This window comes from Variovorax sp. RCC_210 (assembly GCF_041355175.1).
Classification (GTDB): Bacteria; Pseudomonadota; Gammaproteobacteria; order Burkholderiales; family Burkholderiaceae_C; genus Variovorax.
In genome coordinates, this window is sequence record NZ_JBFUPJ010000003.1 from 224525 (window position 1) to 451849 (window position 227325).

Sequence of the window (227325 nt, forward strand, 5' to 3'; positions counted from 1 at the left end):
CGCCCGTGGGCAAGGTGCGCAAGAACGTGCTGCGCGACCCGTACTGGGTCGGCCATGCACGAAAGATCTGAAACGAAGGATCTGAAACTAAACCGAGCGATCTGCGAATGAGCGGCACAGCATCTGTGAATACAGGTCACTCTGCAGTTAGTACGGTAGCGAATAGTATTTGATGCGCGCGGGCAGCCAGCAGCACCCACTCGCACACGGCCCTCTACAACCAACACGAGACAACCCGATGGTTCTGAACGACGACCAGAGAGCGCTGCAGGAATCCGCGCGCCGCTTCGCCCGCGAGCGCCTGCTGCCCGACTACCAGAAGCGCGAGAAGCTCGGCGTGCTCGACCGCAAGCTGCTCGCCGAAATGGGCAGCCTCGGCCTCATCGGAGTCGACCTGCCCGAGCGCCTGGGCGGCCTGGGCGCCGACGCAGTCACCACCGGCATCATTGCCGAGGAGCTGGCCTATGGCGACTTCAACATCAGCGCCGTGCCGGTGGGCGTGTCGTTGAACGCGGCCATCCTCATTCGCCATGCGCAGCCCGAGGTGGTCGAAGAGTGGGTGCCGCGCATGATCCGCGGCGAGGCCGTGGTCGCCATCTGCCTGACCGAGCCGCGCGGCGGCTCCGACGCCAGCAACCTGCAGCTGAAGGCGCGCCGCGACGGAAACCACTACATCGTGAACGGCGAGAAGACATCGATCACCTTTGCCGACCGCGCCGACGCCTACCTCATCTTCGCGCGCACCGGCCGGCCCGAAGACGGCGCCAAGGGCGTGTCGGCCTTCTTCATTCCCGCGGACACGCCCGGCATCCAGCGCACGCACTTCGACGACGTGGGCAGCGCCATCATCGGGCGCGGCTCGGTCTTTTTCGATGACGTGAAGGTGCCCGCCAGCCACCGGCTGGGCGACGAGGGCAAGGGCTTCACGCAGGTGATGCAGGGCTTCGACTACAGCCGCGCGCTCATCGCGCTGCAGTGCTGCGGCGCCGCGCAGGCCTCGCTCGACGAGGCCTGGGCCTATGCCAAGGAACGCGAAGCCTTCGGCCGCCCCATCGGCCAGTTCCAGGGCGTGAGCTTTCCGCTGGCGGAGGGCGAATCGCACATTGCCGCGGTGCGCCAGCTGTCGTTCCACGCACTGGCGCTGCGCGACGCGGGCGAGCCGCACACCACCGAGGCCGCGATGGTCAAGTGGATGGGCCCCAAGACCGCGTTCGACGTGATTCACCAGTGCCTGCTCACCTTCGGCCACTACGGCTGGTCGAAAGACCTGCCGCACCAGCAGCGCATGCGCGACGTGATGGGGCTGGAAATTGGCGACGGCACCGCCGGCATCATGAAGCTGGTCATCGCGCGGCAACGCATCGGCCGCGTGGCGGTGCAGTACCTCGACGCGCGCTGACGCCCGGGCCACACCATGAAGATCGTGCTCGTGCGCCACGGCCGCCCCGACGAAGACGCGGCAGAGCGCCCGCACGACCCGCCGCTGCGCGCCGACGGCCACGCACAGGCCGAGGCCGTGGCGGCGCGGCTCGCGCAAGAAGGCATCACCCGCATCGTGAGCAGCCCCATGGCGCGCGCCGCGCAAACCGCGCAGCCGCTGGCGCGCGCGCTCGGCCTGCCGGTGGAAACCATCGAGGGCTGGGCCGAGGCCGATCGCCACGTGGCGCGCTACCGCTCCACCGAAACCCTGCGCGCGCTCGGCGAGAGCGAGTGGCGCCGCTTTCTGGACGACCCCATCGCCTACTTCGGCGGCGACGGCGCCAGCTTTCGCAACGACGTGCTGGGCGCGCTCGCCGCCACCGTCGAGGCCGGGCCGGCCGATGCGCACGTGGCCGTGTTCACCCATGGCCTGCCCATCAACGTGGTGCTGTCGCATGCGCTGGGGCTGGAGCGCATCGTGCACTTCGCGCCCGGCTATGCGTCGATGACGCGGCTTCGCTTGCTGAACACCGGGGCCGGCCAGGGTGCCGGGCTGGACGCCATCGGCGTGGCCAGCGTCAACGAACGGGGCCACCTGCCGCCCAACGCTCTCCACTGAGATCCATCGAGAACCACCGAGAACCACCGAGACTGCATGACCACGCTGATAGACGACGCAACCCTGGCGCCCAAGATCGCCGACTACCTGGCCACGCAACTCGGCCACGCCGTGACCGTGGGCGCCGTGCGTCGCTTTCCGGTCGGCTTCTCTTGGCTGACCTATGCGGTGCCCGTGACCGGCATCGATGGAGGCAAGACGACGCAAGAGCTCATCCTGCGCCTGGGCCCCGACTACGGCCTGTTCGCCCCCTACAGCGCCGGCCCGCAGGTGCTGTCGATGCAGTCGCTCGAAGGCAGCGCCGTGCCCGTGCCGCGCGCGTACTGGAGCAGCGACGACCCCTCGATACTCGGCGCGCCCTTCATGTTCTGCGAGAAGGTGTCGGGCGATGCGGTCGTGCCCTGGGTGTCGGCCAACGAGCCGGGGTTGGAAGAGGGCTACCGCAAGCGGCTGGCCGAGCAGTTCATCGACGCGCTGGCCGCGCTGCACTGCGTGCCGTGGCAGAGCAAGCCCGTGGCCGCCATGGCGCACGGCATTACCGCGGACAACGCCGCGCTGCTCAACGTGCAGCACTGGGAGTCGCAGATTGCCCGCTGGGCCATGCGCCCCTACCCGCAGGCCGAGTGGGGCCTGCGCTGGCTGAAGGCGCATTGCCCGGTGGCGCCGCGCGTGGCCATCGTGCATGGCGACTACCGCACCGGCAACTTCCTGGAGCAGGGCGGGCGTATTACCGCCATCCTCGACTGGGAGCTGGTGCACCTGGGCGACCCGCACGAAGACCTGGGCTGGGCCAGCCTGCCCATGTACATGGGCGGCAGCAAGCTCATCTGCAGGCTCGCCGAGCCCGAGTGGTTCTATGCGCGCTATGCCGAGAAGGCCGGCTTCGAGGTGTCGATGCGCTCGGTGCGCTACTACCAGGCCTTGTCTTTGCTGAAGCTCGCGGCCACGCACATGGCGGCTGCGCGCTGCTTCGAGGAAGGGCGCTTCAACGACATGCGCATGCCGGCCATGGGCAGCCAGATTGCCACCTGCTTGCGCCAGATGGAAAAAACGATCGAGGCCGCAGCATGAACAACTCCTTCGCCCGCCTGATCGACGGCATGAACGCCACCCTGCGCAGCGAGGTGCTCAGCCGCCTCGACGACGAGTTTGCGCGCGGCCAGGTGTTCGGCGTCATCAACCTGCTGAACACCTTCAAGGTGCGCGCCGACTGGTCGGCCGGCTTCCTGCTGGAGCAGCTCGCCGTGCAGCGCACCGCGCTCGACGGCGTGGCCGCGCTGATGCAGGGCCGGCCCGAAGCCGCCACGCTGCCCGCGCTGCCACCGCCCGGCGTGCCTGCCTCGGTGCCGATTGCCGAGCTGCTCGCGCAGCGCGACAGCGCCAACCGTGCCATCGGCGAGCTGCTCGGCTGGCTCGACGCACAGCGTGCCCAAGGCAGCCAGTTGCCCCCGCAGGTGGCCACCGACATCGAACAACTGCTGCGCACCGCCATGCGCAGCGAGCTTGCCATCGAGCTGAAGAACTCGCCGCGCCCGCTGTTTGCGGAAATGTCCAGCGGTTCCGAAGACTGACCCGCGCACCCACCACCCGCGCACCCACCACCCGTGCACCCACCACCCATGCACCCACCACCGAGCCGGCCTGTCAGTGCCGGCGTGGCCCCAGGAGACAAACCGATGATTCGCTTTTCAAGAAGACTGGTGTCGCAAGCGGCCGCGGCCGCCGTGCTGGCACTCACCATGCCGCTGGCCATGCAGGCACAGGCGCAAGCACAGACGGCCACGGGCCCCATCAAGATCGGCGTGCTCACCATCGACGCCGGCCCCTTCGCCACCTATGCCAGCCTGGTCGAGGACTCTTCGCGCGCCGCGGTGGACATGCTCAACGCCGAAGGCGGCGCGCTGGGCCGCAAGTTCGAGGTGGTGGTGCAGTCGCATGCCGGCACGCCATCGAGTGCCATCGCCGCCGTCAACCGGCTTGTGCAGCAGGGCGGCGTGAGCTTTGTGACGGGGCAAACGCCCACCTCGCATTCGCTCGCCATCTCGCCCAAGCTGGCCGCCCTGAACGCGCTGATGATCGACGTGTATTCGCAGGGCGACGACCTCATGACCAAGGCCTGCCAGCCCAACTTCTTTCGCGTGACCACGCCCGACAGCGTGTACGCCGCCATGCTGCGCGAGTTCGTGAAGAAGTCGGGCGCCAAGACCTGGAACCTCATTTCGCCCGACTACGCCGTGGGCCACACCTTTGCCGCCAAGTTCAGCGACATCGTCAAGGAGCAGGGCGGCACCGTGCAGATGAGCCTCTTTGCCGCGCAGGGCACCAACGACTTCGGCAGCTACATCACGCAGCTGGCCAAGCCGGCCGATGCGCTCATGGTTACGCTGTACATGTCCGACGGCAACTCCTTCGCCAAGCAGCAAAAGCAGTTTGGCCTGTTCGACAAGTACAAGACCGTGCTGGGCAACGGCTTTGCCACCGAGTTCCAGCTGGCCGCGCAGGGCGACTCCGTGCTCGGCGTGCTCAACGGGCTGAGCTACCACAACACCATGCCGGGCGAGCGCAACGCGGCCTTCGTCAAGGCTTACGAGGCGCGCTTCAAGCGCAAGCCCATCTACACCGATGCCGACATGATGGTCGCGCTGGAAATGCTGCGCGCCGCCATCGTCAAGGCCAAGTCGACCGACGTGCCCGCCGTGCGCACCGCGCTCGCGGGCCTGAAGGCGCCCACCGTGTTCGGCGAGGTCGAGATGCGCGCGGCCGACCACACGCTGATCCGGCAGCTGGGCGTGGCCGAGGTCGTGCGCACGCCCGACGGCAAGGCCACCACCTTCGCGATGCGCTCCGTCGAACCGGGCTCGGCCCTCTTTCCGCCGCCGAGCCCTGAGTGCAAGATGCAATGAGCACGACAGGCCGACAGGCATCCCCACCCGCATGAGCACCCGAATGAGCACCGGCATGTCCACCAGCTACCGCACCATCGAAGTCCACCGCCACCCCGACGGCTTTGCCACCCTCGTGCTCAACCGGCCCGAGCAGCGCAACACGCTGTCGAACGAACTGCGCGGCGAAATGGTCGCGGCCGTGGCCGCGCTGGAGGCCGACCCCGGCGTGCGCGTGCTCGTCCTCACCGGCGCGGGCCGCGCCTTCTGCGCCGGCATGGACCTGGACGAATGGCGTACCTCCGACAAGCTGGCTGCCGGAGCGTACGAGAACGATCCCGTGCAGGCGCTGGGCAGCTTCTCGGGCCCGGTCATCGGCGCCATCAACGGCATGGCCGTCACTGGCGGGGTGGAGGTTGCGCTGGCCTGCGACCTGCTGGTCGCTTCCACCGAAGCAAGGTTCGCCGACACGCACGCCCACGTCGGCCTGCTGCCAGGCTGGGGCGGCTCGGTGCGCATGGTGCGGCGCATTGGCCTGGCGCGCGCGAAAGAGCTGGCGCTCACCGGCCGCTTCCTGGGCGCGGAAGAGGCGCTGGCCTGGGGCTTCGTCAACCACGTGGTGCCGCCGGAGCAGCTCATGGCCAAGGCCGAGTCCATCGCGCGGCAGATGGCGGCGGCGGTGCCCGAAACCCTGGTTGCCTACAAGCGCGTGCTCGACGAAGGCGCCGCATTGCCCTTTGCGCAGGCGCTGGCCCTGGAGCGGCAGGCATCGCTGGAGAACAACGCCCGCGTCAGCGGCGAGACCATCGACGCGCACGTGGCGGCGATGGTGGCGCGGCGCAAGAAAGACGCGCCGCGCTGAATCCGCAGGGCTCAGTCAAACAGTCAAATCGGCGGATGCGCCTGCACCGCCTCGTACGCCGCAAAGCCCTTGCCCACGCCGTACTCGATGATTCCGTAGCCCACCTCGTCCCCGTCGCGCACCTCGATCACCTGGTCGGCCAGCGTGCGCACGCGCTGGCGCGTGGTCGGGTCTTGCAGGTTCCACGCGTCGTGCTCGAAGTACAGCTTGCCGCGGTCGTCGCCGTGAAACCAGCCGTCGAGCCCGCCATAGAGCCCGCCCTTCAGGAAGTACTTGGTCGGCAGCACCCGCACCTGCACCGGCCGTTCGCTGCCGTCCGCGAACTTCAGCTGCAGTTCCATCGACGCCATCGACTGGCCGTGCGGGTCGTCGTGCCACTGCGCGTTGTGCGTCACGTCGACCAGCTGGTTGCGCCCCGACACCTTGCTGCCGGCCGTGAACACCTCTTCGCCCGACAGGTAGATCTTTTCGCCCGGCGCGCGCTCCTTGAAGAAGATGTGCAGCCCGCGGTTGGCGAACTGCGCCGTCGTCCAGCAGTAGAAAAAGGGCGGGTAGAAGGTGAGCGGCGGCGTGGTCTCGTCGGTGCGCATTTCGGCGCGCACGCCCCACGAGTGGTCGCGCTGGCCCATCCAGTGGCTGCTGTCGATGTCGATGCGGCGCCCGTCGAACTCCAGCCAGCCGCTGTAGCGGCCCAGCTGCTGGCCGCGCGCCATGTTCTCCGTCACGCGGCCGTCGCGGCGGCGCAGGTGGGCCTTTTCTTCATGCGCGTTCATGCTCGCGATGAACTCGATGTCGAAGCGAATGCCCGAGTCGTTGTCGCCCAGCACCAGCCGGTGGCGGCGCAGGCCTTCGAGCACCTGGATCGACAGCGGCCCCACCGTGGTCGTCAGCGGGTCGGGCCGCAGCCTGCGCGACGCCCGAAAGTTCCATTGCCGCCCCGGCACCGCCACCCCCGCAAACGCGTCCATCACGTTGCGGTTGGGGTGGTAGCCCAGGCCGATGTCGAAAATGATGTCGCCCGCCGGCGTTGGGTGGCCCGTGTACCAGAGCCGCTCCATCCAGGCCGGATCGCTGTTGTCGATCTGGTCGAACGTGGTGGGAAGCTGGTGGCCGATGAGGTCGTCTTGAGGGGTCAGCATGAGGGTCCGCGAGGGCCTGGGTAGGTTGGCGAATTCTAATACGGTAGCGTATCATCTGCTACAGAACAGTAGCCGGGTTTGCCCGCACGCTGCACCGTAAGAAGGCCTGTGCATCCAGCCCATGTGCCCACCACCAGGAGACAACTTTTCATGACATCGACCGATTCCATCCGCGTCGAATGGCAGGACGGACTGGCCATTCTTTCGCTCGCCCAACCCGCGCGAGGCAACCCGTTCGACGGCACCTTCGCGCGCGACTTTCTGCAGGTGGCGTCAGACCTGCTCAACGCGCCGCAACTGCGCGCCGTGCTGCTGCGCGCAGAGGGCGCCAACTTCAGCTTTGGCGGCGACCTGAAGGTGTTCTACCCCGCGCGCGACCGCCTCGCGCCGCTGGTGCGCGAATGGACGGCCGACCTGCACATGGGCCTGCAGCGCTTCTGGCGCATGCCCGTGCCCGTGGTAACCGCCGTGCAGGGCTTTGCCATGGGCGGCGGCGTGGCGCTGCTCGCGGGGTGCGACGTGGTGATGGCGGGCGCGCAGACGCGCATCGGCTCCGCCTTCGCGCAGCTGGGCTTCAGTTGCGATTCGGGCTCCACCGTCACGTTGAGTTCGCGCATGGGCGTGGCGCGTGCGCGGCGCTTCGTGCTGCTGGCCGAAGTGTTGGCCGCCGAAGAGGCGCAGCGCGCCGGGCTGGTCGACCTCATCGTGCCCGACGAGCAACTGCAGGACGAGGCGCTCAAGCTCGCCCGCCGCCTGGCCGCCGGCCCCACCATCGCGTTCGGTGAAACCAAGCGGCTCTTCATGAAGGCCGGCGCCGCGCAGCTCGAAGCCCAGCTCGAAGACGAGGCGCTCACCCTGGCGCGCGTGTCTGCCACGCACGACGCGCAAGAGGGCATCGCCGCCATGGTGGAGAAGCGCAAGCCCGCCTTCCTGGGGCGCTGAGCGATGGCAGCGGACACCTTGCTGCCCTGGAACGGCCACGACCTCGAGGCGCTGCTGCGGCTGCAGCCCGTGGGCCCTTCCACCTTTCGCACCCGCCACGCCAGCCCCAACGTGCGCGGCACCGTGTACGGCGGCCAGCTGCTGGCCAATGCGCAGATGGCCGCGTCGCTCACCGTGCCCGAGGGGCGCGACGCCACCGCGTTGCAGTTCATGTTCCTGCAAAGCGCCGACCCCGCGCGCGTCGTCGAGTTGGAAGTGAGCGTGCTGCAAGACGGCAAGCGCTTTGCGTCGCGCCACGTGCGCGGCACCCAGCCCGCCACGCCCGACGCACCGCGCCGCGTGGTGCTCGATGCGCAAGTCACCTTTGCCACCCCGCTGCCCGGGCCCGAGCACGCGACGCCGATGCGCGCCAAGGGCATCGACCCCGCCACGCTGCCGCGCATGGAAGACATGCCCGCCGACGTGGCCGGCGCCGTGTGGCGCACGCTGGGCTACCCGCTGGATTCGACCGCGCTGGACTTGCGCGTGGGCGACGCCACACAGGGGTTGGGCCTGAACTCGCCCACCGCCGCGCTGAGCTTCTGGCTGCGCACGCGCGAGCCGCTGCCTGACGACGCCGCACTGCACGCGGCCGCGTTCGCCTACCTGACGGACTGGTGGCTCAACTTTGCCGCCGTGGGCATTCACGTGCCGCAGCTGGACCGCGATGGGGAGCGGCTGCATGTGGCGAGCCTGAACCACGCCATCTGGTTCCATCGGCCGGTGCGGGCGGATGGGTGGCTTTGCTTCGAGGTGCAGAGCCCTTGTGCGGGGAGGGGGAGGGGGCTATCCGTGGCCGCGGTTTATGACGTGGACGGGGTATTGGTGGCTAGTGCTACTCAGGAGAGTTTGAGTACGCCTGGCTCAATTTGAAAGAGATAAAAAGGCTAGGCTGATGGGTTGATGCTGTTCTTATCAAGACGATACTGGTCTTGTTGAAATGACCGTCCAAATAATTATCTTAATTAAGAAGAGTAGTCTGTTAATCGATATTTGTTTGTGGGGCTAGCGGCTGTATTTGTATTGGGGCGATATAGAGCGGGGAGTCCGATTTGTAAGGAACTTTTCCCGACGGGACATGTTTGGCCGCCGCATCAAGATGCAGGTCTTGGTCGTCAAAGAAAATATGAGCGCGAAAAGCTTTTAGAACCTTGGCCTTGTCAACGCCGCCTAGAAAAAATATTTCGTTCACATACACCCCCCAAGTTCTAAGTGTTTTTATCACTCTCATTTCGGCAGGTGTATTTCGCGCCGTCACGATCGCGATGCGAACAGGTGAAAATTCAAATCCGAACGGAAGCCGCTTCTGAAGCCGAGAAATTTTTTCAAGGAGTGTGGCGTATGGTCCGTTAGGCATTGGAACATCTTGCTTACGATCTTCATTCAAGTGAAATCCTGCCAGCCCTTTACTTTTAAAAACGATTTCGCTGCTGTCATCAAAAAGTACCGCGTCTCCGTCGAACGCAATTCTTACTTGGTCCTCGGGTGGTGCGGGCCGATCGCTTGGTGGAGCTTTGAGAATAGCTGCCGCGCACGTACCTCCATCAATAACTCGCTGAGCATCCTCGACATTTGTTGTGAGAAAGAGGTCAACATCAAATGCATCTAGATAGTCGACAACTGATTCCCCTCCTGTGAAAGCATGCCTTGTGATCGGCAATGCTCGGGATCGAATGTTGTTGAAAACGCGAACGCCAGTTTCCGGGCTGTTTCTCGACATTACTACCACCTCCACTAGTGGCTTCGAATTCTCATCTGTCTTATATTTATTCAAAGCCAGTAGCGCTTTGACCAAGGGCATGCCAGTGCCATCCTCTAACTTTTCATCTTCTCGCTGTAACATATAAGCTCGATATTCAGAGACAGCAGTCTCTTTGTCAGCATGAGTCTCAGATTTGAACAATGCATCGGCTTCTTTGAGATCGAAAAGTGCAGTTGCAGAAATACCCACAACTAGAGTTTCTGAAAGATCGAGTGGCATACGAGCTGTAGAATTTAAAAAAAGTTCGATTCGCTTTTCAATTGCGAAATATGGCAGTGATTATCTCTCTAACTTCTGTGGATATATTTTCTGGTGTTGAGAAGTAACGATGTGTCGAGTACATATCCTTAAGATGGTGAGTTATTCCAAGTGAAGACTCAAGCTTGACCGGATAGGTATAAACGGGAGATTCTTTTGCGAGCGCTGCGATATCTGAATTTGAACGTGTATGAATGGCTTTTTGGTCTCTCGGCATGTCTTCTGTAATGTCCAAATCGTGCAAAACAGCATAGGGAATTGAGAACGCATTGGCAATTCTCTGAAAAAATGGGATTGCTTCTTTGCCGCCGCAAGATACAACAGACCATTCAAGCTCTTCAGGGCGCACCGCAATTTGGCCGGTTGCTTGCAGCGTCGCAACTACAGCAACGACGTCTTCGGGGCCTTCAACCAGCAAAACGCGCCGAGCGAAAAATAATTCATTCATGGCCGAAGTAAGTCGAGTAAATCCTTGGAATAGTTTTTTCTCTCCAAGCCCTTCAAAAGCCGATTTGTCGCAGCAGCGAATTGTGGTGCCACTCAATTCCGTTTTCGACACGATCGCAACTCGCTCGGCCTCATAAGCATCGACAAAAATGGGCGAGTGCGTCGTATAAATTATTTGGTCGCTCTCGGAAAAAGAAACAAGCACATCGCTGAAAAGTTTTGATAGCTGCGGATGAATGTATAACTCAGGTTCTTCTACGAGAAGAATGATCGACTCATGATCTTCTGATTTGATTTCGTCAGCGACGAGGTTGCGGTCGTTAAAAATAAGTGACTGAAGCAGCGTGAAAATTATGCATCGCTGTAAACCATGGCCCTTTGCAACAACGTCTGTCATTACGCCATCATGAACTGACATCGATACGCCAGCAGAAAATAAATCCTTGAACTCTTCGATTTCCACCGTCAGAGCAACGCCTTGAACCGAAGGCATGACTCTCTTTAATAGTTTTGCAACGCTTTCTTCTATTGTTCCCAGCGAGGAAATACGGGCTAAGGCGCCGTCCTTTTTTGACGAATTAAGCAAATCTCGTATTGTTTGAATCGCTGCCTGTAACTCATTGAATCTCGGGTCTTGATTTAATAGTCGTTCGGATAGTGCTCCCATCAGGCGCCGAAAGGTGGAGGTGGAAGAGCGTTTGTCGATTTCGTCTGCGTAATTTGTTATCGCTGGGAGAAGGTATACCTTGGGAAGACTTGAAATGACATTGCTTTGTAGTCCAAGTGCCTGAGTTTGACTTAGATCTGGTGGATCGTAGGGAATTTCATTTTCTGAAAGATAGCGCGTCAAAGCCTTAGAGTATCCAGCCTTGTTTACTTTGCCTTCAGGGTCCAGAAAATAATCGGGTAAGTTATTTTCTTTGACGATTTCTGCCCATTTTGGGCGTTCCCCAAATGCAGTGGAAATCTTGGCAAGCGAAAGGAAAAAGGGTGTCGCCTCCGCCCTATAGCCGTGATATTCAGTGTCGATTCTTTTGCGCCCGGTTCTCTCGTCATCCACAATGGATAAACGCTTTTCGAGGTGAAGTTCGTTTTCTATTAGGTAGGCGCGCCAATGATTTTTATCGCCTTTGGTTAAATTTCCGAAGACGCCTTTGATAACTATTGATTGGTTGCCGTCACGAAAGTCGCTGGGTGTTAGCTTTGCCGCGCCTGCCGTTAACAGTATTTCTATGGCTCGAAGCAAATTTGATTTGCCAGTATTATTTTCTCCAACTAAAGAAAAAATTTTCCCAACGCTAAACTCGCCCGTGTCAACGATGGATCGCAGGTTTTGTATCCTGAGTTTTATGAGTTGCATTCGCGTAGATGTTTGAGTTTCAGATTTTGTCTTGGGGTTCGGCAAACGCTGTGCTGAGAGTTTCTTGATGGCTATCGAGGAAGAGAAAGCAGAAAATTGTCTACCAGTTCGAATAAGCAGTCAGTCGGATCTTCACCACGTTCTTTCATGTGCAGCATTTCGCAAACCTTTTCGTCATCTATTACCAGCATTAGCTTTCCGTGTTCTCTCATTGCACCTTGCGTCATCGCAATCGCGTGTTTGTCTGCTCCTGTTCGTGTAAATATAATCGCGACGCGGCGTAAGCCTTTTTCAAGAAGGTATTTTTCGGTCGTTAATATTTGACCTTGCTTAATTGCTGGTCTGTAGTTCTTAAATTCAAAAAGTACATATCGACTGTTTAGGTGATCGATTAAAAAGTTCCAAAACTCGGTGCTCGGTCTAATTCTGCAAATATAGTCGAATCTATTAAGACCATCGTCAGTTCTTTGTTGCTTATGCCAGCCCAGTAAATCGTTCGGAAATAGATAGCGAAGGATTCGATCGCAGAGTTCTTCATAGGCTTTCCAAGCGGTTATCCCCCGTGCAAGTGCGTGTAGTTCTTCGCACAGGTCGGTGCCAACGGTGTCCTCTGGAGGTACTGTTTCCCGACGGCGAGAGGAACTATTTAAGCTCGGAGCGCCCGCTTTTTGCGTTGTACTTTCAGACGGACTCACTTCTAAGAGCGAACTCAGTTCGTCAGCTAGCATCGGGCTTGATGCGGCCCATGAAAACAAATCAAATCGATCTATAAAAACGAGTCCATATTTTTCTTCCAATGCAAGCTTCAATGCTGGCGAAATTACGCTTGAGACAATGAGCATTCCTTTCCAATCTTGCGCGCTGATATCTCTATGTACCAACCGGGCCGCAGCACTTTCTACCAAACTCGCCTGAGCTCGAGCGGTACGGTAAAACTTAACTTCGATAGCCCATTTTTCATCTGCCGTATCTCCAATAAAATCGAATCCCCCGATGTTTCTAGGCGAGTTAAATTTGCTTACTCGAAAAGCGTTTACTTCGAGAATGCGTTTTATCAGATCCTCGAACTGCTTGGACGGCGATGAGAGTTCCATGGATTTTTGGATATTAATTTTTTAGAGATATGCGATCGAATTTCTCAAAAATGAGGCGCTGTGGTCGCGGCAGGATAAAAAATCAAGCGCACGAGAGAATAGTGTATTGATTTGTTAATCGACGAACATCCCATATTTGTGCTGGGATCTTGGTGGAACTACCTACTTGTTTGAGGAAATAGCAGCCGCGGCGACCGGTCACCGGGCTGCGTTTTTGCGCAGTACTTAACCTAAAGACTGGATGCGACTGCGCAACGGCGGCCTGCGATGCTGGTTGTTATCCGCCAGAGTGCGACGCCGCGGTTCGCGCCGTCTCATTCACCTGAAACAACTCCCCAGCCTTGCGCGCCATATCAGCCGCAAGCCAGAGCAGGTTGTCCAGTTGTTTCGGCCCTGTCCCGCTGCACCAGTCGATGTCTTGCCCATAGCAGACCCACAGGAGTGCTTCGAGCTGGGAGAGGGTGTTTTCTAGAAGATCCGCCGCGCTGGGGGCGTTGTCTTCGGAAGCTACCGGCGTAGGTGGCCGGGCTATAGTCTTGGTAGCCATTTTTGTGCGGTCCTTTGTAGGTAAGTGCACGTCTTTGGTTAGACGGTTGGGGTGTTACAGCACCCCGGCCGTCGCCTTTGGTACCTCGCATACGCATCGATGCTTTCGCATCGACAACCTGCCGCGAGGCAAGCAGCCTTTCAGAATTTCAGTGGGCTGTGTGTGTAGCGCCTTCCTTGTCCCCTTGTCGGGGTGTTGAGTGATCGGGCGGTCCACTGTAGGCAAGACATTGGTGCTGTAGCCGTTTCGCGGCGACACGAAATCGCGCCAAGCGCCAACAAATGCAGCTTCTGCGCAGTGCCGTGCATCGGGTTCACAAGCACGTTGCAATCGTGTTCGGCGCGGCCACATTTACATCCGCGCAAGACACAAACGCAGCGCCTCGCACAGCGCAAATCGGTCGCACGAACCGAGCCCTTCTCGATGCGATCCCTACGCGCTCGCTACGCGCTTCCTAGATGTGATGGAAGCCGTTCCAGCCGTGCTCCCCGCGTGCCCACACACGCGCCCCGCGATCTGTGCACCCCCTTCACAGATGCAATGCGCCAGCGCATCTTGTCCCCCCGCACCCGCCAAGTGATGCTCTTTCGCTAGACCGAAAAAAGGTCGTCGCATGCCCGGCAGCAGCGCGCCCATAAAAGGAGACAGACAAGCATGCATCGCTCCCCGGATGTATTCGACTACGTGGTCATCGGCGCGGGCTCGGCCGGCTGCGTGCTGGCCAACCGCCTCTCGGCCGACCCGTCGGTGCGCGTGGCGCTCATCGAGGCGGGGCCTTCGGACCGGCAGTTTCCGGTCAACCTGAAGACGTCGCTGCCGGTGGGCAACATCTTCTTGCTGCCGCACGCGCGCTACAACTGGCAGCACGGCTTCCAGGGCGGCGCGGCGGTCAACGGCCGCACCATTCCCTGCCCGCGCGGCAAGCTCTTCGGCGGCTGCAGCTCGGTGAACGGCTCGGTGTACATCCGCGGCCACCGGCTCGACTACGACGAGTGGGCCGCGCTCGGCAACCCCGGCTGGACCTATGAAGACGTGCTGCCCGTGTTCCGCCAGCATGAAAACCGTCACGCCGGCGCCACGCCCTTCCACGCGAAGGGCGCCGGCGAGTTCGACGTGAGCCGGCCCAACTCGCCCAACGTGCTGTCGCAAGCCTTCGTGCAAGCGGCGGTGCAGGCCGGTCATGCGCACAACGAAGACTTCAACGGCGCCTCGCAAGACGGCATGGGCCTGTACGAGCTGAACCAGCGCGACGGGGTGCGGCTGAGCAACTCGCGCGCGTTCCTGCACCCGGTGCTGGGCCGGCCCAACCTCACGGTGTTCGCGGACACGCTGGTCGAGAAGATCGAGCTGAAGGGCAAGCGCGCGGTGGGCGTGCGCATCGTGAAGAACGACGCGGGCAGCGAGCGTGGCGAACTCGGCGAGCGGCGCCTCTTGAGCTTGGCTGGCGCGGCCAGCGAGGTGGTGCTGGCGGGCGGCGCGGTCAATTCGCCGCAGCTGCTGATGCTCTCGGGCATCGGCCCCGGCGCGCACCTGCGGCGCTGGGGCATTCCGGTGCAGCTCGACCTGCCGGGCGTGGGGCAGAACCTGCAAGACCACCCGACGGTGTTCGTCTCGCACGGCAACCCAAGCGGGGAGTCTTATGCGCTGTCGGGCACCTCGTGGCCGCGCATGCTGGCCAGCCCGTTTCGCTACCTGTTCAACCGCAAGGGCATGTTGTCTTCCAACGCGGCGGAGGCGGGCGGCTTCTTTCGCTCGCTGCCGGGGCTGGACCGGCCCGACGTGCAGATGACCTTCCTGGTCGGGCTGAAGGGCAACGCGCGCGTCATTCCGCGCGACCACGGCTTCATGGTGCTGGTGCAGCTGCTGCGGCCCGCGGGGCGCGGCCACCTGGAGCTGGCCTCGGCCGATCCGGCGGCCAAGCCGGTGATGCACCCCAACTTTCTGGAAGACCCGGCCGACATGGCGACGCTGGTGCGCGGCGTGCGCGAGGCGCGCCGCATCTTCGCGGGCGCGGCGCTGGCACCGTACTCCAGCGGGGAAATTGCGCCGGGCCCGCATCTGCAGACCGATGCGCAGCTGGAGGCGGCGCTGCGCGCCCAGGTCAACACGGCCTACCACCCGGTGGGCACCTGCAAGATGGGCCCGGCCGCCGACCTGCTGGCGGTGGTGGACGCGCGGCTGCGCGTGCACGGCATCGACGGGCTGCGCGTGGCCGATGCATCGGTCATGCCCAACATCGTCGGCGGCAACACCAGCGCCCCGGCCACCATGATCGGCGAGCGCGCCGCGGCCTTCATTCAGCAAGACAGGCAGCGACAGGGGCAACAACAGGGGCAACAACACGGGCAACAACGCAGCCAGCAGAGCGCGCCCGCCGACACGCGGCTGCCGGCCTGAGCCCGCTTCGTCTGCTCACTTCCTCCTGTCTTCTCCTTTTCGATTCGTAAGCACAAGGACACCCCATGGCACAGCTCACCCCACTGCCCACGCCCGCCTTTCTCGACGGCCGCGTGAAGCGCATGTTCATCGACGGCAAGCACGCCGACGCGCTCTCGGGCCGCACCTTCAAGACCATCAACCCCAGCACCGGCCAGGTGCTGGCCGAAGTGGCCGAGGCCGACGAGCGCGACGTGGCGCTGGCGGTGGCCGCCGCGCGCCGCGCTTTCGTCGGGCCGTGGAGCAAGTTCAAGCCCTTCGACCGCCAGCAGGTCATGCTGCGCATCGCCGACATCGTGGAGGCCAACTACGACGAGCTGGCCATGCTCGACACGCTCGACATGGGCGGCCCCATTGCGCGCACCACGCTCGGCCGGCGCCGCGCGGTGGCGCTGCTGCGCTACTACGCGGGGCTGGCCACGTCCACGCACGGCGAAACCATCGAGAACTCCGCCGCGGGCGAGGTGTTCAGCTACACGCTGAAAGAACCGGTGGGCGTGGTGGGCGCCATCAACCCGTGGAACGGCCCCATCGGCCTGGCCATCTGGAAGCTGTGCCCCGTGCTCGCCTCGGGCTGCACGCTGGTGCTGAAGCCGGCCGAGCAGGCGCCGCTGTCGCCGCTGCGCCTGGCCGAGCTGTGCGCCGAAGCGGGCTTGCCGCCGGGTGTGTTCAACGTGGTCACGGGGCTGGGCGCGGCGGGCGCTGCGCTGGCCGACCACCCGGGCGTGGACAAGATCGCGTTCACGGGCTCGACCGAGGTGGGGCAGAAAATAATCCGGGCCTCGGCCGCCAACATCAAGCGGGTGTCGCTGGAGCTGGGCGGCAAGTCGCCCAACATCGTGTTCGCCGATGCCGACCTGGATGCGGCGGTGCCCGGCGCGGCCATGGCGGTGTTCGGCAACTCGGGGCAGATCTGCAGCGCGGGCACGCGGCTGTTCGTGGAGCGCAAGGTGTACGACGAGTTCGTGCACAAGGTGGCCGACTTTGCGCGCGCGCTGCGCGTGGGCAACCCGCTGGACACCGAAACCCAGCTGGGCCCGCTGGTGTCGCAGCAGCAGCTAGACCGCGTCACCGGCTACCTGGCCGCGGGCAAGCAGGAGGGCGCCAAGGCGCTGGCCGGCGGCATGCGGCTGGAGCGCGACGGGCTGGGCGCCGGCTACTTCGTGGCCCCCACGGTGTTCGCGAACGTGAACGACGGCATGAAGATCGCGCGCGAAGAAATCTTCGGGCCCGTGATATCCGCGCTGCCCTTCGACGACATCGACGACATGCTGCGCCGCGCCAACGACACCGACTACGGCCTGGCCAGCGGCGTGTGGACGCGCGACGTGGGCAAGGTGCACCGCGTGGCCAAGGGCCTGCGCGCGGGCTCGGTGTGGGTCAACTGCTACCAGGTGATGGACCCGGCCGTGCCCTTCGGCGGCTACAAGATGAGCGGCTACGGCCGCGAGTCGGGCGCGGAGCACATGGCGGAGTACCAGCAGACGAAGGCGGTGTGGGTGAAGACGGACTGAGCTCGGGGCCCACCGACGGACGGCGCGGAGTATTCTTGCGGCGCCTGTTCCCTCGCCTTCCTGCCGCCAATCCATCGTGCCACCGTGACACGGCGTCACAGCGTCCAAGCATCACCGCCCCATGAACGACCGCATCAGAGAGCTCGACGTGTTCCTTCGCGTGACCGAGGAAACCAGCTTTTCCGCGGCCGCGCGCAGCCTCGACTGCAACCCCTCGACCGTCAGCAAGCTCATTCAGCGGCTGGAAGACCGGCTGCGCGTGCGGCTGTTTCACCGCACCTCGCGCGTGCTGAAGCTCACGCGCGAAGGCGAGCAGTTTCTTGAAGGCGCGCACCGCGTGCTCGACGCGCTCGAAGAGGCCGAAAACGGCCTGCAGAACACCAAGACGCAGGCCAGCGGCGTGCTGCGCTTCAACTCCTCGCTGCTGCTGGCGCAGCACCAGCTCTCGCCGGTGATCCCCGAGTTTCTGGAGCGGCACCCGCACATGCGCGTGGAGTTCGTGCTCACGGCCAGCCCCATCGACCTGTTCGAGAACCACATCGACCTGTCTTTCCAGAGCGGCGACATTCCCGATTCGTCTCTGGTGGCGCGCCGCATCGCGACCACGCGATGGACGCTGTGCGCCTCGCCCAAGTACCTGTCGAAGGCCGGCATTCCCATGACGCTGCAAGACCTGCAGCAGCACAACTGCATGAACTTTCTGGCGGGCTCGGTGCGCAGCACCTGGGCGCTGCAGGACGGCAGCGAGCCGGTGGCGCTGAACGTGAACGGCAACATCGGCAGCAACTCGGCCGAGCTGCTGCGCGCGTACGCGATCGCGGGCGTGGGCATCGTGCGGCTGTCTGATGTGCACGTGGCGGCCGACCTGGCGGCGGGGCGGCTCATTCGCGTGCTCGAAAAGTACCAGCTGGCGTCGGAAGAACCCATCTACGTGGTGTACCCGAGCAAGCGCAACCTGAGCCCGCGGGTGCGGGCGTTTCTGGACTTTCTGAACGAGAAGTTCGAGGCGGGCTGGGCCAGTATCTGAGGGACTGGTGAGGAGCCGGCGAAGAGCCGGCGAGGGGGCGGCCCGGGCGCGGTCAGCGCCCCGTGAACACCGCCGCCCGCTTCTCCAGAAACGCAGCCACGCCCTCGGCCGCGTCCTCGGTCTCCATGCACACGTTGAACGCCGCGGCCTCGCGCGCCAGCGCTTCGCGCAGGCTGCCTTCCTGCCCGCGGTACAGCGAGCGCTTGGCGAGCTGGATGGCAATGGGCGGGCCGGCCGCGATGCGTGCCGCCAGTTCCATGGCGTTGGCCATCAGTGCCTCCGGCGGCACCACGCGCGTGACGATGCCCAGGCGCAATGCCTCTTGCGCATCAATCACGTCGCCGGTAAACGCCAGCTCGCACGCCTTGGCCATGCCGACCACGCGCGGCAGCAGGTAGGTGGCGCCGGTGTCGGGCGGCAGGCCGCGCTTGACGAAGGCCTGCGCAAACTTGGCGTTGCTGGCCGCGATGCGAATGTCTGCGGCCAGCGCCATGTTCATGCCCGCGCCCACGGCCGCGCCGTTGACGGCCGCGATCACCGGCTTGGTCGCTTCGTAGATGGCCAGCAGCATCTCGTCGCGCGCGGGAGCGATCTTTTCCTTCAGCGGGCGGGCGGCGCCGGGGCCGGCGCTCATTTCCTTCACGTCGCCGCCGGCGCAGAAGGCGGGGCCCGCGCCGGTCAGCACGATGGCGCGCACGGCGTCGTCGCGTTCGGCCTCGCGAATTGCGGCGGCAATGTCCTGCTTCAGCGTGCCGCCGATGGCGTTCATGCGCTGCGGGCGGTTGAAGGTGAGCACCGCGACGTGGCCGTCGCGGGTGTACAGCAGGCTTTCGTAGGTGGGGAGCGTCATGGAGGTGGATTCCTTGCGGGGCTCATGCGGCGGCGGCGTTGCGCAGCAGCTCGCGCGCGATCACCACGCGCTGGATCTGGTTGGTGCCCTCGAAGATCTGGTTGAGCTTGGCGTCGCGCATCATCCGTTCGACCGGGTAGTCCTTGGTGTAGCCATAGCCGCCCAGCACCTGCACCGCGTCGGTCGTCACCTTCATGGCCATGTCGCTGGCAAAGCACTTGGCCATGCTGGCCAGCATGGGCAGCCGGTCCCACTCGCCGCGATCACCCGCGCGGGTGCATTCGTACAGCAGGCAGCGCGCCGCCTGGATCTGCATGGCCATGTCGGCCAGCATGAACTGCACGCCCTGGAACTCCGAGATGAAGCGCTTGAACTGCTTGCGCTGCTGCGCATAGGCCACCGCCGCATCGAGCGCGCCCTGCGCCAGGCCCACCGAGGCGGCCGCGATGGCGGGGCGGTTCAGGTCCAGCGCGCGCATGGCGGCGCGAAAGCCCTTGCCCTCTTCGCCGAGCATGTTCTCCACCGGCACGCGCACGTTGTCGAGGTACACGGGCACGTTCACCGCGCCGCGCATGCCCATCTTGCGTTCCTTCTTGCCGAAGCTGACGCCGGGCATGGTCTTCACGTCGACGATGAAGGGGCTGATGTTGTCCACCCCGCCCGCGTCGCTGGTCTTGGCGAACACCATGATGTAGTCGGCCACGCTGCCAAAGGAGCACCACTGCTTCTGCCCGTTGATGACGTAGCTGTCGCCGTCGCGCACGGCGCGTGTGCGAATGGCGCTCACGTCGGAGCCGGCGCCGGGCTCCGACAGCGCAATGGCCGTCAGCGTGCGGCCCTGCGCCACGATGGGCAAAAAGCGCTGCTTCTGCTCCTCGGTGCCGAAGTGCATCAGCGGCAGCACGAACATGGTGGTCTCGCCGGCCAGCAGGCCGCAGGCTTCGGAGTGGCGCGATATTTCTTCGCGCGCCATGCACACCATGGTCAGGTTGGCGCCGGGGCCGCCGTAGGCCTCGGGCACCCACAGCTGCAGCAGGCCCATGTCGCCGTACACGGGAATCAGCTCGGTGGGAAAGCGGTCGTTCTCGTCGATCTCGGCCGCAATGGGCGCCACGTGGCGCTCGGCCATGCGGCGCACGCTGTCGCGAAAGGCAATTTCTTCGGGGGTGAAGTCCATGGGGGTGTCCTTGGCGTGTGCCTGTTCGCTTGTTACTCGGGCTGGATGTTCTGCTCGCGGATGATCACGCTCCAGCGCGCCACGTCCTGCTTCACGTACTCCATCACCTTGGGCGGCGCGCTGCTCTCGGCATCGACGCCGAGGGAGTCGAAGCGCTTCTTCACGTCTTCGGAGGCCACGGCCTTGACCACCGCGGCGTGCAGCTGCTCGACCACCGCCGGCGGCGTGCCGGCCTTGGCGAGCAGCGCGAACCACGAGTACAGCGAATAGCCGGGCACGTACTTGCCGATGGGGTCGGCCTTGGGGTCGTGTGGCGAAACGGTTTCCGACGTGACGCCCACCAGCTTGATCTTGCCGGTGGCCATCTGCCCGCGCATGGCCTCGGTGGGCGTGGTGAGCAGCACCTGCACCTCGCCGCCGAGCAGTGCGTTCAGCGTCGGCGCCTGGCCCTTGTAGGGCACGTGGGTCATCTTGATGCCGGCCTGCTTGATGAGCAGCTCGGTGCCCAGGTGGCCCAGCGAGCCGACGCCGGCGCTGGCGTAGTTGGCCTTGCCGTTGGTCTTCTTGGCCCACTCCAGGAAGCTGCTCATGTTGGTGGCGGGCACGTCGGCGCTCACGGCCAGCACCATGGTCGACTTGGCGACCATGGAGATGGGCACGAAGTCTTTCACCGGATCGAAGCCCGCGTTCTTCTGCAGCAGCGGCGTCACGGCGCTGGGGCCGTTGTTGCCCAGGAACAGGGTGTAGCCGTCGGCCGGCGCGCGCAGCACCTGCTGCGCACCGAGCGCGCCGCCCACGCCGGGCACGTTGTCGACGATGACCGTGGCGCCGCCGAGCGCCTGCTGCAGCGGAGCCTGCAGGATGCGCGCCATGGCATCGGTCGGGCCGCCCGCGGCGTAGGGAACCACGAGGCGAATGGGTTTGTCGGGGAACGCGGCGGTGGCCGCGAAGGGCAGGGCGGCGGCTGTGGCTGCTGCTGCGGCCAGCAGGCGCCGTGCGTGGAAGGTGCGGGGCATTTGTCTGTCTCCGTTTTTTTGATGTCTGTCGCGGGGCGGCGAGCCCTAGAGGGCGCTGGCCAGTTCGGGCACGGCCACGAACAGGTCGGCGACGAGGCCGTAGTCGGCCACGCTGAAGATCGGTGCTTCTTCGTCCTTGTTGATCGCGACGATGACCTTCGAGTCTTTCATGCCGGCCAAGTGCTGGATGGCGCCGGAGATGCCTGCGGCGATGTACAGCTGCGGCGCGACGATCTTGCCGGTCTGGCCGACTTGCCAGTCGTTCGGGGCGTAGCCCGCGTCGACGGCTGCGCGGCTGGCGCCGAGGCCTGCGTTCAGCTTGTCGGCGAGAGGCGCCATCACTTCGGTGAACTTCTCGGCGCTGCCCAGGGCACGGCCACCCGAGACGATGATCTTGGCTGCCGTCAGTTCGGGGCGTTCGCTCTTGGTGACCTCGCGGCCGACGAAGCTGCTCTTGCCGCTGTCTGCGACGCCTTCAGCGGTTTCGACGGTTGCGCTGCCACCGGTGGCGGCTGCTGCGTCGAAGCCGGTCGTGCGAACGGTGATCACCTTGGTGGCGTCACTGCTTTGCACAGTAGCGATGGCGTTGCCGGCGTAGATCGGGCGCTCGAAGGTGTCAGGGCTGTCGACCTTGGTGATGTCGCTGATCTGAGCCACGTCGAGCTTTGCGGCCACGCGAGGAGCCACGTTCTTGCCGTTGGCAGTGGAGGGGAACAGGATGTGGCTGTAGTTCGCTGCAATCGCGAGCACTTGGGCTGCGACGTTTTCAGCAAGGTTCTCTGCCAGGCTGGGGCTGTCTGCGGCGATGACCTTGGTCACGCCTGCGATCTGGGCGGCGGCCTTGGCGGCTTCTGCAGCGTTCGCGCCTGCGACGAGAACATGCACCTCGCCACCGCAAGCCAGTGCGGCGGTCACGGTGTTCAAGGTTGCCGGCTTGATGCTGGCGTGGTCGTGTTCAGCAATAACTAATGCGGTCATGTTCAGATCACCTTCGCTTCGTTCTTCAGTTTGTCCACCAGCGCTGCAACATCAGGCACCTTGATGCCGGCGCCGCGCTTCGGCGGTTCCGCGACCTTCAGGGTCTTCAGGCGCGGCTTCACGTCCACGCCCAGGTCTTCGGGCTTGAAGGTGTCCAGCTGCTTCTTCTTCGCCTTCATGATGTTCGGCAGCGTCACGTAGCGCGGCTCGTTCAGGCGCAGGTCGGTCGTGATGACCGCGGGCAGCGTGAGCGTCAGGGTTTCCATGCCGCCGTCGACTTCGCGGGACACGGTGACCTTGTCACCGGCCAGGTCGACCTTCGAGGCGAAGGTGGCTTGGGGCAGGTCGGCCAGCGCAGCCAGCATCTGGCCCGTCTGGTTCGCGTCGTCGTCGATGGCCTGCTTGCCGAGGATGATGAGCGACGGCTGTTCCTTGTCGACCAGCGCCTTCAGCAGCTTGGCGACCGCCAGCGGCTGCAGCTCTTCGGTGGTCTCGACGAGGATGCCGCGGTCCGCACCGATGGCCATCGCCGTGCGCAGCGTCTCCTGGCACTTCGCGTCACCGCAAGACACCGCGATCACTTCCGTGACCACGCCCTTTTCCTTCAGGCGCACCGCCTCTTCGACCGCGATCTCGTCGAACGGGTTCATGCTCATCTTCACGTTGGCAATGTCCACCCCGGTGCCGTCGCTCTTCACGCGCACCTTCACGTTGTAGTCGACGACCCGCTTCACGGGCACAAGAATCTTCATGGCTTTGACCTCACAGTTTCGAAGGAAGGGTGTTCGCGTTCATTCGGTTTCCAGCTCCTTGATGGCGGGAGCGAAGGCGCCGATTTCGCGGGCGATGCGTGCGCCGTAGGCCTTGCCGTCCAACGGGGCGGCCTCCATGCCCATGGCCTCGAGCTGCTTGCGCAGGGCCGGGTCCGACAGCGCGGTGGTGAAGGCGTGGCCCAGCTTGTCGAGCACGGCCGGCGGCGTGCGCGCGGGCGCCACCAGGCCGGTGTAGACCACGGCATCGAAGCCCGGCAGCACGTCGGCAATGGGCGGCACGCCCGGCACCAGCGCGCTGGGCCCTGCCGTGGCGACACCCAGCGCCTTGATGCGGCCGTTTTTCAGGTAGTCGTTCATCGGCCCCGAGAGGATGGTGAGCTGCACCTTCACCTCGCCCGAGAGCAGCGCGGTGGTGGTCTGCGCGTTGCCCTGGTAGGGCACGGGCAGCATGCGCACGCTGGCCTGCTTCTGGAACAGCGAGGTCGCCACGTCGCCATACGCGCCCTTGCCGACCACGGCGTATTCGAGCTTGCCCGGGTTGGCCTTGGCGTAGTCCAGAAACTGGCGCAGGTCCGCCACCGGCACCGAGGGGTGCACCAACAGCACCGAAGGCGCGCTCGACAGGCCCGCCACGGGCGCGAAGCGGCGCTGCGGGTCGATGCCCGCGCTTTTCTGCACGAAGGGCGTGATGGCGATCAGCCCGGTGTTCACCACCAGCACGGTGTAGCCGTCGGGCGCCGCGTCGGCGGCCAGCCGCGCGGCGATCATGCCGGCGGCACCGGGCCGGTTGTCGATGATCACGGGCTGCCCCAGGCTGCGGCCCACGGGCTCCTGCAGCAGGCGCAGCATGGCGTCGGTCACGCCGCCGGCCGCGAACGGCACGACGATGCGCACGGGCTTGTCAGGAAAGGCGCTTTGCGCGCTGGCGGGCAGGGCCAGCGCCAAGGCGCAGGCACAAGCGCCGGCCAGCAACGCGGTCGTGGCGGTGTTCATCGGTTGTTGTCTCCATGGTCTTGTGACCTTTTTTTGTGTGTGGTGTGTCGTGCCGGCGTGCTGCGCTAACCGCCCAGCACGCCCGCTTCGCGCAGCCGCGCGATGCCGGCCGCGTCCTTGCCCAGCAGCTCGCCGAGGATGGCCGGGCCGTCGGCCCCCAGCACCGGCACGTGCGCGCGCGGGCCGGCGTTGCCGTTGGCCATGCGAAACGGCGTGCCCGCCACCAGGAAGGGCCCGGCGCCATCGTCGATCTCGCACATGGTGCCGCGCTCTTTCACCACCGGCAGCTGCATCGTCTCGCCGATGTTCAGGTAGCGCGAGCAGGGCACCTGGTGCGCGTCGAGGATGCGTTCGCACTCCTCGGCGGTGTGCTGCAGGGCCCACTTGGCCAGCTCGGCCAGGAAGGCGTCCCAGTGCACCTGGCGGCCGCGCCCGGTGGCGAAGCGCTCGTCTTCCAGCCACTCGGGGTGGCCGGTGGCCTTGCACAGCGCCACGAAGTTGTCTTGCGTGGTGGGCGCCACCACCAGGTGGCCGTCGCGCGCGGGCGTGGGCTTGTAGACGAAGTGCAGCGGCTGCTCGGGGAACTGCGCCTCGCCGACCTCGCACACCAGCAGGCTCACCATCGAGTCGAGCAGCGACAGGTCGACCAGGTCGCCGCGCCCGGTGCGCTGGCGCTGCACCAGCGCGGCCTGGATGCCGCCGAAGGCCAGCGAGCCGCCCAGCACGTCGGCCACGAAGATGCCGGTGTTGGGCGGGCGGCTGGCGTCGTCCTGGTAGCCGCGCATGGCGTCGTCGAAGCCCGAAAGCGCGTGCAGCGTGGGCGCGTAGGCGCCCTTGCCGTCGCCCGACTTGCCCTGGCCGAAGCCGGAGATCGAGCAGTACACCAGCCGCGGGTTGATCTCGCTGAGCGCTTCATAGCCCAGGCCCAGGCGCTTCATGACGCCGGGGCGAAAGTTCTCCACCACCACGTCGGCCTGCTTGACCATGTCGTGCACGATGTCCCGCGCCTCGGGGCTCTTCAGGTCGAGCACGATGCTGCGCTTGCCGCAGTTCAGCGAGGCGTAGTAGCTGCTGCGCCCGTCGCGAAACGGCGGCCGGCTGCGCGTGAGGTCGCCGTGCTTCGACTCGATCTTGATGACCTCGGCGCCCAGGTCGGCCATCAGGCGGGTGCAGTAGGGGCCCGACATCACGAAGGTGAAGTCGAGCACGCGAATGCCGGTCAGGGCGCCGGGCGTGCCGGCGGCAACGGTGGCCATGCCCGTGCTCAACGAAAGCCCAGCGCGCGCCGCGCGATGACCATGCGCTGGATCTGGTTGGTGCCTTCGTAGATCTGCAGCACCTTGGCGTCGCGCATCATGCGCTCCACATGGTTGCCGCGGATGTAGCCGTGCCCGCCCAGCACCTGCACCGCGTCGGTGGTCACCTTCATGGCCACGTCGGTGCAGAAGCACTTCACCATCGAGGCCATTTCGGTGAGCCGGTCGTGCTGGCCGGCGTCGATGGCGCGGGTGCACTTGTAGAGCAGGGCGCGCGCGGCCTCGATCTGGATGTGCATGTCCGCCAGCATGAACTGCAGCCCCTGGAACTCGCCGATGGCCTTGCCGAAGGCCTTGCGCTCCTTGGCGTAGGCCACGGCGATGTCGAACGCGCCCTGCGCCACGCCCACCGCGCTGGCCGCCACCGTGGGGCGGTTCAGGTCGAGGATGTGCATGCAAGAGATGAAGCCGCGGCCTTCCTCGCCCATGCGGTTTTCCACCGGCACGCGCACATTGTCGAAAAAGATGTCGGCATGCGGCGTGCCGCGCTGGCCCATCATCTTCTCGCTGCCGCCCAGCGTGATGCCGGCGCTTTTCATGTCGACGATGAAGCAGCTGATGTTGTCCACGCCGCGCCTGTTCACCTCGCCGGTCTTGGCGAAGAGGGTGATGTAGTCGGCCAGCGGCGCCATGGTGATGAAGCACTTCTGCCCGTTCACCACGTAGTGGTCGCCCTCGCGCACGGCGCTGGTCTTCATGGCGCCCACGTCGGAGCCCGCGTGCGGCTCGGTGATGGCCACCGAGCTCACCACGCCGCCCTTGGCCACCAGCGGAAGCCATTTCTTGCGTTGCTCGTCGGTGCCGAAGTGCAGCAGCGGCAGCACGAAGGAAATGGTGTTCTGGTTGATGAGCTGCGCGCCCGTCATCGACACGCGCGCCACCAGTTCCTTGGCCATGCAGGTGGTGGTCAGGTCGAGGCCGGGGCCGCCGTACTCTTCGGGCACGCGGGCCTGCATGAGGCCCATTTCTCCGAAGATCTTGATGAGGTGCTCGGGAAATTTTTCTTCTTCGTCCATCTGCTGGGCCAGGGGAGCGATCTCCTTGTCGACCACGCGTTGCAGGCTGTCGAGCAGGGCTTCCTGCAGTTCGGTGCGTTCTTCCATTGTTGTCTCCGTGTGTCGGTATCGGCGGTGGGGAAATACAGGCAGCAAGGGGTGCTGCCGGGTGCCGATATCGTGCGGTTTGCAGGGGGAGGTGAGAAGAACGCGGGGCGCACATCATCTGTGAATCCGATTCACGGCTGGAGCGCACATCATGCGGTCGAAGAGGCGCGCCGCGAGCCGGGGTGAATCCGATTGACGCAGATAGTACGCCTGTGTAAGGTTGCTGACGCATATAAAAACTGCAAAGCCAACTACCACCCGGCGACCGGATCGCCTTCCGCAGGAGACACCCGCTTCATGGACTACCAGTTCCCCCCCGAGATCACCGCGAAGCTCGCCGAGCTCGACGCCTTCATCGAGGCCGAGATCAAGCCGCTGGAGCGCGAGCACATGCAGTTCTTCGACCACCGGCGCGAGCATGCCCGCACCGACTGGGAGAACGACGGCTTTCCGCGCAAGGAGTGGCACGACCTGATCGCCGAGATGGAGCGCCGCGCCGACAAGGCCGGCCACCTGCGCTACGGCCTGCCCAAGGCCTGCGGCGGGCAAGCTGCGTCGAACCTGGCCATTGCCGCCATTCGCGAGCACCTGGCCGCCAAGGGGCTGGGGCTGCACAACGACCTGCAGGACGAGTCGTCCATCGTCGGCAACTTCCCGATCGTGCCGGTCATCAACGCCTATGGCACCACCGAGCAGAAGCGCTACATCGAAGGCATCATCCAGCGCGACCGCCACCTGTCGTTCGGCCTCACCGAGCCCAACCACGGCAGCGACGCGACCTGGCTGGAAACGACAGGCGTGCGCGACGGCGACGGCTGGGTCATCAACGGCATGAAGCGCTTCAACAGCCAGGTGCAGCGCGCGCACGCCAACCTGGTGTTCGCGCGCACCTCGGGCAAGCCGGGCGATGCGCTGGGCATCACGGCCTTCATCGTGCCGACCGACACGCCCGGCCACCGCATCGCCTACAACCACTGGACCTTCAACATGCCCAGCGACCACGCCGAGGTGGAACTGAAGAACGTGCGCGTGCCGAACAGCGCCATCCTGCATGAAGAAGGCCAGGGCCTGGTGCTGGCGCAGCGCTTCATTCACGAGAACCGCATTCGCCAGGCGGCGGCCAGCGCCGGCGCGGCGCGCTACTGCATCGCCGAATCGGCCAAGTACGCGGTGAGCCGCATCGCCTTCGGCGAGCCGCTGTCGAAGAAGCAGGCCATCCAGTTTCCGCTGGTGGAGCTGTATGCCGAATGCGAGATGGTGCGCAACTTCATCTTCCAGGTGGCGAGCCGCATGGACCAGCAGGACCCGCTGGAAATCAGCGACCTGGTGTCGATCTGCAACTTTCGCGCGAACCGGCTGTGCTGCGAGGCCGCGGACAGGGCGATTCAGGTGCACGGCGGCATCGGCTACACGCGCGGCCTGCCGTTCGAGCACATCTACCGCCACCATCGCCGCTACCGCATCACCGAAGGGTCGGAAGAGATGCAGATGCGCCGGGTGGCGCAGCATCTGTTCGGCTTCGCGGGCAAGCGGGCAACGGCCTGAGCGCGGCGGCATGAACGTCGAAGAGCACACCCGCGGCATCGACTTCGAAGTCGATCGCCTCGATGCCTACCTGCGCGATGCTCGTCATGGGCTGCCGGACGACGACGCGGCCCTGGTGGTCGAGCGCACGGTCGGCGGCATGTCGAACCCGACCTACTTCCTGCGCCGCGGCAGCTGGCAGGCTGTGCTGCGCAAGCAGCCCAACGCGGTATTGATGCCATCTGCGCACGCCATCGACCGCGAATACCGTGTGCTGACCGCGCTGCGCGACAGCGCGGTGCCGGTGCCTGCGCCGCTGCTGTACTGCACCGACCGCGAGGTCGTCGGCACGCCCTTCTACCTGATGGAGCGCATCGACGGCCGCGTGTTCGACGGCTTTGCGATGCCGGGCGTGCCGCCGTCGCAGCGCCGGGCAATGTACGAGTCGATGGGCGCGACCATGGCCGCGCTGCACAGCCTGGACTTTCGCGCGCTGGGGCTGGGCGACTACGGCAAGCCGGGCAACTACTTCGCGCGGCAACTGAGCCGCTGGTCGCAGCAATGGACGCAGTTCCGCCGCGACGACGACGACATTCCCGAGCTCGACCGCGTGGTGGCGTGGCTGGCCGAGCGCGTGCCCGAGAGCGACACGCTGGCGCTGTGCCATGGCGACTTCCGCATCACCAACATGATGTTCCACCCCACCGAGCCGCGCGTGGTCGGCGTGCTCGACTGGGAGCTGTCCACGCTCGGGCATCCACTGGTCGACGTGGCCTTCAACAGCCAGGCCTGGCGCATGGCGACCGACGAGAACGGCGGTCTGCTCGGGCTGCCGTTGGCGGACATGGGCATTCCGTCGGAAGAGGAGTACCTCGAGCGCTACTACCGCCTGGCCGGCTCGAAGGAACGCATGACCACCTTTCACCAGGTGTTCGCGATGTTCCGCGGCGCGGTGGGCAGCGCCGGCGTGGCCGCGCGCGGGGAGGCGGGCAACGGCTTCCTGCCCGATGCGGCGCGCGTGGGGCGCAAGCTGGCGCAGGCCTATGCGCGGCGCGGCGCGGCGTTGATCGACGGCCGCTGAAATCAACCTCGGAACTTCGCTCCCATGCTCTCTGTCGACGAAGCCATTCTCCAGCGGCGCTCGGTGCGCGGCTTTCTGCCCGGCGAGGTGCCGCAGCGCACGCTCGACGAGGTGTTCGCCATCGCGCAGCGTGCGCCGTCGAACTGCAACGTGCAGCCGTGGATACCGCACGTGGTGTCCGGCGAGGCGCTGCGGCGCTTGCGCGCGGCGTTGGTAACGGCCGGCACGCGCAACGAGCCGATCAAGCCCGACTGGCCGGCGGATTCGAAATTCCATGGTGTCTATCGCGAACGCCAGGTCGATGCGGCCGCGCAGCTCTACGGCGCCATGGGCGTGGCGCGCAGCGACCTGGAAGGACGGCGCGCCGCCTATGTGCGCAACCTGGACTTCTTCGGCGCGCCGCATGCGGTGTTCGTCTTCATGGCGCACCCCTTCGACACGCGCGAGGCGACGGACATCGGCATATACGCGCAAACGCTGATGCTGGCGCTCACGGCGCGCGGCATCGCGTCTTGCGCGCAGGGTGCGCTCGGGCTGTACCCGGACATCGTGCGCGAGGTGCTGGGGCTGCCGGCAGAGCAGCGGCTGCTGTTCGGTGTGTCTTTCGGTTACGAGGACACGACGGACAAGGCCAATGCGGCGCGCGTGGGCCGTGCTGCATCGCACGAGGCGGTGCGCTTTCACCGCTGAAGCGGCGCAGAAAAAAACCACAAGACACAAGACAGGACGCATCGGTCGCCGACGCGACTCCGTACTTACGATAAGTAGTACGCATGCATATTGTCTTGTATGCTGATTGTATGAATCGGCAGCAACGCACTGCACACCCGCCGCCCCCAAAGTGGAGACAAGACGGACACCATGAACCTGCAGAACGTCATCGCGCGCCGCTTCGAGCCCGCGGTACAAAGCTACGACTGGCGCGACTCGGCGCTGTACGCGCTGGGGTTGGGCATGGGCAGCGACCCGCTCGACGAAGACGAGCTTCTTCATGTCTACGAAGGCCGCGAACAACGCGCCGTGCCCAGCCAGTGCGTGGTGCTGGGCTGGCCCGCCTTCTGGCATGCGGACCCGGCCACGGGCATCGACTGGGTGAAGATATTGCACGGCGAAATGCGCTTCGAGCTGCACCGCCCGCTGCCGCTCGCGGGCACGGTGCGCGCCAGCTACGGCGTGCGCGCCGTGGTGGACAAGGGCGTGGGCCGCGGCGCGCTGATTCACTTCGACACCGAGATCGCCGACGCGCACAGCGGCGAGGCGCTGGCCAGCCTGCGCTCGACCGAGTTCCTGCGCGGCGACGGCGGCAGCGGCAGCGGCAGCCACGGAACCGCGCCGGCCGGCGCCAGCGCGCTGCCCGAGGGCGCGGTGCCCACAGTCCGCATCGACTACCGCACCGCGCCTCAGGCCGCGTTGTTCTACCGGCTCGCGAGCCGCGACTACATGCCCATTCACGCCGACCCCGAGGTGGCGCGCCGCGCCGGCTTCGAGCGGCCCATTTCGCACGGGCTGAACACCATGGGCCTGGCCTGCCGCGCGCTGCTCAAGCATTGCAGCCCGCGCCGTCCGGAGCGCCTGCGCTCGATGGCCGTGCGCTTCGCGCAGCCGGCCTACCCGGGCGAGACCATCCGCATCGAGCTCTTCGGCCAGGGCGACACCGTGCGCTTTCGCGCGCTGGCCGTGGAGCGCGGCGTGACCGTGCTCGACCGCGGTGAAGCCCGTTTCACCGATCACTTCATCGACCGCTGACTGCGCACACAGACCGCACACCGCATACCGCATACCGGAACCGACGCCATGGATTTTTCTCAGGCATTCAACATCGCGCAGCTTGCCAATGCGCTGGCGCTGGCCTCGCTGCTCACCATCCTGGCGAGCGGGCTGGCGCTGATCTTCGGGCTGCGCGACGTGATGAACTTCGGCCACGGCGCGCTGTTCATGCTCGGCGCCTACCTGGGCTACACCTTCTCGGGGCTGTTCAACTTCTGGGCGGCGCTGTTGATCGTGCCGCTGCTGCTGGCGCTGCTGGGCGTGCTATTCGAGTACGCGGCCATCCGCCCGCTGCAACGCCGCTCGCACATGGACGTGGCGCTGGTCACCTTCGGGCTGGCGCTCATCCTGAGCCAGGTCGTCATCAAGGTGTGGGGCACGGCACCGCTGTCGGTGTCGGCCCCGCCTTCGCTCGCGGGCTCGCTCGACCTGTTCGGCCACGCCTACCCGGCCTACCGCATCTTCCTGATCGCCATGGGCTTCGGCACCTGCGTGCTGCTGGCCGCCTGGCTGAAGTGGACGCGCTCGGGCATGCACGTGCGCGCCGTGAGCCAGCAGCCGATGGTGGCACGCATGATGGGCGTGAACACCGACCGGCTCAGCTTGCTGGTGGTGTGCCTGGGCACCGGCTTCGCAGGGCTGGCCGGCGTGCTGGCGGGGCCGTACCTGTCGGTGGACCCGGCCATGGGCGCGTCCATTCTCATCAGCTGCCTGATCGTGGTCGTCATCGGCGGGCTCGGCAGCATCGGCGGCGCGATCGCGGCGGCGGTGGTGTTCGGGTTGATCCAGGTGATCGGCGCACTCATCTCGCCCACGCTGGCGGTGATGGCGCCGTACATGCTGCTGTTCATCGTGCTGCTGTGGCGGCCGCAGGGTCTGGGCCGCGGGAGGGTTGCGTGATGGCCGCCGTACCTGGTGTGCCTGGCCTGCCGGTAGCTGCGCCGCGCGCGGCGGCCTCGCCGCAGCCTTCCAGCGCCGAAGGCGCCGGCCGCGCAAGAGGCGCCGGCCTGCTGAAGCCCGGCATCGTGGTCGCCGTGCTGATCGTGCTCGGGCTCTTCGTGCCCAGCGTGCTCAAGAGCACCTTCTACCTTGGGCTGCTGGTCAACGCGATCACGCTGGGCATCGCGGCGCTGGCCATCGGCTTCCTGGCGCACCAGAGCGGCCTGATGATGTTCGGCGCCGCCGCCTTCACCGGCAGCGCGACCTACCTCTTCGCCATCGCCGTCACCCAGTTCGGCTGGAACGCCATGACGGCCGCTGCCTTCACGCTGGTGGGCGCGACGCTGTTGTCGGCGTTGATCGGCGCGCTGGTGGTGCGGGCCCGGCCGCTGCCATTCGCGATGCTCACGCTGGCGCTGGCGCAGATGCTGCGCTCGCTGGTGATGGTCACCGACTTTCGTCCGATCACCGGTGGCGACGACGGCCTGGCGTTGAACTTCAGCGGCACCTTCTTCGGCCTCACTCAGGCGCAACTCTCCAAGCCCGAGGGCTTCTGGCCTGTGGCCTGGCTCGCGCTGTGCGGCGTGATGCTGCTGGCCTGGGCGGTGGGCCGGTCGCGCACGGGCAGCGTGCTGCGCGCCATTCGCTCGAACGAAGAGCGCATGCGCTTTTCGGGCTTCAACACCTACCTGCCGCGTGTGCTGGCGTTCACGCTGTCGGGCTTCATCGCGGCCGTCTCAGGGCTGTTGACCGGGCTGTACACCGCCTTCGCGTCGCCCGAGCTGCTCGACTTCGCGACCGGCGGCAACGCGCTGGTGTCCACGCTGGTCGGCGGCGTCAGCACCGTGGCGGGGCCGGTGCTCGGGGCGCTGCTGTATGTGGTCGGGCAAGACCAGTTCGGCGCCACCGGCCACCTGGAGCTGCTGACCGGCCTGGGCGTGGTGATGGTGATCGTCGCGTTCCCGGAGGGAATCATGGGGTTCATCCGCAACGGCATCGCGCGGCTGTTCAAGCGCGGCGCGCACGCCGTGCCGAACGCGCCGGTAAAAAAAGGAGGCGACCATGCTGCGCGTTGAAGACCTCAGCGTGTCCTACGGCAGCGTGAAGGCGCTCGAAGGCGTGAACCTCGAGGTGGCGCAGCGCGGCATCCTGCACGGCGTGATCGGCCCCAACGGCGCCGGCAAGTCCACGCTCATGGACGCCATCACCGGCCGGCGCAAACCGACGCGCGGTCGCGTGTTCGTCAACGGGCAGGACATCACGCACCAGTCCGTCGCGCAACGCCGGCGCCTGGGCATGTCGCGCTCGTTCCAGCGCACCAGCATCTTCCCGGGCATTCGCGTGGGCGAGCAGCTGGAGCTGGTGGCCTCGCAGCTCGGCGAGACCGACCTTGCGGGCATCGTCGACACGCTGGCGCTCGGCCCGGTGTACGACGAGATTGCCGACAGCATCGCCTACGGCGACCAGCGCCGCGTGGACATCGCGCTGGCGCTGGTGGGCCAGCCCACGCTGATGCTGCTCGACGAACCGGCGGCGGGCCTCTCGACCAGCGAGACCGTCACGCTCTTCCAGCACCTGGCCACGGTGGTGCGGCAGCGCAACGTCACGGCGCTGGTGGTGGAGCACGACGTGGATGCCGTCTTTCGCTTCTGCGACACCATCACCGCGCTCGACCTCGGGCGCCTGCTGGCCAACGGCTCGCCCGCGCAGGTGCGCAGCGACCCGAAGGTGATTGCCGCCTACCTGGGGACCGCCGCATGAGCTTCATCGACGTCAAGGGCTTGCGTGCCGGCTACGGCAAGTCGGTGGTGCTGCGCGATGTGGACCTGCAGGTCGACGAAGGCGAGGCGGTGGCCGTGGTGGGGAAGAACGGCGCGGGCAAGTCGACGCTGCTGCTGTCCTTCTTCGGCGGCACCACGGTCAGCGGCGGCAGCATCGAGGTGGGCGGCGTCGCGCTGCAGAAGCTGCCGGCCTACCGCGCGGCCATGCAGGGCGTGACGCTGTCGCCGCAGGGCCGAATGATCCTCGCGCACCTCACGGTCGGCGAGAACCTGCGCCTGGGCATGGCCTGCGGCCGCAAGGGCCACTGGACGATGGACACGGTCTACAAGCTGTTCCCGGTGCTGCACGAGCGGCGCGACCGCATGGGCAACGAGCTGAGCGGCGGCCAGCAGCAGATGCTGGCCGTGGGCCGCGCGCTGCTGGGCAACCCGCGCGTGCTGCTGCTCGACGAGCCTTCCGAAGGGCTCTCGCCGGTGCTGGTGGACGACCTGGCCGACGTGTTCAACCAGATTCGCGCGGCCGGCACCGGCGTGCTCATGGTCGAGCAGCACCTGAACCTGGTGCGCCGGGTGAGCCAGCGCTTCGTGGTGATGGCCAAGGGCGAAATCATCGACCGCGGGCGCACCGCCGACATCGACACCGAGCAGCACCGCGCTGCGCTGGCTTTCTAACCGAGACAAGGAACACAGATGATCAAGAAGCTGTTGGCGGCGGCAGCCGCCGCCGTGGTGCTGCAGGGCGGCGCGCTGGCGCAGAACGCCATCAAGCTCGGCGTGGTGAACATCGACACCGGGCCCTTCGCGGTGAGCGGCGCCTTCGTGAACGACGGCGCGGCCTTTGCCGTGGAGCAGCTCAACGCGCAGGGCGGGGCGCTGGGCCGCAAGTACGAGCTGGTCACGCAGAACCACGCGGGCACGCCGGCCTCGGCCATCGCGGCGGCCACGCGGCTGGTGGAGCAGCAGGGCGTGTCTTTCTTTACCGGGCTCAACCCCTCGGGCACCTCGCTGGCCATCGCGTCGAAGATGCCGGGGCTGAACGCGCTGTTCATCGACGCCACCGCCGCGTCGGACGACCTCACGGGCAAGAACTGCGGTGCCAACTACTTTCGCGTGGGCATCACCGACGGCATGATGGTCAACAGCTTTCGCGAGCAGACCAAGGCCAGCGGCATCAAGAACTGGGACCTGCTGATGGCCGACATCGCGGTGGGCCACGACACCGCCAAGCGCTTCACCGCGGCCATGCAGGAGAGCGGCGGCAAGGTCAACAAGACGCTGTTCGCGCCCATCACCGCGTCGGACCTGGGCAGCTACATTGCGCAGCTGCTCGACAAGCCGGCCGACGGGCTGCTCATGTACTACCCCTCGTCGGGCGGCATCGCGCTGGTGAAGCAGCAGCAGGCGTTCAAGCTCTTCGAGAAGTACAAGACGGTGCTGTCGGCGTCGATGGTCAACGAGATACTGATCGGCGCGCACGGCGACGCAAGCGTGGGCCTGTGGTCGGCGCAGAGCTATTTCTGGACCATGCCGGGCGAGCGCAACGCCGCCTTCGTCAAGGCCTTCGAGGCGCGCTACAAGCGCAAGCCGACCTACATCGACGCCGACGCCTACATGTCGTTCGAGCTGGTGCACCAGGCCATCCTGAAGGCCAAGTCGGCCGACGTGCCGGCCGTGCGCGCCGCGCTCTCGGGCCTGAAGGCGAGCACCGTGGTGGGCGATGTGGAAATGCGCGCGGCCGACCACCAGCTGCTGCGCCCGCTGGTCGTGGTGCAGGCGGCCAAGGCGGGTGAGGGCAAGGGCGAGATCGTGATGAAGTCCATCGAGCCGACCGCGCAGATCGCGCCGCCCGTCAGCCCCGAATGCAAGATGTAGAGGCATCCGCCGGAGCGCACCGATGCAGACCGACGAGTTGCTGGCGCAAGACTTCGGCACGGTCGCCGAGCTGATCCACGCGCACGCGCTGCGCGACGCGGCGCACACCGCGCTGTTTCTCGATGGCCAGAGCCTCGACTACGCCGCGCTCGACGCGCAGATGAATCGCGTGGCCGCCGCGCTGCAGCGCGACGGGCTGAAGCCGGGCGACGTGATCGCCATCAGCGCGGCCACCTCGCTGGGCTACGCGGTGGTGTTCCTGGGCGCGGTGCGCGCCGGCGTCGCGGTGGCCCCGCTCGCGCCCGATTCGACGCCCGAGGGGCTGGCCGCGATGGTGGCCGACTCGGGTGCGCAGTTGTTCTTCGTGGACGAGGCGGGGGGCCAGGCCACGGCCGGCACGCCAAGCGTTCGCCGCATCGCGCTGGACGACTCTGGCGTCGGTGCGCCGCTGTCCGGCTGGCTCGCGCCGGCGGGTGCGCAGCCCGAGCCGGTGCGGCTGCACCCCGATGCGCCCTTCAATATCATCTATTCGTCTGGCACGACGGGCACGCCCAAGGGCATCGTGATGCCGCACGCGTTCCGCTGGGCGCAGGTGAAGCTGTTCACCTCGCTGGGCTATGGGCCGGACGCGGTCGCGCTGGTGTCGATTCCGCTGTACTCGAACATGACGCTGTCGAGCTTCTTCCCCGCGCTGTCGTTGGGCGCGAAGGTGGTGCTGATGCGCAAGTTCGACGCGGGTGGCTACCTGGAACTGGCGCAGGCGCACCGGGCCACGCACAGCATGATGGTGCCGGTGCAGTTCCAGCGGATCATGGCGCGGCCGGACTTCGACCGCTACGACCTGTCGTCGTTCCGCATGAAGTCCTGCGGCAGCGCGCCGTTTCCGGGCGCCCTGAAGGCCGATGTGCTCGCGCGCTGGCCGGGCGGGCTGACCGAGTACTACGGCATGACCGAAGGCGGCGGCGTGTGCGCGCTGCCCGCGCACGAGCGGCCCGACAAGCTGCACACCGTCGGCAAGCCCGCGCCCGGCCACGACATGCGCGTGATCGACGACGAGGGCCGCGAGCTGCCGCGCGGCGACATCGGCGAGATCGTCGGGCGCTCTGGCACCATGATGGTCGGCTACCACAACCTGCCGCGGAAGACGGCCGAGGCCGAGTGGTTCGACGCCGAGGGCCGGCGCTTCATTCGCAGCGGCGACACCGGGCGCTTCGACGAAGACGGCTACCTGGTGCTGCTCGACCGCAAGAAGGACATGATCATCTCGGGCGGCTTCAACGTGTACCCGGTCGACCTGGAGGCCGTGCTGCGCGGCCACCCCGACGTCGAAGAGGCGGCGGTGTTCGGCGTGCCGTCGCAGCGCTGGGGCGAATCGCCGATGGCCTGCGTGGTGTTGCGCGAGGCGGCCACGGTCGCACCCGATGCGTTGAGGGAATGGGCCAACGAGCGGCTGGGCAAGGCGCAGCGGCTGGTCGACCTGCGCGTGGTGCAGAGTCTGCCGCGCAGCGACATCGGCAAGGTGCTGAAGCGCCAATTACGCAACACCTTCGGAACGCCGCGCTGAGCGGCACGCAACCCGACAACCGACAAGGACACCGATGGGACCGCTGCAAGGAATCAGGGTCGTTGAAATGGCGGGCCTCGCGCCCGGGCCCTTCGCCGCGATGATGCTCGCCGACATGGGCGCGCAGGTGCTGCGCATCGAGCGGCCGGGGCAGTTGTCGCCGCCCGGGCATCCGCGGCTGGCGCTGCTCGACCGCAGCCGCAGCGCGGTGGCGCTGGACCTGAAATCGGCCGCGGGCCTGGCCACGCTGCAGCGCCTGCTGGACGGCGCCGACGCCTTCATCGAAGGCTTTCGCCCCGGCGTGATGGAGCGCCTGGGCCTGGGGCCCGAGCCGTGCCTGGCCGCGAACCCGAAGCTGGTGTACGGCCGCATGACGGGCTGGGGCCAGAGCGGCCCGCTGGCCAAGGCTGCGGGCCACGACATCAACTACATCGCGCTGACCGGCGCGCTGCATTCCATCGGCCGCAAGGGCGAGCCGCCCGCCGTGCCGCTGAACCTGGTGGGCGACTTCGGCGGGGGCGGCATGTACCTGGCCTTCGGCATCGTGTGTGCACTGCTGGAGGCGCGGCAGTCGGGGCAGGGCCAGGTGGTCGATGCGGCCATGGTCGACGGTGCCGCCTCGTTGATGACCTACATGTATGCCTCGCACGCGGCCGGCGCCTGGAGCGACGTGCGCGGCGAGAACGTGCTCGACGGCGACACCGCGCCCTGGTACGGCGTGTACGAGACGGCGGACGGGCAATACGTGAGCATCGCCTCGGCCGAGCCGCAGTTCTATGCCGAACTGCTGCGCATCACCGGCCTTGCCGGCGGCGACCTGCCCGACCAGCTCGACCGTGGCAGCTGGCCCGCGTTTCGACTGCGGCTGGCGGAGATTTTCCGCGGCAGGACGCGCGATGCCTGGTGCGAGCTGATGGAAGGCAGCGACGTGTGCTTCGCGCCTGTGCTCACGCTCGACGAGGCCATGGCGCACCCGCACAACCGCGCGCGCGGCACCTTCGTGGAGGTGGCCGGCGTGGCCCAGCCCGCGCCGGCGCCGCGCTTCAGCCGCACCGTGCCCGCCACGCCGACGCTGCCCGAAGCGGCGGCTGCCGACCCGACGGGCGTGCTGTCGAACTGGGGCTTCGCGCCGCACGAGGTGGCGGCGCTGCGCGCGGAAGGCGCGTTCGGCGCCGAACGCTGAGCGCGGAGTACTGAGCGCGGAGGGGCTCGTTGTTGCCAGGGCGTCGATTCGTTCAGCGAGCGCACCCGCGCATCGTCGAGCGCGTTGCCGACCACGCGCGTCACCGAGCAGTGGTCGATCGAAAAGGTCTCGGTGCCCGGCAGCCGCATCGCGTGCGCGACCAGCGTCTTGATCGGCATGCCGTGCGAGAACACCGCGACGGTGTCGCCGCGCGTGTCTTCCAGCAGCGCCGCGAAGGTGGCGAGCACGGTGGCCCTGAACACGTCGGGGTCCACGCCCAGGAAGCGCGGCGGCGACGCCAGGAACTCCGCCCAGCGGTGCGGCTCCTCGCGCCGGATGGTGTCGGGCGAGCGGTAGCGCGCAGTGTTCAGGTCGCACTCGGCCAGGCCGTCGAGCACCTCGACGTCGATGCCCAGCAGGCGCGCGAGCGGCGCGGCGGTGTCCAGTGCGCGCTGCTGCGGGCTGCAGACGATGCGGTCGATGGGCTCGAGCGCCAGCCGGCGCAGCGCCAGCGCGCGCGCCTGCGCATGGCCCACGGGATGCAGCGGCGGATCGCCCGGGCGTTGCGCGTGGCCTTCGTGCGGTTGGCCGTGCCGGACCAGGATCAGTTGCTTCATGAATGCGTGGGGTGAAGGGCCGGCTCAGGCCATCGTGACGACGACCTTGCCGAACTGGTTGCCGTGTTCCAGCTGGTCGAAAGCCGCGCCGATGTCGTCGAGCACGAAGCGCCTGTCGATCACCGGGCGTATCGCGCCGCTCGCGAACAGCGCCAGCAGCTGGTGGCACTCCGCCACGCTGCCGCCGGTGGAGCCGTACACCTCGAGCTGGCGAATGAAGATGCGCTGCAGGTCGGCCGGCGGGTTGGAGCCCGTGGTCGCGCCGCAGGTCACGAGCCGGCCGCCACGGCGCAGCGAGCGCAGCGAATCGTCCCAGCTGGCGGCACCCGAGCTGTCGATGACCATGTCGACGCCTTCGCCGCTGGTCATTTCGAGCACGCGCTTGGCCACCTTCTCGCGCCGGTAGTTCACGCCGCCGCTCGCGCCCATCGCCTGGGCACGCGCCAGCTTGTCGTCGCTCGATGAGGTGACCAGCACGCGCGCGCCCGCATGCAGGGCCAGCTGCAGGCATGCGACCGCCACGCCGCCGCCGACACCGGCGATCAGCACCGTCTCGCCGGGGCGCAGCGCGCGCTTGCCGAACAGCATGCGCCACGCTGTGAGGTAGGCGGCCAGCAGCGCGCCGGCTTCCACCAGGTCGACGTGATCGGGCAGGGGCAGCACGCAGCGCGCGGGCATGGCCACGTATTCGGCAAAGCCGCCGTCGCGGTGCTCGCCCATGATGTGCGCGTGCAGGCACAGCGGCTGGTCGCCCGCGAGGCAATAGCGGCACTTGCCGCAGAAGGCATTGGCGTACACCACGGCCTTCTTGCCGGGGTGCAGGCCGATCTCAAGCCCGCTGTCCGCGTCGGCCTCCACCACCACGCCGGCCGCTTCCACGCCCAGCGTCTGCGGCAGGCGGTGCGTGATGCCGGCGCCGTTGTCCCGCATGTAGAGGTCCACGCGGTTCAGCGCTGCCGCGTGCACGCGCAGTAGCACCTCGCCGGGGCGGCGCACCGGCATCGGCACGTCGCGCACGCGCAGGCCGTTGCGGCCTCGCTCCTGAAGAATGGCGGCTTTCATGATGCTTAGCTTATAGAAAGTTCGCCAGCGTACGAAGTATGGAAAACACCGACCGATGCGCACCGCCAGGCGGTTGACCTTGTCTTCGCATGCTCCCGATAATCGACTTGGTACGGTAGTGAACTAAAAATCAGCATCACTCCCAAGGACCAAGGAAACACCATGTCGGGACCCCTGAGCGGAATTCGTGTGCTTGAGTTGCCGGCCATCGGCCCCGCGCCTTTCTGCGGCGCACTGCTGGCCGACATGGGCGCCGACGTGGTGCGCATCGACCGCGCAAGCGCCATCGACATCGGCACGCCGGTGCCGCCGCGCTTCGACTTCTACAACCGCAACAAGCGCTCGGTGGCGCTCGACCTGAAATCGCGCGGCGCGGTCGATGCGGCGCTGCAGCTGGTGCGGCGCGCGGACATCCTCATCGAGGGCTTTCGCCCCGGCGTGGCCGAGCGGCTCGGGCTGGGCCCCGACAAATGCCTGGGCGCGAACCCGCGGCTGGTGTATGGGCGCATGACGGGGTGGGGCCAAGACGGCCCGCTGGCCCAGGCGGTGGGCCACGACATCAACTACCTCGCGCTGAGCGGCGCGCTGCATTGCATCGGCGAAAAGGGCCGCCCGCCGGTGCCGCCGCTCAACCTGGCGGCGGACCTGGGCGGAGGTGCGATGTACCTGGCGGTCGGCGTGCTCGCGGCGTTGAGCGAGGCGCGCAGCTCGGGCCGTGGACAGGTGGTGGACGCGGCCATGGTCGACGGGCTCGCGAACCTGATGTCGGCCTTTTCCGCGTTCCGCCAGATGGGCGACTGGACGGCCGAGCGCGGAGAGAACATCGTCGACGGCGGCGCGCCGTTCTACGGCACCTACGAAACGCGCGACGGCAAGTACGTGGCGGTGGGCGCCGTCGAAGCGCGCTTCTACCAGGCGCTGCTCGCGGGCATGGGGCTGGACGCGGCGCAGCTCCCCGCGCAGAACGACCGCGCGAGCTGGCCGGCCATGCGCCAGCGCTTTGCCGAAGTGTTCATTGCCCGCACGCGCGACGAATGGGTGGAGGCGATGCGCGGTCGCGACGCATGCTTCTCCCCGGTGCTGGACCTCGACGAGGCGCCGCTGCACGACCACATGCAGGCGCGCGGCGTGTTCACGCGCTTCGACGGCGTGGTGCACCCCAGCCCCGCGCCGCGTTTCGCGCGCACGCCCTCCGCGCTGCGGCGGCCCGCACCGGCACCCGGCGCGCAGAGCGACGAGGTGCTGGCGGAGTGGGGCGTGTCGCCCGAAGACATCGAGGCGCTGCGCCGCAGCGGGGCGATGCTGCGGGCGGAGGGCACCGCGCAATGACCACGCACACGACAGCGCCCGTGGCGCAACGCCTGTCCGGCACGGTCTGCGTGGTCACCGGTGCCGCGCGGGGCATCGGCCTGGCCATCGCCGAACGCTTCGCTGCCGAAGGTGGCCGCATCGCGTGCTTCGACGTGGGCGCCGCAAGGCTAGAAGCCACCGTCGCTGGCCTGGTGGCGCGCGGCATCGAGGCGCGCGGCTATCTCGCCGACGTGGGCCGGCGCGATGCCGTGGCGGATGCGTTCGATGCGGTGGAGCGCGACTTCGGTGCGCCGGTCGGCGTGCTGGTCAACAACGCGGTGTGGGCGCGCTTTCAGCCGCTCGAAGAAGTGGACGAAGAGAGCGTGGGGCGCATGTTCGACGTCGGGCTGAAGGGCCTGATCTGGACCACGCAAGCGGTGGCATCGCAGATGAAGCGGCGCGGCGGCGGCGCCATCGTCAACCTCAGCTCCACCTCGGCGCTGCAGGCGCTCACGCACTCCATCGCCTACGCGGCCATGAAGGCCGGCGTGCTCGGCCTCACGCGCGCATCGGCGGTGGAGCTGAGCCCGCACGGCATCCGCGTGAACGCCATCGTGCCCGGCATGGTCGGCACGCCCGCGTCGGTCGGCAAGTTCGACGAAGCCACCGTTACCGCGCGCCTCGCCGCCATGCCGCTCGGGCGCTTCGGCGAGCCGCGGGAGATCGCGTCGGTCGCGGCCTTCCTGGCGAGCGACGACAGCCGCTATGTGCAGGGCGCGGAAATCGTGGCCGATGGCGGCTGGACCATCGCGACGCGGTGACGTCGGCACGCGCGCAACCCATTCATTCTTCAGTTCCGGAGACAGACCCATGAACAGACTCGAAGGCAAGCGCGTGGTCATCACCGGCGCGGGCAGCGGCATCGGCCGTGCCAGCGCGCAGCGCATGGCGCGCGAAGGCGCCGCGGTGCTGGTGGTGGGCCGCAGCGCCGGCAACACCGAAGAGACCGTGGCGCTGGTGCGTGCCGAAGGCGGCCGCGCCGCGGCCATGGTGGCGGATGCCACCGCGGAGGCGAGCGTCGAAGCGATGGTCGCGCGCTGTGTGAAAGAGTTCGGCGGGCTCGACGTGTTCTTCGCCAACGCCGCCACGCCCGGCACCAACACGCCGCTGCTGGAGCAAAGCGTGGACGAGTGGAACGATGTGTGGCGCGTGAACACCATCAGCTGCTTCCTGGCGGTGAAGCACGCCGGGCGCCACATGACGCAACAGGGCAGCGGCTCGATCATCCTCACCTCGTCGGCCGCTTCGCTGCGCGCCAACGCGGGCGCGGTGTCTTACAGCGCGAGCAAGGCGGCCGTCAACAGCCTGGTGCAGACCGCGGCCAATGCCTTCACCGGCACCGGCGTGCGCGTGAACGCCATCCTGCCCGGCCTGGTGGAAACGCAGATGACCCGCAAGGTGTTCGAGCAGGCGCGCGAGCGCGGCGTGGAAGCGCGCATCGGCCACATGACGCCGATGAAGCGCGCCGGCCGGCCTGAAGAAATCGCGGCGATGGCTGCGTTGCTGGCGAGCGACGACAGCTCTTTCGTCACCGGGCAGTGGTATGCGGTGGACGGCGGGGTGAGCAGCACGCACCCGCACGGGCGGATCGCGCTGTAGGTCGTGCGTGGCACGCCCCCACGCTCACCGGCCCTTCGTCAGAACGCGCTCTTCACCACCCCGCCGTCCACGCGAAGCGCCGCGCCCGTGGTCGCCGACGCGAGCGGGCTCGCCACGTAGGCCACCAGCGAGGCCACCTCCTGCGGCGAGGCGAAGCGCTTGATCAGCGAGGTCGGGCGAATGTTGTGGAAGAACTCTGCCTCCACCTGCTCGAAGCTCTTGTCGCTGGAGCGCGCCATGCCTTCCACGAAGTCGCCGACGCCGCGCGATTTCGTCGGGCCCGGGAGCACGCTGTTGACCGTGATGTTGGTGCCTGCAACCGATTCCGCCAGCCCGCGCGACACCGCGATCTGCGCGGTCTTCGTCATGCCGTAGTGGATCATCTCGGTCGGGATCTGCACCGCGCTCTCGCTCGAGATGAAGATGATGCGGCCCCAGTTTGCGCGCTTCATTTCCGGCAGCACCAGGCGTGCCAGGCGCACGCCGCTCAGCACGTTCACGTCGAAGAAGCGCAGCCAGTCTTCGTCGGGAATGTCTTCGAAGGCCTTGGCCTCGAAGATGCCCAGGTTGTTCACCAGGATGCCGATGCCGGGGTGGCGGCGCACCACTTCCTCGGCGGCGTCGGCGCGGCTGAGGTCCCCGGCAAAGCCGAGCACCGTGCCTTGCGTTTCCGAGCGGATGCGCTCTACCGCCTCATCGACCGCCGCCTGCGATCTGCCGTTGACGATCACGCTGGCGCCTTCTTGCGCCAGCGTGCGCGCAATGGCGTAGCCGATGCCGGCGGTGCTTCCGCTCACCAGGGCGAGCTTTCCGTTGAGTTGCAGGTCCATCTTGGTTCTCCTAGGTTGGTTCGACGTTCATGTTCGTTGAGTTCCGCGGTTCTTGCCAGCCGCGGGGGCGGCAAGCTTGCCGCCCGCTTTGCGGTCAGCCCAGGAAGTTGACCAGCGCCGGAATGACCTGCTCCGGCGCCTCTTCCATCAGCCAGTGCCCGGAGCCCTTGACGATCACGCCCTGCACATTGGTCGCGACCATCTTTCCCTGCTCGATCAGGAAGGTGCCGCCGGCCTTTTCGCCGGAAAGCACCAGCATCGGCATGGGCAGCGGCGTCTTGCCCAGTTCGGCGAACTCTGCCGCATCCTGCTCGAAGGCCTTGAAATATTCAAACCCCGCACGCATGCCGCCGGGCTGGGCGTAGGCCCTGGCGTAGAACTGCCGATCGGCTTCGGGCACCGAGTGCTGCGGGTCGGCCGCGAAGTCGTTCCAGAAGTGCTCGAAGTAGATGCGCTCGCGCCCCTTCACCAGCGCCAGCGGCGTTGCTCCGTGGAAATGGAAGTGCCACAGGTCGCGCAGCAGCCACACGTTCTGCCACGCGCCGATGCCGGGCAGGAAGGCGTCCATGAGCACGACTTTGTCGGTCTCGGCGGGGAACTGCGCGGCATAGGCGTAGGCCACCATCAGGCCGATGTCGTGGCCGACGATGCTCACGCTGCGAAAGCCGAGCGAGCGCACCAGCTCGTGGATGTCGACGGCCATGTTCTTCTTGCCGTAGCCCGTCTCGGGCTTGGACGAATCGCCGGCCCCGCGCAGGTCGGGCACCAGCACGGTGTGCGACTTGGCCAGCAGCGGCATCAGCGGGTTCCACATGTGGCCGGTCTCGGCGTAGCCGTGCAGCAGCACGACAACCGGGCCGCTGCCGCCGATGCGGTAGTGGATGCGGGTGCCGTTGACCTCCGCGCTGCCCAGGCGAAAGCCGCGCACCGCGTCGGCGGCCGGGGCGGCATTCGCGGCGTGCGCGGCATTTGCGGTAGTGCCCAGGGCCAGGGCGGCGCCGAGGCCGATGGCGCCTGCAAGCAGCGAGCGGCGGGTGGAGATGGGCGCAGAGGTGGCTGCGGGGGTGAAATCGGTGTCGGTCATCTGGAGCTTCCTTTCGGTCGAGTTGCTGGGGTGAGGTGAATTTATGATTCAGCTTCACTTCCATAAAGAGGCCAAAAGTGGTTTACTCATTCAGCTTTTATGAATGATTGGAAGTGGCCCTCATGGACCGATTGCGTGCGTACGAAGTGTTCGTCACCGTGGTGGCGCGGGGCAGTTTCACCAAGGCGGCCGACGCGCTGGACACCTCGCCAGCCAACGTGACGCGCTACGTCAACGAGCTGGAAGCGCACCTGCACACGCGGCTCATCAACCGCACGTCGCGCCGGCTGTCGCTCACCGAAGGCGGCGAAGCGCTGTTCGACCGGGCGAAATCCATCCTGGAGGAAGTGGCCGAGACCGAGGCCCTGGCGACCACCGCGTCGCTGCAGCCGCGGGGGCGCCTGCGCGTCAACGCGCCGCTGAGCTTCGGCAGCCTGGTGCTGGCGCCGCTGTGGCCGAAGTTCATGGCGAAGTACCCCGACGTCGAGCTCGACATCGCGCTCATCGACCGCGTGGTCGACATCGTCGAAGAGGGCTTCGACCTGGCCATTCGCATCTCGCGCACCACCTCGGGCAACCACATCGCGCGCCGACTGGGCCGCTCGCCCAACCTGGTCTGCGCCTCGCCCGCCTACCTGGCGGCCCACGGCATGCCCGAGGTTCCGGCGGACCTGGCGCGCCACCCGTGCCTGGGCTACACGTACGGCGCGACCTCCGACGAGTGGCAGTTCGCCGGCCCCGGCGGAACGCTCGAATCCGTGCGCGTGCGCTGGGTCTTGCGGGCCAACAACGGCGACACCGCCCGCGCCGCGGCGCTCGCCGGCGCGGGCGTCATCTGGCAGCCGAGCTTCGTGATCGGCGAGGACGTGCGCGCCGGCCGGTTGGTCGAGGTGCTGCCCGGCTATCACATGCCGCCGGTGGACATCCTGGCGATCTACGCCAGCCGCCGGCACCTCAGCGCGAAGGTGCGGCTGATGGTCGACTTTCTGGTCGAGGCCTTGCAAGGTGCACAGGCAGAAAAAGGCGAACGGGCAGCGGGCTGAAAGCGGCCGCCTGCCGGCCTCATTGCGCCGCCGCGCGTGACGCTGGACGCGCGCGTGCCGTCGCCGCGCAAGGGAGTGACCGAACATGTGGCCGCTGGCATCGGAGATCGGCGCCAGCCTACGTCATGCCGCTCGAAGGGTGGCAGGATGCCTTTCGCGATCAAGCCATCTCCTCCATCTGGTGGCACCCGTTCGTTCACCCCCTTCCAAAGTCTTTTTTCAAAGCTCCCACAGGATGTACCCATGAGGCTTCACGCAACTTGCCAGATGACCGTGACCGCGAGCAGCGACTGCCCCGTGGTGGCCATGCTCCGTCCTCGCAGCGGAGACGCGCAATGGATGGTCAGCGAGCGGTACGAGCTGCACCCCTGGGTGCCCACGACCGAGTACGTCGACAGTTTCGGCAACCTGTGCCAGCGCATGAAGATCCCGCAAGGCGAGATGCGCATCGAGGTCGAGATGATCATGGAAGCCGAGGCCGCCATCGCCGTGGCACCCAGCGCCGGCGCGGTGCCCGTGGAAGACCTGCCCTTCGATGCGCTGCAGTACCTGCTGCAGAGCCGCTATTGCCCGTCCGACAAGATGGGTGAGCGCGCCGAGCAGATCGCCGGCGACGCGGTGCCCGGCTATGCGCAGGTCGAAGCCATCCGGAGCTGGATCCACACCAACCTCGAATACCGGTACGGCGTGAGCGACGGCTCTACCGATGCCCTGGACACGCTGGACGACGGCGCGGGGGTGTGCCGGGACTTTTCGCATGTCGGCATTGCGCTGTGCCGCGCGCTGCATATCCCCGCCCGGCTCGTGGTCGGCTTCCTGCACGAGCTCGATCCGATGGACATGCACGCATGGTTCGAGGCCTTCGTCGGCGGGCGCTGGTACACCTTCGATGCCACGCAGGACCAGCCGCGCGGTGGCCGCATCGTGGTGGCCTATGGCCGCGACGCGGCGGACGTGGCCTTTCTTTCCAACTACGGGCCGTTGGAGATGGGCGACATGAAGGTCACGGTGGAAGAAATCGAATCGAGCGAGACGCGCGTCAGTTCCGCCTGACGGCGAGCGCCACGATCGCCACGCCGGCGGCCACGATGAGCGCGTCTTCGATCAGGCCGCTGCGGGTCTGGCCGATGTGCGCCATCGCGCGCTTGCGGCCGGCGAGCGTCAGGTAGGCCAGGGGCACGGCGGTCGCGACCGCGGTGGCTGCGCCCGCCTGCTCGCGCCCGCGCGGCGCCAATGCCGCGCCTGCGATGCCGGCGCTCATGACCCGCGCCAGCAGCCCCAGGAACACCGTGCGGTCGGGCGCGGTCTTCATCTTGTCGCCGAACAACTCGCCCGCGCCCATGGCCAAGGCGCCGTACTTGAACACCGGCTGGTCGAGCAGCAGCAGCCGGCCCGGCGTGCGGTTGCCGAGCAACCGCGCCGCGGCGAGGCTTGCCATCGGTGTCATGGAGCGGGCGCTGGCGACGGCACCGATGAGGGCGGACGAGAGCAATTCTTGGAGCTTCATTTCCAGCTGGAAAAAGTTGACGACAAGAAATCGTCAGCGGCCGCTGGTCTTGCAAACTTCGGCGAAGCACGCATCCATGGGTAGGACGGAGGCTGCGGGGTTCGCGTGCGGACAGGTCTGCGACAGCCTCACGAAAAAGAACCCGCCAAGGCGGGTTCAAGAGACAGCAAAGGGTTGGACGGAGATGGTCGAGGTGCTGCCTCGATGCCAATCTAGGCCATGCCAGAGAGCGCGATTTGTAGGCCAACTGCCTGATTCGCGAAGAACGCTGTCGGCGCCGCTCAGATCGCTGAGGACACCGGTTCACCGCGTCGAGCGCAGGTGCCGGTGCTTCAGGCAGCGCGCGGCTCGAACACCAGTTCGAAGTCGCGCGCCTCGCCCTCCGGGCAGGTGAGCGCGATGCCGCCTGCCACCGCGCGAATGTCGAATGCCTGCGACGCCGCCAGCTGCCCCCCAGTGCCCCGCGCAACAGTCTGCCCGCCTTGCATGAGTTTCCAGTCGCCGCAGTTCGACAGCCGCCCGATCTCGATGTCGAAGCCGCCGCGGCCCGCGGTGCAACGGCGCACCGTGAAGTGCAGGCGCCGCGCGCCACCTTGCGCCGCTTCCGCCACATGTGCCCGCAGCACATCGACGCCGTCGTCCACCTGCGTCAGGGCCGGGTCGCGGTGGTGCGACGTCGCCCATGGCTCGTTGTACAGCCGCCAGAGCCCATCGGGCACGTTCAGGCTCGCGTAGCCCAGCAGCACGTTGCCGGTCATGGCCTCCACGAGCGTGCGGTAGCCGTCCTTGTCCGCCAGCACGTCGTTGCGTGGGTAGTGAAAGCCGCCGTCACGCCAGCTGGGCGACATGAAGCGCTCCGCGTGCTTCATGAGCCCGTCGAGCACAGTGGTGTCTCCCATTTCAGATGCCCAGGTCGCGGCCCAGCCGAAGTCGGAGTCGTCGTTGACGATCTTCTGGCCCATCACCTCGGGCCGCTCGAAGGAGCGCACCGACAGCATGCCGTCGGGCTCGTGAATGAGCCAGCCGGCAATCTGCGTCGGGTAGTGGGCGTGCACGAACTCGCGGTTCCACATGTTCATGAGGGTGCCGCACCATGCGTCGACCCAGGGCGAGGGGCCCGCGTTGTCGCGGATGGCGCGGGTGTCCTGCGACATCATGGTGTTGTAGTGGCCGTTGGCGCCCAGCCGGCCGAACTGTTCCCATGCCTTCTGGTAGCCCTGCGTCACTTCCTCGGCCATCGCTTCGCCGGTGACCAGGTCGTGCATGCGAAACCCGAGGATGGCGGGCTGGTTGCAGATCTGGAACACGCAGTTGGGCTCGCACGCCACGCCCACGTAGCCGCTCTCGACCATCTGCCAGTAGATGTGCTGGTTGAGGCTGGCCTGGTCGTACTCGAAGCGCCGTTCCTTGCCGCCCCAGAAGAAAGACCAGTAGCTGAAGGTCAGCGCGCCGGGGGCGGCGTAGCGGTCGTCGTCGAACAGGTAGTTGTACAGCAGCGCCATCGACTGCACGTAGGCGCTGTACATGATGTTGTCGCGCCCGACGGGGTTCCAGTCTTCGGTGTAGCCGTCGGACAGGTGCGCGTTGAGCACGCTGCCGCCGCGGCTCACGCGCGCCCAGTACATCCACACCTCGGGCAGCAGCATCTTCTGCATGAAACGTTCGAACACCGGCTTGAACACGCCCGGCGCGGCGGGCAGGCGGTGGCGGTGCGCCAGCGCCAGGGCGTAGGCCATGTACGCCATCTGGAAGCGGTAGCCGCCGAAGTCGTCCTGCCCGGTGCCGCGGCCCTGCATGAACGACCAGTCGTTCACCGGCTGGCGCGACAGGTTGGCGAAATGCCGCAGGTGGCCGGCCTGGCGGTCGCTCAGGCGAAGGCTGTCTGCTGTTTCCGTGCTTGAGTCAGTTGGCGGCATCAGCGGTGCGCTCCAGGTGAGTGCGAAGGCGCGCGGACACCGTGGCGGCGTCCAGCGTTTCCGCGAAGTGGGTGGCGTAGCTGCCGCCCGGCGCCATGAGGTAGGCGAGCGCGGTGTGGGGCACGACGTAGCCGCCCGGCGCGTTGTCGTCGGGCACCGGCGCAGCGAACACGCGAAACGATTTCTTCGCGGCCTCGACCTGCTCGGGCGAACCGGTCAGGCCGAGGAAGCCGCCGGCAGCGTGCGTGGCTGGGTGGGCGGTTGGGTGGGCGGTTGGGTGGGTGTACTGCGACAGGTAGCGCTGCAGCACCGCGGGCGTGTCGCGCGCCGGGTCCACCGAGATGTACAGCGGCTGCACGCGCTCGGCCAGCGGGCCCAGCATTTCCAGCGCGGCGCTCAGCTTGGAAAGCTCGCGCGGGCACACCACCGCGCAGTGCGAGAAGCCGAAGAACACCAGCAGGTGCTGCGCGCCGAAGCTGCCTTGGTTCACGGCCTGGCCGAAGTGATCGACCAGCTCGAACCGGCCGCTCACCGGTGCCGGCGGCGCGACCGCAGACGCAACAGGCTTCGTGGCGGCGGCTGCTGCGCAACAGCAGGACGGGGTGGCGCTGGCAAGTGTTTCGGGCATGGCCGGATTTTATTTGAACGTGTTCAATAAGTATCGGGGTTTTCCCCGCCGCACCTATACTTTTGCGTTCTGTCACCTGGTCGTACCGATGCCATTCCGCAAGCCGAGCAGCGAGGTTCTCAGCCGCGCCCGCACCCCCGAAGACAAGGAGCGGGTCAAGGCCGCGTTCATCGCCGCCGGCCGCCGCCTGGTCAGCCAGGAAGGGCTGGCGGCGGTGTCCTTGCGCCGCGTGGCCACCGAGGCAGGCTACGCGCCGGGCGCGATCTACCAGTACTTTCGCGACCAGCAAGACCTGTTCTTCCACATCCGCGGCGAGGACATGCAGGCCGCCACGCAGAAGTTCAGGCGCGTGGTCGCGCGCACGCCCGACCCGGTCGAGCGGGTGAAGAAGCTGTTCATCGGCACGGCCGACTACTGGCTTTCGCACATGGAGGATTTCCTCGTCATCTTTCCTGCACCCGCGGTGCGTTCGGCGACCGACGGGTTCGCGAAGTCGCAGGCGGTGCACGACATCCTGGCGCTGTACTACGAGACGGTCGATGCGCTCTTCGAGACGATCGCGCGGCCCACGCTGTCGTCGCGCGCCGCCGCGGACGTGCTGCTTGCCGCGGTGCACGGCACAGTGCTGTTCCCCCACATGACGCCCGGCATGCCATGGACGAAGACGCGCACGATGGTGCGGGAGCTGGTGACGACGATGGTCGACCAGTGGGTGGCGCAGGGTGGAAAGAAAAAGCAGCCCGCAGCCACCAAGCGCAAGCCCGCCTTGCCTGGCTCCGCCCTCACGCCAGGCAAGTCACAGGTCTAGCACCAGCGTCGCGCTCTTCGCGCCCGAGCAGCAGATCATCATGCGGTCGTTCGCGCGCTGCTCCTCGCCTGACAGCACCAGGTCGCGGTGGTCGGGCGTGCCCGCCAGCACCCGCGTTTCGCACGAGCCGCACACGCCCTCCATGCACGCGTAGGGCGCGTCCACGCCGGCGGCCAGCAGCGTGTCCAAGATGGTCTGGCCTGGCGCCACGCACACGGTGCGGCCGCTTCGCGCCAGCTCGACGCGGAACCCGCCTTCGCTCGCGGGTGCCTCTTTGGCGCTGAAGTACTCCACATGCACCCGTTCGCGCGGCAGGCCGGCTGTGGCGGCCTCGAAGGCCTCCAGCATCGGGCGCGGGCCGCAGCAGTACAGGTGCGCATCGCCGCGCGCGTCGGCCACGATGCGGCGCAGGTCCAGCCGCTGTTCGCTGTGTTCCCCGCTTTCGCCGTGTTCGCCGTCGAAGCTGAAATGCACCCGCCCGGGTGCCAGCGCGTCCAGGGCCAGCAACTCGTCGTGCCAGGCGGCGCAGGCGCGGCGGCGGCAGCCATAGAACAGCTCCCACGAGCGGCCCAGCGCCTCGAGCCGGCCGATCATCGAGCGCAGCGGGGTGATGCCGATGCCCCCCGCGATCAGCACGGTGTGCGGCGCGGCCTCGAACAAGGGGAAGTTGTTGCGCGGCATGCCCACGCGCAGCGTCTGCCCGACGTGCAACTGCGCATGCACCAGCGCCGAGCCACCGCGGCTGGTCGGGCTGCGGTGCACGCCGAGCACGTAGCGCTGCGTTTCGGCGGGCGGGTTCGACAGCGAGTAGCTGCGCACCATGCCGTTCGGCAGGTGCAGGTCGATGTGCGCCCCCGCCGTGAAGGGCGGCAGCGCCTGCCCCGGCAACGCCCGCAGCTCGAAGGAGTGCACGCCTTCTGCTTCGAGGCGAACCGCGTGCAGCCGAACGTCGAAGGTGCTCATGCGTGCAGGGCAGTGCGAGGTGGGGCGGGGGAGCCAGAAACGCCGAGCCCATCGAGCCCGCCCAGGCACACGTACTTCACGACCAGGTATTCCTCGATGCCGTGGTACGAGCCTTCGCGCCCGATGCCCGACTGCTTCACGCCGCCGAAGGGCGCCACCGCGGTCGAGATCAGCCCGCTGTTCACGCCGACCATGCCCACTTCCAGCGCGTCGATGGTCCGCCAGATGCGCGCGTGGTCGCGGCTGTACACGTAAGCGCCCAGGCCGAACTCCAGGCTGTTGGCGTGCGCGATGGCCTCGGCGTCGTCGTCGAAACGAATCAGCGGCGCCACGGGGCCGAAGGTTTCCTCCTGCGCCAGCAGCATCGACGCATCGGCACCGGCCAGCACGGTCGGCTCGTAGTAGCTGCCGCCGAACGCATGCGGCTTGCCGCCCACCAGCACGCGCGCCCCGCGCGCGACCGCGTCCGCCACGTGGCGTTCGACCTTGGCCAGCGCGTCGGCGTCGATCAGCGGGCCGATCTGCGAGCCCGGCACCGTGCCTTCGGCCACCTTGAGCGCGGCGACGGCGCCTGCGAGCTTGTCGGCGAAGCGCTCGTACACGCGCGCATGCACATAGACCCGGTTGGCCGCGATGCAGGCCTGCCCGGCATTGCGAAACTTGGCGACCATGAGGCCGTCGACGGCCGCGTCCAGGTCGGCGTCTTCGAACACGATGAAGGGTGCGTTGCCGCCCAGCTCCAGCGGCAGCTTCTTCAGCGTGCCGGCGGACTGGCGCATCAGCAGGCGGCCCACCTCGGTCGAGCCGGTGAAGCTGAGCTTGCGCACCACGGGGCTCGCGGTGAGCGCGCCGCCGATGGCCACCGGGTCGCCGGTGACCACGTTGAACACACCAGCCGGCACGCCCGCGCGCACGGCCAGCTCCATGAGCGCGAACGCGCACAGCGGTGTCTGCTCGGCCGGCTTCAGCACCATGGTGCAGCCGGCGGCCAGCGCGGCCGCCGCCTTGCGCGTGATCATCGCGTACGGAAAATTCCACGGCGTGATGGCCGCGCACACGCCCACGGGCTCCTTCAGCGCCACGATGCGCCGGTCGCCCGAGGGCCCGGGAATGACGTCGCCGTACACGCGGCGCGCCTCTTCGGCATACCACTCGATGAACGAGGCCGCGTAGCCCACCTCGGCGCGCGCGTCGTCCAGCGGCTTGCCCTGTTCTGCGGTGAGGATGCGCGCCAGGTCTTCGGCGTGCGCGAGCATCAGGTCGTTCCAACGCCGCAGCACGCGGGCGCGGGCGGCGGCGGGCAGGCCCTTCCATGCGGGCAGGGCGGCCTGGGCGGCGTCGATGGCGCGTGCGGTTTCGCCGGCGCCCATGGCGGGCACGGCGGCCAGCAGCGCGCCGCTCGCGGGGTCGGTCACGTCGAAGGTCGCGCCGTTGTCGGCGTCGAGCCACTGGCCGCCGATGTGGGCCTGGGTCTTCAGCAGCAGCGGGTCTGCAAGCTGCAGGCGCGCGGGCAGGGTGGTGGAGCTCAGCATGTCGTGGTCATTCCAGTTCGATCTTGAATTGCTTGATGAGCCCGTCCCACTTCGCGTAGTCGCTGCGCAGCAGCTTCGCGAAGTCGGCGGGCGGGGTGCCGGTGGGTTCTATTTCGAGCTCGCGCATGCGCGCGACGATGTCGGGCTGCGCGAGCACGGTGCGCGTGTCGGCGGCAATGCGCTCGACCACTGCGGCGGGCGTGTTCTTCGGCAGGAAGAAGCCGTACCAGCCCACGAGGTCGTAGCCCTTCATGCCGGCCTCGGACAGGGTCGGCACCTGCGGCATCGACGTCAGCCGATGCGGGCCGGTCACGGCCAGGATGTGCAGCGACTTGTCCTTCTGCCGCGTCGCCGCCGTGGCCGACGAGACGAAGCCCACGGTCACGCGGCCCGACATCAGGTCGATCAGCATCGGCCCTTCGCCGCGGTAGGCCACGTGGGGCATGTCCACGCCGATGTTCTGCTTGAGCAACTCGCCGAAGATGTGGCCGGTGGAGCCGATGCCGAACGAGCCGTAGCTGAAGTCGCTGGTGCCCGCCGCCTTCCCCTTGAGGCCGCCCGAGAGCGCCGCCACCGAGGTGTACGGGCTCGCCGGCCCCACCGCCAGCCCCATCGGCTGCGTGCCCAGCTGCGTCACGGGCGCCAGGTCCTTGAACGGGTCGTAGGGCAGCTTGCGGTACAGGCTGGCGTTCTGGATGAAGCCCGTCAGGTGCAGCAGGATGGTGTGGCCGTCGGGCTCGGCGCGCATCACCGCCTGCGTCGCGATGATGCCGTTGGCGCCGGTGCGGTTGTCCACGATCACCGGCTGGCCCCACATGCGCGAGAGCTTCTCGGCCATCGGCCGTATCAGCGCGTCGGACGCGCCGCCGGCCGGGTAGGGCACGACGATGGTCACGGGCTTGCGCGGGAAGGCGGCGGGCTCGGCGGCTCGCGCCGCGCCGCTCAAACCGCAGAGTGTCGCCAGCATGGCGGCGAGGGCGATACGTCGTTGGGTGGTCATGGGGGTTGTCTCTGTGTCGTTGTTCAAGGGGCTGCGTGCACGCGCATGGCCGAGGCTCAGGGTTGGGCCTGGCCCTGGCCCTGGCCCTGGCCTTGGCCTTGGCCTTGGCCTTGGCCCTGCCCTTCAGCGAGCGCCATCTTCTGCAGCATGCGGCGCGTGGCCAGCGGCGCCTGGTCGACCGCGATGTCGACCATCGGCGCGCCGGCGCCGTCGGCGAGCACGTTGCGCCACTGGTTCTCCATCAGCACCTTGTCTTCGTGCAGGGTGACCAGGAAGGCATCGGCGAGCCGCTGGGTGATGTCCGCGTCGTCCAGCGCGAAGTCGCGGTACATGGTGGAGAACTTCAGGTGCGTGCCTTCGGTCTCGGGCGTGCAGGGCCCGACCACGCGAATGTTGCGCACCAGCGCCGGGTCGGTGTTGCCCACGGGCTGCGAGCTGATGTCCAGCTGGATGTTGGCGCCCGGCCAGAAGCGGATGGTCTGCGTGCGCCGGGTCTCGCTCCAGCCGAACAGGCGCTTGAACACCGGCGCGGCGTCGGTGCGCTCCCACTCGCGGTGCACTTCCACGCCGTGCGCCGACACGGTCGTGCGCGGCCTGGTCTCGGCCACGTCCTGCGTGCCGACGGTCTGCTGGTGCGCGTAGCTCACATGCGACAGGTCCATCACGTTCTCCAGGTTGTATGTGTAGGGCGCCTCCACGCGCAGCGCGTCGCCGCGCCGGCCGACGTAGGCGGGCGAGCTGCACACGGCCGAGAAGTCGGGCACCGGGGTGTGCGCGGCCAGGGCCTTGTCGCCCATCCATATCCACAGGAAGCCGTCGCGCTCGACCAGCGGGTAGGCCTTGATGCAGGCCTTCGGCGGAATGCGCTCCTGGTTGGGAATGCGCACGCACTGGCCGCTGCCGTCGAACTCCAGGCCGTGGTAGCCGCACTGCACGTGGTCGCCCACGCGCTTGCCCAGGTGCAGCGACACGCGCCGGTGGCTGCAGCGGTTTTCAATGGCCGCGGCGCTGCCGTCCTGGCGGCGGAACAGCAGCACCGGCTCGTTCAGCAGGGTGCGCGGGAACAGCGCGTCGCTCACTTCGTGCGCCATGGCGGCGACGTACCAGCAGTTGCGGGGAAACATCGTTCGATCTCCTTCGTGGGGGGCGGGACTGCGAACGAATGTAGGTTTGGCCACCCCGCAGGTGCATCACATATGTGATGAATCGATAGGGGTTAGCGCGAAGCTGCCGCGGGCCGGGGCGCGGCATAGTCGGCTGCCGCACACACCGTTTCCCCATGAAAGCCAAAGCTACGCAGGCCCCGTCGAACGCGGCAAACGAAGCAAACGCGCACGCGTCGGAGCGCTCCGAGGTCAAGTCCGCGCGCAGGACGCTGGAAATGCTGGAGTTCTTCGCCGCGCGCCACGGCCCGGCCACCGTGTCGGAGGTGGCGGACGCGCTGGACTACCCGCAGTCCAGCACCTCCATGCTGCTGCGCACGCTGGAGTCGCTCGGCTACCTCATTCACGACACAGCCACCCGCAGCTACCGGCCCACCTTGCGCGTGATGCTGCTGGGCACCTGGATGCACGACGAGCTGTTCGGCCAGGCCAGCCTGTTTTCCAACATGGAGCAACTGCGCCTGCACACCGGCCAGGCCGTGCTGGTGGGCCTGCGCCAGGGCATCCATGTGCGATTCATTCTTTCGCTACCGAGCCACAAGCCCAACGCGCTGCGGTACTCCGTCGGCGTAATGCGGCCGGTGTGCCTGTCCGCCGCCGGAAAGATGCTGTTGACGCGCGAGAGCGACCGCGAGGTTCAACGCATCGCGCATCGCGCCAACGCGCAGGCGACGTCTTCGGAGCAGTGTGTGAACGTGCCGGCGCTCGTGGCCGAGGTCCGGGCGTGCCGCGAGCGCGGGTGGGCGGAAAGCATCCACTACCCTCGCGCCGGCTACGCGAACCTGTCGATGCTGCTACCGGCCATTGCCGGGCAGCCTCACATGGGCATCACGCTGGGCATGAGCGTCGACACGCTCAGTGCGCGCAAAGGCCCGCTGCTTCGGGCGCTGGAAAACGCGGTGCGGTCGCTGGTGCCCTGACGCGTTTCCTGCCCGGCGGGCGCAACCGCTCCCGCGCGAACGGATGCCGTCGCTTCTGCCTCACGCTGCGTTCGCCGTTGCCTGCGCATGCCGCGCCGAGCGCACCCAGACGAAGGTCATGCCGGCCGCGAGCAGCACCACCGGCAGCATCGCGGCATTGAGCGGCGCCCAGCCGAAGTGGTCGAGGGCGGGGCCGGCGGCCAGCGTCGCGAAGGCGGTGCACACGTTGCGCAGCAGCTCGGCGGCGCCCTGCGCGCGGCCACGCTCCTGCGGCCGGTACGACTGCGCCAGCAGCGTGGTGCCGCCCACGAACATGAAGTTCCAGCCCACGCCCAGGCAGAACAGCGCCGCGTAGAAGGCGGGCAGCGTGGTCGAGTTCATCGCGACCACCGAGCACACCACGTTGAGCACCATGCCCAGGCTCACCACCCGCGCCAGGCCCCAGCGCTGGATGAGCGCGCCCGCGAACAGCGCCGGCGCGTACATGCCCACCAGGTGCCACTGCATGATGCCCGCGCCGTCGTTGATGGAATGGTTGCAGGCCACGGCGGCCAGCGGCGCGGCCGTCATCACGAACATCATCGACACCGAGCCCACCACGTTGTTGGCCAGCGCGGCAATGAAGATCGGCTGGCGCGCGATGTCGCGCAGCGGCCGCGGCGGGCGCGTGTCGACCGGCGCGCCCGGCGCGGCCTGCGCCTGCGTGTCGCGGTACAGCGCCAGTATCAGCACGACCGACACCGCGCCCAGCACCGCGACCATCAGGTACGCGCCGGCGAACAGCACCGGCGGAAAGAGGTCCTTGCTCCACGCCGCCAGCGCCGGCCCCGCCACCGCCGCGACGACCCCGCCTGCCAGCACCGTCGACACCGCACGGCTCTTGTCCGCGGCCGCCACGCCGTCGGCCGCCGCCAGCCGGTAGAACTGCGCGAAGGCCTGGTACACGCCCACCAGCGCCGTGCCGGCGCAGAACACCCAGAAGTCGTCGTGGAACACCGCCCACACCGACACCAGCCCGCCCGCCGTGCCCGCGAGCGCTCCCAGCGTGAAGCCGCCGCGCCGGCCGATGCGCTGCATGAGCAGCGAGGCGAACCACGTGGCCACCGCGCCCGCCACCGTGATGAGCGCGAAGGGCAGCGTGGCCAGCGACTTGTCGGGCGCGAGCATGTGCCCCGTGAGCGCGGTGAGCGTGAGGTCGATGGACACGGCCGCCGTGTAGAGGCCCTGGCAGATCGCGAGCACGCGCGCGTCGCGGCGGCCTGTAACGGACGTGGCGGACGCGGCGGACGTCGCGGACGTAGGGGTGGAGGGTGTGTCGGTCATGGAAGGACGTGAGCAGGACAAGGGCGTTTGACACCACCGACTCTATGCACCGACACTGCGGCAAGAAAGACATATTTCCCTCATAAAGTGACATGACCCATTCCGTCGCCTTCCTGCTCGTTCCCGAGTTCCAGCTGCTGGACATGGCGGGCCCGCTGTCGGTGTTCCAGGTGGCGGCCGAGCTGGGGCGCAAGCGGCGCGGCCCCACCTACGAGATCTCGGTGCTGTCGGAGCGCGGCGGGCGCGTAACGTGCTCGGCCGGGCTAGAAATACAAACGCGCAGCTGGCGCGGCACCCATACCGATACGCTGGCCGACACGCTCGTCGTGCCCGGCGGCTGGGGCGCGCGAAAGCCCGGCGCCGCCACGCCCGCGCTCATGCAGCACCTGCGCGCCGCATTCGCGGCCAGGCGGCGCGTGGCCAGCGTGTGCACCGGCGCTTTCCTGCTGGCCGAGGCGGGCCTGCTCGACGGCCGCCGCGCCACCACGCACTGGCGGCAGGCCACGCGGCTGCAGCGGGAGCACCCGGGCGTCACCGTCGATGCCGACCGCATCTTCGTGCGCGACGGCAACGTGTGGAGCTCGGCCGGCATCGCCGCCGGCATCGACCTGGCACTGGCCATGGTCGAGGCCGACCTGGGCGCGGACATCGCGGGCGCCGTGGCGCGCGAGATGGTGGTCTACCACCGGCGCGCGGGCGGGCAGTCGCAGTTCTCGGCGCTGCAAGACCTTGCGCCGCAAAGCGAGCGCATGCGCGCCGTGCTGGCGCACATCGGCGAAAACCTGACGGCCGACCTCGGCATCGAGCGGCTGGCCGACGTGGCCTGCGTGAGCCCGCGCCAGTTCATGCGCACCTTCAAGGCCGAGACCGGGCAGACCCCGGCCAAGGCCGTGGAGCGCATTCGCGCCGAAGTCGCGCGCGCGCACATCGAGGGCGGCGACAGCAGCATCGAGGCGGTGGCGCGGCTCACCGGCTTCGACGACACCGAGCGCATGCGGCGCGCCTTCGTGCGCGTGTACGGCCAGCCGCCGCAGGCCCTGCGGCGCGTGGCGCGGGCCGGCTCACTGGTCGCGCAGCAGCGCTGACGCGAGCAGGTTCACCCGCGAGGCCACCAGCCGCGCGCCGTCCGACAGCGGCCTTTGCCGCGAGAGGCTCAGCGCAATGGTCCGCCGAATGCCGGGGCTCGCCACCCGGCACGCGCCGAGCAGGCCCGCCTCCACTTCCTGCGCCACCGCCGTCTTCGGCAGCAGGGTGAAGGCGTGGCCGCTGGCCGCCACGTCTTTCATCGACGTGGCGGTGTCCACCTCCATCACGATATCGAGCTCGATGTTGTGCCGCCGCGAAAGCACGTCGAGCGTGGCGCGCAGGCCGTTGGGCACGGCCGGCAATACCAGCGGCAGGCCGGCGAGGGCGCGAAACGGCATCGTCGGCCCCGCGAGCTCGGGGCGGCCCGCCTTGCCGACAAGAAAGGTGTCGACCTTGCCGAGCACGTCTTCGCCGCGCAGCGCCGAAGAGCCGTAGCGGTTGACGACGATCATGTCGAGCCGGCCGGAGGCCAGTTGCTCGTCCAGCGTGCCGCTGAAGCCCTCCAGCACATGCAGGCGCAAGGCCGGCGCCCGCTCGCGGATGTCGGCCAGCAGCCTTGGCAGCAGCTGCCGCGAGAGCGAAGGCAGCACGCCCACATGCACCGTGCCGGTCAGCACGCCGGCCGCCTCGCTCGCGGTGGTGTCGAGCTGGTGCACCTGGTCGAGCACGCGCTTGACCTCCGGGTACATGCGCTTGCCGAAGTCGGACAGCGTCATGCCGCGCCCGGTGCGCTCGAACAGCCGCCCGCCCCACGCGGCCTCGAGCATGGAAATTTGCCGGCTCACCAGCGACTGCGCGGTGTCCGACGCAATGGCCGCGCGCGACAGCGACTGCATGTCCGCCACGAGCAGGAAAGTGTCCAGCTGCTTGAGTTTCATGGTTTCACTTTAATGGAAACCTGAAATCCATTCATTCGTCTTTCTGGAAATGAGCGCGCGGCCTAACCTCGGCGTTGCAAACCATAAAAGGAGACAAGCTTGAAACTCATGCACTCGCTGTGCGCGGCGCTGGCCCTGCCGCTGCTGCTGGCCTCGCCCCTGTCGCACGCCCAGGACACGGCCTACCCCAGGCAACCCGTCACCCTCGTCGTGCCGTTCCCGCCCGGCGGCCCGACCGATTCGATGGCACGGTTGCTGGCCCAGAAGCTCGGCGACAGGCTGGGGCAGCAGGTCATCATCGACAACCGGGGCGGCGCCGGCGGCGGCATTGCCGCCGAACTGGTGGCGCGCGCACCGGCCGACGGGCAGATGCTGTTCTTCGGCACCACCGGCACGATGGCCATCAACCCCAGCCTGTACAAGAAGCTGCGCTACGACCCGGTGAAAGACTTCGCCCCGGTCAGCCTCATGGCCACGACCATGAACGTGCTGGTCGTCAGCCCGCAGGTGCCGGCGAAGAACCTGGCCGAACTGGTCGCGCTGGCCAAGGCGAAGCCGGGCGAGCTCACCTACGGCTCCGCCGGCAACGGCAGCTCCAACCACCTGTCGGGCGAGCTGTTTCGCAGCACCGCGGGCATCCAGATCAATCACATTCCGTACAAGGGCTCCGCGCCCGCGCTCATCGACCTGCTGGGCGGGCGGCTGTCGATGATGTTCGACACCATCGCCCAGCAAACGCAGAACCTCGCCGCCGGCAAGGTGCATGCGGTGGCCGTGACGGGGCCCAGGCGCTCGCCGCTGCTGCCCAACGTGCCCACGGCGCAGGAGGCCGGGCTCAAGGGCTTCGACGTGACGATCTGGTACGGCGTGCTGGCCCCGAAGGCCACGCCCGCGCCGGTCATCGACCGGCTGCAGCGCGAGATCGCCGCCATCATGGCCACCGACGACATGAAGAAGCGCATGGAGGCCGACGGCGCCGAGGCGCGCAGCACCACGCCCGGCGAGTTTGCCGCGCTCATCAAGAGCGACACCGCCAAGTGGGCGCCGGTGGTGAAGAACTCCGGCGCCAGCCTCGACTGAACCGCACGCTCCCCATGAACTCCATGCTCGACCCTCGCCTGAAGACGGCTTTCTCGCCGCAACGCATCGCCATCGTTGGTGCCACCGAAGACCGCAACAAGGTCGGCGGCCGGCCCCTGCACTACCTGCAGCGCTTCGGCTTCCGAGGCGCCATCTACCCGATCAACCCGAAGCGTGAAACGGTGCAGGGCTTGCGCGCGTACCCCTCGTTCGACGCGTTGCCCGAGGCGCCCGACGTGGCGATCGTGGCGGTCGGCCAGGAGGCCGTGGCCGGCGTGATCGACCAGTGCGCCGCGCGCGGCGTGGCCGCGGCCATCGTCATGAGCTCGGGCTTCGGCGAGACCGGTGCCGCCGGCATGGCGCTGCAGCAGGCGCTGGTCGCGCAGGCGCGCCGCCTCGGCGTGCGCCTGGTCGGGCCCAACGCGCAGGGCGTGGCCAACTTCCAGACCGGCGCGGTGATGAACTTCAGCACCATGTTCATGGAGGTCGCGCCGCAGGACGGGCCCGTGGCCATCGTCAGCCAGAGCGGCGCGGCCAGCGTGATGCCGTATGCGATGTTGCGCGAGCGCGGCGTGGGCGTGCGCTACCTGGTCGCCTCGGGCAACGACGCCGATGCCTCGGTGTGCGAACTGGCGCTGGCCGCCGCGGCCGACCCCGACATTCGCGTGGTGCTGATGTACATCGAGTCGCTGGGCGACCCGGCGATGCTGGCCGAGGTGGCGCGCGTGGCCGGCGCGCGCGGCGCGGCGGTGATCGCGCTGAAGTCGGGCCGCAGCGCGCACGGCGCGAAGGCGGCCGCGTCGCACACAGGTGCCATCGTCAACGACGACGTGGTGGTCGACGCCTTTCTAGAGCGCCATGGCATCTGGCGCGCGAAGGACGTGCACGGCCTGGTCAACGCCGTCGAGCTGTACCTCGCGGCGCCGCCGCGACCTGCCGAGCGGCTGGTGGTCATGAGCCACAGCGGGGCGGTCGGCGTGCTGTGCGCGGACGCGGCCGAGTCGCTGGGGCTGCCGCTGGCGGAACTGGGCGCGCCGGTGGTGAAGGCGCTGGCCGCGATCATGCCCAGCTTCGCGACCGCGCAGAACCCGGTCGACCTCACGGCGTCGCTGATGACCAAGGGGGGCATGTACGCCGACACGCTCGGCGCGCTGGCGGCCGACTCGCAGGCCGACATGTTCCTGGTCGGCGTGCCGGTGGCCGGCGAGGGCTACGACGTGCCGGGCATGGCCCGCGACACGGCGCGCTTCGCGGCGTCGCGCGGCAAGCCGACGGCGGTATCGGCGCCGCAGGCGTCGGTGCGCGACGCCTTCCGTGCCGCCGGCGTGCCGGTGTTCGCGCACGAAACCGATGCCATCGACGCGCTGCACCAGTGGAGCCGGCACGGCGCGCTGCTGCGGCAGGCGGCGGCGCGCAGCGCCCTGGCCGGCGCCGTGGCAACGGTGCCTGCATTGCCCGCGATGCATGCAGCGGCCGGGAGCGACGAGCCGCTGCTGAGCGAGGCCGACAGCCTCGCGCTGATTGCCGAAGCCGGCATTCCCACCGTGCCCTACCGCCTGTGCCGCAGCGCCGACGAGGCGGTGCAGGCATGGCGCGCCCTGGGGCCGGACGTGGTGGTCAAGGCCTGCTCGGCGCGCATTCCGCACAAGAGCGAGCACGGCCTGGTCTTCGTCGGCCTGCAGACGGCCGAAGCGGTCGTCGATGCCTGGACCCGCTGCACGCACAAGGTCGCGGCCATGGGCGTGCCGCTGGACGGCGTGATCGTCGCGCGGCGCGTGCGCGGCCGCCGCGAGTTCGCGCTCGGCGTGCGGCAAGACCCGCTGTTCGGCACGGTGGTCATGGTGAGCGACGGCGGCAAGTACGTGGAGGCGCTGCGCGACTTCGTCGTGCTGCTGCACCCGTTCTGCGAGGCCGACGTGCTCGCCAAGCTGCGCAGCCTGCGCATCGCGCCCGTGCTGGCCGGCGTTCGCGGCGAGAACCCGGTCGACCTGCGGGTGGTGGCCCGCGCGGCGGTGGCGCTCGGTGCGCTGGCCGCTGCGCACCCGAAGGCGATCGCGTCGGTCGACCTGAATCCGCTGATCGTCGGCGACGAAGGGCAGGGCGGCTGGGCCGTCGACGCGGTGATCGAGCGCGCCGGCATGCAAGGAGCCCATGGCCATGAATGACACGGTGCTTGTACAGCAGCGCGACGGCATCGCCGTCGTCACGCTCCACCGCCCCGCGGTGATGAACGCGGTCGACCCCGAACTGCGCCAGGGCCTCACCGACGCGCTGCGTGCGCTCGACGCCGACCCCGCCGTGCGCGCGCTGGTGCTCACCGGCAGCGGCGAGCGCGCCTTCTGCGGCGGCCAGGACCTGGACGAGTCGGCCACCATCGACACCCACACGCTGGCCGGCTGGCTCAACCGCCAGCACGCCATGTACCAGGCGGTGCGCGACGTGACCAAGCCGATCGTGGCCGCGCTGAACGGCACGGCGGTCGGCGCGGGCTTCCAGATGGCGCTGATGTGCGACCTGCGGGTGGCGCATGCCACGCTGCGCATGGGGCAGCCCGAGGTCAGGGCCGGCCTGGCGAGCGTGGTCGGCTCGTACCTGATGTCGCTGCAGATCGGCCATTCGCTCAACCAGCAGTTGTCGCTCACCGGCGAGCTCATCACCGGGCAACGCGCCTTCGAGCTGGGGCTGGTCAACGACCTGGTCGAGCCCGCCCAGGTGCTGCCGCGCGCGCTGGAGCGCGCGAGTGCCTTGGCCGCATTGCCGGGCGCCGCGCTGCGCACCACCAAGCAGCGCTTTCGCGAACGCACGCAGCCGGGCTTCGAGGAAGCCTGCAGCGCGGGCATTCGCTACCAGCTCGAGTGCTACTCGACCGGCGAGCCGCAGCGCGCGATGCGCGAGTTCATCGCGCGGCGCGACGCGGCCCGCACCCCGAAACCCCCCAACGAATGACCCGCATGACAAGCCACACCCACCTCTTCATCGGCGGCGCCCTGGTGCCCGCGCACGGCGAGCACGACCTGCCCGTGGTCGACAGCTTCACGGAGGCGAGCTTCGCCTCTTACCGCAGCGCGTCGGCGGCCGACGTCGACGCGGCAGTGGCCGCCGCGCGCGGCGCGTTCGAAGGCTGGGCCGCGACACCCGTGGCCGAGCGCATCGCCGCCGTGCGCCGGGTGGCCGCGGCGCTGCGCGAGCAGGCAGAGGCCCTGGCCGTCGCCATCTCGCGCGAGGTCGGCATGCCGCGCAAGCTCGCGGCCCGCATCCAGGTCGGCGCGCCCCTCGCGGCGTGGGACATGTACGCCGACCTCGCGGCCGAATTCGAATGGACATCGCGCATCGGCCACTCGCTGGTGCAGCAGGTGCCCACCGGCGTGGTGGCCTGCATCACGCCGTGGAACTATCCGCTGCACCAGATCACCGGCAAAGTCGCGCCCGCGTTGCTCGCGGGGTGCACCGTGGTGCTCAAGCCTTCGGAGCTCGCGCCCACGAGCGCCTTCCTGCTGGCCGAGGCCGTGCGGCAGGCCGGGCTTCCGCCCGGCGTGTTCAACCTGGTGCACGGCGTGGGCGCGGAGGTGGGAGACGCGCTGGTGCGCCACCCGGGCGTCGACATGGTGTCGCTCACCGGCTCGACGCGCGCCGGGCGCCACATTGCATCGGTGGCCGGCAGCGACATCAAGCGCGTGGCGCTCGAGCTGGGCGGCAAGTCGGCCGCGCTCGTGCTGCCCGGGGCCGACCTGGCGCTGGCCGTGAAGGCGACGCTGGCCGGCTGCATGCTGAACTCGGGCCAGACCTGCTCCGCGACCACGCGCCTGCTGGTGCCGCGCGCGTCGCTCGCCGAAGCCGAGGGCATCGCACGGGAGCTGCTCGCCGGCTACCGCATGGGCGACCCGGCGGACGGCGCCACGCGGCTCGGCCCGCTGATCTCCAGGGCGCAGCAGCAGAAGGTGTCGGGCCTGATCGACGAGGCGCTCGCGGCCGGCGCGCGGCGCATCGAAGCCGACACCCCGGTGCCCGCGCATGGCTTCTTCGTGCCGCCCACCGTGCTCACCGACGTCGAGCCCGGCATGGCCGTGGCACGGGAAGAGGTCTTCGGCCCGGTGCTGGTGCTCATGGCTTACGACGGCATCGAGGCCGGCATTGCCTTGGCCAACGACACCGACTACGGCCTGGCCGGCACGGTGTGGGGCCCTGTCGCCGCGCAGACGCTGGCGGTCGCGCGCCGCCTGCGCGCCGGGCAGGTCGACATCAACGGCGCGCCCTTCAACCCCGCGGCGCCCTTCGGCGGTTTCAAGAAATCCGGCCTCGGGCGCGAGAACGGCCGCTTTGGCATCGAGGAGTTCCTCGAGCCGGTCTCCCTGCAGTTGCCGCCGGCCTTCATGGCGTTCACCCCCACCTGATTCGACACACCCCATGACTTTCCAACAGATCATTTACCAGGTCGACGGCCCCGTCGCCACCATCACGTTCAACCGGCCGGGGCAGATGAATGCCCTGACCAAGGTGCTGGAGGCAGAGCTGCGCACCGCCATCGAAACCGCGGGGCGGGACAAGGCCGTGCGCGCCATCGTGCTCACCGGCGCGGGCCGCGCCTTCTGCGCGGGCATGGACATGGAAGAGCTCGCCGTGCTGCCGCCCGAGGACATCCAGGCCGAGGAATGGATGCGGCCCTACGACATGAACCGGCGCGCCGACTACCAGACGCGGTACACCTACTTTCCCGCCGCGCCGAAGCCCATCATCAGCGCCATCAACGGCGCGGCCGCCGGCCTGGGGCTGATCATGGCGCTGTACAGCGACTTCCGCATCGCCTCGGACAAGGCGGTGTTCGCCACCGCCTTCGCCAAGCGCGGGCTGATCGCCGAGCACGGCATCGCCTGGATCCTGCCGCGCATCGTGGGGCATGCCAACGCCACCGACCTGCTGCTGACCTCGCGCAAGATCGACGCGGCCGAGGCCCTGGCCATGGGCCTCGTCAACCGCGTCGTGCCGGCGGACGAGCTGCTGGCGCAGGCGCAGGCGCTGGCCGCGACGCTGTCGAGCGAGGTGTCGCCCCGCTCGGTGCGCGTGATGAAACAGCAGCTGTGGGAGGCGCCGTGGCAGACGCTGGGCGAGGCCGTGGCGCTCGCGAATGCCGAGATGGTGCAGAGCATTCGCAGCGAGGACTTCACCGAGGGCGTGCAGCACTTCGTGGAGCGGCGGCCTGCGCGGTTCACGGGGCGCTAGCCGCGTGGAGCTGCTCGCTCCCCACTACTCGTTGGCACAGGCCAGCACCACGCCTTCAAGCGCCTGCAACGTCAGCAGCCCGCCCTGAAGGCCCGCTCGCTCGGGCCGGGTGCTCGCGAGCACGTCGGCTTTCGCGCCGAACACCGACCCATCGATGTCCCGCGGCGCCTCCGCGAAGTTCAGCAGCACCACGAGCCGCCGCTGCACGAAGGTGCGCGCATACGCCACGACGTCCGCGCCCGCGTCCACCGGTTCCCATGCGCCGGCGTGCAATGCGGGCTCCGCGCGCCGCAGCGCGATCAACCGGCGGTACAGCGCGAGCATCGACGCCGCATCGGCCTGCTGCAACTCGATGTTGTGCGTGGCCCAGTCGTCCGCCAGCCGCAGCCAGGGCCTGCCCTGGCTGAACCCAGCGTGCGCGCCGGTGCTCCACTGCATCGGCGTGCGCTGCGGGTCGCGGCCCAGGCCCTTGCCCGGCTCGTTCTTCTCGAACGGGTCTTGCACTTCGTCGGGCGGAATGGGCACGTCGGTCATTCCTATTTCGTCGCCGTAGTAGAGCGTGGGCGTGCCGCGCAGGGTCAACAGCAGCATGGCCGCGAGCCTGGCGCGCAACGGGCCGACGCGGCTGGCGATGCGGGGCTTGTCGTGGTTGCCGAGCACCCAGTTGGGCGCCGCGCCCGGCGGCAGCGCGGCTTCGTAGTCGTGCACCAGCCGGCGGATGACATCGGCCTGCCACTGCGCGCCGATGAGCTGGAAGTTGAACGGCAGCTGCACGCCCTGCAGCACGCCGTTGCTGTCGAGCCCGTAATACGCCATCAGGCGCGCCAGCGGCAGGTAGAGCTCGCCGATCAGCACGCGCTCGCCCTGCGCGTCGCTGAAGGCGTCGACCACGGCGCGCATCTCGCGCACGATGTCCTGCACCTCGGGAAGGTCGGCGGTGTACAGCGGCAGCAGGCTGTGCGACGGGTCGCCGCCCGGCACGAACGCCGGGTTGGCCGGGTTGTCGCGAAACAGCGCGTCCTTCACCAGGTGGTACAGCACGTCGATGCGAAAACCGTCCACGCCGCGGCGCAGCCAGAAGCGCAGCGCCTCGTACATGGCCGCGCGCACGTCGGGGTTGCGCCAGTCGAGGTCGGGCTGCTCGCGCAGGAACGAGTGCAGGTAGTACTGGCCGGTGGCCGCGTCGAGCGTCCAGGCCGGGCCGCCGAAGTTGCTGAGCCAGTTGTTCGGCGGGCCGCCGTCCGGCGCGGGGTCGCGCCAGATGTACCAGTCGCGCTTCGGGTCCTGCCGCGAAGACCGGCTCTGCATGAACCACGGGTGCTGGTCGGAGGTGTGGTTGGGCACGAAGTCGAGAATGACCTTCAGCCCGCGCGCGTGCGCGCCGCGCACCAGTTCGTCGAAGTCCGCCAGCGTACCGAAGCGGGCGTCGATGCCGCAGTAGTCGGATATGTCGTACCCGAAGTCGGCCATTGGTGAGGGGTAGATCGGCGAAATCCAGACGGCGTCCACGCCGAGCGCCACCAAATAATCGAGCCGTTGCCGGATGCCGCGCAAGTCGCCGATGCCGTCGCCGTCGCTGTCCTGGAACGAACGCGGGTAGATCTGATAGACGATGCCGTTCTTCCACCAGCTGTCGGGCGACGGGGGGTTTTGCCTGGGGTCCATGTGTGCGAGTCCTTCCCTGAAAGCAGGAATGCATGATCAAAGACCTTTGGTATAAGAACGCCGTCGTCTACTGTCTGTCGGTCGAGACCTTCATGGATGCGAACGGCGACGGATGCGGCGACTTCGAGGGCCTCACGCGCCGGCTCGACTACCTCAACGGGCTGGGCGTGTCCACCATCTGGCTCATGCCGTTCCAGACCTCGCCGGGCCGCGACGACGGCTACGACGTGGCGGACTACTACAACGTCGACCCCCGCTTCGGCACCCTGGGCGACTTCGTGGAGTTCACCCACGCGGCCGCGCAGCGCGGCATGCGCGTGCTGATCGACCTGGTGGTCAACCACACCTCCGACCAGCACCCCTGGTTCCAGGAAGCCCGGCGCGACCGCGACAGCAAGTACCACGACTGGTACGTGTGGGCCGAGCGCAAGCCGCCGCGCGCCGACGACGGCGTGGTGTTTCCCGGCGTGCAGAAATCGACCTGGACCTACGACAAGCTCGCCAGGCGCTGGTACTTTCACCGCTTCTACGACTTCCAGCCCGACCTGAACACCAGCCATCCGATGGTGCAGGCCGAGATACTGAAGATCATGGGTTTCTGGACGCAGCTGGGCGTCTCGGGCTTTCGCATGGACGCCGTGCCGTTCGTCATCGCCAGGAAGGGCGCCGACGTGAAGGGCCCGAGCGAGCAGTACGACATGCTGCGCCAGTTTCGCGAGCTGATGCAGTGGCGCAAGGGCGACGCCGTCATCCTCGGGGAGGCCAACGTGCTGCCCAAGACCGACATGCAGTATTTCGGCGACGAGGGCGAGCGGCTGCACATGATGTTCAACTTTCAGGTCAACCAGAACCTGTTCTATGCGCTGGCCAGCGCCGACAGCCGCCCGCTCGCCAAGGCGCTGGCCGCCACGCGGCCGCGCCCGGCCACGTCGCAATGGGGCATGTTCCTGCGCAACCACGACGAGCTCGACCTCGGGCGCCTGAGCAAGGCGCAGCGCGAGCGCGTGTTCGCGGCCTTTGCGCCCGATAAAAACATGCAGCTGTACGACCGCGGCATCCGCCGGCGCCTGGCGCCCATGCTGGGCAGCGACCGGCGCCGGCTCGAGCTGGCGTACAGCCTGATGCTCACGCTGCCGGGCACGCCCGTGCTGCGCTACGGTGACGAGATCGGCATGGGCGACGACCTGGCCCTGCCCGAGCGCAACTGCGCGCGCACGCCCATGCAGTGGTCCACCGAGCCGCACGGCGGCTTCACTGCCGCGCGCAAGCCGGTGCGCCCGGTGATCAGCGGCGGCGCCTACGGCTTCGAGCACGTCAACGTGGCCGCGCAGCGGCGCGACCCCGAGTCGCTGCTCAACTGGATGGAGCGCGCCCTGCGCATGCGCAAGGAAATTCCGGAGGTGGGGTGGGGCGACTTCGAGGTGCTCGCGCACCCGTCCGCGCAGGTGCTGGTGTTGCGCTACGACTGGCGCAACAACTCGGTGCTGTTCGTGCACAACCTGTCCGAGCAGCCGATGGAGTTCGAGTTGCCGGCGCGCAAGATCGGGCCCGACGGGGCGCGGCTGACCAACCTGCTGACCGAGGCGCACAGCAACGCCGACAAGAAGGGGCTGCACTGCATGCTGCTGGAGCCCTATGGCTATCGCTGGTTCAGGGTCGGCGGGCTGGGGTATCTGCTGCAGCGCAGTGAGATCTGAGCGGACCTGAATCAGGCCTCTGCAGCGACCCACCGCCCCTGTTCGCACGGGCGGCGGGCCGCACCAAACGGACCTTGGCTGCGCCAAAACGGCGCGCCCTTGCGCCTTGCCGTCCGGCGCCGGAGCCCAATTTGGTGCAACTCACCCCGCACAACCCCGTGAACACTCGGCACGGATGTTGCACTGCACTCCCCACTGTCCCGCGGCAACGTCGCTGCGGCAAGACAGACCCCCGCCAATGACGGCGACACGAGCGAGCTGAAGGCGCAGGCCGACGGTTCGTCCGCTTCAACCCGATTTGCATCCGTTTCCAGGCGGGGGCTCACCGTGACCGTTGCATCTTCAACGCGTCGTCGGTCTGCACCTTCCGAGACCGGGTGTGTGCAGGAACCGACATGAAAATCGCAGTGATTGGCCACGGCATGGTGGGCCACAAGTTTCTGGAGCAGCTCCACGAGCTCCAGCTCGCGCAGGCCGAGGTCACCGTGCTGTGCGAGGAACCCCGGGCGGCCTACGACCGGGTTCACCTGTCCGAATTCTTCTCCGGCAAGACGGCCGACGACCTCTCGCTGGTCGAGCCCGGCTTCTTCGAGCGCAGCGGCTTCACGCTGCGGCTGGCCGCCCGCGCGGTGGCGATCGAGCGGCGCAACAACACCGTGACCACCGCCGACGGCGAGGTCATCGGCTACGACAAGCTGGTGCTGGCCACGGGCTCCTCGCCCTTCGTGCCGGCCGTGCCCGGGCGCGACCGGCCTAACTGTTTTGTGTACCGCACCATCGAAGACCTGGAGGCCATGAAGGCCTGCGGCGCGCGCTCGAAGAGCGGCGTGGTCGTGGGCGGCGGGCTGCTGGGGCTGGAATGCGCCAAGGCGCTGCGCGACATGGGCCTGGACACCCACGTGGTCGAGTTCGCGCCCCGGCTCATGGCGGTGCAGGTCGACGAGGGCGGCGGCCGGGCGCTGCGCAGCAGCATCGAGGCGCTGGGGCTGCACGTGCACACGGGCCGCAACACGGTGGAGATCACCGATGGCGCCGCCGCGCGCCACCGCATGGTGTTCGCCGACGGCACGTACCTGGAGACCGACATGATCGTGTTCTCCGCCGGCATCCGCCCGCGCGACGAGCTGGCCCGCCAGTCGGTGCTGGCGGTCGGCCCGCGCGGGGGCGTGGCCATCGACAGCCATTGCCGCACCAGCGACCACGACATCTACGCGGTGGGCGAGTGCGCCTCGTGGAACGAACAGACCTTCGGGCTCGTCGCGCCGGGCTACGACATGGCGCGCGTCGCGGCGAAGCACATCGCAGGGCAGGCCGACGCGGCCTTCACCGGCGCCGACATGAGCACCAAGCTCAAGCTCATGGGGGTGGACGTGGCCAGCATCGGCGACGCCCACGGCAAGACGCCCGGGTCGCGCGCATACCAGTACGTGAACGAGCACAAGCAGGTCTACAAGAAGATCGTGGTCAGCAGCGACGGCAAGCAGCTGCTGGGCGCGGTGCTGGTGGGCGACGCGGCCGAGTACGGCACGCTGCTGCAGATGGCGCTCAACGGCATCGCGCTGCCGGCGGACCCCGAGTTCCTGATCCTGCCGGCCAGCGACGGCCAGGCCCGGCCCGGCCTGGGCGTGGACGCGCTGCCCGACACCGCGCAGATCTGCTCGTGCAACGACGTGAGCAAGGGCCGCATCTGCGCGGCCGTGGGCGAGGGCGCGTGCACCGTCGCCGAGATCAAGGCCTGCACCAAGGCCGGCGCCACCTGCGGCGGCTGCGTGGCGCTGGTGGGCCAGGTCATGAAGGCCGAGATGGCCAAGCGCGGCATGGCCGTGAACAACCACCTGTGCGAGCACTTCGCGTACTCGCGCCAGGAGCTGTACCACCTGGTTCGCGTGGGCGAGATCCGCAGCTTCGACGACCTGCTCGCGCGCCACGGCAAGGGCCTGGGCTGCGACATCTGCAAACCCACCGCCGCGAGCATCTTCGCCTCGTGCTGGAACGAGTTCGTGCTGAAGAAGAACCTGGCCAGCCTGCAGGACAGCAACGACTACTTCCTGGGCAACATCCAGAAGGACGGCAGCTACTCGGTGGTGCCGCGCATGCCGGGCGGCGAGGTGACGCCCGACGGGCTCATCGCCGTGGGGCAGGTGGCCAAGAAGTACGGCCTGTACACCAAGATCACCGGCGGCGCGCGCGTGGACATGTTCGGCGCGCGTGTCGAGCAGCTGCCCGCCATCTGGGAAGAGCTGATTGCCGCCGGCTTCGAGTCGGGCCATGCCTACGGCAAGTCGCTGCGCACGGTGAAGAGCTGCGTGGGCTCGACCTGGTGCCGCTACGGCGTGGACGACAGCGTGGGCCTGGCCGTGGAGCTGGAGAACCGCTACAAGGGCCTGCGCGCACCGCACAAGATCAAGTTCGGCGTGTCGGGCTGCACGCGCGAATGCGCCGAGGCGCAGGGCAAGGACGTGGGCATCATCGCCACCGAGCGCGGCTGGAACCTGTACGTGTGCGGCAACGGCGGCATGAAGCCGCGCCACGCGGAGCTGCTCGCCGCCGACCTGTCGAAGGCAGAGCTGGTGCGGCTCATCGACCGCTTCCTGAGCTTCTACGTGCGCACCGCCGACCGCCTGCAGCGCACCAGCACCTGGCGCGAGAGCCTGGAGGGCGGGCTCGGCTACCTGAAAGACGTGCTCGTCAACGACAGCCTGGGGCTCGCCGCCGAGCTCGAGGCGCAGATGCAGCACGTGGTCGACACCTACCAGTGCGAGTGGAAGACCGCGGTGACCGACCCGGTGACGCGCCAGCGCTTTCGCTCCTTCGTCAACAGCGAGAAGCCCGACGAGCACATCGTGTTCGTGCAGGAGCGCGGGCAGGTGCGGCCGGCGCGCGCGCACGAGCGCAGCGCCGCACAGAGCGCCACTCAGAGCGCCGCGCAAAGCGCCACGGCGCCGGCCGCCCCCGATGTCGAAACCGCCTGAACCCGAAGGACACGTAGCCATGAACGCAGCCATGACCACCGACCGACCGCAATGGACCGCCGTGTGCGCGGCCAGCGACATCCTTCCCGACACCGGCGTGTGCGCGCTCGTGGGCGGCGTGCACGTCGCCATCTTCAGCGTGGGCCGCGAGCAGGCGCTGTTCGCCATCGACAACGTCGACCCCAAGGCGCAGGCCAGCGTGCTGTCGCGCGGGCTCGTGGGCAGCCTGGGAGACCGCATCGTGGTGGCCTCGCCGCTCTACAAGAACCACTTCGACCTGCGCAGCGGCGAATGCCTGGAGGCGCCCGAGCACTCGGTGCGCGCGCATGCGGTGCGCGTGCACGAAGGGCGCGTGCTGGTCGCGCTGGGCTGACACCGCCGCACGTTGCGCCTCTTGCGCATTCAGTTTCTTTTTTTCGTCTTCAAGGAATCTTCATGGCCTACCTAGCCCCCGCCGAGTTCGTGACCAAGATGGTCGACGCCGGTGAATCCAAGCTGCTCATGTCCACCCGCGACACGCTCATTCGCTCCTACATGGCGGGCGCCATCCTGGCGCTGGCGGCGGCCTTTGCGGTGAGCATCACCGTCAACACGGGCAACGCGCTGGTCGGGGCCATGCTGTTCCCGGTCGGTTTCATCATGCTGTACCTGCTGGGCTTCGACCTGCTCACGGGCGTGTTCACGCTGGCGCCGCTGGCCGTGCTCGACAAGCGCCCCGGCGCCACCTGGGCCGGCGTGCTGCGCAACTGGGGCCTGGTGTTCGTCGGCAACTTTGCCGGTGCGCTGACGGTGGCGGTGTTCATGGCCATCATCTTCACCTTCGGTTTCAGCGAGGCGCCCAACGCCATCGGCGAGAAGCTGGGCCACATCGGCGAAGGCCGCACCGTGGGCTACGCCGCGCACGGCGCCGCGGGCATGCTCACGCTGTTCATTCGCGGCGTGATGTGCAACTGGATGGTGTCCACCGGCGTGGTGGCCGCCATGATGTCGACCACCGTGTCGGGCAAGGCCATCGGCATGTGGATGCCGGTGATGGTGTTCTTCTACATGGGCTTCGAGCACTCCATCGTCAACATGTTCCTGTTTCCCACCGGCCTGCTGCTGGGCGGCAAGTTCACGTTCATGGACTACCTGATCTGGAACGAGATTCCCACCGTGCTGGGCAACCTGGTGGGCGGCCTGACCTTCGTGGGCCTCACGCTGTACACGACGCACTACAAGACCTCGCCCAAGCGGGCTGTGAACTGAGCCGCTTGCCAGCAGACGCAGATGCAAGCCGGAGCCGCGAGGTGAGCTTGCGCGTATCGCTCGGCCAGCACTCGCTGGCGCGGCCCGGCTCGGTCAACCAGGACTTCCACGGCGCCATGCTGCCCCGGGGCGCGCAGCGCGCGGCCAAGGGCATCGCGGTGGCGCTGGCCGACGGCATCGGCTCCAGCCGCGTAAGCCAGGTGGCGAGCGCCGCGGCGGTGCGCGGCTTTCTGGACGACTACTACGCCACCTCCGAGGCCTGGTCGGTGCGCCGCGCGGCGCAACGCGTGCTGGGCGCGACCAACTCGTGGCTGCACGCGCAAACGATGCGCAGCGATGCGCGCTTCGACAAGGACAGCGGCTACGTCTGCACCTTCAGCGCGCTGATCGTCAAGGGCCGTGAGGTGCATCTGCTGCACGTGGGCGATGCGCGCATCTACCGGCTGCATGCGCACGCGCTGGAGCAGCTCACCGACGACCACCGCGTGCACGTGTCGTCGCAGGAGTCTTACCTGGGCCGTGCGCTGGGCGCGGGGCCGAACGTGGAAATCGACTACCGCAGCTGGCAAGCGGAAGTGGGCGATGTCTACCTGCTGGCCACCGATGGTGCCTACGCGCACCTCGATGCCGCCGCGGTGCACGACGCGCTCGCGCGCTGCGCGCACGACTTCGACGCTGCCGCGCGAGAGCTGGTGCTGACCGCGCAGGCGCGGGCGCAGGCCACGGGCAGCGAAGACGACTGCACGGTGCAGCTGCTGCGCATCGACGCGCTGCCCGCCGCCGACGTGGCGCAGCTGCACCGGCAGCGCGAAGGCTTGGCGATCGCGCCCACGCTGGGGCCCAGGGATCGCTTCGAGGGCTTCACCCTCGTGCGCGAGCTGCATGTGAGCTCGCGCAGCCACGTGCACCTGGCGACCGACGACGCCACCGGCCAGCCGGTGGTGCTGAAGCTGCCTTCGGTCGACCTGCGCGACGACGCGGACTACCTCGACCGCTTCGTGCTCGAGGAATGGGTGGCGCGGCGCGTCGACAGCGTGCATGTGCTGAAGGCCGTCGCGCACGAGCGCGCGCGGCGCCACCTGTACGTGGCCATGGAGTACGTCGAAGGCCAGACGCTGGCGCAATGGATGGTCGACCACCCCGCGCCCGCGCTGGACGATGTGCGCGGCATCGTCGCGCAACTGGCGCAGGGGCTGCAGGCGCTGCACGGCAAGGAGATGCTGCACCAGGACCTGCGCCCCGAGAACGTGATGATCGACCGCGCGGGCACGGTGAAGATCATCGACCTGGCCTCGGCGCATGTGGCTGGTTTTGCTGGTTTGGCGGGTTTGGCTGGCATGGCCGACAGCACGGAGCAGGGCCGGCCGTTGGCCATCGAAGGCACCTTGCAGTACACCGCGCCCGAGTACTTCGTGGGGGACGGCGGCAGCGTGCGCTCCGACCTGTTCTCGCTGGCCGTCATCGTCTACCAGATGCTCACGCGGCAGCTGCCCTACGGGTTGCAGGCGGCGCGGGTGCGTTCGCGGGCGGACGTGAGCCGGCTGCGCTATGTGCCGGTGCGGCACTTCAGGCCCGACCTGCCGGCGTGGGTCGATGCGGTGCTGCGCAAGGCGCTGAACCCCGAGCCGGCGAAGCGGCAGCAGGCGGCGTCTGAATTCGTGCAGGACCTGAAGGCGCCGGGGCAGGAGTTTGTGTCGCCGCGGCGCGCGGCGCTCATCGAGCGCAACCCGGTGCGCTTCTGGCAGGGCACGACGGTGTTGCTGGCCGCGCTGTCGGTGGTGTTGCTGGGGGCGCTGGTGCTGGGGCGTTGATGTCGTTGTGCACGGCTATGGCCGGGCGCTGTGGTTCAAGACGCAAAAGACGGACCGCAAAAGACGGACTGCGAAAGTCGCAGCCCGCCAGACCGGCTGCTAGCCGCCGGTCGCAGGCGCTCCTCTTCGCGCCTTCTCGCTCACCTGAAACAGCTCTCCGGCCTTGCGCGCCAAATCGGCTGCAAGCCAAAGCAGGTTGTCCAGTTGTTGCGGCCCGCTGCCGCTGCACCAGTCGATGTCTTCGCCGTGGCAGACCCACAGGAGCGCTTCGAGTTGAGAGAGTGTGTTTTCCAGAAGATCCGCCGGAGCTTGTGTGTCTTGGGCGCTGTCTTCGGAAGCTCCGGGCGTGGGTGGCCGGGCTATAGTCTTGGTAGCCATTTTTGTGCGTTCCTTTAGAGGGTAAGTGCACTTCTTTGGTTAGACGGTCGGGGTGTTCTAGCACCCCGGCCGTCGCCTTTTGATACCTCGCTTTTGCATCGGTGCTTTCGCACCGACAACCTGCCGCGAGGCAAGCAGCCTTTCAAGAGTTTGTCTGTCTGGTGGGTAACGCCTTCCTTGTTCCCTTGGCGGGAAGTTGAGTAGCAGGGGCGTCCACTTTAGGCAGGAGCGTGCGCGGTGTGGCGACTTCGCGCGGCACGAAGTCCCGATTCGCGCCAACAAATGCAGCTTCCGGCGTGCTGCGTGGAAGCAAGTTTTGGCAAGCGCGGGGCGCGCACCGCGCAGGTGTCAATCGGCAATCTTTCCGCGCGGAATTGACGATTCAAAACGCCTGTGACCTGGGCGTGATCGGCATGCCACGCAGCGCGCGCAGCCGAGCTACAGCCTCAGTCGTTCGCCTGGAAGTTCACCGCCTTCATGATGCCGGCCCACCGCGCCGTGTCTTCCCGCATCGTCTTCAGCAGCGCCTCGGGCCCGTCGCCCACCGGGTACATGCCGTTCTGCAGCAGCTGCTGGCGCACCTCGCGCGAATTGACGGCGCGCATGAACTCGGCGCGCAGCTGGTCGACCACCGGCTTGGGCGTTTTCAGCGGCGCGTAGTAGGCAAACCAGGCGGTGGCTATCACGTTGTTCTGGCCGCCTTCCACGAAGGTGGGCACGTTGGGCATCAGCGGGGAGCGCTTGTCGCCGCTGGTGGCCAGCACCTTCACGCGCCCGCTGGGCAGCATCTGCAGCGCGCCGCCCACGGTGTCGAAGTAGGCGGGCACGGTGCCGCCCATGACGTCCTGGCGCGCGGGGGTGGAGCCGCGGTAGGGCACGTGCACCATGCTCAGCCCGGCCGAGCGGTTGAGCATCTCGCCCAGAAAGTGCGACGGCGTGCCCGCGCCGTAGGACGCGAAGCTCACGCCGCCGGGCTGCTTCCTGGCCCACGCGATGAACTCGGGCAGGGTGTTGGCGGGCACGTCCTTGTGCACCACCAGGGCCAGCTCGAAGCGCGCGGCGTTGACGATGGGCTGAAAGTCCTTGATGGGGTCGTACGACAGGTTCTTGTACGCGCTGGGGAACATGGTCATCATGCCGGCCGTGCCCAGCAGCACGGTGCGGCCGTCGGGCGCGGCGGTTTTCACGGCCTCCACGGCAATGCGGCCGGCGGCGCCGGAGCGGTTGTCGACCACCAGCGGGCCGAGCGAATCGCGCACCTCTTGCGCAATGGCGCGCGTGAGCACGTCTTGCGTGCCGCCGGCCGGCACGCCGATGAGCACGCGAATGGGCGTGCCCGGCGTGATGGCCGGCTGGGCCAGCGTCGTGCCGAACGGCGCCATGGTCATCGCCACGGCCGTGCCGCCGATGGCGGCCAGCACGCGGCGCCGCCGCAGGGTGGCGGGGCGGGTGGTGGGGCGTGTGGTGGGGTGTGCTTTCAACTGTCTTGTCTCCGTGTCGGGTTGGCTTTTGCGGCCACTTTAGAGCGCGGACAATTGATTCATCTAATCAATCATTCCCTGGGCAAACCCTATGCAAGCGCCGCTGCGCCCGCTCGACGACCTGCTGCTTTACCGCACCAGCCCGCTGCTGTCGGTGGCGGGTGGCATGGTCATTCGCCTGTGCGAGGGCCGCTTCGGCATCACGCGGCGCGAATGGCGGCTGGTGGCCACGCTGGCCGGTCATGGCGCGCTGGGCTCGTCGCAGCTGGCGGAGCACGCGCAGCTCGACCGGGCGCGCACGTCGAAGGCGGTGAGCTCGCTGGTGCAGAAGGGCATCGTCTCGCGCGAGCAGCCCGCGGGCGACCGGCGCCACGTGCTGCTGCGCCTGACCGCGCCGGGCACGGCGCTGTACGCCGAGCTGTACCCGCTGGTCTGCGCGATCAACGCCGAGCTGCTGGGCGCGCTCGACGCGCACGAGGTCGCGCTGCTCGACGGCATGCTGCAGCGCCTGCACGCGCGCGGCGAGGCCATGGTGGCCGCGGCCGACCTGCCCAAGGCCGACCGCCGCCGCCGCGACTCGCCCGCGCCGCGTTGAAGGGGGGCGCCCCGCTGCGGCGGGACGGGGGCGCCGTGCAGACATCGGCCAACAGCGACAAAATGGCCGGCCCCCTGCAGTCGCCTTGTTTCCAATGCTTGACGCGCGACGGCCCGGGGTGCCTACACAGAACTCCTTCCCGCGCATGTCTTCTCCCCCCGCCGCACCGCCTTCCCCGTCTGCTTCTTCTTCGTTTTCGCTGCGGCGCATCGCCGTTCCCGCCTTCGGCCCCTCGCTGCTGTTCGGCCTGGGCGAGGGCGCCATCCTGCCCATCGTGCCGCTCACGGCGCGCGAGCTGGGGGCGTCGGTGCCCATCGCGGCGCTGATGGTGGCGCTCATCGGCATCGGCTCGCTGCTCAACAACATTCCGGCCTCGATGATCACCATGCGCTGGGGCGAGCGCTGGGCCATCGTGGTGGCGGGGGTGTGGAGCGGGCTGGGCATGGCGCTGTGCGTGGGCACCTCGCACCTGGGGCTGTTCGCCACGGGCTGCTTCATGGTGGGCATGTCGCAGGCCGTGTACAACCTGGCGCGCCAGAGCTACATGACGGAGGCGGTGCCGCCCGAGTTCCGGGCGCGGGCGCTGTCCACGCTGGGCGGGGTCATGCGCATCGGCATGTTCGCCGGGCCCTTCCTGGCGGCGGGCGCGGTGCATGCGTACGGCCTGCCGGCGGCGTATGTGGTGGGCATCGTCGCGGTGATGGGCGCGGCGGCGCTGGGCGCGCGCATTCCCGACCTGGAGGTGCCGCCGGCCCCGCCGGGGCACGTGGCGCCGGCGCCGACCACCATCGTGTCGACGCTGCGCGACCACCGGCGCGTGTTTCTCACGCTGGGGCTGGGGGTGATGCTGGTGAGCGCGGTGCGCGCGTCGCGCCAGGCCGTGATACCGCTGTGGGCCGACCACCTGATGCTGGCGCCCTCGGTCGCCTCGCTGATCTACGGGCTGGCCGGCGGCATCGACATGCTGGTGTTCTACCCCGCCGGCAAGGTGATGGACCAGAAGGGCCGGCGCTGGGTGGCCGTGCCTTCGATGCTGATCATGGGGCTGGCGATGCTGCTGATGCCGCTGACCACCGGCACGCTCACGCTGCTGCTGGTGGCGCTGGCCATCGGCTTCGGCAACGGCATCGGCTCTGGAATGATCATGACGCTGGGCGCCGACCATTCGCCGCGCCACGGCCGCGCGCACTTCCTGGGGGTGTGGCGGCTCATGTCGGACATCGGTTCGTCGTGCGGTCCGGCGCTGCTGTCGTTCCTGGCGGGCAGCCTGTCGCTGGCCTCGGGCATCGCCGCCATCGGGTTGATCGCCTTTGCCGCGGCGGGCGCGCTGGCGTACTGGATTCCGCGGCGGGGCAAGGCGGGAAAGGCCGCGGAGGCCGCCGAGTCCGCGAAAGCAGAAAGCGCCACGCCGGGCGCGTAGGTCGAACCACGTTCCAATGCAGGAGCCGACATGAGCACCAGGAAAGCACCGAAGACAGCAAAGACCGCCGCAGCGTTGCGCCGCATCGCCGTCCACGTCGAAGAGCCGCAGCCGGGTCGCTTCGCCTGGGTGCTGAGCGAGCTGTCCGACGAGGCCGAACCGTCTCTCACGGTGATCGCCCAGGCCGGCAAGCCCGTGCGCAGCTACCAGCAGGCGATGGCCCAGGGGTTGTGGGCGCTGCAGTCGATGGTCGACGACCTGGAACTGGGGCCGCGCGAAACGGCAGCCGGCGCCGCTTCTTCGCGCGGTGCAAGCGCGGGCAGCCGGAAGAAAGCCAGCGAGCGGGAAGACCGTGAGCATGAAGACGACTCGCATGAAGACAAAGGCGAAGCTGCGGATTCCTCGCCGCCCAAGGGCACGTCGCGCACTGCCTTCGGCTTCGGGCTGATCGGCTAGCGGCGTTTTCCGGTCGGCGGCTGGGGCACCGTCCCACACCGGCGCGCGCGCGAGGGCGGCAGCCTTCCATGGCCGGCGTTCGGCAAAGGGCGAGTTGCGTGCCGCCGTTCGCTTTCCCCATCCATCGCTTCAGCGCAGAAGGAACCTCCTCATGGCCACCAGCAGCAGAACCCTGTGGAAGGGCGCGATCACCTTCGGGCTCGTTCACATTCCCGTGGGCTTGCACACCGCCAGCACCGAGCAGGGCGTGGACTTCGACTGGCTCGACAAGCGCAGCATGGACCCGGTGGGCTACAAGCGCATCAACAAGAAGACGGGCCGCGAGATCGACAAGGACAACATCGTCAAGGGCTTCGAGTACGAAGACGGCAAGTACGTGGTGATCTCGCCCGACGAGATCGAGGCGGTTTACCCGCGCACCACCCAGACCATCGAGATCCAGCGCTTCATCGACGCCAACGAGATCCCCTTCGTGTACCTGGAGCGGCCCTACTACGTGGCGCCCATCAACAAGGGCCAGAAGGTGTACGCGCTGCTGCGCGAGGTGCTGGTGAAGACCGGCAAGGTCGGCCTGGCCAAGGTGGTGATCGCCACCAAGCAGCACCTGGCCGTGCTGGTGCCCTCGGGCAAGGCGCTGGTGCTGAACCTGCTGCGCTGGGGCGACGAGGTGAAGACGCTCGACGGGCTCGACCTGCCCGCCGCCGGCGTGAAGGGCGCCCACCTGACGCCCGCCGAAATGAAGATGGCGCAGCAGCTGGTGGAGGACATGTCGGGCAAGTGGAACCCCGAAGACTTCAAGGACGAGTTCAAGCACGCGGTGATGAAGATCGTCGACAAGAAGGTGAAGGCGGGCGACACGGAGACGGTGATACAGCCGGAGGAAGAGGCGCCGGGCGAAAGCGCGGAGGTGATCGACCTGACGGAGTTGCTGGCGCGCAGCCTGCGAGGAGGAAAAAGCGCGAAAGGCGCGAAGGCCACGACCGGCAAACCGGCGGCGAAGAAGGCAACGGCCAGGACAGCCGCCAAGACCACAGCAAAGACAGCCACGAAGACAGCCACGAAGACAACCGCCAAGTCCGGCAGCGCCTCGCGCAAGACCGCCTCCACCCATCGCGAGGCACCGGCACGCAAGGCCGCCTGAAACGAATCGATGCGATGTAAAGCGCCGTGAGGCACGGGGACGCGCCGATCTCCTACTTTGCCGCCTCGCCCGAGCGTCCACGCTCTGTGAAAACCCCGGCACCCGGGACACTTTTCATCAAGGAGCACCACACATGGCAACCAGCAGCATCCTGGGCGGCGAGCACGCCCCGGCCGAACCCAAGGGCAGCGACGAAGACAGCCTGGGCCCAAGCGATTCCAGCGACAGCGGCAGCGACGCCGCAGGCACCGGCAACCGCGCCGAGGCGGAAGGCGGGCTAGAGGAAGCGACCAACGCCGACATCCTTCCCGACAGGGTGGGCGTGTTTCCCGATTCGGCTTCCGAAGTGGCCGATTCGGTCGAAGACCCGGACGCCGTGAACGCGGAGGACCTTGCGGACCTCGACGCCAGGGATCTAGACGACAGGGACGAGGAGGCCGACCCCGAAGACAGCGAAGCAGCGCGCTGATGTCAGGCACGCGACACGGCCCGTCGGCCGTCACCCGACGCCCCACCACCGCCGATGCGGACCGCGCGTTGCGCCAGGTCTTCGGCCATGCCCGCCTGCGCAACGGTCAGGCGCAAGTCATCCAGCGCGTGATGGCGGGCGAGTCGACGCTGGCGGTCATGCCCACGGGCGCGGGCAAGTCGCTGTGCTACCAGCTGCCCGCCGTGCTGTTCGCCGGCCGCACGGTGGTGGTGTCGCCGCTGATCGCGCTCATGAAAGACCAGTGCGACAAGCTGCGCGGCCTGGGCATCCATGCCGTGCAGGTGAACAGCGCACTCGGCGCCGACGAGCTCGCGCAGGCCGAGCAGGCCATCGACGACGGCAGCGCGCGCATCGTGCTGACCACGCCCGAGCGGCTCGCCGCGCCGGCCTTTCAGCAGCGGCTGTCGGCCCACCCGATCGCGCTGGTGGCGGTCGACGAGGCGCATTGCATCTCGCAATGGGGGCACGACTTCAGGCCCGCGTTCCTGGACATCGGCCCGGCCATCAAGGCGCTGGGCAGCCCGCCGGTGCTGGCGCTGACGGCCACCGCGAGCGACGACGTGGCCGCCGACGTCATGAAGTGCCTGGGCATTCCGCGCGCCGGGCTGGTCGACACGGGCGCGTTTCGCTCCAACCTGCATTTCGCCGTCGAGCAGCTGGCGGACGACAAGGCGCGGCTGCAACGCACCGTCGAGTGGGTGCGCCAGGCGCCGGGCTGCGGCATCGTCTACGCCGCCACGGTGAAGGCCGCGCAGCAGGCCTACGAGGCGCTGCGGGCCAGCGATGAGTCGGTGGCGCTGTACCACGGCAAGCTGGGCGCGCGCGAGCGCAGCGACGCGCAGGAGGCCTTCATGGCCGGCACTGCGCGGGTGATGGTCGCGACCAACGCCTTCGGCATGGGCATCGACAAGCCCGACATCCGCTTCGTGCTGCACTGCCAGATGCCGTCGAGCCTGCACGCCTACTACCAGGAGGCCGGCCGCGCCGGGCGCGACGGACTGCGCGCTCGCTGCGTGCTGCTGTTCCAGGCGCGCGACCGGGCGGTGCAGCAGTTCTTCCTGGCGGGCAAGTACCCGCAGCTGGAAGACCTGGACGCCATCTACCGGCAGCTGCTGGCCGAGCCGCCGCAGGAACATCCCCACCAACAACAGCAGGAACATCCGCAAGGCTGGACCACCGCGGCCCTGCTCGACGCGCTGGACCGCCCCCGCACCAAGATGCAGTCGGGCATCGCGCTGCTGAGGCAGGAGAAGGTGATCAAGATCGACCGCCGCGGCCACGTGTCGCTCAGGCAAGGCCCGAGCGCCGCCATCGACTTCGCGCCCATGCTCGACGCCTACAAGGCGCGGCGCCTGCAAGACCGCGAGACGCTGGAGCGCATGCTGTCTTACGCCCAATCGGGCCAGTGCCGCTGGCACCTGCTGCTGGACGACCTGGACCCGGCCGCGGCCATGAAGCGCTGCGGCGTGTGCGACAACTGCCAGCGCATCGCCGCGCACGAGGTCGCGATGGCGCAGCCCATCGTCGTGGGGCCGGAAACGGTGAGCGCGGCGGCGGGTGGCGCGCCAAATTCCACGACCACGACAACGACAACGACAACGCCACCACAGGAAAAGGCGACCCCGGCGTTCGCGGCCAGCGACCCGGTGCGCGTGAAGCGCTTCGGCGAAGGCGTGGTCGTGGCGGCGGACGCGGGCTCCGTCACGGTGGAGTTCGCCGATGGCAGCCGGCGATGCTTTCACCCGGACTACGTCAGCCGCCGTCGGGCTGCGCGTGCCGCGCTGGCAGCACCGACTCGGCGGAGCGCCTTGGTCAGCCTGGCGGGATAGGTCTTCGTTTCTTCGAGTGCAGTCGTTTTGACATGAAATTGTCAGAACGACTTGAATTGACCGGATGTCGATTCGACTCGAAGCAGCGCCAAGTCGTTGATTTCAAAGGCGTGGCGGCGCGGCACGGCGGTTGCAATGGACAAGCCATCCATTTCATCGACAACCGCAAAGGTCCCATGATCACCCCCGCCCAACGCGCCATCGTCTCGTCCACCGTGCCCCTGCTCGAACAGGGCGGCGAGGCGCTGACCACCCACTTCTACAAGATGCTGCTGGCCGAGCACCCCGAGGTTCGCCCCTTCTTCAACGAGACCCACCAGGCCAAGGGCGACCAGCCGCGCGCGCTGGCCAACGGCGTGCTCATGTACGCGAAGAACATCGACCGGCTGGAAGCCATGGGCCCGCTGGCCACGCAGATCGTCAACAAGCACGTGGCGCTGCAGGTGATGCCCGAGCACTACCCCATCGTCGGCGGCTGCCTGCTGCGGGCCATTCGCGACGTGCTGGGCGCCGAGGTGGCGACCGACGAAGTCATCGACGCCTGGGCCGCCGCCTACGGGCAGCTGGCGGACATCCTCATCGGCGCCGAGAAGCAGCTGTACGACGCCCAGGCCGCGGCGCCCGGCGGCTGGCGCGGCGCGCGCGAGTTCACGGTGGTGCGCAAGGTGCAGGAAAGCGCGGAGATCGCCTCGTTCCACTTCGCGCCCATCGACGGCGGTGCGCTCATGGACTTCGCGCCCGGCCAGTACATCGGCCTGCTGCTGCGGGTGGACGGAAAAGACATTCGCCGCAACTACTCCCTCTCGGCCGCGCCGAACGGCAAGACCTACCGCATCAGCGTGAAGCGCGAACCCGGCGGCGTGGCATCGAACTACCTGCACGACCGCGTGCAGGTGGGCAACACGCTGCAGCTGCTGCCGCCCTCGGGCGAGTTCGTGCTGGCGCACAGCGACCGGCCGGTGGTGCTCATCAGCGGCGGCGTGGGCATCACGCCCACGCTGGCGATGCTGGAGCAGGCGCTGGCCACCGAGCGCGAGGTGGTGTTCATCCACTGCGCGCGCAACGGCGAGGTGCATGCGTTTCGCGAACAGGTCGAGGCGGCGGCGGCGCGCCATCCGCGGCTGCAGCGCTTCTATTGCTACGACGAAGTGACTGGCGAAAGCGCACCCGCGCCGCACGCGGTCGGCCGGCTCGACCTGGCGCGGCTGACCGAGTGGCTGCCCGCGCACACGCGCGACGTCGATGCGTACTTTCTCGGGCCCAAGCCCTTCATGCAGCAGGTGCGCCGCGGGCTGCGCGCATGGGGTGTGCCGGATGCGCAGTCGCGCTTCGAGTTCTTCGGGCCGGCGTCGGCTTTGGAGTAAATGCTGCTTGGGCTGTGCCTCATGTGGCCATCTGCATCGGTGCGAGTTGGCAACGAGGCGTTGTGCCCGACTGCAATCAACCAGTTGCTGGCAGGCGACCTCGACACGGCTTTCTCGTTTTTCAGAAGCCGCCGCCATTTCGTTGGCCACGATGGCGTACTTCGATGGCTACCCGTACATGCGGCGTATCCCGTTTCGTTCGGGGCTCGGCAGTAAAGCCGCGTGCACCGCGTGGGGCGATCCGTCCATAATGCGAGCAATTCTTATTTCCGAATCTGCTCGCTGGCGTGGGCAGTGCCCGCATCGTGAGTGCTCCCAACTCCGCGTCAACCACCGGCATCGACGTTCTGTACGGCAACCACCACGGCTGGCTGCAGTCGTGGCTGCGGCGCAAGCTGGGCAATGCCTTCGACGCCGCCGACCTGGCGCAGGACACCTTCGTGCGGGTGCTCGCCAAGCGCGAGCCCACCGACGTGCGCGAACCCCGGGCCTACCTGGCGACCATCGCCAACGGGCTGGTCGCCAACCACTGGCGGCGCCAGGCACTGGAGCAGGCCTACCTTGATGCGCTGAGCGCGCAGCCCATTGCGTTCGCCCCGTCGCCGGAAGAGCGGCTGCTCATCCTCGAAACGCTGGAGGACATCGCGCGCCTGCTCAACGGGCTGCCGCCCGCGGTGTGCGAGGCCTTCCTGCTCGCGCAGCTCGACGGCCTGACCTATCCGCAGATCGCCGAGCGCCTGGGCCTGACGGTCAACGTGGTGCAGAAAGCCATGGCGCGCGCGCTGACGCACTGCTACCAGGCGCTGTACACGCCGGCGCCATGAGCGCACTTGCCGGCATGGCGCACAACGGCAAAGTGCAGAACGGCACGGTGCATGACGGCGTGCCGGACGATGGCGCCCCGGTCGACAAGCACATCGTCGAACAGGCGGTTGGCTGGTACGTGCGGCGCGCCTCGGAACCGCCGGTGCCCGAGGCCGACGCCGCGTTCTCCCGCTGGTACACGGCCCACCCGGACCACGCCCGCGCCTGGCAGCGGCTGCAGGCCATGGACGGGCGGCTGCGCGGCAGCACCGAGCGCGTGCCCGCGCCCATCGCACGCGCCGCGCTGGTGCAGGCTGCGGGCGTGCAGGCCGCGGGCGTGCCGCGTCGGCGGCTGCTCAAGACCCTGGCGTGGGCCGGTGTGGGCGGCAGCGCGCTATACCTGGCGCTGGACGAGCTGCCCTGGCGCAGCCAGCTCGCGCGCACGATGGCCGACGCGCGCACCGCGACCGGCGAGCGCCGCGACCTGGTGCTGCCCGACGGCACCCGGCTCTTGCTGAACACCGCCACCGCGCTCGACATTCGCTTCGACGCGCAGCGCCGGCTGATCGCCCTGCATGCCGGCGAGATCCGCGTGGTGACCGCGCACGACCCGGCGGGCCGCCCGTTCATGGTGAGCACGCGCGACGGCACCCTCACGCCCGTGGGCACGCGCTTCACGGTGCGGCGCGACGAGGTGCCGCATGAGGTGCCCGACGATCCTCAAGGCTTCACGCGGCTCGCGGTGGAGCAGGGGGCCGTCGAGATTCGCGTGGCGTCCGCTGTGCCCGGAAGGCCGGTGCTGGTGCAGGCGGGCGAGCAGGCGCGCTTCTCGCGCGGCGGCGTCGACCTGCGCGAGCCGCTGGACGAAGCCGCGCAGTCTTGGACCGACGGCAAGCTCAGCGTCTCGCGCATGCGCCTGGCCGACCTGCTGCGCGAGCTGGAGCGCTACCGGCCCGGGCGCCTGCGCTGCGACCCGGCGGTGGCGGACCTGCGCGTTACCGGCGTGTGGCCGCTGGCCGATGCCGAGGCGACCGACCGGGTGCTGGCGTCGCTCGAAAAAACGCTGCCGGTGCGGGTGTCGAGCTTCACGCGCTACTGGGTGTCGGTGGGGCCGGCGGCGGCGCGCTGAGCGTCGCGTACCGGGGCCACCGGCACCCCGCACAACTTTTTTTCGCAGGAGACGGCAGTTTTTTCGATCTCGCGGGGCCTCCTTGTCAGAAGCGCTGCGCGCGTCGCCTACCGGGCGATGCCTGCCGCGTGCCCTTTCTGCCTCAGCCTCTACAAGGAACCCGCCCATGGCGCCCGTTCGCGCATCCGCATCTGCGTTTTCTTCTTCGGTTCATGCCGTCCCGCCGTCGCGCGGGGCCCTGCTGTGCCTTGCGCTCGCCACCATGGCGGCGGCCATGGCCACGGCGCCGCTTCCGGCCGCGGCGCAGCAGGTGCCGCGTGCGGGCGCCGCGCTGCTGAGCTTCGACATTCCCGCGGGCACGCTCGACCAGAACCTCATTCGCTTCGGCCGCCAGTCGGGCCTGCAGATCACCGTCAACGCCGAGTTCACGGCGGGCCTCGGCAGCCCCGGCGTGAGCGGCAGCCACACGGCGGACGACGCGCTGCGGCTGCTGCTCGTGGGCACGGGGCTGTCGGCCGTGCGCGGTGGCGGCGGCAGCAGCGGCAGCAGCGGTGAATACACGCTGCGCAAGGCGCCGCCCCCGCCCGTGGCGCCGCCCGATGCGGGCGCGGCGAACACCCTGGCCGCGGTCACCGTCACGGCCAACGCCGCGCCGGCAGGCCGGCTGCCCGCGGCCTACGCGGGCGGGCAGGTCGCGCGCGGCGGCGCGGTCGGGCTGCTGGGGAACAAGGACTTTCTGGAGACGCCTTTCAACCAGACGAGCTTCACCGCAGAAGGCATCCAGGACCAGCAGGCCCGCACCATCGGCGACGTGGTCAAGAACGACCCGTCGGTGCGCACCATCTGGCCCGACGGCAGCTACATCAACCAGTTCACCATCCGCGGCTTTCCCACGCAGACCTCGGACATGGCCGTCAACGGCCTGTACGGCATCGTGGCGCCGCAGATGACGGGCGGGCTCGAGTCGATCGAGCGCGTCGAGATCCTCAAGGGCCCGAGCGCGCTGCTCAACGGCATGGCGCCGACCGGCGGCGTGGGCGGCAACATCAACCTCGTGACCAAGCGCGCCGGCGACGAGCCGCTCACGCAGCTCACCACCAGCTACTACTCCGGCGGCCAGTTCGGCTCGCACGTGGACGTGGGCCGGCGCTTTGGCGACGAGCAGCAGTGGGGCGTGCGCTTCAACGGCGCCTACCGCAGCGGCGACACCGGCGTGGACGACCAGTCGCAGCGGGCCGGCTCCGCCACGCTCGGGCTGGACTACCGCGGCGACCGCGTGCGGCTGTCGGCCGACCTGGGCTACCACGACATGCGCACCGACGCGCCCACGCGCATCGCCTACACCGACAACGCCAACTTCCAGATTCCGAAGGCGCCGGACAACACGCTGAGCCTCGGCCAGCCCTGGTACTTTGCAAAGTCCAGGGACCAGTTCGCCATGGTGCAGGGCGAGTTCGACATCACGCCGAACCTGACGGCCTACGCCGCCGTGGGCGGGCGCAAGAACGAGTTCCTGGGGCTGTACAACTTCATCTACCTGCGCAACGCGGCCGGCGACTTTCGCGCCAACCAGTACTACCAGCCGACCTACTCGGACACCCGCACCGGCATGGCCGGCCTGCGCGGGCGCTTCGACACGGGCGCGGTGCGGCACGAAGTCAACTTCAACATGACCGGGCTGCACACCGAGTCGGGCGTGCTCGCGCCGGTGATCTCGACCTACACCGGCAACATGTACGCGCCGCCCGCGATCGCGCAGCCCAGCCTGGCCGCGTACAAGAGCAGCGCGCCGAAAACAGCCGACTCCGACCTGGGCAGCTTCGCGCTGTCGGACACCCTGCACATGCTGGACGACCAGGTGCAGCTCACGCTCGGTGTGCGCCAGCAGCGCGTGCGCGCGCGCAACTTCAACGCCACCACGGGCGCGCTCACCAGCGCCTACGACGACGACAAGCTCACGCCGGCGGTGGCGCTGGTGGTGCGCGTGTCGAAGGAGCTGAGCGTGTACGGCAACTACATCGAGGGCCTGAGCCAGGGGCCGACCGCCCCTGCGGGGTCGCGCAACGTGGGAGCGATGTTTGCGCCGGTGCAGGCCAAGCAGTACGAGGCCGGCCTCAAGTACGACTTCGGCCGGCTCGCCATGAGCGCCAGCGTGTTCCAGATCGAGCAGCCCAACGGCTTCACCGACAGCGCGACGAACATCTACGGCCTCGACGGCGAGCAGCGCAACCGCGGCATCGAGCTGAACGCTTTCGGAGAAGTGACGCGCGGCGTGCGCGTGCTCGGCGGCGTCACCTTCATGCAAGGCGTGCAAACGCACACGCTCAAGGGGCAGTACGACGGCAACAAGGCCATCGGCGTGCCGACCACGCAGCTCAACGTCGGCAGCGAGTGGGACCTGCCTGGCGTGCCGGGCCTGACGCTCACGGGGCGGTTGATCTACACCTCGTCGCAGTACTACAACGCGGCCAACACGCAGGGCATTCCGGCGTGGACGCGACTGGACATCGGCGCGCGCTACCGCACCCGCGTCGCCGGGCTGCCGACCACCGTGCGCGCCAGCGTGGAGAACGTGGCGGACAAGAACTACTGGGCCGCGGCGTCGAGCTCGTTCGGCCTGGCGCGCGGCGCACCGCGCACCTTCCTGCTGTCGGCAACCTTCGACTTCTGAAGTGCGACCGCGCACGCTCAGGCGCTGGCAGTGGCTGCACACCTGGAGCAGCCTGGCCTGCACCGTGTTCCTGCTGGTGCTGTGCCTCACGGGGCTGCCGCTGATCTTCTCGCAGGAGATAGAGGACGCGGCAACCACGCCTCTGCCTGGTTTGCCTGGTTTGCCGGGTGTGGCTGGTGTGGCTGGTGTAGCCGGTGTGGATGACGCCGGGCCCGGGCAGTGGGCCAGCCTCGACACGCTGGTGCACATCGCGCGCGAGCGCTACCCCGGCGAAGTGGTGCGCTTCGTCTTCATCGACGACGACGAGCCGCGCGCCAAGGTGGTGATGGCGCCGGCCGACAGCCCCGATCGCAGCAAGGACCACCGCGTCGAGTTCGACCTGCGCACCGCCGAGGTCGTGGCGGACACACCGCCGGGCGGCGCCGCATCGGTATCGGCAAGGTCGATGGCAACGTGGATGGCGTGGCTGCTGCGCCTGCACACGGACGTGTTCGCCGGCTTCGCGGGCGAGATGACGCTCGCCGTCGTCGGCCTCGTCTTCGTGCTGGCGCTGGTGTCCGGCACGGTGCTCTATGCGCCCTACATGCGCAAGCTGGCGTTCGGCGCGGTGCGCACCCGCACGCGGCGAATGACCTGGCTCGACCGGCACAACCTGCTGGGCGTCTGCGTGCTGGTGTGGGCGCTGGTGGTGGGCTTCACGGGCGTGATGAACGAGCTGTCGAAGCCGCTGTCGGCCCACTGGCGGCGCACCGACATGAGCGCTTTGCTGAGCGGCTACCAGGGCCAGGCGGTGACGCCGCCCCGCAGCCCGGCGCAGGCCGCGTTCGACACGGTGCGCGCCGCACTGCCGCAGCGCAATGTCACCAGCCTGATCTTCCCGAGCCGCTCGTTCTCCAACCCGCACCACTACCTGGTCTGGACCAACGGCAACACGCCGCTGACGCACCGGTTGTTCACCGCGGCATTGGTCGACGCGCAAACCGGCCAGCTCACGGCCGTCGCGCAGATGCCGGGTTACCTGCGCGCGCTGCAGCTGGCGCGGCCGCTGCACTTCGGCGACTACGGCGGCCTGCCGCTGAAGATCGTGTGGGCGCTGCTGGACATCGCGGCCATCGCCGTGCTGGGCAGCGGGCTGTACCTCTGGGTGGGCCGGCTGCGCGCGGCCCGGCGCTGAGCTGTTGGCTGTTGCGGGTGTGGTATCGGCACGGTCGGCGCCGGTTCGCCGACGTGATGGGCGACACGCCGCGCGACTACCGGCGCAAGCACCGCTAGGGCCACAGGCGCGGTCGGCGCGATCGGTGCGGTCGGTGCGATCAGCGGCAGGCGCCGTGCCTCAGCCCCGCGCGATGCCCAGCCGCTTCGCCATGCGTGCGAGGTTGGCCGGGTCGATGCCCAGTGCGCGCGCCGCCGCGGCCCATTGGTGGCCGTGTTGTTCGAGCGCCTGCAGCACCATGCGCCGTTCCAGGTCCGCGACGGCGTCGCGCAGCCCGAGCGCCGCGGCCGGTGAGGGCACCGCGCCCGCCTGCGGGCTGGCGGCCGAGGCCGTGGCCGTGGCCGTGGCCGTGGCCGTGGCTCCCGCCGCGTCGCCCACGCCCAGCCCCAGGTCTTCCGCACCCAGCGTCAGGATGCGCGGCCGCTGCGCATGCCGCCCCAGCGCCTTCACCACGCTGCGGCCCAGCAGGTGCTCCAGCTCGCGCACGTTGCCGGGCCAGTCGTAGGCCAGCAGCGCTGCCTGGGCGCCGGCGTCGAGCCGCACCGCGCCCAGCCCCATGCGCGAGCGCGCCTCTTCGAGGAAGAAGCCGCCGATGGGCAGCACGTCGCGCCCGCGTTCGCGCAGCGGCGGCACCAGCAGCGGGTACACGCTGAGGCGGTGGTAGAAGTCGGCGCGCAGCCGGCCGGCGCGCACCTCGTCGGCCAGGTTGCGGTTGCTGGCGGCAATGACGCGCACGTCGACGCGGTGCTCGCGGTCGGAGCCCAGGCGCTGCAGGTGGCCGCCCTGCAGCACGCGCAACAGCTTGGCCTGCACCTGCAGCGGCAGCTCGGCCACCTCGTCGAGGAACAGCGTGCCGCCGTCGGCCAGCTCGAACTTGCCGCGGCGGTCGCCCACGGCGCCGGTGAAGGCGCCGCGCACATGGCCGAAGAGCTCGCTCTCGACCAGGTTGTCGGGCAGGGCCGCGCAATTGATGCTCACCAGCGGCCGCTTGGCGCGCGCCGAGGCGGCGTGCAGCGCCTGCGCCACCAGCTCCTTGCCGGTGCCGGTCTCGCCCTGGATGAGCACGCACAGGTCGGTGGGGCCGGCCAGCGCAATTTCTTTCATGAGCCGCTTGTGCGCGGCGCCGTGGCCGATGAGCTGGCGCGGGCCGTGGCCGCTGTGGCCAAGCTGAGCCGCGGCCTGCGCGTAGCTGTCGGCGCGCTGGCGCTCGTCTTCGGCGCGCGCCGCCAGCCCGTGCATGCGCGTGGCCAGCGCGACGGTGGCGGCGGCCAGGCTCGCGAAGGCCTGCAGCACGTCGAGCTCCACGCGCGAGAAGCGGCCGACGTCGAGCGCGTCCAGCGTCAGCACGCCCCAGGGCCGGCCGTCGACCTGCAGCGCGCAGCCCATGCAGTCGTGCACCGGCAGGTGGCCCTGCACGCCGTCGACCAGGCCGTCGAAGGGGTCGGGCAGGCCGCAGTCGGCCGCGAAGCGCACCGGGCCCGGCGCGGCCAGCAGTTGTTCGAAGCGCGGGTGCTCGGTGACGCGAAAGCGCCGGCCCAGGGTGTCGCCGCTCAGGCCGTTGACGGCCAGCGGCACCAGCCACGCGCCTTCGAGCCGCAGCATGGCGGTGGCGTCGCAAGGCAGCAGCACGCGCAGCGTTTCCAGCAGGCGCCGGTGGCGCTCGGCCTCGGGCAGGTCCTGCGCCAGGTCGGCCATGAGGGGGAGCAGGGCGGTGAGCAGGCTGGGCGGGGTCATGGGGCAGTCATTTTGACTGCCGGGCGGGAGGCGGGCGAGCTGCATCGGGGAGAGGCACTGCGCGGGGAAATGGATTGCGGGCGAGCCGGGAGGCCGGCTGTTGATTCGGCGGCACAAGTCTTCTGCGGCGCGGGGTGTTTTTCCGCGCAGGGCAAAGCCGCACACTTCGCCGGAAGGAGCCCGCACCCATGAACTCACCCGACCACATCCGCACGCCCACCGGCCATCTCATGGTGCTGCGCGAAGGCGCCGACGTCTTCGCGGCGCTGGAGCGGCTTGCGGTGCAAGAGGCGCTGCCCAGCGCGAGCTTCACGGGGCTCGGCTTCGTGCACGCGACCTTCGGTTTCTGGAACCGGGAAACCAGGCAGTTCGACCCGCGCACCTTTCGCGACGTCGAGCTGGGCAGCATGGTCGGCAGCATCGCGTGGAAGGAGGGCAAGCCCTCCATCCATGCCCACGGCGTGGCGGCGGGCAGCGACTTTCAGGCGGTCGGCGGGCACCTGCTCGAACTGCAGGTGTCCACGGGCTCGGTCGAGATCACGCTGGTCGTGCACGACCGCCAGCTGGAGCGCGCGCTCGACGCCTGCCTTGGCGCCAACGTGCTCAGGCTCTGAGGCAGCGGGTCAAAGCCTGATCGCCGGTCGGATGTCGGTCCGATGCCGGTCAGGTCATCGACCGGTTGCGCCCGCCCTGCTTGGCCCTGTACAGCGCGCGGTCGGCGGCCTCGATGAGCTTCAGCTCCCCGCCTTGCGCCTCGTTGCCGTGCAGGGTGGCGGCGCCCACGCTGGCGGTGACGCGGGCGTGCGGGCTGGCGCGGTGCGGAATGTTCAGCGCGTGGATGCGCCCGATCAGCAGGTCGGCGACGTTGCGGGCGCCTTCCAGCTCGGTGTTGGGCAGGATGATGGCCAGTTCCTCGCCGCCGTAGCGCGCCACCAGGTCGCCGGGGCGCTTGGCGCGGTGCTTCAGCGCGTCTGACACCGCCCGCAGGCAGCGGTCGCCCGCCACGTGGCCGTAGGTGTCGTTGTAGCGCTTGAAGTGGTCCAGGTCGAACAGCAGCAGCGACAGCGAAGTCTGTTCGCGCGCCGCCCGGCGGCACTCCAGCGTCAGGGCCTCGTCGAAGCTGCGGCGGTTGGCCAGGCCGGTGAGCGGGTCTTCGGTGGCCTGCACCTCCAGGCGGCGGTTGGCCTTCAGCAGCGCTTCGCGGGTGGCCAGGAGCGAGTCTTGCGCGCCCACGCGTTCCTTGATGTTGACGATGAGCCGGCGGCCCACGGCCGCCACGGCCACCAGCAGGGCCAGCACGACGCCCAGCGTGAGCAGCGCCTGGCGGCGCCAGCCCCGCAGCGCCTCGTCCTTGCCGAGCGCCACGGTGGTCACCACCGGGTAGCGGTCGCTCTTGCGGAAGGCGTAGAGCCGCTCGGTGCCGTCCAGTTCCGAGCGGAACGAGGCCGTGCCCGAGGCGCCGGTGTCCATGAAGTGGCGCTGGAAGTTGGCCGACCTGGAAAAGTCGCGGCCCACGTCCTGTTCGCGGTAGGGGTAGCGCACCAGCAGCTGCCCGGTGGTGGTGGCCAGGCTGATGGCGCCGCTGCTGCCGATGTCGATGGTGCCGAACGGCCGCAGGAAGTTCTCCAGGCCCAGCGTGACGACGGCCACGCCGGCGAACCTGCGCTCGCCGTCTTCCAGCCGCCGGCTGACCGTGACCACCCATTCGCCGGTGCCGCGGCTGCGGATTGGCGGGCCGATGTAGATGTCGCGCGAGGGGTTGTCCCGGTGGTAGACGAAGTAGGCCCGCGCCACGCTGCCGGTGCCCGTGAGCAGCCCGGCCTTGGACTGCATCAGCGGATCGCCCTGCGCGTCGAGGATCGACAGGCTGTTCAGCTGGTTCAGCAGCTGCTCCTGGCGCGCGGCCAGCAGCTGCATGCGCCGCAGGTTCTCGGGGCCCCGGCCTTCGGTTTCCAGCCGCTCGACCACGCCCAGCAGCACGATGGCGCTCTGGGCGAAGACGCCTTCGGCGTAGGTGTTCAGGGCCTGGGCGAGGTTGAGGTTGTTGGTGTCGATTTCGGCCAGCGTGCGCTTGTGCATGGCCCAGACCTGCCACACGGTGGCCGCCGACACGGAGATCACCACGGCCACCAGCAAAGACCTGGCGAGACGAATATCGCGCTTCACTTGCGCAAACCCCCGGACGAACTTGTTCTCATGGCTTTTCTGGCGCGCCCGTGGCGCGCAGCGTCTGGCTCGCGCTGCGCATTGCCGGGCAATTGGAGCCCCGGACTCTATCCGACGCGGGCGCGCCCCCGCCGCGGCGGTGCCGCCGGCGGGGTGCGAAAGCCGTTCTCCAGGGCGGGCCGCCCGGGCCCGGCCAGGCCCGGGCCCACCTGCGCTACTTCGCCGCCACCTTCACGAACACCGGGTTCGAATAAAACCACAGGTCGGCATAGTTGCGCGCGTTGATGGCGTTGAAGCGCGCCACGTGGTCGGCGCCGGTGGTCTGCGCGTCGGGCAGCGGCTCGCCGGCGGCGGTCTCGTTGGGCACGTCGGTGCCCAGGTTGGTGCCCCGCAGGCGGAAATACTGGTTGTTGCCGGCCTTCACGGTGTAGCTCACGGCGAAGTAGCCCTCGCCGTCCACCTTCCAGTCGGCGCGGGTGAAGCGCTTGAGCACCCGGGTCGAGGGGTTGGTGTCGCGCGAATAGCCCGGGGTGCCCGGCAGCTCGGGGCCGGTCACGTCGCCGGAAATCAGGTCGATGTGGTCGACCACCGGCTTCACGTTGGCGTAGATGCCGCTGCCAAGCTGGTATTCGAAGTTGTTGCGCTCGGGGCTCTTGAAGCGGATGGTGATCTTCAGGTCTTCGCCCGCGGTGGCGGCCACGTCGGAGCCCATTTCGCCCGCGCCCTTGGCGGCCTGCACCTTGAAGTCGAGCGCGTCGATCAGCCCCCCGTTCACCGCGAAGAGCTTGCCCGAGCGCATGGCCGAGAGCAGCGACTTCGGGTCCTTCACGTCGCCCCACAGGTGGTTCCTGGCGTATTCGCCGGGGGCGTAGCCGCTGCTGTACTGGCCTTGCGAGGTGGTGAAGTGGTAGTCGGAGTCGGCCACGTTCCAGATGCGCCGGCCTTCGGACAGCAGCGCGTCCCAGGTGCCGCCCAGCTTGGCGACGAGGTAGTCGACGCCGCCGTAGGTGCGCAGCGGCAGGGTGGCCGGGTCCGAAGGCACGCCCTTGTTGTAGCCGCCGCGGTCGGGCTCCATCTGGTTGCCGACCATGCCTTCGAGCGAGAACACGATGTTCGGCGCCAGGTCGTTCATCTCGCGCAGCTGGGCGGCGGTGTACGAGCCGGCGTTGCGCGAGGGGTGGTTGATCTGCAGGTAGCTGCTGTCGGGGTAGTTCTTCTTCAGCCAGGCAATGGCCGCCAGCGTCTCGGCGTGGGTGTTGTAGCCGGTGCCCGCCTTGGGGCCCCAGGCGGCGACGTCGTCGGCCGGGAACAGCGCGGCGTCGCGGTTGGTGAACAGGTATTCGAACTGGCTGGCGGCCTTCAGCGCGGCGTCGGACATGGGCTTGTCGCCCAGGATGCCCACGTTGCCGTGGTCGTGCGCCGGCATGTCCCACTCGAAGGACGCGAAGATGGTCTTGTCCGTGTACTTGCCGCCGGCCTGCAGCGCCTTGATGCGCGGCACCTGGTACTGGGCCAGGCCCTGTGAAAAGGGAATCTGCTTGGCCAGCTTGTTGCCGTCGTTGTCATAGGACGACAGGCGCAGGTGGTCCGACAGCGCCACCCAGTCCAGCCCGAAGCGGTCGAAGGCCTTGGCCAGCACCTGGTCGAGGGTGGAGATCTGCTGGGTGTCGTCCGACTGGATCGTGTGCACGTGCAGGTCGCCCACGGTCCAGCGGCCGGGTGGGGCGGTGGGGGTGGGGTCGACGGGCGCGGGATCGGCCGGCGCCACCACGACCGGCGGCGCAGGGCTCGTGGTGGGCAGCGGCACGAAGCCGGCGCCGTTGGAGCCGCCGCCGCAGCCCGCGAGCATCAGCGTGGCAACGGCCAGGGTGGAGAACAGGGAACGGCGAAACGGGAGCGCGGCGGGAAGGGAATGGGGAGCGAAGGGGTGCGGCATGACGAGGAAAAAAACGATGACAGGCGCGTGAAAAGCGTGCGCCCGCCAGGGCCGCAGAGTGTCGATTTACCTCGTGACGCTGGGATGAAAGCCAAACGAAAGTGCGTGCACCGGCGGCTTTAAATTTGGTCGGCAAAGCCCCGAAACGGGCCGTGAGCCCATGCGCCCTCTATAAACTGTGGCCCTTCCATGAATTCCAGCGCGCCCCCCCCTTCGCTTACCGCTTCCGTCGATGGCGAGGTGCTGTCCCGCATGGTGCGCACCGACCAGCTGGTCGCCATACGCCGCAGCGTGCTGGCCGCCATTCCGATCAACGTGGTGCTGAGCTTTACCGCGACGCTGGTGGCCCTGAACTCGGGCCGCGCGTTCGAGGGGCTGAGCTGGCTGCTGCTGTCGCTGGTGGTGAACGGGCTGCGCAGCTACGTGAGCCGCTGGGCCTTCGCTCCCTCGCCCGGCACGACGCCCGAGGCCGGCGTGGCGGCCTCGCCCACGGCCCGCCCGGTGGCGTCGCACCTGCGGCTGGCGTCGGCAATGGCCGCGCTGTCGGGCTGCGTGTGGGCGCTGATTCCGCTGCTGTGCCACGGCTACTCGTCGCCGCAGGCCGTGTTCTACCTCACGGTGGTGTGCGGCATCTGCGCGGGCTCGGTCACCTACGGCATCGCCTACGCGCCGGTGCCCATCAGCTTCATCACCCCGGCGCTGCTCTCGGTGGTCGGCTGCCTGGTGTATGCCGGCGGCTTCGACAACCTGGCCCTGGCGGCCATGGTGCTGCTGTACCTCGCGGCGCTGGCGCGCGGCGCCCTGCAGAGCGACAAGACCTTTCGCGACGGCAGCCGCCTGAAGAACGAAGCCACCGCGCTGGCCGGGCAGCTCAGGCAGGTTCACGCCCTGTCGCTGGACGCCACGCAGCAGCTGGCGTTTCGCGCCTCGCACGACTCGCTCACCGGCCTGCTCAACCGCGAAGGCTTCACCGAGGCCGCCACGCTGCACATCGCCGCGCCCGACGGCCGCCAGCACGGGCTGCTGCTGCTCGACCTGGACGGCTTCAAGGCGGTGAACGACGCCTTCGGCCACAAGGTCGGCGACCGGGTGCTGCAGGACGTGGCCGGCTGGCTGCGCCGGGAAATCGTCGACATGCAGGCCATCCTCGGGCGCTGGGGCGGCGACGAATTCGCGGTGCTCTACACGCTCAAGCCCGAGCGCCAGACGCCCACGGCCATCGCGCAGGCGCTGATCCGCTCCATCTCGTTCGCCACGGCGCACTACGGCGGGCACCTGGGCGTAAGCATCGGCATCGTCGTCACGGACGACGCGGACATCGCCGACATGATCAGCTTTGCCGACGAGGCGCTGTACGAGGCCAAGCGCACCGGGCGCAACCGCTTCCAGGTGTTCGACAGCGCGCTCAACCAGCGCCTCGCCACGCGCCGGGACGTGGAGCGCGACCTGCTGCATGCCATCGAGGCGCGCGCCATCGGCGTGTGGTACCAGCCGATCATGGCCAGCGACGCCCGCGAGGTGCACAGCCTGGAAGCGCTGATGCGCTGGAACCACCCGCGCCACGGCCACATCTCGCCCGAGGAAGTGATCTTCGCGGCCGCCAACACCGGCCTGGCCGAACCGCTGCTGCGCCACCTGGTGGACGAGGTGTGCCGCGGCATGCGCCAGCTGGAAGCCGCGGGCTCCAGCCTGGCGGGCGTGCCCATTGCCATCAACGTGTCGCCGCGCGAAATGGCGCAGCTGGCGGTCGACGACATCGTGCTGGGCCTGCTGAAGTCGCGCGGCATCGCGCCGCGCCGGCTGCAGATCGAGATCACGGAAGAGGTGGCGCTCGACACCCACGCCACGCGCAGCCGGCTGAGCGCGCTGTCGGCTGCGGGCGTGGCCATCGTGGTGGACGACTTCGGCGTGGGCTACTCGTCGCTGGCGTCGCTGCGCAGCGAGTACGTGCGCCAGGTCAAGATCGACCGCAGCTTCATCCTGGGGCTGTCGTCGTCGCCGGGCAACGTGGTGCTGGTCGATGCCATCGTGCAGCTCGGCCGGTCGCTGAACATCCAGGTCGTGGCCGAGGGCGTGGAAACGCAGGACGAGCTCGACGCGCTGCGCGCCCTGGGCTGCAAGCTGGTGCAGGGCTACCACCTGGCGCGGCCGGCGCCGCTGCCGGATGTGATCGCATGGGATGCGGCCCGCCTGCCGCTGGCGGTGACGGCCGCCGCGCCGGTGAGCGCGGCCTAGGCCTACCAAGCCCAGGCCTGAGATTTGAGCTTGTCGCGGCGCCTGCCGCGCGGCTTGTCCGGCCCGCACCGGGCCAGGCAGTAAAGATCAGGCCAGCAGGTCGCTCAACGTGCGCGCAATCACCTTGGTGGCGCGGCGCAGGTCTTCCAGCACCACGCGCTCGTCGCTGCGCTTGGCGTGCGACTCGAGCACGGTGCGCGGGCCGGCACCGTAGATCACGCCCGGAATGCCCGCTTCGCCGTACAGGCGCACGTCGGTGTACAGCGGCGTGCCCATGGCCTTGATGGGCTCGCCGAACAGCTCGCCGCCATGCTTCTGTATGGCATCGACCAGCGGCTTGTTGCCGGGCAGCGGCTTCATCGAGTTGGCCAGCAGCAGGCGCTTGATGTCCACGGTGATGCCCGTGCTCTCGGCGGCGGCATCGGCGATCACGCGGCGGATGTCGGCCTCGACCTCGACCGGGTTCTCCTCGGGGATCATGCGGCGGTCCAGCTTGAACACCACCTTGCCGGGCACCACGTTGGTGTTGGTGCCGCCTTCGATGCGGCCCACGTTCAGGTACGGGTGCGTGATGCCCTCGACCTTGGACGTGACCTGCTGGTAGCGCGTGTTCTGCGCGTACAGCGCGTTCAGGATCTTCACCGCGCCCTGCAGCGCATCGATGCCCGAGGTCGGGATGGCGGCGTGCGCCATCTTGCCGTGCACCGTCACTTCCATCTGCAGGCAGCCGTTGTGGGCAGTGACCACTTCGTAGCTGAAGCCGGCCGCGATCATCAGGTCGGGCTTGGTCAGGCCGTTTTTCAGCAGCCAGCCCGGGCCCAGGATGCCGCCGAACTCTTCGTCGTAGGTGAAGTGCAGTTCCACGCCGCCCTTGGTGGGCCTGGCCACCGCCTCGAGCGCGCGCAGCGCGAAGGTGAAGCTGGCGAAGTCGCTCTTGCTCACGGCGGCGGCGCGGCCGTAGAGGCTGCCGTCGGCAATCTCGCCGCCGTAGGGGTCGTGCGTCCAGCCTTCGCCGGGGGGCACCACGTCGCCGTGGGCGTTCAGCGCCACGGTGATGCCGTCGTTCCCGTACTTGCGGCGCACGATCAGGTTGGTGATCGATTCGAGCCCGTAGTCCTTCACGTCCTGCGCGGGCACGGCGTGCTTCTCGGCGTCGAGGCCGAAATCCTTCAGCAGCTCTGCGGTGCGCTCGGCGTGCGGCGCGTTGTTGCCGGGCGGAGTGTCGGTGGGCACCTGCACCAGTTGCTGCAGGAACTTCACTTCCTCGTCGAAGTGGGCGTCGATCCAGGCGTCGAGCTTTGCGTAGTCGGTCATGGTTGTTCTTCTGTGAATCAGTGGGCTTGGTCGGCGGCGAGGTGGTCGAGCAGCAGCTGGAAGGCTTGCACCGCCAGCTGGATGTCGTCGTTGGTGCTCGATTCGAGCGGGTTGTGGCTGATGCCCGAGTTGATGCCGCGCACGAACAGCATGGCCTGCGGCATCACCTCGTGCAGCTTCATGGCGTCGTGGCCGGCGCCGCTGGGCATGCGGAAGAGGGGAATGCCCAGCGCGTCCACGGCCTTCTCCCAGCGCTGTTGCCACGCCGGCGCGCTGGGTGCGGCGGCGGCGCGCATGGTTTCCTCGAGCTCGTAGCGCACGCCGCGGCGCTCGCAGATGTCTTTCAGCGCATTGACCACGTCGATGGCCAGCGCGTCGCGCTGCGCGTTGTTCGGCGCGCGCAGGTCGAGGCTGAACTTGCAGCGCCCGGGCACCACGTTGATGGAGCCGCTGGGCACTTCGAGCATGCCCACGGTGCCCACCGAGTCGCCGTCTTTCGCGGCGCGCTGCTCGGTGTACAGGATGAGCTCGGCCACCGCGGCGGCGGCGTCGCGGCGGCGGTCCATGGGCGTGGTGCCGGCGTGGCTGGCCATGCCGATGACCTCGCCCACGTAGCGCACGCTGCCGTTGATGGAGGTGACGATGCCCAGCGGCAGGTCGAGCTCGGTCAGCACCGGGCCCTGCTCGATGTGCACCTCGACAAAGCCGAGGTAGCGCGACGGGTCGCGCTGGATCTTCGGAATCTCGGCCTCGTCCAGGCCGGCATGGCGCATCGCCTCGCGCATGGTGACGCCGTCGGCGTCCTTCTGTTCGAGCCAGCGCGTGTCGAAGTGACCGATGAGCGCGCCCGAGCCCAGGAAGGTGGCCTTGTAGCGCTGGCCTTCTTCTTCGGCGAAGCCCACCACCTCGAAGGCGAAGGGCAGGCGCCGGCCCTGGCGCGCGAGCTCGCGCACGCAGGCCATGGGCACGAAGATGCCCAGCCGGCCGTCGTACTTGCCGCCGTTGCGCACGGTGTCGTAGTGCGAGCCGGTGAGCAGCGTGCGGGCGCCGGGCTGCGTGGCCTCGTAGCGGCCGACCACGTTGCCCACGGCGTCGATGTGCACCGAGTCGAAGCCCACGTCGCGCATCAGCGCGCTGATCTGCGCGGCGCAGGCGCGGTGCGCGTCGGTCAGGTAGGTGACGGTGAGCTGGCCTTTCTCGGCATAGCCCGGGTCGGTGTGCGCGGAGAGCTGTTCCTGCCAGTCCCACACGTCGTTGCCCAGCGTGAGGTCGGCGCCGAACTTGTCGTCCAGCCGGATCTCCGCGATGCGGTGGATGTTGCGCAGCGCCTCGCCCAGCTCGAAGGCTGGGTGGTGGTGCAGCCGGCGCGCGAAGGTGTCGATGATCTCGCGCTTGGCCAGGCCGGTGCCGCGCGGGCCGCGCACCGCCAGGATGAACGGAAAGCCGAACTTGGCGTTGTAGTCGGCGTTGAGCTGCTGGATGCGCGCGAACTCCTCGGGCGTGCAGTCGGTCAGGCCGGCCTTGCTCTGCTCGTTGGTCGACTCGGCCGTGAGCGTCTTGCTGACCATGGCCTTGCCGGCGAGCTCGGGGTGGGCGCGGATGAGGCCGATCTGCTCGTCGGTGGACGAAGCCGCCAGCGCCTGCACCATGGCGTGCTTCAGGTGCACGAGCGAGCGGAAGGGCCGCGCGGCCAGCGCGCGCTGGGCGATCCACGGCGAATGCTCGTAGATGCCGTCGAGCAGCGCGACGGCGGCGGCGGGCACCGCGGCATTGAGTTGGGCGATGGTGAGTGTCATGCGGCGGCTCCAGCTTCGAAGGGGTGCGCCTGCTTCCAGTGGCGCGCGATGTCGACGCGGCGGCAGACCCACACGCGGTCGTGCTGCGCGATGTGATCGAGAAAACGCTGCAGCGCCGTGATGCGCCCGGGCCGCCCGAGCAGGCGGCAGTGCATGCCGATGCTCATCATCTTGGGGCTGTTGTCGCCATTGGCGTCGCCTTCGGCGTACAGCGCGTCGAAGGTGTCCTTCATGTACTGGAAGAACGGATCGGCGTGCGAGTAGCCCTGCGGCAGCGCGAAGCGCATGTCGTTCACGTCGAGCGTGTAGGGCACGATGAGCTGCGGCGCCACCGTGCCGTCGGTCTTCTGCACCTTCATCCAGAAGGGCAGGTCGTCGCCGTAGTAGTCGCTGTCGTACTCGAAGCCGCCGTAGTCGGCCACCAGGCGGCGCGTGCGCGGGCTGTCGCGGCCGGTGTACCAGCCGAGGGCGCGCTCGCCGGTGAGCTTTTCGATGGCTTCCATGCCCAGGCGCATGTGCTCGCGCTCGGTGGCTTCGTCGATGTTCTGGTAGTGAATCCAGCGCCAGCCGTGGCAGGCGATTTCGTGGCCCAGTTCCTTGAAGGCGGCGGCGAGCTCGGGGTAGCGCTGCAGCGCCATGCCCACGCCGAACACGGTGAGCGGCAGGCCGCGCTTTTCGAACTCGCGCAGGATGCGCCACACGCCGGCACGCGAGCCGTACTCGTAGATGCCTTCCATGCTGATGTGCCGGTCGGGAAAGCTCGCCGGGTTGAACATCTCGGAGAGGAATTGCTCGGAGCCCGCGTCGCCGTGCAGCGTGGCGTTCTCGCCGCCTTCCTCGTAGTTCAGCACGAACTGCACCGCGATGCGCGCGCCGCCGGGCCATTGCGCGTGGGGCGGGTTGCGGCCGTAGCCGACGAGGTCGCGGGGGTAGGGCAGGGTGGTGTCGTAGACGGTCATTGCGGTCGGTGCATTGAGGGGCCGTTCAGGCCAGTGCGAGCGAGATGTCGTTGGTGGGAACCTTGCGGTCGAAGGTGAGGTTGGCCTCGACGTGCTCCAGGTGTTCGGTCATGAGGCGCACCGCGCGCTCTTCGTCGCGGGCGGCCAGCGCCTTCACGATGTCGGCGTGCTCGTCGTTGGAGTGCTCGGCCGCGCTGGTGCTCTGGTACATGAGCGTGATGAGGGCGCAGCGCGAAATGAGCTCGCCCAGTATTTGCGCCAGCACCGTGTTGCCCATGAGCTCGGCCATGCGCACGTGGAAGTCGCCCAGCAGCTCGGTGCGCCCCGAGACATCTTCGCCCGACACCGCGGATTTCTCGAGCGCCACGTGCTCCTTCAGCGCCTTGATCTTGGCCGGGGTGACGGTGCGCACGAACTCGCGCGTCATCTCGGCCTCGAGCATGCGGCGCACCTTGAACACCTGCTTGGCCTCGTCGACCGCGGGCGCGGCCACGAAGGCGCCGCGCGCGGGCTCCAGGCGAATGAGCTTGTTCTGCGAGAGCTGGAACAGGGCCTGCCGCACCAGCGTGCGCGACACGCCGAAGTGGTCGGCCAGCTTCTGCTCGGCCAGCTTGGTGCCGGGCTGAAGCCGGTGCTCGACGATGGCCTTGGTCAGCGCGTCGACGATCGAACGGGTGGTGGAGGACTCCATGTTTTTCATGATAGACCCAAAGGCGTGAACTGTATACACTTTTGTCCACCGGAATATCAAGTGATTTTCCGATCCTTTCGACCACCCACCGATCCGGCTTCCGGACTTTCAAGGAGCGCCCCATGGGCCTGAGCACCCACGTACTGGACACGATGCACGGCGGCCCCGCCGCGGGCATGGAGGTGGCGCTGTACACCACCGACGGCGACGCCGCCACGCTGGTGAAGCGCTTCACGCTGAACGCGGACGGCCGCAGCGACGGCCCGCTGTACGACAACAATTCGCTGAAGGCCGGCACCTACCGGCTGGTGTTCGACGTGGCGGGCTACTTCAAGGCGCGCAACGTGACGCTGCCACAGCCCAACTTCCTGAACAAGGTGTCGCTGGACTTCGGCGTGGCGCACACCGACCAGCACTACCACGTGCCCCTGCTCGTGAGCCCGTGGAGCTACTCCACGTACCGCGGCTCCTGAGGTCAGTCGCCTTGCTGCTGCCCTTCGGTCAGGGTGTCGAGCTGGAAGCGCCCGCTCTCGTCCCACAGCCAGGTGTCGGTCCACGTCACCGCGCCGAGCCGCGTGGCCGGCGGAAAGGGCGAAGCCTGCAGCACCGCGCGCTCGATCTCGGCGATGACCTCGGGCGCATGCTGCGGCGCGCGCAGCCAGCGCATGCCGCGCACCTTGCCGCCCGCGTCGAGGTTTACCTCGAGCGTGCCGACGGCGTACAACACCGGCGGCAGCTGGCCCTTGTAGATGCGCGAGCGGTTGGTGTCGTAGATGTGGCGCGCCGCGTCGCGGCGGTATTCGCGCGCGGTGGATGCACTCGATGCGCGTGGCGCCGGGCCGCTGCCCACGGCCACGTTGGTGCCGCTCAGCTGGCCCGGCACGGAGCCGGTGGAGCCGCAGCCGGCGAGCCACACGGCGGAAAGAACGGAGGCGGCGAGTGCAAGGCGGCGGAGCGTAAGCTGGCGATTCATCGCCGGGTTTATACCGTGAGTCTTCATGGCCCGGGCAACCGAAGGTATCGCTCATGAGTGGCGCAGTCGACCAGTTGCTCGCGCGTCTTCGCCATGAAGACGGGGTGCTGGTGCGCGTCGAATCGACGCAGGGCTCTGCGCCGCGCGAGGCCGGCACCTGGATGGCGGTGTGGGCCGACGGCCTCACGGCCACCATCGGCGGCGGGCAGCTCGAGTTCCAGGCCACCCGGGAAGCGCGCGAGCTGCTGGCCGGCACCCGCGCGCCGTTCGACGGCATCCAGCGCTACCCGCTGGGCCCGAGCCTGGGGCAGTGCTGCGGCGGCGTGATGTTCCTGTCTTACCAGCGCATCGGGGCGGCCGATGCGCCGGCGCTGCAGCGCGAACTGGTCGCGCGGCTCGAGCCCCTGGCGCTGTTCGGCGGCGGGCATGTGGGGGCGGCGCTGGCGCGCCTGCTGGCCGCGCTGCCGTTTTCGGTGCGCTGGATCGACAGCCGCGACGGCGTGTTTCCCGAGCAGCTGCCCGCCCAGATCGACACCGAGCATTCCGAGCCCGTGCAGGACGCCGTGGCCGCGCTGGCGCCGGGCAGCCGCGTGCTCATCATGAGCTTCAGCCACGCCGAAGACCTCGACATCGTCATCGCCTGCCTGAAGCGCCTGCGCGAACGCAACGACCTGCCGTACATCGGCCTGATCGGCAGCAAGACCAAGTGGGCGACCTTCAGCCACCGGCTGGAGGCACGCGGCTTCACGGCCGCCGAGCTGGCCCGCATCACCTGCCCGATCGGCGTGCCCGGCATCACCGGCAAGGAGCCCGAGGTGATCGCCGTGGCGGTGGCGGCACAGTTGTTGCAATCGCTGGGTTGAACAGGGTTTTCCCGGCGAAGCCGCCCCTAAATAATCACGCCGATTCGTGCCAAAACTGTATACACTTTCGGTCCACAACAAGCCGCAGCGGAGCGAGGCCCATTTCATGGAGCCTGCGTTCGCGGCACTTTCTCTGCTTACAGTGCCCGCGGTGGTGAGCAGGCTGAAACCCCTTCCCGGCGCCCCCACGCGCCGGCTGGGTTGAGAGAGAGCACATGGAAAGCTACTACCTCGACTGGGCGAACCTGCTGCTGCGCTGGGTCCACGTCATCACCGCCATCGCATGGATCGGCGCCTCCTTCTACTTCGTGATGCTGGACAACAGCCTCGAGAAGCCGCAGGACCAGGAGTCGCTCGACAAGGGCGTGGGCGGCGAGCAATGGGCCGTGCACGGCGGCGGCTTCTACAACATGCAGAAGTACGCGCTGGCGCCCAAGAAGCTGCCGGACCACCTGCACTGGTCGTACTGGGAGAGCTACAGCACCTGGATCACCGGGTTCTCGCTGTTCACCATGTCGTACCTGTGGAACGCGAGCACCTACCTCATCGACAAGTCGAAGATGGACTGGCAACCCGGCGCCGCCATTGCCGTGGCGCTGGCCTTCTTCGTCGTGTTCTGGATGGTGTACGACGGCATCTGCCAGGTGTTCGGGCGCCGCAAGAACGGCGACACCATCGTCGGCGTGCTGATTGCCGTGTTCATCGTCTTCGCGACCTGGCTCGCCTGCCAGTGGTTCGCGGGCCGCGCGGCCTTCCTGCTGGTGGGCGCCATGATGGCCACGACCATGAGCGGCAACGTGTTCTTCTGGATCATTCCCGGCCAGCGCAAGAACGTGCAGGCCCTGCGCGAAGGCCGCCCGGTCGACCCGGTGCACGGCCAGCGCGGCAAGCAGCGCAGCGTGCACAACACCTACTTCACGCTGCCGGTGCTGTTCGCGATGCTCAGCAACCACTACAGCTTCACCTACACGCACAAGTACAACTGGGTGGTGCTGCTGCTGATCATGCTCGGCGGCGCGGCCATTCGGCAGTTCTTCGTGGTGCGCCACCGCTTCAAGCTGGGCAACGCGGGCAACCCGATTCCCTACGCGCTGGTGGGCATCGTGGTGCTGGGCCTGACCATCGTGTGGATGAAGCCGGAGCCCGCGGCGGCGCCGGTGGCCTCCGCTGCCGCGCCCGTGGTGCCGTTCGCGCAGGTGCAGAAGGTGCTGGAGCAGCGCTGCTTCATGTGCCACGGCCCCGCGGTGCAGATGAAGAACGTGCGCGTCGACTCGCCCGAGCAGGTGGCCGCGCATGCGCAGGCGATCTATCAGCAGGTGGTGGTCACGAAGATCATGCCGATGAACAACGCCACCGGCATCACCGACGAGGAACGCGCGCTCATCAGCCGCTGGTTCCAGGCCGGCGCCAAGACCAACTAGACCGAGACAACCAAGGACCGGCGGGGGCGGGTCAAGGTCCGCAGCACAATCGCCGGACTGGAGACAAAAGCAGCCATGACCGCACCGACACCGGGCTTCGGCCCCACCCACGCCCCCGATCCGCGCGACAACCCGCGCGCCTTCCTCGAACATCTCTACCGGGTGGCGGTGGACCGCGCGCTGCCGCTGTCCACGTTGGGCGCGCACCTGCCCCAGCCGCCGGACCCCAAGAAGGGCCGCACGCTGGTGCTGGGCGCCGGCAAGGCGGGCGGCTCGATGGTGCAGGCGCTCGAAGCGCTGTGGCCGGCCGACGCGCCGCTGTCGGGGCTCGTCGTCACGCGCTACGAGCACATTCCGCCGCGCCCCGAGGGCGTGCCGCAGCGCATCGAGATCGTGGAGGCCGCGCACCCCGTGCCCGACGCGGCCGGGCAGCAGGCCGCCGAGCGCATGCTCGCGCTGGCGCAGGGCCTCACGGCCGACGACCTGGTGCTGTGCCTGATTTCGGGCGGGGGCTCGTCGCTGCTGGTGCTGCCGGCCGAAGGCCTCACGCTGGCCGACAAGCAGCGCATCAACAAGCAGCTGCTCGACAGCGGCGCCGGCATCGGCGAGATGAACTGCGTGCGCAAGCACCTGTCGCGCATCAAGGGCGGACGGCTGGCCGCGGCCTGCGCGCCGGCCCGCGTGGTCACGCTGACCATCAGCGACGTGCCGGGCGACGACGCCGCGGTCATCGCCAGCGGCCCGACCGTGCCCGACGCCACCACCTGTGCCGACGCGCTGGCCATCCTCGACCGCTACGGCATCGAGGTGCCCGCGCCGGTGCGCGCCCGCCTCGAAAGCGGCGAACTCGAGACGCCCAGGCCGGGCGACGCCGTGTTCGAAGGGCACGAAACACACATGATCGCCACGCCCCAGCAGTCGCTCGAGGCGGCCGCCAAGGCGGCGCGCGAGGCGGGCGTGGAAGCGCACATCCTCAGCGACGAGATCGAAGGCGAATCGCGCGAGGTCGGCAAGGTGCACGCCGCGCTGGCGCGCGCCGTGGCGCACCGCGGCGAACCGTTCGCGCGGCCCTGCGTGATCCTGTCGGGCGGCGAAACCACGGTCACCATCCGCCCCCGCCAGCCCGGCCAGGCCAAGGGCCGGGGCGGGCGAGCGGGCGAGTTCTGCATGGGCCTGTCGGGCGCGCTCATGGGCCAGCCGCAGGTCTGGGCGCTGGCGGCCGACACCGACGGCATCGACGGCGTGGAAGACAACGCGGGGGCCTTCGTCACGCCCGACACGCTGGCGCGCGCCACCGCCGCGGGCCGCAAGCTGTCGGACCACCTCGACCGCAACGACGCCTACGGTTACTTCGATGCCATCGGCGACCTGTTCGTGACGGGGCCCACGCACACCAATGTCAACGACTTCCGGGCATTGCTGATCTTGTAAGCGGGGGGTTCCGAGGCTGTTCCGGGGCTGTTCCGGGGGTGTTCGCGAGCGCCGCGCGGGCATTGTGAACTCGGGTTAATCTATGGCCCCGGCAGCCCTGATGCCGTCTTGGCCGCCGTTGTCTACAGCGCATCCCCCGGGGGATGCCGCGCCGGACACCCAGATTCCCCTTTTTCACACCCAAGTCCTCGAAGGAAAAGTTCGCATGACCGCCACCTACACCGACACCCGCCTGCTGATCGACAACGAATGGGTCGACGCCACCGGCGGCAAGACGCTGGACGTCGTGAACCCCGCCACCGGCAAGGCCATCGGCAAGGTGGCGCACGCCAGCATCGCCGACCTCGACCGCGCCCTGGCCGCTGCACAGCGCGGCTTCGACAAGTGGCGCAACACCCCCGCCAACGAGCGCGCCGCCGTCATGCGCCGCGCCGCCGGCCTGATCCGCGAACGCGCCGGCGACATCGCCAAGCTGCTCACGCAGGAACAAGGCAAGCCGCTGGCCGAAGCCAAGGGCGAAACGCTGGCCGCCGCCGACATCATCGAATGGTTCGCCGACGAAGGCCGCCGCGTATACGGCCGCATCGTGCCCTCGCGCAACCTGGCCGCGCAGCAACTGGTGCTGAAGGAGCCGCTGGGCCCCGTCGCCGCGTTCACGCCGTGGAACTTCCCCATCAACCAGATCGTGCGCAAGCTCGGCGCGGCGCTGGCCACCGGCTGCTCGTTCCTGGTGAAGGCGCCCGAGGAAACCCCGGCATCGCCCGCGGCGCTGCTGCAGGCGTTTGTCGACGCCGGCATTCCGCCCGGCACCGTGGGCCTGGTGTTCGGCAACCCCGCTGAAATCTCGAACTACCTGATCGCCCACCCGATCATCCGCAAGGTCACCTTCACCGGCTCGACCCCGGTGGGCAAGCAGCTGGCCGCGCTGGCCGGTTCGCACATGAAGCGCGTGACCATGGAGCTGGGCGGCCACGCCCCGGTCATCGTCGCGGAAGACGCCGACGTGGCCCTGGCCGTCAAGGCCGCCGGCGCCGCAAAGTTTCGCAACGCGGGCCAGGTCTGCATTTCGCCGACCCGCTTCCTGGTGCACAACAGCCTGCGCGAAGAATTCGCCCGCACGCTGGTGAAGTACACCGAAGGCCTGAAGCTCGGCGACGGCCTGGCCGAAGGCACGACCATCGGCCCGCTGGCCAACGCCCGCCGCCTGACGGCCATGGCGCATGTGCTGGACGACGCGCGCAAGAAGGGCGCCACCGTGGCCGCCGGCGGCGAACGCGTGGGCGACACCGGCAACTTCTTCGCCCCGACCGTGCTGACCGACGTGCCGCTGGACGCCGACGTGTTCAACAACGAACCCTTCGGCCCCATCGCCGCCATCCGCGGTTTCGACACGCTGGAAGAAGCCATCGCCGAAGCCAACCGCCTGCCGTTCGGCCTGGCCGGCTATGCGTTCACCAAGTCGATCAAGAACGCGCACCTGCTGAGCCAGAAGCTCGAGCTGGGCATGCTCTGGATCAACCAGCCCGCCACGCCGTCGCCGGAAATGCCTTTCGGCGGCGTGAAGGATTCGGGCTACGGCTCTGAAGGCGGCCCGGAAGCGCTCGAGGCTTACCTGAACACCAAGGCCGTGTCGATCCTGGGCGTTTGAGCCCCGATTGTCGAATCACTCTTCGGCGGCAGCGTTCCAGAAGGCCTGCTGCACGCCGTCGAGGCTTTCCAGGTCTTCGATGACCCGGTCGAGCTCCGCGGGCTCGACCGCCGTTGCATACAGCGTCGCACCGATCTCGGTGTCGGCCGGCCCGAACGGGTGCTGGTCGACATCGCGCACCGGGTAGTTCGCGGCCTCCAGCAACAGCAGCAGCTGGTCCATCACTTCGGGCCGCGCCGCGCGCGAACAGATCACGCGCACCACATACGTCGCTTCGCTCGACTCTTCGCTGATCGGTTGCCGGTTGATGCGGTTCACCACCGGCCGCAGCAGCGTGTTGCTGGCCAGCACGAACAGCGCCGCGATCAGCGCCTCGCCCAGCAGATCGGCCCCGGCGCAGGCGCCCACCGCCGCCGACCCCCACAGCGTGGCCGCCGTGTTCAGCCCCGTGACGTTGGCGCCTTCCTTCATGATCGCGCCCGCGCCCAGGAAGCCGATGCCCGACACCACATAGGCCACCACGCGCACCGCGCCGCCGCTGCCGTCGAGCCGGTTGGCCATGTCGACGAACACCGCCGCCCCCACCGCCACCAGCGTGTTGGTGCGCAGGCCCGCCGTGCGCTGTCGCACCTGGCGCTCCAGCCCGATCAATGAGCCGAGGATGAATGCCGCCGCCACGCTGATGAAGGTGTCGAGCAGCGAGTGCAGGTTGATGTTCTGGATGGCTTGCATCGAAGGGTTCCCTCTTGTCGTGGCTGTCGCTGCAGCCGTTGTTGTAGCCGTCTTTGTCGATTTCGTTCGTGTCGTTCAACCGGCCGCTGGCGCATCGCCGGCCTGGCGCTGCACATGCTCGCGCCAGTTGCGCTTTTCCACCTTACGCACGTTCGGCACCTCCGCCAGGTGTGACAGGTAGGCGGCCAGCAAGGGCAGCTCCGCATCGCCGCGGTCGCCCACGAACTCCTGCACCGTCACCAGGTTCCCGTAGCTCCGGGCGTACTTCGATGGCGTGTCGTCTACGGCGATGATCGATTCGAGCGCGTAGCCCCGCGATTTCAGTTTCTGCAGGTTCTTGATCGTCTGGTAGCCGCCGGTCGTGAAATCTCGCGACGTCGTGCAGCGCGCGCTCGACCAGAGAAACGCCAGCGTGCCGCTCGGAAAGATCCGCTCGACCACCTGCGACGCATAGATTTCGCCGGACGCCGTCCACACGCCCACCTCGAACTGCGCGAGCACGGCGCTCACGAAGTCGGACAGATGCGGTCGCAGATGCACGCGGTAGGGGCCGACGCGAAAGTCCTCGTCGTGGCCTAGCGCGTGCTCCGTCGCATGGATCAGCGTTTCGTCGAGGTCGAGCACCAGCAGTTTGCGTGTCTTGGGTGTCATTTGCGTGTCTTGTCGGAAGCCAACGCGTGCATGTTAGGGGCGCGATCGCGCTGGCGGCCTGTTCACACGCCCCGGACAACAGCCTCAAGAAGGGTCACTGCCACCCATACCGCCGCGCATACCACCCCTTCATTGCCTGCGTGAGCAACGCATACCCGACGAGCATGCCGATCAACCAGGGGAAGTACATCAAGGGCAGCGCCTCCAGCTTGAAGTAGTGCGCCAGCGGCCCCATCGGCAGCCAGATGCCCACCGCCGCGATGGCCCCGCCCATGATCAGCAGCGGCCATGCCGCGCGGCTTTGCAGGAACGGGATCTTGCGCGTGCGAATCAGGTGCACGATCAGCGTCTGCGACAGCAGCCCCTCCACGAACCAGCCCGACTGGAACAGCGTCTGGTGGTCGACCGTGTTCGCCGCGAACACGTGCCACATCACCGTGAACGTGAGGATGTCGAACACCGAGCTCAGCGGCCCGAAGAACACCATGAAGCGCCCCAGGTCCGCCGGGTTCCAGCGCTGCGGGCTCTTCAGGAATTCGTCGTCCACGTTGTCGAACGGAATCGCGATCTGCGACACGTCGTACAGCAGGTTCTGCACCAGCAAGTGAAGCGGCAGCATCGGCAGGAACGGCAGGAATGCGCTGGCCACCAGCACCGAGAACACGTTGCCGAAGTTGGAGCTCGCCGTGAGCTTGATGTACTTCAGCATGTTCGCGAACGTGCGCCGCCCCTGGATCACGCCTTGCTCCAGCACCATCAGGCTCTTCTCCAGCAGGATGATGTCGGCCGACTCCTTCGCCACGTCCACCGCGCCGTCCACCGAGATGCCGATGTCCGCCGCCCGCAGCGCCGGCGCGTCGTTGATGCCGTCGCCCATGAAGCCCACCACATGGCCGTTGGCATGCAGCGCGTGCACGATGCGCTCCTTGTGCGCCGGCGTGAGCTTGGCGAACACCTGGTGCGCCTCCACCACCAGCCGCAGGTCGGCCTCGGCCATGTCCTCCACCTCGCGGCCCAGCACGATGCGTCCCACCTCCAGGCCCACGTCGGCGCACACCTTGCGCGTGACCAGTTCGTTGTCGCCCGTCAGCACCTTCACCGCCACGCCGTGCTCGGCCAGCGCACGCAAGGCTGGCGCCGTCGATTCCTTCGGCGGATCCAGAAAGGCCACGTACCCCAGCAGCGTGAGGCCCGACTCGTCAGCGACCCCGTAGGCCGGCTTCTGCGCCTCGGTCTTCAGCGCGCGGCTGGCCACCGCCACCACGCGCAGGCCCATTGCATTCAGCTCCGACGCCACGCGGTGGATGCGCGAGAGCACCTCGGCGTCGAGCGCCAGCACCTCGGCCCCACGCTCCACCGACGTGCACACCGACAGGATTTCTTCGAGCGCGCCCTTGCAGATCAGCAGGTGCTCGCTGCCGCCGTTGGCCACCACCACCGACATGCGGCGGCGCGAGAAGTCGAAGGGCACCTCGTCGATCTTGCGGTAGGCCGTTTGCAGGCGCGTTTCCAGCTGCATCTCGGCGTGGCTCAGCACCGCCTTGTCGAGCAGGTTCTTCAGCCCCGTCTGGTGAAAGCTGTTGAGGTAGGCGAACTGCAGCACGTGGTCGGAGTCCTCGCCCCAGGCGTTGGTGTGGCGTTCGAGCACGATGCGGTCCTGCGTGAGCGTGCCTGTCTTGTCGGTGCACAGCACGTCCATGGCGCCGAAGTTGTGAATCGCTTCCAGCCGCTTGACGATCACCTTCTGGCGCGACATCACCACCGCGCCCTTGGCCAGCGTGGCCGTCACGATCATCGGCAGCATCTCGGGCGTGAGGCCCACCGCGATCGACAGCGCGAACAGCGCCGCCTCCCACCAGTCGCCCTTGGCCACGCCGTTGATCACCAGTACCAGCGGCGCCATCACCAGCATGAAGCGAATCAGCACCCAGCTCACCCGGTTAATGCCCGCCTGGAACGCGCTGGTGCCGCGGTCGGTGGCCGTCACGCGCTGCGCCAGCGCGCCGAAGAAGGTACGGTCGCCCGTGTGCACGATGAGCGCGCTGGCCGTGCCGCTGATCACGTTGGTGCCCATGAAGAGCAGGTTCTCGCGCTCCAGCACGCCCGCGTCGTGCGCGCCGCGGTCGACCACGAACTTCTCCACCGGCATGGCCTCGCCCGTGAGCGCCGACTGGCTGATGAACAGGTCCTTGGCGGTCAGCAGCCGGCAGTCGGCCGGGATCATGTCGCCGGCCGACAGCGCGATCACGTCGCCGGGCACCAGGTCGCGCATCGGCACCTCCACGCGCACCGTGCCGGTGTGCGTGGTGTCGAAGCCTTCGTCGCCCGCCGCGCCGGCCTTCTGCCCGGGCGCGGGGCGCAGCACCGTCGATGTGTTGCTCACCATCGCCTTGAGGCGGTCGGCGGCCTTGTTGGAGCGCGACTCCTGCAGAAAGCGCAGCACGGTCGACAGCACCACCATGCTGCCGATGACCAGCGTGGCCTTCATGTCTTCGGTGACGTACGAGACCAGCGCCAGCACCGTCAGCAGCAGGTTGAACGGATTGCGGTAGCACTGCCACAGGTGCTGCCACCAGGGCAGCGGTTGCTCGTGGCGCACCTCGTTGCTGCCCAGGCGCTTGCGCAGCACCTGCGCATGGCCTTCGCTCAGGCCGCGCGGCGAGCTGTCGAGGCGGACCAGCATTTCGCCGGCATCGGTGCGCGAAGCGGTGTTCAGCGCCTTCGCGATGTCGGGCGGCATCTGCAGCGAGCCGCCGGAGACGGGCTTCGAGCCCAGCAGCGATTGCCAGCGCTCGAAGTGATGCAGCATGTGGCGGCTGCGCAGGAAGCTTTCAAAGAAAGACTTGAGGACGTTGTTCATGGGGTTCTCCTTCGGGCGGCCGCCGCCCGCCCGGGAGAACCTCCGGGCATCAACCAGCCGGAAGCAACCCCTTGCGAAGCGCGACGGCGTGCCGCGGTTTTGCAATCGATCGAAGCGAAGGGGGCGCGCTACGGCGCCAACGAGAGGCTGGTTCCATGGTGTGCTCCTGGGCTGCGAGGCGTGGTGAAGAAGAAGGGCGAGAGGAAGGTGCCGCTGCGCTCAGCGGCGCAGGCCGTGGGCGGGCTGCAGCACCAGGAAGCTGCGGATGCGGCGCGTGGTCCACAGCGCAGCGGCCTGGTCCAGCGCGCCTTCGACGGCCGGTGCGGCCACCGGCACGGCAGCAGCAGCAACTGCCACGGGCGTGTCGACGGGCACGTGCGCCGACGCACGAGCGCGCAGCGGTTCGTGGTGTGGCTGACGACGAAGATGAAAGTGACGCATGACAAGGCTCCTTCGCGTTGAAGGAAACCTCGCGCACGGACGCACGCAAGCTGACTGAAAAAGTCAGTAACGAGACGACGGGATTCGGAAGGGGGAGAACCGCTTGCCGCCGAGGGCAAGAGGGTCACGCTGCGTGCACGACGGCCACGCAGCGCAAGGGAGCCTGCGCTAGAGAGCCGGGTGTGTCACGCCTGCCGAGGCACGCGTCTTGTCACTGATCCAACTGGCACTGTCCACGCACGGGGCTCCGAAATGAAGATTGCCAATTGTTGCACCGCGGCATGAAATGCGTCAACCCTTCAGCTGAAGTCCCCGCGCTGGCGCCAGGGTGGTTATCGCCTCGCTGTTGCGTTTGCGCCGCAGTGCGATCGCGCTTCACGACGGCGGATGGATCGGTGGATCGAGCTCTTCGCGCAGCGCTTTTCGCTGGGCGAGCACGTCCGACAGGTTGGCGTGGAAGGCCTCCACGTCGGGCATGCGAAAGCCGATCCAACCCAGCCCCGGATGCCGCGCGTTCAGGATCAGGTGGCCGTCAGCCTGCATGGTCCATTGCCAGGCGGGGCCGTCGACTTGCGGCGGCTCCTTCACCAGCATCGGCAGCTTCTCGGGGAAAGCGGGCTCCATCGAGCGGCGCGTTTCGGCCAGCACGCGGATGAGGCGGTCGAAGGCTTCGGCCGGTAGCGTCTCGCCGAAGGTCGACCAGTTCGCGAGGTCGGTCCCGTCTTCATGCGTCAGTTCGACGGTCATGAGTTTCATGCGTGGCTCCATGTGAGGCTTGTGTCGGTCAATGAGACCGACGGCTGGCAGCTGAGAATGATGGACTTCGAGGTGCTGGCCGATGGGCCATTGCCGATGGTTCGTGAAGGACGCAGGCTTACCCGGTGGGGCCCACGCAACGTCGCCGCACGAGAGAAACACACAGCCAGGTTGTCGATAAAGATGAGAAAAAAATCGATCTTGTTTATTTGCACCGGCAATATTTGCCGTTCCCCCACGGCCCACACCCTGCTCATGCACAAGGCCCGCGCCGCCGGCTTCGATGTCGAGGTCGACAGCGCCGCCATCTCCGACGAAGAGCGCGGCAACCCGCCCGACCGCCGCTCCGTCGCCGAGGCCAAGCGCCGCGGCATCCAGATGCATGCCCATGCCGCGCGCCAGGTGCGCAAGGCCGACTTCGCGCATGTCGACATGCTCATCGGCATGACAGCCCAGCACTGCGCCGCGCTGCGCAGGCTCGCACCCGCGGGCACCGCGGACAAGGTGCACCTGTTCACCGAATTCGCCGACGGCATCGAGGGCGACGTGCCCGACCCGTGGTACGGCGGCCAGCAGGACTTCATCGAGGTCTTCGACCTGATCGACCACGGCGTGGACGGCCTGCTTGCCAGGCTGCAGGCCGAAGCCTGAAACCCTCTGACGCGCCGACGGCTCCCTACTCGCAGAGCACCCGGATCGAAGCCGGAATCCCCACCGCCCGAATGCCGCCGCCTTCGCGCTTGGCCGCGAAGATGCGCACCTCCTCGCACTCGAGGATCAGGTCGCTCCCGCGCGTCACGCGGTAGGTCTGCACGAAGCTCTTCTCGCGCCACTCGGTGATGCGCACCGCGATGTGCAGCGTGTCTCCGTAGCTGGCGGTCTTCACGAAGCGGGTGTGGGTGTCCACCAGCGGCGTGCCGATGACGCCCAGGGTCTCGGTGGTTTCCTCCCAGCGCGGCACGCCGCACTCGGCGAAGAAGTGCCGCGAGGCCGCGTCGATCCAGCGGAAGAAGTTGGGAAACCACACGATGCCGGCCGGGTCGCAGTCGCCGAACTCGACGCGTGCGGTGTAGACGATTTCTTTGATGCTGTTGCTCATCAGCCCATTCTCGTCGGCAGCCACAAGGCAATGATGGGGAACGCGATCAGTATCACCAGCCGCACGATGTCGGTCACGATGAACGGCAGCACGCCCTTGAAGATGGTGGTGAAGCTCACGTCCTTCACCACGCTCTTGATGACGAACACGTTCATGCCCACCGGCGGATGGATGAGCCCGAGCTCCACGGTCATCACGATGATCACGCCGAACCAGATGAGGTCGAAGCCCAGGTGCACGATCACCGGGTAGATGATGGGCACGGTCAGGATGATCATCGCCATCGCGTCCATCAGGCAGCCCAGCACCAGGTACATGACCATGATGAGCGCGAGCACACCGTAGCGCCCGATGCCCAGCCCGGTCAGGAACTCGGTGAGCTTCTGCGGGCTCTGCGTGATGGTGAGGAAGTAGCCGAACAGCAGCGCGCCGATCAGCACCGTGAACACCGCCGCCGCCGTGCGCGTGGCCGACAGCAGCGCCTCGCGGATCTTCGGGCCGTCGAGCTTGCGCCGCACCAGCCCGAGGATGAACGCACCGCTCGCGCCCACGCCGCCGGCCTCGGTGGGCGTGAAGAAGCCGCCGTAGAGGCCACCGATGACGAACACGAACAGCACCAGCGGCGCCCACACGTTCTTCAGGTCCTTGAAGCGTTCCGACCACGGCTTGACCTCGCCGCCGGGCAGCCAGTCGGGCCGCAGCTTGACGATGATGGCAATGGTCATCACGTACATCGCCATGGCCAATATGCCGGGCACGATGCCCGCCATGAAGAGCTTGCCGATGTCCTGCTGCGTGAGGATGGCGTACACGGCCAGCACGGTCGACGGCGGCAGGATGGCGCCCAGCGTGCCGCCCGCGGCAATGACGCCGGTGGAGAACGACTGCGGGTAGTTGAAGCGCCGCATCTCCGGGTACGCCACCGCCGAGAAGGTGGCCGCCGTGGCCACCGACGAGCCGCAGATGGCCGCGAAGCCGCCGCATGCCACCACGGTGGCCACGCCCAGGCCGCCGCGCAGGTGGCCGATCATGGAGTTGGCGGCCTTGAACAGCTCGCGGCTCACGCCCGACACCGACACCAGCGCGCCCATGAGCATGAACATCGGGATCACGCCGAAGGTGTAGTCGGTCACGGTGCGCATCGAGGTCTGGCCCACCAGCTTCAGCGCCGGGCCGGGCCCGACCAGGTAGCTGTAGCCGACCACGCCCACGAGGCCCATTGCCATGCCGACCGGCACGCGCAACAACATCAACACAAACAGGGCAACGAAGCCCAGCACTGCCACTGCATCCGGGCTCATTCATCCGCCTTCTGTTCTGCGTGAACTTCTTCGAGTTGCTCAGGGTGAAAGATCAGCCGGTACGTGCGAATCGCGATGAGCAGCACCGCGCACACGTCGCCGGCCCAGGCCACCGCGTAGAAGGGCCAGGTCGGGATGTTCAGGTCGTAGGTCTGCACGTTGTCCACGTAGGTCCCGCGCACCTTGTCGAACAGCATGGCGGTCTGCACCGCCACCACGAACAGCAGCACCAGCGTGGCGAACACGTCGATGACGCGCTTCATGCGCGGGCCGGCCGCGGTCCACACCAGGTCGACGGTGATGTGCCCGCCGCGGTAGCTGGTGGCCGCGATGCCCCAGAAGATCAGGATGCCCAGCAGCATGCGGCCGAAGTCGTACGCGTCGGGAATCGAGGTGTCGAAGAACTTGCGCAGCACCACGGCCACGAAGATGTTGAGCGCGACGATCCCCACGAAGATGGCGGCGAGCCATTCGATGAGGTTGATCGCGCGGTCCATGTAGCTGGCGGACCGGGCGGTCATGGCTCAGAGCGCCGACTTGTACTTGGAAAGGCTGGCCTTCAGCGCGTCCATGACGGCCTTCGGGTCTTCGCCCACCTTCTTCACGCTGTCGGCCCATTGCGTCTCCGACGGTGCCGCTGCCTTGCGCCATGCGTCGAGCTGCTCGGGCGTGAGCTTGTAGATCTCGTGGCCGGGCAGCGCCGCCATCTTGGCGTGGCCCGCGAACTCGAAGTCGGCCCACGGCGCGGCCACCTTCTGCGCCCACTCGCTGGTGCAGTGGTCGTCCACCACCTTCTTCTGCGCGACGGACATGGCGTCGTACTTGCTCTTGTTCATGACCCACACGAAGGGCGTGACGTACAGCGGCGCGTCCATGTGGTACTTCACCACCTTGTCGATGCCGAACAGGCCGATGGAGCCCCACGGAAAGGTGATGGCGTCGGCCACGCCGCGCTCCAGCATGTCGCGCGACTCTGGCGCCGAGGCCTGCACGTTGGTGCCGCCCAGCGAGGTGATGAGCTGGCCCACGGTGCTGGTGGCCGGGCGCACCTTCATGCCCTTGACGTCGGTGGGCAGCGTGATCTTCTTGCGCGAGTGGAAGGTGCCGGGGTCGTGCACGAACGCGAAGCAGTACTTCACGTCCTTCATTTCCTTGGCCGCGTAGTTGCGGTACCAGGCGTCGATGGCGGCCGAGCCTTCCTTGCCGTTGGCGAACAGGAAGGGCAGCGAGGCACCGGCCATCACCGGGAAGCGGCCCGGCTGGTAGCCCGGGTTCACGTAGGAGAAATCGGCGATGCCGTCGCGCGCCATGTCGTAGTGGTCGAAGGCCTTGCCCAGCTGCTCCGACGGAAACAGGATGGCGGTGATGGTGCCGCCCGACTCCTTCTTGATGTCGTCGGCCCACGCCTGCAGCGCGGGGTTGAGCGGGTGCTGCGCGGGCACCCAGCTGGAGAGCTTGAGCTGCACGGGCTTGTCCTGCGCCTGCACGGCCGGCAGGCCGAGCGCCAGCGCGGCGGTGGCCGCGATCAGGGCCAGGGCGCGGGCCCTGGAACGGTGGGGGTGGCGGGTGGTGGTCATGGTCTCCTTCGTTATGTGTTTGAACTGGTTGCGCAATCTAGGCAGTCGCGCTCGCCGGGTATATGGAGGCTTTCCCGAGCGTGTTTTCGTTGCGCGCCGGCACGCTCGCGGCTTGTTCGGAAGGCGAACGGAATTCGCTCCGGTCGACATGGCGCGGGCCCAGTTCGCGCACCTGCGTGGCGCCCAGCAAGGTCATGGTGCGTTCGGTTTCCTGCGCCAGCAGCTGCAGCACGGCGAGCGCGCCTTGCTCGCCCGCGCAGGCCAGGCCGTAGACCGGCGCGCGGCCGACCAGCGTGCCGCTGGCCCCGAGTGCCAGCGCCTTCACCACGTCGCTGCCGCGCCGGATGCCGCCATCGACCAGCACCGGAATGCGCCCGCCGACCGCATCGACGATGCGCGGCAGCGCGGCGATGCTGGCCGGCGCCGCATCGAGCTGGCGGCCGCCGTGGTTGGAGACCACGATGCCGTCGGCGCCATGGCGCACGGCGCGCCTGGCGTCTTCCGCGCCGAGCAAGCCCTTGACGAGCAGCGGCCCGTCCCACAGCTTGCGCAGCCAGCCCAGGCTGTCCCAGGTGAGCGTGCGGTCCATGGTGCGCGAGAGCAGGGCGGCTTGCGCCTGGGCGGAGACGGGTGCCTCGTTGCCGCCGTCGCTGTCCTCGCTGTCACCGTGGTGGGGCAGCAGGTTCTCGAAGCGCGGCATTCCGCCCTGCGCCAGCCGCAGCAGCCAGCCGGGGTGGCGCGCCATGTCGAGCACGGTGGCCGGCGTGAGCCGCATCGGCACGCGAAAGCCGTGGCGCAGGTCGCGCTCGCGCAGCCCGCTGACCGGCACGTCGACCGTGAGCACCAGCGCCTCGAAGCGGGCGGCGCGGGCACGCCGCACCACGCGCTCGGCGATGGCGCGCTCGCCCATCACGTAGAGCTGCATCCACAGCGTGGCGTCGGGCGCGGCGGCGCGCACGTGGTCGATGCGGGTGTTGGACGCGGTCGACAGCACGAAGGGCACGCGCGCGGCCTGCGCGGCCGCCGCCATCAACGCGTCGCCGCGCGGGCGCACCAGGCCGGCCAGCCCGATGGGCGCGATGGCGAAGGGCGCGTTCCAGCGCCGGCCGAACAGTTCGATGCCGATGTCCAGCGCGCTGGTGTCGCGCAGGCACTCCGGCACCAGCGGCACGGCGTCGAGCGCGTCGCGGTTGCGCTGCAAGCAGCGCTCGTCTTCCGCGCCGCCGTCGATGTAGTCGAACACCAGGCGCGGCAGCACGCGGCGTGCGCGGCGCCGGTAGTCCTCGACGTTGAGCAGCAGGGTCATCGACGTGGCCTTGGTCGCTGGTCGCTGATCACTGATATCAGGCGCCGCCCGTGGGCTTGCGCTTCATCCAGCGGATCGGCTGGGCCTTGACGGGCCGCGCCGGCGCGCCGTGTTCGACCAGCGCGGCGTCGAGCGCGCGGCCCGCGTCGTCGGCCAGCGCGGCGTTGCGCGCCGCGGCCACGGCCTGCGCGCGCTCGGCCGCCGGCACGCCGGGCTGCGCCGCGAGGTGGTCGGTCACGTGCAGCAGGTTTTCCTTGCCGCGCTCGTTGGTGCTGCCGTAGCCCTTGATGAGCCGGCCGCACAACGCCAGCTCGTGCCCCAGCGCCCAGCCATCGCGCGTGCCGGCTTCCACTGCCGCGAGCCAGCGTTCGATCAGCGCCTGCTCTTCGCCGAAGCGGCTGCCGCGCCGGCGCAGCCAGCGCAGCGACGCCAGCAGCCGCAGCGACGCCATGCCCAGCACCGAATGGCTGCCCACCTTCAGCGGCAGCGCCCACGGCGCGAGGCCGCGCGCCTGCCGGCCGCGGTCCCACGCCGTCACGCGACGAGAGAGCCCTGGCGGCAGCAGCGCCGCGAACTCGGCGGCGCCGGGCTTGAAGTGGTCGTAGACCTTCAAGATGTCGTCGTCGCCCGCGCGCACTTCCTTGCGCACGCGCTGCGCACGGCTGGCGCGGCCCTTGAGCGCGGCCACGCGCACGATGTCGTCGAAGGCCATCCACAGCGCAAGCCAGCGCGCGGCCTCGCGGGTGATGGCGAAGCCTTGCGCGCCGGCCGGGTCGGCGGCGCGCTCTGCGTCCAGCACGCGGCCCAGGCGCTGCGCGTAGAGCGCGGCGTAGGCGGCGTCCTGGTAGTCGAGCACGCGCGCATGGCCCAGGGTGAGCATGTCGTGCACGGCCGGCGGAAAGCGGCGCGCCAGTTCGGCGGGCAGGGCGCTGGGCGGAGGCGGCGCGTCGTTGCCGTCGCCGGCCAGCACGCTGCTGACGAACGCGGCCTGCGCGCGCGGCGCGCTCACCGCGTCGAAGGCGGCGGCAAAGCCGCGCAGGCTGGCCGCGGCCATCCTGTTGAGCTTGTCGGGCGCGCTGGTGTCGCCGCCGCGCACCACGTGCTCGTAGGCCTCGCGCGGAAACGGAAACAGCCCGCTGCCGGCGATGGCGCCCAGCATCACGGCGCTGACCACCGTGCCGCTGTCGCGCGCGATGGCGTTCATGTCGAACACGTGGTGCTCGCGGCTGAAGGCCTTCACCACGTCGAGCAGGCGCTGCGCGTCGGCGCGGCCGTCGCCGGGCTCCATGCGCTCGGCGGTGGTGAAGATGCGCGCCGACGAGCTGATGACCAGCGTGCGCAGCGGCGCGCTCATGCCGTTGCCGACCTGGCGCGCGGTTTCCAGCAGCTCCGACGACACGATCGCGTCGAGCGCGCCGGGCACCGGGCTCAGGCTGAACACGGGGCGCCGGCCGCCCAGCTGCGCGAGCGGCACCGGGAACACCTCGATGTAGTAGGTGGTGGCGCCGGTGCGCTGTGCCACGCCGGGAATGGACGTGCTCTGCGCCGCGTAGCCGGCGTGGCGCGCAATGTCGACCAGCCATTCGGTCAGCACGCCGCCGCCTTCGCCGCCCAGCGCGCACACGAGCAAGGTGAGGGGCCTGTTCTGTTCCATGCCTTGGCCCCTCACGCCGGTTGCAGTGCGCGCACCAGGCCGCCGCGCAGCGCATGCAGCAGGCGCTCGTGCCACTTGGGGTTCTGCACCACCTCGGCCCGGTAGAAGCTGGGGCACAGCGTGGCCGCATGCGCGTTGGCGCCGCACAGGCCGCAGCCCACGCAGCCGTCGATCACGGTGGCCACCGGGTCGACCTTCAGCGGGTCGGGGTTGTCCTTCAGCGTGAGCGTGGGGCAGCCCGACAGGCGAATGCAGGCGTGGTCGCCGTTGCACACGTCTTCGTCCACGCCGTACTTCACGCGCACCACGCGCTCGCCCTTTTTCAGCAGGCTCGCGAGCCAGGGCTTGATGCGGCGCTGGCGCTCCAGCTGGCACTCGCCCTCGGCGATCACCACCTTCAGGCCGTTGAAGTCGCTGGTGAGCGCCTCGGTCAGCGTCTTGCGCATGCGCTCCACGTCGTAGGTGGTCACGGTGCGCATCCACTGCACGCCCAGGCCCTTCAGCGTGGCCTCGATGGTCTGGTTCTTGTCGACCAGGCTCTGCTGCTTGTCGACGGCGCGCTCCTTCACCTCGTCGTCGGGGGTGGAGATGATGTCCTGCGTGCCGGTGGCCGAGGTGTAGCCGTTCTTGAAGATCAGCAGCACTGCGTCGTCGCCATTGAAGAGGGCGCTCTGCACGCCGGTGAGCAGGCCGTTGTGCCAGAAGCCGCCGTCGCCCATGATCGACAGCGTGCGCCGGTTCATCATGGGCGCCACGCCCGCGCGGCTCGCCAGGCTCATGCCGTAGCCCAGGATCGAATGGCCCATCGAGAAGGGCTCGAAGGTGCCGAAGGCGTGGCAGCCGATGTCCGCCGCGATGTGCACCGGCCCTGTCTCCTGCTGCGCCAGCTTCAGCGCCGAGAACACGGGCCGCTCCGGGCAGCCGATGCAGAAGCTGGGCGGCCGGTTGGGCAGCGGCGTGCTCAGCTGGCGGGCCACGGCCTCGCGGCGCTCGCGGTTGCCGGCGAGCCAGGCCCGCGCGGAAGAGGCTGCGTCGCTGGCTTCGCTGGTGCCGTTGCTGTCGTTGCTGTTGTTGCTGTCGTCGGTGTTGCTGGCCGCGATGTACTTCGCCACGAAGGCGCCGATGCCGCCCGACAGCACCTCCACGCCGTACTCGCCCGCCGCGGGCAGCAGGTCCTTGCCGTGCAGCGGCGTCTGGATGTCGCGCCGGCGCAGCAGCGTGGCGATGTCCTGCTCGATGTACTCGGGCTGGCCTTCTTCCACCACCAGCACCGCGCGCTTGCCCACGCAGAAGTCGGCCACCTGCTCGGGCACCAGAGGGTAGGTCACGTTCAGCACCAGGATGGGAATGTCGGTGTCGCCGAAGGCGTCGGCCAGGCCCTGCTGCTGCAGGCTGCGGATGAGCGCGTTGTACAGCCCGCCCTGCACCACGATGCCCAGGTCGGCATGCCGCCCGCCCGGAATCAGTTCGTTCAGCCTGTTCTCAACGATGTAGCGGCGCGCCGCGGGAATGCGCGCGTCGCCCTTGAGCTTCTCGTGGCGGAAGGTGACGGGCGGGTGCGCCAGGCGCATGTAGTCGAAGCCGGCCGGCTCGGTCATCAGCGCGCGCGTGGACACGGCCGGCGCCACGTTGTCCTTGCACTCGAAGCTGCCGCGCACGTGGCAGGTGCGGATGCGCAGCTCCATCAGGCAGGGCATGTTCGACGCCTCCGACAGCCGGAAGCCTTCCTCGACCATGCGCACCATCACGCCCAGGTCGGGCCGCGGGTCGAGCAGGCACATGCTCGACTTGAGCGCGTAGGCGTGCGTGCGCTCCTGGATCACGCTGGCGCCTTCGCCATAGTCTTCGCCCACCACCACCAGCACGCCGCCGGTCACGCCGGGCGACGACAGGTTCGACAGCGCGTCGGCCGCCACGTTGGTGCCGACGATCGATTTCCAGGTGACCGCGCCGCGCAGCGGGTAGTGGATGGAGGCGCCCAGCATGGCCGCGGCCGAGGCCTCGTTGGAGCAGGCTTCCACGTGCACGCCCAGTTCGTCCATGTAGGCCTTGCCCTGGACCATGACGTCCAGCAGGTGCGACACCGGCGCGCCCTGGTAGCCGCCGACGTAGGCCACGCCCGACTGCAGCAGGCCCTTGGTGATGGCGAGGATGCCCTCGCCGTGGAAGGTATCGCCGGCGCCCAGGCGCAGCATTTCCACTTCCTTGCTGAATGAAACTTCCATCGTGTCTCGTCGTTATGTGGCGCCGCACGGCCATGTGGCGCTGTGCGGCTCCGTGCGGCTCGGGGGATGAGCGGGAACAGGGCGAGTGTGGTCACGCCGGGGCCATACTTCAATAAAATAATCCGGCTATCCAATATGAAATCCGTGCATATCGACGCGGTCGACCTCAACCTGCTGCGGCTCTTCGATGCGGTCTATCGCACCCGCAACGTGAGCCGCGCGGCCGAGGCGCTCGGCCTCACCCAGCCCGCGGCCAGCCATGGCCTCACGCGGCTGCGCCTGCTGCTGGGCGATGCGCTGTTCACGCGCAGCCCCGGCGGGGTGGCGCCCACGCCGCGCGCGCAGCGGCTGGCGGAGTCGGTGCAGTCGGCGCTGTCCCTGCTGCAGCAGGCGCTGAGCGAGCCCGAGCGCTTCGAGCCGGCGGCTTCGCGCAAGCTGTTTCGCATCCACATGAGCGACATCGGGGAAGGCCGCTTCCTGCCGGCGCTGATGGCGCGGCTGCGCGAGCTGGCGCCCGGCGTGAGGGTGGAGACCATGCCGCTGGCCACTGGCGACATCGCCGCCGCGCTGGACAGCGGCAAGGTCGACTTCGCCTTCGGTTTTTTGCCGCGCGTGAAGGACACGCAGCGCACCCAGCTGCTGCGCGACCGCTACATCGTGCTGCTGCGGCGCGACCACCCGTTCGTGAAGCGGCGGCGCAGCGGGCAGGCGCTGCTCGCGGCCCTGCAGGAGCTCGACTACGTGGCCGTGCGCACGCACGCGGACACGCTGCGCATCCTGCAGCTGCTGAACCTGGAAGACCGGCTGCGCCTGACGACCGAGCACTTCATGGTGCTGCCGGCCATCGTGCGCGCCACCGACCTGGCGGTGGTGATGCCGCGCAACATCGCGCGCGGCTTCGCCGAGGAGGGGCACTACGCCATCGTGGAGCCGCCGTTTCCGCTGCGCGACTTCACGGTGTCGCTGCACTGGAGCAAGCGCTTCGAGGCCGACCCGGGCAACCGGTGGCTGCGCCAGGTCATCACCGCGCTGTTTTCGGAAAAGGCCAAGGCATGAACCGGCCCAGGGTTCATGTACAGGTCAGGCTCGGCATGCAACCATCGGGACGAACATGAAAAAACGCATTCCCTCCTTCCTGCGCCACGTCGGCCCGGGCGTCGTCACCGGCGCAGCCGACGACGACCCGTCCGGCATCGCCACCTACACCCAGGCCGGCGCGCAGTTCGGCACCGGGCTGCTGTGGACGGTGTTCCTGTCGCTGCCCTTCATGGTCGCCATTCAGCTGGTGTCGGCGCGCATCGGGCGGGTCACGGGCAAGGGCGTGGCGGCCAACCTGCGCGAGCACATGCCGCGCGGCTTCCTGGTGGTGCTGGTGTTCCTGCTGGTGGTGGCCAACACCATCAACATTGCCGCGGACATCGCGGCCATGGGCGAGGCGCTGCAGCTGGTGGTGGGCGGCGGGGCGCACTTTCATGCGCTGGTGTTCGGCGTGGTCACGGTGCTGCTGCAGGTGTTCGTGCCGTACCGCAAGCTGGCGCACATCCTGAAGTGGCTCACGCTCACGCTGTTCGCCTACGTGGCGGCGGTGTTCGTGGTGCAGGTGGAGTGGTCGCACGTGCTGCACGACCTGGTGGTGCCCAGGCTGCAGTGGAGCGGCGACTACTGGATGATGATCGTCGCCCTGCTGGGCACCACCATCTCGCCCTACCTGTTCTTCTGGCAGGCCTCGCAAGAGGTGGAAGAGCTGCGCCTGAAGGGCGGCCAGCGCGGTAACGACGTGGAGGTGCGCCACGACCTGAAGCGCGTGCGGCTGGACACCTGGGTGGGCATGACCTTCTCGAACCTCATCGCGTTCTTCGTGATGGTGGTGGGCGCGTCGGTGCTGTATTCGGCCGGGGTGCACGACGTGACCTCCGCCGCGCAGGCGGCCGAGGCGCTGCGCCCGCTGGCCGGCGACTTCGCGTTCTGGCTGTTTGCCGGCGGCATCATCGCCACCGGCTTGCTGGCCGTGCCGGTGCTGGCTTCGTCGGCCGCCTACGCGGTGGCCGAGGCCTTCGGCTGGGAAGAGGGGCTGGAGCGCCACTGGCGCGAGGCCAAGGAGTTCTACGGGATCATCGCCGTGGCCACGCTGGTGGGTACGGCGCTCGACTTCACGCCCATCGACCCGATGAAGGCGCTGTACTGGAGCGCGGTCATCAACGGCGTGGTGGCCGTGCCGATCATGGCGGCCATGATGATCCTGGTGACCCGCGAGAAGGTGATGGGCGTGTTCACCTCCGGCCGGCGCACCCGCTGGCTGGGCTGGGGCGGCACGGCGCTGATGGGGTTCGCGGCGTTGATGATGGGCTGGGACCTGGTGCGCTGAGCGGGCCGCGGCGCGATCCGCAGGTTCACGCCTGCGGCGCGATAGCGCGATAGCGCGATAGCGCGGTGCCGCGTCTTCGCGTCTTCAGCGCGGTATTCTCGGGACGCCTTCCCGCCTCGCGCCTCGCCGCTTTCCCGGTCTTTCGAATGTTCGCTCCGCACCCCTTGTCCCGCTTTTTCCCGGCCCCGCATTTCCAGCCCCCGTTCGCCACCGCCCCCGTGTTCGTCGCGGCCGGCGCTTGCCGCTGACGACGGTCCCGGTGCAAGAAATCATTTCCCAGGCCGGCCCGGTGGCGGTCTTCATGGCCTGCGTGGCACTCGCCACCTACGCGCAGAACCTCACCGGCTTCGCCTTCAGCCTCATCCTGCTCGGGCTGGTGTCGGTGTTCCACATCGCCAGCGTGAGCGACACCGCCAACGCCGCCACGGTGCTGAGCCTGGTCAACGCCTGGACCTACTTTCGCGCCCGGCCCGGCGTGGTGCCCTGGCAGCTGATGAAGCCGGCGCTCAACGGCAGCACGGTCGGCGTCATCGTCGGGCTGATGCTGCTCACCTGGTTGAGCGGCGGCGCGGTGAACTGGCTGCGCGGGCTGCTGGGCGTGTCGATCCTGGGCTGCGCCGTGCTGCTGGTGCTGCAGGGCCGGCCGCTGCCGGCGGTGTCGGGGCCGCGCAGTTTCGCGCTCATCGGCGGGCTGTCGGGCGTGCTGGGCGGGTTGTTTTCCAGCTCGGGGCCGCCCATCGTCTTCCACATGTACCGCCAGCCGCTGGACCGCGAGCTGGTGCGGCGCGCGCTGCTGCTGATGTTCGGCTTCAGCTCGCTGGTGCGGCTCGTGATCGTGGTGCCGACCGGGCACTTCTCGGCCTACTCGGCGCTGCTGTCCGGCTGCGCCGTGCCGGTGGTGTACGGCGTGACGCGGCTGCACCACCGCCTGCCGAACAAGCTGCAGCCGCGCACGCTGAAGTGGCTTGTGGGCGGGCTGCTGGCCGCGGCGGGCACGACGCTGGTGGCTTCCGCCGGGCTGGCCATCCGCGCGGGCTGACGGCAACTGGCCCCTCGGGCATGGCCCGGCGGCCCGGGTGGCCCGGTAATTGCAGCGCTGCGCCAAGGGTTTCCCCGTACGTGGCATACCAGCCCCCACATACGCTTTATGGGCGACCCCGTATGCAGGGCACCGAACAAGTCGCTAACGTCCATGACTGACCCACAACGGGTCCCCCACGAGCCCCACAAAGCATGAGCACCGAGAGCAGCAGCCACACACTTCCGCAGGTCCAGCCGGCCCAGCCGATCCGCTTTTTCCATCGCGGCAAGATCGTCGACGTCACCGGCGTCCACCCGACCCGTTCCGTGCTCGACTGGCTGCGCGAAGACGCCCGCTGCACCGGCACCAAGGAAGGTTGCAACGAAGGCGACTGCGGCGCCTGCACGGTGGTCATCGGCGAGCTGGCCGGCGGCACCGACGCCCCCGGCGCCATCAACGGCCTGAGCCTGCAGACCGTCAACGCCTGCATCCAGTTCCTGCCCACGCTGCACGGCAAGGCGCTGTTCACGGTGGAAGACCTCAAGGGCCAGTTCAAGGCCAGCGCGGCCGGCAAGATCGACAAGGCAGCTGAAAACGCCGCCGACAAGAAGCACCACGCCGTGCACACCCTGCACCCGGTGCAGCAGGCCATGGTCGACTGCCACGGTTCGCAGTGCGGCTTCTGCACCCCCGGTTTCGTGATGTCGCTGTGGTCCACCTACGAGCACCACCAGGTCGAAGGCACCCAGCCCACGCGCCAGCAACTGGCCGACGACCTGTCGGGCAACCTGTGCCGCTGCACCGGCTACCGCCCGATCCTGGACGCCGGCCAGCGCATGTTCGACCTGCCCGCCGTGCGGCTCGACACCCGACCCGTGGTCGCCGCGCTCACCGCGCTGAAGAACGACGGGCTCGACTACGCCGCCCCGCTCGGCGCCCGCATCGACCACTTCCACGCGCCCAAGACCCTGGCCCAGCTTGCCGCGCTGCGCGAGCAGAAGCCCCGCGCCCAGCTGCTGGCCGGCTCCACCGACGTGGGGCTGTGGGTCAACAAGCAGTTCCGCGACCTGGGCGACATCATCTACGTGGGCGACGTGGCCGAGATGAAGGTCATCGAGGACCGCGCGGGTGGTTCGGATGCTGCAGACAGTTCAGGCCATGCAGGCGGCGAGCTCTACATCGGCGCCGGCGCTTCGCTGGAATCGGCCTTCGCCACGCTGGTGGCGCGCGTGCCCAGCCTGGCGGACGTGTGGCTGCGCTTTGCCTCGCCGCCCATCCGCCATGCCGGCACCATGGGCGGCAACGTGGCCAACGGCTCGCCCATCGGCGATTCGCCGCCGGTGCTGATGTCGCTCGACGCGCAGATCGAGCTGCGCCGCGGCGCCGCGGTGCGCCGCATGCCGCTGAGCGAGTTCTACCTGGACTACATGAAGAACCAGCTGCAGCCCGGCGAGTTCGTGCAGGGGCTGGCCATTCCGCATGCGGCGCTGCGCCGCCAGGTGCGCGCCTACAAGATCAGCAAGCGCTTCGACTGCGACATCTCGGCGCTGTGCGCGGGCTTCGCCATCGAGTTCGAAGAAGGCGGCGACACGGTGAAGGCCGTGCGCCTGGCCTTCGGCGGCATGGCCGCCACCGTACGGCGCGCCACCAACGCCGAGGCCGCCATCCTCGGCAAGCCCTGGACGCAGGCCAGCGTGGCCACCGCCAAGCTGGCGCTGGCGCAAGACTTCAAGCCGCTGTCGGACATGCGCGCCTCGGCCGACTACCGGCTGCTGGTGGCGCAGAACCTCGTCCAGCGCCTGTGGCTGGAAACCCGCGCCGAAGACGCCCTGTCGCTGGAAGAAACCAGCGTGTGGAGCGTGATGCCCCATGCCCCCAACGTAGCCGCGCAAGGCGTCTGACCATGAACAAACCCATCGACGCCCGCCTGCTGCAGCCCGCCGAGGCCTTTGCCGACTACCTTGCCAACACCGCCGCGCGCATCGACGTGGGCGCCGAGGCGCTGGCCCACGAGCGCGGCATGCGCGTGGGCATCAGCCGCCCGCACGAGTCGGCGCACCTGCACGTGGCCGGCGAGGCCACCTACATCGACGACATTCCCGAGCTGGCCGGCACGCTGCACTGCGCGCTGGGCCTGTCGCCGGCCGCCAACGGCCGCGTGACGGCGCTGTCGCTGGACGCCATTCGCGCCATGCCTGGCGTGGTCGCGGTCATCACCGCCGAGGACATTCCGGGCACCAACGACTGCGGCTCGATCATTCACGACGACCCCATCCTGCTGCCCGTGAACGACGGCGGCGAAATCCGCTACCTGGGCCAGCCGGTGTTCGCCGTGATCGCCGAGACGCGCGACGCGGCCCGCCGCGCCGCCGCCAAGGCGAAAGACGCGCTGACCATCGAGGCGCAGCCGCCCGTGCTCACCCCGCAGGCTGCCCACGAGCGCGGCCAGTACGTGGTGCCGCCGATGCACATCGTGCGCAGCGGCGGTGCCGCCAACGGTGGCGACGAGGCCGTCGTGCGCGCGGCCATCGCGCAGGCGCCGCGCCGCCTGAAGGCCACGCTGGACGTGGGCGGGCAGGAGCAGTTCTACCTCGAGGGCCAGATCAGCTACGCCATTCCGAAGGAGGGCGGCGCGCTGCACATCCACTGCTCCACGCAGCACCCGAGCGAAATGCAGCACCTGGTGGCGCACGCCATGCACCTGCAGTCGAACGAGGTGCATGTGGAATGCCGGCGCATGGGCGGCGGCTTCGGCGGCAAGGAATCGCAGTCGGCGCTGTTCGCCTGCGTGGCGGCGGTGGCCGCGCGCCAGCTGCAGCGCCCGGTGAAGCTGCGGCTGGACCGCGACGACGACTTCATGGTCACGGGCCGGCGGCACTGCTTCTGGTACGAGTACGAAGTGGGCTTCGACGACGAAGGGCGCATCCTCGGCGCGGAAATCACCATGGTGTCGCGCGCCGGCCATTCGGCCGACCTGTCGGGCCCGGTGATGACGCGCGCGCTGTGCCACTTCGACAACGCCTACTGGCTGCCCAACGTGGCCATGCACGGCTTCTCGGGCAAGACCAACACGCAGAGCAACACCGCGTTCCGCGGCTTCGGCGGCCCGCAGGGCGCCATCGCCATCGAGAACATCATGGACTCGGTGGCGCGCGAGCTGAAGCACGACCCGCTCGACGTGCGGCGCGTCAACTTCTACGGCAAGGCCGAGAACAACGTCACGCCCTACCGCCAGACCGTGACCGACAACATCGTCCACGAACTGGTGGCCGAGCTGGAGGCCAGCAGCGACTACCGCGCGCGGCGCGAAGACATCGCGGCCTTCAACAAGAAGAGCACCGTGCTCAAGCGCGGGCTGGCGCTGGCGCCGCTGAAGTTCGGCATTTCGTTCAACGTGAAGCACTTCAACCAGGCCGGCGCGCTGGTGCACGTGTACACCGACGGCTCCATCCTGGTGAACCACGGCGGCACCGAGATGGGCCAGGGCCTGAACACCAAGGTGGCGCAGGTGGTGGCGCACGAGCTGGGCGTGAGCTTCGAGCGGGTGCGCGTCACCGCCACCGACACCACCAAGGTGGCCAACACCTCGGCCACGGCCGCCTCGACCGGTGCCGACCTGAACGGCAAGGCCGCGCAGGACGCGGCCCGCCAGATCCGCGAGCGGCTGGCCGATTGCGCGGCCGAGCGCCATGGCGGCAAGGCCGGCGAGGTGCGCTTCGCGAACGACAAGGTCGAGGTCAACGGCCGAACGCTGGCCTTCAGCACCGTGGTGGGCGAGGCTTATCTCGACCGCAAGCAGCTGTGGTCCGACGGCTTCTACGCCACGCCCGGCCTGAGCTGGGACAAGGACAAGATGCAGGGCCGCCCCTTCTACTACTACGCCTACGGCGCGGCGGTGAGCGAGGTGATCGTCGACACGCTCACCGGCGAGTGGAAGCTGCTGCGCGCCGACATCCTGCACGACGCGGGCAAGTCGCTGAACCCGGCGGTGGACATCGGCCAGGTCGAGGGCGCCTTCATCCAGGGCATGGGCTGGCTCACCACCGAGGAGCTGGTGTGGCACCCGCAAAGCGGCAAGCTCACCACGCATGCGCCCAGCACCTACAAGATTCCGACGGCCAACGACTGCCCGCCGGTGTTCAACGTGCGCCTGTTCGAAGGCCAGAACTTCGAGGACTCCATCCACCGCAGCAAGGCCGTGGGCGAGCCGCCGCTGCTGCTGCCGTTCTCGGTGTTCTTCGCGATCCGCGACGCGGTGTCCGCTGCGGGCGGGCACAGGGTCGATCCGCCGCTGAAGGCGCCGGCCACGAGCGAGTCGATTCTTCGCGCCATCACGGTGGTGCAGGGCGCCGCGGCCGAATGACAGCGGGCCGTGCTCGCACGGTCCGAGCTTTCTTCAACCCCCCGGTTTCGCCAAATGTCGCGCTGTATAACTGTTCGCACAGACAAGAAAGGTGTGAACAGCCATGAGAGACCAAGCGCTTTTCGACAAGATCGACCTGCATCTCATCCGGGTGCTCCACACCGTGCTGACCGACCGTAGCGTCTCGCGCGCCGCCATCCGCCTGGGCATGTACCAGCCGGCGGTGTCGGCCGCGCTGAAGCGGCTGCGCGAGCTCTCGGGCGATCCGCTGCTGGTGCGCTCGGGCTCGGGCATGGTGCCCACCGACGCGGGGCTGCGCATGATCGAGCCGGCCGCGAGCATCCTTCGCGCGGCCGAGATGCTGTTCTCGGACGCGCGCGGCTTCGACCCGCAGTCCGCGGCCACCACCTTCCGCATCGCGGCCAGCGACTACATGGACCCGCTGTTCCTGCCCATGCTGGTGGCGCAGGTGAAGCGCGACGCGCCGCTGTGCCAGATCGAGATCCACGCGCTCTCGCCCGACTCGGACTACCACGGCCACCTGGCGCTGGGCCAGGTCGACCTGGTCATCGGCAACTGGCTCAAGCCGCCGGAAGACCTGCACATGGCGCGGCTGTTCGGCGACGAGGTGGTCTCGCTGGTCAACAAGGACCATCCGGCGGTGCGCCGCGGCTGGGACCTGGAGACCTGGCTGGCGGCCGAGCACATCGCGCCCACGCCCATGCACCCGGGCGGGCGCGGCATCATCGACCAGATGCTCGACGAGCTGGGGCGGCAGCGCAACATCACGGCGCGCTGCGCGCACTTCGGCCTCATTCCCGACATGGTGGCCTCCAGCCTGCTGGTGCTGACCACCGGGCGCCAGTATTGCGAGCGCTTCGCCGCGCGGCTGCCGCTGAAGATCCTCGACTGCCCGGTGGCGCTGCCCCGGCTCATGTACTACCAGCTCTGGCACGAGCGCACCCATTCGTCGAGCTCGGCGCGCTGGCTGCGCGACTGCATCAAGGGCGTGGCGGCGTCGCTGCGCCCACCAAGCGTCGCGCTGCACACGCCAGGCGCCGCACTCTCCACCATGCCGGCCCCGGTGCACCCGCCCGCCGCCGAGCCTGACACCTCCGATCCCTGAGAGATCCCCGTTCGCGCCGGCGTCGTGAGCGGGGCAACGATGAAGAAAACCGCCACTACAACAGCTGGAGACAAGCGAAATGAGTACGTTTGAACAGGCGCCGCAAGGCGCCGAGCCCCGCGCGCCGGGGCATGTCGAGTCCGCGCCTGCGCGTGCGGCTGTGGGCAGCGCAAGCGGCTCGGGCCTGCTGGAGCGGGTGTTCAAGCTCGCGGAGCACAACACCACCGTGCGCATCGAGCTGGTGGCGGGGCTGACCACCTTCCTCACCATGGCCTACATCATCTTCGTGAACCCGAGCATCCTCGGCGACGCGGGCATGCCCAAGGGCGCGGTGTTCGTGGCCACCTGCATCATCGCGGCGCTGGGCACGCTGATCATGGGGCTGTACGCCAACTACCCGATCGCCATGGCGCCGGGCATGGGGCTGAACGCCTACTTCTCCTACGTGGTGGTGCTGGGCATGGGCTACACGTGGCAGGTGGCGCTGGGGGCCGTGTTCATCTCGGGCTGCCTGTTCCTGGTGGTGACGGTGACGGGGCTGCGCAAGCTGATCATCGACGGCATACCGCATTCGCTGCGAACGGCCATCACCGTGGGCATCGGCATGTTCCTGGCGCTGGTGGCGCTGAAGAGCGCGGGCGTGGTGGCGGCGTCGCCGGCCACCTTCGTCACGCTGGGCGACCTGCACACGCCGCCGGTCATCCTGGCGACGCTGGGCTTCTTCATCATCGTGGTGCTCGACCGGCTCAAGGTGCGCGGCGCCATCCTCATCGGCATCCTGGCGGTGACGGTGCTGTCGTTCTTCGTGGCCGACAACAAGTTCCACGGCGTGTTCGCGGCGCCGCCCTCGGTGGCGCCCACCTTTCTTCAGCTGGACATCATGGGCGCGCTGAAGGGCGGCATCCTGAACGTGGTGCTGGTGTTCTTCCTGGTCGAGATGTTCGACGCCACCGGCACGCTCATGGGCGTGGCCAAGCGCGCCGGCCTGCTGGTGCCCGGCAAGATGGAGCGCATGAACAAGGCCCTGCTGGCCGACAGCGGCGCCATCTTCGCGGGCTCGCTGCTGGGCACCTCGAGCACCACGGCCTATGTGGAAAGCGCCGCCGGCGTGCAGGCCGGTGGGCGCACCGGCCTCACGGCGGTGGTGGTGGCGCTGCTGTTCCTGGCCTGCCTGATGATCTCGCCGCTGGCGGGCTCGGTGCCGGCCTACGCCACGGCGCCGGCGCTGTTCTTCGTGGGCTGCCTGATGCTGCGCGACCTGGTCGAGCTCGACTGGGACGACACCACCGAGGTGATTCCGGCCGCGCTCACCGCGCTGGCCATGCCCTTCACCTACTCGATTGCCACGGGCCTGGCCTTCGGCTTCATCTCGTACGCGGTGCTCAAGCTGTTCACCGGACGGGCACGGGAAGTGCATGTGTCGGTGTGGATCATCGCGGCGGTGTTCCTCTTCAAGTTCGCGTACGTCGGCGCCCACTGAGGCGCTGTCACCGAGGCTCCATCGGGCATTCCGGGGAGCCGCGGCCGGGGAAGGGCGGGGGGTGGAGACGCTATTAAACTTATAGCTGTACACCGCCCCCGTCGATGTTGAACGAGACAACCCACGAAGAACCGGCATGACAACCCCCAGACTCCAGCTCGCGCACATCACCAAGCGGTACCCCGCGGTGGTGGCCAACAGCGACATCTCCCTGTCGGTCGCGCCCGGCGAAATCCATGCCGTGCTCGGCGAGAACGGGGCCGGCAAGTCGACCCTGATGAAGATCATCTACGGGTCGGTCAAGCCCGACGAAGGCACCGTCACCTTCGACGGCCAGGCCGTCAACCTGCGCAACCCGCAGCAGGCCAGGGCGCTGGGCATCAGCATGGTGTTCCAGCACTTCAGCCTGTTCGACACCCTTACCGTGGCCGAGAACGTGTGGCTGGGGCTGGACAAGTCGCTGCAGCTGGCCGAGGTGGCGCGCAGCATCACGGCCAAGGCCAGCGAATACGGGCTCGACATCGACCCCGCGCGCCCGGTGCACACGCTGTCGGTGGGCGAGATGCAGCGGGTGGAAATCATCCGCTCGCTGCTCACCAACCCCAAGCTGCTCATCCTCGACGAGCCGACCTCGGTGCTCACGCCGCAGGCGGTCGTCAAGCTGTTCACGGTGCTGAAGAAGCTGTCGTCGGAGGGCTGCAGCATTCTCTACATCAGCCACAAGCTGCACGAGATCCAGGAGCTGTGCAGCGCCTGCACCGTGCTGCGCGGCGGCAAGGTCACGGGCGTGTGCAACCCGCAGAACGAGAGCACGCAGTCGCTGTCGCGCCTGATGATCGGCAGCGAGCCGCCGCCGCTGCAGCACCGCCCGGTGCACGCGGGCGCCGTGGCGCTGCGCGTGCAGGGGCTGTCGCTGGCGCGCGAAGACCAGTTCGGCATGGACCTCGACGGCATTTCGTTCGACGTGCGCGCGGGCGAGGTCGTCGGCATTGCCGGCGTGTCGGGCAACGGGCAGCGCGAGCTGCTGTACACGCTGTCGGGCGAAGACGTGCGCGCCGAGGCCGCCATGGTGCGGGTGTTCGACAAGCCGGCCGGCCGGCTGCGCCCGCGCGCGCGCCGCGCACTGGGCCTGCACTTCGTGCCGGAAGAGCGGCTGGGCCGCGGCGCCGTGCCCACGCTGGGGCTCGCGCACAACCTGCTGCTCACGCGCAGCGACGCGGTGGGCCGGGGCGGCTGGATTCGCACCGGCGCGCTGGAGCGCCAGGCCCGGGGCATCATCGAGCGCTTCAAGGTCAAGGCCGGCGGCCCGAAAGCAGCCGCTCGCTCGCTGTCGGGCGGCAACCTGCAGAAGTTCATCGTCGGGCGCGAGATCGACGCCAACCCCAAGCTCTTCATCGTCTCGCAGCCGACCTGGGGCGTGGACGTGGGCGCCGCCGCGCTCATCCATGCCGAAATACTCGCGCTGCGCGACGCCGGCTGCGCCGTGCTGGTCATCAGCGAGGAGGTCGACGAGCTGTTCAACATCTGCGACCGCCTGCACGTCATTGCCAAGGGCCGGCTGTCGCCGTCCATCGACCGCGCCGCGGCCACGCTGCCGCAGGTCGGCGAGTGGATGAGCGGCCTGTGGGACGCCGCAGGCGCGGCCCCCGCCACGAAGGAAGCAGCCCATGTTTAAGCTCGAACCCCGCCCGGAGCTGTCGCGCTTCTGGAGCTACGCCTCTCCGATCCTGGCGCTGCTGATCACCGTGCTCATCGGCGTGGCGCTGTTCGCCGCGCTCGGCAAGGACCCGGTGAAGGGCCTGCTGGTGTTCTTCTACGAGCCCATCAAGAACGGCTACGCCATCGGCGAGCTGATGGTCAAGGCCACGCCGCTGCTCATCATCGCGCTGGGGCTGGCCGTGTGCTTCCGCTCGAACGTGTGGAACATCGGCGCCGAGGGGCAGTTCGTGTTCGGCGCCATCGCGGCGGGCGGCGTGGCGCTGCTGGCCGACAAGAACACCGGCCAGTGGATCGTGGCGGCCATCCTGGTCGCGGGCATCCTGGGCGGCATGGTGTGGGCGGGCATCGTCGCGTTCCTGCGCGACAAGTGCAACGCCAATGAAATCCTGGTGAGCCTGATGCTCGTCTACGTGGCCACGCTGCTGCTGGGCTACATGGTCTACGGGCCCTGGAAAGACCCGCACGGCTACAACTTTCCGCAGTCGAAGACCTTCGAGGCGGTCACGCAGATACCGCGCCTGTTCAAGGGCTCGCGCGTGACCATCGGGCTGGTCATCGCGCTGGTGGGGGCGGGCGCGCTGTGGGTGTTCCTGTTCCGCACGCGCGCGGGCTTCGCGCAGCAGGTGGGCGGCCTGGCGCCCGCGGCCTCGCGCTACGCCGGTTTCTCGGCGCGCCGCGCGGTGTGGATCGCGCTGCTCACCTCGGGCGGCGCGGCCGGGCTGGCCGGTGCGCTCGAAGTGGCCGGCCCGCTGGGCCAGCTCACGCCGTACGTGCCCGCGGGCTACGGCTTCGCGGCCATCATCGTGGCCTTCGTCGGGCGGCTGCATCCGGTGGGCATGATCTTCTCGGCCATCCTGATGAGCATGTTCTACATCGGCGGCGAGCTCGCGCAGTCGCGCCTGGGGCTGCCCAAGTCGCTCACCGGCGTGTTCCAGGGCCTGCTGCTGTTCACGCTGCTGGGCTGCGACACGCTCATTGCCTACCGCATCCGGCGCAAGGCCGCCGCCAAGGCAGCCGCGGCCATCACCTCCGGCACGGCCTCGCTGCAGGCCAGCACACCGATCACCGCGCCTGTCGCGAGCGTCACCGAAGGGGGCCACTGACCATGGAAAGCTACGCACTCCTGCTCGGCTCCACCTTGAGCGCGGGCACCGTGCTCGCCATTGCGGCGTTGGGCCTGCTCATCAACGAGAAGGCCGGCATCGTCAACCTGGGCGCCGAGGGCCTGATGCTGTGCGCGGCCATCGCGGGCTTCGCCACCGTGGTCGTCACGCACAACCCCTGGCTGGGCTTTCTGGCCGGCATGGCGGCGGGCGCCTTGCTGGCGGCCTTTTTCGGCGTGCTGGTCATCTGGCTCAACACCAACCAGTACGCGACCGGCCTGGCGCTGAGCCTGTTCGGCGTGGGCTTCTCGGCCTTTGCCGGCATCAACTTCGTGCAGGCCAAGCTGCCCGAAAGCGTGTCCTACGCGATTCCGGTGCTCAGCGACATTCCGCTGGTGGGCCCGGCGCTGTTCCGCCATCACCCGATGGTGTATTTCGCGGTGGTGCTCACCGTGGGGCTCATCTGGTTCCTGTACCGCACGCGCGCTGGGCTGGTGCTGCGCTCGGTCGGCGAGTCGCCCGAGTCGGCGCATGCGCTGGGCTACCCGGTGCGGCGCATCCGCTTCCTGGCGGTGATTGCCGGCGGCGCGCTGTGCGGGCTGGCGGGCGCCTACCTGTCGACCGTGTACACCCCGCTGTGGGTCGAGGGCATGGTGGCGGGGCGCGGCTGGATCGCGCTGGCGCTCACCACCTTCGCCACCTGGCGGCCGATGCGCGTGCTGCTGGGCGCGTACCTGTTCGGCGGCGTGTCGATGCTGGGCTTTCACCTGCAGAGCAGCGGCGTCGACGTGCCGGCGCAGTTCCTCAGCATGCTGCAGTACATCGCGCCCATCGTGGTGCTGGCGCTGATCTCGCGCAACCCCGCGTTCATCCGCGCGAACATGCCGGCTTCCATCGGGAAACCGTTCTACCCCGGCTCATAATCGCGTTTTTCGTTTTTCCGCCAACCCGTCCTTTTTTGAGGATTTTCGACAATGAATGATCTGAACAAGCGCTCCCTGCTCAAGCTGGCCGCCCTCACGGCGGTCGCTTCGGCGGCCCTGATCGGCTGCGGCAAGAAAGAAGAAGCGGCAGCACCGGCAGCGGCGCCCGCACCGGCTCCGGCACCCGCCGCGGCCGCGCCGGCACCGGCAGCGCCGCTGAACGTGGCGTTCGCGTACATCGGCCCGGTCGGCGACGGCGGCTGGACCTTCGCGCACGACAACGCCCGCAAGGCGCTGGAGAAGGAATTCGGCGACAAGATCAAGACCACCTTCGTCGAAAGCGTGCCCGAAGGCGCCGACGCCGAGCGCGTGTTCCGCGACATGGTCGGCCAGGGCAACAAGCTCATCTTCGGCACCACCTTCGGCTACATGGAACCCATGCTGAAGGTCGCGGCCGACAGCAAGGACGTGAAGTTCGAGCACGCCACCGGCTACAAGACGGCCGAGAACATGCGCACCTACGACAGCCGCACGTACGAAGGCGCGTACATGGCCGGCGTGATCGCCGGTGCCATGACCAAGAGCAACACGCTGGGCGTGGTCGGCTCGGTGCCCATTCCCGAAGTGCTGCGCAACATCAACAGCTTCACGCTGGGCGCGCAGTCGGTCAACCCGAAGATCACGACCAAGGTCGTGTGGGTGAACGAGTGGTTCAGCCCGCCGAAGGAAACCGAAGCCGCCACCGCCCTCATCAACGGCGGCGCCGACGTGCTGTTCCAGAACACCGACTCGCCGGCCGTGCTGAAGACCGCGCAGGAAAAGGGCAAGCGCGCCTTCGGCTGGGACTCCGACATGACCGCCTACGGCCCCAAGGCCCACCTGGCCTCGGCCACCATCAACTGGGCGCCGTACTACATCAAGGCCACGCAGGAAGCGCTGGACGGCAAGTGGGCCACCGGCCAGGCGTGGTGGGGCGTGAAGGAAGGCGCCATCGACCTCGTGTCGATCGCCGAAGACGTGCCGCCCGAAGCCAAGGCCAAGGTCGAGGAAGTGAAGAAGGGCCTGAAGGACGGCAGCTTCGTGATCTGGAAGGGCCCGATCCTGGGCCAGGACGGCAAGGAAGTGGTCGCCAAGGACGCCGTGGCCGACGACAAGTTCCTGTCGGGCGTGAACTTCTACGTCAAGGGCGTGGAAGGCAAGGTGCCGGGCGGCGACAAGAAGTAATTCAGCAAGTCAGTTTCAGGCTGACCGGTTCACGGGCCACCCCTGCAAGGGGGTGGCCCGTTGTCGATTCTGGACAGGCCCGAACGCAGGGAGATGCAAGAGATGAATTCGAGTTGCAAGTGCGGGCGCAAAGATCGCCGGGGTGCGTGGTGCATGAAGCGCCGTGTCTTCGAATGGCGCGCGGCGCTGCTCGGCCTGCTCGCGCTGGTCGCCATGTGGGCCGCTCCGGCGAGCGCCATGGACGCCGCCGAGCGGCGCGCGGTGCTCGACGCGGCCCGCCCGGTGGCGGCCGGCAAGGCGGGGCAGCCCGTCAGGATCAAGGTCGGCGTGTTGAACGTGGACGCCGGCTGGGCCGTGCTGACTGGCGAGCTGGTGTCGCCTTCGGGCGGCTCGCCCGACTGGGCGAAGACCGAATGCCATCCGGACCTGGACAAGATGCTGTGGGTGGTGCTGAAGAAATCCGCGGGCCAATGGAAGGTCAAGGAAATGGACATCTGCGCCAGCGAGCCGCCGTACTGGTACCTCACCCGGCTCGAGTGGCCCTGCGGCGTCTATGCCGGGCTGGACGCGGGCGGAGACGACGGGCCGCTGGAAAAACAATGCCGTGACCAAAAGAAGAGGGCGGGCCGCCGCTGAGAGGCTTCACTCGGTGTCCCCTGGTGTCCTCTGGTATTTGCGAGAGGGCGATCGCAGCCAGGACGGAGCTGGCCCGCGACTGAAACCGGCCCCCGGCGATGACCCGTGTCATCACAAGACAGGCTGGCGGGCATAACATGCGCCGCATGCCGACGCCCACCTGCCAAGACAACCGCTTCGGCCAGCACCTGGCCAGGCAGTACGGCATCGATGCCGTGCCCTCGCTGGTCAGCACCTCGCGCTGGGGCTCGGAGCTTGGCATCGCGTGCATGCACTACGACCAGCCGCACCTGTTCGTGCTGCCGCCGCTGCCCAGCGAAGACGCCTTCGTGCTCAGCGTGGAAATCGACTCCGGCGGCAGCCGCAGCATCTGCAAGGGCGGCGCCACGCTGCGGCTGGGCTTGCAGCACGAAGGCGCGCTGCACATCGCCGACCTGAGCGAATGCGCCTCGGCCTACGTGTTCAGCCCGTTCCATTCGATGCTGTTCCACATGCCGCGCGCCACCCTCGATTCGTTCGCGCAAGAAATGCACGTGCCGCGCGTGGGTGCGCTGCGCTGCGAGGCCGGCACGCTCGACCCCGTGGTGGCGAACATCGGCCGGGCCATGCTGCCCGCGCTGCTACGGCCCGAAACGGCGAGCAGGCTGTTCGTCGACCACCTCACGCTGGCGCTGAAGGCGCACGTGCTGCACGCCTACGGCGGCGTGGCCGGCGCGGCCAACGCCGAGCCGCGCGGGCTGGCGCCCTGGCAGGAGCGGCGCGCCAAGGCCTTCCTGATCGAGCATTTGGCCGGAGACGTGTCGCTGGCCGAGGTGGCGAGCGAGTGCGCGTTGTCGCGCGGCCATTTCAGCAAGGCCTTCAAGCAGACCACGGGCCAGACGCCGCATGCGTGGCTGGTGTCGCAGCGCGTGGAGGCGGCGCGGCGCCTGCTGGCGCAGGCCGACCTGCCGATCGTGGACATCGCCGCGGCCTGCGGCTTTGCCGACCAGAGCCATCTGACGCGGGTGTTCTCCGCGCAGATGGGCACTTCGCCGGCACGCTGGCGGCGGCTCAACGCAGGCTGAGCGCGGGCCGGTCAGTACGCCACCGGGCCCGAACGCGCATCCCCGTTGCGCGCCTGGAAGCGCGCCGCCGCCGCCTCGGCGCCGCGCGCCAGTATCTGCAGGTCCATCGCCACCGCCACGAAGAGCGCGCCCAGGTCCAGGCATTCGCGCGCCCTCGCTTCATCGAGCATCAGGATGCCGGGCGCCTTGCCGCCGGCGCGGATGCGGCGTATCGCGTCGTCGATCGCGCCCCTGACCTCCGGGTGCCCCGGGTCGCCCGGGTGGCCCAGGCTCGCCGACAGGTCGGCCGGGCCGATGAAGACGCCGTCCACGCCGTCGACCGCCACGATCTCGTCGAGATGGTCCAGCGCCTCGCGTGTTTCCACCTGCACCAGCACGCAGAGCTCGTCTTGCGCGGCGGCCACGTAGTCGCGGGTGCGCCCGAAGTTCGAGGCGCGCGTCGAGCCGCCCATGCCGCGCACGCCGTGCGGGGCGTAGCGCGTGGCGCGCACCGCGGCCTGTGCCTCGGTCGCGTTCTGCACGAAGGGCAGCAGCAGGCTCTGCGCGCCGATGTCGAGGTAGCGCTTGATGAGCACCGTGTCGTTCCAGTCGGGCCTCACCACGGCCGAGGTGGGCCGCGCGGCGTTGGCCGGTACTGCCGCGCTCACCGCCTGCAGCTGGTGCAGCATGTGCGGCACGTCGGTGGGCGTGTGCTCGGTGTCGAGCAGCACCCAGTCGAAGCCCGCGCCCGCGACGATCTCCGACACATAAGGGTCGGGCAGCGTGGACCACAGGCCGATCTGCGGCACGCCGGCGGCGAGCGCACGCTTGAAATGGTTCGCCGGCACCGGCATGGCATTCACCGCGTTCAACCGAAGTGGCACGACACGGTGCCGAAATCGCCATAGTCGGCCACCACGGTGTCGCCCTTGCCGACCTCGATCGGCCGGATGAACGAGCCCGCCAGGATGACCTGCCCGGCCTCCAGCGTCACGCCGAAGCGGTGCAGCCGGTTGGCCAGCCAGGCCACGCCGTAGCCCGGGTGGTTGAGCACGCCGGCGGCCAGGCCGGTTTCCTCGACCTCGCCGTTGCGGCTCACGATGGCGCCGATGCGCCGCATGTCCGCGTCGACCAGCGCCGGCTTGAAGGGCCGCCCGCCCAGCACCAGCGCCGCGTTGGCCGCGTTGTCGGAAATGGTGTCGAACACGTTGCGTGTGCGCTGGGTCTCGGGGTCGACGCGCTGGATGCGCGCGTCGAGTATCTCGAGCGCGGGCGTCACGTAGGCGGTGGCGTCGAGCACGTCGAACAGCGTGCAGTCGGGCCCCGACAGCGGCCGCGCCAGCACGAAGGCCAGCTCGGCCTCGATCTTCAGCTGCAGAAAGCACTCGGTCGGAATCACCGCGCCGTCGCGGTAGAACATGTCGTCCAGCAGCGTGCCGTAGTCGGGCTCGGCGATGTTCACCGCGCGCTGCATGGCCTTGGAGGTCAGCCCGATCTTGTGGCCCTTCACCGTGCGGCCGTTGCGCAGCTTGAGCTGCATCCACGCATGCTGGATCGCGTAGGCGTCGTCGATGCTCATGTCGGGGTAGTCCAGCGAGAACTGGCGGCAGGCCACGCGCGTGTGCTGCGCCTGCTCCAGCCGCTCGGCGGCCTGCGAAAGGGTGCTGGCGTCCAGGCTCATGCGGCAGCTCCTTCGGCCTGCTCGGCCCGCACCCCGTTGCGCAGCACGCCCACGCCGCTCACCTCGACCTCGACCACGTCGCCCGGTTGCAGGAACTTCGGCGGGTCGAAGCGAATGCCCGCGCCGGTCGGCGTGCCGGTGGCGATGATGTCGCCGGGCTCCAGCGTGGTGAAGGTCGACAGGTAGCCGATGAGGTACGAAAAGTCGAACATCAGGTGCGCGGTGGTGTCGTCCTGGCGCGGCTCGCCGTTCACGCGCGTCTGCACGCGCAGCGCGCCGTAGCCCTGCGGAAATTCGTCGGCCGTGACGATCCACGGGCCGATGGCGCCCGAGGCGTTGAAGTTCTTGCCCTGCGTGACGTTGAACTTGGCGTGGTGCACCCAGTCGCGCACCGTGCCTTCGTTCATGCAGGTGAGGCCGGCGATGCAGGCCAGGGCCTCGTCGCCCTTCACGCGGCGCGCGCGGCGGCCGATGACGATGGCGATCTCGCCCTCGTAGTCGAGCTGCTGCGATTCGAGCGGCTGCTGCAGCGGCTCGCCGTGGCCCACGAAGGATTCGGCCACGCGCATGAAGATGCTCGGGTACTTCGGCAGGTCGCTGCCGTCCTTGTACTCGGCGTTGCGGTGCGCGTAGTTCACGCCGATGCAGAACACGCGGCGCGGCCGCGCGATGGGCAGCGCAAGGCGCACGTCGGCCAGCGCGTGGTCGGGCGCGGCGCCTTCGGCCGCCTGGCGGGCCTGGGCCAGCGCGGCCTCGCCGCCTTCCAGCAGCGCGGACACCGACGCGAAGGCGGGCAGGCGGCGGCCCAGGTCGACCACACCTTGGCCGTCGCTGTTGCTGTCGCCGTCACCGATGACGCAGCCCCAGTGCGAGGCCCCGCCGTGCAGGTAGCTGATGAGTTTCATGCGGTCTCGAATCCAAAGAAGCGGGCGGGGTTGTCGACAAGAATCTTCTGGCGCACGGCGGCATCGGGCGCGAAGCGGTAGAGCAGCTCCAGCAGCGCGCCCTCGTTGGGCGGCTGCTTCACCGACACGGGGTGCGGCCAGTCGCTGCCCCACACGCAGCGGTCGGGCGCGGCCGCGATCAGCCGCTGCGCGAGCGGCACCACGTCGTTCCAGGGCTCGCCGGTCTTCGAGAGCTTCTCGGACAGCGACAGCATCACCCAGAAGTTGCCGCGCCCGAACAGTTCGAGCATGCGCGCGAGGCTCGCGTCGGCGTCGCCGCGCGCCGGGTCGGCGCGGCCCATGTGGTCGAGCAGCACGGGCACGTCGAGCGACTCGAAGGTGGCGAGCTGCTCGGCGATGCCGTGGGGCTCGGGCTGCACCTTCACGTACCAGCCCAGCTCCTTCACGCGGGCGAAGGCGCGCGCCTGCTCGGCCGCGCTCAGGCTGATGCCCAGGCCGCCGCGCGTGAAGCGCGCGCCGCGCACGCCGGCGTCGTGCAGCTTGTGCAGGTAGGCGTCGTCGCGCTCGGTGAGCACGGCGGCGTTGGCGCAGGCCATGTAGCGCCGCGGGCCGCCGGCGTTCAGGCCCGCGAGCGCGTCGAGCACCACCGTGTGGTCGGCGCCGTAGGTGGTGGCCTGCACGATCACGCCGCGCGCGATGCCCAGCGTGGCGTGCAGCTTCTGCGCGACCTGCCAGGTGGCGCTGGGCATTTCATAGGCGGCGTTGGGGCGCACGGGGTATTGCTCGCGCGGGCCGAACACGTGGAACTGGCTGTCGCACGACAGCGCGGGCGGCAGCGGCACAGGCGCGCGCGGATGGGGGTCGAAGGGGAGGTAGTCGGGCATGTGTGGGTTCTGAAGGCGCTTGAGCGGGTGGTGGGAAATCAGGCGATCCACGCGGTGAAGCTGCACTCCACCAGCTTGCCCATGTCGAGCTCGGGCGCGACGATGGCGTGGCGCGCGGGCCGCGAGGCGGCGTCGGGGAACATCTCCAGCCAGGGCACGTTGAGCGCGGGGCGCTGGCTGCGGTCCTTCATCCACACGGTGAGCTTCACGATGTGCTGCGTGCCGCCGCCCGCCGCCTCGACGATGCGGCGCACGTTGTCGAGCATGAAGCGGCACTGCGCCTCGATGGCGTCGGCCGGCTTGCCGGTGGCGGGGTCGTTGCCCTGGATGCTGCCGCTCTCCAGCAGCGGGCCGACGCGGCAGGCCGCCGGAATCGGGTTCTTGTGGCCGAAGCCGTCGATGTAGATGCTGGTGCGCACGGAGGCCGTGGCCGGTGTGGCTGGCGTGGCCGGTGCGGCTGTGGACGTCATGGCGCTCATTCGGCGGTGATGTTGGCTTGCTTGATCACGGGCATCCACCGCGCGTCTTCCTTGGTCAGGAACTGGGTGAACTGCGCGGGCGTGCTGCCGCGGGCCTCGGAGCCCAGCGTCTGGAAGCGGGCCTGCACGGCCTTGTCCGCGAGGATCTTCTGCAGCGCCTCGGACAGGCGCGCCACGATCTCCTTGGGCGTCGCGCGCGGCGCGAGGATGCCGGTGAAGGTCTCGGTGCTGAAGTCCTTGAAGCCCGACTCCTGCAGCGTCGGCACGTCGGGCAGCTGCGGCAGCCGCTTGGGCGACGTGACGGCCAGCGCGCGCGTGCGGCCCTGCTGGATGAAGGGGCCGGCCACCGAGATCTGGTCGAAGTTGAACTGCACCTGGCCGCCCAGCAGGTCGGTGGTGGCCGGCGCGTTGCCCTTGTAGTGCACCGTGGTCCAGTGCGCGCCGCTTTCGCGCTGCAGGTACTCGCTCACCAGGTGGTTCTGCGTGCCGGCGCCGGGCGAGGCCATGGTCAGCGTGTTGCCGGGCTTCTTGCCCTCGGCCACCAGGTCGGCCACCGTCTTGTAGGGCGTGGAAGGGTGCACCTGCAGCACCAGCGGCGTGAACGACACCGAGCTGACCGGCGCGAAGTCCTTCTTCCAGTCGTAGGCGTTGCGCTTGAAGATGGTCGGCGAGAAAAGAATGGGCCCGTTCGCACCCATGAAGAAGGTGTAGCCGTCGGGCGCCGACTTGGCCGCGTATTCCGCGGCGATCATGCCGCCGGCACCGGGGCGGTTGTCCACGATGAAGGGCTGCTTGAACACGGCCTGCAGCTGCTCGCTGATGATGCGCGCCGCGCCGTCCACGTTGCCGCCCGGCGGATAGGGCAGCACCAGCTTCACGGGTTTGTCGGGCCAGGCGTCTTGCGCCATGGCGGGCAGCGCGGCAAGGCCCGCGCACGTGGCCACGGCGAGGGTGGCGATGAGTTCTTTCAATTCTTTGTCTCCTGGTTCGGCACCGGCACCGCGCGTTCGCTGCGGTTTGATCGGCGACCTGTGAACTCTAAGAACCGGCACTCGGATGCTGCAATGCAATATCCTCGCGTTGTTCCATATCGTGGATGTTTTTCTGAAGTCGCCATTCGGCGCCGCCGCGGGCCTGACCACAATCGGGGCCCCAGCCACCTCACGAGGCCCTGCCATGTTTTTCGCCGCTGGCGACCTGTCGCCCGAAGCCACCTACCGCCTGATGAGCGGCATCGTCGTGCCGCGTCCCATCGCGTGGATCACCACGCTGTCGCCCGGCGGCGTGGTCAATCTCGCGCCGTTCTCCTGCTTCACCTTCGTGTCGAACAAGCCGCCGCTGCTGGGCGTGAACATCGGCCGCAAGGCGGGCCAGCGCAAGGACACGGGCGCCAACATCCATGCGCTGGGCGAGTTCGTGGTGAACATCGGCGACGCCTCGCAGATGGTCGCCATCCACGAGAGCAGCGCCGAGCACGCGCCCGACGTGAGCGAGGCCGAGCTGCTCGGCCTGGGCACCTTGCCGAGCAGCACGGTGCGCGTGCCACGCCTGGCGGACGCGCCGGTCAGCATGGAGTGCAGGCTAGAGCGCGTGATTGCCTTCGGCGAGACGGGCGCCGAGTTCTTCGTGGGAGAGGTCACGGCGTTTCACTTGCGCGACGGCCTGATGCGCGACGGCAAGGTCGACACCCGCGCGCTCGACCCGGTCTGCCGCATCGGCGGGCCGAACTACGCGACGCTGGGCGAGATCGTCACGCTGCGCGGCATGCAGCAGACGCCCAAGTCGGTGATGGGAGCGGTGATGGGGGCGGTGACAGGTGCAGTGACGGACGCGGTCACCGATGGCAACCGCGGCTGACGACGAAGGCGAAGGCGGGGGCGAAGGTGAAGGCACCACGGCCGGCGCGCAGAGCGTGCGCCGTGCGCTGGCGGTGTTGCGCGTGCTGGCCACGGGGCAGGAGCGCGGCGTTCGGCTGACCGACGTGGTGAGCCACACCGGCCTGAACCGCCCGACCGTGCACCGCCTGCTGCGCGTGCTGGTGGAAGAGGGCGCGGTGGAGCAGGACCTGGCCACGCGCCGCTACCTGGTGGGCGGCGAGGTGTCGCTGCTGGGGCTGGCGCGCGCGAGCCGCTTTCCCATCCAGGCCATCGCCGAGCCGCACCTGCGCCACCTGAGCGAGAGCCTGGGCGACACCGCGTTCCTCACCATCCGCAACGGCACCGACTCCGTGTGCATCGACCGCCGGCCCGGCAGTTTTCCGGTGAAGGTGCTGTCCATCGAGATCGGCGCGCGCCGCCCGCTGGGCGTGGGCGTGAGCGGCCTGGTGCTGCTGGCGTCGCTGCCGGCCGACGAGGCGGCGGACGTGGTGCGGCGCAACGCGAGACGGCTCGAGGCCCTGCACGTCGACCCGGCCGAACTGCTGGAGCGCGCGGTGCGCACGCGCGCGCAGGGCTATGCCTATGCCCCGGTCGGCGTGGTGCCGGGCTCGCGCGCAGTCGCGGTGCCGATCTGCCTGGCCGATGGCCGCACGGTCGCCGGCCTTGCCATCGCGACCATCACCGAGCGCCTGCCCGACGCGCGGGTGCAGGGCGTGGTCGAGCAGATGCGGGCGAGGGCGCGGTTGATCGGGGCGCAGGCGGCGGAGCTGGCGCGGCGGAAGTCTGCGCGGCGCGGCTGAGGCGCGCCGCCCGTTTCAAAACCTCCCGCGCAACGTCACCGTCGCATTGCGCGGCTCCCCGTAGAAATTACCCCACCCCGGCGCGCCCACCGTCTGGTAGTAGACCTTGTCGAACAGGTTGCTCACGTTCAGCGCCAGCGACCAGCTGCGGTTGATCTGGTAGCTCACGCGCGCGGTCCACACCGCGTACGCGGGCTGCGCGATCTTGATGTTGCCGGTGGTGCGCGAGCTCTCGCTCTGGAAGTTGACGCCGCCGCCCACGGTCCACGCGTTCAGCGCGCCGGGCAGGCGGTAGTCGGTCCACAGCCGCAGGATGTGCTTGGGCGTGTAGGTGCTGGCGAAGGCCACGCCGGCGTTGGAGGTGTCGTCGAGGTATCGGAAGCTGTTGAGCGTGTAGCCGCCGAAGACCTGCCAGCCGCGCGCGATCTCGCCGCTGATCTCCGCGTCGACGCCCTGGCTGCGCACCCGCCCGCTCGAAACGTAGCAGTACGCGCCCACCGAACAAGGGTTCACCATGTCCTGCTCGGCGCGGTTGCTCTGGTCGATGCGAAACACCGCGAGCGATGCGTTGACCTTGCCGTCCATCAGCTCGCCCTTGAGCCCGGCCTCGTAGTTCTTGCCCTTGATCGGGTCGAGCATGACGCCCGCGGCCGTCACCGCGTTCTGCGGCTGGAAGATGTCGGCGTAGCTCACGTAGGCCGACCACTGCTTGTTCAGCGCATACACCAGGCCGCCGTAGGGCGTGAGCACGCCGCTTTCGCGGTAGGGGTCGTCGTAGGCCTCGCCGGTGTCGCGCAGACGGCTGGTCCATTTGTAGCGCGACACGCGCGCGCCCAGCACCAGCGTGAGCGGGTCGCTCACGCTGAAGCGGGCCACGCCGTAGGCACCCGACTGCGTCATCTCGGTGACGGTGGCGGCGCCGCGGTAGCGCCGCGCGAGAAAGTCGGCCGTGACCGGTTCGCCGATCTGGTGGTCGGGGTTCAGCACGTCGTTGCGCACGCCCAGCGCGATCAGCCCGAAGTCGCCCCGGCTCACCATGCGCCCGGTGTTGGCGCCGAAGCTCAGCGCATGGCGCCGGCCGAAGGCGTCGAACTTGCCGTCGACCGCCACGTCGAGGCCCTTGTTGTCGGTGCCGAAGTCGAACAGGCCGGCGAAGGTGGTCGAGCCCGCCATCGTCGCGGGATTGATCGCGCCGTTGGAGTACAGGTACTTGATGTCGTGCTTCTCGCGCGTGTAGGTGGCCGTGGCCTTGAGCGTCCAGTCGGCGTCGAAGCGGTGGGCCAGCTCGGTGAACACCGAGGTCTGCTCGCTGTTCCAGCGGTTCCAGTCGGCGCCCAGGAAGGTCGAGCGGGCCAGCCGCAGGTCGGCGCCGTTGTCGTAGCGCGGCAGGCCGTGGAAGAAGGGCACCGACTTCAGCTTCTCGTAGCTCGCGCCCAGCGTCAGGCGCGTTTGCGGCGACAGGTCGTACTCGAGCGCGCCGTACAGCACGCCGGTGCGGCTCTTGGCCACGTCGTAGAAGTAGTCGCGGTCCTCGAAACTGGCCACCGCGCGGCCGCGCAGGGTGCCGGCCTCGTTCAGCGGGCCGGTCGCATCCACCTCGGTGCGCACGTTGTTCCACGAGCCGGCGCTGGCGGACACCAGCAGCTGCTTGTCCGCCAGCGGGCGCTTGCGCACCATGTTGATGGTGGCGCTGGGCGTGCCCGCGCCCTGCAGCAGGCCGGTGGCGCCGCGCACGATTTCCACCCGGTCGAGGATGGCGGTGTTGCTGGTGAAGTTGTTGGCCTGCGGGTAGTAGAAGGCACGGTTGACGCCGTCGAACTGGTAGGTGTCGGCCATGAAGCCGCGCGAGTACACGTAGCGCCCGCCCATCGGGCTGTTGTACATGGTGATGCCGGTGGTGTTGGCCAGCACGGCGTCGATGGTGGTGAGGTTCTGGTCGTCCATCTTCTGGCGCGTGACGACGGTGACGGACTGCGGAATTTCCTTCAGCGTCTGCTCCCCCTTGCCGACCGTGACGATGCGGCTCGCGTACGAGCCGGAGCCTTCGGTGGTGGCACTGCGCTCGGCCTGCGCGGTGACGCGCACTTCGCTCAGCGTGGTGCCGTCGGCACCGGCCACGGGTGCGGCGGCGGCCGTGGCGCGGCGCAGCGTGTAGCCGCCGCCTTCATGCGGCACGGCCTCCAGCCCGGTGTTGGCGAGCAGCCGCGCGAAGCCCTCGGGCACGGCGTGGCTGCCGCGCAGGCCGGCGGTGCTGCGGCCTTCGGTGAGCGCGGATTCGAAGGACAGCGTGACGCCCGCCTCGGCCGCGTAGCGCGACAGCGCCGGGCCGAGCGCGCCGGCGGGAATGTCGTAGGCCGTACGCGCGATTGCGTTCGCGGTTGCGGTCGCGGCCGCGGCCGGCGCGGGTTGCTGCGCCATCGCGCCGCCTGCGCCGGCAGCACTGGTGATGGCGATGGCCAGGCAGAGGCTGCGCGCACCGTGCGCGGCGCCTGTCAGGCGCGTGGCGGACACGGAGGGCAGGGGGGTGAAAGTGCCGCACGCGGGGCCGCCGGTGCGCAAACGTGGCAATGCCATGGTCTTCTGGGTTCCTTGTCGGTGCCGCGATCACAGCGCGGCTCCATGGCTTGCCCGACGAGATTCGAAAAAGGGACAGCGAGATGAAAAATTCTTCGGGCGCCGGCGCGTTCAGCCCGGCACCACGCTCACCCAGTAGCGCGTGCGCGTCACCACCTGCACGGGCAGCGAGGTGGCCAGCATCGAGAGCACGTAGTCGGTGTCACGCAGCTGGAACGCCCCCGAAATCCGCAGGCCCCCGACCTCGCTCGCGCAGTGGACGATGCCGGGCCGGTAGCGCGCGAGCTCGGCGCAGAAGTCGGCCAGCCGCATGTTGTCGGCGTACAGCACGCCTCGGGTCCATGCCTGGCTTTGCGTGGACACGGGCTCGGGCGGCGCCGCGCCTGCGTCGCCCAGCACCGTCTGCTGTCCGGCGGGCAGCACCAGTGCCGGCGCGGTGGCGTTGCGCAGCGTGACTTCCACCGCCCCTTCGGTGACGGCCACGCGCACGGCGCCACGGTCTTGCGCCTCGCCTTCTTGCCGCACGGTGAAGCGCGTGCCCAGCGCGCGCAGCCGGCCTTGCGCGGTTTCCACCACGAAAGGGCGCGCGCGGCTGCTGCCCAGCGGGTCGGGCGCGGTCACGACGGCGATGGCGCCCGCGCGCAGGCGCACGGTGCGCTGCCGCTCGTCGAAGCGAATGTCGACGGCGCTGGCCGTGTCCAGCAGCACCCGGCTGCCGTCGGCCAGTTGCAGCTCGCGGCGCTCGCCGGTGGCGGTGCGCTCGTCGGACGACCACGCCTGCCACGGCATGTGGCGCCAGCCCAGGTACCCGGCCGGAACCGCCGCAGCAAAAAGCGCGAGCGTGCGCAGCACGGCGCGGCGGTTCGCGCGGCCCTGGCGCGCCAGCACCGGCATGCCGACCGCGGGTGGCACGGCGCCGAATTTCTGCGACAGCCGCTGCGCGCGCTGCCAGGCCTGCTCGTGCGCGGCGTCGGCCTCGCGCCAGCGCGCGCAGGCGGCGTGGTCGCCGGGGCCGGCCTCGCCCGAGTGCAGGCGCACCAGCCAGCGCGCGGCCTCGCGCAGCACGGCGGGGTCGAGCGGGCCGGGGGGCGTGAGTTTGGTGAGCTTTGCGAGGTTCGCCGGTGGCCGGACGGAGGCGTTCATTCGACCAGCGCCAGGCAACGCTCGAAGCCTTGCTGCATGTAGCGCTTGACGGTGCGCTCGCTGATCTGCAGCCGCTCGGCGATGGCCGCGTAGGTCAGCCCTTCGAGCTGCGAGAGCACGAAGGCTTCGCGCGCCTTGGGCGCCAGGCCGTCGAGCATGGCGTCGATCTCGTCGAGCGTCTGCAGCAGCACCAGCCGCTCTTCGGGCGACAGCGCCAAAGGCTCGGGCAGCAGCGCCAGCGTCTCGAGGTAGGCGCGCTCCAGCGCTTGCCGGCGCCAATGCTCGCTGACCACGCCCTTGGCCAGCGTCGACAGATAGGCCCGCGGCTCGCGCAGCGTGGGAAGCACCTGCGGGCGCAGCAGCACGCGCACGAAGGTGTCCTGCGCCAGGTCGGCCGCGCTGTGCGAGCACCCCAGCCGCCGCCGCAGCCAGGCGCTGAGCCATCCGTGGTGCTCTTCGTAGAACACGTGCATGGCCCCGTGGGCAGCGGCATTGGCGGATGACATGGCGAAAACGGGAGGCGTCAGTTGAGAATGACTCTCATCTTAAGCGAACGACATGGGTTGCCGGGCCCATATGAGCTTGCGTGAGCCTGCGCAGGCTTGCGCGGGCTGCCGCGCTTTTCGAGTTTCCCTACTTCCAGGGATGCCGGCGCGCACCCGTGTCACTACCATCCCCACCTGCCGGCGCAACCCGCGCAACCTCGCTCGATCTCCGAACCCTCCAGACCCAATGACCCGGCCTTCCCCCAAGACCCCGACCTTCCCGCCCCGCGAGCCGGCATGCCGCTAGACCCCGCCGCCGCCCCGCCGCGAACGCAAGCCGCTCCCGAGTGGCGCGAGGCCCTGCTGCCCGCGCCGGTGCTGGTGGTGGAAGACGAGCCGCTGATGCAGCGGCGCATCCACACGCTGCTGACGCAGTTCGGCTACGAGGCCGACGCGCTGGTGTTCGCCGGCACCATCGCGCAGGCCCAGGCCTGCATCGCGGCGCAACCGCACGCGCTGGCGCTGGTGGACATCGAGCTGCCCGACGGCAACGGCGTGTCGCTCATCGAGCAGCTGCGCGCCGACGATCCGGCGCTGAGCATCCTGGTGATCTCGGCGTGGAGCACCGAAGACGTGATCCTCACGGCGCTGCGTGCCGGCGCCACCGGCTACGTGCTGAAGGAGCGCGACGACATCGAGCTGTCGTTGGCGATCCGCAGCGTGCTGCGCGGCGGCGCGCCCATCGACCCCTTTATTGCCAGCCGTATCCTCGAGCTGCTGCATTCGCCGGCCACCACGCCGGGCCACGTCGATGCCGACGTGCTCAGCCGGCGCGAGGGCGAGATCCTGCAGCTGGTTGCCCAGGGCCTGACCAACCGCGAGATCGCCGAGCAGCTCTTCCTGTCCAAGCACACCGTCGAATGCCACATCAAGCACATCTACCAGAAGCTCGCGGTGTCCTCGCGCACCAAGGCGGTCTTCGCGGCGCGCTCGCGTGGCTTGCTTGCCTGATCTTCGTGGGTTGCCTAGCGGTGGCGCCCGCCGCCTGGGCCCAGGCGTGCCAGCCGCAGGTCGACGGCGTCTCGGCAGTCCGCGCCAACGGGCTGGACACTGACGGCACGGGCCGGCCCACCGCGGGCTGGACGCCCGTGTCGCTGCCCGACCTGTGGTCGCAGCGCTGGCCCGGGCACGACGGCACGGCCTGGTACCGCATCGACTGGCACTGGCCCTGCACCCCGGCGACCGAACCGCTGGCGATTGCCATCGACTACATCAACATGGCCGGCGCGGTGTACGTCAACGACGACCTGCTGTGGACCGACCGCAGCCTGGCCGAGCCGCTGAGCCGCAGCTGGAACACGCCGCGCTACCTCGTCGTTCCGCCCTCGGTGCTGCGGCCCGGCGCCAACACCGTGTTCGTGAAGGTGGTGGGCAACCCCGTCGACGGCGCGGGGCTGGGGCGCGTGCGCATCGGCACGGCCGACACGGTGGAGCCGCTGTACAGCCACCAGGTGCTGCTGCGGCGCTCGCTGCCCGCGCTGAACCTGGTGATCTCGATGACGCTGGGCTGCTTCTTCCTGGCGCTATGGCTCATGCGGCGCAGCGAGCGCAGCTACGGCTGGTATGCCCTCACGTCGTTCACCTGGCTGCTGTTCGCGAGCAACACGGTGGTTTCCACGCCCTGGCCTTTCGCCACCACCGACAGCTGGTCGCGCTGGGTGACGGTGGCGTTGCTGGCCTACACCTCGTCGTTCTGCATCTTCCTGTGCCGCTTCGGCGGCCTGCGCTTCGTGCGCGCGGAGCGGGCCTTGTGGCTCGCGGCCGGGCTGGGTGCGGCGGTGGTGGCGTTCATTTCGCGCGACGGGCTGGGCGCCGCGCAGGGCGTGGCCTTCCTGGCGTGCGCGGCGCTGTTCATGGGGGCGTGCGCGGCTTTCGTGGGGCGGGCCGCATTCACGCGCCAGCCCGAGCACCTGCTGCTGGCGGTCTGCGTGCTGGGCTTTCTGGTGGCGGCGGTGCACGACGTGCTGATGGTGCTGCGCGTGCTGCCCGACGGGCTGGCCTACACCACGGTGTCGGCGCCGCTCATCATGGTGGGCATGTCGGCCATCCTGGCGTGGAGCGTGACGCGCAACCTGCGGCGCATCGAGCGCTTCAACCTCGAGCTGGAAGAGCGCATCACCATCACGCGCCACGAACTCACGCAGACGCTCGGGCGCGAGCACGCGCTGGCGCTGGCCAACGCCCGCCTCGGCGAACGGCTGCAGCTGGCCCACGACCTGCACGACGGCCTGGGCGGCTCGCTGGTGCGCTCCATCGCGCTGGTGGAGCAGTCGGCCCACGCGCTGGAGGCCCACCAGTACCTGTCGATGTTCAAGTCGCTGCGCGACGACCTGCGCCAGGTGATCGACAGCAGCTCCAGCGCCACGGCGCGCATCGCGGCCACGCCGGCCGAATGGATCGCGCCGATTCGCCACCGCTTCAACCGCATCTTCGAGGAGCTGAACGTGGCCAGCCGGTGGCAGCTGCCGGCGCGCTGGCCTTGCGAGCTGTCGCCCAAGCAGTTGCTGGGGCTCACGCGCTTTCTCGAAGAGGCGCTGACCAACGTCATCAAGCACAGCCGCGCGAGCGAGTTCGAGGTGCGGCTGCTGGCCTTGGACGATGGGCGATGCGACCAAGGCAATCAAAGCACCACGGCGGCCAGCTCAGCCTGTCGATCGAGGACAACGGCGTGGGCTTCGATGTTCAGGGCGTGGCGGGGTCAATCCTGGGCATCGGCCTGCGCAGCATGCATGCGCGCATCGCGCGCATCGGCGGCACGCTGGAAATCGCCTCGGCGCCGGGGTGCACCCGGCTCGAGGCGCGCGTGCGCGTCACACCGCCCGAGGGGCCGGAGAGGCCAGAAGCACCGGGCTCGTCGCTTCCTGAGCCTGCACTTGCGCCTGCGCCTGCTCTTGCGGCACTGGCAGGTGCAAGCACAGCCGGGTCTCGCCGGGCTGCGAACGCACCCTGAGCGTGCCGCCCAGCGCGGTGGCGCGCGCATGCATGTTCACCAGCCCCTTGCCCGCGAACTTCGCCTGCGCGTCGAAGCCGCGGCCGTTGTCGCAGAGCTCGACCTCGACGATGTCGGCGCCGGGCTGGGCCGGGCCCTCCACCACGACTCCCATCGCCTCGCCCGCAGGCAGCAGCCGTGCGCGCAGGCTGGCCTGGCTCGCGCCCGCGTGCGCCATCATGTTGGCGAAGGCTTCGAACAGCAGCATCTGCATCTGGTGCGACTCGCGCACGGTCCAGCCCGTCATGGTCGGCAGCGGGCTCACGTCCCAGTGCAGGTCGATGCCGGCAGCCTGCAGGCGCGGCCCCAGCCGGTAGCGCACGCTGCCCAGCGCGGAGGCCACGTCGCCCTCGCAGCCGTGCATGGCGTCCACCGTGAGCTTCAGCTGGTCGACCGCGTCGCGCAGGTGCACTTCCACATCGACCAGCGCCGTGCCCGGCTGCTGCGCCAGGCGCAGCAAGCCCGAGAGCTGCCCGCCCAGGCCGTCGTGCAGGTCCTGCGTGAGGCGCTGGCGTTCTTCGAGCGCGCCGCGCGCCTTCTCGCCTTCGCGTTCGCGCGCGAACACGGCCTCGAGCGCGGCGTTGCGCTCGGCGAGCTCGGCTTCCAGCGAGGCGTTCATGGCGGCCATGGCGCGCGCGTCCTTGCGCATGCGCTCGGCAATGACCCAGGCCAGCGTGACCGCGAAGCCGACCCACGCCATGCGGATCCACGGCACCATCGCGTAGGCCTCGGGCGAGGTGCGCATCACCCACACGTCGCGCGCGCCGCACAGCACGATCAGCACCACCGCGATGCCGAGCACCCGGTGCTCCAGCACCGCGCTGCGCAGCGCCGTGCGGAACACGACCACCATCATCGCCAGCGCGGCCACCAGGCTCAGCGTGCGCCACAGCGGCATCACCCACAGCCACGGCACCATGATGCCCAGCACCGCCGCCACCGGCGCGAGCCACGCCATCAGGCCCAGTGCGCGCGCCAGCGGCGTGTGGTCGCGCCCCACCACCGACAGCGCGAAGCGGCACAGCAACGGCACCGCCGCCTGGAAGGCCGCCAGCGGCACCACGCCCCACCAGGGCCAGGCCAGCGGCGCATGCGTGAACAGCACGCGCGCCGTCTGCACCGACCACAGCAGCTCACCCAGGCCGTAGTAGAGGTAGATCGATTCGCGCTGGCGCATCCACACCAGCAGCGACAGCGCGCCCAGCACCCCGCTCACGATGGCAATGAAGCGCCCGCCGCTGATCTGCCAGAACAGCGCGCGCTCGTACAGCGGAAGAATCTCGGCCTCGGTGCCCGCCACCACGGGCGACAGGCCGCCCTGGCGCGCGGTCTGCGCCGCGATGACGATGTCCACGCGCTGCGGCGCCGCCGAACCCGCGGGCGGCAGCACGAAGTACTGCGGCGCGAAGGAGGCGTCGTCGTACGGGCCCGGTGGAAAGGCGCCGAAGCGGGCCAGCTCCCGGCCGTTCACCGACACCCGAAAGCTGTTGCCCAGGCGCGGCACGAACAGGGCCGTGGGGGCGGCGGGGTCGCCCGGTGGAATGTCGAAGCTGAAGCGGGCCTCCCCGTCGAAGGAGGCCTGGTGCTGGTCCCAGTCGTAGGGGAGGGTGGCGGTTTCGGTTCGGGATGCCGCCTGGGCTTGTTTCGATGGGCCCCGCACGCTCAGCGTGAGCTGTGCCTTGTCGACCAGCGTGAGGGCTTGCGCAGGCAGCCACCCCACGAATCCGACGACCGCAAGCACCACATACAGCAGGCGCCACGCAAGCGCTTCGTTTCGTCGGGCCATGATGGCTACAACTTTAGCAACATTTCCTTTCAGTTCGTGGGGGTGTTCGCATGCGAATAAGTCAGTTGTCGTTTTTGCTGGACAAGGCGCCGAGCCGGGCGCGACCTTCTAGCGCTGCCCGTCGTGCCCGGCAATGTGCTCCGCCGCCAGCCCGCCCACCCGCGAATGGACGCGCCCGCCGTTCGACATCACCAGCGCGAACAGAATTTCGTCGGGCCGCGGCGCGTCCTGGATGCCGATCTCGGCCGATGAGAAATGGCTGCGCACATATGCCGCGTGCACGTGGTGCAGCGGCACCATCAGCCGGTAGCCGGCGCCCGCCACGGCCTTCACCGACGGCACGATGGCCTTGGGCTCGCCCAGTGCCTCGCGCATGGCCCAGCCGCCCGCCTCGTGCCACACGGCGCCGTGCTCCATCTCGCCGTTCACGCCCACGATGGCGGCCTTGCCGTAGGCCTCGACCTGGTCCCGCCCCAGCGAGCGCACCAGTTCCTCCGCCAGGCTCGCGCCCAGGGGCTTCACGGCTTCCATGAACGCGAGCAGGTCGCTTTCGTAGCGGCCCGCGTACGGGTTGCGGATGACCGCGCACGCCGACGCCACCAACAGGGGCCGGCTCACGCGCGGGCCGCCCTCGTGGAAGATCATCTCGATGTTCAGGCTGCGCTTGCGGATGTCGATGGGCGGCAGCAGCGCCGCAGCGTGCGCGGGAGTGTGCATGGCGGTCATTCCTTGGCGCGCGCCTCGGCCGGCGAGAACTGCATGGGCATCATGTTCGCGTTGGCGTTGTGCATCACCCAGAGCGATCCCGCGATGACGATCACGATGAGCGCCGCAGTGCACACGAAGATGCCGGTGTTGGCGCGCTGGTCGGGCGAGCTGCCCATGTGCAGGAAGTACACCAGCTGCACCAGCAGTTGCGCCACGCACAACCCCACCACCACGGGCAGGCGCATCTGGCGCGGCAGCACGTCGAGCATGACCGCGCCGAAGGACGCGAAGGTGAGCAGCAGCGACAGCGCGAAGCCGATGGTGTAGCTCTGCAGGGAGCCGTGCGAAGACGCGGCGTGGAAGGACGTGTGGTTCGACGGGGCGTGGGTGGCGTTCATGTGAACTCTCGCAGGTAGATGAAGGTGAAGACGCAGATCCACACCAGGTCCAGGAAGTGCCAGAACAGGCTCAGGCAGGCCATGCGGCGGCGCGTGACGGGGGTGAGGCCGAAGTGGTGGACTTGGTGCAGCATCACGGCCAGCCACACCAGCCCGAAGCTCACGTGCAGCCCGTGCGTGCCCACCAGCGTGAAGTACGCCGACAGGTAGGCGCTGGCCTGCGGCACGGCGCCGCGGTGCATCAGCTCCGCGAACTCGTACACCTCCATGCCCACGAAGGCCGCGCCGAGCACGAAGGTGGCAACGAGCCAGCCGGTGGCGCGGCGCAGCGTGCTCGCCTGCAGCGAGAGCATCGCGAGGCCGAAGGTGAAGCTGCTGGCCAGCAGCAGCATGGTTTCGCCCAGCACGAACTCCAGCTCGAACAGGCCGCGCCCCGTGGGGCCGTTGGCCGTGGCCCCCGCGAGCACGCCGAAGGTGGCGAACAGCACCGCGAAGATGAGGCAGTCGCTCATCAGGTAGATCCAGAAGCCCATGGTGGTCTGGGCTTCGCCGCCATGCGCGTGGCCGTCGTCGTGGCCTTCGCCGTGCCCATGTGTGTTTGCGATGTTCAGCGTGCTCATGCCGTCGCTCCCTTCAGTTGCGCGAAGCGCGCGTTCTCGATGCGCTCCACCTCCGAGGCGGGCACGAAGTAGTCGACGTCGCGGTCGTACGAGCGCACCACGAAGGTCGCGATGGCGCCCACCAGCGCCGCGGCCGCCACCGCCCACATATGCCACACCAGCGCGAAGCACAGCAGCAGCGCGAAGGCCGACACCACCACGCCGGCGCCGGTGTTGCGCGGCATGTGGATGTCTTCGTAGCGGCCCGGCTGCAGGTAGGCGGTGCCGGCCTGCTTGGCGTCCCAGTGGGGCTCGAGCGAATCGATGCGCGGCACCAGCGCGAAGTTGTAGAACGGCGCCGGCGAGGCCGTGGCCCACTCCAGGCTGCGCCCGTCCCACGGATCGCCCGTGAGGTCGGGGTGGTGCTTGCGGTCGCGAATGCTCACGTAGAACTGCACGCCGATCGCCAGGATGCCCATGCCGATCACCACCGCGCCGCACAGCGCGACGACGAGCCACGGCTGCCAGCCCTCGACCACGTAGCTGTTCATGCGCCGCGTCATGCCCATGAAGCCCAGCACGTACAGCGGCATGAAGGCCAGGTAGAAGCCCACCAGCCAGCACCAGAACGCCACCTTGCCCCAGTACTCGTTCAGCGTGAAGCCGAACACCTTGGGAAACCAGAAGCTGATGCCCGCCAGGCAGCCGAACAGCACGCCGCCAATGATCACGTTGTGGAAATGCGCCACCAGGAACAGGCTGTTGTGCAGCACGAAGTCCGCCCCCGGAATGGCCAGCAGCACGCCCGTCATGCCGCCGATGGCGAAGGTCACCATGAAGCCGATGGTCCACAGCGTGGCCGAGTGGAAGCGGATGCGCCCGCGGTACATGGTGAACAGCCAGTTGAACAGCTTCACGCCCGTGGGAATGGAAATGATCGACGTCATGATCCCGAAGAACGCGTTCACGTTCGCGCCCGAGCCCATGGTGAAGAAGTGGTGCAGCCACACGAAGAACGACAGCACCCCGATGGACGACGTGGCGTACACCATCGACGTGTAGCCGAACAGCGGCTTGCGCGAGAAGGTGGCGATGATTTCGGAGAACGCGCCGAAGCACGGAAGAATCAGCACGTACACCTCGGGGTGGCCCCACACCCAGATGAGGTTGATGTACATCATGGCGTTGCCGCCCAGGTCGTTGGTGAAGAAGTGCATGCCCAGGTAGCGGTCCATGGTCAGCAGCGCCAGCGTGGCGGTGAGCACGGGGAAGATCGCCACGATCAGGATGTTGGTGATCAGCGCCGTCCAGGTGAACACCGGCATCTTCATCAGCGTCATGCCCGGCGCACGCATGCGCAGGATGGTCACGATGAAGTTGATGCCCGTGAGCGTGGTGCCCAGCCCCGACACCTGCAGCGACCAGATGTAGTAGTCGACCCCCACCGTCGGGCTGTAGCCCAGCTCCGAGAGCGGCGGGTAGGCCACCCAGCCGGTGGCGGCGAAGTCGCCGACGAACATCGACATCATCACCAGCACCGCGCCGGCCACGCCCAGCCACAGGCTCAGCGAATTGACGAACGGGTAGGCCACGTCGCGCGCGCCGATCTGCAGCGGCACGATGACGTTCATGAGCCCGACGATCAGCGGCGTGGCCACGAAGAAGATCATGATCACGCCGTGCGCGGTGAAGATCTGGTCGTAGTGGTGCGGCGGCAGGTAGCCCTCGCTGCCGCCGCTGGCCATGGCCTGCTGCACGCGCATCATCAGCGCGTCGGCGAAGCCGCGCAGCAGCATCACCAGCGCCAGCAGGATGTACATGACGCCGATTCGCTTGTGGTCCACCGAGGTGAACCACTCGGTCCACAGGTAGCCCCACTTGCGGTAGTAGGTGAGCGCGCCCAGCAGCGCCGCGCCGAGCACGACGACCACGCACAGCGTGCCCATGATGATGGGCTCGTGCAGGGGCACCGCGGAGAGGTCGAGTTTTCCGAACACTGGCATGGCGCTCACTCTCCGCCGACGGGTTGCTGCAAGGATGCCGACATCGGCCGCGCGGCCTGCAGCCGCAGCGGAAACTCCGGCGTCTCGGGGCCGCAGATGTCGCTGGCCGCCATGTCTTCCACGCTCATGCCCATGTACTGGTTGGCAATGGCGTTGAACAGGCCGTTTTCCACCCGCGCGTACACCGTGGGCGTGTTCTTCACGCTCGGCATTTCCAGCTGGCGGTAGGCGTCCAGCGACAACGCCTGGCGCGATGCCCTGGCCTGCGCGACCCAGCCGTCGAAGTCGGCGCGCGTCATGGCGGCCGCCTTGAAGTTCATGCCCGAGAAGCCGTGGCCGCTGTACGCGGCGGACATGCCGTCGTAGGCGCCCGCGTGGTTGGCGACGAGGTGCAGCTGCGTCTGCATGCCGGGCATGGCGTAGACCTGGCTGCCCAGCTGTGGAATGAAGAAGGAATTCATCAGCGAATGCGCGGTGAGTTTGAAAGCGATGGGCGTGTCGACGGGCACGGCCAGCTGGTTGACGGTGGCCACGCCGAGGTCCGGGTAGATGAAGAGCCACTTCCAGTTCAGCGCCACCACCTCCACGCGAAGCGCGGGGGTCTGCGACACGAGCGGCTTGTACGGGTCCAGCGAGTGCGTGGTGCGCCAGATGAGCACCGCGAGAAACGCGACGATCACGCACGGAATGCCCCACACCACCACCTCGATGCGCGTGGAGTGCGACCACCTGGGCGCATACACCACCTGCTTGTCGGTGTTGGTCTCGCGGTAGCGCCAGGCGAACCACAGCGTGAGCACGATGACCGGGACGACCACGGCCAGCATGATCGCCAGCGCCAGGACGATGAGCGTCTTTTCCTGCGCGCCGATGTCGCCCTTGGGGTCGAACAGCGTCATGCCGCAGCCGGAGAGAAGCGCGAGCAGGCCGAGGCTGCTCCAGCGCGCGGCTTGGCGGGCCAGGACTTTCGCTGGCTTCGAAGGGGGATGGTCAGTTGGAGGCATGCAAGACAACCCAATGTATGGATATGTATGGATATTTATTGGCGAATTTGTATGCTATTCGCCCGAAATACCCGTGCGAACTAGGCAAAGTGACTCATACATAATCCATACATGACGCAAGCAATCGAGTGGAAATGGGCCGAGGTCTTTGCCGCCGGAAAGGGCTCGCGCTACCTGCGCATCCTTTCGCTGGTCGAGCGTTCGGTGGCCGAAGGGCAGCTGCAGCCGGGCGACCGCCTGCCGCCGCAGCGCCGCCTGGCCGAGTTGCTGGGCGTGGACCTGACGACCGTCACCCGCGCCTACGCCGAGGCCAAGGGCCGCGGGCTGGTCGAGTCGCGCGGGCCCGGCGGCACCTTCGTGTCGGCGCCCGCGGTCGACTTCGCGCCGCGCATGGACCTGAGCATGAACATGCCGCCCGCGCCCGAGGGCTCCAACCTGTTCGCGCTGCTGCAGAAGGGCCTGGCCGACGTGCTCGCGCGCAACGACGCCGACCTGCTCATGACCTACCACCCCGGCGGCGGCAGCCGCGCCGACCGCATGGCCGGCTGCCGGTGGCTCGCGCCCATGTTCGGGCCGCTGGAGGTGTCGCAGGTGGCGGTGTGCCCCGGCGCGCAGTCGGCCCTGGCCGCGCTGGTGCTCGCGCTGACGCGGCCCGGCGACGCCGTGCTTGCGGAGCCGCTGGTGTACCCGGGCCTCATCTCCGTCACCGAGCGCCTGAGCCGCCGCGTCATCGCAGTGGCGACCGACGAGCACGGCATGCGGCCCGATGCGCTGGAGCAGGCCTGCGCGGAGCAGGGCGCGACCGCGACCGTGCTCTACCTGAACCCGACCATCCAGAACCCCGTGGCCCGCACCATGCCCGCCGCGCGCCGGCGGCAGCTCGCGAAGGTGGCGCAGCGCAAGGGGCTGCGCATCATCGAGGACGACCCCTACTGGCTCTTCGAGGCGCAGCCGCCGGAGCCCATCGCCTGCCATGCACCGGCATCGACGTACTACCTGTCGACCCTGTCCAAATGCCTCACGCCGGGCTTGCGTACGGCCTACGTGCGGCTGCCCGACACACAAGACAAGGCGCAGAACGAGGCGAACTTTCTCGACGCGCTGCGCGCGTTCGCGCTCATGGCGTCGCCGTTGCCCACCGCGCTGGCGACGCAGTGGGTGCACGACGGTTCGGCCAAGCACCTGCTCGAGCAGGTGCGCGCGGAGACCTGGGCCCGCCACGACCTGGCCAGCGGCATCCTCGGTTTGCCGCAAAGCGAATCGGGCCGCGGCATCCATGTGTGGCAGGCGCTGCCCTCGCGCTGGACCGCACCCGAACTGGCGCGCGCGGCGCTGGCCGAAGGCCTGTCGGTGACGCCTTCTGCGGCGTTTTCCATCGGCGCGGAGGCACCGAACGCGGTGCGGCTGTCGCTGGGCGCGGTGCGCGGTCGCGCGCGCCTGGAAGAAGCGCTGAACCGCTGGAAGGCCCTGCTGGCGCGCGAGCCCGAGCCCAGGCCCTTGACCGGGCGGCGCGTGGTGATCTGAAAACGACCTGAAAACGACCTGACACAACCTGCACATGCGCAACAGCCTTGCCACACCCATCGTCGTGTTCGACATCGACGGCACATTGACCGACACCGTGGCCCTGCACCAGCGCGCGTTCGAAGCCGCGCTGCGCAGCTTCGACTTTCCGCGGCTGCGCACCCAGTGGGGCAGCTACCGACATCACTCGGACAGCGCCATCTTCAGGGAGGCGTGGGAAGAAGCCGGCTTCGACGGCGAGCCGCCGCTGCAACTGCTGGAGGCGCGCTACCAGCGTGAGTACGACGCGCTGTGCGACACCGACGCGAGCGAGGCCCGTGCGTGCGACGAGATCGCGGGCGCATCGCAGCTGCTGGCGCAGATCGCGCAGGCCGGCTGGATCGCCGCGTTCGCGACCGGCAGCCTGCGGCACGGCGCACACCGGAAGATGGCGCTGCTGGCGCATGCCTTCGACGCCGACCTGCTGGCCACCGCGTCGGAGCACGAGACCCGCGAAGACATCGTGCAGGCCGCCATCGACAAGGCACGCGCCAGGCACGGCGTGCCGGCCGGCGGCAGGGTGGTTTCCATCGGCGACGGCGTGTGGGACCTGCTCACCGCGCGGGCGCTGGGGCTGGAGTTCGTCGGCATCGGCGATGCGGACCGGGCGAAGCAGCTGGCGCAGATCGATGCCGACGTGGTCGTGCGGGGCGACCTGCGGGATGTGGGGCGGCTGCTCGGGTGCTACGACCCCGACGCAGGCGCCTGAAAGGTCATCGAGGAATCCAGCGGGGTCAGTCGGGTCAGCGCGTTCAGCGCACCTCGTCCGCCACCCGCACCGTATCCCGCCCGGCCTCCTTGGCCCTGAGCATGGCCAGGTCGGCCCGGTGCAGCGTCTGCAGCACCGATTCACCGTCGCGCAAAGACGCGATGCCGGCCGACACGGTCAGCTGCCCGTCGGGCCGGGGCACCGCTGCCAGCAGGCCGCGCAGTCGGTCCGCCAACTTGCGCGCGCCGTCTTCGCCCTGGTCGGGCAGCAGCACGCAGAACTCCTCGCCGCCCAGCCGACCGAACACGTCGCTGTCGCGCAGGGCGCGCTGCAGCACGCCCGACATGCCGCGCAGCACCGCATCGCCTGCCGCATGGCCGTGCGCGTCGTTGAGCCGCTTGAAATGGTCGATGTCCAGGTACAGCAGCGTCAGCGGCGCAGCCGTCGCGCGGGCGCGGGCCGCCGCGTCTTCGGCCTGCTGGAGAAAGTCGGCGCGGCTGCGCGCGCCCGTGAGCGTGTCGGTGACCGAAAGGCGGGCCAGCCGGTGCTCCTGGTCGAAGGCGCGGCGCTGGTAGTCCTGTATCCGCAGGTGGCTCACGAAGCTCGTCGCCAGCGCCATCGTCGCGAACAGCAGGCCGAACACGGTGTCGGTGCGGCTGGCCGTGTGGTCGAGCACGAAGGGCAGGAAGAAGGCATAGCAGGCGATCGCCCCACCGATCCACTGCGCCAGCGTGATCCAGAAGAAGCTGGTGGCCAGCACGATGATGGCCGCCGCCGGCACGAAGTACATCAGCGGCCGGTCGGTGCCCAGCGCGCCCAGGTAGCTGTTGAAGCTGACCGTGGCAATGGTCGCCATGCACGCCAGCCCGTAGCCGCGCACCGAGGGGGCACGCACGATGATCCAGGCGAACAGCGCGGTCATCGGCAGCAACAGCAGGCGCAGCCAGATGTATTCGGGCGTGGGAATCGCCAGCCGCGCCAGCACGGCGAGCAACGAGCCCAGCACCGCGGTCACGCCCATCTCGACGGCGGTGAGCTGCAGGCGCCTGCGGGTCTGGTCTCTGTAGGCTTCGCTCACTGTCCGTCTTTCGTCTGTGTCCAGAGCGTTGCATCCGGCGCCACGGCCGCATCCGCGTCGAGCGTGAACCTGTCGTGCAGCAGGCGCCAGCAACCGTAGGGCAGCTTGGCGCGCATGAAGTAGCTGCCGAAACCGCTGCCGCTCAGTTGCGGCGCCGTGCCCGCGTGCTGCTCCAGCACGATGGCCCGCCAGCGGCTCACGTCGAGCAGTTCGCCGGTCTTCGCGTTCCAGCCCAGGTCGACGGGCGCCGTCAGCACCTCGGGGCTGGCCGGCTGGCGGCGCGCGAGCGTGGCCACGTGCAGTTCGGGGTCCTTGAATGCGGGAATGCGCGTGATGGCCAGCAGCTCGAAGCCCGCGTTGATGAACTGGGGCCCGACGTCGGCAATCTGCAGGCCGAGCAGCGCCGCGAGCGCCCAATAGTCCGCATCGCCGTGCTCTAGCCGCGCCACGCAGGCGGCGGTGAAGGCCGGTGCATCGGCGCGCCAGGCCTTGGCGAAGGGCGCCATGCTGTTCTTCAGCAGGCCGACCTCGTGCATGGCACCCAGCACGTTGATGTGGTCGTCGACCGTGTCGCTGGTGGCCGCACATACCGCCGCGGCGGCCAGCGCCCAGCGGCCCTTGTCGGCGGCTTCGGCCGCGAGTTTGCTGAGTTTCTTTTGCATGGTGGAGACGTGGCGCGAAGCCGGGGAGCGCCGCATCGTTCAGGGAGACGCCATTGTCTTGCAACAAGTTTTATTTGTTGCAAAGGGGTTGTAGGACGTCTGGCCCCTTGAGGCGCACCCGGTGTGCGCGGAGCTGCTGGAGCAGATCGTCGACACCGCGCCCGGCAATGGCATCTACTGAAGACGCCGCTGGGGCGCGTGCGCGGGGCAACGCGCTACAAGCCCTTCCGCAAGCCGGAGCCGCCGGGCGCGTACTGATGCTGGCAGGAAGCGCAGCGCGCCCGCGTCACGTCCGCATCACGCCCGCCTCACGCCCGCCTCACGCCCGCCTCACGCCCAAATCAAGCGCGCTTCACTTGCCGAACAGGCGCATCAGGTGCTGCCACATGCGCAGGAAGAAGCCGGCGCGTTCCACGTCGGCCTGCGCCACCAGCGGCGTTTCCGCCACCTGCTTGCCGTTCGACTCCGCGACGATCTTGCCGATGACCGCGCCCTTGGCCACCGGTGCTTCCAGGTCGGCCTTGACCTGCACCGAGGTGCTCACCTTCTGGCCGCGCGGCACCGTGATGGTCCAGGGCGCGCCCAGGCCCGCGGCCACGGTGTCGGCCTTGCCGAAGGCGATCTTGGGCGACGCGACGACCGCCGTCGGCTCGATGGGCGTGGCCTTCTCGAAGTTGGCGTAGCCCCAGCCGAGCAGGGCGCGCGTTTCGTCCGCACGCGCCTGGGCGCTGTTGGTGTTCAGGATGACCGTGATCAGGCGCATGCCGTTGCGCTTGGACGAAGTGACCAGGCAAAAGCCGGCTTCCTGCGTGTGGCCGGTCTTCAGGCCGTCGACCGTGGGGTCGGTGTAGAGCAGCGCGTTGCGGTTGCCCTGCTTGATGTTGTTGTACTTGAACTCGCGCTCCGCGTAGATCGGGTAGTAGTCGGAGCTGTCGCGGATGATGGCGCGCGCCAGTATCGCGAGGTCGCGCGCGGACGACTTGTGGTCGGGGTCGGGCAGGCCCGTGGGGTTCACGAAGTGCGTGTGCGTCATGCCCAGGCGCTGGGCTTCGGCGTTCATGAGCTTGGCAAAGCCCTCTTCGGAGCCGGCCATGTGCTCGGCAATGGCCTTGGACGCGTCGTTGCCCGACTGGATGATGATGCCGCGCAGGATGTCGATCACCGTCGCCTGGCTGTTCAGCGGCAGGTACATGCAGGACTCGGTGCTCGAGCCGCGGCACCAGGCGTTCTGGCTGACCGACACCAGGTCGTCCTTCTTGAGCTTGCCCGAGCGCAGCGCCTGCTCCACCAGGAAGCTGGTCATCATCTTGGTGAGCGACGCGGGCGGCAGCGGCTCGTCGGGGTTGGCCGAGGCCAGCACCTCGCCCGAGTCGAAGTCCATCAGCAACCAGGCCTTGGCCGGCAGCGCGGGCGGGCCGCCGGCCACGGCGGTCTGTCCGGCCAGGGGGGCCGAGGCGGGCGCGGTGGCGGCCTTCTTCTGGGCGGCGGGCTTGGCGGCATGGGTGGCCGCGAAAGCGGTCGCGCCGGGAACCAGGGCACTGGCAGCGATTGCGAAGGCGAGCGGGAGGATGGAGGGAGTCTTGAATTGCATGGGGGTATGTGAGCGGACCGCGGTGCGGGCCGGGGGAGCGGACTGGGGATTTTGACGGATCGAAGGGGCTCGAGTGTGGTTGGAAGATCGAAATGCCAAGCGTAAGTTCGGCAACCAAGTGCGCAATGTCGAAATGACGACGGGGCCACGGCCCTGTCGATCAGGTCATTCGCTCCCTCGGCGCCGATTTTCAGTTGCGTTGCCCGTGTGCTGGCTTGGCCGGGGGGGCACGGCAAAATGCGATCTGCTGGCGACCTTCGGTCAGAAGTCAACCTCCAGCGCACAGCAGCGTCGAAGGGTTCTGGAGCCCTTCATATTCAAAACCCACCCCCCGCTCGTTCGAGATGCCGACCTTTCGCCATGGATAAATTCTTGCTGCAACAGCAGGTGCTGGAACGGCTCGCCGAAGACCTGCTGCAAGCCGAGCAGGCAGTGCAGGCGGCGCATGAAACGGCGACGCACGAAGAAAACATCGCCGAAAACAAATACGACACGTTGGGGCTCGAGGCCGCCTACCTGGCCACCGGCCAAGCTCGGCGCGCAGAAGCCATACGCCAGGCGATGGCCGATTGGCGCCGATTCCGCCCGCGTCCCTACGACGCCGTCAAAGGCATACAGCTCGGCGCGCTGGTCTGCCTGGTCGATTCCGACGACAGGCAGCAACAGCTCTTTCTCGGCCCGGATGGGGGCAGCATGCAGTTGGTCAGCGGCGCCCAGCTTGTTCAGGTCATCAGCAGCGAAGCCCCGTTGGCCAGGGCCATGCTGGGCAAATGCGAGGGCGATGAGGTGTCGCTACAGGTCGCTCCGGTCCGGCAGCAGTTCGAGGTGCTGCGGGTTCTCTAAGCCGCAAGCAGCGTGCGGCTCGCCACTTGGCCCCGCGTGCCTTCAGGAGCCCGACCCCGCGGAATCGCCCTGTGGCCGCTTCACGCACTCCACCTGCCGCGCCACGCCGGTCTTCTGGTTGCCTCCGATGATCTTCTTGACCTGGCCTGCCGGGCAGCGCCCGTCGTCGACGTAGACCACATCGCCCTGGCGCACGCTGCCCTGTGCCGGCATGGTCTTGAGCACCTCGACCGGCGCAGCCACGGCCGATGCCGCGCCGCAAATGAGCGCGCCGAAGAGCGCTGATCCCACCGCCGAAAAGACGGCGCCGCTCCAGCCGGTGTTCGCTGCTTTGCACTGTCTACGCATGGTCCGAGCCTTTCAAAAAGATGTTTTCACAAGATGCCCGCGATCCGCTCGCGCAGCCGCGGCGTCACGAAGTCCAGGAACGCGCGCAGCTTCAGCGGCAACGGCGCCTGTCCGGTGTGCACCAGGCTGACGGGCAAGGGCGCCGACTCGAACTCATCGAGCACGATGCGCAACGACTGTGCGCGCACGGCGTCCGCCACCTGGTAGGACAGCACGCGGATCAGCCCCACCCCCAGCGTTGCGGCGGCGATGGCGGCCTCCGCCGTGTTGACCGTCAACCGCGAGCGAACCGGCACCGACAGCGCCGACTTGCCCTCGCCGAAGGCCCAGGCGCGCATCGACGCCAGCACCTCGAAGGTGATGCAGTCGTGCGCCGCCACGTCCGCCGACACGTCCCGCGGCGCGGCCGGCACGCCGTGCGCCGCGAGGTACGCCGGGCTGGCGCACACCACGCGCCGCACCGTGCCCACGGTCGTCGCCATCAAGGTGCTGTCGGGCAACTGGCCGATGCGCACGGCCGCGTCGGCGTGCTCGTCCATCAGGTGCACCACGCGGTCGGTGAGCACCAGGCTGATGCCGATTTCGGGGTAGTGCGCGAGGAACTCCGCGACCACCGGCACCACGTGCAGCCGCCCGAACAGCTCCGACGCGGTCACCACCAGCTCGCCCTTGGGCGAGGCGTATTCCCCGGTCGCGGCGCGCTCGGCCTCGCCGATCTCCTCGAGGATGCGCCGGCACGCGGCCACGTACGAAATGCCGGCCTCGGTCAGCGACAGCTGCCGCGTGGTGCGGTGCAGCAGGCGCGTCTTCAGGTGCGCTTCCAGCTCCGCCACCTTGCGGCTGACCGTGGTCAGCGGCATGTCGAGCAGGCGCGCGGCGCCCGACAGGCTGCCCGCGTCGACGACCGCGACAAGGATGGACATGGCATCGAGACGGTTCATGCGTGGCTACCAAATTTCGGAAGAATCATTCCCGATCTTGAGGGATTCTCTTCATGCATGCAAACACCTAACCTGCAGCCGTGACCTCCTAAAAAACGCAGAGCGGCATTTCGCCGCAGCCGGAGGCACACAAGCCCAGGAGAGCGCCGTGACCGGCTCCACAACCATCGCATCCGCCAGTTCCCCAGCCCCCGCGGTCGCCTCGCGCGGCAAGATCGTCATGATGGCCGTGATCGCCGGCGCGGTGATCACCAACATCTACTGCACGCAGCCCATCCTGCCGCTGATCGCCTCGGGCATGAACGTGGGCGTGGCCCAGGTCGACCTGGTCGCCGGCTCGGCGCTGCTGGGCTTCGCGGTGGGGCTGGCGCTGCTGCTGCCGCTGGGCGACCGCTTCGACCGCCGCAAGCTGGTGCTGGGGCAGATCGTGGGCGCTTTCGTGTTCGCCTCGGCGGCGGCGCTGGCGCCCGGCATCTGGGCGCTGATCGCGGCGTCGTTCGCGCTCGGCATCGTCAGCTGCGTGCCGCAGCAGCTGGTGCCTTTCGCGGCCGTCATGTCGCTGCCCAGCGAGCGCGGTCGCTCGGTGGGCACGGTGGTCAGCGGCATCATGGTCGGCATCCTGCTGGGCCGCACCCTCAGCGGCGTGGTCGGCGCGGCCTGGGGCTGGCGCGCGGTGTACGGGATGGAGGCGGCTTTCATGGTGCCGGTGTGGATCGCTGCCGCCAGGCTGCTGCCGCGCGGCGTGCCGAGCACCGACCTGTCCTACGGCCGGCTGCTGGCCTCGCTCTGGCCGCTGGCGCGCGACCACCGGCCGATCCGCGAATCGATGATGGTGCAGGCGCTGCTGTGGGCCGGCTTCAATGCCTTCTGGGTGAACCTGGCGGCGCTGCTGGCCAGCGGCCCCTGGCACCTGGGCAGTGCCTGGGCGGGCGGCTTCGGCATCATCGGCGCGGCCGGCGCCATGGCCGCGTCGCTGGGGGGGCGCGCCACCGACAAGCTCGGGCCGCGCAGCGTGGTGGCTGCCAGCATCGGCATCGTGACGGTGGCCTTCCTGCTGCTGGCCGGCGCGGAACATTCGCTGGTGTTCCTGGTGATCGGCGTGGTGGTGCTCGACATCGGCGTGCAGTCGGGCCTGGTGTCCAACCAGACCCGCGCCTTCGCGGTCGACCCCAAGGCGCAGGGCCGCATCAACAGCCTGTACATGACCGCCACCTTCTCCGGCGGCGCCCTCGGCGTGATGGTCAGCGGCTGGCTCATGACGCGCTATGGCTGGCCGGGCATCGTGGTCTTCGGCGTGGCGCTGGGGCTCGCCGCGGCGGCGGTGCACTTCAGCGGCAGGGCGCGCCCGTCGGCACGCTGAGCCTCACACGGAGCGCGGCAGCAGGGCCGGCACCAGCTGCCGGTTGAGCTGCTTGACCCACCACTTCAGCGCCTCGCCCATCAGGCCCGTCTTCCAGCCCAGCCAGAACGCCTCCGGCGCGCGTGGCTCCTCGGTCTGCAGCTCGACCAGCGTGCCGCGCGCCAGCTCACCCTCGACGCAGGCGCGCGGCAGGAAGCCGTGTCCCAGCCCGGCGACCTGGCAGGCGATCTTCGCGACCATCGAAGGCACCGCGATGCGCGGCTGCCCTGCCAGCAGGCCGACGGTGCGGTCCGACAGCGTGCGCGCGCTGTCGCTCACCACGATGGCGTTGTGCTCCAGCAGGTCGCCGCGCTGCAGCGGCTGCTTCGCGCGCGCCAGCGCATGGGTGGGCGCCACGCAGAAGGCAAAGGCCAGGCTGCCCACCATCACCGCCTGGTAGCCGCCCCCCGCCGGTCCCTCGCCCGCGGCGATGACGATGTCGGCGCGCCCCTCGCGCAGCGCCTCCCAGCTGCCGGTGAGCGCCTCGCAGCCGATGCGCAGCCGCGTGCCGCAGCGCAGGTCTTCGAAGGCGCGCACGTCGTCGATGAGCGCCTGCGTGGGAATGAGCGAGTCGTGCACCAGCCGCAGCTCCGACTCGAAGCCCGTGGCGATCTGCCGCATGCGCGACTCCAGGTCGCTCGCTGCGCCCAGCAGCCAGCGCCCCTCCTTGAGCATTTCGCTGCCGGCGGCGGTGAGCGTCACGCGCGGGCCGTTGCGCTCGAACAGCTGCATGCCCAGCTGCTCCTCCAGCTTGCCGACCGCGTAAGAGATGGTGGAAGGCACCTTGTTCAGGCGCCCGGCGGCGGCGGCGAACGAGCCGTGGCGGTCGATGGCGTCCACCACCTCGATGGCTTCCAGGCTGAGCTTGAGCACGGCGGCTCCTTTGCAAAAAATGTGGGCTCGAATCGATGTTCGAAAAATTCGATCATAGACGCCAAAAGGTTTCGCCAACAGCCCCTGCATCAACGCCGAAGATTCGTCCCATGCCTCGGGGATTTCCTCCGAACACCATTGTGAATTCGATTGAATCAAATCGAACTCGAACATTGCAAAGGAACGAATCATGTTGGACATTCGCAGCGCCTCGAGCCGTGGAATCGCAGACTTCGGCTGGCTCAAGTCGCGCCACACCTTCTCGTTCGGCCACTACCACGACCCGGCGCAGGAAGGCTTCTCCGACCTGCTGGTCATCAACGACGACCGCGTGGCGCCCGGCCGCGGCTTCGGCACGCACCCGCACCGCGACATGGAAATCTTCTCGTACGTGCTCGACGGCGCGCTGGAGCACAAGGACTCCATGGGCACGGGCTCGGTCATTCGCCCCGGCGACGTGCAGATGATGAGCGCCGGCACCGGCGTGCGCCACAGCGAGTTCAACTCGTCGGCCACCGACCCGCTGCACTTCCTGCAGATCTGGATCGTGCCCGGCGCCAAGGGCGTGGCGCCGCGCTACCAGCAGGTGCACTTCGCGCCGCAGGAAAAGCGCGGCCGGCTGCGCCTGATCATTTCGCCGGAAGGCACCGACGGCTCGCTCGCCGTGCACCAGGACGCCCGCGTGTACGCCGGCCTGTTCGAAGGCGACGAAGCTGCCTCGCTGGCGTTCGGCCCCGGGCGCAACGCCTATGTGCACGTGGCGCGCGGCAGCGTGGAGGTCGACGGCCAGCGCATGGCCGAAGGCGACGGCGCCCGGGTGCGCGACGCCCGGCAACTGACGCTGGCACGCGGCGAAGGCGCCGAGGTGCTGGTGTTCGACCTGCGCCCCAACGAGCTGCCCGCCTTCTGAGCGGCGGCAAATGTCCAAACGGCCTCATTAATCGACAAGACACGCACCCTCGGTGAAACGAGGATGCACGCCACGGGGCGATGCCCCATTGCCCCCCCTCCATTTTTTCTTTTCTTTCTTTCACTCACCTCGTTCAAGGAGTCATCTCATGTCCATCCAAGCCACCCCCACCGCCGGCGCCAAGCTCCTCACCCCCAAGGACCACACGCTGGTGATGATCGACTTCCAGTCGCAGATGGCCTTCGCCACGCACTCCATCGAGGCGATCACGCTGCGCAACAACGCCGCGCTGGTGGCCAACGCGGCCGCCGGCTTCGGCGTGTCGACCATCCTCACCACGGTGGCCGAGAAGAGCTTCTCGGGCCCGATGTTCAGCGAGATCACCGACGCCTTCCCGGGCCAGAAGATGCTCGACCGCACCTCCATGAACACCTGGGAAGACGCGGCCGTCATCGCCCGCGTCAACGAGATCGGCAAGCCGCGCATCGTGCTGTCGGGCCTGTGGACCGGCGTGTGCATCGTGGGCCCGGCGCTGTCGGCCATCGACCAGGGCTTCGAGGTGTTCGTGATTGCCGACGCCTGCGGCGACGTGTCCGCCGAGGCGCACAACCGCGCCATGGACCGCATGGTGCAGGCCGGCGCGCAGCCCATGACCTCGCTGCAGTACCTGCTCGAGTTGCAACGCGACTGGGCCCGCACCGACACCTACGAGATGACCACCGGCATCGCGAAGAAGTTCGGCGGCGCCTACGGCCTGGGCGTGACCTACGCCAAGACCATGTTCGGCGCGCACGAAGGCTGAAACCCGCGGTGACGAAGATGAAGCCCTACGTCCTGTCGCTTGCGCTCGGCCTGCTGGTCGGCGTGATCTACGCACTGTTCCAGGTGCGCTCGCCGGCGCCGCCGGTCATCGCCCTGGTGGGGCTTCTGGGAATCCTGCTCGGCGAGCAGGTCCCGCCGCTCATCAAGAGCGTGCTCAAGCCGCAGGCCACGGCGACCTCGTGGCTGCACCACCAGGTGAAGCCGCACGTGTTCGGCGAACTGCCGCAGTGCGCCAAGACCGAACCGGGCGCCGCGCCGCGCAAGGAAGCATGAGCGATCCACTCGACGAACAACGCCGCCGGCTGTGCCTCGGCACGCTCGGCGCCGCGGCCCTTGCCGGGACGGCAAGCGCCCAGGCCGCCGGGACGGCAACGGCCCAGGCCGCCGGCACGGCAAGCGCCCCCACCAACGCCCGAAAGACTTCCCACATGTCCGGCACCCAGACACCCGATCTCATCCTCCACAACGGCCGCTTCACCACCCTGGACCGCGCCAACCCCACGGCCAGCGCCGTGGCCATCAAGGACGGCCGCTTCCTGCGCGTGGGCCGCGGCGAAGACGTGCTGCCGCTGGCCGGCAGCGCCACCCGCGTGGTCGACCTGCAGGGCAAGACCGTGCTGCCCGGTCTCATCGACAACCACCTGCACATCATTCGCGGCGGGCTCAACTACAACCTCGAACTGCGCTGGGACGGCGTGCGCAGCCTGGCCGACGCCATGGGCATGCTCAAGCGGCAGGTGGCCATCACGCCGGCGCCGCAATGGGTGCGCGTGGTGGGCGGCTTCACCGAGCACCAGTTCGCCGAGAAGCGCCTGCCGACCATCGAAGAGCTGAACGCCGTGGCGCCCGACACGCCCGTGTTCATCCTGCACCTGTACGACCGCGCGCTGCTCAACGGCGCCGCCATGCGCGCCGTGGGCTACACGCGCGACACGCCCGCGCCGCCCGGCGGCGAGATCGTGCGCGACAGCGCCGGCAACCCCACCGGGCTGCTGCTGGCCAAGCCCAACGCGTCCATCCTGTACGCCACGCTGGCCAAGGGCCCGAAGCTGCCGCTGGACTACCAGGTCAACTCCACGCGCCACTTCATGCGCGAGCTCAACCGCCTGGGCGTCACCGGCGCCATCGACGCGGGCGGCGGCTTCCAGAACTACCCCGACGACTACCAGGTGATCCAGCAGCTGGCCGACGCCGGCCAGCTCACCATTCGCCTGGCCTACAACCTGTTCACGCAGAAGCCCAAGCAGGAAAAGCAGGACTTCCTGAACTGGACGGCCACCTCCAAATACAAGCAGGGCGACGACTACTTCCGCCACAACGGCGCGGGCGAGATGCTGGTGTTCTCGGCCGCCGACTTCGAAGACTTCCGCCAGCCCCGCCCCGACATGGCGCCCGAGATGGAAGGCGAGCTCGAAGAGGTGGTGCGCGTGCTGGCGCAAAACCGCTGGCCCTGGCGCCTGCACGCCACGTACGACGAAACCATCGAGCGCGCGCTCGACGTGTTTGAAAAGGTCAACCAGGACACACCGCTGGCCGGCCTGAACTGGTTTTTCGACCACTGCGAAACCATTTCCGAGAAGTCGATCGACCGCATCGCCGCGCTGGGCGGCGGAATTGCCGTGCAGCACCGCATGGCCTACCAGGGCGAGTATTTCGTGGAGCGCTACGGCGCCGGCGCGGCCGAGGCCACGCCGCCCGTGAAGCGCATGCTGGAGAAGGGCGTGAACGTGTCCGCCGGCACCGACGCCACGCGCGTGGCCTCGTACAACCCGTGGGTGTCGCTGTCGTGGCTGGTCACGGGGCGCACCGTGGGCGGCATGCAGCTGTACCCGCAGCGCAACTGCGTCGACCGCGAGACCGCGCTGCGCATGTGGACCGAAAAGGTCACCTGGTTCTCCAACGAGGTCGGCAAGAAGGGCCGCATCGAGGCCGGCCAGCTGGCCGACCTGATCGTGCCCGACCGCGACTTCTTCGGCTGCGCCGAATCGGACATTGCCGACACCACCGCGCTGCTGACCATGGTGGGCGGCAAGATCGTCTACGGCGCCGGCCCGTTCGCGCCGCTGGACGAAGGCACGCCCCCCGCGGCCATGCCCGACTGGTCGCCCGCGCGCACCTTCGGCGGCTATGCCGGCTGGGCCGACACGAAGGAGGGCGCTCCGCTGCAGAAGGTGATGCGCCAGGCGGCCGCCGCCTGCGCCTGCGCCAACGACTGCTACGTGCACGGCCACCAGCACGCCACCGCCTGGAGCAGCAAGCTGCCCATTGCCGACCTGAAGAGCTTCTGGGGCGCGCTCGGCTGCGCGTGCTGGGCGGTATGACGATGCGCTGGAACAACTCTCCCTTGGCCTCGCCCCTGACCTCTGCGGCGCTGCGCTGGTTCGCGCTGCTGCTGCTGTGCGCCGCCTACCTGCAGGGCGGCTTCAACAAGGCCACCGACTTCGCCTCGGCCATCGCCGAGATGAACCACTTCGGCGTGTCGCCCGCGGCGCCGATGGCGCTGGCCGTCATCGTGCTGGAGCTGGGCGCCTCGGCGCTCATCCTCACGGGCTTCTACCGCTGGCTGGGCGCGCTGGCGCTGGGCGCGTTCACGCTGTTCGCCACCTTCGTGGCGCTGCGTTTCTGGGAAATGCCGGTGGGGCAGGGCCGCTTCATGGCCGCGAACTCGTTCTTCGAGCACCTCGGGCTGGTCGGCGGCTTCGTGCTGGTGGCATGGCATGACCTGAAGGAGCGTGCGAATGGCTGAGCACGCGCACTCCGCATCGCCTGCTGCGCCGGCAACGCCCGTGGCCCCGGCCAAGGCCGCCAGCAGCTTCGCCCCGCTGCGCCAGCCGGTCTTCGCCGTGCTGTGGGCGGCCACCGTGCTGGGCAACATCGGCAGCTTCATGCGCGACGTGGCCAGCTCGTGGCTGGTGACCGACCTGTCGGCCAGCCCGACGGCGGTGGCCCTCATTCAAACCGCGGCCACGCTGCCGATCTTCCTGCTGGCCATTCCGGCGGGCGTGCTGTCGGACATCCTCGACCGCCGGCGCTTCCTGATCTTCGTGCAGCTGGTGCTGGCCAGCGTGAGCGGCACGCTGCTGGTGCTGTCGCACACCGGCAACCTCACGGTGGAGTACCTGATCGCGCTGACCTTCGTCGGCGGCATCGGCGCGGCGCTGATGGGGCCGACCTGGCAGTCGATCGTGCCCGAGCTGGTGCCGCGCGCGGACCTGAAGAGCGCGGTGGCGCTCAACTCGCTGGGCATCAACATCGCGCGTTCCATCGGGCCGGCCGCGGGCGGGCTGATTCTCGCGAGCTTCGGCGCGGCCATGACCTACGGCGCCGACGTGCTGAGCTATGTGTTCGTCATCGCGGCGCTGCTGTGGTGGAAGCGCCCGGCGGCGGTGGACAGCGGCTTGTCGGAGAACTTTCTCGGCGCCTTCCGTGCCGGGCTGCGCTACACGCGCGCCAGCAAGGAGCTGCACAGGGTGCTGTTGCGCGCGGCCGTGTTCTTCCTGTTCGCGAGCTCGGTGTGGGCGCTGCTGCCGCTGGTGGCGCGCCAGATGCTGGGCGGCACCGCCGGCTTCTACGGCGTGCTGCTGGGCGCGGTGGGCGCGGGCGCCATCGCCGGCGCGCTGGTGATGCCGCGGCTGCGCGCGAGGCTGGACGCCGACGGCCTGGTGCTGCTGGCCTCGGTGATCACCGCCGCCGTGATGGGCGCGCTGGTGTTCGCGCCGCCCAAATGGCTGGCCGTGCTGCTGCTGTTGCTGCTGGGCCTGGGCTGGATCATTGCGCTGACCACGCTCAACGGCGTGGCGCAGGCCATCTTGCCGAACTGGGTGCGCGGGCGCGGGCTGGCCGTGTACCTCACGGTGTTCAACGGCGCCATGGCCGCCGGCAGCCTGGGCTGGGGCCTGGTCGCGCAGGAAATCGGCGTGCCCTACACACTGGTGGCCGGCGCGGTCGGCCTGGTGATCGTGGCGCTGCTGTTCCACCGTGCGCGGCTGCCCACGGGCGAGTCGGACCTGCAGGCCTCCAACCACTGGCCCGAGCCGCTGGTGGCCGAGCCCATCGCGCACGACCGCGGCCCCGTGATGATCCAGGTCGAATACCGCATCCGCAAGGAAGACCGCCCGGCCTTCCTCGACGCGATGAAACGCCTGTCGCTGGAGCGCCGCCGCGACGGCGCCTACGCCTGGGGCGTGACCGAGCACACCGGCGACGCCGAGCGCGTGATGGAGTGGTTCCTGGTCGAGTCGTGGGCCGAGCACCTGCGCCAGCACCACCGCGTGTCGCATGCCGACGCCGACCTGCAAAGCGAGGCCGTGCGCTTCCACATCGGGCCGGAGAAGCCCGTGGTGCACCACTTTCTTTCGCTCTGATTTCCCTCTGATTTCCTTCCGACTTTTCTCCGACCCCAGACAACCAAGGAACTCCATGGCCACATCCAAACCTTCCAAGGCGCCAAAGCCCGCCCGGTCCGTCAAGGCCCTGGCCGACAGCACCAAGGCACGCCGCACCGCGTCGCTGCACACGCCCAGCGACCTGGGCGCCGACGCCACGCGGGACATCTCGGCCGCGCTCAACGTGCTGCTGGCCGACGTGTTCGCGCTGTACTTCAAGACCAAGAACTTCCACTGGCACATGTCGGGCCCGTCGTTTCGCGACTACCACCTGCTGCTCGACGAGCAGGCCGACCAGATCTTCGCCACGGTCGACCCCATCGCCGAGCGCGTGCGCAAGGTGGGCGGCACCACGCTGCGCTCCACCGGCCATGCCACGCGCCTGCAGCGCCTGTCGGACAACGACGCCGACTTCGTGACCCCCATCGGCATGCTGGCCGAGCTGCGCGAGGACAACCAGCGCCTGGCCGGCTTCATGCGCGCCACGCATGCCGTGTGCGACGAGCACGGCGACGTGGCCACCGCCAGCGTGCTGGAGAACTGGATCGACGAGGCCGAGCGCCGCACGTGGTTCCTGTTCGAGTCGGTGAGGCAGAGCTGAGCAGGCTTTCGCGTTCCGTTCCCTTTTCGTTTCCCTTTTCGTTTCCCTTTTTCGTTCCGGCCTTCCTCCCTTTCGACTCCACAGGAAAAACCATGACCACACTCACCCTGCGCGACGGCACCGAGCTCTACTACAAGGACTGGGGCTCGGGCCAGCCCATCGTCTTCAGCCACGGCTGGCCGCTGAGCGCCGACATGTGGGACGCGCAGATGCTGTTCTTCGCCGAGCGCGGCTACCGCACCATCGCCTTCGACCGCCGCGGCTTCGGCCGCTCGAGCCAGCCCTGGACCGGCTACGACTACGACACCTTCGCCGACGACCTGGCCGAGCTCATCGAGACGCTCGACCTGAACAACGTGGTGCTGGCGGGCTTTTCGATGGGCGGCGGCGACGTCACGCGCTACATCGCGCGCAAGGGCACGGCGCGCGTGGCCAGGCTGGCGCTCATCAGCGCCGTCACGCCGCTGTTCATGAAAACGGCCGACCACCCCGCGGGCCCCGACGCCTCGCTGTTCGCGGGCATTCGCGCCGGCCTGGTCGCCGACCGCCCGCAGTTCCTGGACGACTTCAGCACGCTGTTCTACGGCACCAACCGCCCGGGCGCCAAGGTGTCGCAGGGCGTGTTCAAGCAGACGCTGCAGATCGCGCTGCAAGCCTCCATCAAGGCCACCATCGACTGCGTGACCGCGTTCTCGGAAACCGACTTCCGCCCCGACATGGCGAAGATCGACGTGCCCACGCTGGTGATCCACGGCGACGACGACCAGGTGGTGCCCATCGAGGCCACCGGCAAGCTCGCGGCGGAAATGATCAAGGGCGCGCAGTTCAAGGTGTATGCCGGCGCGCCGCACGCCACCTGCAACACGCACGCCGACCAGGTCAACGCCGACCTGCTGGCGTTCATCCAGGGCTGAGGCGCAGCGCCGGCGTGCCCACGGCACATCCAGCGCGGCAACCGACGGGCGCCTACGGCGACCTGCTCGGGCGCTGCTTCGAGCTGCCGTCGGCGCCCGCGCTGGTCATGCTGCCGGCTTTGAACGCGGCGGCGGCATCGAATGCCGCCGCCATGCCGTTCGCGGTCACGCGCATCACCTGCCTGCCCGACCAGCTGGGCATGAAGCCGGAGATTCCGGCCGAAGACGCCTTCCTCGTCACCCTGCACCTGGCCGCCGCGGCGCACCACGAGCTGTGGGTGCGCGGGCGGCCCGCGGTGGTGCGCGGCTACGTGCCGGGCGCGATCAGCATCGTCGACCTGCGCGACGAGGTCGCCAGCTACCTGGGCACGCCGCTGGACGCGCTGCAGTTCTACGTGCCGCGCGCGCTGGTGCGCGCCGTGGCGCAACTGTCGCGCGCGGAAAACATGGCGCCCGTGAGCGGCCTGGCCTGCGCCCCCGGCCTGGTCGACCCCGTGATGTACAGCCTGGGCGCGGCCGTGCTGGCGCTGTTCGAGCGGCCACGACCCGCGGCGGCCGGCGTGCAGCGACACCTGGCGCTGGCGATTTGCGCCCACCTGGTGCACCGCTTCGGGAACAATGCCGACGTTCAGGCCAGCCCCCAGACACCGCTTGTTGCACCGCTCGATGCGCCGCTCGTTGCACCGCTTGACTTGCCTCTTGCAGCGCGGCTGCATTGACGACTTCCAAAGGAACGCTTTTCATGACCACAGATTCCACACCCCCCTCCGTTCAAGACAACCCCGCCAAGCACCGCTTCGAGTACGCGTCGCAGGGCGAACGCGCGGTCGCCATCTATTCGCTGGACGGCGACGTCATCACCTTCATCCACACCCTGGTGCCCGAAGCCTTGCAAGGGCAGGGCATCGCCAAGAAGCTGGTGCTGGCGGGCCTGGCCTCGGCGCGCGAGCGCGGGCTGCGCGTGATTCCTCAGTGCCCCGTGTTCGCGGCCTACATGCGCGCGCACGCCGACACGCACGACCTGCTGGCCGACGAAGGTCGCAAGCTGCTCGGCCTCTGAGGCTCGGCATTCAGGAAGCCCGCCGCCGACCTACCCATGACCAGCCATGACCACCCATGACCACCGATGACCACCGATGACCGCCACCCCGAACTGCGCACCGCCACGCTCGACGAAATCGCCGGGCGCGCCGTGCCGGGTGCCGAGACCGTCACCGCAGTCATCCAGCAGACGGTCAGGCGCGAGTCCGTGGCCGCCTACGAGCAGTGGCTGAAAAAGGTGGTGCCCATTGCCGCGCGCTTTCCGGGGCACCGCGGCGTCAACGTCATCCATCCCGCGGCGGGCGGGCTGCAATACACCATCACCATCCGCTTCGACTCGCTCGCGCATGCGCAAGACTGGTTCGCCTCCGGTGCGCGCAAGCAGCTGGTCGACGAGGTGGCGCCGCTGCTCGACGCCGACGAGAAGGTGGAAACGCGCAGCGGGCTGGAGTTCTGGTTCCACCCCGCCCCGGGGCAGCCGCCGGCCAGGCGCTACAAGCAGTTCTTGCTGACGCTGTCGGTCATCTACCCGCTGACCATGCTGGTGCCGGCGGTGGTGCACCGCGTGCTCGCGCCGGTGCCCGTGCTGTCCGGCTACTGGCTGGAGCACCTCGTGGCTTCGGCGGCCATCGTCGGGCTGATGGTGTACCTGGTCATGCCGCGCTACACGCGCCTGATGGCGCGCTGGCTCTACAAGTGACGCGCTGAAGCCGCTGGCTGCGACTGCGGCTGGGGTGCGGGCACCATCGGGTCGCCCTCGTGCGTGCGGCCCTGCAGCAGCACCGACAACGCCGCCAGCACCGGCGGCACGGCGAAGCACCACACGTTCCATCGCGCGTAGATGAGCGCCGCCGCCGCGCAGCCGGCCGCGAACCAGGCCACGGCCGCGGCCATGCGCCGCATGCGCGCGCGGGCGGCAGCGGCCTCTTCGGGCAGCTGGCCGCCGCGCAGCAGGTCGGCCAGGTCGACCATCACCTGCGTGGTCGTGCCGGTCATCAGCGTGGTCGGCGGCGCGCTGCCCAGGTGAATGCGATGCACCGCGTTCTGGATGGCCATGGCCGACACCAGCACCAGCCCCGCGAGCATCGCGGCGGCGCTGTCGCCGTCTTCGAACGGGCCGAAGTGCATGGCCACGATGCCGCCCGCCAGCAGCAGCACCGTCTTCAGCACCAGCATCGTGCGCAACACCGGCAACCCCATGCGCGGCAGCCCGTAGCTCAGCCAGCGCGCGAGCATCACCACCACGCAGAACACCGGCAGCGCCAGCAGCTTGGTGATCGCGCCCGAGGTGCCGTGCACCAGCGCCGCGCCGATGGTCACGAAGTTGCCGGTCACGTGCGCGGTGAACAGGCCGTGCAGCGCGAGAAAGCCGGCGGTGTCGACGAAGCCGCCGTTGAGGCTCATGAGTTGGGGCAGGGTGGGTTTCATGGCGGTGGGGTGCGGGAATAGAGAAAAAGGAGAGCGATCGGGGTTATGGGAGACGACGGGGCTCCATCGTGCACCCGCCGCGGCGCGCCGTCTTGCAGGCTTGGGCTCGGATTTGCAGATTCGAGCGATGTCGCGCCGGCGAGCCGCAGGTTCAAAGCAGGCCACTCTTGTTCAAGACGCGCGCGCTCATCGGCGCCACCATTCGCGCGAGAACCGATCCGGGAGATCGCCATGAGCACACACCACAGGCCCCCCACCCTGACCACCGCGGGCGGCGCGCCCGTGGCGGACAGCCAGCACTCCATCACCGCCGGCCCGCGCGGGCCGATCCTGCTGCAGGACTACCAGATGGCCGAGAAGCTCGCCTACCTGGCGCGCGAGCGCATTCCCGAGCGCGTGCTGCATGCGAAGGGCGCGGCCGCCTTCGGCACGCTGCGCATCACCGGCGACATCGCGCGCCACACGCGCGCGCACTGCCTGCAGCCTGGGCGCGTCACGCCGGTGCTGGTGCGCTTTTCGGGCCTCACGGGCGAGCGCGGCTGCGCCGATGCCGAGCGCGACATGCGCGGCTTCGCGCTCAAGGCGTACACGCAGGAGGGCAACTGGGACCTGGTCGGCAGCCACCTGCCGGTGGCCTGCATCCGCGATCCGCAGAAGTTTCCGGACCTGGTGCGCGCGCTCAAGCGTCACCCGGTGAGCCACCTGCGCTCGCCCACCGCCATCTGGGACTTCTGGTCGCTCTCGCCCGAAAGCATCCACCAGATCGTGATGCTGTTCTCCGACCGCGGGCTGCCCGCCAGCTACCGCCACATGCACGGCTACGGCGCGCACGCCTTCGGGCTGCTGAACGAGGCCGGCGAGCGGGCGTGGGTCAAGTTCCACTTCCGCACGCGGCAGGGCATCCGGTGCCTGAGCGACGCGCAGGCGCGCGACACCATCGCCGACGACCGCGAGAGCGCGCAGCGCGACCTGTTCGAGGCCATCGAGCGCGGCGAGCATCCGCGCTGGTCGCTGCATGTGCAGCTGATGAGCGACGCCCAGGCCGAGGCGCTGCCGTTCAACCCCTTCGACCCGACCAAGGTCTGGCCGCAGGACATGTTTCCGCTGACCGAGCTGGGCGAGCTCACGCTGGACGCCAACCCCGACAACTACTTCGCGCAGGTCGAGCAGGCCACCTTCAACCCGGCGCACCTGGTGCCAGGCCTGTGCATCTCGCCCGACAAGCTGCTGCAAGGCCGGCTGCTGGCCTATGCCGACGCCCAGCGCTACCGCGTGGGCACGCACCATGCGGCGCTGCCCGTGAACCGCCCGCAGTCGCCGGTGCACACGTACCACGCCGACGGCGCCATGCGGCTGAACGTGCCGCCGCGCACCGACGCCTACTACGAGCCCAACTCCTTCGGCGGCCCGCGCCCCGACCGCCGCCACGCGGAGCCCGCGCTGACGTTGCAGGGCGACGCCATGCGCTTCGACGACCGCCAGGGGCTGGGCGACTACGCACAGGCCAGCGTGCTGTACCGGCGCATGGACGAGGGCGAGCGCGCGCGCCTGGCCGCCAACCTCGCCGCGGCGATGGCCGGCGTGCCCGAGGGCATCCAACGCCGTCAGGTGGCGCATTTCAGGCTGGTGGACGAGGCGCTGGGCGCGGGCGTGGAAGCTGCGCTGGCGTAGACCGCCCCAGTTCGTCCAGGGCGTCGATCCATACGCCAAAGCTACCCAAATGGCCCCCTGAAAATGTATTGGCGGATATGCATGGCCACTCCTAGCATCGGCCGGACACAGCGCCTGCGACGCCGACCCTGCCCGTGAGCTGACGGCGCGGGGCGCGCGCAAGGCGCACCACCGAAGGAGACAAGAAAACCATGTCATCGCTCCCCGTGCGCGGGGCGGCCCGTCCGCTCCCCGGCGGCTCGCGCACATCGCGCGCCAGCCGCTTCGCCGTTGTCGTCTGCTTCCTGGTCGCGCTGATCGACGGGTACGACACGCTCATGCTCTCCTTCGTCGCACCGCTGGTCTCCAGGGAATGGGGCATGCCGCCGGGCGCCTTCGGCAAGGTGTTCGCCATGAGCTTCGCGGGCGCGGTGGTGGGCGCCGTGGCCGTGGGCGCGGCGGCCGACCGCTTCGGGCGGCGCAGGCTGCTGCTGGGCTCCATCGCGGTGGCGGGCGGCTTCATTTTGCTGAGCGCCGGCGCCAGCTCGCCGGAGCAGCTCATGGCGTGGCGCTTTCTGTCGGGCATCGGGCTGGGCGGCGCCATTCCCACCATCTCGGCGCTCGCGGCCGAGCATGCGCACCCGGAGCGGCGCAGCGCCACCGTGTCGCGCATGTTCCTGGGCTTTCCGATCGGCGCGGTGGCCGGCGGCGCCATCACCGCCGCGCTGATGCAGCAGGTGGGCTGGCGCGGCATCTTCGTGGGCGGCGGAACGCTCGCGCTGGCGTTGCTGCCGCTGGTGTTCGCCATGTCCGAGCCGGGGCATGAACCAGCGAATGACCCGGCACGCGGCAGCGCCTCGCCGTCACCCGTCAGGCATCCATTGGCCGAGGTGGTCGCCGATGGCCGGGCCGTGGGCACCGCGATGATCGCGACCGCCGCATTCATGATCCTGCTGGTCAGCTACTTCCTGCTGAGCTGGACGCCCAGCGTGCTCGCCATGAACGGCATGAGCCCGCAACGCTCGGCGCTGGCCGGGGTGATGCTGAACGTGGGCGGCGTGGCCGGGGCCTTCGCCATGTCCTTCGTGGTGGCGCGGCGCAGCCCTTTCGGCCCGGTGGCCATCTGCCTGGCGCTGGGGGCGCTGCTGGTGCCGCTGTTCGGCCTGCATGTCGTCGACAGCGTGGTCGGCAGGGAGATGGGTGGCGAGCTTGTCGCGTTCTGCCTGGTGTTCGCCATCGGCCTGCTGGTCATCGGCGGGCAGATGAACATCCCGGCGCTGTGCGTGCACTACTACCCGGCCAGCGTGCGCGCCACCGGCGTCGGCCTGTCGATGTCCATCGGCCGCGTCGGCTCCATCGTGGGGCCGCTGGTGGGCGGGATGCTGATGAGCGCGCAGCTCTCGTGGAGCCGGCTGTTCATGCTGGCGGCCATTCCGGCGCTGGTGGCGGCGGCGGCGCTGGGGTGGGTGGCGCGCAGCCGGCCCGCGGACCGGTCCGGCGGTTGAACCTTCGGGCGAGCTGGCGAGCTGTTGCATTGGCAGGCCAGCGGACTGGCCGGCCAGCGGCTGCTAGCGGTTGCGGCTCGCGCGCAGCAGCCGCAGCAGGCTGTCCAGGTGCGGGTTGGCGTCGGCGTCGCGGTGGCCCAGGTACAGGCTGGAGACGGCATCCTTGTCGAGGATGCGGCTGTACAGCACCCCTTCGAGCTGGATGCACTGCGTGTCGTTCGGCACGATGGCCACGCCGAAGCCTGCGGCCACCAGGCCGATCATGGTCGAGGCCTCGCGCGTCTCGTGCATCACCGCCGGGCGAAACCCCGCCTTGGCGCACAGCTCCTGCACCTTCCAGTACAGGCCGATGCCCGCGTCGCGCGGGTAGACGATGAGCGGCACGTCCTGCAGCTCCTTGATGTGGATGCCCTTGCCGCGCGTGAGCACGTGCTGCTGCGGCATGGCCGCCACCAGCGGCGCCGAGTACCACTCCTCGATGGTCACGCCCACCGGAATGCCCACGTTGGGCTTGCGCAGCACGCCCAGGTCGAGCGCGCGGGCGTTGATGGCGTCGAGCTGGTGCATCGAGGCCATCTCCTGCAGCCGCAGCTCCACCGCCGGAAAGCTCGCGCGGTAGTCGCGAATGGCCGCGGGCAGCGCCGCCGTGAGCATCGACGACGCGGTGAAGCCCAGGTTGAGCTTGCCGATTTCGCCGACGGCGGCGCTGTGCACTTCGTCTTTCGCGCTCTGCACCGACGCGAGGATGGTGCGCGCCCGGTCCAGGAAGTGGCGCCCCGCCTGCGTGAGGTACACGCGGCGCTTGTCGCGCTCGAACAGCTGCACGCCCAGCTCTTCTTCGAGCGCGCGGATCTGCGTGCTCAGCGGCGGCTGCGCCATGTACAGGCGCTCGGCGGCGCGGGTGAAGTTGAGCTCTTCGGCCACGGCGACGAAGTAGCGAAGGTGTCGAAGTTCCACGATATCTCCTGCGTATCGAAAGCCATCCGAATTCGGTATTTCCCGGTATGAAGACCATTCTCTAGCATCAACCCGCAACCGCACAACCACGCATTCGCAACGCACCCGCAACGCATTCACAGCGCGTTCACAACGCATCTGAAGGAACACTCCGCATGGCCCCAGACACGGCTTCGGCACCCGCCGACGCATCGACCAACCTCGTCGTGAGCCGCCTGCGGCAGCGCCTGCCGGTGGCGGCGCTGGGCATCCGCTGCTCGCGCACGCCCGAGATCGCACGCATCGCCAAGGCCAGCGGCCACCACGCCATCTGGGTGGACCTGGAGCACAGCAGCATCGGCATCGATGCGGCGGCGCAGATCTGCGCGGCGGCGCTCGACATCGGGCTGATGCCCTTCGTGCGCGTGCCCGAGCGCGAGTACGGCGTGATCGGCCGGCTGCTCGACGGCGGCGCGGCGGGCATCATCGCGCCGCGCATCGAGACCGTGGCGCAGGCCGAAGACCTGGTGGCGGCCTGCCGCTTTCCGCCGCTGGGCCACCGCTCGGCCATCGGCGCGCTGCCGCACCTGGGCTACCGCAAGCTGGCCGCGGCCGAGTTCAACGCGGCCATGAACCGCGCCACCGCCGTGAAGGTGCTCATCGAAAGCCCGCTGGGCATCGCCAACATCGACGGCATTGCCGCCGTGCCGGGCATCGACATCGTGGGCATCGGCACCAACGACCTGAGCGCGGAGCTGGGCGTGCCCGGCGACTTTCGCCACCCGCGGGTGCGCGAGGCGCACGAGGCGGCGCTGGCCGCCTGCCTGCGCGCGGGCAAGCCGCTGGCCATCGGCGGCATCGCCGACGCGGCCTATTCCGCCGAGCTGGTGCGCCGCGGCGCGGCCCCTTTCCTCATGACCGGCATCGACACCGATCTCCTGCTGGCCGCCGCGCACGAGCGCGTGCGGCTGGCGCTCGCCTCCATCGAAACTTCCGACTCGCCATGACCTCTGCAGACATCCTCACCTCCAAGCCCATGCGCGCCGCCGACACGCTCGCGCGGCCGTCTTTCGACGTGCCCGCCGGCGCCTGCGACGCGCACGTGCACGTGTTCGAGAGCGAAGCGCGCTACCCGCACGTAGCACACCCGCACTACACGCTGCCCGACGGCCCGCTCGCCAAGCTGGACGCCATGTGCGCGTCGCTGGGCCTGGCGCGCTACGTGATCGTGCAGCCCAGCTTCTACGGCACCGACAACCGCTGCATGCTCGACGCGCTGGACATCGCCGGCGAACGCGCGCGCGGCGTGGCCATGGTGGCCGACGACATCGCGCAGACCGCGCTGCAGGACATGCACCTGCGCGGCGTGCGCGCGCTGCGGCTCGACCTGTTCCTGCGCTCGTCGCTGCCGACCGCCGAGCTGGTGCAGTACATACAGCGCAGCGTGCGCCAGACCCAGGCGCTGGGCTGGCACCTGCAGTTCTATACGCCGGGCTGGGTGGTGCGCGACCTCATTCCGTACCTGGGCGATATCGATGCCGACTTCGTCATCGACCACATGGGCTACATGCTGGAAAGCGACGGCCTCACGCGGCAGGACTTCGACCGCCTGCTGCGCGTGCTGGCCGACGGCCGCGGCTGGATGAAGCTCTCGGGCCCCTACCGCGTGGCGAAGGACGGCAACTACGACAAGCTGCGCCCGCTGGCGCACGCCATCGTCGACGCGCTGCCCGAGCGCACCATCTGGGGCAGCGACTGGCCGCACATTCCCGAAGGCGGGCGCGACACCGGCGAGCTGCTGAACCTGCTCGCCAGCTGGGTGCCCGGTGCGCACGCGCGCCGGCGCATCCTGGTGGACAACCCGGCGCGGCTGTTCGGCTTCGGGCCGCTTTCGCAGTAAGGTGCGCATGCCGACCCCAGGGAGCCCCACCATGCACAGCATCCAGGACCTCGACACCTCCGGCGCACGCGCCGTGGAGACCTTCGTTCACGACGGCACGCGCTACCTCGTGGTGCCGCAACTGGCGCTCGACGTGCCGGGCCAGCCCGCAATGATCACCGTGGGCGACAGCAGCAACGTCGATGCGCTCGTCTACCGCTGGCAGGGCGAGGCCTTCGAGCCGCACGCGCGGCTGCCGGTGCCGGGCGGGGAAGACGCAGAGTTCTTCCGCATCGGCGAACGCGCCTTCCTTGCGACCGCCAGCCTCAAGTCGGGCACCGGGCCCTACGAGCTGAATGTCGACTCGGTCATCTTCGAGCTGAAGGACGGCGCCTTCACCGAGCTGCAGCGCGTGCCCACCTTCGCAGCCAAGCAGTGGACGCACTTCGCCATCGGCGAGCGGCACTTTCTTGCGCTGGCGCAGGGCGTGGCCATGGAAGGCAACGTGCCGCGGCATCCGTCGAAATCGGCCCTGTACGAATGGAACGGCGAGCGCTTCGTGGAGTTCCAGGTCATCGAGTCGGTGTGGGGCTACAACTTCGCGTTCTTCGAGATCGGGGAGCAGCGCTTCCTGGCCTACGCGGACCATGTGGCGCCCTCGCGCGTGATGCTCTGGAGCGGCACGCGCTTCGAGGACTTCCAGCCGCTCGAGGGCAAGACCGGCCGCGCCTTCCAGTTCTTCGAGCACGGCGGCGAAGCGTGGCTGGCCTTTGCGTGCCTGCACGACGACACGGTGCTGCTGCGATGGAGCGGCAACGGCTGCGGCTTCGTTGCGCACCAGACGCTGAGCGGCCCCGGTGGGCGCGAGTTCATCTGGCGCGAAGACGCGCAGGGCGGCGAGCTGGTGCAGGTCAACTTCCTGCTGGGGAGCCGCGAGGCACCCATCACCTCGATGACCTCGGTGGGCTACCGCTTCGTCGACGGCCGGCTGGCGGTGCGGCGCGAGTTTCCGACGCTGGGCGGCACCGATGCCTGCGCCTTCGAGGAAGACGGCCAGGCCTACCTGGTGGTCGCCAACAGCCTGGGCGCGGACATTCGCTTTCGCACGCCGAGCAAGGTGTACCGGCTGGGGGAGGCGCAAACGCAGGCACAGGCGGGAGACGCCCGATGAGCGCGCCCAACTTCCAGAGCCCCGAGTTCCTGCGCCTGTTCGAGACCTACACCGCGAGCCCCGACAGCCTGGGCGCGAAGATGACCCGCGCCACCGCCGAGGCCGCGCCCGACGCGGCGCTGATCGTGGCGACGGCGGCCGACTTCATTCTCTTTCCCGGCCGCGGCAAGCCGCCCGAGGTCGAGGGCTACCGGCTGACGACGCGCGGCTTCAAGGAGCTGGCGGCGGTGTCGCACTTCGGGCCCGCGCTGGCCTCGCTGGTGCGCCTGCGCGAGATCGATCCCGCGGGCACGCTGTGGCGCAGCGAGGCCGAGCGCCTGCTCGCCGCCACCGCGGCGGCGCGCGCGGCGAACAGCGTCGCGCTCTGGCGCGACCACATCGCGGTGCCCGCCTACCGCGGGCGAGAGACCGACATCGCGAACATGGTGCAGTACGCCTGCGAACTGACCGAGCGCTACATCGCCCGCGCCCTGGCGCAGCCCGAGACGCTCACCGCCGCCGACCTGCGCGCGCACTACCTCGAAGCCAGCGGCGATGCCGTGGGCGCGAGCGTGCCGATGAACCAGGTGATGATCGCGACCTTTTTCCTGGTCGGGCTCGACACCGCGCACCGCGCGATCGCGTGGTTCGAGCGGCACCGCATCGACTGGGCGAACGCCATGGTGCTCATCGTGGGCAAGCAGGGGCGGCCCACCGCCGGCGTCACGTGGAGCACCAACGCGGTGTGCGCGATGGTGCTGGCGTCTTCGCACCATGCGCTGCCGCTGGAGCGCGTGTACATCGCGCCGCATGCGCCGGCGCCCACCTTCGAGCGTCCGGTCGACCTGGCGGCCGTGGCGGCGCACGAGGCGCCGATGCGCAAGCTGTGGTGGGCCACGCGCGCCATGAGCGACCTGGGCCCGCTGATGTACGAGGGCTATCCGCGCTTTGCGCCCGGCCGTGGCAGCCGGCCCGTGCTGCAGCCCGGCGCCATGGAGGTGAGCGACATGCCCGCCATTGCCGGGCCGGACGACTGGCACGCGCTGAACACCCGGCTGCGCGTGATTCTGGAAGACCCGCGCCAGCTGCTCGCGGGCTGCGTCACCGACTACGCGGCCGACCTGCTGGAGGCCGCCGGCAACGACCCGCGCGCGGTGGTGGTGCCGGGGCTCGACGGCGCGGACTATCCGCGGTATTTCTCCTGAAGACCTGAAAGACCGGACGCGCGAGGCGTCCGGTCTTTTTTTTGTCTCCCTCGTTCAGAAGTTGTGCGAGATGCCGAACTGCAGGCCGCGCGAGTTCGCGCCGGCCTGCGGATCCGACAGCGCATCGCTCACCACATAGGCCGCGTTGCCCTTGTTGCGCACCACCGACCAGGTGCCGTACACCGCGGTGCGCTTGCTGAGCCAGTGCACGTAGCCCAGCGCCACCTGCGTGGCGTCGTCGGCGTCCACGCCCGGACCCGAGCGGTTGGCGCGCGCGATCGATGCCTTGATCACGCCCGCGCCCACCGGCACGCTCAGGCCCAGCATCGCGTGCGTCTGGCTCTCCGGCGCGTTCTTCTGCCGCAGGTAGTTGGCGTAGAGCTTGACCACGCCGAAGTCGTAGCTGCCGCCCAGGCTGGCGTTGCGGTAGCGCCGGCCTTCGACGGGCGTCTGCCCGTAGCTGGCCGCGATGTCGAGCGAGCCCGACGCGTAGCCCAGCCGAGCGCCCGAGTACTTCATGCCCTGTTGCCCTTCGGGCATCGCCACCATGACCTGGCCGTAGAAGCCGCCCAGGTTGCGCGGAAGAAAGTAGCCGACCGAGTTGTTGGCGCGCACCAGCGTCTTCGCGCCGCCGAGCCCGAAGGGCCAGCCTTCGACGATGTTGCTGGAGCCGCCCACGCCCACGGTGCCGAAGGGCGAGAACTGCGACACGTTCCAGAAGCTGGGCGTGTAGTCGCGGCCCAGGCGCAGCTCGCCGAAGCTGTTGTGCGAGAGGCTCACGGTGGAGCGCCGCTGCCAGCCCACGCCCTGGAACTCTCCGGTGTCGGGCAGCGTGGCGGCCTCGAGCCAGAAGCTCGCGGCCAGCCCGCCGCCCAGGTCTTCGGTGCCGCGAAAGCCCAGCCGGCTGGGCAGCACGTTGCCGCCCTGGTCCATCGCGCGGACCGAGCGCTCGCCCGATTTCGCGAAGGTGAGGTTGAGGTCGACCGTGCCGAAGAGGGACACGGTCGATTGCGCGAGCGCGGGGCCGTGCAGGCCGAGGCAGCCCGCGGCGAGCACGAGGGTGGAACGGATCATGGGGTGTTGTCTCCTGGTTGTAGAAAAAGGCGTGAACAGGCTTGAAGAGGCGTGAGCAGGGCGCGCGCGCTCCCGCGGCCCTGGCGTGGCGCAAGGGTCGAGTGCCAGGAGTCCGCCGCCGTTGTCGGCGTGCTCTCGAAGGCGGGAGCGAACGGAAGAAAAGGGAAGAGAGAGGAGGCCGGCCCGCGTCAGTCGATGCGAATGCCCTTGGCCTTGATGAGCCGGCCCATGGTGGCGGCTTCGCGCTCGATGATGGCGCGCGTGTCTTCAGGGCCGGTGCCCATGGGCTCCAGCCCCGCGTCGGCGATCTGCCGCGCCATCTCGGGCGAGCGGGTGACGGTATGGATCGCCTGGCCCAGGCGCTCGACGATGTGCGACGGCGTGCGCGCGGGCAGCCAGAAGCCCAGCCACGTCGACACTTCCAGGCCGGGATAGCGCTCGGCCAGCGTCGGCACATCGGGCAGGGCGGGGCTGCGCTGGCTGCCGGTGTACGCCAGCGCCTTCACGCGGCCGGCCTTGATGTTGGGCAGGGCGGAGATGGGCGGCTCGAAGCCCAGCATCACCTGCCCGCCGATCACGTCGGGCATGGCGCCCTGCTTGTAGGGCACGTGCAGCATCTGCACGGAGGCGGCCTCCTGCAGCAGCTCGAAGCCCAGGTGCGAGGTGCTGCCCGAGCCGTACGAGGCAAAGCTCACATGCCCCGGCTGCCGCCTGGCCAGCGCGACCAGTTCATCGGCGTTGCGCGCGGGCACCGCGTTGTTCGCCACGATGAAGGAGCCGCCCTTCAGCGCCTGCGTGACGGGCACCAGGTCTTCCGTGGGCCTGTAGGGCAGCTTGGAGAGCAGGAACGGCGTCATCGTGAACGGATTGCTGGTGGAGAACAGCACCGTGTAGCCGTCCGGCGCGGCCTTGGCGACCGCGTCGGTGCCGATGGTGGAGAGCGCGCCGGGCTTGTTCTCCACGATCACCGGCACCTTCAGCAGGCGCGAAAGTTGCTCGGCGTAGCTGCGCGCGAACAGGTCGGAGCCCACGCCGGGGGGCGTGGGCGTCACTATCTTGATGGCGCGGTGCGGCCAGGGGGCGGCCTGGGGCTGCGATTGGGGTTGCGATTGCGGCTGTGCCATTGCCGTGCATGCCATGCCGGCGGCGCACACCAGCGCCAGTGTGTGGATCCTCTTCATGTCTCGTCTCCTGTTTATGGGCGCATGCTAGGCAGCGGCTGTCATATTCGGAAATACCGATTCGAGATGCAATGTCATACTCTTTTCGTATAACTTCGCGCCGAACGCGCCGTCGTTCGAACCCCCTGCTTGTTGTGCTTCCTGTGCCTTTGCCTGCCTTGTGATGTCCGAAGATCGATTCCTGTCAGACCGCCTGCTCCTGCCCCCGCAGCCTCCCATGCTGGCCCCCGGCATCGTCCACAGCAGTTTCGGGGTGCAGGGCGACGCCCGCCACAGCCTGCCGGCCTGGCAGGAGCGCATGAGCACCGTCTACGACGTGCAGCCCGTGCCGGCGCTCGAAGACGGGGCGGTGTTCGACGCCTCGTTCGCGCGCTACACGGTCGACGACCTGACCTTCTTCGACATGCGCACCGGCCCCAACGTGGCGGTGCGCTCGCTGGGGCGGGTGTCGACCGAGAGCGTGCGCGACATCTCGTTCAACCTGTTCGTCGAAGGCATTCCGGCCGAGTTCCGCGGCCACAGGATGCGCGCGGACGAGCACCGCGCGCCCAGAGTGCCCAGCATCCTGGCGCTGGACATGGACCAGCCCTGCACCATCCGCAGCCACGAGGGGCGCATGCTGATGTTCTTCGTGCCGCGGGCGGTGGTGGAAAAGGCCTTTCCCGATGCCGCCTCGCTGCACGGCCGGCGGGTGGAGGCCAACACGCCGCTCACGCGCATGCTGGTGTCGCACCTGCTGGCGCTCAGCCGGCAGATCGTGGGGCTGGCCCGCGATGACGCGGGCGACAGCTTTCGCACCACGGTGCAGCTGCTGGTGGCGGCCTTCAGCCGGGAGGCGGGGCTGTCGGGCGACGCGCGTGCGGCGGTGCGCGCCGCGGTGTACGGCCAGGTCTGCCGCCACGTGGAGGCGCACCTGCACGACCCGGGGCTGTCGCCCGAGAGCGTGCTGCAGTCGCTGCAGCTGTCGCGCGCCAGCGTGTACCGCCTGTTCCTGCACCACGGCGGGCTGGCCGCGTACATCCGCGCCCGCAGGCTGCGAACGGCCGCCGACGAGCTGGTGCGCTTTCCGAACCTGGCCGTGCAGGACATCGCGGCGGGGCTGGGGTTCAACAACGCGTCGAGCTTCACGCGGGCGTTCCGGCGCACCTACGACATCGCGCCGCAGGAGCTGCATGCGTACGCGCCCTTGCTGCGGCGCGAGCCGGCGTGGCAGCAGCGGCATGCGGGCTGGCCCGCGCAGGCTTTTCCCCTCGCTTTCAGGTAGCCGCGCTTCGCTTATCTATACGGCGCTATACCGCCGACACGGCGGCGGTGCCCGCTGCGGCGCTGTTGAACACCGGCGGCGTGGTCACGATCGAGCGCAGCGCGGGCTGCGCCTCGCGCAACGCGGCCAGGTCGGGCCGCGGCCGGCGCAGTTGCGCATGCGCCGCGAAGGCTTCTTCCATCGCCCGCGCCGCGCCCAGCACCTGGTGGTCCGCGCGAAAGCCGCCCACCACCTGCAGCCCAAAGGGCATGCCCGCGTGGTCGAGCCCGCAGGGCAGCGAAATGGCGGGGTGCGTGGTCAGCGTGACCACGTAGGTCAGCGCCAGCCAGCGGTAGTAGTTGGCCTGCGGTTCGCCGTTGATGTGGCTGGCGTACAGCTGCGTCCACGGAAAGGGCGAGACCGGCGTGGTCGGCGACAGCACCAGGTCGTAGTCGGCGAAGGTCGCCTGGAAGCGCTGGAGCAGGCGGGTCTGCTCGGCCTGCGCCCAGGCGCTGTCGAGCAGGCTCATGCGCGCGCCCATCTCGTAGTTGGCGCGCGGGTTGGGGCCCAGGCTCGCGGGGTCGCGCTCGTAGGCCGCGTGCATGCCGGCCACGAAGGCCTCGGCGCGCAGCACGTCGAAGCAGCGGTGCGCCTCGCCCATGTCGAAGTCGACCGGGTCGCAGCGCGCGAACAGGTGGCGCATGGCGCCCATCTTTTGCCGGAAGGTGGCGCGGATGTCGTCGTCCACGGCGCAGGTGCCGAAGTCTTCGGTCCATGCCACGCGCAGGCCGGCCAGGTCGACGTGCGCGGGCGCCAGGAACGACATCGGGTCAAGCGGGTAGCTCAGCGGGTCGCCCGCGCTCATGCCGGCAGCGGCGGCCAGCTGCAGGCAGGCGTCGTCCACGGTGCGGCCCATGGGGCCGACCACCGAAAGGGGCGTCCAGCCCAGCGGCTTGCGCACGCTGGGCACGACGCCCGGCGAGGGCCTGAAGCCCACCACCCCGCACTTGGCCGCGGGAATGCGCAGCGAGCCGCCGGTGTCGGAGCCGGTGCACACCGGCAGCATGTCGCAGGCCAGCGCGGCGGCCGAGCCGCCCGAGGAGCCGCCCGCGTTGAGGTTGGGGTCGAACGGGTTGCCGGTGGCGCCCCACACCGCGTTGCGCGAGTTGGCGCCCGCGCCCATCTCGGGCACGTTGGTCTTGCCCGCGACGATGGCGCCCGCGCGGCGCAGGCGCGCCACCAGCTCGATGTCCTGCGTGGGCACGTGGTCGCGGTAGATGGCGGAGCCCCAGGTGGTGAGCAGGCCTTCGGTCGGCTCCAGGTCCTTCACGCCCAGCGGCAGGCCGTGCAGCAGGCCCAGGGTGTCGCCGCGCATCACGGCGCTTTCCGCGGCGCGGGCCTCGGCGCGCGCGCGCTCGAAGCAGGTCGCGGTCACGGCGTTGACGAACGGGTTCACGCGCTCGATGCGCGCGATGCATGCCTCGAGCAGCTCGACGGGCGAGACCTGCTTGCGGCCGATGAGGCGGCGCAGCGCGACGGCGGAGGTCTCGACGAGGTCGGCGCCGGGTTCCTGGCGGCCTTCCATGGAGGTGTGCGTGGTGTTCATCAGTCGGCGGTGATGTTGGCGCGCGCCGCCACCGCGCGCATCAGCGGCAGCTCGCGGTTGATGAGCTCGCTGGCCGCGGCGGCGTTGCTGTAGGCCGGCTCCAGCCCCTGCGCCAGCAGCCTGGCGCGGGTGTCGGGGTCGGCGATGGTCACGGCCAGCGCCTTCTCCAGCCTGGCCTTCACGTCGGCCGGCAGGCCCTTGGGCGCGGCCAGCACCAGCCAGGTGTCCATGTCGATGTCGGGGTAGCCGCTCTCGGCCAGGGTGGGCACGTCGGGCAGCAGCGCGGAGCGCTTGGTCGTGGTGAGCGCGATGGCCTTGATCTTGCCGCTCTTCAGCTGCGGGATGGCGGCGCTCACGGTGTCGATGCTGAACGGAATCTGCCCGCCCATCAGGTCGGTCATGGCCGGCGCGCTGCCCTTGTAGGGCACGTGCGTCATCTTCAGGCCGGCCGCGTGCAGCACGCTTTCGCCGGCGAACTGCGCGGTGGTGCCGGTGCCGAAGGAGCCGTACGAGTACTTGCCGGGCGAGGCCTTCACGTAGTCGACGAACTGCTGCACCGTCTTCACCGGCACCTCGCTGTTGGCCAGAAGGACGAGGCCGGTGCGCCCGGCGATGCCGATGGGGTCGAAGCCCTTCACCGGGTCGTAGGGCAGGTTGGCGCGAATGGCCGGGTTCACGGTGAAGGTGGTGCCCGAGCTGACCAGCAGCGTGTAGCCGTCGGGCGCGGCCTTGGCCACGTAGCTCGCGCCGATCACCGTGCCGGCGCCCGCACGGTTCTCGATGACCACGGGCTGGCCCAGTTCCTTGCCCAGGCGCTGCGCGATGACGCGGCCGTTGACGTCGGTCGCGCCGCCGGGCGGAAAGGGAATGACCAGCGTGAGCGGGCGCGAGGGAAAAGCGGTCTCGGCGGCGAGGGCGGCGAACGGCAGGGCGCCGAAGCCGAAGCAGCACAGCCATGCCATGCGTGCCATGAGCGGGAGACGGTTCATCGGGGGAACTCCTGGGGGGCTAGGGAAGGGGCTGGCCGGTGCGGGCCAGCGTGGACCGGTAAGGGCCGGTAGGGCTCGCAGGTTCATCCTAGGAGCCGCAACGCGCTGCCACAAGCGCAATGTTTAGAATCGTGCGTTGCCGAAACGGCAATCGGCGCCGTCTTCACACCGCCGCGGCGCACCCCTTTCCACCGAAGGAATTCATGACGCTTCGCGCCTTGCAGGAAACCGCGGTCCGCTACTTTCTGGAGGTCGTGAAGACCGGCTCGGTGAAGGACGCGGCGCTCAAGCTCAACGTGGCGCCCTCGGCGGTGAGCCGCCAGGTGGCGCGGCTGGAGCGCGAGCTGGACACGCTGCTGTTCGACCGCCATGCGCGCGGCATGGTGCCCAACGCCGCCGGCGAGCTGCTGGCCGCGCATGCGAAGCGGGCGCAGCAGGACATCGAGCGCGTGGCGAACGACATCGCGGGCCTGCGCGGCCTGCGCAGCGGGCATGTGCGCATCGCGAGTACCGAGGGCTTCGCCTTCGACTTCATTCCCACGCTGGTGGCGCGCTTCAGGCGCAAGCACGAGGGCATCCGCTTTCACCTGGAGGTGTGCCCGCCCGGCGACGTTTCGCGGCGGGTGCGCGACGGCGAGGCCGACGTGGGCATCACGCTGAGCGCGGTGCCCGAGCCCGGCATCGAGATCGAGCTGCGCCACCCCAGCCCCATCCTGGCCGTGATGGCCAGGGACCATCCGCTGGCGCAACAGCGCCAGCTCACGCTGCGCCAGGTGGTGGCCTACCCGCTGGGGCTGCCGCAGGAAGACAGCTCGATCCGCCGGCTGCTGGACGCCAGCTGCACCCGCCAGGGGCTGCGCTATGCGCAGGCCATGTCGAGCAACCACGCCAACGCGCTGCTGAGCTTTGCCGCGGCCGGCGGCGGCAGCATCGCCTTCTACGGTGCGCTGTCGATGCGCACGCTGCTGCAGAGCAAGGCCCTGGTCGCCATTGCCCTGAAAGACCGCGAGATGAACGAGCGCCACCTCGAGATCGAGACCCTGGCCGGCCGCGCGCTGCCCGACGCGGGCAAGGCCTTCGTGCGCTACCTGGTGGAGGCGGTGCAGGCCTCGGGATGAGGCAGGCCGCGTGCCCGGTGCCTACTTCAGCGCGCGCTCGATGGCGCTGCGCAGGTGCTCCAGCCCGAAAGACACGTCGGTGAACTCGCCGTTGACGTAGAAGGTGGGCGTGGCGCGCACGTTGAGCCGCCGGCCGATCTCGACCTGCTCCTGCACGCGCTGGCGGTACACGGTGTCTTTCAGCTCGTTTTCGAAGCGCGGCATGTCCAGGCCCAGCTGCGCGGCGTAGGCGTCCAGGTGGGTGGCATCCAGGTGGCTCTGGTGGTTGAACAGCAGCTCTGCATAGGGCCAGAACTTGCCCTGCGCGCCCGCGGCCTCGGCGGCCTCCGCCGCCAGCTCCGCGTGCGGGTGCACCTCGCGCAGCGGAAAGTGGCGGAACACGAAGCGCACCTGCGCGCCGAAGTGCGACAGCATCATCTGCACGGCCGGGTGGGCCTGGCGGCACGACGGGCATTCGAAGTCGCCGAACTCGATGAGGGTGACGCGGGCCGAGGCCGGCCCGAGGATGTGCTCGGTGGCGGGGTCGGGCGTGAGGAGGGGGTTCGGGTTCGCGTGGGACGGTGCGCTCATGAAGGCCTCGCAGGATGGATGTAGGGGTGTGAAAAAAGAAGAAAAAGACTTGCTCCGGCGCGCGCGCCGTTCAGCGCGCCACCCGCATCTTGCGCCGCCAGCTGCCCGGCGGCGAGCCCGTGTACTGCGAGAACACGCGCGTGAAGTGGCTCTGGTCGGCAAAGCCGCAGGCCGCGGCCACGTCCGCCAGCGGGCGCTCGAAGTCCATCAGCAGCGCCTGCGCGCGCTCCAGCCGTTGCGCGATGAGCCACTGGTGCGGCGTCTGCCCGGTGGTTTCGCGAAACGCGTGAATGAAGTAGCTGCGCGACAGGTTGCAGGCGTCCGCGATCTCGGCGACTGAAATGGCGCCGTCGATCTTGCTGCGCAGCATTTCCTTGGCGCGCGCCTCGTGCGAGCGCGACAGCACGCGCTGCGTGCGCGGCTCGTTCGGCGGCGCGGCGCGGCCGTGCGCATCGACCAGGTAGCTGGTGACGGCCAGGCAGACCTGGTCGACGAACAGCAGGCTGGTGTCGGCCGGGTCGTGCAGCGCCGGCACCAGCGCCTGCGCGAGATGGGCGAGCACGTCGTCGCGCTCGGCCGTGACGGCCGCGAGCCCGCCGGCGCGCGGGCCGGCTCGGTCGTCCAGGGCGCGTTCGAGCGCGGCGTGGGAAATTTCGAGCAGCACGAAGTCGAAGCCGGTCTCCATGTCGGCGCGGTAGCGGTCGCAGAAGTCGCGGATGTAGATGGCGCCCTTGCCGAAGTCGTGGCGCACGGCGTGGTGCTCGTGCAGCACGCGCCGGCGGTGGCCGTCGCGCAGCGACACGCCCACCAGCACGCCGCGCCCGCTGGCGGCGGTTTCCACGTGCTGGCGCTGCGGGCCGTCCACGGTCTTGCGGTAGACCCGCACGCCGTTGGCCAGCAGGTCGCGGTCCTGGCTCAGGTGGCTGGCCGTGCAGCCGAGGCCGTCCGTGGCGGGGGCCGGGGCAGGGTGCGCAGGGGCGGGCACCGGTCGCTGCACCGGGCCTGTTGCCGAAGAAAAGCTGCTGTCGGCGTGCATGGACGGGCGGGCGAAAGACGGGAGTGGCAGAGCTTCCGATTGGCGGCGCTGCGGCGGATTCTGGATAGAAGCTTTGTGCGTTTTATTGAAAACGCGGCGCGGGCGCGAATGCAAGCTGTAAGGTTTCGTGTATCTCTCGGGCGGTGGCTGCCTTTATGCTGTGCGCGATCACAACGCAGATGCCTCCCCCCATGACCGACTTTCGCCCCACCTACGACGCGCGCTTCGACCGCATTCCCGCCGACCGCCTGCCCGAGCTGCTGCGCGCCATGCCCAAGGCCGAGCTGCACATGCACATCGAAGGCTCGCTGGAGCCCGAGCTCATCTTCGCGCTCGCGCAGCGCAACGGCGTGCGCATTCCCTACGCCAGCGTCGAGGAGCTGCGCAAGGCCTACGCCTTCACCAACCTGCAGAGCTTCCTGGACATCTACTACGCCGGCGCCAGCGTGCTGCTGAAGGAGCAGGACTTCTTCGACATGGCCTGGGCCTACCTGGAGCGCGCCGCGGCCGACAACGTGGTGCACACCGAGATGTTCTTCGACCCGCAGACGCACACCGCGCGCGGCGTGGCGATGGAAACCGTGGTGCACGGCCTGCACCGCGCCTGCGTCGAGGCCGGGCCGAAGCTGGGCGTGAGCGCCTCGCTCATTCTTTGCTTCCTGCGCCACCTGAGCGAGGAAGAGGCCTTCGACACGCTGGCGCAGGCGCTGCCGTTTCGCGACAAGTTCATCGGCGTGGGGCTCGATTCGAGCGAGGTGGGCCACCCGCCCGAGAAGTTCGCGCGCGTGTTCGCGCGCTGCCGCGAGCTGGGCCTGCACCTGGTCGCGCACGCGGGCGAAGAGGGCCCGCCCGCGTACGTGTGGAGCGCGCTCGACGTGCTGAAGGTCGAGCGCGTCGACCACGGCGTGCAGAGCGCCAAGGACCCGGCGCTGATGGCGCGGCTCGCGCAAGAGCGCATTCCGCTCACCGTGTGCCCGCTGTCGAACCTCAAGCTGTGCGTGTTCCCCGACCTGGCGCAGCACAACCTGGGCACGCTGCTGGACGCCGGCCTGGTCGCCACCGTGAACTCGGACGACCCCGCCTACTTCGGCGGCTACATGAACCAGAACTTCCTGGAGACCTTCGCGGCCACCGGGCTGAGCGTGCGGCACGCCTGGCAGCTGGCTGCCAACAGCTTCGAGGGCAGCTTCATCGACGAGGCCGCCAAGCGCGGCTACGTCGAGCGGCTCAACGCCGTCTTCGCCACCTTCTGATCCGGCGCCGCTGAGGCTGACGCAGCGGCAGGCCGCGGCACCAGCAGCGGCAGCGCCACCAGCGCGCAGGCGCTGGCCGCCAGCCACACCAGCGGCCAGCCCTGCGCCGCCAGCAGGTGCGGAATGGAAAAGGGCGTGACGAAGCACACCAGGAACACGCTGGTGTTCGCCATGCCCAGGGCGGTGCCGGCGCGGGCTGCGCCGGCCAGCGTGGCGAGCTCGGTGTAGGCCACGCCGTGCCAGGCCGACACGCACACCCCGCTCGCCGCCAGCAGCACCACCAGCGCGATGCGCAGCGCCGCCGAATCGGCCGCGTGCGCGCCGCCCGCCAGCACCAGCAGCGCCAGCCCCGCGAACAACGCCACGCTGAGCGTGCTGCAGGCCCGCAGGTAGGCAGGCCGGTTGCGGCGCCGGTCGGTCCAGCGGCCGCTCCACACGCGCATGACCATCGCGCCCACCTGCACGCACACCATCGTCGCGGTGATGGTGCCCAGGCCGGCATGGCCGAAGTCGTGCAGGAACACGGTGCCGAAGGACAGTACCGCGAACTGCGGCGCGCAAAGAATGCCGATGCCCGCGACGATGCGCCACACCCGTGCGTCGCGCAGCGGGCCGGTCGCGGGGGCAGCGGTATCGACCGTCTCAGCTGCCTTGCTGCCCGACGGCATCGCGCTGGCCGGCGTGGCCTTCGCGATGGGCGGCTCGTGCACCCAGGCCCAGCTCATGCCTGCGCTCAGCGCGCACAGCAGCGCCAGCAGGCCGTACAGCGCCGCGAAGCCGAAGTGCAGCGCCACGAAGGGCAGCACCAGCGCGCCGATGCCGCCGCCCAGCGGCACGGCGGTCTGGCGGATGCTCATCGCGAGGCCGCGTTCGCCGGCGTCGAACCAGGTCATCACCGCGCGCCCGCTCGCGCCGTTCACGCTGCCGCCGAGCAGGCCCACCAGCAGCAGCCCGGCGGCCAGCCAGCCGAGCGACGGAATGTGGCCGGAAGAAGGCGCCGCCCACAGCGCCATCGCCACCAGCGCGAGCGCCGTGCTGCCCAGGCCCACCAGCAGCACCGGCCGGTCGCCCCAGCGGTCCGTCAGCAGGCCCCAGGGCAGCTCGCTCACGGCAATGCCCAGGCCCATGAGGCCGAGCACCAGCCCGAGCGTGGCGTTGTCGAGCTGGTAGCCGGTGCGCATCAGCACCGCGGTCATGGGAATGCCGCTGAAGGCGACCGAGAACGCCGCGTTGGCGGCCACGCCGGCGGCGAGCACCTTCCAGCGGTGGCGGCGCGAAAACGCGAGGGAAGAAGAGGGCGGATGTGTCATGTTGCGGCGCAGTGTCCGCCGTTGCGAAGGTTTTGAAAATCAGAAAATAATGGGCCCATCGTCCTGAAAAGCAGGACTATTCAGACAGGCAAGGACTTCCAATGACCCAGGTAATGTTCGACCTCGACGTGCTGCGCACCTTCTCCACCGGCATGGCGCTCGGCAGCTACGCGCGCGCGGCCGACCGGCTGGGCCGCTCGACCTCGGCCGTGAGCGCGCAGCTGAAAAAGCTGGAGTCGCAGGCCGGCACCGTGCTGTTCCGCAAGGAGGGGCGCGGCCTGTCACTTACGGACGCCGGCGAAACGCTGCTGGCCTACGCGCACCGCATGCTCGAGCTGAACGACGAGGCCAGCGCCGCCATGCGCGGTGTCGACCTGCAGGGCTGGGTGCGCCTGGGCCTGCAGGAAGACTTCGGCGAGACGCTGCTGCCGGCCGTGCTCGGGCGCTTCGCGCGCGCCCACCCCAAGGTGCGCATCGAGGCCTGCGTGGCGCGCAGCGGCGAGCTGCGCGAGCGGCTCGAGCTCGGCCAGCTCGACCTGGCGCTGGCGTGGGACGCGGGCGACCAGCCGCTCTCGCCCCATGCCGAGCGCGTGGCGCGGCTGCCGCTGCTTTGGATAGGCCCGACCGCCCCCGACCGGGTCGATGCGCCCTGGTGGACCGAGCGCGAACACCGTGCCGGCGCCGCCCGACAACCCAAGAGCAGGGAGCCGCTGCCGCTCATCATGCTGGACGCCCCGTGCCCGCTGCGCGAGATCGTCATCGCCGTGCTCGACCGCGCCGGCCTGCCGTGGCGCCGGGCCTTCGGCAGCGCCAGCCTGGCGGCGCTGTGGGCCGCCACGTCGGCCGGCCTGGGCCTGACGGTTCGCACGCCCTTCGGCCTGCCCTCGCACGTGCGCACGCTCGACCGCGCGGTGCTGTCGCTGCCGGCGCTGCCGCAGATCTCGCTGGTGCTGTACCGCGCGCAGGCGCATTCGGAAGCGCCCGCGAGCCGGCTGGCCACGCTGCTGCTCGAGGCCGTGCGGCAGCATGTGCAGCCGGTGGGCGTGGCGCTGCGCTGAGGGCGCGTGCCGGGGCGCCGCCGCTGAACTGACGTTCTCACCGACGTTCAGGCTCAGCCCTGGCGCGCCGCGTGAAAGCGTTCCAGGAACGACACCAGCTTCGGGTCCTTCGGCCTGTGCATGATGTCTTCGGCCGGCCCGATCTCGGCCATGACACCGTCGCGCATGAAGCCGATGCGGTCCGACACATGGGCCGCGAAGGCCATCTCGTGCGTCACCAACACCATCGTCATGCCGTCGGCGGCCAGCTCGCGGATCACGGCCAGCACCTCGCCGACCAGCTCGGGGTCCAGCGCGGAGGTGGGCTCGTCGAACAGCATCACGGCCGGCTGCATGGCCAGCGCGCGCGCAATGGCCACGCGCTGCTTCTGGCCGCCCGACAGGCGCCCCGGATGCTGGTCGGCTTTTTCGGCGAGGCCGACCTTGCCCAGCAGCGTCATCGCGAGCGCCTTGGCTTCGTCGGGGCGCTTGCCCTGCACCTGCACCGGGCCTTCGATGATGTTCTGCAGCACCGTCATGTGCGGGAACAGGTTGAAGTGCTGGAACACCATGCCGATGTTCGCGCGCAGCGCGGCCAGCTGCGCGTCCTTGGGGGCGCGGCTCGCGCCCTTGAACGCGAAGCTGTGGCCCGCCACGCCGAGCTGCCCGTCCTCGGGCATCTCCAGCAGGTTCATGCAGCGCAGGAAGGTCGACTTGCCCGAGCCGCTGGCACCGATGAGGGTCACCACTTCGCCCGCCTGCACCGAGAGCGAGACGCCCTTGAGCACGTGGTGGTCGCCGAAGGACTTGTGGATGGCCGTGGCCTCGAGGATGGGCGCGGCCTGGGGCGGCGCGCCGGGAGGAGTGAAAGGCGTTGACATCACTTGGCGGCCAGGCGGCGTTCCACCCGCGTGGCAATGAGGGTGAGCGGGAAGAGCACCGCGAAGTAGATGACCGCGATGGTCGTGTAGACCTCCAGCGGCCGGTAGCTGGCGCCGGTGATCACCGAGCCCTGGTACAGCAGGTCGCCCACCGCGACCGCCGACACCAGCGAGGTGTTTTTCAGCTGCATGATGGTCTGGTTGATGAGCGACGGAATCATCAGCGGAAAGGCCTGCGGCAGGATGATGCGGCGAAAGATGCGCCCGCGCCGCATGCCGATGGCGCGCCCGGCTTCCCACTGGCCGCGGTCGACCGCCTCGATGCCGCCGCGGAAGATCTCGCTGTAGAAGGCGCCCGCATAGAACGACAGCGCCAGGAAGCAGGCGGTGGTGGCCGACATGTCCACGCCGATGAGCACCGGCAGCGCGTAGTAGGCCCACACCAGCTGCACCAGCAGCGGCGTGCAGCGGAAGATCTCGGTCCAGATCTGCAGCGGCACGCTCACCCAGCGCGTCATCGTGGGGTTGCGCAGCACGCCCGTGACCAGCCCGAGCACCAGCCCGACCAGCACCGTGCTGACGGTGAAGGCCAGCGTCACGCCCAGCCCGCGCCAGATCAGCGGCAGGTAGGGCACCAGGGACCCGAAGTCCCATGCGTATGAAGCTTGTTCCATGCGGCGGACGAGATCAGAACTGGATTTCGCTCGGGATCTCTTCCGGCTTGATGCTCAGCGCGGCGAAGCCCTTGAGCATCCACTCGCGCGTCTGGCCGCTGAAGCGGTTGCCGTCGGCCCACACGCTCAGGAAGTTCTTCCAGCGCGGATCGGTCTCGATGCGGATGCCCAGGTTGGTGGGCATGGTGAGCGTGGGCTTGGGGATCACCAGCGTGCCCAGCGTCGGGTTCTTCTTCATGGTGGAGATGGCCAGCACGGCCAGCACCACGGTGCAGTCGGCGCGGCCGGTGGCCACCGCCAGCACGGCCTCGTCGCGCGTCTTGAAGCCCAGGATGTTGGCCTTCGGGCAGTAGCGCCGCGCGATGGTCTCGTGCGTGGAGCCGATGTCCACCGCGATCTTCACGGCGGGCTTGTTCAGGTCTTCCCAGGTGGTGGTCTTGGCGAAGCCCTTGCGCGTGATGGCGGTGTACGAGTGCACCAGGATGGGCGTGGAGAAGTCGATGACCAGCGCGCGCTGCGGCGTGGGGCTCACGGCGAAGGCCAGGTCGACCTTGCCCGACTGCAGGTCCAGGATCTGGTTGCCCCAGCTCGACTCCACCGTCTCGACCTTGGCGCGCAGGGTGGTCGCGATGTCGGCGGCCATGTCCAGGCAGGCGCCGGTCCAGGCGTTGGAGACCAGGTCCTTGTGGAAGTAGGGCTCCTGGCCCGGAATGACGGCCACGCGCAGCACGCCGCTTTTCTGGACCTTGTCGAGCGTCGAGCCGCTGGCCGGCGCGGTGGAAGCCGGCGCTGCCTGCGCGAACGCCTGGCCCGCGGTGGCGGCCGTGGCCGCGACGGCGGCGCCTGCCACTGCCAGTTGATTGAATACGGCTCTGCGTTGCATGGGAACTCCTTCGGTGTTGAAAAAATGATTTTTCGGAAATCGCGCATTCAATTGAATTGAATGCGCAGCAGGACCCGTCCCGGCAATTGCCGGGAAGATATAAAAAGTGGTGTTGAAAAAATGCGTTGAGCGCGAATTCGGCGCCCGGGACGTGCTAATTTTTCTGCATGGAAGGCAATGAAAAGAATTGCACCTTTTTGGATCTTGGGTTGCACCTTTTTGGCGGCACTGAACGGGCGGAATTGCCAGTGCAAGCGCCGTTTCCGCACCGCTGCGGTGCCTTGCGGGCGGCAGGCTGTCGGGCTGGAGCGGATTCAGGTGTCATGGAATGCTGGGTCAGCAATAAGCAGGCCAGCAAGGTGCAACCGTTCTAAAAAATGCGTGGCAGGTTGCACCCTTCAATTGACGTGGTTGCACCTGCGTCTTTGTTGAACTAACATCCGCTCCAATTAAATTCCCATGCCAAAGCAATTAGATGTCTTTGACCACACTCGGCGTCAAGCTGGACGAAAGCGTCCGCGAACGCCTGAAGAAAGCGGCTGCCAAGGTCGACCGCACGCCGCATTGGCTGATCAAGCACGCGATCTATTCGCACCTTGAAATGCTGGAGCGCGGGCTCCCGCTGGCCGACGTGTTCGGCGACGGCTCGGGCGCAGCGAACGGGCCCGAAGCGAACAGCGCCGCCGCGTCCGCCGTGGCCGAGCGCGAGCACCAGCCCTTTCTCGACTTCGCGGAAAACGTGCTGCCGCAAAGCGTGCTGCGCGCGGCCATCACCGCGGCCTACCGCCGTCCCGAGGCCGAGCAGGTGTCCATGCTGCTGCCGCAGGCGCGCCTGCCCGGCGAGATGGCCGCGGCCACGCACCGGCTGGCCTGCAGCCTGTCGGAGAAGCTGCGCAACCACCAGGCGGCGGGCCGTGCCGGCGTGGTGCAGAACCTGCTGCAGGAGTTCGCGCTGTCCTCGCAGGAGGGCGTGGCGCTCATGTGCCTGGCCGAGGCGCTGCTGCGCATTCCCGACCGGGGCACGCGCGACGCGCTCATTCGCGACAAGATCAGCAACGGCAACTGGCAGCCGCACCTGGGCAAGAGCACCTCGCTGTTCGTCAACGCCGCCACCTGGGGGCTGATGCTCACGGGCAAGCTGGTGGCCACGCACAACGAGTCGGGCCTGAGCCATTCGCTGGGCCGCGTGCTCACGCGCGGCGGCGAGCCGGTGGTGCGCAAGGGCGTGGACATGGCGATGCGCCTGATGGGCGAGCAGTTCGTCACCGGGGAAACCATCGGCAAGGCGCTGGCCAACGCCGGCAAGCTGGAGGCCCGGGGCTTTCGCTATTCGTACGACATGCTCGGCGAGGCCGCGCTCACCGACGCCGACGCGCTGCGCTACATGGCCTCGTACGAGCAGGCGATCCACGCCATCGGCATGGCGGCCTCGGGCGCGGGCATCTACCGCGGGCCGGGCATCTCCATCAAGCTGTCGGCGCTGCACCCGCGCTACAGCCGCGCGCAGTACCCGCGCGTGATGGACGAGCTGTACCCGCGGCTGCTCTCTCTCACGCTGCTGGCGCGCAAGTACGACATCGGGCTGAACATCGACGCCGAGGAAGCCGACCGGCTCGAGCTTTCGCTCGACCTGCTGGAGCGCCTGTGCCACGAGAGTGCGCTGGCGGGCTGGAACGGCATCGGCTTCGTGATCCAGGCCTACCAGAAGCGCTGCGCCAGCACCATCGCGTGGCTGGTCGACCTGGCGCGGCGCAGCCGCCACCGGCTGATGATCCGGCTGGTGAAGGGCGCCTACTGGGACAGCGAGGTCAAGCGCGCGCAGGTCGACGGGCTGGAGGACTACCCGGTCTACACGCGCAAGGTGCACACCGACGTGTCCTACCTGGCCTGCGCACGCCAGCTGCTGGCCGTGCCCGAGGCGGTGTACCCGCAGTTCGCCACGCACAACGCGCACACCATGGCGGCCATCTACCACCTGGCCGGGCAGAACTACTACGAGGGGCAGTACGAGTTCCAGTGCCTGCACGGCATGGGCGAGCCGCTGTACGACCAGGTCGTGGGCCCGGTCGCGGAGGGCAAGCTGGGGCGGCCCTGCCGCATCTACGCGCCGGTGGGCAGCCACCAGACGCTACTGGCCTACCTGGTGCGCCGCCTGCTGGAAAACGGCGCCAACACCTCCTTCGTCAACCGCATCGCGGACAAGACGCTGTCGATCGAATCGCTGGTGGCCGACCCGGTGGCCGTGGTCGAGGCGCAGGGCCTGGCCGACGGCGTGACGGGGCTGCCGCACCCGCGCATCGCGCTGCCGCGCGCGCTGTACGCCGACCGCGCCAATGCGGCGGGGCTCGACCTGTCGAACGAACAGCGGCTGGGCTCGCTGGCCAGCGCGCTGCTGCAGGGCGCCGGCGAGAACTGGTTCGCGCAGCCGCTGCTGGGGCAGCCGGCGGCCGCGAGCGTCGGCATGGTCGGGGGATCGAGCGGGGGCTCGGGCGTGCGCCAGGCGGTGCGCAACCCCGCGCGCCACGACGACATCGTCGGCCACGTGCAGGACGCCACAGCGCAAGACGTGCAGCTTGCGCTGCAGTCCGCGCAAGACGCCTTCCAGATCTGGCAGGCCACGCCCGCCGCGGAGCGCGCCGACATGCTCGAGCGCGCGGCCGACCTGCTCGAAGGCCGCATGCAGCCGCTGCTCGGGCTGCTGGTGCGCGAGTCGGGCAAGACGCTGGCCAACGCGATTTCAGAAGTGCGCGAGGCGGTCGACTTTCTTCACTACTACGCGGCCCGGGTGCGCCAGGGTTTCAGCAACGACACGCACCGCCCGCTGGGGCCGGTCGTGTGCATCAGCCCCTGGAACTTTCCGCTGGCCATCTTCACCGGGCAGGTGGCCGCGGCGCTGGCCGCCGGCAACACGGTGCTGGCCAAGCCCGCCGAGCAGACACCGCTGATCGCGGCGCAGGCGGTGAAGGTGCTGCACGACGCCGGCCTGCCGCCGGGCGTGCTGCAGCTGCTGCCCGGCACGGGCGAGACAGTGGGCGCCGCGCTGGTGGCCGATGCGCGCGTGCAGGGCGTGATGTTCACCGGCTCGACGCAGGTCGCGCGCATCCTGCAGCGCGTGATTGCCGGGCGCCTCGATGCGCAGGGCCGCCCGATTCCGCTGGTTGCCGAGACCGGTGGGCAGAACGCGATGATCGTGGACTCTTCGGCGCTGGTGGAGCAGGTGGTGACCGACGTCATCGCCTCGGCCTTCGACAGCGCGGGGCAGCGCTGCTCGGCCCTGCGCATCCTGTGCGTGCAGGAAGACATCGCCGAGCGAACCATCGAGATGCTGCAAGGCGCCATGGCCGAATGCACGCTGGGCAACCCCGAGCACCTGTGCGTGGACATCGGCCCGGTCATCGACCTGGAGGCCAAGCAGGCGCTGGAGCGCCACATCGAAGCCATGCGCGCCAAGGGCCGCAGGGTGTTCCAGGTGGCGCGCGCGCACGGCGGCGACACGCTGGCCGGCACCTTCGTGACGCCCACGCTCATCGAGATCGCGCAGATCGACGAGCTCGACCGCGAGGTCTTCGGGCCGGTGCTGCATGTGCTGCGCTATGCGCGCACCGAACTGGATGCGCTGCTCGACCAGATCAACGCGACCGGCTACGGCCTCACACTGGGCGTGCATTCGCGCATCGACGAGACCATCCAGAAGATCGTGTCGCGCGTGAAGGTGGGCAACCTGTACGTCAACCGCAACATGGTCGGCGCGGTGGTCGGCGTGCAGCCGTTCGGCGGCGAAGGTCTCTCCGGCACCGGGCCCAAGGCAGGCGGGCCGCTGTACCTGAACCGGCTGCTGTCGAGCGCGCCGGCCTGCGGCGCGCAACGCGACGGCCCGCTTTCGATGCCGGCGCCGCTCGCCGCGCTCAGGCAGTGGTGCGACAGCGCCACGCCGCCGCGCCCCGAGCTGGCCGCCTTGTGCGAGCGCTACGCGGGCGAGTCGCGCAGCGGCACCGAGCTGCTGCTCGACGGGCCCACCGGCGAACGCAATGCCTTTCGGTTGTCGGCGCGCGAAGCGGTGCTGTGCCTGGCCGCCGGCGAGGCCGACCTGCTGTGCCAGCTGGCGGCGGTGCTGAGCGTGGGCGCGCGCGCCGCATGGCCCGATGCCGAGGCGCCGCGCGCGCTGGCCGCGCGCCTGCCGGCGGAGGTGCGCGCCGCCCTGGAGTGGGTGGGCGACTGGACGCACGAAGGCGCCTTTACCGCGGTGATCCATCACGGCGACTCCGACCAGCTGCGCGGCATCAGCGAGCAGCTGGCGCTGCGCCCCGGCCCCATCGTCGGCCTGCAGGGCCTTGCGCCCGGCGACACCGGCATCGTGCTGGAGCGGCTGCTGATCGAGCGCAGCCTGAGCGTCAACACGGCGGCGGCCGGCGGCAACGCGAGCCTGATGAGCGTCGGCTGATGAGCACTGGCTGAACGACGCACCGCGTTTTTTCCAAAGCAGATTTTTTCAAAGCAAAGGTTTCGAATGAAGGTCTTGTTCCTGGGCTACGGCCACATGGGTGGCGCACTGGGCGAAGCATGGAAGGCGAGCGGGCTGGCCAGCAATGTGCTGGCGGTGGACCCTGTCGCCACGCCTGAGCAGGCGGCCCACGCCGGCCGTCATGCGAGCGTGGACGCGCTGGTGGCCGCCGGTGCGGGCGAGGGCATCGAGCTGGTGGTGCTGGCCGTCAAGCCGGCGAAGGCCGTCGAGGCCTTGCGCGCGTTGCCGGCCTCGCTGCTGCGCGGCGCGGCGGTGGTGTCCATCGCGGCCGGCGTGCCCGTGGCGTCGCTGGTGGCCGCGTTGCCGGCGGGCACGCCGGTCGTGCGCGCCATGCCCAACACGCCGGTCATCCTGCGTGCGGGCTGCACCGGCCTGTTCGCGGGGACCGCGGCGGGCGCATCGAACGCGGCACTGCGCGAGCGCATCGCGGCGCTGTTCGCGGCCGTGGGCTCGGCCCACTGGGTGGAACAGGAGCCCCTGCTAGACGCCGTCACCGCGCTGAGCGGCAGCGGCCCGGCCTACTACCACCTGTTCAGCGAGGCACTGGCCGCGGCCGGCGTTGCGCTGGGCCTGGCGCCGGCCCTTGCGCGGCAGCTCGCGGCCGACACCGCCTGGGGCGCCGCCGCGCAGCAACATGCGCCCGGTGCCGATTTCGTCTCGCTGCGCCAGGCCGTGACCTCGCCGAACGGCACCACGGCCGCGGCCATTGCCGTGTTCGAGCACGACGGCGCGCTGCGCCAGCTGGTCGAGCGCGCCGCGCTTGCCGCGCGGCAACGCGCCGTCGAACTGTCCGCGAGCTGAACGCGTTCTCCAGCAACCCTCTTTTTACGTTTCCGATTTCGTTGAACAGGAACTCACATGTCCAGCACCACGCCTTCCACCAACCTCCCGGCCAACCCAGTGGCGCCGGCCACTGAAAGCAAGACCTACTTCGAGGCCAAAAAGGTCGACGAAGACTACATCCCCGTCATCGACATCTCCGGCCTGGTCGCCGACGCGCCCGGCGCCGTGGAAGACGTCGCCAGGCGCGTCATGGACGCCTCGCAGCGCATCGGTTTCTTCTACATCAAGGGCCACGGTATTCCGCAGGAGGTGATCGACGGCGCCGGCCAGGCCATGCGCGACTACTTCGCGCTGCCGCCCGAAGTGAAGGGCCTGCACCCGGTCAACACCAGCCAGCGCGGCTGGATGGCCTCGGGCATCGCGCGGCTCGAAGGCTCGAAGACGCACGACCTGAAGGAGATCTTCTTCTGGGGCCCTGAGCAATGGGCCGCGCACCTGGTCGCGCAGAAGGGCGCCGACTCGCTCATCGCGGACAACGTCTGGCCCGACGCCGAGTTTCCCGCGCTGCGCCAGGACCTGCTGCCTTACTACAACGCTGTGTGCCGCATCGGCCACCGCCTGCTGTCGGCCATTGCGCTGGGCCTGGGGCTGGACCGCTCGTTCTTCGCCTCGCGCTACTCCAGCCCGATGGCGCGCGGCCAGCTCGTGTACTACCCGGTGTCGACCGCCAAGGACGAAAGCGAAGAGCGCTTCGGCTCCGCGCCGCACACCGACTTCGGCGTGCTCACGCTGCTGCTGCAGGACTCGAACGGCGGCCTGCAGGTGCGCAACCGCGAGGGCGAATGGGTGGCGGCGCAGCCCATTCCGGGCACGCTGGTGTGCAACATCGGCGACCTGCTGCACCGCTGGTCGAACGAAACGCTCAGCTCCAACCTGCACCGCGTGATCAACCGCTCGGGCAACGAGCGGCACTCCATCGCGATCTTCTTCGACCCCAACCCCGACGCCGTGATCGACCCGACCGACCTGGGCTTTCCCGAGGGCGCGCAGAAGTACCCGGCCATTACCGCGTCGGGCTACATCCACGGCAAGAACAAGAAGAACTTCTCGCAGTACAAGTAGCGCGCCGAGGGCCGGGCCACCGCGGCACGGCCCGCCGCACGACAGCCTGCCGCACTCCCGACTTCGTGGAGAATCCGCCGCTGGAGACAAAACCAGAAGCGAAACGGCATGGCAACGCACAACTTCCTGCACCTGTGGGACGACCGGTTCCTGTACATCACGCCGGCCATCCAGTCGGGCCTGACGGCCCGTTCGTCGGCCACGCTGCTGGCCTCGGTCAGCGGCCATCCCTTCACGCTCGAGGCGGCCGACGGCACGCGCGTGCAGTGCACCGCCGCGCTGGTGGCGCCGCATGTGTCGCGCCGGCTCGACGTCGACGGCTGCGGGCTGCTCTCGCTGAACCTCGACCCCGCCTCCATCGCCTACCGCATGCTCGCCAAGCGCATGGGCGGCCACGGTATCCAGCCTGTGGACGCGCGCCGCTTCGGCCGGCTGCGCGACGACTTCGAACCCGCGCAGCGCGGCGCGCTGCCCGATGACCGGCTGCAGCTGCTCAGCGCCAAGCTGGTCGAGGCCATCACCGAATACCCCGAGGTCGCGGCGCCCATCGACCCGCGCATCGACCGCGTGCTGCAGTCCATTCGCGCGCACGCGGGGCAGATCGCGCTGCGCGAGCTCGCGGCCGTGGCCTGCCTGTCGCCCGACCGGCTGACGCACCTGTTCGCCGAGCAGGTGGGCGTTTCGGTGAAGCGCTACGCGCTGTGGACCAAGGTGCGCCGCACGGTGCAGCAGTTCACCGGGCACCGTTCGCTGACCGACGTGGCGCTGGTCAGCGGCTTCACCGACGCGGCGCACATGAGCCGCACCTTCCAGCGCTACTTCGGCCTGGCGCCGTCGTTCCTGGCGAACCAGGTGAGCGTGACGGCGGACGCACAGGCCTCGCACGCTTGGGGCCAGCACGGGCTGCATTGACGCGGCCACGGCCATTGCATCGCCACCACACGGGCATCGCACGGCCATCGCGCACTCGTGACGCATCAGCACCAACCCTAGGCATCGCAGCGGCTGCGTACAAGCCGCGCGCATCCACGCTCCCTAAGCTCCAACGTGCTCCGCCAAGAGAGCATCAACTGGAGACTTCATTCATGAGACAGACCTTCCGTCGCGGCCTGGTGCCGCTGTCGTTGCTCGCGCTCGCCGCGGCCGCCACGTTGACCGCCTGCGGGGGCGGAGGGGGAGGCGGCAACGGCTTCTCGTTCCTGCCGCTTCCGAACAACCCGGCCACGCCCACCAACCCGCCGCCCGAAGGCACCTACAAGGCCGAGATCCGCCGCACCACCATGGGCGTGCCGCACATCCTGGCCGACAACTGGCCCGGCGCGGGCTACGGCTACGGCTACGCGCAGGCCGAGGACGACCTGTGCACCATGGCCGACTCCTTCCTCACCTACCGGGGCGAGCGCTCGCAGTACTTCGGCGCCGACGCCAAGCTGCTGGCCAGCAGCACCATCGGCCTGCCGAAGAACATCGACTCCGACTTCTTCCACCGCCACGTCATCTCGGCCGACGTGCTGAAGAAGATGATCGACGCGCAGCCCGACAACCTGAAGCAGCTGGTCGAAGGTTTCACCGCGGGCTACAACCGCTACGTGCGCGACGTGAAGGCCGGCGGCACCAGGAATGCGGCGTGCCGCGACGAGGCCTGGGTGAAGCCCATCACCAGCGACGACATCTACCGGCGCATGTACGCGGCCAACCTGGCCGGGGGCTATAGCAACTTCCTCGCGCAGATCGCGAATGCGACAGCGCCTGCGGCGACAGTGCTCACCAAGGTCTCGGCTCGGCAACTCGACCGGCAACTCGACCGGCAGCGCAGGCAGGCCGCGGTGCAGCTCGCCACGATGAACGTGAAGGAGCCCGAGCTGCAGGTGGGCGGCCACGAGGGCGTGGGCAGCAACATGATCGGTTTCGGCACCGCGGCCACCGGCGACGCGAGCCCGCTGCTGTTCGGCAACCCGCATTGGTACTGGCGCGGGCCCGACCGCTTCTACCAGGCGCAGCTCACCATTCCGGGCCAGCTCAACATCAGCGGCACCTCGTTCCTGGGCATTCCGGTGATCCTCATCGGCTTCAACGACAACGTGGCCTGGAGCCACACGGTGTCGACCGCGCGGCGCTTCGGCTTCTTCCAGCTGAAGCTGGCCTCGGGCGACCCGACCAGCTACATGCGCGACGGCGCCGCCGTGAAGATGCAGGCCACCGACATCACCGTGAAGGTGAAGGCCACCGACGGCAGCATGACGCAGGTCACGCGCACGCTCTACAAGAGCGAGTACGGCCCCATGGTCAACCTGGCGCCGCTGAACAGCGGGCTCGCGTGGAGCCAGACCATGGCCTTCGCGATCCGCGACATCAACGGCGAGAACTACCGCACCTTCCGCAACTGGCTGCGCTGGAACCAGGCGAAATCGCTGGACGAGTTCATCGCCATCCAGCGCGAGGAAACGGCCATTCCGTGGGTCAACACCGTGGCCGTGGGCCGTGGCGGCGCCAAGGCCTGGTACGCCGACATCGGCGCCGTGCCCAACGTGACGCCGGCCCAGGTCACGGACTGCACCACGGCCGTGGGTGCCACGATGCAGCCGACGCTGCCGCGCGTGCCCATCTTCGACGGCTCGCGCAGCGCCTGCGACTGGCAGACCGACGCCGACTCCGCGCAGAAGGGCGCCATCGGCGCGTCGCGCATGCCCAACCTGCAGCGCGACGACTACGTCGCCAACATGAACGACAGCTACTGGCTGGCCAACCCCAAGGCCCCGATGACCGGCTACCCGGACATCATGGGTCCGGCGGGCACCGAGGCCGTGAGCTTCCGCACTCGCATGGGCAACGTGCTGGCGCAGGCGCGCATCGACGGCAGCGACAGCTACGGCGCCAAGGGCGCGACCCCCGGCTCCGTCAAGCAGATGGTGCTGAACAGCCGCTCGCTGACGGCCGAACTGTTCAGGACGCAGGCCTTGCCCATCGTGTGCGCCACGCCCGCGATCAACGTCGCCACCGACCCGCTGACCAGCGAAGCCATCGGCCCGAGCGTGGACGTGTCGGCGGCCTGCGCCGCGCTCCAGGCCTGGGAAGGCACCGGGGTGAGCGGCGCCAAGGGCGCGCATGTGTGGGACGAGTTCTGGAACCGCGCCTCGCAGATTCCGGCGGCCACGCTCTACAACGTGCCCTTCGACGCGGCCGACCCGATCCACACGCCGCGCGACCTGAAGAGCAGCGCCGGCACGCTGCTGCAGCAGGCCTTCGGCGCCGCGGTGGCCCGCGTGCAGGCCAGCGGCTACGCGGTGGACGCGGCGCGCGGCGACTACCTGTTCGCCACGCGCGGCGGCAAGAAGATTCCGCTGTACGGCGGCTGCGGCGGCCCGGGGTACTTCACCATTGCATGCTCTGAAAACCGCTTGGACAAGGGCGGCTACACCATGGACGGCAACCCCAACGGCAACAGCTACATGCAGGTGGTGCGCTTCCCCGAAGGCGGCGTGGAGGCCCATACCTTCCTGACCTTCTCGCTGTCGGACGACCCGGCCTCCGCGCACAACGGCGACTACACGCGCGCCTACAGCGCCGGCCAGTGGCTGCGCATGCCGTTCTCCGAAGCAGAGATCAAGGCCAACGCCGACTTCCGCACCGCCGTCATCAGCGAGTAGGCACAGGTTCGGGCGCGCGCACGACGGCGGCGTGTGCACGCCCGTGAACAAAAGCGCGGCCAGAACGTCATCAGGCATGCGCGCCAATTTTTCACGCGGCCTCGGGCCGCTTTTTTTCGTGCCGGTCGCCCTGGCCCTCCTGTCCCTCCTGGCCTGCGCCGGCACCTCCGACCACCCGGCACCTGAACCCCGGGCAATCTCCAAACCCACCTACCAGGCCGAGATCCGCCGCACCGCCATGGGCGTGCCGCACATCAAGGCCGACGACTGGGCCGGCGCGGGCTACGGCTACGCCTACGCGCAGGCGCAGGACGACCTGTGCACGCTGGCCGAGGGCTTCGTCACCTTTCGCGGCGAGCGCTCGCAGTTCTTCGGCGCCGAGGCGCAGATTCCGGCCAACAGCACCATCGGCCGGCCGAAGAACATCGACGCCGACTTCTTCCACAAGCACGTGCTGGCCGACGACGCGGTCGACGCCATGGCGCGCGCGCAGCCCGAGAGCATCCGGCGGCTGGTCGAAGGCTTTGCCGCGGGCTACAACCGCTACCTGAGAGACCTTCGCGACCTCGAAAGCGAAGCCGCCGCGCACGCCGCCTGCCGCGACGCGCCCTGGCTGCGGCCCGTGACCGCGCAGGACATCTACCGCCGCATGTACGCCACCAACCTGGCGGCGGGCTACAGCAACTTCGTGGCGAACATCGCCACCGCCGTGCCACCGGGCGCGCAGCTGTCGTCGCGCGACGCGGCGCCATCGGTACCTCAACGCTTCGCGATGGAGGTCGGCGGCAAGGCCGGCGTGGGCAGCAACGTCATCGGCTTCGGCAGCGCGGCCACGGGCGACGAAAGCCCGCTGCTGTTCGGCAACCCGCACTGGTACTGGCGCGGGCCCGACCGCTTCTACCAGGCGCAGATCACCATTCCCGGGCAGCTCGACGTGAGCGGCACGTCGTTCCTGGGCGTGCCGGTGATCCTCATCGGCTTCAACCAGGACGTGGCCTGGAGCCACACGGTGTCGGCGGCGCGGCGCTTCGGGCTGTACCAGTTGAAGCTGGTGCCCGGCGACGCCACCAGCTACCTGCGCGACGGCCAGCCCGTGAAGATGCAGCCGCGCACCCTCACCGTGAACGTGAAGCAGCCTTCGGGTGCGGTGGTGCCGGTGACGCGCACGCTGTACACCTCGGCCTACGGCCCGCTGGTGAACCTGGGCGCCATCGACCCGGCGCTGGCCTGGAGCGCGAACACGGCCTTTGCCATCCGCGACATCAACGCCGACAACTACCGCACCTTTCGCACCTGGCTGCGCTGGGGGCAGGCCCGGTCGCTCGGCGAGCTGGTCGCGGCGCAGCGCGAAGAGGCGTCCATTCCGTGGGTCAACACCGTGGCTGTGGGACGCGGCAGCGCTCGGGCCTGGTATGCCGACATCGGCGCGGTGCCCAATGTGTCGAGCGCGCAGGTCAAGGACTGCACCACGCCGGCCGGCCAGGCCCTGGGGGCCGCGATGCCGCGCGTGCCGGTGTTCGACGGCTCGCGCAGCGCCTGCGACTGGCAGACCGATGCCGACTCGGTGCAGAAGGGCGCCGTCGGCCCCTCGCGCATGCCCAGCCTGCTGCGCGCCGACTACGTCGCCAACATGAACGACAGCCATTGGCTGGCCAACCCGAAGGCGCCGCTCACGGGCTACCCGGCCCTCTTCGGCCCGACCGGCGAGGAGCCGCAGACCTATCGCACGCGGCTGGGGCACCTCATTGCCCAGGGCGTCAAAAGCCATGCCACGGTCGACACCGTGAAGCGCGTCGCCCTGAACAGCCGCGCCTACACGGCCGAGCTGTTCAAGGCGCGCGCGCTGGCGCTGGTGTGCGGCGCGAGGCGCATCGCCGTGAAGGCCGACCCGCAGACGCAGCAGGTGTTCTCGCCGCCGCACAGCGTGGCCACCGGCCCCGCCTGCGCGGTGCTCAAGGCATGGAACGACACCGGCGTGGCCACGGCGCGCGGCGCGCACGTGTGGGACGAGTTCTGGTCGCGCGCCGAGCTGCTGCCGGCGGCGCGCCTGTACGCCGTGCCCTTCAGCGCGAGCGACCCCATCGGCACGCCGCGCGGCCTGCAGGCCTCGGCCGCGGCGCAGTTGCGCCAGGCCTTCGGCGCGGCCGTGCTGCGCGTGCAGGCCAGCGGCTACGCGCTGGACGCTGCGCGCGGCGACACCCTGTTCGTGACGCGCAACGGCCGGAAGATTCCGCTGTCGGGCGGCTGCGACGACAAGGGCTACTTCACCATCCTGTGCTCGGACAACCGGCTCGACCAGGGCGGCTACAGCATGGACGGCAACCCCAACGGCAACAGCTACATGCAGGTCGTGCGCTTCCCGCAAGGCGGCGTGGAGGCGCACACCTTGCTCAGCTTCTCGCTCTCGGACGACCCCGCGTCGCCGCACCACGCCGACTACACGCGCGCCTACAGCGCCGGGCAATGGCTGCGCGTGCCGTTCTCGGAGGCCGACATCAAGGCCGACGTGGCCTACCACAGCGTGACGATCCGGGAGTAGCAGTCAAGGTGCGCCGGGGCCGCCCCGCGCAACACGCGGCGCCCGGCTAGGGCTGGCGCCGCTTGGCCAGCCAGTTCCACCCGGCGCCCGCGGCCATCAGCACGCAGGTGCCCAGGAACACCGCGCGCATGCCGATGTGCCCGCCCACGAAGCCGCCCAGCAGCGGGCCCGCCACCTGGCCGGTGTACTGCGCCGAGGTCGAGTAGCCCAGCATGTTGCCGGCCACGCGCTCGGGCACGTTGTGGCGGATCACGCTGGCAATGCAGGGCAGCAGCCCGCCCAGCGACAGCCCCATCAGAAAGCGCAGCACCACCAGCTGCCAGCCCGAGGTGACGAAGGCCTGCGGCACCAGCAGCAGCGCCGACACCGCCAGGCAGCCGACGATCACGTTCCAGTGCCCCACGCGGTCGGCCAGCTTGCCCAGCCGCGAGGCCGAGAGGATGCTGCCCAGCGCGGCGGCCGACATCACCAGGCCGGCCATCATCGTCACGCGGTTCGGGTCTTCGACCAGCGTGGCCACGTACACGGTGATGATGGGCTCGATCGACATGTTCGCCAGCATCAGCAGCATGCCGGTGAAGAGCATGGCCACCAGCGGGCGCTTGTCGGGCACGGCGGCCCAGCCGGCCTCGGGCGTGCCGCTCTGCTTTTTCTCGGTGGGCGTGCGCTTCTGCTCGCGAATGAGGAAGGCCGTGGCCAGGAAGGCCACGAAGATCATCGCGCCCGCGGCGAAGAAGGTTGCGCGAATGCCGATGAGCGGCGGCAGCATGCCCCCCACCAGCGGCCCCACCAGGTTGCCCGCCATGATGGCCGACGACATGGTGCCCAGCGCCCAGCCGGTGCGGTCCTTGGGCGTTTGCGTGGCGACCAGCACCATCGAGCCCGAGGCGTAGCCGCCCAGCAGCCCGGCCAGCAGCCGCAGCCCGACCAGCTGCCACACGTTGCCCGCCAGGCCGATCAGTGCCATCGCCACCGACATGCCCAGGCTCGCGCGAATGAGCATCGGCTTGCGCCCGTAGCGGTCGGCCAGCCGGCCCCACAGCGGCGCCACCAGCGCGGCGCTGAGAAAGGTCGCGCCATAGGCCGCGCCCGACCACTGCACGATGGCCGCGTGGTCCTTCACGCCCAGCTGCTCGACGTACAGCGGCAGGAAGGGCAGCAGCAGCGTCATCGCGATGATGGTGGTGAACGAGCCGAACATGCACACGGCGAGGTTGCGCTGCCAGTGCATGTGGGCCTGGGCCTGGGACTGGGCAGGAGGTTGGGGGCTCGCCGCGGTGTCGGGCGCGGGAGCGGTCGTTGTTGTCGTCGGGTGCGTCATGGGGAACGGCCATTGTGTGACGCGGCGGGCGAATTGGCGCCTGCCGAATGGCGGCGGGAGGCATCGCGAGGGGCGGGGGGCGAGCCGTCGGAGCCCAAGAAAGCGAGCGCTGCGGCGCGCAAGAGTTGCCGGTTGTTTTTTGGCTTTTGGCGCGAATAAAGTCTTCTGAATCAACGACTTGAGCGTGCCAGTGCCGAATCAGGTTGCCGGTTGAATTGCCGGTTCTTTTGCCGGTTCTTTTTGTCGGTTGTTATGCCGGTTGAATCCCCACATGCCCCACCCCGCAACTCACCATATCCCCCACCCGCACCACCCCGCCGCGCAGCACCCGCGCCGTCACCCCGCCGTGCCCGCGCAGCGCGTTGTAGCCACCGGGCCCGAGCGCTTCTTCCATGCGCGAGCACGGCTCGCACGGCCCGCTGATTTCCAGCAGCACTTCTGCTCCGATGCCCAGCACCAGCGGCTGGTCGCGAAACAGCGCGCGGGCGGCGAGCAGGTTCAGCCCCGACACCACGAAGTTGCGGCGCAGCACCTCGGCGGCCACGGCGTCCAGCGCGCAGAGCGAGGCGATCACCGGCAGGTGCTCGGCCTGCACCAGCGTGACCTGTCGCTTGCCGCCCGGCTTCGCCGCCTTGCTGCTGCGGTCGCCCTGCAGGCCGCGGCCTTCGAGCACCACCGCCTCCTCGACGGACTGCACGGGCGCTCGGCGCGCGGGCCGCAGAAGAATGGCGTCGAGGCGGCCGGGGCGGGGAAACTGGCGGGTCAATTCACGGAGGTCGGGCATGCGGCCATTGTGCGCAAGCCGCGGCGCATGGCCCCGCGGCAGCCCCGGTCGGGCGAGAAGGTTTAGGCTGTCGTCTCGAATGACCCCTAACCCTCTTTTCAGGACATCGCCATGAAGCGCATCGGCTTGATCGTCTTTCCCGGTTTCCAGGTGCTCGAGCTGGCGGTCATCGCCGCCTTCGAGCTTGCCAACATCCACGCCGGCAAGCCGGTCTACAAGGTCGAGCTGCTGTCGGAAGAAGGGGGCCTGGTGCGAAGCTCTTCGGGCGTGAGCGCCGACACCCGGCGCTTCGGCACGGCCCGGTTCGACACGTTGCTGATGACCGGCGCGCTCACGCTCCTGCCCACCTCCGAGAAGATGCGCCGCTACCTGCGCGCCAGCCTGCGCAACGCGCGCCGCGTGGCGAGCATCTGCACCGGCGCCTTCGGGCTGGCCGACGCAGGCCTGCTCGACGGGCGCCGCGCGACCACGCACTGGGCCTTTGCGCAGGAGCTGCAGCAGCGCCACCCGGCCGTCAAGGTGCAGCCCGACCGCATCTTCATCAACGACGGGCCGGTGTGGACCTCGGCCGGCATGACGGCGGGCATCGACCTGGTGCTGGCGCTGGTGGAAGAAGACATGGGCGTGGAAACGGCGCGCTACGTGGCGCGCAAGCTGGTCGTGTACCACCGGCGCGCGGGCGGGCAGTCGCAGTACTCCACGCTGCTGGAGCTGGAGCCGCGCTCCGACCGCATCCAGCAGGCTCTTTTGCATGCGCGCGCCAACCTGCGCGATGCGCTGTCGGTGGAAGAGCTGGCCGAGGTCGCGCACCTGAGCCCGCGCCAGTTCAGCCGCGCCTTCAAGGCCGACACGGGGCAGTCGCCCGCGCAGGCGGTGGAAAACCTGCGCGTGGAAGCGGCGCGCGCGCTGATCGACGAGGGCAACCTGGCGCTGGGCGTGGTGGCGCAAGAAACAGGTTTCGGCGACCCCGAGCGCATGCGCCGCGCCTTCCTGCGCACGATGGGCCAGCCGCCGCAGAGCGTGCGGCGCACGGCTCGGCAGCAGGCGGGCGCGCTCGCGACCGCCTGAAATCCTGAAGTCGGCCGGCCACGCCGGATGTCCTGAAAAGTGGCTTATATGACATTTACGCCATGGCCCGCGCGCAGCAAACTTCCCCTACCGCCACACAACGACGTGGCATCCAAAGGAAGTTCCATGACTGCAAATCCAAGCGCAAATCCAAGCGCAAAGACACAGGGCACCGCCCTCATCACCGGCGCATCCTCCGGCATCGGCGCCGTGTACGCCGACCGGCTGGCACGCCGCGGTTTCGACCTGATCCTAGTGGCGCGCAACCGTGAACGCCTGGCCGCGCTGGCGGACCGCCTGGGCGGCGAGACCGGCCGCAAGGTCGAGGTGCTGCCGGCCGACCTCACCGACAAGGCCGATATCGCGCGCGTGGAGGCCGTGCTGCGCACGCGCGGCGACATCACGATGCTGGTGAACAACGCCGGCGTGGGCGCCACCGCGCCGCTGCTGGCGTCGGACATCGACAAGATGGAAGCCATGATCTCGCTCAACGTGAGCGTGCTCACGCGGCTCACCTACGCCGCCGTGCCGGGCTTCGTGGCGCGCGGCGCGGGCACGCTGGTGAACATTGCGTCCATCGTGGCGATTTCGCCGGAAACGCTCAACGGCGTGTACGGCGGCAGCAAGGCCTTCGTGCTGGCGCTGAGCCAGTCGCTGCAGCACGAGTTGGCGGGCAAAGGCGTGCGGGTGCAGGCGGTGTTGCCGGGCGCCACCGCCACCGAGTTCTGGGACATTGCCGGCCTGCCGGTGCACAACCTGCCGGGCGAGTGGGTGATGACGGCTGAAGACATGGTCGACGCATCGCTCGCGGGGCTCGACCAGGGCGAGCAGGTGACCATTCCGGCACTGCCCAGCCAGGACGAATGGAACGCCTTCGAGGCGGCGCGCCGCGCGATGTCGACCCGGCTGTCGAACGCGGCGCCTGCCGCGCGCTACAAGGTGGGCGCCACCGTCTCAGGGTAAGCCTGTCCCCATCGCGGCAGACAGACGCCGCGGCGCTCGCTGCTTACGCTCCCGTCAGACACTTGCCCGGCAACGGGCCCCCCTGACACCCCTGACCTGGGAGCGCGCGTTTGAGAGCAGCAGCACAAGCAGTCGGCACGGCCGTCGATGTCGATCCCGGGGTCGACGCCGATGCGGGCATTCGCAGCCTGGAGGACATCCGGCGCATCGAGGCCGCCCCCTACGCGCAGTTCATGCCGCACGCGGACGTGCTCGATGCACTGGAAGACGCCGCGCTGCGGCACGCCGGCCGGCCCGCCATCACCTTCATTCGCAGCGCCGACCCGTCGGTGCCGCCCGCGCGCTGGACGCATGCGCAGATGGTGGCGCAGGTGCGGCGCGCGGCGCGTGCGTTCACCGCGCTGTGCGGCGACGCGCAGCCGCGCGTGGCCTTCCTGCTGCCCGCCATTCCCGAGGCCTACTTCACGCTGTGGGGCGCCGAGGCGGCGGGCGTGGCCTGCCCCATCAACTACCTGCTGGGCGAGGCGCACATCGCCGAGCTGATCGATGCGGCGCAGGTCAATGTGCTGGTGGCGCTGGGCCCCCACCCCGAGCTGGACATCTGGTCCCGCGTGCCGGGGCTGCGCGGTCGCTGCAAATCGCTGGCGCACGTGATCGCGGTGGGCTGCGAGCAAGACACGCAGATCGGGCAGGGCAAGGAAGACGCTTTGCACTTCGACGCGCTGCTCGCCGCCCAGTCCGACGCGCCGCTGCAGCGGCCGCGCGCGCCCGATGCCCACCGCATCGCCGCGCTGTTCCACACCGGCGGCACCACCGGGCGCCCCAAGCTCGCGCAGCACACGCACGGCAACCAGCTTCACGCGGCATGGGGCGCGGCATGCATGTACGGCACCACGGAGAACGACGTGGTGCTCAACGGCTTTCCGCTGTTCCATGTGGCGGGCTCCTTCGTCTACGGGCTGTCGACCCTGCTCGCGGGCGGCGAGGTGGTGCTGCCGACGCTGCTGGGCCTGCGCAACACGGCCTTCATGCAGGCGTACTGGCGGTTCGTGGCGCTGCACCGCGTCACGCTGCTGGCGGCGGTGCCGACCGTGATGTCCACGCTGCTGGGCGTGCCGCTGAAGGGCGAAGACCTGTCGCGCGTGCGCTGCCTGCTCACGGGAGGCTCGCCGCTGCCTTCGGACCTGGCCGACGCCTTCGAGCAGCGCCTGGGCATCGCGGTGCGCAACATCCTGGGCATGACGGAGTGCGGCGGCGTGATCGCCATCGAGCCCGCGGGTGCGCCGCGCGTGGCGGGCTCGGTCGGCTGGCCGCTGCCGTTCACCCGGGTGCGCGTGGCGGACGAGGGCGGCGTGGCGCTGGCGGCGGGTGATGAAAGCCCGGAAGGCATCCTGCAGATCCAGGGTCCGAACGTGGGCCCCGGCTACACCGACGCCGACAACAACACCGGCGTGCTCGTCGATGGCGGCTGGCTGGTGACGGGCGACGTGGGCCGCATCGACGCGCAGGGGCGCGTGTTCGTCACCGGGCGCTCGAAGGACCTGATCATCCGCAGCAGCCACAACATCGACCCCGTGGTCATCGAAGACGCGCTCATGGCGCACCCCGACGTGCTGCTGGCCGCGGCGGTGGGCGCGCCCGACGAATATGCGGGCGAGGTGCCGGTGGCATACGTGTCGCTGCGCCCGGGCCGCACGGTGGGCAGCGACGAGCTCGCCGCGTTCGCGCAGGCGCGCATTCCGGAACGGCCTGCGTACCCGAAGGCGATCTTCGTGCTCGACGCGCTGCCGGTCACCGCCATCGGCAAGCTCTACAAGCCCACGCTGCGCGCCATGGCGATCCGCTGGGTGGTGCAGGACCGCCTCGCGCAGAACGGGCTGGCGGACCGGGTGCAGGTCGATGTGCGCGCCGAGGGAAAAGGGCTGGTGGTGCACTGCACGCTGGCCGAGGAGGAAATCGCTTGCCATCACTCCGCTGCCCTCGATGACATCGACACCGCCGCGCAGGTGCGCAAGCTGCTCGGCGTGTTCGCGCTGACCTGCCGCGTCGGCACGGCGCAAGGAGCCGGCGCATGAACGACGACATCCGCTACGAAAAGAACGGCCACGTCGCCACCATCACGCTCGACCGACCGCAGGCGCGCAACGCGCTCACGCCGCGCATGCTGTGCCTGCTGGCCGATGCCTTCGTCGACTTTCGCGCGGACGCGAACCTGCGCGTGGCCATCCTCACCGGCGCGGGCGAGCTGGCCTTCTGCGCGGGCGGCGACCTGGCGACCACGCTTCCGCTGATGACCGGCGACCGCGCGCCCGCCGACGCCTTCGAGCACCGCATGCTCGCCGACCCGCTGGTGTTGGCGGCCTCGTCGCTGCGCGACTTCGCGTTGCACAAGCCGGTGGTCGCGGCCATCAACGGCGCCTGCATGGCCGCGGGCTTCGAGACGATGCTGGGCACCGACATCCGTATTGCCGCCGCGCACGCGAGCTTCGGGCTGCCCGAAGTGCAGCGCGCGCTGATTCCCTTCGCGGGTTCCATGGTGCGGCTGCCGCGGCAGATCGGCCATGCGCGCGCGATGGAGTTCATGCTCACCGGCCGGCCGATGGACGCGCAGGCCGCCCTGCAATGCGGGCTGGTCAACCACGTGGTGCCCGCCGACCAGCTGATGGCGAAGGCGCGCGAGGTGGCGCTGCAAGTTGCCGCCAACGGCCCGCTCGCCGTGCAGGCCGTGAAGCAGACGGTGATGGAGGCCAACGGCGTGCCGCTGGACGTCGGCTACCGGCTCGAAGACCGCGCGAAGAAGGCGGTGTTCGCCAGTGCCGACGCGCGCGAAGGGCCGCGCGCCTTCATGGAAAAGCGCAGCCCCGACTACCAGGGCCGCTGAGCGGCGTTGCTCGCTAGAACTTCAGAGCCATTCGATTTCAAGAACCAACGGAGACAAACCGATGAACACGCCCAAGAACACGCTTGCCAACACGCCTGCAAACACGCCTGCCGACATGAAGTTGACCCGCAGGGGGTGCCTCGCTGCAGGCGCGGCGGGCGCCGCTGCATCGCTGGCGCTGGGCTGGCCGCAGCTTTCCTTTTCACAGCCGGCCGCGTCCGCGCAGGCCTACCCGACGCGGCCGGTGCGCCTGGCCGTGGGCTTCGCGCCCGGCACCGGGCCCGACGTGCTCACGCGCGTGCTCGGGCAGCGCCTGGGCGAGACCATCGGCCAGCCGATGGTCATCGAGAACCGCGCGGGCGCGGGCGGGCAGATTGCCGCGCAGTTCGTCGCCAAGAGCCCGGCCGACGGCTACACGCTGCTCATTGCCGACGTGAGCGCCATCAGCATCGCGCCGGCGGCGTTCTCCAAGCTGCAGTACGACCCGGCGCGCGAGCTGGTGCCGGTGTCGGAGGTGGTGCGCACCGACTTCATCCTGGTGGTGCCCAACAGCTCGCCCGCGAAGACCGTCGCCGACTTCGTGAAGATGGCCAGGGCCGAGAAGGACAAGGTCAACTTCGGCACCTTCGGCGCGGGCACGCCGGGCCACTTCGGCGCCGAGATGTTCGCGGAGCAGGGCGGCTTCAAGGTGGAGCCGGTGCACTTTCGCGCGACCGGCGACGCGGTCACGGCCATCATCGCGGGCGACGTGCAGGCGGCCTTCGTGTCGACCGCGCTGGCCATGGCGCAGGTCAAGGGCGAGAAGATGCGCGCGCTGGCCACCACCGCGCCCCAGCGTTCGCCGCTGCTGCCGGCGGTGCCCACCTTCACCGAGTCGGGTTTTCCCAAGGCCGACTTCTCGGCGTGGTTCGTGCTGTTCGCGCCCGCCGGCACGCCGCAAGCGGTGCTCGACAAGCTCAACGCGCAGGCGGTGGCGGCGGTGCAGGCACCCGAGGTGCGGCGCCGGCTCGAAGAGGCGGGCTTCAGCATCGCCGGCAGCAGCGCCGCCGACGCGCGCAGCATGATCGCGGCCGAGACGGTGCGCTGGCAGAAGGTGGTGGCGGCCACGGGCTTCAAGGGCGATTGAGCCTGCGCAACGGCCGGAACAGGGTCAACCCGGTTGGAAGATCGCCCCGTTGCCGCTAGCTTGCGCACATGGACCTGATTCCCCTCACGCAGCAATCGCCGCGGCACGACCCGGCGGGTGCGTCGGAGCGCGCCAGCCTGGCGCTGGCCGGCGTCATCGGCTGCACCGGCCAGCCCGACTTCAGCGCCAAGGCGCTGGGCGAGCTCAACCGGATGCTGCCGATGTGCTGGATGTCGATCTACAAGCTGTTCCCCGATGCGCCGCCCGAGAGCTACGGCGGCGGTGCCTTCGGCATGGCCGACGGCACCCGCGATTCGTGGCGCGTGTACCGACAGGGCCTCTACAGCCGCGACCGCACCTTTCTGGAAGCGCGCGAGGTGGTGCAGGGCGGCAATGCGGTGGTCACGCGCTGGCACGCGCGCGAGATTCCGCTGGAGCACCGCAAGGCCATCTACATTCGCCACGGCCTGCGCGAGCGCGTGTCGCTGGTGGAAGGCGACGCCCGCGGCGCGGTGCTGGCGGTGAACCTGTACCGGGGCATGGCGCAGTCGTCGTTCCGCGACGACGAGGTCGACCTGCTCTGCAGCGTGGCGGCGCCTCTGCTGGCGACGGTGAAGCTGCACCTTCGGCTCACGGCGCAGCAGCCGTTCAGCGACCTGCAAGGGCAAGGTGGCGACGTGGTCGCGCTCAACCCCGAGCCCGCGGCGCTGGCCGAGCTGCCGCGCCGCGAGCGCGAGGTGTGCCAGCGGCTGCTGCGCGGCTGGACCTACGACGGCATCGCGGCCGACCTGGGCATTTCCGCCGGCACGGTGAAGACCTACCGCAACCGCGCGTTCGAGCGCATGGGCCTGCACCACCGCAACGAGCTGTTCGCCAAGGCGCTGGCCGAAGCGGGCAGCGGGCCGGTCGCGGTCGCGGCGGCGGCTCCCGCCCTGGTGTAGGACCGCGGCGCGGCTTGCGCGCAAGGGGCGCCGCGCTGCGCATGTGCGCACACATGTGCGCCTATGATCGTTCGGCACCATGCGCAACTCCCTCGACTTCAGCTCCTGGCAAGGCCTGCTGACCACGCTGCTCGGCCTTGTCGTCGTCTCCCTTGTCGCCGTCGGCATTCGCCTGCTGGTGATGCACAGCGTGCAGCAGCGTCGCGAGCGTGCCAACCGGCAGATCAACGAGCGGCTGAAGACGCTCATCGCCGCCTACAAGGTGTTGGGCGGTTCGTTCACGGGCGACCTGTCGGTGGACCCCAGCCATCTGCGCGAACTGCGCCTGCGCGAAGGCGCCGAGGCGGCGGCGCTTGCCGCGTCGGACCGCCGGCGGCGCATTCGCGATGCGGTCGAGGCCGCGCTGTCGGACGTGATCTTGCTGGGTACTGAAGAACAGGTGCGCCTGGCCGCGCGCGCGGCCAACGACATGGTCGAAGGGCGGCCCGTGGAAACGGCGGAACTGGTGGTGTCGCTGCGCCTGTTCATTCGCGATGTGCTCGACCTCGACCCGATTCCGGCGGAGCTGGGCATTCCCAAGCAGGGGCCGGTGCGATCGAAGGGAACTGCCGCGCGCGAAGGCGGCGGCGGTGCGAAGGGTGGCGGCGGAGGAGGAGGTGGTGGGGGCGGTGCCGGCGCTGGTACGGCCGGCGGCGGCATGGGCGCCGGCATGGGCCTGCACGGCGATGCCGCGCACGACCCCGCCGCGCACTGATCAGCTGCGGCTCGTCAGATGCGGCTCGTGCGACGCGCGTAGAACAGCGCCAGCGCAATGCCCGTGGCGGCCGCGCCACCCCAGGCGACCGCGGGGCTGCGCAGGGCGCGCTTCAGGCGGGCGCCCCTTCCGAGCGCGGCGTGGCCTGCGGCGGCAGCGCCGCGCGCGGCCTGTTCCTTCGGCGTGAGCGGTCGGGCCACGTTCG

General features: G+C 69.0%; 201 protein-coding genes and 2 pseudogenes (2 of these 203 only partly in view). 115 read left to right on the forward strand and 88 right to left on the reverse strand.

What is annotated here, in order from left to right:
* The 7 genes from AB6807_RS13090 to AB6807_RS13120 all read left to right on the forward strand — a co-directional run.
* Positions 1–71 carry the 3' portion of a long-chain-fatty-acid--CoA ligase gene (locus AB6807_RS13090; RefSeq protein ID WP_371084897.1) on the forward strand. It extends 1486 nt beyond the left edge of the window, so 71 of the gene's 1557 nt are visible here — the last part of the coding sequence; its start codon lies beyond the left edge, outside the window; the stop codon is at positions 69–71.
* A gap of 167 nt (positions 72–238) precedes the next feature.
* Positions 239–1399, forward strand: a complete 1161-nt coding sequence (locus AB6807_RS13095) for an acyl-CoA dehydrogenase family protein (protein ID WP_295173538.1) — start codon at positions 239–241, stop codon at positions 1397–1399.
* Between the two features lie 15 nt (positions 1400–1414).
* Positions 1415–2038, forward strand: a complete 624-nt coding sequence (locus tag AB6807_RS13100; RefSeq protein ID WP_371084898.1) for a histidine phosphatase family protein — start codon at positions 1415–1417, stop codon at positions 2036–2038.
* A 36-nt stretch (positions 2039–2074) separates the two neighbouring features.
* Positions 2075–3109: a phosphotransferase family protein gene (locus AB6807_RS13105; protein ID WP_371084899.1), complete on the forward strand. Its 1035-nt coding sequence runs from the start codon at positions 2075–2077 to the stop codon at positions 3107–3109.
* Positions 3106–3609, forward strand: coding sequence for a hypothetical protein (locus AB6807_RS13110; protein ID WP_371084900.1), 504 nt, complete (start codon positions 3106–3108; stop codon positions 3607–3609). Before AB6807_RS13105 ends, AB6807_RS13110 begins: the two co-directional genes overlap by 4 nt.
* A gap of 105 nt (positions 3610–3714) precedes the next feature.
* Positions 3715–4941, forward strand: coding sequence for an ABC transporter substrate-binding protein (locus AB6807_RS13115; RefSeq protein ID WP_371084901.1), 1227 nt, complete (start codon positions 3715–3717; stop codon positions 4939–4941).
* A gap of 31 nt (positions 4942–4972) precedes the next feature.
* Positions 4973–5782 (forward strand): enoyl-CoA hydratase, encoded by an 810-nt coding sequence (locus tag AB6807_RS13120; RefSeq protein ID WP_371084902.1) that lies wholly within the window; start codon positions 4973–4975, stop codon positions 5780–5782.
* Positions 5783–5805: 23 nt separating this feature from the next.
* Here the strand turns inward: AB6807_RS13120 and AB6807_RS13125 are convergent, their stop codons facing one another.
* Positions 5806–6921 (reverse strand): hypothetical protein, encoded by a 1116-nt coding sequence (locus AB6807_RS13125; protein ID WP_371084903.1) that lies wholly within the window; start codon positions 6919–6921, stop codon positions 5806–5808.
* Positions 6922–7071: 150 nt separating this feature from the next.
* Between AB6807_RS13125 and AB6807_RS13130 the strand changes: the two genes are divergently transcribed.
* On the forward strand, positions 7072–7863 hold the full coding sequence (locus AB6807_RS13130) for an enoyl-CoA hydratase/isomerase family protein (protein WP_295173550.1): 792 nt from the start codon (positions 7072–7074) through the stop codon (positions 7861–7863).
* 3 nt (positions 7864–7866) lie between these two features.
* The gene (locus AB6807_RS13135) at positions 7867–8775 is read left to right on the forward strand and encodes an acyl-CoA thioesterase (protein ID WP_371084904.1); all 909 of its coding nucleotides are present in this window, start codon (positions 7867–7869) and stop codon (positions 8773–8775) included.
* Between the two features lie 109 nt (positions 8776–8884).
* Here the strand turns inward: AB6807_RS13135 and AB6807_RS13140 are convergent, their stop codons facing one another.
* The 4 genes from AB6807_RS13140 to AB6807_RS13155 form a co-directional block, all read right to left on the reverse strand.
* Positions 8885–9883: a 5'-nucleotidase gene (locus AB6807_RS13140; RefSeq protein ID WP_371084905.1), complete on the reverse strand. Its 999-nt coding sequence runs from the start codon at positions 9881–9883 to the stop codon at positions 8885–8887.
* Between the two features lie 37 nt (positions 9884–9920).
* Positions 9921–11729 (reverse strand): AAA family ATPase, encoded by a 1809-nt coding sequence (locus AB6807_RS13145; RefSeq protein WP_371084906.1) that lies wholly within the window; start codon positions 11727–11729, stop codon positions 9921–9923.
* Between the two features lie 71 nt (positions 11730–11800).
* A complete protein-coding gene (locus AB6807_RS13150) occupies positions 11801–12823 on the reverse strand; it encodes a restriction endonuclease (RefSeq protein WP_371084907.1) in 1023 nt (340 codons plus the stop codon).
* Positions 12824–13100: 277 nt separating this feature from the next.
* Positions 13101–13370, reverse strand: a complete 270-nt coding sequence (locus AB6807_RS13155; protein WP_371084908.1) for a hypothetical protein — start codon at positions 13368–13370, stop codon at positions 13101–13103.
* A 654-nt stretch (positions 13371–14024) separates the two neighbouring features.
* Between AB6807_RS13155 and AB6807_RS13160 the strand changes: the two genes are divergently transcribed.
* From AB6807_RS13160 to AB6807_RS13170, 3 genes are all read left to right on the forward strand, one after another.
* Entirely contained in the window at positions 14025–15767 is a 1743-nt protein-coding gene (locus AB6807_RS13160; RefSeq protein WP_371084909.1) for a GMC family oxidoreductase, read from the forward strand.
* Between the two features lie 65 nt (positions 15768–15832).
* Complete coding sequence (locus tag AB6807_RS13165) at positions 15833–17320, forward strand: aldehyde dehydrogenase (RefSeq protein WP_371084910.1); 1488 nt, start codon at positions 15833–15835, stop codon at positions 17318–17320.
* A gap of 121 nt (positions 17321–17441) precedes the next feature.
* A complete protein-coding gene (locus AB6807_RS13170; RefSeq protein ID WP_371084911.1) occupies positions 17442–18347 on the forward strand; it encodes a LysR family transcriptional regulator in 906 nt (301 codons plus the stop codon).
* A gap of 52 nt (positions 18348–18399) precedes the next feature.
* On the opposite strand, the gene AB6807_RS13175 is transcribed toward AB6807_RS13170, so the two are convergent.
* From AB6807_RS13175 to AB6807_RS13210, 8 genes are all read right to left on the reverse strand, one after another.
* Positions 18400–19197 (reverse strand): enoyl-CoA hydratase/isomerase family protein, encoded by a 798-nt coding sequence (locus AB6807_RS13175; protein WP_371084912.1) that lies wholly within the window; start codon positions 19195–19197, stop codon positions 18400–18402.
* Positions 19198–19219: 22 nt separating this feature from the next.
* Positions 19220–20374 (reverse strand): acyl-CoA dehydrogenase family protein, encoded by a 1155-nt coding sequence (locus AB6807_RS13180; protein WP_371084913.1) that lies wholly within the window; start codon positions 20372–20374, stop codon positions 19220–19222.
* Positions 20375–20406: 32 nt separating this feature from the next.
* Positions 20407–21390 carry a Bug family tripartite tricarboxylate transporter substrate binding protein gene (locus AB6807_RS13185; protein WP_371084914.1) on the reverse strand — a complete coding sequence of 328 codons (984 nt, stop codon included), beginning with the start codon at positions 21388–21390 and terminating at the stop codon, positions 20407–20409.
* Between the two features lie 45 nt (positions 21391–21435).
* Complete coding sequence (locus tag AB6807_RS13190) at positions 21436–22368, reverse strand: electron transfer flavoprotein subunit alpha/FixB family protein (RefSeq protein WP_371084915.1); 933 nt, start codon at positions 22366–22368, stop codon at positions 21436–21438.
* Between the two features lie 2 nt (positions 22369–22370).
* Entirely contained in the window at positions 22371–23120 is a 750-nt protein-coding gene (locus tag AB6807_RS13195; protein ID WP_116910645.1) for an electron transfer flavoprotein subunit beta/FixA family protein, read from the reverse strand.
* A gap of 39 nt (positions 23121–23159) precedes the next feature.
* The gene (locus AB6807_RS13200; protein ID WP_371084916.1) at positions 23160–24134 is read right to left on the reverse strand and encodes a Bug family tripartite tricarboxylate transporter substrate binding protein; all 975 of its coding nucleotides are present in this window, start codon (positions 24132–24134) and stop codon (positions 23160–23162) included.
* 65 nt (positions 24135–24199) lie between these two features.
* Positions 24200–25390, reverse strand: coding sequence for a CaiB/BaiF CoA transferase family protein (locus AB6807_RS13205; RefSeq protein ID WP_371084917.1), 1191 nt, complete (start codon positions 25388–25390; stop codon positions 24200–24202).
* Between the two features lie 8 nt (positions 25391–25398).
* Positions 25399–26553 carry an acyl-CoA dehydrogenase family protein gene (locus AB6807_RS13210; protein ID WP_371084918.1) on the reverse strand — a complete coding sequence of 385 codons (1155 nt, stop codon included), beginning with the start codon at positions 26551–26553 and terminating at the stop codon, positions 25399–25401.
* A 297-nt stretch (positions 26554–26850) separates the two neighbouring features.
* Between AB6807_RS13210 and AB6807_RS13215 the strand changes: the two genes are divergently transcribed.
* The 11 genes from AB6807_RS13215 (at position 26851) to AB6807_RS13265 (ending at position 38264) form a co-directional block, all read left to right on the forward strand.
* The gene (locus tag AB6807_RS13215; RefSeq protein ID WP_371084919.1) at positions 26851–28098 is read left to right on the forward strand and encodes an acyl-CoA dehydrogenase family protein; all 1248 of its coding nucleotides are present in this window, start codon (positions 26851–26853) and stop codon (positions 28096–28098) included.
* A 10-nt stretch (positions 28099–28108) separates the two neighbouring features.
* Positions 28109–29158 carry a phosphotransferase family protein gene (locus AB6807_RS13220; RefSeq protein WP_371084920.1) on the forward strand — a complete coding sequence of 350 codons (1050 nt, stop codon included), beginning with the start codon at positions 28109–28111 and terminating at the stop codon, positions 29156–29158.
* A 24-nt stretch (positions 29159–29182) separates the two neighbouring features.
* On the forward strand, positions 29183–29848 hold the full coding sequence (locus AB6807_RS13225; protein WP_371084921.1) for a nitroreductase: 666 nt from the start codon (positions 29183–29185) through the stop codon (positions 29846–29848).
* A 171-nt stretch (positions 29849–30019) separates the two neighbouring features.
* Complete coding sequence (locus AB6807_RS13230) at positions 30020–30904, forward strand: MaoC/PaaZ C-terminal domain-containing protein (RefSeq protein ID WP_371084922.1); 885 nt, start codon at positions 30020–30022, stop codon at positions 30902–30904.
* Positions 30905–30952: 48 nt separating this feature from the next.
* Positions 30953–31825 carry a branched-chain amino acid ABC transporter permease gene (locus AB6807_RS13235; RefSeq protein ID WP_371084923.1) on the forward strand — a complete coding sequence of 291 codons (873 nt, stop codon included), beginning with the start codon at positions 30953–30955 and terminating at the stop codon, positions 31823–31825.
* A complete protein-coding gene (locus AB6807_RS13240; RefSeq protein WP_371084924.1) occupies positions 31825–32940 on the forward strand; it encodes a branched-chain amino acid ABC transporter permease in 1116 nt (371 codons plus the stop codon). Before AB6807_RS13235 ends, AB6807_RS13240 begins: the two co-directional genes overlap by 1 nt.
* Positions 32927–33625, forward strand: coding sequence for an ABC transporter ATP-binding protein (locus AB6807_RS13245; protein WP_295173589.1), 699 nt, complete (start codon positions 32927–32929; stop codon positions 33623–33625). Before AB6807_RS13240 ends, AB6807_RS13245 begins: the two co-directional genes overlap by 14 nt.
* A complete protein-coding gene (locus tag AB6807_RS13250; protein WP_371084925.1) occupies positions 33622–34317 on the forward strand; it encodes an ABC transporter ATP-binding protein in 696 nt (231 codons plus the stop codon). Before AB6807_RS13245 ends, AB6807_RS13250 begins: the two co-directional genes overlap by 4 nt.
* Positions 34318–34335: 18 nt before the next feature.
* On the forward strand, positions 34336–35517 hold the full coding sequence (locus AB6807_RS13255) for an ABC transporter substrate-binding protein (RefSeq protein ID WP_371084926.1): 1182 nt from the start codon (positions 34336–34338) through the stop codon (positions 35515–35517).
* A 22-nt stretch (positions 35518–35539) separates the two neighbouring features.
* The gene (locus AB6807_RS13260; protein ID WP_371084927.1) at positions 35540–37081 is read left to right on the forward strand and encodes a class I adenylate-forming enzyme family protein; all 1542 of its coding nucleotides are present in this window, start codon (positions 35540–35542) and stop codon (positions 37079–37081) included.
* 34 nt (positions 37082–37115) lie between these two features.
* A complete protein-coding gene (locus tag AB6807_RS13265; RefSeq protein ID WP_371084928.1) occupies positions 37116–38264 on the forward strand; it encodes a CaiB/BaiF CoA transferase family protein in 1149 nt (382 codons plus the stop codon).
* Between the two features lie 146 nt (positions 38265–38410).
* Here AB6807_RS13265 and AB6807_RS13270 read toward each other — a convergent pair.
* Positions 38411–38881 (reverse strand): annotated as a pseudogene (locus AB6807_RS13270) (histidine phosphatase family protein); the annotation flags it as partial.
* Positions 38882–38905: 24 nt separating this feature from the next.
* The gene (locus AB6807_RS13275; RefSeq protein WP_371084929.1) at positions 38906–39943 is read right to left on the reverse strand and encodes a zinc-binding dehydrogenase; all 1038 of its coding nucleotides are present in this window, start codon (positions 39941–39943) and stop codon (positions 38906–38908) included.
* A gap of 162 nt (positions 39944–40105) precedes the next feature.
* On the opposite strand from AB6807_RS13275, the gene AB6807_RS13280 reads away from it, so the two are divergent.
* The 3 genes from AB6807_RS13280 to AB6807_RS13290 are packed head-to-tail and all read left to right on the forward strand — an operon-like array spanning position 40106 to position 42892.
* On the forward strand, positions 40106–41272 hold the full coding sequence (locus AB6807_RS13280) for a CaiB/BaiF CoA transferase family protein (RefSeq protein ID WP_371084930.1): 1167 nt from the start codon (positions 40106–40108) through the stop codon (positions 41270–41272).
* On the forward strand, positions 41269–42054 hold the full coding sequence (locus tag AB6807_RS13285; protein WP_371084931.1) for an SDR family NAD(P)-dependent oxidoreductase: 786 nt from the start codon (positions 41269–41271) through the stop codon (positions 42052–42054). The genes AB6807_RS13280 and AB6807_RS13285 overlap by 4 nt, the downstream gene beginning before the upstream one ends.
* A gap of 49 nt (positions 42055–42103) precedes the next feature.
* Positions 42104–42892: an SDR family NAD(P)-dependent oxidoreductase gene (locus AB6807_RS13290; protein ID WP_371084932.1), complete on the forward strand. Its 789-nt coding sequence runs from the start codon at positions 42104–42106 to the stop codon at positions 42890–42892.
* Positions 42893–42930: 38 nt separating this feature from the next.
* On the opposite strand, the gene AB6807_RS13295 is transcribed toward AB6807_RS13290, so the two are convergent.
* Together AB6807_RS13295 and AB6807_RS13300 are read right to left on the reverse strand one after the other, a co-directional pair.
* Positions 42931–43722: an SDR family NAD(P)-dependent oxidoreductase gene (locus tag AB6807_RS13295; RefSeq protein ID WP_286514860.1), complete on the reverse strand. Its 792-nt coding sequence runs from the start codon at positions 43720–43722 to the stop codon at positions 42931–42933.
* A gap of 94 nt (positions 43723–43816) precedes the next feature.
* Positions 43817–44806, reverse strand: coding sequence for an alpha/beta fold hydrolase (locus tag AB6807_RS13300; RefSeq protein WP_371084933.1), 990 nt, complete (start codon positions 44804–44806; stop codon positions 43817–43819).
* Between the two features lie 122 nt (positions 44807–44928).
* Here AB6807_RS13300 and AB6807_RS13305 point away from each other — a divergent pair, with 122 nt between their 5' ends.
* Positions 44929–45849 carry a LysR family transcriptional regulator gene (locus AB6807_RS13305; RefSeq protein WP_116913451.1) on the forward strand — a complete coding sequence of 307 codons (921 nt, stop codon included), beginning with the start codon at positions 44929–44931 and terminating at the stop codon, positions 45847–45849.
* A gap of 267 nt (positions 45850–46116) precedes the next feature.
* Complete coding sequence (locus AB6807_RS13310; protein WP_286514873.1) at positions 46117–46902, forward strand: transglutaminase family protein; 786 nt, start codon at positions 46117–46119, stop codon at positions 46900–46902.
* Here AB6807_RS13310 and AB6807_RS13315 read toward each other — a convergent pair.
* From AB6807_RS13315 to AB6807_RS13325, 3 genes are all read right to left on the reverse strand, one after another.
* Positions 46889–47287: a hypothetical protein gene (locus AB6807_RS13315; protein ID WP_371084934.1), complete on the reverse strand. Its 399-nt coding sequence runs from the start codon at positions 47285–47287 to the stop codon at positions 46889–46891. The genes AB6807_RS13310 and AB6807_RS13315 overlap by 14 nt on opposite strands.
* Before the next feature lie 401 nt (positions 47288–47688).
* Positions 47689–49272, reverse strand: coding sequence for a hypothetical protein (locus tag AB6807_RS13320; RefSeq protein ID WP_371084935.1), 1584 nt, complete (start codon positions 49270–49272; stop codon positions 47689–47691).
* Positions 49259–49900, reverse strand: coding sequence for an SCO family protein (locus AB6807_RS13325; protein WP_371084936.1), 642 nt, complete (start codon positions 49898–49900; stop codon positions 49259–49261). The genes AB6807_RS13320 and AB6807_RS13325 overlap by 14 nt, the downstream gene beginning before the upstream one ends.
* 88 nt (positions 49901–49988) lie before the next feature.
* Between AB6807_RS13325 and AB6807_RS13330 the strand changes: the two genes are divergently transcribed.
* On the forward strand, positions 49989–50708 hold the full coding sequence (locus tag AB6807_RS13330; RefSeq protein WP_371084937.1) for a TetR/AcrR family transcriptional regulator: 720 nt from the start codon (positions 49989–49991) through the stop codon (positions 50706–50708).
* Here the strand turns inward: AB6807_RS13330 and AB6807_RS13335 are convergent.
* Genes AB6807_RS13335 through AB6807_RS13350 form a run of 4 tightly spaced genes read right to left on the reverse strand, consistent with a single transcriptional unit; the run spans position 50697 to position 55327 of the window.
* Complete coding sequence (locus AB6807_RS13335; protein ID WP_371084938.1) at positions 50697–51671, reverse strand: 2Fe-2S iron-sulfur cluster-binding protein; 975 nt, start codon at positions 51669–51671, stop codon at positions 50697–50699. The genes AB6807_RS13330 and AB6807_RS13335 overlap by 12 nt on opposite strands.
* Positions 51668–53203 (reverse strand): NAD-dependent succinate-semialdehyde dehydrogenase, encoded by a 1536-nt coding sequence (locus tag AB6807_RS13340; protein WP_371084939.1) that lies wholly within the window; start codon positions 53201–53203, stop codon positions 51668–51670. Before AB6807_RS13340 ends, AB6807_RS13335 begins: the two co-directional genes overlap by 4 nt.
* 7 nt (positions 53204–53210) lie before the next feature.
* Positions 53211–54203, reverse strand: a complete 993-nt coding sequence (locus tag AB6807_RS13345; protein ID WP_371084940.1) for a Bug family tripartite tricarboxylate transporter substrate binding protein — start codon at positions 54201–54203, stop codon at positions 53211–53213.
* Positions 54204–54259: 56 nt separating this feature from the next.
* Complete coding sequence (locus tag AB6807_RS13350) at positions 54260–55327, reverse strand: Rieske 2Fe-2S domain-containing protein (RefSeq protein WP_371084941.1); 1068 nt, start codon at positions 55325–55327, stop codon at positions 54260–54262.
* Positions 55328–55482: 155 nt separating this feature from the next.
* On the opposite strand from AB6807_RS13350, the gene AB6807_RS13355 reads away from it, so the two are divergent.
* The gene (locus tag AB6807_RS13355; protein WP_371084942.1) at positions 55483–56286 is read left to right on the forward strand and encodes an IclR family transcriptional regulator; all 804 of its coding nucleotides are present in this window, start codon (positions 55483–55485) and stop codon (positions 56284–56286) included.
* 60 nt (positions 56287–56346) lie between these two features.
* Here the strand turns inward: AB6807_RS13355 and AB6807_RS13360 are convergent, their stop codons facing one another.
* Entirely contained in the window at positions 56347–57609 is a 1263-nt protein-coding gene (locus AB6807_RS13360) for an MFS transporter (RefSeq protein ID WP_371084943.1), read from the reverse strand.
* 92 nt (positions 57610–57701) lie between these two features.
* On the opposite strand from AB6807_RS13360, the gene AB6807_RS13365 reads away from it, so the two are divergent.
* Positions 57702–58694 carry a GlxA family transcriptional regulator gene (locus AB6807_RS13365; RefSeq protein WP_371084944.1) on the forward strand — a complete coding sequence of 331 codons (993 nt, stop codon included), beginning with the start codon at positions 57702–57704 and terminating at the stop codon, positions 58692–58694.
* On the opposite strand, the gene AB6807_RS13370 is transcribed toward AB6807_RS13365, so the two are convergent.
* Complete coding sequence (locus tag AB6807_RS13370) at positions 58671–59573, reverse strand: LysR substrate-binding domain-containing protein (protein ID WP_116913433.1); 903 nt, start codon at positions 59571–59573, stop codon at positions 58671–58673. The genes AB6807_RS13365 and AB6807_RS13370 overlap by 24 nt on opposite strands.
* A gap of 108 nt (positions 59574–59681) precedes the next feature.
* Here AB6807_RS13370 and AB6807_RS13375 point away from each other — a divergent pair, with 108 nt between their 5' ends.
* From AB6807_RS13375 to AB6807_RS13395, 5 genes are read left to right on the forward strand one after another with little or no spacing between them, the layout of a single operon-like run.
* On the forward strand, positions 59682–60653 hold the full coding sequence (locus AB6807_RS13375) for a tripartite tricarboxylate transporter substrate binding protein (protein ID WP_116913432.1): 972 nt from the start codon (positions 59682–59684) through the stop codon (positions 60651–60653).
* Between the two features lie 14 nt (positions 60654–60667).
* Positions 60668–62818: an acetate--CoA ligase family protein gene (locus AB6807_RS13380; protein WP_371084945.1), complete on the forward strand. Its 2151-nt coding sequence runs from the start codon at positions 60668–60670 to the stop codon at positions 62816–62818.
* Positions 62811–63599: an enoyl-CoA hydratase/isomerase family protein gene (locus AB6807_RS13385; protein ID WP_371084946.1), complete on the forward strand. Its 789-nt coding sequence runs from the start codon at positions 62811–62813 to the stop codon at positions 63597–63599. Before AB6807_RS13380 ends, AB6807_RS13385 begins: the two co-directional genes overlap by 8 nt.
* Before the next feature lie 5 nt (positions 63600–63604).
* Positions 63605–65044, forward strand: coding sequence for an aldehyde dehydrogenase family protein (locus AB6807_RS13390; protein WP_371084947.1), 1440 nt, complete (start codon positions 63605–63607; stop codon positions 65042–65044).
* A 13-nt stretch (positions 65045–65057) separates the two neighbouring features.
* On the forward strand, positions 65058–65870 hold the full coding sequence (locus AB6807_RS13395) for an enoyl-CoA hydratase (protein ID WP_371084948.1): 813 nt from the start codon (positions 65058–65060) through the stop codon (positions 65868–65870).
* Positions 65871–65894: 24 nt separating this feature from the next.
* On the opposite strand, the gene AB6807_RS13400 is transcribed toward AB6807_RS13395, so the two are convergent.
* The gene (locus AB6807_RS13400; protein ID WP_371084949.1) at positions 65895–67535 is read right to left on the reverse strand and encodes an alpha-amylase family glycosyl hydrolase; all 1641 of its coding nucleotides are present in this window, start codon (positions 67533–67535) and stop codon (positions 65895–65897) included.
* Between the two features lie 32 nt (positions 67536–67567).
* On the opposite strand from AB6807_RS13400, the gene AB6807_RS13405 reads away from it, so the two are divergent.
* From AB6807_RS13405 to AB6807_RS13425, 5 genes are all read left to right on the forward strand, one after another.
* Positions 67568–69232 carry an alpha-amylase family protein gene (locus tag AB6807_RS13405; protein WP_371084950.1) on the forward strand — a complete coding sequence of 555 codons (1665 nt, stop codon included), beginning with the start codon at positions 67568–67570 and terminating at the stop codon, positions 69230–69232.
* Between the two features lie 395 nt (positions 69233–69627).
* Positions 69628–72204 carry a nitrite reductase large subunit NirB gene (gene nirB, locus AB6807_RS13410; RefSeq protein WP_371084951.1) on the forward strand — a complete coding sequence of 859 codons (2577 nt, stop codon included), beginning with the start codon at positions 69628–69630 and terminating at the stop codon, positions 72202–72204.
* Between the two features lie 31 nt (positions 72205–72235).
* Positions 72236–72577 (forward strand): nitrite reductase small subunit NirD, encoded by a 342-nt coding sequence (gene nirD / locus AB6807_RS13415; RefSeq protein WP_371085184.1) that lies wholly within the window; start codon positions 72236–72238, stop codon positions 72575–72577.
* Between the two features lie 62 nt (positions 72578–72639).
* On the forward strand, positions 72640–73452 hold the full coding sequence (locus tag AB6807_RS13420) for a formate/nitrite transporter family protein (RefSeq protein WP_371084952.1): 813 nt from the start codon (positions 72640–72642) through the stop codon (positions 73450–73452).
* A gap of 41 nt (positions 73453–73493) precedes the next feature.
* Entirely contained in the window at positions 73494–75263 is a 1770-nt protein-coding gene (locus AB6807_RS13425) for a protein kinase (protein ID WP_371084953.1), read from the forward strand.
* Positions 75264–75362: 99 nt separating this feature from the next.
* On the opposite strand, the gene AB6807_RS13430 is transcribed toward AB6807_RS13425, so the two are convergent.
* Positions 75363–75641 carry a hypothetical protein gene (locus AB6807_RS13430; protein WP_286514904.1) on the reverse strand — a complete coding sequence of 93 codons (279 nt, stop codon included), beginning with the start codon at positions 75639–75641 and terminating at the stop codon, positions 75363–75365.
* 446 nt (positions 75642–76087) lie between these two features.
* Positions 76088–77122, reverse strand: coding sequence for a Bug family tripartite tricarboxylate transporter substrate binding protein (locus AB6807_RS13435; RefSeq protein WP_371084954.1), 1035 nt, complete (start codon positions 77120–77122; stop codon positions 76088–76090).
* 91 nt (positions 77123–77213) lie between these two features.
* Here AB6807_RS13435 and AB6807_RS13440 point away from each other — a divergent pair, with 91 nt between their 5' ends.
* The 11 genes from AB6807_RS13440 to AB6807_RS13490 all read left to right on the forward strand — a co-directional run bounded on the left by AB6807_RS13440 (position 77214) and on the right by AB6807_RS13490 (position 90195).
* Positions 77214–77717 (forward strand): MarR family winged helix-turn-helix transcriptional regulator, encoded by a 504-nt coding sequence (locus tag AB6807_RS13440; RefSeq protein WP_371084955.1) that lies wholly within the window; start codon positions 77214–77216, stop codon positions 77715–77717.
* Between the two features lie 145 nt (positions 77718–77862).
* Positions 77863–79137, forward strand: coding sequence for an MFS transporter (locus AB6807_RS13445; RefSeq protein WP_371084956.1), 1275 nt, complete (start codon positions 77863–77865; stop codon positions 79135–79137).
* A 30-nt stretch (positions 79138–79167) separates the two neighbouring features.
* A complete protein-coding gene (locus AB6807_RS13450; protein ID WP_371084957.1) occupies positions 79168–79593 on the forward strand; it encodes a hypothetical protein in 426 nt (141 codons plus the stop codon).
* A 151-nt stretch (positions 79594–79744) separates the two neighbouring features.
* Complete coding sequence (locus tag AB6807_RS13455) at positions 79745–80734, forward strand: Ku protein (RefSeq protein WP_371084958.1); 990 nt, start codon at positions 79745–79747, stop codon at positions 80732–80734.
* Between the two features lie 133 nt (positions 80735–80867).
* Entirely contained in the window at positions 80868–81203 is a 336-nt protein-coding gene (locus tag AB6807_RS13460) for a hypothetical protein (protein ID WP_371084959.1), read from the forward strand.
* A complete protein-coding gene (locus tag AB6807_RS13465) occupies positions 81203–83053 on the forward strand; it encodes an ATP-dependent DNA helicase RecQ (protein WP_371084960.1) in 1851 nt (616 codons plus the stop codon). The genes AB6807_RS13460 and AB6807_RS13465 overlap by 1 nt, the downstream gene beginning before the upstream one ends.
* A gap of 176 nt (positions 83054–83229) precedes the next feature.
* Complete coding sequence (hmpA, locus tag AB6807_RS13470) at positions 83230–84417, forward strand: NO-inducible flavohemoprotein (RefSeq protein WP_371084961.1); 1188 nt, start codon at positions 83230–83232, stop codon at positions 84415–84417.
* A 305-nt stretch (positions 84418–84722) separates the two neighbouring features.
* The gene (locus AB6807_RS13475; protein WP_371084962.1) at positions 84723–85241 is read left to right on the forward strand and encodes a sigma-70 family RNA polymerase sigma factor; all 519 of its coding nucleotides are present in this window, start codon (positions 84723–84725) and stop codon (positions 85239–85241) included.
* Positions 85238–86350: a FecR domain-containing protein gene (locus AB6807_RS13480; RefSeq protein ID WP_371084963.1), complete on the forward strand. Its 1113-nt coding sequence runs from the start codon at positions 85238–85240 to the stop codon at positions 86348–86350. Before AB6807_RS13475 ends, AB6807_RS13480 begins: the two co-directional genes overlap by 4 nt.
* A 166-nt stretch (positions 86351–86516) precedes the next feature.
* On the forward strand, positions 86517–89021 hold the full coding sequence (locus AB6807_RS13485; protein ID WP_371084964.1) for a TonB-dependent siderophore receptor: 2505 nt from the start codon (positions 86517–86519) through the stop codon (positions 89019–89021).
* Between the two features lies 1 nt (position 89022).
* Complete coding sequence (locus tag AB6807_RS13490; RefSeq protein WP_371084965.1) at positions 89023–90195, forward strand: PepSY-associated TM helix domain-containing protein; 1173 nt, start codon at positions 89023–89025, stop codon at positions 90193–90195.
* A 159-nt stretch (positions 90196–90354) separates the two neighbouring features.
* Here AB6807_RS13490 and norR read toward each other — a convergent pair whose 3' ends face one another.
* The gene (gene norR / locus AB6807_RS13495; RefSeq protein ID WP_371084966.1) at positions 90355–91968 is read right to left on the reverse strand and encodes a nitric oxide reductase transcriptional regulator NorR; all 1614 of its coding nucleotides are present in this window, start codon (positions 91966–91968) and stop codon (positions 90355–90357) included.
* Positions 91969–92156: 188 nt separating this feature from the next.
* Here norR and AB6807_RS13500 point away from each other — a divergent pair, with 188 nt between their 5' ends.
* Positions 92157–92582, forward strand: coding sequence for a PPC domain-containing DNA-binding protein (locus tag AB6807_RS13500; protein WP_286514923.1), 426 nt, complete (start codon positions 92157–92159; stop codon positions 92580–92582).
* 49 nt (positions 92583–92631) lie between these two features.
* Here the strand turns inward: AB6807_RS13500 and AB6807_RS13505 are convergent, their stop codons facing one another.
* Positions 92632–94134, reverse strand: a complete 1503-nt coding sequence (locus AB6807_RS13505; protein ID WP_371084967.1) for a diguanylate cyclase — start codon at positions 94132–94134, stop codon at positions 92632–92634.
* Positions 94135–94348: 214 nt separating this feature from the next.
* A complete protein-coding gene (locus AB6807_RS13510) occupies positions 94349–96070 on the reverse strand; it encodes an S-layer protein (protein ID WP_371084968.1) in 1722 nt (573 codons plus the stop codon).
* Positions 96071–96259: 189 nt separating this feature from the next.
* Here AB6807_RS13510 and AB6807_RS13515 point away from each other — a divergent pair, with 189 nt between their 5' ends.
* On the forward strand, positions 96260–98305 hold the full coding sequence (locus AB6807_RS13515; RefSeq protein ID WP_371084969.1) for a putative bifunctional diguanylate cyclase/phosphodiesterase: 2046 nt from the start codon (positions 96260–96262) through the stop codon (positions 98303–98305).
* Between the two features lie 87 nt (positions 98306–98392).
* Here AB6807_RS13515 and AB6807_RS13520 read toward each other — a convergent pair whose 3' ends face one another.
* The 4 genes from AB6807_RS13520 to AB6807_RS13535 are packed head-to-tail and all read right to left on the reverse strand — an operon-like array spanning position 98393 to position 103074.
* Positions 98393–99619 (reverse strand): ArgE/DapE family deacylase, encoded by a 1227-nt coding sequence (locus AB6807_RS13520; RefSeq protein WP_371084970.1) that lies wholly within the window; start codon positions 99617–99619, stop codon positions 98393–98395.
* A 17-nt stretch (positions 99620–99636) separates the two neighbouring features.
* Positions 99637–101415 carry a 2-oxo-4-hydroxy-4-carboxy-5-ureidoimidazoline decarboxylase gene (uraD, locus tag AB6807_RS13525; RefSeq protein WP_371084971.1) on the reverse strand — a complete coding sequence of 593 codons (1779 nt, stop codon included), beginning with the start codon at positions 101413–101415 and terminating at the stop codon, positions 99637–99639.
* The gene (puuE, locus tag AB6807_RS13530; RefSeq protein ID WP_371084972.1) at positions 101412–102374 is read right to left on the reverse strand and encodes an allantoinase PuuE; all 963 of its coding nucleotides are present in this window, start codon (positions 102372–102374) and stop codon (positions 101412–101414) included. The genes uraD and puuE overlap by 4 nt, the downstream gene beginning before the upstream one ends.
* Before the next feature lie 25 nt (positions 102375–102399).
* A complete protein-coding gene (locus AB6807_RS13535; protein WP_116913396.1) occupies positions 102400–103074 on the reverse strand; it encodes a GntR family transcriptional regulator in 675 nt (224 codons plus the stop codon).
* 113 nt (positions 103075–103187) lie between these two features.
* Here AB6807_RS13535 and uraH point away from each other — a divergent pair, with 113 nt between their 5' ends.
* The gene (gene uraH, locus AB6807_RS13540; RefSeq protein WP_116913395.1) at positions 103188–103538 is read left to right on the forward strand and encodes a hydroxyisourate hydrolase; all 351 of its coding nucleotides are present in this window, start codon (positions 103188–103190) and stop codon (positions 103536–103538) included.
* 2 nt (positions 103539–103540) lie between these two features.
* Here the strand turns inward: uraH and AB6807_RS13545 are convergent, their stop codons facing one another.
* Positions 103541–104038, reverse strand: a complete 498-nt coding sequence (locus tag AB6807_RS13545) for a hypothetical protein (protein WP_207786832.1) — start codon at positions 104036–104038, stop codon at positions 103541–103543.
* A 53-nt stretch (positions 104039–104091) separates the two neighbouring features.
* On the opposite strand from AB6807_RS13545, the gene xdhC reads away from it, so the two are divergent.
* The 4 genes from xdhC (at position 104092) to AB6807_RS13565 (ending at position 109401) form a co-directional block, all read left to right on the forward strand.
* Positions 104092–104901 carry a xanthine dehydrogenase accessory protein XdhC gene (gene xdhC, locus AB6807_RS13550; protein ID WP_371084973.1) on the forward strand — a complete coding sequence of 270 codons (810 nt, stop codon included), beginning with the start codon at positions 104092–104094 and terminating at the stop codon, positions 104899–104901.
* A gap of 215 nt (positions 104902–105116) precedes the next feature.
* Entirely contained in the window at positions 105117–106322 is a 1206-nt protein-coding gene (locus tag AB6807_RS13555; RefSeq protein ID WP_116913392.1) for a urate hydroxylase PuuD, read from the forward strand.
* A gap of 75 nt (positions 106323–106397) precedes the next feature.
* Complete coding sequence (locus AB6807_RS13560) at positions 106398–107753, forward strand: glycerate kinase (protein WP_371084974.1); 1356 nt, start codon at positions 106398–106400, stop codon at positions 107751–107753.
* A 205-nt stretch (positions 107754–107958) separates the two neighbouring features.
* Positions 107959–109401 (forward strand): NAD-dependent succinate-semialdehyde dehydrogenase, encoded by a 1443-nt coding sequence (locus AB6807_RS13565; RefSeq protein WP_116913390.1) that lies wholly within the window; start codon positions 107959–107961, stop codon positions 109399–109401.
* Positions 109402–109416: 15 nt separating this feature from the next.
* On the opposite strand, the gene AB6807_RS13570 is transcribed toward AB6807_RS13565, so the two are convergent.
* The 5 genes from AB6807_RS13570 to AB6807_RS13590 form a co-directional block, all read right to left on the reverse strand.
* A complete protein-coding gene (locus AB6807_RS13570) occupies positions 109417–110133 on the reverse strand; it encodes an MgtC/SapB family protein (protein ID WP_116913389.1) in 717 nt (238 codons plus the stop codon).
* A 75-nt stretch (positions 110134–110208) separates the two neighbouring features.
* Positions 110209–110784 carry an HAD family hydrolase gene (locus AB6807_RS13575; RefSeq protein WP_371084975.1) on the reverse strand — a complete coding sequence of 192 codons (576 nt, stop codon included), beginning with the start codon at positions 110782–110784 and terminating at the stop codon, positions 110209–110211.
* 94 nt (positions 110785–110878) lie between these two features.
* Entirely contained in the window at positions 110879–113644 is a 2766-nt protein-coding gene (gene mgtA / locus AB6807_RS13580; protein WP_371084976.1) for a magnesium-translocating P-type ATPase, read from the reverse strand.
* A gap of 219 nt (positions 113645–113863) precedes the next feature.
* Entirely contained in the window at positions 113864–114085 is a 222-nt protein-coding gene (locus AB6807_RS13585; RefSeq protein WP_286514938.1) for a hypothetical protein, read from the reverse strand.
* A 375-nt stretch (positions 114086–114460) separates the two neighbouring features.
* Positions 114461–114841 (reverse strand): hypothetical protein, encoded by a 381-nt coding sequence (locus tag AB6807_RS13590; protein ID WP_371084977.1) that lies wholly within the window; start codon positions 114839–114841, stop codon positions 114461–114463.
* Between the two features lie 183 nt (positions 114842–115024).
* Here AB6807_RS13590 and AB6807_RS13595 point away from each other — a divergent pair, with 183 nt between their 5' ends.
* Entirely contained in the window at positions 115025–115492 is a 468-nt protein-coding gene (locus AB6807_RS13595) for a low molecular weight protein-tyrosine-phosphatase (RefSeq protein WP_371084978.1), read from the forward strand.
* A gap of 25 nt (positions 115493–115517) precedes the next feature.
* On the opposite strand, the gene AB6807_RS13600 is transcribed toward AB6807_RS13595, so the two are convergent.
* The 7 genes from AB6807_RS13600 to AB6807_RS13630 are packed head-to-tail and all read right to left on the reverse strand — an operon-like array spanning position 115518 to position 124003.
* Positions 115518–115940, reverse strand: a complete 423-nt coding sequence (locus AB6807_RS13600; protein WP_116913383.1) for an acyl-CoA thioesterase — start codon at positions 115938–115940, stop codon at positions 115518–115520.
* Positions 115940–117241 (reverse strand): TRAP transporter large permease, encoded by a 1302-nt coding sequence (locus tag AB6807_RS13605; RefSeq protein WP_371084979.1) that lies wholly within the window; start codon positions 117239–117241, stop codon positions 115940–115942. Before AB6807_RS13605 ends, AB6807_RS13600 begins: the two co-directional genes overlap by 1 nt.
* Entirely contained in the window at positions 117238–117762 is a 525-nt protein-coding gene (locus tag AB6807_RS13610) for a TRAP transporter small permease (RefSeq protein ID WP_371084980.1), read from the reverse strand. Before AB6807_RS13610 ends, AB6807_RS13605 begins: the two co-directional genes overlap by 4 nt.
* A gap of 3 nt (positions 117763–117765) precedes the next feature.
* Positions 117766–118818: a TRAP transporter substrate-binding protein gene (locus AB6807_RS13615; protein ID WP_371084981.1), complete on the reverse strand. Its 1053-nt coding sequence runs from the start codon at positions 118816–118818 to the stop codon at positions 117766–117768.
* Positions 118819–118855: 37 nt separating this feature from the next.
* Positions 118856–120124: an alpha-hydroxy acid oxidase gene (locus AB6807_RS13620; protein WP_371084982.1), complete on the reverse strand. Its 1269-nt coding sequence runs from the start codon at positions 120122–120124 to the stop codon at positions 118856–118858.
* A gap of 37 nt (positions 120125–120161) precedes the next feature.
* Positions 120162–121778 (reverse strand): indolepyruvate oxidoreductase subunit beta family protein, encoded by a 1617-nt coding sequence (locus tag AB6807_RS13625; RefSeq protein WP_371084983.1) that lies wholly within the window; start codon positions 121776–121778, stop codon positions 120162–120164.
* Between the two features lie 11 nt (positions 121779–121789).
* A complete protein-coding gene (locus tag AB6807_RS13630) occupies positions 121790–124003 on the reverse strand; it encodes a thiamine pyrophosphate-dependent enzyme (protein ID WP_371084984.1) in 2214 nt (737 codons plus the stop codon).
* A gap of 135 nt (positions 124004–124138) precedes the next feature.
* Between AB6807_RS13630 and AB6807_RS13635 the strand changes: the two genes are divergently transcribed.
* The 13 genes from AB6807_RS13635 (at position 124139) to AB6807_RS13695 (ending at position 141027) form a co-directional block, all read left to right on the forward strand.
* Positions 124139–125059, forward strand: a complete 921-nt coding sequence (locus tag AB6807_RS13635) for a LysR family transcriptional regulator (RefSeq protein ID WP_116913378.1) — start codon at positions 124139–124141, stop codon at positions 125057–125059.
* Positions 125060–125114: 55 nt separating this feature from the next.
* On the forward strand, positions 125115–126368 hold the full coding sequence (locus AB6807_RS13640; RefSeq protein ID WP_116913377.1) for an NRAMP family divalent metal transporter: 1254 nt from the start codon (positions 125115–125117) through the stop codon (positions 126366–126368).
* A 259-nt stretch (positions 126369–126627) separates the two neighbouring features.
* Positions 126628–127407 carry a TSUP family transporter gene (locus AB6807_RS13645; RefSeq protein ID WP_371084985.1) on the forward strand — a complete coding sequence of 260 codons (780 nt, stop codon included), beginning with the start codon at positions 126628–126630 and terminating at the stop codon, positions 127405–127407.
* A 194-nt stretch (positions 127408–127601) separates the two neighbouring features.
* Positions 127602–129290, forward strand: coding sequence for a xanthine dehydrogenase small subunit (xdhA, locus tag AB6807_RS13650; protein WP_371084986.1), 1689 nt, complete (start codon positions 127602–127604; stop codon positions 129288–129290).
* A gap of 2 nt (positions 129291–129292) precedes the next feature.
* On the forward strand, positions 129293–131752 hold the full coding sequence (gene xdhB, locus AB6807_RS13655; protein ID WP_371084987.1) for a xanthine dehydrogenase molybdopterin binding subunit: 2460 nt from the start codon (positions 129293–129295) through the stop codon (positions 131750–131752).
* 103 nt (positions 131753–131855) lie between these two features.
* A complete protein-coding gene (locus AB6807_RS13660) occupies positions 131856–132878 on the forward strand; it encodes a LysR family transcriptional regulator (RefSeq protein ID WP_371084988.1) in 1023 nt (340 codons plus the stop codon).
* A gap of 79 nt (positions 132879–132957) precedes the next feature.
* Entirely contained in the window at positions 132958–134358 is a 1401-nt protein-coding gene (locus tag AB6807_RS13665; RefSeq protein ID WP_286514957.1) for an NCS2 family permease, read from the forward strand.
* A gap of 136 nt (positions 134359–134494) precedes the next feature.
* The gene (locus AB6807_RS13670) at positions 134495–136033 is read left to right on the forward strand and encodes an ABC transporter ATP-binding protein (protein ID WP_371084989.1); all 1539 of its coding nucleotides are present in this window, start codon (positions 134495–134497) and stop codon (positions 136031–136033) included.
* Complete coding sequence (locus tag AB6807_RS13675; protein ID WP_371084990.1) at positions 136026–137180, forward strand: ABC transporter permease; 1155 nt, start codon at positions 136026–136028, stop codon at positions 137178–137180. Before AB6807_RS13670 ends, AB6807_RS13675 begins: the two co-directional genes overlap by 8 nt.
* 2 nt (positions 137181–137182) lie before the next feature.
* Positions 137183–138103, forward strand: coding sequence for an ABC transporter permease (locus AB6807_RS13680; RefSeq protein ID WP_116913371.1), 921 nt, complete (start codon positions 137183–137185; stop codon positions 138101–138103).
* Between the two features lie 51 nt (positions 138104–138154).
* Positions 138155–139327: a BMP family ABC transporter substrate-binding protein gene (locus AB6807_RS13685; protein WP_371084991.1), complete on the forward strand. Its 1173-nt coding sequence runs from the start codon at positions 138155–138157 to the stop codon at positions 139325–139327.
* Positions 139328–139480: 153 nt separating this feature from the next.
* A complete protein-coding gene (locus tag AB6807_RS13690; protein WP_371084992.1) occupies positions 139481–139963 on the forward strand; it encodes a hypothetical protein in 483 nt (160 codons plus the stop codon).
* A gap of 146 nt (positions 139964–140109) precedes the next feature.
* A complete protein-coding gene (locus AB6807_RS13695) occupies positions 140110–141027 on the forward strand; it encodes an AraC family transcriptional regulator (RefSeq protein WP_116913456.1) in 918 nt (305 codons plus the stop codon).
* Between the two features lie 11 nt (positions 141028–141038).
* Here AB6807_RS13695 and AB6807_RS13700 read toward each other — a convergent pair whose 3' ends face one another.
* The 6 genes from AB6807_RS13700 to AB6807_RS13725 are packed head-to-tail and all read right to left on the reverse strand — an operon-like array spanning position 141039 to position 145863.
* Complete coding sequence (locus tag AB6807_RS13700) at positions 141039–141860, reverse strand: HpcH/HpaI aldolase/citrate lyase family protein (RefSeq protein WP_371084993.1); 822 nt, start codon at positions 141858–141860, stop codon at positions 141039–141041.
* A 14-nt stretch (positions 141861–141874) separates the two neighbouring features.
* Positions 141875–142687 (reverse strand): 2-oxo-hept-4-ene-1,7-dioate hydratase, encoded by an 813-nt coding sequence (gene hpaH / locus AB6807_RS13705; RefSeq protein WP_371084994.1) that lies wholly within the window; start codon positions 142685–142687, stop codon positions 141875–141877.
* A complete protein-coding gene (locus tag AB6807_RS13710; protein ID WP_371084995.1) occupies positions 142684–143592 on the reverse strand; it encodes a fumarylacetoacetate hydrolase family protein in 909 nt (302 codons plus the stop codon). Before AB6807_RS13710 ends, hpaH begins: the two co-directional genes overlap by 4 nt.
* On the reverse strand, positions 143589–144476 hold the full coding sequence (locus AB6807_RS13715; RefSeq protein WP_371084996.1) for an amidohydrolase: 888 nt from the start codon (positions 144474–144476) through the stop codon (positions 143589–143591). The genes AB6807_RS13710 and AB6807_RS13715 overlap by 4 nt, the downstream gene beginning before the upstream one ends.
* Before the next feature lie 38 nt (positions 144477–144514).
* A complete protein-coding gene (locus AB6807_RS13720; RefSeq protein ID WP_371084997.1) occupies positions 144515–144946 on the reverse strand; it encodes a RidA family protein in 432 nt (143 codons plus the stop codon).
* Between the two features lie 5 nt (positions 144947–144951).
* Positions 144952–145863, reverse strand: a complete 912-nt coding sequence (locus tag AB6807_RS13725; protein WP_165840513.1) for a tripartite tricarboxylate transporter substrate binding protein — start codon at positions 145861–145863, stop codon at positions 144952–144954.
* 268 nt (positions 145864–146131) lie between these two features.
* Between AB6807_RS13725 and AB6807_RS13730 the strand changes: the two genes are divergently transcribed.
* Both AB6807_RS13730 and AB6807_RS13735 read left to right on the forward strand, forming a co-directional pair.
* Positions 146132–146812 carry a flavin reductase family protein gene (locus AB6807_RS13730; RefSeq protein ID WP_371084998.1) on the forward strand — a complete coding sequence of 227 codons (681 nt, stop codon included), beginning with the start codon at positions 146132–146134 and terminating at the stop codon, positions 146810–146812.
* Positions 146796–147632 carry an IclR family transcriptional regulator gene (locus tag AB6807_RS13735; RefSeq protein ID WP_371084999.1) on the forward strand — a complete coding sequence of 279 codons (837 nt, stop codon included), beginning with the start codon at positions 146796–146798 and terminating at the stop codon, positions 147630–147632. The genes AB6807_RS13730 and AB6807_RS13735 overlap by 17 nt, the downstream gene beginning before the upstream one ends.
* A 15-nt stretch (positions 147633–147647) precedes the next feature.
* Here AB6807_RS13735 and AB6807_RS13740 read toward each other — a convergent pair whose 3' ends face one another.
* From AB6807_RS13740 to AB6807_RS13750, 3 genes are all read right to left on the reverse strand, one after another.
* Entirely contained in the window at positions 147648–150206 is a 2559-nt protein-coding gene (locus AB6807_RS13740) for a TonB-dependent siderophore receptor (RefSeq protein ID WP_371085000.1), read from the reverse strand.
* 111 nt (positions 150207–150317) lie between these two features.
* Positions 150318–151349 (reverse strand): FecR domain-containing protein, encoded by a 1032-nt coding sequence (locus tag AB6807_RS13745; protein WP_371085001.1) that lies wholly within the window; start codon positions 151347–151349, stop codon positions 150318–150320.
* On the reverse strand, positions 151346–151855 hold the full coding sequence (locus AB6807_RS13750) for a sigma-70 family RNA polymerase sigma factor (RefSeq protein WP_371085002.1): 510 nt from the start codon (positions 151853–151855) through the stop codon (positions 151346–151348). The genes AB6807_RS13745 and AB6807_RS13750 overlap by 4 nt, the downstream gene beginning before the upstream one ends.
* 276 nt (positions 151856–152131) lie before the next feature.
* Here AB6807_RS13750 and AB6807_RS13755 point away from each other — a divergent pair, with 276 nt between their 5' ends.
* Positions 152132–152845 carry a LuxR C-terminal-related transcriptional regulator gene (locus AB6807_RS13755; protein WP_371085003.1) on the forward strand — a complete coding sequence of 238 codons (714 nt, stop codon included), beginning with the start codon at positions 152132–152134 and terminating at the stop codon, positions 152843–152845.
* A 355-nt stretch (positions 152846–153200) separates the two neighbouring features.
* On the opposite strand, the gene AB6807_RS13760 is transcribed toward AB6807_RS13755, so the two are convergent.
* Complete coding sequence (locus tag AB6807_RS13760) at positions 153201–153428, reverse strand: hypothetical protein (protein ID WP_371085004.1); 228 nt, start codon at positions 153426–153428, stop codon at positions 153201–153203.
* Here AB6807_RS13760 and AB6807_RS13765 point away from each other — a divergent pair.
* A pseudogene (locus AB6807_RS13765) lies at positions 153427–153885 on the forward strand (7TM diverse intracellular signaling domain-containing protein); the annotation flags it as partial. The gene AB6807_RS13760 and the pseudogene AB6807_RS13765 sit on opposite strands and share 2 nt — an antisense overlap.
* 8 nt (positions 153886–153893) lie before the next feature.
* Here AB6807_RS13765 and AB6807_RS13770 read toward each other — a convergent pair.
* The 7 genes from AB6807_RS13770 to cyoA all read right to left on the reverse strand — a co-directional run bounded on the left by AB6807_RS13770 (position 153894) and on the right by cyoA (position 161381).
* Positions 153894–154409, reverse strand: a complete 516-nt coding sequence (locus tag AB6807_RS13770; protein ID WP_371085005.1) for a hypothetical protein — start codon at positions 154407–154409, stop codon at positions 153894–153896.
* 295 nt (positions 154410–154704) lie between these two features.
* A complete protein-coding gene (locus AB6807_RS13775) occupies positions 154705–156669 on the reverse strand; it encodes a hypothetical protein (RefSeq protein WP_371085006.1) in 1965 nt (654 codons plus the stop codon).
* Between the two features lie 108 nt (positions 156670–156777).
* Positions 156778–157356 (reverse strand): amino acid synthesis family protein, encoded by a 579-nt coding sequence (locus AB6807_RS13780; RefSeq protein ID WP_116911416.1) that lies wholly within the window; start codon positions 157354–157356, stop codon positions 156778–156780.
* Between the two features lie 35 nt (positions 157357–157391).
* Positions 157392–157775: a cytochrome o ubiquinol oxidase subunit IV gene (gene cyoD, locus AB6807_RS13785; protein ID WP_286514981.1), complete on the reverse strand. Its 384-nt coding sequence runs from the start codon at positions 157773–157775 to the stop codon at positions 157392–157394.
* Positions 157772–158395: a cytochrome o ubiquinol oxidase subunit III gene (gene cyoC, locus AB6807_RS13790; protein WP_371085007.1), complete on the reverse strand. Its 624-nt coding sequence runs from the start codon at positions 158393–158395 to the stop codon at positions 157772–157774. Before cyoC ends, cyoD begins: the two co-directional genes overlap by 4 nt.
* The gene (gene cyoB / locus AB6807_RS13795) at positions 158392–160371 is read right to left on the reverse strand and encodes a cytochrome o ubiquinol oxidase subunit I (RefSeq protein ID WP_371085185.1); all 1980 of its coding nucleotides are present in this window, start codon (positions 160369–160371) and stop codon (positions 158392–158394) included. The genes cyoC and cyoB overlap by 4 nt, the downstream gene beginning before the upstream one ends.
* Positions 160372–160382: 11 nt before the next feature.
* Positions 160383–161381 (reverse strand): ubiquinol oxidase subunit II, encoded by a 999-nt coding sequence (gene cyoA, locus AB6807_RS13800; RefSeq protein ID WP_371085008.1) that lies wholly within the window; start codon positions 161379–161381, stop codon positions 160383–160385.
* 111 nt (positions 161382–161492) lie between these two features.
* Between cyoA and AB6807_RS13805 the strand changes: the two genes are divergently transcribed.
* Both AB6807_RS13805 and AB6807_RS13810 read left to right on the forward strand, forming a co-directional pair.
* Positions 161493–162905 carry a PLP-dependent aminotransferase family protein gene (locus tag AB6807_RS13805; protein WP_371085009.1) on the forward strand — a complete coding sequence of 471 codons (1413 nt, stop codon included), beginning with the start codon at positions 161493–161495 and terminating at the stop codon, positions 162903–162905.
* A gap of 34 nt (positions 162906–162939) precedes the next feature.
* The gene (locus AB6807_RS13810; RefSeq protein WP_371085010.1) at positions 162940–163653 is read left to right on the forward strand and encodes an HAD family hydrolase; all 714 of its coding nucleotides are present in this window, start codon (positions 162940–162942) and stop codon (positions 163651–163653) included.
* Positions 163654–163696: 43 nt separating this feature from the next.
* Here AB6807_RS13810 and AB6807_RS13815 read toward each other — a convergent pair whose 3' ends face one another.
* The 3 genes from AB6807_RS13815 to AB6807_RS13825 all read right to left on the reverse strand — a co-directional run bounded on the left by AB6807_RS13815 (position 163697) and on the right by AB6807_RS13825 (position 166984).
* Positions 163697–164731 (reverse strand): diguanylate cyclase, encoded by a 1035-nt coding sequence (locus tag AB6807_RS13815; protein WP_371085011.1) that lies wholly within the window; start codon positions 164729–164731, stop codon positions 163697–163699.
* Positions 164728–165393 (reverse strand): hypothetical protein, encoded by a 666-nt coding sequence (locus tag AB6807_RS13820; RefSeq protein WP_371085012.1) that lies wholly within the window; start codon positions 165391–165393, stop codon positions 164728–164730. Before AB6807_RS13820 ends, AB6807_RS13815 begins: the two co-directional genes overlap by 4 nt.
* Positions 165394–165745: 352 nt before the next feature.
* Positions 165746–166984, reverse strand: a complete 1239-nt coding sequence (locus AB6807_RS13825) for a D-alanyl-D-alanine carboxypeptidase family protein (RefSeq protein ID WP_116911365.1) — start codon at positions 166982–166984, stop codon at positions 165746–165748.
* A 360-nt stretch (positions 166985–167344) separates the two neighbouring features.
* Here AB6807_RS13825 and AB6807_RS13830 point away from each other — a divergent pair, with 360 nt between their 5' ends.
* Positions 167345–167827, forward strand: a complete 483-nt coding sequence (locus tag AB6807_RS13830) for a GreA/GreB family elongation factor (RefSeq protein ID WP_116911364.1) — start codon at positions 167345–167347, stop codon at positions 167825–167827.
* Positions 167828–167869: 42 nt separating this feature from the next.
* Here the strand turns inward: AB6807_RS13830 and AB6807_RS13835 are convergent, their stop codons facing one another.
* Entirely contained in the window at positions 167870–168175 is a 306-nt protein-coding gene (locus AB6807_RS13835; protein WP_371085013.1) for a DUF6719 family protein, read from the reverse strand.
* Positions 168176–168201: 26 nt separating this feature from the next.
* On the reverse strand, positions 168202–169116 hold the full coding sequence (locus AB6807_RS13840) for a LysR family transcriptional regulator (protein WP_371085014.1): 915 nt from the start codon (positions 169114–169116) through the stop codon (positions 168202–168204).
* A gap of 148 nt (positions 169117–169264) precedes the next feature.
* Between AB6807_RS13840 and AB6807_RS13845 the strand changes: the two genes are divergently transcribed.
* The gene (locus AB6807_RS13845) at positions 169265–170476 is read left to right on the forward strand and encodes an MFS transporter (protein ID WP_371085015.1); all 1212 of its coding nucleotides are present in this window, start codon (positions 169265–169267) and stop codon (positions 170474–170476) included.
* Positions 170477–170479: 3 nt separating this feature from the next.
* Here the strand turns inward: AB6807_RS13845 and AB6807_RS13850 are convergent, their stop codons facing one another.
* Complete coding sequence (locus AB6807_RS13850; protein ID WP_371085016.1) at positions 170480–171388, reverse strand: LysR family transcriptional regulator; 909 nt, start codon at positions 171386–171388, stop codon at positions 170480–170482.
* 190 nt (positions 171389–171578) lie between these two features.
* Here AB6807_RS13850 and AB6807_RS13855 point away from each other — a divergent pair, with 190 nt between their 5' ends.
* The 11 genes from AB6807_RS13855 to AB6807_RS13905 all read left to right on the forward strand — a co-directional run bounded on the left by AB6807_RS13855 (position 171579) and on the right by AB6807_RS13905 (position 180761).
* Positions 171579–172298 (forward strand): pirin family protein, encoded by a 720-nt coding sequence (locus AB6807_RS13855; RefSeq protein WP_371085017.1) that lies wholly within the window; start codon positions 171579–171581, stop codon positions 172296–172298.
* 148 nt (positions 172299–172446) lie between these two features.
* Entirely contained in the window at positions 172447–173100 is a 654-nt protein-coding gene (locus AB6807_RS13860; RefSeq protein ID WP_116911360.1) for a hydrolase, read from the forward strand.
* Positions 173101–173117: 17 nt separating this feature from the next.
* Positions 173118–173393, forward strand: a complete 276-nt coding sequence (locus tag AB6807_RS13865) for a DUF1427 family protein (protein WP_116911359.1) — start codon at positions 173118–173120, stop codon at positions 173391–173393.
* Between the two features lie 155 nt (positions 173394–173548).
* Positions 173549–175441, forward strand: a complete 1893-nt coding sequence (locus AB6807_RS13870; RefSeq protein ID WP_371085186.1) for an amidohydrolase — start codon at positions 173549–173551, stop codon at positions 175439–175441.
* A gap of 2 nt (positions 175442–175443) precedes the next feature.
* On the forward strand, positions 175444–175866 hold the full coding sequence (locus AB6807_RS13875) for a DoxX family protein (protein ID WP_371085018.1): 423 nt from the start codon (positions 175444–175446) through the stop codon (positions 175864–175866).
* On the forward strand, positions 175859–177484 hold the full coding sequence (locus tag AB6807_RS13880) for an MFS transporter (RefSeq protein WP_371085019.1): 1626 nt from the start codon (positions 175859–175861) through the stop codon (positions 177482–177484). Before AB6807_RS13875 ends, AB6807_RS13880 begins: the two co-directional genes overlap by 8 nt.
* Positions 177485–177539: 55 nt before the next feature.
* Positions 177540–178106: a Dps family protein gene (locus tag AB6807_RS13885; RefSeq protein WP_286515009.1), complete on the forward strand. Its 567-nt coding sequence runs from the start codon at positions 177540–177542 to the stop codon at positions 178104–178106.
* Positions 178107–178198: 92 nt separating this feature from the next.
* On the forward strand, positions 178199–179020 hold the full coding sequence (locus tag AB6807_RS13890) for an alpha/beta fold hydrolase (protein ID WP_371085020.1): 822 nt from the start codon (positions 178199–178201) through the stop codon (positions 179018–179020).
* 14 nt (positions 179021–179034) lie between these two features.
* Positions 179035–179739, forward strand: a complete 705-nt coding sequence (locus AB6807_RS13895; RefSeq protein WP_371085021.1) for an AraC family transcriptional regulator — start codon at positions 179035–179037, stop codon at positions 179737–179739.
* Between the two features lie 23 nt (positions 179740–179762).
* Positions 179763–180080 carry a GNAT family N-acetyltransferase gene (locus AB6807_RS13900; RefSeq protein ID WP_116911353.1) on the forward strand — a complete coding sequence of 106 codons (318 nt, stop codon included), beginning with the start codon at positions 179763–179765 and terminating at the stop codon, positions 180078–180080.
* 66 nt (positions 180081–180146) lie between these two features.
* Positions 180147–180761, forward strand: a complete 615-nt coding sequence (locus AB6807_RS13905; RefSeq protein ID WP_286515014.1) for an antibiotic biosynthesis monooxygenase — start codon at positions 180147–180149, stop codon at positions 180759–180761.
* On the opposite strand, the gene AB6807_RS13910 is transcribed toward AB6807_RS13905, so the two are convergent.
* Entirely contained in the window at positions 180752–181489 is a 738-nt protein-coding gene (locus AB6807_RS13910) for a YoaK family protein (RefSeq protein ID WP_371085022.1), read from the reverse strand. The genes AB6807_RS13905 and AB6807_RS13910 overlap by 10 nt on opposite strands.
* 231 nt (positions 181490–181720) lie before the next feature.
* Here AB6807_RS13910 and AB6807_RS13915 point away from each other — a divergent pair, with 231 nt between their 5' ends.
* Both AB6807_RS13915 and AB6807_RS13920 read left to right on the forward strand, forming a co-directional pair.
* On the forward strand, positions 181721–183160 hold the full coding sequence (locus AB6807_RS13915) for a catalase (protein ID WP_371085023.1): 1440 nt from the start codon (positions 181721–181723) through the stop codon (positions 183158–183160).
* Positions 183161–183351: 191 nt separating this feature from the next.
* The gene (locus AB6807_RS13920) at positions 183352–184644 is read left to right on the forward strand and encodes an MFS transporter (protein ID WP_371085024.1); all 1293 of its coding nucleotides are present in this window, start codon (positions 183352–183354) and stop codon (positions 184642–184644) included.
* A 63-nt stretch (positions 184645–184707) separates the two neighbouring features.
* Here the strand turns inward: AB6807_RS13920 and AB6807_RS13925 are convergent, their stop codons facing one another.
* Entirely contained in the window at positions 184708–185601 is an 894-nt protein-coding gene (locus tag AB6807_RS13925; protein ID WP_371085025.1) for a LysR substrate-binding domain-containing protein, read from the reverse strand.
* Between the two features lie 155 nt (positions 185602–185756).
* Here AB6807_RS13925 and AB6807_RS13930 point away from each other — a divergent pair, with 155 nt between their 5' ends.
* Genes AB6807_RS13930 through AB6807_RS13945 form a run of 4 tightly spaced genes read left to right on the forward strand, consistent with a single transcriptional unit; the run spans position 185757 to position 189814 of the window.
* Complete coding sequence (locus tag AB6807_RS13930) at positions 185757–186587, forward strand: HpcH/HpaI aldolase/citrate lyase family protein (RefSeq protein ID WP_371085026.1); 831 nt, start codon at positions 185757–185759, stop codon at positions 186585–186587.
* Complete coding sequence (locus AB6807_RS13935) at positions 186584–187480, forward strand: amidohydrolase (RefSeq protein WP_371085027.1); 897 nt, start codon at positions 186584–186586, stop codon at positions 187478–187480. Before AB6807_RS13930 ends, AB6807_RS13935 begins: the two co-directional genes overlap by 4 nt.
* Positions 187481–187511: 31 nt before the next feature.
* Positions 187512–188630, forward strand: coding sequence for a hypothetical protein (locus AB6807_RS13940; RefSeq protein WP_371085028.1), 1119 nt, complete (start codon positions 187512–187514; stop codon positions 188628–188630).
* Complete coding sequence (locus tag AB6807_RS13945; RefSeq protein WP_371085029.1) at positions 188627–189814, forward strand: DUF5624 domain-containing protein; 1188 nt, start codon at positions 188627–188629, stop codon at positions 189812–189814. The genes AB6807_RS13940 and AB6807_RS13945 overlap by 4 nt, the downstream gene beginning before the upstream one ends.
* 54 nt (positions 189815–189868) lie before the next feature.
* Here the strand turns inward: AB6807_RS13945 and AB6807_RS13950 are convergent, their stop codons facing one another.
* The gene (locus AB6807_RS13950; protein ID WP_371085030.1) at positions 189869–190888 is read right to left on the reverse strand and encodes a porin; all 1020 of its coding nucleotides are present in this window, start codon (positions 190886–190888) and stop codon (positions 189869–189871) included.
* A 188-nt stretch (positions 190889–191076) separates the two neighbouring features.
* Positions 191077–192069, reverse strand: a complete 993-nt coding sequence (locus AB6807_RS13955; protein WP_371085031.1) for a Bug family tripartite tricarboxylate transporter substrate binding protein — start codon at positions 192067–192069, stop codon at positions 191077–191079.
* 217 nt (positions 192070–192286) lie between these two features.
* On the opposite strand from AB6807_RS13955, the gene AB6807_RS13960 reads away from it, so the two are divergent.
* Complete coding sequence (locus AB6807_RS13960; protein WP_371085032.1) at positions 192287–193333, forward strand: helix-turn-helix domain-containing protein; 1047 nt, start codon at positions 192287–192289, stop codon at positions 193331–193333.
* Positions 193334–193358: 25 nt separating this feature from the next.
* Here the strand turns inward: AB6807_RS13960 and AB6807_RS13965 are convergent, their stop codons facing one another.
* Both AB6807_RS13965 and AB6807_RS13970 read right to left on the reverse strand, forming a co-directional pair.
* On the reverse strand, positions 193359–194918 hold the full coding sequence (locus tag AB6807_RS13965) for an amidase (protein ID WP_371085033.1): 1560 nt from the start codon (positions 194916–194918) through the stop codon (positions 193359–193361).
* Entirely contained in the window at positions 194918–195907 is a 990-nt protein-coding gene (locus AB6807_RS13970) for a Bug family tripartite tricarboxylate transporter substrate binding protein (protein WP_371085034.1), read from the reverse strand. Before AB6807_RS13970 ends, AB6807_RS13965 begins: the two co-directional genes overlap by 1 nt.
* 203 nt (positions 195908–196110) lie before the next feature.
* Here AB6807_RS13970 and AB6807_RS13975 point away from each other — a divergent pair, with 203 nt between their 5' ends.
* Positions 196111–197025: a LysR family transcriptional regulator gene (locus AB6807_RS13975; protein ID WP_116911339.1), complete on the forward strand. Its 915-nt coding sequence runs from the start codon at positions 196111–196113 to the stop codon at positions 197023–197025.
* Positions 197026–197046: 21 nt separating this feature from the next.
* On the opposite strand, the gene AB6807_RS13980 is transcribed toward AB6807_RS13975, so the two are convergent.
* Both AB6807_RS13980 and AB6807_RS13985 read right to left on the reverse strand, forming a co-directional pair.
* On the reverse strand, positions 197047–197595 hold the full coding sequence (locus tag AB6807_RS13980) for a DsbA family protein (RefSeq protein ID WP_371085035.1): 549 nt from the start codon (positions 197593–197595) through the stop codon (positions 197047–197049).
* A gap of 70 nt (positions 197596–197665) precedes the next feature.
* Entirely contained in the window at positions 197666–198631 is a 966-nt protein-coding gene (locus AB6807_RS13985; RefSeq protein ID WP_371085036.1) for a helix-turn-helix domain-containing protein, read from the reverse strand.
* 191 nt (positions 198632–198822) lie between these two features.
* Here AB6807_RS13985 and AB6807_RS13990 point away from each other — a divergent pair, with 191 nt between their 5' ends.
* Positions 198823–199884, forward strand: a complete 1062-nt coding sequence (locus AB6807_RS13990; RefSeq protein WP_286515043.1) for an adenosine deaminase — start codon at positions 198823–198825, stop codon at positions 199882–199884.
* Here AB6807_RS13990 and AB6807_RS13995 read toward each other — a convergent pair.
* A complete protein-coding gene (locus AB6807_RS13995) occupies positions 199845–201194 on the reverse strand; it encodes an MFS transporter (RefSeq protein WP_371085037.1) in 1350 nt (449 codons plus the stop codon). The two genes, AB6807_RS13990 and AB6807_RS13995, sit on opposite strands and share 40 nt — an antisense overlap.
* Positions 201195–201295: 101 nt before the next feature.
* Here AB6807_RS13995 and AB6807_RS14000 point away from each other — a divergent pair, with 101 nt between their 5' ends.
* Entirely contained in the window at positions 201296–202252 is a 957-nt protein-coding gene (locus tag AB6807_RS14000; protein WP_371085038.1) for a LysR substrate-binding domain-containing protein, read from the forward strand.
* 53 nt (positions 202253–202305) lie between these two features.
* Here the strand turns inward: AB6807_RS14000 and AB6807_RS14005 are convergent, their stop codons facing one another.
* From AB6807_RS14005 to AB6807_RS14020, 4 genes are read right to left on the reverse strand one after another with little or no spacing between them, the layout of a single operon-like run.
* Positions 202306–203112: an amino acid ABC transporter ATP-binding protein gene (locus AB6807_RS14005; protein ID WP_371085039.1), complete on the reverse strand. Its 807-nt coding sequence runs from the start codon at positions 203110–203112 to the stop codon at positions 202306–202308.
* Positions 203112–203786: an amino acid ABC transporter permease gene (locus AB6807_RS14010; RefSeq protein ID WP_286515049.1), complete on the reverse strand. Its 675-nt coding sequence runs from the start codon at positions 203784–203786 to the stop codon at positions 203112–203114. The genes AB6807_RS14005 and AB6807_RS14010 overlap by 1 nt, the downstream gene beginning before the upstream one ends.
* Before the next feature lie 13 nt (positions 203787–203799).
* Positions 203800–204669 (reverse strand): transporter substrate-binding domain-containing protein, encoded by an 870-nt coding sequence (locus AB6807_RS14015; protein WP_371085040.1) that lies wholly within the window; start codon positions 204667–204669, stop codon positions 203800–203802.
* 47 nt (positions 204670–204716) lie between these two features.
* Positions 204717–204923, reverse strand: coding sequence for a hypothetical protein (locus AB6807_RS14020; protein ID WP_371085041.1), 207 nt, complete (start codon positions 204921–204923; stop codon positions 204717–204719).
* Between the two features lie 221 nt (positions 204924–205144).
* On the opposite strand from AB6807_RS14020, the gene putA reads away from it, so the two are divergent.
* The 6 genes from putA (at position 205145) to AB6807_RS14050 (ending at position 217282) form a co-directional block, all read left to right on the forward strand.
* The gene (putA, locus tag AB6807_RS14025) at positions 205145–209110 is read left to right on the forward strand and encodes a trifunctional transcriptional regulator/proline dehydrogenase/L-glutamate gamma-semialdehyde dehydrogenase (protein ID WP_371085042.1); all 3966 of its coding nucleotides are present in this window, start codon (positions 205145–205147) and stop codon (positions 209108–209110) included.
* A gap of 66 nt (positions 209111–209176) precedes the next feature.
* The gene (locus AB6807_RS14030; RefSeq protein ID WP_371085043.1) at positions 209177–209992 is read left to right on the forward strand and encodes a pyrroline-5-carboxylate reductase family protein; all 816 of its coding nucleotides are present in this window, start codon (positions 209177–209179) and stop codon (positions 209990–209992) included.
* A gap of 57 nt (positions 209993–210049) precedes the next feature.
* A complete protein-coding gene (locus AB6807_RS14035; protein WP_371085044.1) occupies positions 210050–211096 on the forward strand; it encodes an isopenicillin N synthase family dioxygenase in 1047 nt (348 codons plus the stop codon).
* A gap of 108 nt (positions 211097–211204) precedes the next feature.
* Positions 211205–212008, forward strand: a complete 804-nt coding sequence (locus AB6807_RS14040; protein ID WP_286515057.1) for a helix-turn-helix domain-containing protein — start codon at positions 211205–211207, stop codon at positions 212006–212008.
* A gap of 173 nt (positions 212009–212181) precedes the next feature.
* Positions 212182–214743, forward strand: coding sequence for a penicillin acylase family protein (locus tag AB6807_RS14045; RefSeq protein WP_371085045.1), 2562 nt, complete (start codon positions 212182–212184; stop codon positions 214741–214743).
* A 76-nt stretch (positions 214744–214819) separates the two neighbouring features.
* A complete protein-coding gene (locus AB6807_RS14050) occupies positions 214820–217282 on the forward strand; it encodes a penicillin acylase family protein (RefSeq protein WP_371085046.1) in 2463 nt (820 codons plus the stop codon).
* A 46-nt stretch (positions 217283–217328) separates the two neighbouring features.
* On the opposite strand, the gene AB6807_RS14055 is transcribed toward AB6807_RS14050, so the two are convergent.
* Together AB6807_RS14055 and AB6807_RS14060 are read right to left on the reverse strand one after the other, a co-directional pair.
* Complete coding sequence (locus tag AB6807_RS14055; protein ID WP_371085047.1) at positions 217329–218603, reverse strand: multidrug efflux MFS transporter; 1275 nt, start codon at positions 218601–218603, stop codon at positions 217329–217331.
* A gap of 250 nt (positions 218604–218853) precedes the next feature.
* Complete coding sequence (locus AB6807_RS14060; protein ID WP_371085048.1) at positions 218854–219387, reverse strand: MOSC domain-containing protein; 534 nt, start codon at positions 219385–219387, stop codon at positions 218854–218856.
* 111 nt (positions 219388–219498) lie between these two features.
* Between AB6807_RS14060 and AB6807_RS14065 the strand changes: the two genes are divergently transcribed.
* From AB6807_RS14065 to AB6807_RS14095, 7 genes are all read left to right on the forward strand, one after another.
* Positions 219499–220455: a GlxA family transcriptional regulator gene (locus tag AB6807_RS14065; RefSeq protein WP_116911330.1), complete on the forward strand. Its 957-nt coding sequence runs from the start codon at positions 219499–219501 to the stop codon at positions 220453–220455.
* Positions 220456–220581: 126 nt separating this feature from the next.
* On the forward strand, positions 220582–221418 hold the full coding sequence (locus tag AB6807_RS14070; RefSeq protein ID WP_371085049.1) for an SDR family NAD(P)-dependent oxidoreductase: 837 nt from the start codon (positions 220582–220584) through the stop codon (positions 221416–221418).
* Positions 221419–221528: 110 nt separating this feature from the next.
* The gene (locus AB6807_RS14075) at positions 221529–223493 is read left to right on the forward strand and encodes an AMP-binding protein (RefSeq protein WP_371085050.1); all 1965 of its coding nucleotides are present in this window, start codon (positions 221529–221531) and stop codon (positions 223491–223493) included.
* Complete coding sequence (locus AB6807_RS14080; protein ID WP_371085051.1) at positions 223490–224299, forward strand: enoyl-CoA hydratase-related protein; 810 nt, start codon at positions 223490–223492, stop codon at positions 224297–224299. The genes AB6807_RS14075 and AB6807_RS14080 overlap by 4 nt, the downstream gene beginning before the upstream one ends.
* Before the next feature lie 61 nt (positions 224300–224360).
* Positions 224361–225425 carry a Bug family tripartite tricarboxylate transporter substrate binding protein gene (locus tag AB6807_RS14085; protein WP_371085052.1) on the forward strand — a complete coding sequence of 355 codons (1065 nt, stop codon included), beginning with the start codon at positions 224361–224363 and terminating at the stop codon, positions 225423–225425.
* 68 nt (positions 225426–225493) lie between these two features.
* Positions 225494–226366 (forward strand): LuxR C-terminal-related transcriptional regulator, encoded by an 873-nt coding sequence (locus AB6807_RS14090; RefSeq protein ID WP_371085053.1) that lies wholly within the window; start codon positions 225494–225496, stop codon positions 226364–226366.
* Positions 226367–226445: 79 nt separating this feature from the next.
* Positions 226446–227120 carry a hypothetical protein gene (locus AB6807_RS14095; protein ID WP_371085054.1) on the forward strand — a complete coding sequence of 225 codons (675 nt, stop codon included), beginning with the start codon at positions 226446–226448 and terminating at the stop codon, positions 227118–227120.
* 14 nt (positions 227121–227134) lie between these two features.
* Here AB6807_RS14095 and AB6807_RS14100 read toward each other — a convergent pair whose 3' ends face one another.
* A protein-coding gene (locus AB6807_RS14100) for a hypothetical protein (RefSeq protein WP_286515072.1) crosses the window boundary here: on the reverse strand, positions 227135–227325 show its 3' portion. Its footprint extends 97 nt past the window's final position; the window shows 191 of its 288 coding nt (coding positions 98–288); its start codon lies off the right edge, out of view; it ends in the stop codon at positions 227135–227137.

Coding starts and splice junctions, on each gene's coding strand:
- AB6807_RS13385 (WP_371084946.1), top strand. CDS start 62,811: ATGAATGACACGGTGCTTGTACAGCAGCGCGACGGCATCGCCGTCGTC.
- putA (WP_371085042.1), top strand. CDS start 205,145: ATGTCTTTGACCACACTCGGCGTCAAGCTGGACGAAAGCGTCCGCGAA.
- AB6807_RS13880 (WP_371085019.1), top strand. CDS start 175,859: ATGGCTGAGCACGCGCACTCCGCATCGCCTGCTGCGCCGGCAACGCCC.
- AB6807_RS13535 (WP_116913396.1), bottom strand. CDS start 103,074: ATGAAAAACATGGAGTCCTCCACCACCCGTTCGATCGTCGACGCGCTG.
- AB6807_RS13865 (WP_116911359.1), top strand. CDS start 173,118: ATGAAGCCCTACGTCCTGTCGCTTGCGCTCGGCCTGCTGGTCGGCGTG.
- AB6807_RS13610 (WP_371084980.1), bottom strand. CDS start 117,762: ATGACCGCCCGGTCCGCCAGCTACATGGACCGCGCGATCAACCTCATC.
- AB6807_RS14030 (WP_371085043.1), top strand. CDS start 209,177: ATGAAGGTCTTGTTCCTGGGCTACGGCCACATGGGTGGCGCACTGGGC.
- AB6807_RS13590 (WP_371084977.1), bottom strand. CDS start 114,841: ATGAAACTCATGACCGTCGAACTGACGCATGAAGACGGGACCGACCTC.
- AB6807_RS13145 (WP_371084906.1), bottom strand. CDS start 11,729: ATGCAACTCATAAAACTCAGGATACAAAACCTGCGATCCATCGTTGAC.
- AB6807_RS13150 (WP_371084907.1), bottom strand. CDS start 12,823: ATGGAACTCTCATCGCCGTCCAAGCAGTTCGAGGATCTGATAAAACGC.
- AB6807_RS13200 (WP_371084916.1), bottom strand. CDS start 24,134: ATGAACACCGCCACGACCGCGTTGCTGGCCGGCGCTTGTGCCTGCGCC.
- AB6807_RS13245 (WP_295173589.1), top strand. CDS start 32,927: ATGCTGCGCGTTGAAGACCTCAGCGTGTCCTACGGCAGCGTGAAGGCG.
- AB6807_RS13255 (WP_371084926.1), top strand. CDS start 34,336: ATGATCAAGAAGCTGTTGGCGGCGGCAGCCGCCGCCGTGGTGCTGCAG.
- AB6807_RS13870 (WP_371085186.1), top strand. CDS start 173,549: ATGTCCGGCACCCAGACACCCGATCTCATCCTCCACAACGGCCGCTTC.
- AB6807_RS13955 (WP_371085031.1), bottom strand. CDS start 192,069: ATGAAGAGGATCCACACACTGGCGCTGGTGTGCGCCGCCGGCATGGCA.
- AB6807_RS13825 (WP_116911365.1), bottom strand. CDS start 166,984: ATGCAATTCAAGACTCCCTCCATCCTCCCGCTCGCCTTCGCAATCGCT.
- hpaH (WP_371084994.1), bottom strand. CDS start 142,687: ATGAGCCTGGACGCCAGCACCCTTTCGCAGGCCGCCGAGCGGCTGGAG.
- AB6807_RS13630 (WP_371084984.1), bottom strand. CDS start 124,003: ATGGAAGTTTCATTCAGCAAGGAAGTGGAAATGCTGCGCCTGGGCGCC.
- AB6807_RS13915 (WP_371085023.1), top strand. CDS start 181,721: ATGAGCACACACCACAGGCCCCCCACCCTGACCACCGCGGGCGGCGCG.
- AB6807_RS13160 (WP_371084909.1), top strand. CDS start 14,025: ATGCATCGCTCCCCGGATGTATTCGACTACGTGGTCATCGGCGCGGGC.
- AB6807_RS13975 (WP_116911339.1), top strand. CDS start 196,111: ATGACGCTTCGCGCCTTGCAGGAAACCGCGGTCCGCTACTTTCTGGAG.
- AB6807_RS13165 (WP_371084910.1), top strand. CDS start 15,833: ATGGCACAGCTCACCCCACTGCCCACGCCCGCCTTTCTCGACGGCCGC.
- norR (WP_371084966.1), bottom strand. CDS start 91,968: ATGACCCCGCCCAGCCTGCTCACCGCCCTGCTCCCCCTCATGGCCGAC.
- AB6807_RS13375 (WP_116913432.1), top strand. CDS start 59,682: ATGCACTCGCTGTGCGCGGCGCTGGCCCTGCCGCTGCTGCTGGCCTCG.
- AB6807_RS13100 (WP_371084898.1), top strand. CDS start 1,415: ATGAAGATCGTGCTCGTGCGCCACGGCCGCCCCGACGAAGACGCGGCA.
- AB6807_RS13355 (WP_371084942.1), top strand. CDS start 55,483: ATGAAAGCCAAAGCTACGCAGGCCCCGTCGAACGCGGCAAACGAAGCA.
- AB6807_RS13565 (WP_116913390.1), top strand. CDS start 107,959: ATGACCGCCACCTACACCGACACCCGCCTGCTGATCGACAACGAATGG.
- AB6807_RS13240 (WP_371084924.1), top strand. CDS start 31,825: ATGGCCGCCGTACCTGGTGTGCCTGGCCTGCCGGTAGCTGCGCCGCGC.
- AB6807_RS13585 (WP_286514938.1), bottom strand. CDS start 114,085: ATGCGTCACTTTCATCTTCGTCGTCAGCCACACCACGAACCGCTGCGC.
- AB6807_RS13570 (WP_116913389.1), bottom strand. CDS start 110,133: ATGCAAGCCATCCAGAACATCAACCTGCACTCGCTGCTCGACACCTTC.
- AB6807_RS13275 (WP_371084929.1), bottom strand. CDS start 39,943: ATGAAAGCCGCCATTCTTCAGGAGCGAGGCCGCAACGGCCTGCGCGTG.
- AB6807_RS13280 (WP_371084930.1), top strand. CDS start 40,106: ATGTCGGGACCCCTGAGCGGAATTCGTGTGCTTGAGTTGCCGGCCATC.
- cyoC (WP_371085007.1), bottom strand. CDS start 158,395: ATGAGCACGCTGAACATCGCAAACACACATGGGCACGGCGAAGGCCAC.
- AB6807_RS14090 (WP_371085053.1), top strand. CDS start 225,494: ATGGACCTGATTCCCCTCACGCAGCAATCGCCGCGGCACGACCCGGCG.
- AB6807_RS14010 (WP_286515049.1), bottom strand. CDS start 203,786: ATGGAACAAGCTTCATACGCATGGGACTTCGGGTCCCTGGTGCCCTAC.
- AB6807_RS13910 (WP_371085022.1), bottom strand. CDS start 181,489: ATGAAACCCACCCTGCCCCAACTCATGAGCCTCAACGGCGGCTTCGTC.
- AB6807_RS13365 (WP_371084944.1), top strand. CDS start 57,702: ATGACCCATTCCGTCGCCTTCCTGCTCGTTCCCGAGTTCCAGCTGCTG.
- AB6807_RS13455 (WP_371084958.1), top strand. CDS start 79,745: ATGGCCACCAGCAGCAGAACCCTGTGGAAGGGCGCGATCACCTTCGGG.
- AB6807_RS13170 (WP_371084911.1), top strand. CDS start 17,442: ATGAACGACCGCATCAGAGAGCTCGACGTGTTCCTTCGCGTGACCGAG.
- AB6807_RS13350 (WP_371084941.1), bottom strand. CDS start 55,327: ATGTTTCCCCGCAACTGCTGGTACGTCGCCGCCATGGCGCACGAAGTG.
- AB6807_RS13755 (WP_371085003.1), top strand. CDS start 152,132: ATGCCGCTAGACCCCGCCGCCGCCCCGCCGCGAACGCAAGCCGCTCCC.
- AB6807_RS13640 (WP_116913377.1), top strand. CDS start 125,115: ATGAAAAAACGCATTCCCTCCTTCCTGCGCCACGTCGGCCCGGGCGTC.
- AB6807_RS13390 (WP_371084947.1), top strand. CDS start 63,605: ATGACAAGCCACACCCACCTCTTCATCGGCGGCGCCCTGGTGCCCGCG.
- AB6807_RS13665 (WP_286514957.1), top strand. CDS start 132,958: ATGAGTACGTTTGAACAGGCGCCGCAAGGCGCCGAGCCCCGCGCGCCG.
- AB6807_RS14005 (WP_371085039.1), bottom strand. CDS start 203,112: ATGTCAACGCCTTTCACTCCTCCCGGCGCGCCGCCCCAGGCCGCGCCC.
- AB6807_RS13395 (WP_371084948.1), top strand. CDS start 65,058: ATGACTTTCCAACAGATCATTTACCAGGTCGACGGCCCCGTCGCCACC.
- AB6807_RS13520 (WP_371084970.1), bottom strand. CDS start 99,619: ATGACCGACTACGCAAAGCTCGACGCCTGGATCGACGCCCACTTCGAC.
- AB6807_RS13890 (WP_371085020.1), top strand. CDS start 178,199: ATGACCACACTCACCCTGCGCGACGGCACCGAGCTCTACTACAAGGAC.
- AB6807_RS13670 (WP_371084989.1), top strand. CDS start 134,495: ATGACAACCCCCAGACTCCAGCTCGCGCACATCACCAAGCGGTACCCC.
- AB6807_RS13960 (WP_371085032.1), top strand. CDS start 192,287: ATGCTGGCCCCCGGCATCGTCCACAGCAGTTTCGGGGTGCAGGGCGAC.
- xdhC (WP_371084973.1), top strand. CDS start 104,092: ATGAGTGGCGCAGTCGACCAGTTGCTCGCGCGTCTTCGCCATGAAGAC.
- AB6807_RS13735 (WP_371084999.1), top strand. CDS start 146,796: ATGGCAACCGCGGCTGACGACGAAGGCGAAGGCGGGGGCGAAGGTGAA.
- AB6807_RS13615 (WP_371084981.1), bottom strand. CDS start 118,818: ATGACCACCACCCGCCACCCCCACCGTTCCAGGGCCCGCGCCCTGGCC.
- AB6807_RS13775 (WP_371085006.1), bottom strand. CDS start 156,669: ATGGCCCGACGAAACGAAGCGCTTGCGTGGCGCCTGCTGTATGTGGTG.
- AB6807_RS13440 (WP_371084955.1), top strand. CDS start 77,214: ATGCAAGCGCCGCTGCGCCCGCTCGACGACCTGCTGCTTTACCGCACC.
- AB6807_RS13945 (WP_371085029.1), top strand. CDS start 188,627: ATGAGCGCGCCCAACTTCCAGAGCCCCGAGTTCCTGCGCCTGTTCGAG.
- AB6807_RS13980 (WP_371085035.1), bottom strand. CDS start 197,595: ATGAGCGCACCGTCCCACGCGAACCCGAACCCCCTCCTCACGCCCGAC.
- AB6807_RS13325 (WP_371084936.1), bottom strand. CDS start 49,900: ATGCCCGAAACACTTGCCAGCGCCACCCCGTCCTGCTGTTGCGCAGCA.
- AB6807_RS13340 (WP_371084939.1), bottom strand. CDS start 53,203: ATGCTGAGCTCCACCACCCTGCCCGCGCGCCTGCAGCTTGCAGACCCG.
- AB6807_RS13935 (WP_371085027.1), top strand. CDS start 186,584: ATGACCTCTGCAGACATCCTCACCTCCAAGCCCATGCGCGCCGCCGAC.
- AB6807_RS13720 (WP_371084997.1), bottom strand. CDS start 144,946: ATGACGTCCACAGCCGCACCGGCCACGCCAGCCACACCGGCCACGGCC.
- AB6807_RS13295 (WP_286514860.1), bottom strand. CDS start 43,722: ATGGACCTGCAACTCAACGGAAAGCTCGCCCTGGTGAGCGGAAGCACC.
- AB6807_RS13135 (WP_371084904.1), top strand. CDS start 7,867: ATGGCAGCGGACACCTTGCTGCCCTGGAACGGCCACGACCTCGAGGCG.
- AB6807_RS13715 (WP_371084996.1), bottom strand. CDS start 144,476: ATGCCCGACTACCTCCCCTTCGACCCCCATCCGCGCGCGCCTGTGCCG.
- AB6807_RS13860 (WP_116911360.1), top strand. CDS start 172,447: ATGTCCATCCAAGCCACCCCCACCGCCGGCGCCAAGCTCCTCACCCCC.
- AB6807_RS13345 (WP_371084940.1), bottom strand. CDS start 54,203: ATGACCACCCAACGACGTATCGCCCTCGCCGCCATGCTGGCGACACTC.
- AB6807_RS13885 (WP_286515009.1), top strand. CDS start 177,540: ATGGCCACATCCAAACCTTCCAAGGCGCCAAAGCCCGCCCGGTCCGTC.
- cyoD (WP_286514981.1), bottom strand. CDS start 157,775: ATGAACGCCACCCACGCCCCGTCGAACCACACGTCCTTCCACGCCGCG.
- AB6807_RS13120 (WP_371084902.1), top strand. CDS start 4,973: ATGAGCACCCGAATGAGCACCGGCATGTCCACCAGCTACCGCACCATC.
- AB6807_RS13380 (WP_371084945.1), top strand. CDS start 60,668: ATGAACTCCATGCTCGACCCTCGCCTGAAGACGGCTTTCTCGCCGCAA.
- AB6807_RS13155 (WP_371084908.1), bottom strand. CDS start 13,370: ATGGCTACCAAGACTATAGCCCGGCCACCTACGCCGGTAGCTTCCGAA.
- AB6807_RS13125 (WP_371084903.1), bottom strand. CDS start 6,921: ATGCTGACCCCTCAAGACGACCTCATCGGCCACCAGCTTCCCACCACG.
- AB6807_RS13500 (WP_286514923.1), top strand. CDS start 92,157: ATGAACTCACCCGACCACATCCGCACGCCCACCGGCCATCTCATGGTG.
- AB6807_RS13285 (WP_371084931.1), top strand. CDS start 41,269: ATGACCACGCACACGACAGCGCCCGTGGCGCAACGCCTGTCCGGCACG.
- AB6807_RS13400 (WP_371084949.1), bottom strand. CDS start 67,535: ATGGACCCCAGGCAAAACCCCCCGTCGCCCGACAGCTGGTGGAAGAAC.
- AB6807_RS13930 (WP_371085026.1), top strand. CDS start 185,757: ATGGCCCCAGACACGGCTTCGGCACCCGCCGACGCATCGACCAACCTC.
- AB6807_RS13335 (WP_371084938.1), bottom strand. CDS start 51,671: ATGAGCACCTTCGACGTTCGGCTGCACGCGGTTCGCCTCGAAGCAGAA.
- AB6807_RS13460 (WP_371084959.1), top strand. CDS start 80,868: ATGGCAACCAGCAGCATCCTGGGCGGCGAGCACGCCCCGGCCGAACCC.
- AB6807_RS13620 (WP_371084982.1), bottom strand. CDS start 120,124: ATGACCCTGCTGCTCAACGTCGAGGACTACCGGCGCCGCGCACGCCGC.
- AB6807_RS14015 (WP_371085040.1), bottom strand. CDS start 204,669: ATGCAACGCAGAGCCGTATTCAATCAACTGGCAGTGGCAGGCGCCGCC.
- AB6807_RS13680 (WP_116913371.1), top strand. CDS start 137,183: ATGGAAAGCTACGCACTCCTGCTCGGCTCCACCTTGAGCGCGGGCACC.
- AB6807_RS13725 (WP_165840513.1), bottom strand. CDS start 145,863: ATGGCGCAAGACGCCTGGCCCGACAAACCCGTGAAGCTGGTGCTGCCC.
- AB6807_RS13900 (WP_116911353.1), top strand. CDS start 179,763: ATGACCACAGATTCCACACCCCCCTCCGTTCAAGACAACCCCGCCAAG.
- AB6807_RS13545 (WP_207786832.1), bottom strand. CDS start 104,038: ATGAATCGCCAGCTTACGCTCCGCCGCCTTGCACTCGCCGCCTCCGTT.
- AB6807_RS13110 (WP_371084900.1), top strand. CDS start 3,106: ATGAACAACTCCTTCGCCCGCCTGATCGACGGCATGAACGCCACCCTG.
- AB6807_RS13840 (WP_371085014.1), bottom strand. CDS start 169,116: ATGAACCGTCTCGATGCCATGTCCATCCTTGTCGCGGTCGTCGACGCG.
- AB6807_RS13685 (WP_371084991.1), top strand. CDS start 138,155: ATGAATGATCTGAACAAGCGCTCCCTGCTCAAGCTGGCCGCCCTCACG.
- AB6807_RS13555 (WP_116913392.1), top strand. CDS start 105,117: ATGGAAAGCTACTACCTCGACTGGGCGAACCTGCTGCTGCGCTGGGTC.
- AB6807_RS13195 (WP_116910645.1), bottom strand. CDS start 23,120: ATGAAGATTCTTGTGCCCGTGAAGCGGGTCGTCGACTACAACGTGAAG.
- AB6807_RS13315 (WP_371084934.1), bottom strand. CDS start 47,287: ATGGCAAGCCTCGCCGCGGCGCGGTTGCTCGGCAACCGCACGCCGGGC.
- AB6807_RS13290 (WP_371084932.1), top strand. CDS start 42,104: ATGAACAGACTCGAAGGCAAGCGCGTGGTCATCACCGGCGCGGGCAGC.
- AB6807_RS13985 (WP_371085036.1), bottom strand. CDS start 198,631: ATGCACGCCGACAGCAGCTTTTCTTCGGCAACAGGCCCGGTGCAGCGA.
- puuE (WP_371084972.1), bottom strand. CDS start 102,374: ATGACCGTCTACGACACCACCCTGCCCTACCCCCGCGACCTCGTCGGC.
- AB6807_RS13420 (WP_371084952.1), top strand. CDS start 72,640: ATGGCCTACCTAGCCCCCGCCGAGTTCGTGACCAAGATGGTCGACGCC.
- AB6807_RS13260 (WP_371084927.1), top strand. CDS start 35,540: ATGCAGACCGACGAGTTGCTGGCGCAAGACTTCGGCACGGTCGCCGAG.
- AB6807_RS13995 (WP_371085037.1), bottom strand. CDS start 201,194: ATGACACATCCGCCCTCTTCTTCCCTCGCGTTTTCGCGCCGCCACCGC.
- AB6807_RS13210 (WP_371084918.1), bottom strand. CDS start 26,553: ATGGAAGAACGCACCGAACTGCAGGAAGCCCTGCTCGACAGCCTGCAA.
- AB6807_RS13185 (WP_371084914.1), bottom strand. CDS start 21,390: ATGCCCCGCACCTTCCACGCACGGCGCCTGCTGGCCGCAGCAGCAGCC.
- AB6807_RS13835 (WP_371085013.1), bottom strand. CDS start 168,175: ATGCGTAGACAGTGCAAAGCAGCGAACACCGGCTGGAGCGGCGCCGTC.
- AB6807_RS13510 (WP_371084968.1), bottom strand. CDS start 96,070: ATGCCGCACCCCTTCGCTCCCCATTCCCTTCCCGCCGCGCTCCCGTTT.
- AB6807_RS13305 (WP_116913451.1), top strand. CDS start 44,929: ATGGACCGATTGCGTGCGTACGAAGTGTTCGTCACCGTGGTGGCGCGG.
- AB6807_RS13445 (WP_371084956.1), top strand. CDS start 77,863: ATGTCTTCTCCCCCCGCCGCACCGCCTTCCCCGTCTGCTTCTTCTTCG.
- AB6807_RS13320 (WP_371084935.1), bottom strand. CDS start 49,272: ATGCCGCCAACTGACTCAAGCACGGAAACAGCAGACAGCCTTCGCCTG.
- AB6807_RS14065 (WP_116911330.1), top strand. CDS start 219,499: ATGAAGCGCATCGGCTTGATCGTCTTTCCCGGTTTCCAGGTGCTCGAG.
- AB6807_RS13250 (WP_371084925.1), top strand. CDS start 33,622: ATGAGCTTCATCGACGTCAAGGGCTTGCGTGCCGGCTACGGCAAGTCG.
- nirD (WP_371085184.1), top strand. CDS start 72,236: ATGACCACCGACCGACCGCAATGGACCGCCGTGTGCGCGGCCAGCGAC.
- AB6807_RS13180 (WP_371084913.1), bottom strand. CDS start 20,374: ATGGACTTCACCCCCGAAGAAATTGCCTTTCGCGACAGCGTGCGCCGC.
- AB6807_RS13235 (WP_371084923.1), top strand. CDS start 30,953: ATGGATTTTTCTCAGGCATTCAACATCGCGCAGCTTGCCAATGCGCTG.
- AB6807_RS13970 (WP_371085034.1), bottom strand. CDS start 195,907: ATGAACCGTCTCCCGCTCATGGCACGCATGGCATGGCTGTGCTGCTTC.
- AB6807_RS13330 (WP_371084937.1), top strand. CDS start 49,989: ATGCCATTCCGCAAGCCGAGCAGCGAGGTTCTCAGCCGCGCCCGCACC.
- AB6807_RS14095 (WP_371085054.1), top strand. CDS start 226,446: ATGCGCAACTCCCTCGACTTCAGCTCCTGGCAAGGCCTGCTGACCACG.
- AB6807_RS13480 (WP_371084963.1), top strand. CDS start 85,238: ATGAGCGCACTTGCCGGCATGGCGCACAACGGCAAAGTGCAGAACGGC.
- AB6807_RS14070 (WP_371085049.1), top strand. CDS start 220,582: ATGACTGCAAATCCAAGCGCAAATCCAAGCGCAAAGACACAGGGCACC.
- AB6807_RS13675 (WP_371084990.1), top strand. CDS start 136,026: ATGTTTAAGCTCGAACCCCGCCCGGAGCTGTCGCGCTTCTGGAGCTAC.
- AB6807_RS13560 (WP_371084974.1), top strand. CDS start 106,398: ATGACCGCACCGACACCGGGCTTCGGCCCCACCCACGCCCCCGATCCG.
- xdhA (WP_371084986.1), top strand. CDS start 127,602: ATGAGCACCGAGAGCAGCAGCCACACACTTCCGCAGGTCCAGCCGGCC.
- AB6807_RS13940 (WP_371085028.1), top strand. CDS start 187,512: ATGCACAGCATCCAGGACCTCGACACCTCCGGCGCACGCGCCGTGGAG.
- AB6807_RS13115 (WP_371084901.1), top strand. CDS start 3,715: ATGATTCGCTTTTCAAGAAGACTGGTGTCGCAAGCGGCCGCGGCCGCC.
- AB6807_RS13730 (WP_371084998.1), top strand. CDS start 146,132: ATGTTTTTCGCCGCTGGCGACCTGTCGCCCGAAGCCACCTACCGCCTG.
- cyoA (WP_371085008.1), bottom strand. CDS start 161,381: ATGCCTCCAACTGACCATCCCCCTTCGAAGCCAGCGAAAGTCCTGGCC.
- AB6807_RS13920 (WP_371085024.1), top strand. CDS start 183,352: ATGTCATCGCTCCCCGTGCGCGGGGCGGCCCGTCCGCTCCCCGGCGGC.
- AB6807_RS14040 (WP_286515057.1), top strand. CDS start 211,205: ATGGCAACGCACAACTTCCTGCACCTGTGGGACGACCGGTTCCTGTAC.
- AB6807_RS13430 (WP_286514904.1), bottom strand. CDS start 75,641: ATGGCTACCAAGACTATAGCCCGGCCACCCACGCCCGGAGCTTCCGAA.
- AB6807_RS13950 (WP_371085030.1), bottom strand. CDS start 190,888: ATGATCCGTTCCACCCTCGTGCTCGCCGCGGGCTGCCTCGGCCTGCAC.
- AB6807_RS13855 (WP_371085017.1), top strand. CDS start 171,579: ATGTTGGACATTCGCAGCGCCTCGAGCCGTGGAATCGCAGACTTCGGC.
- AB6807_RS13300 (WP_371084933.1), bottom strand. CDS start 44,806: ATGACCGACACCGATTTCACCCCCGCAGCCACCTCTGCGCCCATCTCC.
- AB6807_RS13105 (WP_371084899.1), top strand. CDS start 2,075: ATGACCACGCTGATAGACGACGCAACCCTGGCGCCCAAGATCGCCGAC.
- AB6807_RS13265 (WP_371084928.1), top strand. CDS start 37,116: ATGGGACCGCTGCAAGGAATCAGGGTCGTTGAAATGGCGGGCCTCGCG.
- AB6807_RS13760 (WP_371085004.1), bottom strand. CDS start 153,428: ATGAGCCATAGCGCCAGGAAGAAGCAGCCCAGCGTCATCGAGATCACC.
- AB6807_RS13605 (WP_371084979.1), bottom strand. CDS start 117,241: ATGAGCCCGGATGCAGTGGCAGTGCTGGGCTTCGTTGCCCTGTTTGTG.
- AB6807_RS13750 (WP_371085002.1), bottom strand. CDS start 151,855: ATGTCATCCGCCAATGCCGCTGCCCACGGGGCCATGCACGTGTTCTAC.
- AB6807_RS13695 (WP_116913456.1), top strand. CDS start 140,110: ATGCCGACGCCCACCTGCCAAGACAACCGCTTCGGCCAGCACCTGGCC.
- AB6807_RS13875 (WP_371085018.1), top strand. CDS start 175,444: ATGCGCTGGAACAACTCTCCCTTGGCCTCGCCCCTGACCTCTGCGGCG.
- AB6807_RS13360 (WP_371084943.1), bottom strand. CDS start 57,609: ATGACCGACACACCCTCCACCCCTACGTCCGCGACGTCCGCCGCGTCC.
- AB6807_RS13310 (WP_286514873.1), top strand. CDS start 46,117: ATGACCGTGACCGCGAGCAGCGACTGCCCCGTGGTGGCCATGCTCCGT.
- AB6807_RS13710 (WP_371084995.1), bottom strand. CDS start 143,592: ATGAAACTCATCAGCTACCTGCACGGCGGGGCCTCGCACTGGGGCTGC.
- AB6807_RS13625 (WP_371084983.1), bottom strand. CDS start 121,778: ATGGAACAGAACAGGCCCCTCACCTTGCTCGTGTGCGCGCTGGGCGGC.
- AB6807_RS13830 (WP_116911364.1), top strand. CDS start 167,345: ATGGATAAATTCTTGCTGCAACAGCAGGTGCTGGAACGGCTCGCCGAA.
- AB6807_RS13905 (WP_286515014.1), top strand. CDS start 180,147: ATGACCACCGATGACCGCCACCCCGAACTGCGCACCGCCACGCTCGAC.
- AB6807_RS14035 (WP_371085044.1), top strand. CDS start 210,050: ATGTCCAGCACCACGCCTTCCACCAACCTCCCGGCCAACCCAGTGGCG.
- AB6807_RS13805 (WP_371085009.1), top strand. CDS start 161,493: ATGACGCAAGCAATCGAGTGGAAATGGGCCGAGGTCTTTGCCGCCGGA.
- AB6807_RS14055 (WP_371085047.1), bottom strand. CDS start 218,603: ATGACGCACCCGACGACAACAACGACCGCTCCCGCGCCCGACACCGCG.
- AB6807_RS14060 (WP_371085048.1), bottom strand. CDS start 219,387: ATGCCCGACCTCCGTGAATTGACCCGCCAGTTTCCCCGCCCCGGCCGC.
- AB6807_RS13600 (WP_116913383.1), bottom strand. CDS start 115,940: ATGAGCAACAGCATCAAAGAAATCGTCTACACCGCACGCGTCGAGTTC.
- AB6807_RS13575 (WP_371084975.1), bottom strand. CDS start 110,784: ATGACACCCAAGACACGCAAACTGCTGGTGCTCGACCTCGACGAAACG.
- AB6807_RS13450 (WP_371084957.1), top strand. CDS start 79,168: ATGAGCACCAGGAAAGCACCGAAGACAGCAAAGACCGCCGCAGCGTTG.
- AB6807_RS13810 (WP_371085010.1), top strand. CDS start 162,940: ATGCGCAACAGCCTTGCCACACCCATCGTCGTGTTCGACATCGACGGC.
- AB6807_RS13215 (WP_371084919.1), top strand. CDS start 26,851: ATGGACTACCAGTTCCCCCCCGAGATCACCGCGAAGCTCGCCGAGCTC.
- AB6807_RS13095 (WP_295173538.1), top strand. CDS start 239: ATGGTTCTGAACGACGACCAGAGAGCGCTGCAGGAATCCGCGCGCCGC.
- AB6807_RS13230 (WP_371084922.1), top strand. CDS start 30,020: ATGAACCTGCAGAACGTCATCGCGCGCCGCTTCGAGCCCGCGGTACAA.
- AB6807_RS14045 (WP_371085045.1), top strand. CDS start 212,182: ATGAGACAGACCTTCCGTCGCGGCCTGGTGCCGCTGTCGTTGCTCGCG.
- hmpA (WP_371084961.1), top strand. CDS start 83,230: ATGATCACCCCCGCCCAACGCGCCATCGTCTCGTCCACCGTGCCCCTG.
- AB6807_RS13595 (WP_371084978.1), top strand. CDS start 115,025: ATGAGAAAAAAATCGATCTTGTTTATTTGCACCGGCAATATTTGCCGT.
- uraD (WP_371084971.1), bottom strand. CDS start 101,415: ATGACACTCACCATCGCCCAACTCAATGCCGCGGTGCCCGCCGCCGCC.
- AB6807_RS14000 (WP_371085038.1), top strand. CDS start 201,296: ATGACCCAGGTAATGTTCGACCTCGACGTGCTGCGCACCTTCTCCACC.
- nirB (WP_371084951.1), top strand. CDS start 69,628: ATGAAAATCGCAGTGATTGGCCACGGCATGGTGGGCCACAAGTTTCTG.
- AB6807_RS13370 (WP_116913433.1), bottom strand. CDS start 59,573: ATGAAACTCAAGCAGCTGGACACTTTCCTGCTCGTGGCGGACATGCAG.
- AB6807_RS13220 (WP_371084920.1), top strand. CDS start 28,109: ATGAACGTCGAAGAGCACACCCGCGGCATCGACTTCGAAGTCGATCGC.
- AB6807_RS13465 (WP_371084960.1), top strand. CDS start 81,203: ATGTCAGGCACGCGACACGGCCCGTCGGCCGTCACCCGACGCCCCACC.
- AB6807_RS13405 (WP_371084950.1), top strand. CDS start 67,568: ATGATCAAAGACCTTTGGTATAAGAACGCCGTCGTCTACTGTCTGTCG.
- AB6807_RS13740 (WP_371085000.1), bottom strand. CDS start 150,206: ATGGCATTGCCACGTTTGCGCACCGGCGGCCCCGCGTGCGGCACTTTC.
- AB6807_RS13660 (WP_371084988.1), top strand. CDS start 131,856: ATGAGAGACCAAGCGCTTTTCGACAAGATCGACCTGCATCTCATCCGG.
- AB6807_RS14080 (WP_371085051.1), top strand. CDS start 223,490: ATGAACGACGACATCCGCTACGAAAAGAACGGCCACGTCGCCACCATC.
- AB6807_RS13205 (WP_371084917.1), bottom strand. CDS start 25,390: ATGGCCACCGTTGCCGCCGGCACGCCCGGCGCCCTGACCGGCATTCGC.
- AB6807_RS13965 (WP_371085033.1), bottom strand. CDS start 194,918: ATGAACACCACGCACACCTCCATGGAAGGCCGCCAGGAACCCGGCGCC.
- AB6807_RS14085 (WP_371085052.1), top strand. CDS start 224,361: ATGAACACGCCCAAGAACACGCTTGCCAACACGCCTGCAAACACGCCT.
- AB6807_RS13820 (WP_371085012.1), bottom strand. CDS start 165,393: ATGCAAAAGAAACTCAGCAAACTCGCGGCCGAAGCCGCCGACAAGGGC.
- AB6807_RS13130 (WP_295173550.1), top strand. CDS start 7,072: ATGACATCGACCGATTCCATCCGCGTCGAATGGCAGGACGGACTGGCC.
- AB6807_RS13690 (WP_371084992.1), top strand. CDS start 139,481: ATGAAGCGCCGTGTCTTCGAATGGCGCGCGGCGCTGCTCGGCCTGCTC.
- AB6807_RS13745 (WP_371085001.1), bottom strand. CDS start 151,349: ATGAACGCCTCCGTCCGGCCACCGGCGAACCTCGCAAAGCTCACCAAA.
- AB6807_RS13225 (WP_371084921.1), top strand. CDS start 29,183: ATGCTCTCTGTCGACGAAGCCATTCTCCAGCGGCGCTCGGTGCGCGGC.
- AB6807_RS13140 (WP_371084905.1), bottom strand. CDS start 9,883: ATGCCACTCGATCTTTCAGAAACTCTAGTTGTGGGTATTTCTGCAACT.
- mgtA (WP_371084976.1), bottom strand. CDS start 113,644: ATGAACAACGTCCTCAAGTCTTTCTTTGAAAGCTTCCTGCGCAGCCGC.
- AB6807_RS13175 (WP_371084912.1), bottom strand. CDS start 19,197: ATGACGCTCCCCACCTACGAAAGCCTGCTGTACACCCGCGACGGCCAC.
- AB6807_RS14050 (WP_371085046.1), top strand. CDS start 214,820: ATGCGCGCCAATTTTTCACGCGGCCTCGGGCCGCTTTTTTTCGTGCCG.
- AB6807_RS13190 (WP_371084915.1), bottom strand. CDS start 22,368: ATGACCGCATTAGTTATTGCTGAACACGACCACGCCAGCATCAAGCCG.
- AB6807_RS13990 (WP_286515043.1), top strand. CDS start 198,823: ATGACCGACTTTCGCCCCACCTACGACGCGCGCTTCGACCGCATTCCC.
- AB6807_RS13635 (WP_116913378.1), top strand. CDS start 124,139: ATGAAATCCGTGCATATCGACGCGGTCGACCTCAACCTGCTGCGGCTC.
- AB6807_RS13700 (WP_371084993.1), bottom strand. CDS start 141,860: ATGCCGGTGCCGGCGAACCATTTCAAGCGTGCGCTCGCCGCCGGCGTG.
- AB6807_RS13485 (WP_371084964.1), top strand. CDS start 86,517: ATGGCGCCCGTTCGCGCATCCGCATCTGCGTTTTCTTCTTCGGTTCAT.
- AB6807_RS13515 (WP_371084969.1), top strand. CDS start 96,260: ATGAATTCCAGCGCGCCCCCCCCTTCGCTTACCGCTTCCGTCGATGGC.
- xdhB (WP_371084987.1), top strand. CDS start 129,293: ATGAACAAACCCATCGACGCCCGCCTGCTGCAGCCCGCCGAGGCCTTT.
- uraH (WP_116913395.1), top strand. CDS start 103,188: ATGGGCCTGAGCACCCACGTACTGGACACGATGCACGGCGGCCCCGCC.